This is a genomic window from Ruegeria sp. YTSA219 (genome assembly GCF_059609985.1).
In genome coordinates, this window is sequence record NZ_JBXWMT010000007.1 from 1 (window position 1) to 221,729 (window position 221,729).

Genomic DNA, 221,729 nt, shown 5'->3' on the forward strand with positions numbered 1-221,729 from the left:
AGAATAGATTGCTCATGTCATACCCCTGAAACTCACGGGTATGAATCACGCAGGCGGGATGACGGCAACCAAATTAATAGGTCCAGAACCTAGGGATTGTGCCGCTCAAAGGCGATAGGGCTGGCTAGGACGGTTGGCAAGATCGCGATGTGGCCAAGATCTTGGAGAAAGCTAACAAGTATAGAAGTGGCTACCTTGCCCGCGCAATCAGGCGCCGGGTAAGTGAAGTTTTTGCTAAGTATTAGCTAGAGCTTCACGCCGCCGCGACTGGGCCTGAAGTCCGAACCTTTTGGCCGTTGCTATCAGCGGACCCGGTTTCGGTTGGCGTTCCCTTGGCGACTTGCACCTGATTGCGCCCTTTGTCTTTTGCCATATACAGCGCGTCATCGGCGGCGCGCATTAAATCTTGCGGCATGGTGCCGTGCGCCGGGTAATGCGATAAACCAACCGAAATCGTTATTCGCGGCAGCGACTTGTCACCGTATCGGACCGAAACCGCTTCGACCGACTGCCGTAATTTCTCGGCACGGCTCACCGCGTCATCCGGGGTGTTGTCCGGCAAGATCAGCATGAATTCCTCACCACCAATACGGCAGGCAACCTCGTCCCGGTCACAGCCCTGTTCCAAGGCGGCTCCGACTGCGCGCAGCACCATGTCGCCTGCATCATGGCCATGAGTGTCGTTGAACTTCTTGAAATGATCGACATCAACGGCGATCAGGCTCAGCGGTACACCGGTCTGTTGACTGCGTGAAATAGACTTGCGCAGGGTTTCCGTCATATGACGACGGTTGAACAGTCCGGTCAAAGGATCACGCACGGACTGGTCGTGCAGCTGATCGCGCATCCTCACATTTGCAATGGCCATGCTGATCTGTTCAGCACAGAGCTGCGCCAGTTTCCTGCTGACGTGAAACTCTTCTTCGCAGTTTTCATGTGCCCGAAGATGCAACAATCCAACCGTCTCGCCATGAGCCAGAATCGGAAAACAGAAATATTGGCGCCCGTCATGCGGTTCCGCATGTTCGCAGATGAAATCAATCTCGGAGGCGCCGAATTCATAGGTACGCCCCCGGCGCAGACCCCAGCACCCCTCGGGGTGGATATGTGCCTTATGGGTGCCGCCGTTCCAACTGGCACAGCCATCAAGCACATCGCGCGAGTTCGAGTAGACGTAAACGCTGCCCTCTGCTTCGGGCAGGATATGGGTCATAAAGCGCGAAACCATATCGAACAGTTCATCCAGCGAACGGCTGGATTGCAGCCATTCGTTCAGCTCCCCTAGCAGCCGCACCTCACGCGCCAGGCGGAGCTGGTCTGCCATCAGATCACGCTCTTTCTCGGATTGTTTGTGCAAAGAGCGCAGTTGCGCCCGGTTGGTCCTGTAGGTCACCAATGACACCATCGCCAGCGCCAACAGGGCCACACCGCTTAGAACGATCAGCGAAATTCTCAGCCGGGTTATGAAGGTCGCCCGCAAATCCGAGATATCGGTAAAAAACTCTATCGCACCGATGAAGCGACCGTTTTTGGTAACCGGCATAAAGACTTTGACTATGTGATGCGCACTGGAGTTCTGAATGTTGCCTGTGTGCAAGTCCAAGCCGTCAATCTCGGATAGGGGCACAACCTCTTGTAAATAGTACACCATTCCCCGGGCAACATCGGCGCGAAAGAACGCGCTGTCTTCGCTCAGGCCGACCTCACCTTGACGAGTGGACCAGACCACACGTCCACTCGTGTCGAACAACCTGAACCGGTAGACATCCGATGCTTCGGGCATCGAGGTCAGAAACTCTGCGTCATGCCCGTCTATATGGCCGGTTCGCAGCGTTGTTTCGGGGTCTTCAAGATGCAAAACAACCCGGCGTTTCCACAATTCTGACTGTTTGAGGATATCTGTCCGCAGCATCCGTTCCACCAAGGGCGCAGGAAGCCTATAGACACCCCAACCCGAACCAATGGCGAGGCTGATCAGCAATAGGGTGATCCCGGTCCATTTGAGTCGATGATTGATCGTCCCCCGCTCAGCCAATGCCATATCCATATGCTCCCAAACCTTTGGGCCAAGCATCTGACCTAAGGCTTTACAGAGAGTTAATGGCATCAGTCGAACACCGCTTCATTTGGTTGGAATTGAACGCAAGGAAAATCTTAAAAGCTTGTGAACAAGCCGTGAACAAAGCCTTTCCCTTTGCGCCCATCCGGCGTAGTTTGAGAGTATGAGCAGTTTTGACGAAATGGACGCCTTCGAGGGCGCATTGCTGTCGGCGCGGGCGATGCCTGCGGTGGCTGTCGACTATTTGAACGACCTCAACCCGGCACAGCGCGAAGCGGTCGAGCGGCTGGACGGTCCGGTTTTGATGCTGGCAGGTGCCGGCACGGGCAAGACCAAGGCACTGACCGCGCGGATCACCCATCTGCTCAGATCTCATCGGGTGCGTGAGAATGAGATTCTGGCCGTGACCTTCACCAACAAGGCCGCGCGCGAGATGAAAGAACGGGTCGGGCGCATGCTGGGCCGACCTGCCGAAGGGATGCCGTGGCTGGGAACGTTCCACGCGATCTGCGTCAAACTGTTGCGCCGCCATGCCGAACTGGCGGGCCTCAAGTCGAATTTTACCATTTTGGATACGGATGACCAAAAGCGCTTGCTCAAGCAACTGACTCAGGCAGCCAATATCGACGACAAACGCTGGCCTGCGCGGATGCTGGCCGGGATCATTGATGACTGGAAAAACCGCGCGCTGACGCCAGATAGAGTGCCTGCTGCGGATGCCGGAGCTTATAATAACAAAGGCATTGAGCTTTATGCCCAATACCAGACCCGCCTGCGTGAGCTGAATGCGGTGGATTTCGGCGATCTGCTGTTGCACATGGTCACGATCTTTCAAACCCATCCGGATGTTCTGGAGCAATACCAGCGCTGGTTCCGCTACATCCTTGTGGACGAGTATCAGGATACCAACGTCGCCCAATATCTCTGGCTGCGTCTGCTGGCCGGGGGGCATAAGAATATCTGCTGTGTTGGCGATGACGATCAGTCGATCTATGGCTGGCGCGGGGCCGAGGTAGGCAACATCCTGCGGTTCGAGAAAGATTTTCCCGGTGCTTTTGTGGTTCGGCTGGAACAGAACTACCGCTCGACCCCGCATATTCTGGCGGCGGCTTCGAACGTTATTCGGGGCAATGAAAGCCGGTTGGGCAAAGAGCTTTGGACCGACAGAGAAGAGGGTGAAAAGGTTCGCCTGATTGGCCATTGGGATGGTGAGGAAGAGGCGCGTTGGATCGGAGAAGAGATCGACGCGATGCAGAGCGGGACGCGTGGCGTGCGTCCGATGAACCTGGACGAAATGGCTATCCTCGTGCGCGCGTCGCACCAGATGCGCGCGTTCGAGGATCGGTTCCTGACCATCGGGATGCCCTACAAGGTGATCGGCGGGCCACGGTTTTATGAGCGGATGGAGATTCGCGATGCCATGGCCTATTTCCGGTTGGTGGTCAGCCCCGAGGATGATCTGGCGTTCGAGCGGATCGTAAACACGCCCAAGCGCGGCCTTGGGGACAAGGCGCAGCAGACCATTCAAGTGGTGGCGCGTGAAAACGGGGTGTCCCTGGTCGAAGGGGCGCGGATCGTGGTCGAGCAGGGGCTGATCAAGGGCAAGGGTGGCAAGGCGCTGCGCGAGTTGATCGACGGGCTGGCTCGGTGGAATGCGATGACACGCGGACCACGGATCGAAGTGGATGATGACACCGTCATTGATGACGGGGTGTCTCCGATCCGCTATGGCGCGCCCGAGCACACGCATATCGAACTGGCGCAGATCGTGCTGGATGAATCCGGCTATACCGCCCATTGGCAGAATGAGAAAACGCCCGAGGCGCCGGGGCGGCTGGAAAACCTCAAGGAACTGGTCAACCAGCTGGACAATTTCGAGAACCTGCAAGGGTTCTTGGAACATGTCAGCCTGGTCATGGACAATGAAAAGGAAACGGATGGGGCAAAGGTCTCGATCATGACTTTGCATGCGGCCAAGGGGCTGGAGTTTCCCGCCGTGTTCCTGCCGGGTTGGGAGGATGGCTTGTTCCCGTCGCAGCGGTCGATGGACGAGACCGGAATCAAGGGGCTCGAAGAGGAACGGCGCCTGGCCTATGTGGGCATCACCCGTGCCGAAGAGGTCTGTACGATTTCCTTTGCCGCCAACCGCCGGGTGTTCGGGCAATGGCAGAATTCGATGCCATCACGGTTTATTGACGAACTGCCCGAGGAGCATGTCGAGGTTCTGACGCCTCCGGGACTCTATGGCGGGGGGCAGCCCTCGGCCGGGATCGAAACCCGCGCGGCTGAGGCAAATGTCTATAACTCACCCGGCTGGAAACGGCTGCAGGCGCGGCAGGGACAATATGGCATGTCGCAACCGCGCGAAACCCGCAACACGGTGATCGACGCAACCGCAGTGGCAAGTTTCACGCTGGGCGAACGGGTGTTTCACAAGAAATTCGGCTATGGCGCTGTGGAGGGCATCGAGGGCGACAAGGTTGAGGTCGCGTTCGACAAGGCGGGCACCAAGAAGGTTGTTGCCCAGTATCTTTTTCCGAAGGACGACGTTCCGTTTTAACCAAAAGGAATGCGCCTGACGGCGCATGCTCAATGTTTTGAAAGGCGCCTGGGTGGGCGCCTTTTTCTTTGGGAGAAACGAAAAACGGCGGTTCCCAGGGAGGAGGAAGGAAACCGCCGTTCTTTTCAACACCAAGGCAGGGAGGAGGAGAGCCCCGATGTATCCGAACCCGGGTTTGATCCCGGTATGAGGAAGACGCGGCGACGTCAGGGAGGAGGAGAGACGTCGCCGCGTACTTTCAACATCAGGGCAGGGAGGAGGAGAGCCCCGATGTATCTGCTTCCGGCGTTCAGGGCCGGTATAAAAGGCGGCAACGTCAGGGAGGAGGAGAGACGTTGCCGCAGATTACAGACCCAAGGGAGGAGTAGGGTCTGATCTCTGTATTGCTGTGCGCTTAACGCGCGAATTGTTCTTCTGCGGCCTGCATTGCCAGCCGACGGATCATTGAGCGGTGCAGGCCCAGATCGGCCAACTCGCGATCGGACAGCTCGGACAGTTCGTTAACCGTCTGGCGGTAGGCCCGATAGCGTGCAAACCGGGTCTTTGCGGTTTCGATCATCGAAGCCAGGCCGAATGCCGGAGCGCTTCTCAGAGCGGTTTGTTGTGTTGCTACACCCATCTGCGTAACCCGTTTCGTATGTTGGTGCCGAAGTGTTTCGGCGTTTGCTTGAGGATGAAAATAAGCAAATGCTGCGATTGCACAATAGTTGACGTCGTCAATGCTGCTATGCAGCAAATGCATGGATATCAAAGAGTTGAATGTTGGCAATCGAATATGCCTTAAAAATATGGGTTTGAGTTGCGCCAAGGGTGTCGCTTCTAATGCGGTTCCACTGAAAACCATAGGATCGTGACGTAAGGTCCGATTGCTTCGGTACGGTTATCGAAGAAGCCGAATGGCTGTGGTCGTGCGTATATGGGAAATCGTGGGTTCAGGTGGTTTTTAGTAACTTGGGAGTGCGTGGGAACCGAGCCACCTTTGTTGATTCGTAGTTTGGAATGGAGGATTTGCTGGCTCTATCTACAGGGAATCGATGAAAGTGAAAAAAGTTGGGAATTCATGGGACGCTTATAATTTCTCTGATTTGTCTATATATGGTTGCTTTTAGGTGGTTGTGTTCTAATTCTGGTGTGTAAATAGAGTTTCCATTCATTTTCTTATCGAGTACATTGTGAGTTGGGACGTGAATGTGAGAAATTTTCTGTTGATTTCCATAAATTCCCATGTCATCCCTTAGTTATCCGATGAGGACGAGGCACATGGGGCGCTAAACGACCCCGAACCAATAAAATCAGGTTTCATACAGGCATCTCGCTTTCATCAATCAAGAGATCCGGCGCGCGGGCGAGCAGACATCCCCCCAGGTGGCGCGCGCAGCTGGACATCCCGCAAAGCGGGTCAATGCGGCGGGTTGATCAGTGGCAGCAGATCAACCCGCCGTTTTAATTCTGGGGGGAGTGAGAATTTCAAGTGGGGCGCAAGCGAAAGGGACAGTCGTCTTGGCGCGCAGGTTTAGAGGTGAAAGCCACCATAAGGTGGACACGAAGGGCAGGGTCTCGATCCCGGCCTCGTTTCGCCGTGTGCTTGAAGCTTCTGATCCCAACTGGCAGCCCGGTGACAATCCCGAACTTGTAATTGTTTATGGCGACCACCGGCGCAAATTCCTTGAATGCTATACTATGCAGGCGATTGACGAAGTTGACGCCAAGATTGATGCGCTTCCACGGGGTTCAATGCAGCGGAAGACATTGCAGCGCATGTTCCACGGGCAATCCTTTCCGACAAACGTGGATGAGACCGGGCGTCTGGTTCTACCCGCCAAGCTGCGCAGCAAGATTGACCTAGAGGGTGAAGCCTTCTTTATTGCCGCTGGCGACACGTTCCAGATCTGGAAGCCTGAAACCTACGAGTCTGATGAATTGGCGGCCGCCGAGGAATGGCTGGATGATCAACCCGAGGATTTCGATCCTTTGGTGTTCCTAGATGGCGTCGGGGACGCGTGACGGCATGGCCGGTGCGCAAACCTCTTCTGACAAACCACATATTCCGGTATTATTGCGCCCTTTGCTGGCTGCAGTCTCTCCGGTGTCGGGCGTTTGGTTGGACGGAACCTTTGGTGCCGGAGGATATACCCGTGGCCTGCTCGAGGCAGGCGCGGACAAGGTCGTCGGCGTTGATCGTGATCCGCTGGCCTTTGAAATGGCTGCGGACTGGGCCAAGGGCTATAGTGATCGGCTGGTGATGCAGCCCGGCGTCTTTTCGCGTCTGGACGAATACGCGCAGAACTTGGACGGGGTGGTGCTGGACCTTGGGGTTTCCTCGATGCAGCTGGATTTGGCCGAGCGTGGCTTTTCCTTTATGAAGGACGGCCCGCTGGACATGCGCATGAGCCAGGACGGCGAAAGCGCGGCTGATCTGGTCAACACCGCAAGCGAAGCGCAGCTGGCCGACATCCTGTTTCACTATGGTGAAGAACGCGCCAGCAGGCGAATTGCCAGGGCTATCGTCAAGGCGCGGGCGGAAGAGCCGATCACAACCACCTTGCGGTTGGTGGGGCTTATCGAATCCTGTCTGCCCAGGCCCAAACCCGGTCAATCGCATCCCGCGACACGCAGCTTTCAGGGGCTGCGCATCGCGGTAAATGCAGAATATGAAGAATTGTTCCAGGGCCTGATGGCCGCTGAGCGCGCGCTGAAACCTGGCGGGCAGCTGGCTGTTGTGACGTTTCATTCGATCGAAGACCGCATGGTCAAGCGGTTCTTTCAGTCGCGGGCTGGCAAAACAGGTCGGGCAAATCGCTATGCGCCCGAAATTGCGCAGGACCAGCCGCAATTTACGCTCAAAACCCGTAAGGCAGTGGGGCCGGACGAGCAGGAATTACAAGAAAATCCGCGTTCGCGCTCAGCCAAGCTGCGTGTCGCTGTGCGCACCGAGGCTCCGGCGGGGGAAATTGAAGCTCGCGCCATTGGGATGCCGCAACTAGGGGGAAGGGCAAAATGAAGAGTGTATTGTATGTGTTGACTGCCTTGGCCGTGTTCGGGGTGGCCCTTTGGGCGTATCAAGAGAACTACCGCACCCAGCAAGTTGTGAAAGAAACGCAAACACTGCAACGAGAGATCGGCGTGGCACAGGTCCGACTGGCCGTTCTGAATGCGGAATGGGCTTATTTGAACCGTCCTGATCGTCTTCGAGAGCTGGCGGATCTGAATTTTGAACGTCTCGGCCTGCTGCCCTTGCGAGCTGAGCAGTTTGGACGCGCGGATCAGGTTGCCTATGCCGAGGATCCGGATCTTCCGATTGTCGATCCCATCGAATTGCAGGCGATAACCAACATTAAGGCGTTGGGAGAGGTGCAGTTCCCATGACGCGCACGCCCCTCCGCCCTCTGGCCCGTGTCCTGGATGCGCGCGCACGCGGTGAAAACCCCAAGGTTATCGAGCGCGAAAACATCCAGAAGCGCCATGAAGATATGAAGGACAGGGCCCGCGCTCGGGCCGAAGGCCGTTTGCTGGTGCTGGGTCTTTTCTTCTTTTGCGCCTTCTCGGTGGTTGGCGTTCGGATGGGGATGCTTGCGACATCCGAGGCGCAAGAACCCTTGGCCAACGCCCCCGGTGCCACAATCGCGATGCAGCGCGCCAATATTGTTGACCGCGAAGGGCGCATTCTGGCGACCAACCTGGACACCTATTCCGTCTATGCCCAGCCGCCGTTGATGATCGATCCGATTGCCGCCGCGGATCAACTGGTGGCAATCTTCCCGGATTTGGAAAAAGACCGTCTGATCAAGGATTTCACTGGCAACCGCAAGTTCCTGTGGATCAAAAAGCGTATCTCGCCCGAGCAGAAGCAAGCCGTGCATGACATCGGTGATCCAGGTATTCTGTTTGGCCCCCGCGAAATGCGCCTTTACCCGAATGGCAAGCTGGCAGCACATATCCTTGGCGGGTCAGGTTTTGGACGTGAAGGCGTGAGCGCTGCCGAGGTGATCGGCGTGGCCGGGATTGAAAAGCAGTTCGACGATTATCTGCGGGACCCTGCCAACGGAAACAAGCCGCTGCAACTCTCGCTGGATCTGACCGTACAGGCCGCTGTCGAACAGGTGCTTTTTGGTGGCATGAAGATCATGAACGCCAAAGGCGCCTCAGCCGTTTTGATGGATGCGCATACGGGCGAGGTCATCTCGGCGGCGTCGCTGCCATCCTTTGATCCTAATGATCGCCCGCGCCCCCCGACGTCGGGGTTTGACCCTTCGGACAGCCCCTTGTTCAACCGCTATGTGCAGGGCGTGTACGAGTTGGGATCGGTGTTCAAGATATTCACCGCCGCGCAGGCAATTCAGCTTGGTCTGGTGAATTCTGAAACGATCATCGACACCTCGGGTCCGATGAAAATCGGTCGTTTTCCGATTGGTGAGTTCAACGGCAAGAATTACGGAAAGATCAGCGTGGCGGATGTGATCGTCCACAGCTCGAACCGGGGTACTGGGCGTCTGGCGCTGCAAATTGGCGCGCAGCGGCAACAGGAATTCCTGCGTTCGCTGGGCATGTTCGAACCGACCCCGTTCGAGATTGTCGAAGCAAAAGGTGGCGAGCCGCTCAAGCCCAAGAAATGGGGTGAGCTGAGCACAGTGACCATTTCTTATGGCCATGGCTTGTCGACCAGCCCGATGCATCTGGCGGCGGGATATGCGGCGATTGCCAATGGCGGGTATTATGTCAGCCCAACGATTCTGCGCAGGAGCGGGTCACAATATGGCCCGCGCGTGATGTCTCTGGGCGCTGCGACGCAGGCGCAGAAGATGCTGCGCAAGGTTGTCACCGACGGCACAGCGAGCTTTGGCGATGTCGCCGGCTATGACGTGGCAGGTAAAACCGGTACGGCAGACAAACCGAAGCCGCGCGGTGGGTACTATGATGACAAAGTCATCGCCACTTTTGCGACGATCTTCCCGGCCTATGATCCGAAGTACGTACTTATCGTCACTCTGGATGAACCTTCCATCGTGGCCTATGGCGAAAAACGCCGTACAGCAGGGTGGACAGCCGTACCTGTGGCTGCGGAGCTGATCGGGCGTGTCGCGCCCTTGTTGGGATTGCGCCCCCGGCTTGAGCCTGAGGCGCGCGCTGCTATAACGCTGACCTCGAATTAGGCGTCCGGCGAAAGGTGGGTCATGGGCACTAGGACTAAGAAACTCAGCCAACTGGCCCTGACCGCACGTGCGGGTGCAAACCCTGAGATTACCGGGTTGGCCGTTGATAGCCGCGAGGTCAAAGACGGTTATCTGTTTGCGGCACTTCCGGGAACGCGCGTCCATGGCGCAGAGTTCATTCAATATGCTCTGCGAATGGGGGCCGCCGCAATCCTCACCGATGCCGAAGGGGCCGAGGTCGCAGCGGGCGTGCTTGCGGGGTCGGATGCCGCGCTGGTGGTGGTTGAAGACCCAAGGCAGGCGCTGGCAGGATGCGCAGCACTGTGGTTCGGAAAGCAACCTCAGACCATCGTGGCTGTGACGGGGACCAATGGTAAAACCTCTGTCGCGACCTTTGTCCGCCAAATCTGGATGGAACTGGGTCATGCGGCCGTCAACCTGGGCACAACCGGGGTCGAGGGCGCATGGACTGCCCCTTTGGCGCATACAACGCCCGAACCGATCACCCTGCATCGGTGTTTGGCCGACGCGGCTGAGAACGGTGTGACACATGCCGCGATGGAAGCATCCTCGCATGGTCTCGAGCAGCGCCGCCTGGACGGGGTACAGTTGGCGGCAGCGGGTTTCTCGAATTTCACCCAGGATCATCTGGATTATCACGAAACCTTCGAGGCGTATTTTGCCGCCAAAGCAGGACTTTTCGACCGCGTGTTGCCTCAGGACGGCACGGTTGTGGTCAACATGAGCGATCCAAAGGGTGGGCAGGTTCGTCGTATCGCTGAAACCCGTGGGCAAAATGTGCTGACCGTTGGATTGGGTGATGCAGATCTGTGTCTGCTCAATCAGCGCTTTGATGCAACCGGGCAGGATCTGCGGTTTTCGTGGCAGGGTAAGGTATATCAGACCCGATTGAACCTGATCGGTGGGTTCCAGGCTGAAAACATCCTGCTGGCATGTGGGCTGGTGATCGCTGGTGGCGAAGATCCCAGGCGTGTTTTCGAGACCCTGCCACATCTGACGACGGTCCGGGGACGGATGCAACTGGCTGCGACGCGTGAAAACGGGGCTGCTGTGTTTGTCGATTACGCCCATACGCCAGATGCTGTGGCCACGGCACTCAAGGCTTTGCGCCCTCATGTTATGGGCCGGCTTATCGCCGTCATCGGTGCCGGCGGAGATCGTGATGCGACCAAGCGCCCGCTGATGGGCAAGGCTGCGGCCAATAACGCTGATGTGGTATTTGTCACCGACGACAATCCTCGCACCGAAGACCCAGCTACCATTCGTACCGCTGTGATGCTGGGCGCGCCCGAGGCAACCGAAGTGGGTGATCGTGCCGAAGCCATCCTGCGCGGCATAGATGCCCTGCAACCGGGTGATGCCTTGCTGATCGCCGGAAAAGGGCACGAGACAGGACAGATCGTGGGCGATCAGGTATTGCCATTCGATGACGTTGAGCAAGCCAGCATTAGCGTGGCCGCCCTGGACGGGAGGGTGGCATGACGCTCTGGACTGCGGCCGAGGCCGCTGCGGCCACGGGTGGGCGTGCCACCGCCGATTGGCAGGTCAATGGCGTATCCATCGACACCCGCACATTGCAGCCCGGAGATCTGTTTGTTGCGCTGAAGGCGGCGCGCGATGGCCACGATTTTGTGGCGCAAGCGCTTGAGAAGGGCGCAGGCGCAGCGCTGGTCTCGCAGATACCCGAGGGCGTTTCCCCGGACGCGCGGTTACTGATCGTCGAAGACGTACAGACCGGGCTTGAGGCACTGGGGCAGGCGGCCCGCGCCCGGACCGAGGCGCGCGTGGTTGGCGTGACCGGTAGCGTTGGTAAGACATCGACCAAGGAAATGCTAGCCAATATTCTGGAAACGCAGGGGAAAACCCATGCCAGCGTTGCCAGTTACAACAACCATTGGGGTGTGCCGCTGACGCTTGCCCGGATGCCGCGTGACACCGAATTTGCCGTGATAGAGATCGGGATGAACCACCCCGGAGAGATCGCTCCGCTCGCGCGTCAGGCCCGCCCGCATGTGGCCTTGGTTACCACCGTCGCGGCAGTCCATCTTGAGGCGTTCGACTCGGTCGCCGGTATTGCAGAGGAAAAAGCCGCGATATTCGAAGGGTTGGCTCCAGGCGGCGCGGCCATCGTGAATGCGGATATCGAACACGCCGACATCCTGCGCCAAATTGCAAATGAGGCCGGGGCAGGGATCGTTGGTTTTGGGCGCGCTGCGTCAGATTACGTGCTGACCGGAGTTGTGCAAAAACCTGACTCGGTCCATGCAACGGCCAGCGTCGACGGAAAAGACATCTCTTTTGATGTGCAATCAGCAGGCACTCATTTCGCCATGAATGCGCTTGGGGCATTGGCCGCCTGCGTTGAACTTGGTGTTGACCTGAACGACGCCATCACCGGCCTGCGCAACTGGTCGCCGGTAAAAGGTCGCGGCGTTCGCGAGCAGATTTCGCTGGCCGGTGGTGGTCAGATCGAATTGCTGGACGACAGCTATAACGCCAATCCAACTTCGATGGAGGCTGCCTTGGAAGTTTTGGCCGCCTCACAGGGCATGCGCCGGATCGCGTTTCTGGGTGATATGAAAGAGCTGGGCGCGCAAGAGATCCCCATGCATGCAGCGATGGCGAATGTCGCGGCTATGACGCAGATGGATCAGGTTCACTGCATTGGCCCGCTTATGAAAGCGCTTTACGATGCGTTGCCAGCGGAAAAGCGCGGACTTTGGTTTGAGACCAGCGTTGAGATGGCTGAACGGCTGCCAGAGCTGATCTGCGCAGGCGACACTGTTCTTGCCAAAGGATCACTCAGCATGGCGTTGGCGCGTATTGTTGACGGTTTGCGGAAAATGGGGCAAGGGGACGCGCTTGAGCCATGATCGGCGCACGGGAAAGGTATTGATATGCTCTATTGGTTGACCGGCCTGTCGGACGGAGGGGACTTTTTCAACCTCTTCCGGTACATCACATTCCGGGCGGGCGGTGCCTTTATGACGGCGCTGATTTTCGGCTTTATCTTCGGTAAACCGCTGATCAATGTGCTGCGCCGCAAGCAGGGCAAAGGCCAACCGATCCGCGATGATGGCCCCGAGGGGCACTTTTCCAAAGCGGGTACGCCGACCATGGGCGGCTTGCTGATCGTGGGCGCGCTTGTCACATCCACACTGGTCTGGGCACGCTGGGACAACCCCTATGTCTGGATGGTCTTATTCGTGACGCTGGCCTATGCCGCCATCGGGTTTGCAGATGACTATGCCAAAGTCTCCAAACAGAACACCAAAGGCGTTTCGGGAAAAATGCGGCTGGGACTTGGGGTGATTATCGCGGTTTTGGCCTCGGTCTGGGCCACGATGCACCACCCCGAGGCGCTGCAGAATCAGCTTGCTGTGCCGGTATTCAAAGACACGCTGCTCAATCTGGGAATATTCTACATTCCCTTCGCGATTGTCGTGATCGTTGGGTCAGCAAATGCGGTGAACCTGACCGACGGGCTGGACGGGCTGGCGATCATGCCCGCAATGATCGCCGCATCGACCCTGGGGATTATCGCCTATGCGGTGGGCCGGGTCGACTTCACCGAGTATCTGGATGTGCATTACGTGCCCGGAACCGGCGAGATCTTTATTTTCACTTCGGCCCTGTTCGGTGCTGGCCTTGGGTTTCTATGGTACAACGCGCCGCCTGCAGCCGTGTTCATGGGCGATACCGGATCGCTTGCCCTAGGCGGTGCTTTGGGCGCAATTGCGGTCGCCACCAAACACGAGCTGGTCCTTGCAGTCGTCGGAGGTCTGTTCGTGGTCGAAGCGCTGAGCGTGATCATCCAGGTGCTGTACTTCAAACGCACAGGACGCCGCGTGTTCCTGATGGCGCCGATCCATCATCACTATGAGAAAAAAGGCTGGGCCGAACCCACCATCGTGATCCGGTTCTGGATCATCTCTCTGATCCTGGCGATGATCGGTCTGGCCACGCTGAAAGTGCGCTAACAAGGCCTTTTCCTTGCAAGTTTCGCCCGAACTCAGGCGAAACCCACCTTCCAAACGCGCCACATGCCGGTATGGTGGCGCAATAGATTGTGGATTGGTGCGGCGTTGGATTGGCTTGCAGGTTTTGGGTTTTCCATTTGGGCTTGGTTTGGGGATGAGGATCACCAAAACAGGGTGACGGCAATTTCGGCTGCGGTCGCAGTTTTCTTGACGTTAATCGGGATGGTACTGGGTGCGATCTGGTTTTGTATTCAATGGATATCGCCAAAATCAAAACCCCTGCACGACGACCCTAAACCAACCCCGCTTCCGGACGTCAACGTGCTGACTCTGGATCAGCATTTGGCGATTCTAGAAAAACGAGAGCATCACTTAGAGCAGAAACTTGCAACTGCCCATGATGATGAGAAAGCGCAGTTAACTGCGCAGATCGCTGAGCTTAAAAATCAGATGGCCAATCCAGACGCGTCGCTTGCAACAGCGCGAAAACGTATTGCCGAGTTAGAAGCGTTGTTGGAACGATCCGGCAATGAAATCGGCGGGGATCGTCTGGCAGAGGCGCGGGAGGCTTTGGAAAAAGGCGACTACTCCATCGCGGATGATTTGTTTGCCGAAATTGAGGAGCGTCGCAAACTGGAGATCGAGGAAGCCGCGCGCGCAGCCTTCGGTCGAGGAGAGATTGCTGAGGCCGAAGTCCGCTGGGCTGATGCCGCAGAGCACTACGCCCGTGCAGCAAAATTGGACGCTCGTTTTGAGAACTTGCAAAAAGCCAGTGATCTTGCCCAGCGCTCAGAGAATTACGAATCGGCTTTGCGTTTCAGTGGCGAACTTTTGGAGTTTGCGCGCTCGAATGAGGCTGCGGGACCTCTCGCTGAGGCACTTAATCAACACGCAATCAATTTAAATGCGTTGGGCCGCTATGATCAGGCCGAGCCGCTCTATCGCGAGGCGCTGCAGATCGACCGCGACGTGCTTGGTGTCGAACATCCAATTTATGCCACCCGTCTTAACAACCTCGCCCTGTTGCTGAGGACAATGGGGCGTTACGATAAAGCCGAGCCGCTTTTTCGCGAGGCGCTGGAGATTGACCGTAAGGCGCACGGGGTAGAGCACCCCGACTATGCAATTGACCTCAATAATCTCGCCGGTTTGCTGACTGCAACGGGTCGTTACGATGAGGCTGAACCGCTTTATCGCGAGGCGCTTGATATTGGTCGCAAAACGATCGGTGTCGAGCATCCGAACTATGCGATCAGACTCAACAACCTTGCGGAGTTGCTGAAGGAAATGGCACGCTATGATGAGGCCGAGCCGCTTTATCGCAAGGCACTGGAGATTGACCGCATTGCCCTGGGCTCCGAGCACCCCGACTATGCAATCGATCTCAACAACCTAGCGGGGTTGCTGGAGGCAACGGGTCGCTACGATGAGGCCGAGCCACTTTATCGTGAGGCGCTGGAAATTGACCGCAACGCGCTTGGAGACGAGCATCCCAGCTATGCAACCGATCTCAACAACCTCGCAGGGTTGTTGGTAGCAACGAGGCGTTACGGTGAAGCCGAGCCGCTTTGTCGCGAGGCGCTGGGCATTCTTGAGAAGGCTCTAGGGTTCGAGCATCCAAACACGGTAACGGTCCGGAAAAACTTGGATGTCTTGCGCGCAAATAAGTCCAGCTAACCGCGCTTGCATTCCACCTCGCGGCCTGTACAGGGTAGTCTGCGCGGCAAACTGCAAGGATGGAGTGCACGAATGATCCCGGTCAAAGGGTTTTCAGGACAGAAAGTTGCGGTTCTGGGGCTGGGTCGGTCCGGCCTGACCACGGCGCGCGCCTTGCGGGCCGGTAAGGCTGAACCCGTCTGCTGGGATGACAATCCGGCTGCGCGCGCTGCGGCCGAAGCTGAAGGGTTCAGCTGTCAGGATCTGGGACGCCACGGGGCGTTTGATGAGGTTGCCTGTCTGATTGTCTCGCCCGGGATACCGCATCTCTACCCATCGCCGAACCCTGTGGTGGCTGCCGCGCTTGAGGCCGGGGTGCCCGTGGATAACGATATCGGTTTGTTTTTCCGCTCGTTTGCCGGGCCGGAATGGGACAATCTGGATACTCCGCCCCGCGTGGTTGCGGTGACCGGGTCGAACGGGAAATCAACCACCGCCGCCCTTATCCATCATATCCTTATCGAAGCCGGCCGTGAGGCACAGCTGGCGGGGAATATCGGCCGAGGCGTTTTGGACATTGATCCAGGGGGCAATGGCTCGGTCGTGGTGTTGGAGTTGTCGAGCTATCAGACAGAGCTTGCGCGGTCGCTGACACCTGATGTGGCCGTTTTCACCAATCTGTCACCGGATCATCTGGATCGTCACGGCGGCACGGGGGGCTATTTCGCCGCCAAGCGCCGTCTGTTTGCCGAAGGTGGCCCTGACCGTGCCGTGATCGGCGTGGATGAGGACGAAGGCGCCTTTCTGGCTGGTCAGCTGGCCGAAGCGCCAACGGATGACCGGGTGATCCGTATTTCGGTTGCCCGCAAGTTGACCGGACCCGGATGGCAGGTATTTGCGCGCAAAGGGTTCCTGTCGGAATATCGCAAGGGGCGACAGGCGGGGTCGATTGACCTGCGCGAGATCAAAGGTCTGCCCGGTGCACATAATCACCAGAATGCCTGTGCCGCCTACGCCACGTGCCGCGCGTTGGGGTTGGCCCCACGGATCATTCAGGATGCGTTGCACAGCTATCCGGGCCTGCCGCATCGCAGTCAGATCATTGCCGAAGCGGATGGGGTCACCTATGTGAACGATTCAAAGGCGACCAATGTCGACAGCGCTGTAAAGGCGTTGAACGCGTTCAAGAAGGTCCGCTGGATCTGTGGCGGGCTTGAGAAAGAGGGCGGGTTGTCTGCACTCAACTCAGCCAGTGAACATGTGCTCAAGGCTTATGTGATCGGGCGCGAAGCTGCCGGATTTGCAATGCAGTTACAGGCAGATACCGTGGTTTGCACCACAATGGCAGAAGCCGTTGAACAGGCAATGAACGACGCGCAGTCGGGCGAGACGATTCTGCTGGCCCCTGCCGCAGCCAGCTTTGATCAATATGACAATTTCGAACAACGCGGTGAGGATTTTGCCGAACAGGTTCGCAAACGGCTTTAGGACACGCCATTTGCAATAGATCGCCGGTTGGGCCAAGCTGAGATGCTATCAGCTTGACGCGCCATATTTTTTGGTTTTGCTACCCGTCAAATTCAACACGAGGTTATGACTATGCCATATCGTAAGTTTTCCCTGATCCTGCCTGCCATTCTGATTGCGGGTGCCTGCACCAACACTGGCGCAAACTACCAACCGATCATCGATGGTCCGGTTGGCCCGAATTACAACGTTGATCTGCAGCAGTGCCAACAGCTTGCGGCATCGCAGGCATCTGTTGATGGCACCACGGCCGGGAATGCAGCCATCGGCGCCGTTGGCGCAGCCGCAGTGACCGGGATCGTACAGGACAGCAGCGATAATCTGGGCCGTGCTGCAGTTGCAGGTGCGTTGGTTGGCGCCGGTGCGGATGTGATCAACAAGAACCAGAACAAAGAAGTGTTGGTGCGTAACTGCATGCGTGGCCGTGGGTACAACGTCGTCGGCTAGTGCCGCGCAAATACCGTGTCGGCTAACCACGACTGGCGATTGCAGTTCCAGCGGCATGGCCTGAGGACCATGCCCATTGGAAATTGTACCCACCCAGCCAACCGGTGACATCCACCGCTTCACCTATCGCATAGAGGCCGGGGACATCCCTGGCCTCCATCGTTTTTGACGACAGATCATCGGTGTCGATGCCGCCCAGCGTGACCTCGGCGGTGCGATAGCCTTCGGTCCCGGAAGGGGTCAGATGCCAGTTCGACAGGGCCTCGACCAGGTCCGAAAGGGCAGTGTCCGATTGGTCGGCCAGATTGCCCTGCATGGGAATGTGTTGGCTCAGGAAATCGACCAATCGCGCGGGTAACTGCCGGGAAAGTTCAGTAGTCAGGGCTTTGCGTCCGCTGTTTTGGCGCTGATCTCGCAGCAGGTCGAACAGTGGCATATCCTGGATGAGGTTGACCCGGATCGCCTCACCCTCGCGCCAGTATGAGGATAGTTGCAGCGCAGCTGGTCCGCTGAGGCCGCGATGGGTGAAAAGCAAAGCCTCGTCAAAGCTGGTCCGGTCGTTCGACAGCCGCGTCGGCAGCGAGACGCCGGACAGGTCCTTGAACCTGCCATCGGAAAAGGTGAACGGCACCAGAGCCGCGCGTGTCTCGGTCATCCGCAATCCAAACTGGTGCGCGATGTCATAAGCCAGACCCGTCGCCCCCATTTTAGGGATCGACTTGCCGCCTGTGGCCAGTACCAGATTGGTGCAGGTCAGGGCATGACGCTGCCCCTCGCGCTCAACCGTCAGCGCGAAACCAGTGTCGGTTTTGCGCAGGTCCTTCATCTCGGTCCTTACCCACAGCTCGGCCCCGGCGCGCTCTATTTCATCCAGCAACATTTGGATGATCTGTTTCGAGGAACCGTCGCAGAACAGCTGTCCCAGTGTTTTCTCGTGCCAAGCGATGTCATGACGCCCGACCATTTCAATGAAATCCCACTGCGTGTAGCGCGCCAATGCGGACTTACAGAAATGCGGGTTCTGAGACAGGAAGTTGCCTGACCCTGCATACATATTGGTGAAATTGCACCGCCCGCCGCCCGATATGCGGATTTTCTCACCCGGCGCCTTCGCGTGATCGATCACCAGAACGCGCCCAACGCAATGGGCGGCACACATCAAGCCAGCAGCACCGGCGCCCAGGATGATCGTATCATAAGTCATGCGCGGGGGATGGCGTGGAATGGCTGGGATGGCAAGGGGGAGACGTAAAAACGCGCTGCAAACGTCCGTCCGTGACTGTGGCTCCGTCCTCTGATTGGTTTGGGAAAATGGAATGAAATTGGCAGTTGGAACATTTGTGATATTGGCCGGAATACCATGTGCCAGAATACGCCCGACAAAGAAGCTCAATATGACGCTCTGCACAGGAGGGCGGTTCAGTGATCACGCGCATTTCCCAAGTCACAGTTCAACTGGGAAAAAAGGCTGAATTGGTCGAATCCAGGGGGAAAAAGCACAACGATCTTGTTCCCTAGGTGATCCGAACGCCCGGGACGGGAAGCCCTGAAGCGGATCACTGGCTTGAAGGCGCCAATTTCCCCCTGTTGCGGCGTCATTCCACTAGCCCAAACGCTAAAACCCCTGTAGACTCGCACGTAGACCCCGAAAACGGGGCGTTGACGAGGCAGATAGTGGCGGTATCTCATGACTGAGATGGTGTATGGCGCGGTCCAAGACCAGCGCGGAGAACCGATTCTACCGAAGTGGTGGCGGACGATTGATCGTTGGACGATGTCCTGCGTACTGATCCTGTTTGTCATCGGGCTGTTGCTGGGGTTGGCCTCATCGCCGCCGCTGGCTGGTCGCAACGGGTTCGATCCGTTCCATTATGTCGAACGCCAGGCGTTGTTCGGCGGATTGGCGCTTGTTGCGATGCTGCTGACTTCGATGATGTCGCCCACACTGGTTCGACGTCTGGCGGTGTTGGGGTTTCTTGCTGCTTTTGTCGCGCTGGTCTTCCTTCCCGTCTTTGGCACAGATTTTGGCAAAGGTGCGGTGCGTTGGTATTCGCTTGGCTTTGCCTCGCTGCAGCCGTCTGAATTTCTGAAACCCGGGTTTATCGTTGTGGCGGCCTGGTTGCTGGCCGCGTCACAACAGATCAACGGCCCGCCCGGTCGGCTATGGTCTTTTGCGCTGTGCATGGCGATTGTCGCCATGTTGGTTATGCAGCCCGATTTTGGTCAGGCCTGCCTGATCCTGTTTGGCTGGGGCGTGATGTATTTCGTTGCCGGTGCGCCGATGTTGTTGCTGGTTGGTATGGCGGGGTTTGTCGTGCTAGGCGGTATGTTTGCCTATTCCAACTCGGAACATTTCGCCCGACGTATTGACGGATTTCTGAACCAAGAGGTCGATCCGACCACCCAGCTGGGCTATGCCACCAATGCGATCCGCGAGGGCGGGCTTTTCGGTGTCGGCGTGGGTGAAGGGCAGGTTAAATGGTCGCTGCCCGATGCCCATACGGATTTCATCATCGCTGTCGCGGCCGAGGAATATGGCCTGATCCTGGTGCTGATCATCATCGCGCTGTATTCCCTGATCGTCGTGCGGTCATTGCTGCGGCTGATGCGCGAGCGCGACATGTTCATCCGTCTTGCGGGTACCGGTCTGGCCTGCATGTTCGGGGTTCAGGCGATGATCAATATGGGCGTCGCCGTGCGCCTTTTGCCTGCCAAAGGCATGACTTTGCCGTTCGTCAGCTATGGTGGGTCCTCGCTGATTGCAGGTGGTATTGCAATCGGCATGCTTCTGGCGTTTACCCGCACCCGCCCTCAGGGCGAACTTGGTGATATTCTACGCGGACGAGGCTGATGGGCAAACCCTACCTTCTGATTGCGGCTGGCGGGACCGGGGGCCACATGTTCCCGGCTCAGGCGCTAGCCGAGGCGATGCTGCACAGGGGCTGGCGTGTGCGCTTGTCCACCGATACGCGCGGCGCACGATATACGGGTGGCTTTCCGCATTCGACTGAAATTGTCGAGGCGTCCTCGGCAACCTTCGCTCGTGGCGGACTGCCCGCCAAACTGATGGTCGGTCCCAAGATCGCAGGTGGTGTCGCCGGTATGGCGTTTCAGATGCTGCGCGACCGACCGGACGTCGTGGTCGGCTTTGGCGGTTACCCCTCGATCCCAGCGCTGGGCGCTGCGACGATGTTGAAGATCCCGCGCATGATCCATGAACAGAACGGCGTTTTGGGCCGCGTGAATCAGCTGTTTGCGACCCGCGTGGCGCAGGTGGCTTGTGGTGTCTGGCCGACTGATCTGCCGGACGGTGCAAAGGGCATACATACCGGCAACCCGGTTCGGGCCGCCGTGCTGGACCGGGCTGCGGCGGGCTATATCCCACCGGGCGATTACCCGATGTCGATCCTGGTGATGGGTGGCTCGCAAGGTGCGCGCATCCTTAGTCAGATTGTGCCCGAAGCGATTGCCGCGCTGCCTGATGAGATGCGCCGCCATATTCGTGTCGCACATCAGGCCCGTGACGAAGACGGCGCCCGTGTTTCCGCGTTTTATGACGACCACGGTATCCGTGCCGAAGTGAAACCGTTCTTTCAGGATGTGCCCCGTCGTATGTCCGATGCGCAGCTGGTGATATCACGCTCAGGTGCGTCAAGTGTTGCGGATATTTCCGTCATCGGACGGCCCTCGATCCTGATCCCGTATGCCGCCGCAGCGGGCGATCATCAGACCGCCAATGCACGCGGGCTGGTTCAGGCCGGAGGGGCAATCATGATCCCAGAGAACCTGCTTGACGTTCCTTCGCTGACACAGCAAATCACCGCAGTTCTGACAAACCCCGAAGCCGCGCAAAAGATGGCCCATGCCGCCTTATCGACCGGCGCACCGGACGCGACCGAGCGTTTGGTCGCCCAGGTCGAACAGTTGGCGCAGAAGGAGACCGCATGACCCCAGCAACCAAACTGCCGCAGGATGTCGGGCCGATCCATTTCGTGGGTATCGGCGGGATCGGGATGTCGGGCATTGCCGAGGTGCTTTTAAATCTGGGCTATCGGGTTCAAGGCTCGGACCTGAAGGCGTCGAAGATCACCGACCGTTTGGCGGGTCTGGGGGCCGAGATCTTTGTCGGTCAAAGTGCTGAAAACCTTGAGAACGCCGCCGTGGTTGTGGTGTCGACCGCGATCAAACCGGGCAACCCGGAGCTGGACGGTGCCCGTGCGCGCGGCCTGCCAGTGGTGCGTCGGGCCGATATGCTGGCCGAATTGATGCGCTTGAAATCCAACATTGCCATTGCCGGAACCCACGGCAAGACCACCACCACCACGATGATGGCTGAACTGATGGTGGCAGGGGAATTTGACCCGACCGTGATCAATGGCGGTATCATTCACGCTTATGGCTCGAACGCGCGGATGGGGCAGGGCGAATGGATGGTGGTCGAGGCGGACGAATCCGACGGCTCGTTCAACCGTCTGCCTGCGACCATTGCCATTGTCACCAATATCGACCCCGAGCATATGGAACATTGGGGCGATTTCGACCAGCTGCGCGACGGGTTCTACGAATTTGTCTCGAACCTGCCGTTTTACGGGCTTGCCGTCTGCTGCACCGACCACGCCGAAGTGCAAACACTGGTGGGTCGCATAACAGACCGGCGCGTGCGGACTTATGGTTTCAACGCGCAGGCGGATGTGCGGGCCGAGAACCTGACCTATAAGGGCGGCGTCGCACATTTCGACATTCACCTGCAATACGAAGACAAGAGGATCGAGGGTTGCACCCTGCCGATGCCCGGCGACCACAACGTCTCGAACGCATTGTCGGCCGTCGCTGTTGCCCGCCACCTGGGCATGAAAGCCGCCGAAATCCGCGAAGCGTTGGCTAATTTCGGTGGCGTCAATCGTCGCTTTACCAAAGTGGGTGAGGTCGATGGCGTCACGATCATCGACGATTACGGTCACCACCCGGTTGAAATCGCAGCGGTTCTGAAAGCCGCACGCCAGGCCACCGAAGGCCGAGTGATAGCGGTCCATCAACCCCACAGGTATTCGCGTTTGTCTAATCTGTTCGATGATTTCTGTACCTGTTTCAATGACGCCGACGTTGTTGCCATCGCCGATATTTTCGCTGCCGGAGAGGACCCGATCGAAGGGGCGTCCCGCGATGACCTGGTTCAGGGGCTGATCCGGCATGGGCATCGACATGCCCGCGCTTTGATGGACGAATCCGATCTTGAACGCCTGGTTCGTGAACAGGCCCGCCCCGGAGACATGGTTGTCTGCCTTGGTGCCGGTACGATCAGCGCCTGGGCCAATGGCCTGCCTTCGCGCTTGCAGAAATAACAGGCGATGTGACGTAATGGACTCTTTTGTGGTGCAACCCTAAAGAGTGATCGTGCAACCGCAGAAAAAGCGGTCTCGGAGGCAAGATTTGTCGTATTCGGTATTATTTGCAGGGTTGTGGGTCATAGCATCGACTATCGTGGCCATGCTACCGATGCGCCTGCAATTTCCACCGGGGATTGTGTTGGTTATCGTTGCGCCGGCGCTGATTGTCTGGCTGGGTTACGATTTCGGCTGGTTCTTTTCGGTCCTGGGCTTTGCGGCTTTTGCATCCATGTTCCGAAACCCAATTCGCCACTATTGGCAACGTTGGACAGGCCGAGGGGACGACGAATGAATTGGTCCATTGCCCTTGCCGCCCTGTGGGGAGTTGTTGCGAATGTCCTGGCGATGATCCCCAGCAAGGATAATCACTGGACCCGCGCCTATTTCTTGATTGCTGCGGGTATTCCTATCGTTGGCTATGTCACGCTGCAGAACGGTCCGTGGATCGGGTTGATTGTTCTGGTTGCTGGGATCTCGGTACTGCGTTGGCCCGTGATTTATCTGGGCCGGTGGTTGCGTCGGATCCTGGGTGCCGCGCAATAGCGGATACAGCTTGCTTTGGCGGTTCGAATCCGCGAATTAGCGGCCATGACTTCTGTTCCCTCGCCACGCGGCAAGCTCACCCAGAACCGCCCGCTGAATGATCTGACCTGGTTGCGGGTCGGAGGACCGGCGGATTACCTCTTTCAACCCGCCGACCAGGAAGACCTGCAGCAGTTTCTGCGCGACTTGCCTGACGATATCACGGTTTTCCCGATGGGCGTCGGCTCAAACCTGATCGTCCGGGACGGTGGGCTGCGCGCCGTAGTGATCCGGTTGGGCCGGGGATTTAATGGCATCTCGATTGAGGGCAACATTGTCACCGCAGGCGCGGCAGCGCTGGATGCGCATGTGGCGCGCAAGGCAGCTGATGCGGGCGTGGACCTGACGTTTTTGCGAACCATTCCGGGGTCGATTGGCGGCGCTGTGCGGATGAATGCGGGATGTTATGGCAGCTATACGGCGGATGTTCTGTGCAAGGCGACGATCATTACGCGGCAAGGGCAGGTCGTCGATCTGACGCCCGAAGAACTGAATTTTCGCTATCGTCAGTCGGATCTGCCTGAGGGTGCGGTGCTGATCTCGGCCACGTTCGAAGGCCCCCTAGATGATCCTGATGAACTGCATGCCCGCATGGACTCGCAGTTGAAAAAGCGGGATGAGACCCAGCCGACCAAAGATCGCAGCGCGGGCTCGACCTTTCGCAATCCGGCGGGATTTTCCTCAACCGGTCGCGCGGATGATGTGCATGACCTCAAGGCCTGGAAGGTGATCGACGACGCGGGAATGCGGGGCGTGATGCGGGGCGGGGCGCAGATGAGCCCCAAGCATTCCAATTTTCTGATCAACACCGGCTCTGCCACCGCTGCCGACCTCGAAGGGTTGGGCGAAGATGTGCGAAAAAAGGTTTACGAAACAAGCGGCATCACGCTAGAGTGGGAAATCATGCGGGTCGGTGATCCGCTGACAGATTAAAGCTCCGACCGTCAGACCCAAAACAGGCAAAATAGGGCGACGGATCAAAGGCATAAAGCAGGACGGACCACCACATAAGGTCCGCAGAATTTGAGGCGCACGACGTGGGTAGTTCGAGCAGGACAAACCCCAAAGTGGCGGTATTGATGGGTGGACCCTCGGCGGAACGTGAGGTGTCTCTCAGCTCTGGGCGCGAATGCGCGGCCGCCCTAAGGGGAGAAGGCTTTGAAGTGGTCGAACTGGACGCGGGTCCGGACCTCTATGTGCGCCTTTTGGATATCAAGCCGGATGTGGTCTTCAACGCTCTGCATGGTCGCTGGGGCGAGGATGGCTGCGTGCAGGGTCTGCTGGAGTGGTTGCGTATTCCCTATACTCATTCCGGTGTGCTGGCATCGGCGTTGGCCATGGACAAGCAGCGCAGCAAAGCGGCGTTCCGTATCGCGGGTCTGCCAGTCGCCGAAAGTGTGATCGAGGCCAAATCCGAAGTTGCCGCGCGTCACACGATGGAACCGCCCTATGTGGTCAAGCCCAACAACGAGGGTTCCAGCGTCGGCATTTATCTGGTGCATGAAGGCGCCAACACTCCACCGAAACTGGCAGACGACATGCCCGAACTGGTAATGGTCGAACAATATGTGGCTGGCCGCGAGTTGACCGTCACAGTCATGGGCGACCGCGCTTTGACCGTGACAGAAATCATGACGGATGGCTGGTACGATTACGATGCCAAGTACAAGCCGGGTGGGTCGTGGCATGTGCTGCCTGCTGAAATCCCGCAGGACATTTTTGACCTTTGTATGGGCTTTGCCAAACAGGCGCATGATCTGTTGGGTTGCAAAGGCGTCAGCCGCACAGATTTTCGGTGGGATGACAGCAAGGGCGCAGAGGGCTTGTTCCTTCTGGAAACCAACACCCAGCCGGGAATGACGCCGACGTCACTGGCTCCGGAACAGGGCGCGCATTGCGGGATAACCTTCGGCCAGCTTTGCGCATGGATGGTGGAGGACGCATCATGCGACCGCTGACAGCCACCCGTGCGCCGGTTATCCATCGCTCAAAGCCACTTGCTGGTCCGGATGCCGATTTCGCTTCGGGGGACCGCAACAATGTAGAACCCAAGTTCCGCCTGCGGCGACTTTGGGGGCGTAAGTCATCGGCGTTTGATCCGGCGCCGTCCCGCCTAAGCTATCGGTTACAGCGCTGGATGTTGACGCCTGGTGTTCGCCGTGGCCTGAAATACGGGCTGCCGGTCTTCGCTGTGTGTGCAGCGCTTGGCGGGTATTTCAGCTCTCAGGACCGGCGCGAAGCGATTGTGGCTCATGTCCATGATGTGAAAATCTCGATCCAGCAGCGACCAGAATTCATGGTCAACCTGATGGCGATTGATGGGGCGGGAACCAACCTTTCGGAAGACATTCGTGAAGTGGTGCCGCTGGACTTCCCAATCAGTTCCTGGGACCTTGATGTCGAACAGATGCGCGAAACGATCACAGGATTGGATCCGGTTAAATCAGCCTCTGTGCGCATCCGTCCAGGGGGTATCCTGCAGGTGGATGTTGTCGAACGGCAGCCCGCCATTGTCTGGCGTACCCGCCGAGGGGTCGAATTGCTGGATGAAACCGGCGCGCATGTTGAAATCATCGCATCGCGGCAGGATCACTCCAATCTGCCACTGATCGCGGGTGAGGGCGCGGATTCCTATGTACCCGAAGCGCTGCAACTGACGGCCACAGCCAGCAGTCTGGGCAATCGGGTGCGCGGTCTGGTGCGAATTGGCGAACGTCGCTGGGATCTAGTTCTGGATCGCGGTCAGCGCATCATGTTGCCGACGGAACGGCCAGTGCGCGCATTGGAACGCGTGTTGGCCGTGAACGAGGTTCAGGATCTTCTGGAACGCGATGTGGCCGTGGTGGATATGCGCCTGGGTCAGCGACCGACAATCCGAATGACCAAAGCCGCCAGCGAAGACTGGTGGAATACAAAAGTAGATGTGAGTAGCGGGCAGTAACGACAATGATGACCGATCTTTATCAGTCCCAACGGGCCATGCGGCAAATGCGCAGGCAGGCGATGCAACGCGGCGTTGTCGCTATTCTAGATGTCGGGAGCTCTAAGATTTCCTGCCTTGTGCTGCGGTTCGACGGCGCCGGGCGTTTGCACGAGGACAGTGGCATCGGGTCTCTGGCCGGACAATCCGGGTTTCGGGTGATCGGTGCCGCGACCACGCGGTCCCGTGGTGTGCAATTTGGCGAAGTCACTGCGATGCAGGAGACCGAGCGCGCCATTCGAACCGCGCTTCAGGCCGCGCAGAAAATGGCAGATATCCGTGTCGACCATGTGATCGCCTGTTTCTCGGGGGCAAACCCGCGGTCCTATGGTTTGGATGCCCAGGTGGATCTGGAAGGTCAGCTGGTAACCGAGGCCGAAGTCGGCCGGGTTCTCAATGCCTGTGACGTGCCCGACTATGGTACGGGCCGCGAAGTCCTACATGCTCAGCCGGTGAATTTTGCGCTGGATAACCGATCGGGCTTGATCGACCCAAGGGGTCAGATGGGGCAATCGCTGGCCGTCGATATGCACATGCTGACCGTGGACGCGGTTGCAATCCAGAATATCGTGCGCTGTATCAAGCGTTGCGATCTCGAATTGGCCGGTATCGCGAATTCGGCCTATGTCTCGGGTATTTCGGCGCTGGTTGAGGATGAACAGGAACTGGGTGCCGCCTGTATCGACATGGGCGGTGGCACCACGAGCGTGTCAATATTCATGAAGAAACACATGATCTATGCCGATTGCGTGCGCATGGGTGGGGATCATGTGACCAGTGACATCTCGATGGGGCTGGGCGTTCCGGCGTCTGTTGCCGAACGGATCAAGACATTCAATGGCGGCGTTCACGCGACCGGCGCGGATGATCGTGACCTGATCGACATCGGAGGGGATACCGGTGATTGGGAACATGACCGTCGTACGGTCAGCCGGGCCGAGCTGATCGGCATCATGCGCCCGCGTGTCGAAGAAATTCTGGAAGAAGTGCGTGTCCGGCTGGATGCTGCCGGGTTTGAGCATATGCCCAGCCAGCAGATCGTGCTGACCGGTGGCGGCAGTCAGATTATGGGGCTCGACGGGTTGGCCTCTCGTATTCTGGGGCAACGTGTTCGCCTTGGTCGCCCGCTTCGGGTCCATGGGTTGCCGCAATCGGCCACGGGGCCGGGGTTCTCTTCGGTTGTGGGGCTAAGCCTGTTTGCAGCCAACCCACAGGATGAATGGTGGGATTTTGAAATCCCCGTAGACACCTATTCCGCACGCCCGTTCAAGCGCGCTGTGCGGTGGTTCCGTGACAACTGGTAAGGCCGCGATCGCGGCGCTGGTCATGGCTGTGCCGTCAGCGATAGAGGCTCAGACCCGTATCACACCCGAAGCCTTCCTGGGGGCCGTTCAAGGAAAGACCGTAAAGTTTCACGTCTATGACAGCGGTATGCTGGTCGGCACCGAAGAGTTCCTGAGCCCGACTCTCTCGGTCTGGCGTATGGAGGGCAAGGGTTGTGTGTACGGGAAAATTACAACTCCTAATGGGCAGATTTGCTTTCTGTACGACGATGACGAGGATGGTCTGCCAGTTTGCTGGTGGCCGTTTTTGTATGAAGACCAGTTGATGGTGCGAATGGTCGGTTTCTCTAGGACAGAAATTCAAGAGGTCAGGGACATTTCTGAGAAGGGTCTTAACTGCCCAAGTGCCCCAATTAGCTAAAGAAATATCTTGCAGGGGCTGTCAAAATCCCACAAGATATCCTCAGGGCCCGTCAGAGGCCTTGCGAGAGGGCTTGAGCAGTTTTCCGCAGACAGAATGTGAATGAATTGCAAGTGACGCGCCCGTCAACAGTGGCGCGAGCGTCGCATGTTTTGTGGTGCTTTGAGATAATTCCGCAACATCTGGCAATCTTTGCCAAATACTGTTTCCAGGTGCCTTATTTCCTCCATATTTTGTGGATTTTCGCGATTTTTGGCGTGACGTTTGCCGTTTGGATCGGTAGGATTGTTAGTGGATAGGTAAGAAAAACACCGCGTTGGCGGGTTATATAAACAGGCGGACAGAAGCATGACATTGAATCTTTCGATGCCCGGGCACGACGAGCTGAAGCCTCGGATTACAGTTTTTGGCGTTGGCGGAGCGGGCGGTAACGCCGTCAACAACATGATTGAAAAACAGTTGGACGGTGTCGATTTTGTCGTTGCCAACACCGATGCCCAGGCGCTGCAGCAAAGCCAGTCTTCGTCACGAGTTCAACTGGGCGTGAAAGTCACCGAAGGTCTGGGTGCGGGCGCGCGTCCGACAGTGGGTGCGGCAGCGGCCGAAGAAAGCATCGAGCAGATTGTAGACCATCTGGCAGGCGCGCATATGTGCTTCATCACGGCCGGTATGGGCGGTGGCACCGGCACGGGTGCCGCACCGATCATCGCGCAGGCAGCGCGTGAATTGGGTGTTTTGACCGTCGGTGTTGTGACCAAGCCTTTCCAGTTCGAAGGCGCCAAGCGGATGCGTCAGGCCGAAGACGGTGTTGAAGCCTTGCAGCGCGTAGTCGACACGCTGATCATCATTCCAAACCAGAACCTGTTCCGTCTGGCCAACGAAAAGACCACGTTTACCGAGGCGTTTTCGATGGCGGATGACGTTCTGTATCAGGGTGTCAAAGGCGTGACCGACCTGATGGTGCGTCCGGGCCTGATCAACCTCGACTTCGCGGATGTTCGCGCCGTTATGGACGAGATGGGCAAGGCGATGATGGGCACGGGCGAAGCCACCGGCGAAGATCGCGCCGTACAGGCCGCCGAGAAGGCCATCGCGAACCCGCTGTTGGATGAAATCAGCCTCAAGGGCGCCAAGGGCGTTCTGATCAACATCACCGGCAGCCACGACCTGACCCTGTTCGAACTGGACGAAGCCGCAAACCGTATCCGTGAGGAAGTGGATCCTGAGGCGAATATCATCGTCGGCTCCACGCTGGACACCGCAATGGAAGGCGGCATGCGCGTTTCGGTTGTGGCAACAGGTATCGACGCCAGCGAAAAGCAGGATGATGTGCCTGTCGCGCGTCGTTCGATGTCGGCACCGCTGACCCGTTCGGTTTCTGCAGAGGAAGCGGCCCTGGAAGAAATGTCAGTGGCGGCAAGCGCCGAACCTGAACCTCAGCCCGAACCAACGCGTGAACCTTCGCTGTTTGAGGCAACTGAAGAGCCGATGGAACCGCAGTTCCAACCGCGCGCAGAACAGGATGATGACGGCCTGCCACCCCCGGCTTATCAGCCGCGCGTGGCCGAATTCGAGCCGACTCCCGAGCCGGTCGAATACGCCCCAGAAAGCTTTGTCGCACCTCAGCCGCAAGCACCCGCAGGATCGCCATCACCCGAAGCACTGAGGCGCTTGCAGGCAGCCGTCCAGAATGTACCTCCGGCTGAAAGAGGTCATCCTGCGCCTCGGCCACAGGAGGTCTCCGATACTCATGGGGATGCCGACCGCCCGCGATTTGGTTTTAACCGCCTGATTGATCGCATGACCGGCCACGCAGCCGATACTCCGGCGCAGCAACCGGCCCGCCAGCAGCCGGTATTGCGCCAATCTGACGCTACGGCACCTGCACATGTCGAGGACGACCCGGAGCAGGATCGGATCGAAATACCGGCCTTCCTTCGCCGTCAAGCCAACTGATCGCGGTAACAATATACTAAAGAGGGGCTGCCATTTGGCGGCCCTTTCTTATTTTAAAACAGTGCATTATCCCTATGTGAGCAGGGTTTTGCCGACCTGTCACATTCATGTTTCATTCGGTTGCAAAGAGTGAGTTGAGCCTTTTGACCTGCTTCCTTAGTTGAATGCCAACACGGCCATCACAGGTCGGACGCCACTCACCGAGGTCACACTTGCAACATACGCTCAAATCTCCGATCACGTTTACAGGCCTCGGGCTGCACAGCGGTAAGCCTGCGACGATGATCCTGAAGCCGGCTGCTGCTGGCCACGGCATCTGGTTCAAACGGACGGATATCGAGCTGGGCAATGCGTTGATCCCTGCAATCTACGATGTGGTCGATCGTACCCCGCTTTGTACCCGACTGGTCAATGAAGCGCGCGTTACGGTTTCCACCGTCGAGCATATCATGGCAGCCTTGGCTGGATGCGGTGTCCACAATGCGCTGATCGAGATTGATGGCCCCGAGGTGCCGATCATGGACGGGTCTTCGATTGAATTCGTTCGTGGCATCATGTTGAAAGGCGTGCGTCGTCAGGCAAGCCCGGTCCTGGCCTATGAGGTTCTTAAACCTGTGACCGCAACCCGTGAGGGTGCCAGTGCTTCGATTGCGCCTGCGGACGGGTTGATTATCGATTTTCATATCGATTTTGAAGACAGCGCCATTGGTCGTCAGACTAAGACGCTGGATATGTGCAATGGCTCTTTTGCACGCGAGCTTAGTGATTGCCGGACATTCTGCCGTCGTACCGACGTCGAAGCGATGCGCGAGAACGGCTTGGCTCTTGGCGGCACGCTTGAAAATGCTGTGGTCGTTCAGGGCGACGAAGTTCTGACCCCGGGTGGCCTTCGCCACGCAGACGAGGCGGTGCGTCACAAGATGCTAGATGCTCTGGGTGACTTGTATTTGGCGGGTGGACCGATTCTGGGTCATTTCACCGGCGACAAGTCTGGTCATGCGATGACAAACACGCTGCTGCGCAAGCTGTTTGAAACGCCCGGTGCTGTGCGTCCGATCCTGTGTACCCCCGAACAGGCCGCGCGTCTGCCCGGACAGGGTCTGGTCTGGGACGAAATCCCCGAAGTCGCCTGATTGGTTCCACTCTGCTGACAAATCCGCCAAAGGGCCTACTAAGGCGTTTTGCACTGGAATTTTATGTGCTAGACCAAGGCCCAAACCGGGGTATTCCCATTAAGCAAGACGACAAGGATTGGCGGAATGATAGGCACCAAAGCGGCGGTCAGATTCGCAGGGGCGGTACTTCTGACAGCAGTTTTGACAGCGTGCAACAGCGGGGGCGCTGACCGCAATCAGAACCTAGAAGGGTTCACCCCCGAACAGATTTTCACGCGTGGGGAATTTGAGCTGTCGGAGAATCGTTCCGACGATGCAGCGTGGTACTTCTCCGAGGTTGAACGTCTTTACCCTTACTCTGACTGGGCAAAGCGCGCGCTGATCATGCAGGCGTTTTCATACCATGCAGATGAGAATTACGAAGAAAGCCGTGCAGCAGCACAGCGCTATATAGATTTCTATCCAACTGACGAAGATGCGGCCTATGCCCAATATCTGTTGGCACTCAGCTATTATGACCAGATTGACGAGGTGGGCCGCGATCAGGGCCTGACGTTCCAGGCGCTTCAGTCATTGCGCACGGTGATCGAAGTCTATCCGGACAGCGAATATGCCACCTCCGCCGTGTTGAAATTCGATCTGGCCTTTGACCATCTGGCTGGCAAAGAAATGGAGATCGGACGTTATTATCTGCGTCAGGATCACTATACTGCCGCGATCAACCGGTTCCGCGTTGTGGTAGAGGATTTTCAGACAACTTCGCATACCGCTGAAGCGCTCTATCGCCTGATCGAGGCCTATCTCTCGTTGGGTCTGGTGGATGAGGCGCAATCGGCCGGTGCAATTCTGGGTTACAACTACCAATCCTCAGAATGGTATGACGCTGGCTATAAGCTGCTGACCTCTCGCGGGCTGAAACTCAAAAGCCGCGGCAACAACTGGCTCAGCACGATTTATCGCCAGACCGTCAAAGGTCAGTGGTTGTAATCGCCATGGCTAAAGGCGTGGGACGCTGAGACCCGATGCTGCGCGCCCTTGATATCCGCGATATGCTGATCATCGACCGGTTGGAACTGACGTTCCAGCCGGGATTGAACGCGTTGACCGGCGAGACCGGCGCGGGCAAGTCGATCCTACTGGATTCGCTTGGGTTCGTTCTGGGCTGGCGCGGGCGGGCCGAGCTGGTGCGTCAGGGGGCCGCTCAGGGTGAAGTTGTGGCCGAGTTCGAGCTGCACGAAAACCACCCCGCACATGCGATTTTGGCCGAAGCCGGATTGCCCGGAGGTGAAGAGCTGATCTTGCGCCGCGTGAACACAGCCGAGGGCCGGAAAACCGCGTGGGTCAATGACCGGCGTTGCTCGGGCGAGGTGCTGCGGGCCTTGTCGGAAACCCTGGTGGAACTGCATGGCCAGCACGATGATCGCGGCCTGCTGAACCCACGTCGCCACCGCGCGATGCTGGATGATTTTGCCGGGGCAGGGGGGCAACTGGCCACTGTGCGCTCTGCATGGTCCGAGATGTCGCGTGCGCGCAAGCTTTTGTCTGAGGTCGAATCTGCCTTGGCTGCCATGCGGGCAGAGGAAGAATTTCTGCGCCATGCGGTCACTGAGCTTGATAAGCTTGATCCGCAGCCCGGCGAGGATGCCGAACTGGATGCAAGGCGCCGCATGATGCAGGGGGCAGAGCGGATTCGCGATGACGTCGCCCGTGCCTATGACTTGCTTGGCAGTGATGGGGCTGAGGGCGCGATGTCTGATGCTCTGCGCTGGCTGGAAGGCGTGTCCGATAATGCAGGCGGGCAGTTGGAAGAGCCTGTTGCCGCACTGGGGCGTGCACTGGTCGAATTGGGCGAGGCGCAAGATGGCGTTAATGCCAGTCTTCAGGCGCTGGACTTCAATCCGGTTGAACTGGAAGCAGTCGAGGAACGGCTTTTCGCCATTCGTGCGTTGGCCCGAAAGCATGACGTTGCCCCGGACGACTTGGGCGGGTTCGCGGAGACTTTGCGTGAGCGGCTGAACCGTTTGGATGCTGGTGACGCTGATCTGGCCGACAGGCGCGTTGCGGTTGAGACTGCGCAGGCAGTTTATCACAAGGCTGCGGAGGCACTCAGCAGCCTGCGCCAACGGGCAGCGGGTGAACTTGACACCGCTGTGATGGCCGAGCTTGCACCGCTGAAAATGGAACGCGCTGTGTTCCAGACCGAGATCACCCCGTCCGATCCCGGCCCCGAAGGTGCGGATGCTGTGGCGTTCTCCGTTGCCACCAACCCCGGTGCACCGTCTGGACCGTTAAACAAAATCGCCTCGGGCGGTGAACTGAGCCGCTTCTTGCTGGCGCTCAAGGTCTGTCTGACCGGCGATGACAGCGCGCGCACGATGATCTTTGATGAGATCGACAGGGGTGTTGGCGGCGCGACCGCGGATGCTGTTGGCAGGCGTCTGGCTGCGCTCGCGCAGGGGGGGCAGGTGTTGGTTGTGACGCATTCGCCGCAGGTCGCCGCCCGTGCCGCCTATCACTGGCGTGTTCAGAAACATGTGACCGACGGGCAAACCCTGTCGACCGTGGTTCCATTGGCCCAAGCCGACCGGGTGGACGAAATTGCCAGGATGGTCGCCGGTGACACGATCACGGACGAAGCGCGTGCCGCTGCCCGTGCTCTTCTGGACGCATAGGCCCTCACAGACGCGCGATCCGGCTTTTATCCGTGCCCTCCGTGGCTTAGTAAGGGGTGTATCCTGATCCCCCGAGGGCAAATGACCCAGTCAACCCGCACCGTTCTGCGCAACCAGCTCAATCAGGCTCTGGCCGCGATGAAGGACGCGTGGCGGGTGATGCGCAGGCGCGGGCCCAGCCAAATTCAGTTCTGGTTCATCGCGCTGGCGATTGGGATTGCCGCAGGCTTTATGGCATTGGGATTTCGTAAGGCAATTCAGGCATTGCAGGCCTATGTCTACGACACCGGGGATATCTCGTTACTGCACAGCCATGTGGAAAAGCTGCCGTGGTTCCTGATCCTGATCACACCGATCATCGGCGGTCTTATCGTTGGCATCATCCTGCACCGGTATACCGATGACGGGCGCGTGCGTTCAGTTGCCGATGTAATCGAAGGCGCTGCCCTCACCGATGGTCGGGTCGAAGGCAAGGCGGGTATCGCGTCTTTTTTCTCCTCGCTGATTACGCTGAGCACAGGTGGATCTACGGGTCGAGAAGGGCCGGTTGTGCATATGGCAGGCGTGATCTCGACCTGGGTCAGTAATCGTATCCATGCCGACGGAATTACCGGGCGTGATTTGCTGGGATGTGCGGTGGCGGCTGCAGTTTCGGCCAGTTTCAACTCACCCATTGCCGGTGCTTTGTTCGCGCTTGAGGTGGTGCTGCGCCATTTCGCGGTGCATGCTTTTGCGCCCATCGTTATCGCTTCGGTCGCCGGGACGGTGATTAACCGGCTGGAATACGGCGACGTGACCGAATTCACGCTAGATACGCCCGGATCCCTGCAATTCTATGTCGAGCTGCCCGCGTTTCTGATCCTTGGGTTGATCTGCGGGTTGGTGGCCTTGCTTCTGATGCGGTCGATCTTCTTTGCAGAAGATATTGGCAATCACATTCAAAGCCGGCTGTCCTTGCCCGGATGGCTGCGTCCTGCTGTATCAGGCGCAATGTTGGGACTGATCGCGATCTGGTTTCCCCACATCATCGGCGTTGGATACGAAACCACGATCCGGGCTCTGGCCGGAGATTTGGTTCTGACAACCGCCATCCTGTTCGCAATCATCAAAACTGTGGCTGTTGCGATCACGATGGGGGGACGTATGGGTGGCGGTGTGTTTTCACCCTCGCTGATGATAGGTGCGTTGACCGGGTTGGCATTCGGGTTGATTGCAACGGGTTTGCTGCCCGATGTATCGGGGACCCATACCCTTTATGCATTTGCCGGGATGGGAGCGGTTGCCGCTGCCGTGCTTGGTGCCCCGATTTCGACCACGATGATTGTCTTTGAACTGACCGGAGATTGGCAGATCGGTCTGGCGGTGATGGTGTCGGTTTCAATGTCCACGGCGCTGGCTTCGCGCCTCGTGGATCGATCCTTCTTCCTGACCCAACTGGAACGGCGCAATGTGCATCTGGCCGCGGGGCCACAGGCCTATCTTCTGGCGATGTTGCGCGCAGGCGCAGTGATGCGACCGCTTGGCGATGCACGTTCAATCACCCGGGAAGAAGCACAGGTTTTGATTGATCAGGGTCTTTTTGTTCAAGCAAGCGCTACGCTTGAGGCGGCGATGCCGTTCTTCGACCGAGACGAAATCCTCTGCATACCGGTGGTGGTGAGCGGTGATGACGGAGCTGAGACGCCAGTCGGTACGCTCTACCATATTGATGCGCTAAAGGCCTATAACCGCGCGTTGGCAGCCACGGCTGCAGAAGAACATTCATAACAGGGGCCCCTGCAACATTGGTCTTTGTCCATCTTGTTCCTTGAAGCAGGCGAGGCATTGACGCGATACGATCTTTGGATCTGCATCTACCGGGCGTGACCAGTCGAAATCCAGAGGCTCATATGTTTGATCTGACAAGCTGTGCAGAACTGAGCTTTCTAGCTGAAAAACATCAGGCCTTGGAGCGCTGGTGAAGGATTAACTTTACCTCACTGACGCTCTGGAATTTGTGGAACGACGCGCAACTTTGAGCCGCCGACAGCTTCCCAGTATCTTTTCGAGCCAGCGGGTCATGCAATATTGGCCGTAACATCGAGAAATTCTGATCTTTTGCGGACTTTTGTCGGTATCTGGTCAAAGAACGGCAGTGTGGCACAGCCCAATTCCGCGGCGGCTGCGCCAATGTCTGATTTTGGAAGTTAGATTCAATTTCCGCAGAATCCGGTTTGCACACTCTTTGTCTGTCATCGCGCTCTGAGGGCAACAATCCGAGCGAGTGATGAACTTTGCGCCAACACCGCTCCTTACGATCTGTTGGCATTCGCCGCTGGAAGGAGGCCATCCGGGCGTAACAGCAACAACAAGATGACTGAGGCCAGAACCATTGCATCCCGGTATGGGGCCAGACTGTCTGGCAGGAAAGCCTGTAGCAGAACCTCCAGCCAGCCGACGATGAACCCACCAAGGACAGCGCCGCCCAAGCTGCCCAAACCCCCAAGTACGGTCGCAATGAAGGCTTTGAGAACGGGGAAAAATCCCATCAGTGGATCCACTGACCCGCGTTGTGCCGTCCAGATGACAGCGGCAATACCCGCAAGTAGCCCTGACAGGGCAAAAGCCACAGCAACGACCCGGTTGGCCTTGATACCCAGCAGTTTGAGCATCTCGATATCTTCGGCAGCGGCGCGCATGGCCATGCCAATCGTTGTGCGCCGCAACACGAAGGTCAGGCCTGCAAGGGCTGAAAATGTTACGATGATTGATACGGTCGGGATAATGCCAAATGTCGTCTGGCCGATATGATACGTGCCAGACCATGACGCTGGAAAAGAGATCGGGACGGGTCTGGCGGAAATTCCGTTCTGGAACAGAACTTTGAGGATCTCGGACACCGCGAATGATGTGATCAATAGTGCAACGACATCCGCGCCGCGCATGGCGCGAAACGCTGTACGCTCCATTGCCATGGCCATGAACACAGAAGCGCCAAGCCCGACAACAAGAGCGGCGATCGGCGGCAGGCCAAAGCTCATGGCCAGAAAGATGCCATAGCCCCCGAAAGTCATGATTTCGCCATGCGCGAAATTGATCAATCGCACAATAGAGAACACAATCGCCAGCCCCAGGGCCAGCATCGCATAAATTCCCCCAAGGCTAAGCGCGTTGATCATTTGTTGAAGAAGAACATCCATCGCTCAAGCCGCCAGATATGCGGATTGCAAGACCGCGTCATTTGCAAGTTCCGATGGTGCACCGGCAGCGGCAACAGCGCCATTCGCCAGCACCACGGCATGATCGGCAATGTCCAGGGCAAGAGCCGCGTTTTGCTCGACCAGAAGCACTGAAATACCGTCGGCTTTCAATTCTTCTACGATGTCGAAAATCTGATCCACGACCTGCGGCGCAAGACCAAGCGACGGTTCGTCCAGCAACAGCAAGCGCGGTCCGCTCATCAAGGCACGTCCCACCGCCAGCATCTGTTGTTCGCCCCCCGACAAAAGCCCCGCCATCTGACGGCGGCGTTCGCCCAGGATCGGGAAACGCTCTTTCATCTCGGCCAAACGTTTGGCGCTGAGCTTCTCGTCGCCCAGAATTGATCCGGCCAGCAAAAGATTTTCTTCGACCGTCAGCTGCGCAAACACGCGGCGTCCTTCCGGTGAGATGGCCACACCCGCCCGCACAATGGCGTCGGGTTTGGCCCCTGTCATATCCTTGCCAAAAAGGGAAACAGCGCCCGATACCACGGGCAAAGCACCTGCGATGGCCATGACCGTCGTTGTCTTGCCTGCGCCATTGGCCCCTAAAAGCGCCGTTATGCCGCCTTTGGGGACGATCAGGTCAATGCCCTGAACCGCGCGGATTGGGCCATAGCGGACGTGCAAGCCTTGGATATCGAGTGCTGTTTCCATTGGGTTCAGACCTTACGGCTGTGGCAGGATTGCGGGATCAGCTGAGGTGCGCAGGACAAACTCTTTTTCGCCTGCATCGGTAATCCGCGCGACCACAACATCACGCAGAGGCATCCGGTCGGTCCCCGCGAAAGTGAAGTTGGACATGATACCCTCACCATTCTCAATGCCGGCCATTGCGGCAGTCACGGCAGCAGGGTCTGTCGTGCCAGCCGCTGCGACAGCATCCTCGATCATATGCGCAATATCGCAGCCATTGACGTAGTAATTGTTGTCAGGCGTGATTCCCTTTGCAGCAGAGAACCGCGCGATGAAATCGGCATAGGCAGAGCCTTCGTCTGGGAAGCCACCAGATGTATGCGCTACGCCTGTGACGACATCACCAAGGCCGCGTACGGTTGGTGAATCGAGTACGTCACCTCCCATCACCTGGGTATCAACCCCGGCACCGCGCAGCGCACGGATGAAGGCCGGGAAATCAGGCTCCCACGCCCATGTGACGATCACGTCCGGGGTGGTATCCGCATTCTTGATGGTCGTCACGATGGCAGAAAAGTCCGGCTGGTTCAGCGAATAGTTGCTTTCTCCGACAACGGCGCCACCAAGCGATGTGAAGGCCTCGCCAAAGTACTCGGGCCCACCCAATGTGTAGGCACTGTCCGGGGATTTCACGAGCCAGACACGTTCGAACCCTTGCTCGCGTGCGTGGCCTGCCAGTACGGCGGCCTGTTGGTTGTCCGCAGGGTAACTGCCAAAGACATGTTCACCGACTTGCGTCAGAACCGGGGCTGTTCCGGCAAAGGTCATTGTTGGGATGCTGTCAGCCGCTGTGATCTGGGCCGCGGCGATTGTCGGATCGGCATCGGCTGACGCCACGATGAACTGCGCGCCGTCATCGATCATTTCCTGTACGACTTTAACGCCTTCGGCGATGTCAGACCGGGTGTCGCGCACGATCAGCTCAACCGGTGTTGTGCCGTTTAGGCCCCCCTTGGCGTTCATTTCGTCAATGCAGAACTGGAACCCGGCATAGGCGGGTCCATCATAGGGGGCCAGATAGCCCGATTGCGCGGACATTACGCCGATTTTATAACTCTCAGCCATCGCTGTTCCAGCCAGGCCGGTGATAACTGCTGTTGAAAGAAGAAGGGCATTACGTATCATTTTATTGCTACCTCTGTTGGTTGACTTCGGTTGGTTTCGCTAATTTCTGCTTTTTGGGCTGTGCGCCCTTTGCCGATGTAAGCCTCGATGACTTTGGGATTTGCGCGCACGTCTTCAGGCGTGCCTTGCGCGATGACGCCACCTTGGTGCATCACCACGATCCAGTCCGACAGGCGGTTCACGAACCTCAGGTCATGATCGATCAGAAGGACACCGATGCCGCGTGTTTTGCCGACCTTAATCAGCCGATCAGCCAGGTCATCTGTTTCGCCGGGATTCATGCCAGCGGCCGGTTCATCCAGTAAAAGAATCTTCGGGTCTTGTGCCAAAGCGCGGGCGATTTCCAGGCGCTTGCGGGCACCATATGGCAGGCTGTCGGCGCGATACCCGGCGACTTCCCCAAGATCAAAGGCATCTAGTTCACGCAGGGTGATAGCCGCGGCAGTCTTGCGGTCGTGACCTGCGGCCAAAGCGGCAACAAGAACATTTTCGTAGGCTGTCAGACCGCTGAACAGGCGCAAGTTTTGGAAGCTACGCGAGACACCAAAGCCTGGCACTTTGTGATGCGAGACACGGGTCAGATCAACCTCGCCCATATGCGCAGAACCGGTGTCCGCCTGATAGGCGCGTGTCAGCAAGTTAACAAGCGTGGACTTGCCAGCACCGTTGGGGCCAATCAGGCCAGTGATGCGCCCAGTCGGAGCTTCGAAACTGACGTCTCTTACGGCTTTGACGCCTGCGAAACTTTTTGACAGGTTTGATGCTTTCAGCGTGGCTGGGACGACGGGCTCGGGCGTGCGCGCAGGAGTTACTCGGGACTTCAGGCGCCCGAGCAGGTTTGCATCGGCGCCAGGGCCAAGTTCAAAGCCTCCGACCAGACCCTGAGGTCGCGCCCAGATCACCAGCAGGATGGCAAGCCCCAGGACAATCGTCGTCAGGCCAAAGACCTCGGGCAAGGTGACGCCAAGCACAGTTGAGCCGCCTTCGAACTGGCGCACAGTGTCCTGCAGCAGCGTCACCGCGATCACCCCGACCACTGCGCCGCCAACCGATGACATTCCACCGACAATCATCATGACCACCTGCGCAAAGACGAGCCCAAGGTAGAAGGATGCGGGTGAAAATGCCCCCAGCATATGCCCGTAAAGTGCACCCGCGACTGTCGCCATGGTACCAGAGGCACACCAAGCGATGAATCTTGTGCGTCGGGCATTGATGCCAAGTGCTGTTGCGGCATCCTCATCGTCACGGGCCGCGCGGGAAAACAGGCCCAAACGGCTTTCGCGATACCAACGGGCCAGCAGGATTGCGACCGTGGCCGCGCCGAGGGCCAGAACCAGATCTGTCACCCTTGGCACACCGTAAAACGTCTGGCTGCCGCGTGTGATCTCGCGTGCGGCGATGGCCACGCCATGGGCGATGATCAGCAGGCCAAGCGTGGCAATCGTGGCAGACGCACCCACAAGCCGAGCGATGGCGCTTCCGGTTAGGGCTGCAAAGGCAAGTCCCGCAAGGGCGACCACCGGCAGCGACACCCAGATCGTTACTTCATGGCCTGCCAGAAATGACGGAAGATCCGGCAGGGCAGAACGTTGAAGAGCAGCAGGCATGGTGAGAATGCCTGACAGATAAGCGCCTAGCGCCAAAAACGCGCCATGCCCGAAAGACACAATGCCCGTGTTGCCGCAATAAATCGCAAGGGCCACTACAGCGACCACATTGACACACATCTGTACAGCAATCCGCTCGCCAGTGCGTCCAAAAATCAACGTCAGCCCAAGCACCACAGCCAGCAGCACAGCAACCGCCGCCGCCGTCCGGAGCAAGTTGGACGCCCGCAAGCGTCCGGGATGTGTATGAAGGGGGGCGATGCTCATGAGGGAATGTCCCCTACCGCTGTAGCGATTGCGTCTGCCAGCAGATCCGCCCACAGCCCGACTTGCGATTGTTCGCGGATTTGATCGTTTCGAATTTCAATCAGGCAATGCACAAGCTCACGGGGTTCTGCATGCGCTGGAATAAACCAATCGCCCTCAGTTTCGATCTGATAGGGCTTGTTCAACGCAAAGGTCATGTCAGGGCGGCGCTGCGCGATATGTGCCATCAATGCTTTGGCAGCACCGCCTGTTCCGCGGCTTAAAAAGCCTGCCTGCCAAGGCCGGTCCTTGCCATCGAGATGCGGTGTAAAGGAATGGATCGAAAACGCGGCACGACGCGGACGGTTGGCAAAGAGCCGATTCAACTCTGCATCCATAGGTCGAAAGATTTCATCGACACGCATGGCCCGGCTCAATTCGGTGATCGCGCTGTTCCCCGGCACCTCAACCTGGTCGCTGATCGCAGGGACCGCCAAGGGGCTGTCAGGGGGACGGTTACAGTCAAATACCAGCCGTGAGTAATTTTGGATGACGAGAGGCGCGTTCAACTGTTCAGCCAACTGGCGCGCTACATTCTGGGCACCAATGTCCCAGCCGCGGTGGCTTTCAATGACGTCGCGGGGGACGCCCAAATCTCCAAGCATCTCGGGGACCGCATTGCCTGCATGCTCACACAGCAGCACGATCTCCGACGTGCTATCTGCATTAACGACGTCAATCGGCGCAGGATCGTTCGGCCCCAATAAGGTATGAGTACACAAATTCATGCAGCTTGGACCGCACGGTGTGTGCATCGTCTTATTATACCGAGCAGATCCTTGGGGTCGTGCGGGTCGGCAACCAGATCCAGCATTTCGCTTGGGGCGCCGTCAGTCGCTTTTTGGTGCAGCCAGCGTGTGGCCGAGAAATCCTCGACCACAAAGCCAACACCATCAAAAACCGTGATCTGATCGTCGTAGGTTCGTCCCTTTTTAGAACCGGTTAGAACCTGCCACAGTTCGTTGACCGCGTGATCCGGGTCGAGTTGCTGGATATCGCCCTCAATGCGCGTCTGTTTTGGGTACTCTACAGAAATGTCATTGCGCATCAGAATATCCCGTTGCCGATACTCGCAGCGGTTTTAGCTGATTTGGGGGCCAGTATACGCGTCACCATCGCCGATATTGCCACCGTGCGAAGCGCCGTTAGAAGGGTCATTTCAGAAATGAGTCGTCGATAGCCGGTATCAACAGAGGCCAGCACACCAACGACGGTTAGGGTTTGCAGGCCGACCTTGGTGTTCGATCGGTGTCCGTTCATGGACTTGAAGGTGTGATCCACACCATCATAGGTTGGCATCAGTTCAATCACACCGACCTTAGAATGGGACGCCACGCGCGGTGTCTTGTCAAATACCGGCCAGCGTTTGAAATCGGCTTTGATCATATTGGCCAATCCTGCAAGGCAGTCCCGTAGGCCATGCTTATGGACCAGGGACCGCATGTTTTCGACGCTGACAAATGGAACCAATGCTCTGTCAGAGGGCGCGCTCATCAGTATGTTCCTTCGTACGCGGCGCATTTCTGTGCTGTGTCCATGTCTTTTACCGCGTCGATTTCTGCAGCCTTATGGGCGGCGTAGACGCTCGCGAAATCTGGTCCGAACCAACTGGTGACGGTCGTATCCGCCTGAAACGCCTCAAGGGCGGCCTCAAGCGTTTCGGGCAGGCGCACAAAACCACGCGCCGTGAGATCATCCGCTGACAGAAGCGACAGGTCTTCCTCGGTCGGCGCAGGCGCTTTCAGCCCATCTTCGATCCCCTGAACACCAGCATGTACAACAGCGGCCAAAGCCAGGTAAGGCGACGCCGCTGCATCCGCCGCGCGGTATTCAATGTTGAATTGTCTGGCGATTGAAGCGGGGTCCTTTGCCGTCACAGGGCAGACCCTTAACGAGGCCTCGCGGTCTCGGAACCCGAGATTGTTATACGCAGCCGACCACCGGTGCGGAGTAAGGCGTTCGTATGACACGACAGACGGTGCCGTCAGCGCTAAAATGTTAGGCAGGTATTTTAGCACGCCAGCAGCGAACCCATCAGTAAGTCTGGACATCCCGCAGGGGCCGCTTGCATCAAATGTGACCGGCTCGCCGGCATCGTCGACAAAGCTCATGTGGATATGAACGCCATTGCCGACGCTCGCCACATCGCGGATTGGCGTAAAGGTTGCAGCCTCACCCAGGTGACGCGCTGCCGAGCGAGTAAGCTCGCGCAGGATTACTGCCGCATCTGCCGAGCGCACACCTTTGGCAGGGCCGATAACGACCTCGTATTGATTGGGGCCGAATTCCTTCATGATACTGTCTGGCTCGAGCCCGTTTTCGGCGAGTGTCGCCATCAGCACTTCGCAAAGCTTCCGCTGAATCTCGAACCCTTCGCGTCCGTATCCCTGGTTTTCCACCGCCGGTGGGCTTTTCAGTTGAAACTCGTGCTCGAACGCCGAGATCAGATGAACGCCCGCCACATCATGCAGGCGCTTCAGCGCGGATTTGAGGATAGCGCGCGTACAAAAGGCCCAAGGATCCCCGTCAAGCGTGACGACATCGCCCATCAGGAAATGCTCGGTCACATCTCCAAATGTCGCCCGGGCCTCTGCGTTTGCATCGGGAATCAAAAGCAAATCACCTAGTGCGCCGAACGGGCTGTCAGCGATTATGTCGAAACAGGTGATCTGCACATTGGTAGGGGTCCAGCCGACCCCCCGCACCAGCCGTTTTTCCAACTGATCAGCGGGAAAGGCTTTGCCGCGCACCTTTCCGGCAACATCGGATATGGCAGCAAAAATTAGCGGCAGGGTCATTTTTCATTTTCCTCTTGAGTAAAGCGCAAAGCATCCCAGGCCTTGATGCGGTCTCGGGTCTGTTCCCAGTTGTCCTCGGCAATCCGCGTCACGATGGCCTCGGTCACCGAGAGTGCCGCCGAGTAAGTATCCCACAAGGTGCCGCTATCAATTGGCACCGGCATGACCTCATGGGCGTGTTTGGCAATCGGTGAAATCCATTTGTCCGTCATCAGGATCACACGGGCATTCCGATCGCGTGAGGCAACAAGCGACAGCTGCTCCAGCGCCGGTTGGTAACGGCGAAAATCAACAGCATAAAGGATATCCCCGGGCCGCATCCGCAACAGATATTCTGGCCAGCCTTCAGGCGTATCAGGCAGATGAAACACATCCTTGCGGATCTGACGCAGGTGGAACGAAAGATGCTTGGCGATCGTATCGCTGATCCGGCCACCCAGCACGTAAACGCTGCGTTTCGGGTCGGTCAGAAGGGTGCAGATCTGGTTAAACTGATCTTCGGTGATAGCATCAGCCGCCATGGCCATCTGGCTGGCCGATTTGGAAATAAAGTCCTTCAGATATCCCCCATGAACGGGCCGTTCCGCCTGGTGGAGTTGAACCGGCGAGCGGTGCCCTTCTTTCAATTCCGCGATAAGATCACGTTGGAAATCCTGATATCCATCAAGTCCAATCTTGGTAACAAACCGTGAGATTGAAGGCGGTGACACCTCGGCGTGTTTTGCCAGCTCCTGGATCGAGGAAAGGCCAGCAAATGGGTAATCCGACAGGATAGCTGCAGCAAGTTTGCGCTCTCCGCTGGTTAGCATATCGGCTGCGTTTTCGATGCGGTCTCTGATCAACATGCGCTATATGGTGGTGGAAAAATATTTTCTGTCAATCTAAATTTAGTTGACTTTGGAATTTTATTTTCTTTTAGTGTGGACGTCATGATCGCCCTCATTCATAAAATTAGACCTCTTGGGCAAACATTTGAAAGCAGAGACAGACATGGAATTGACCCGCGATCTTCCACTAGAACATGACCAATCGGGATTGCTATTTATTGACGTGCAGAACTTTGCAGCCCACAGGGATGGTGCCGAATTCGAAGGGCTGACAAATGCCGATTTTGACGCAAAGTTTGGCTGGTTTTTTGAGCAGCTGAAATCCCGTATCGTACCTAATATGCAAGCCTTGCAAAAGGGATTTCGCGCGGCGGGAATCGAGGTTCTTTATACAACGATTGAAAGTCTGACCAAAGACGGGCGCGACAGATCTCTGGATTACAAAATCACGGGCTTCAACGTGCCCAAAGGATCCTGGGACGGCAAGGTGATCGACGAACTGGCACCAGCCGATGATGAGATCGTGTTTCCAAAATCTTCGTCCTCAGTCTTTGTCTCGACCCACATAGATTACGTGTTGCGCAATCTCGGCATAAAGCAATTGGTGCTGGCGGGGATCGTGACCGATCAATGCGTCGAAAGCGCAATTCGCGATGCCTGTGATCTGGGCTATCTGGTCACCCAAGTGACGGATGCTTGCATGACCTACACGCAAGAGCGTCACGACAATTCCCTGCAAACGATCAAAGGCTACTGCCGTCAGGTGACGACAGCCGAATTGCTTGACGAAATCGGTCGTGGCTAGGTCGGTGAGGCGCCCAGCCGATCCGTTTGACGGCGCGTATCAGGCGTTACCCACACCCGTTTTCTCGCCAAATTCCGATTTTTCCCTGCGCGTCAGTCCAACCTGTCATCATCCAAAAAAGTCGCTCAGAAATATTTGGCGAGGCACACTCAAAACAGCATGTGAGATCAGAGACAAACCAACACTTTTCGGTAAAACGTCCAAGCATTATCTGCCCTCACCACATGTTTTCCTTGATGCAGCGAATGCCAGTTTCAGAGTGACATAGTAAAAAGGCTACATAAGTGGTCACGGATTTGCCGATACACAAAGTAAATGCCAGGTTGAAACCATTTTTTTGATCGGTATCGGGGCCTTGGGAACAGCGTTAGGGCCACGAGCGTTGTAATTGCGGCTCCAAGTGGTTACATAGGGAACACTAAAGTTCTGGTTTTCTGCAGCCCAGGCGTATCGCCTGCTTGAGTGAACTAAGTTCTTCCATCATGAAAATTCAGCTGTCACGTCCTCTACTTGGATTTGATGTTTGGGAAAGTTGCCGATGTTATCGCGCACGACCACATCGCTTGTGATGTTAGTTGATCCGTTTGTGGTGATCAGACGCACCGATGGCTTGCCAATAAACCACAACGCAACCGTTGATCAAATGAGCTTCCGATAGGCAAGAACTGCGCCTATCGACCATCGCGTCCTGAGAATGGCCTGGGCGCAAGATTAAGATTGCGCAGAAAGACATAAAACAGCGAGGCGGCGCTTTCTCCGCCAGAGGAACTAAAATGACATTTCCAGAATGGACGAAACCAGGCATCTACGGTGCTTTGTGTGGTGCGGTTGCGGTCTCAATCCTTGGCTTTACCTGGGGCGGATGGACAACCAGCGGCAGCGCTCAAGAATTGGCGAAAGACCATGCAAGCGAAGAAGTAACGCTTGCGATGGTGCCGGTCTGCCTGAACAGGTCAACCGCTGATCCCAAGCGCGAAGAAATAATAGAAGCACTGCAAGAGGCCTCTGGCTTCAACCGCCGCAAGGCCATGATGGATACAGGTTGGGCAACACTGCCGGGGTCAGATTCGCCAAGCCGCGACCTCGCAGATGCCTGTATCGCGGGGCTTGAGCTGGATGGATCATAAGGCAAAGGCAATGCCGCGACTCCTTCGGACGACTTGGCGCGCAAATCTGTCACTAGGCATTCAGATGAGTGCGGCGCTGATTGGGTTTACACTCTGTGCTTTGCTTTTATTTTCGATGCCTGCATTCTCTCAATCTACATCGCAATCGGTGCCAGAAAATGCCACTGCAACGAGTTACGGTGACGGTTGGAAATGCAACGCCGGGTATAGGTTGAGTGGCGACGTCTGCGCAGCTGTCGTAGTGCCAGAAAATGCCTATCCGACCAACCGTACCTATGGTTTAGGTTGGGAATGTCTTCATGGTTTTCGCGAGAACGATGAAGCGACCTGTGTTGCGGTGATTGTACCCGATGGCGGATTCCTTGATTCATCAGGTGAACGCTGGCATTGCTCGCGCGGTTTTCTCAAAATCGACGATACGTGCCAAGAAATTGTCGTACCCGCAAACGCTTATCTGGCTGATACGACCTATGGACCCGCGTGGGAATGCAAACGTGGGTTCGAAGCATTGGACGACCGTTGCGTCGCCATTGTGGTCCCGGCTAACGCGTATTTGAATTCATCAGGATACGGCCAACCCTGGACATGTGAACGTGGATATTTTGTAAAGGATGGCACGTGCGCGGCCGTCGTGATCCCTGAACATGCCTACTTGGACGATGCAACGTACGGCACGGGATGGAAGTGCGAGCGTGGATACGCGACCTCAGGTGTGAATTGCGAAACAATAGAGCTTCCTGCGAATGCCCATCTTGACAGGTCCGGAAACCGTTGGAACTGCAACAAGAATTTCAAGTCATCTAAAGGTCTGTGCGTTCTCGATAACTGAGCGCGCGGCGCGACTACTTCGACTTTGGTATCCGATGGTGACGACCGTGTTGCCTTGGGTGTCGACCACACAAAGGAAACATCATGAAAACCGACTTTAACGTGGCAAACACGATCCGTCGTCCTGTTAGCGGGGCGCAGGCGCCGCCATTTACCAGCGACGAACCCATAAGATCAACTTCTGCCACTCAGATCATCTTGCCGCCAACTGCGATTGTCTATTGCCAAGGTAACTTTGCCAAGGCGGATGGCAAAACTGCAAATGGCCTCGTTCGCCATTCAGAGGCCTATAGGATCCTGTCTGTCATCGATAGCGATCACGACGGCAAAGACAGCGGGTTGGTTCTTAACGATACTGTAAACCACATTCCGGTCTTCAGAAGTCTGGACGCTGCTGTTGTCCATGAAGCTGTAATCCCGGATACCCTCATTTACGGGATGGCACCATCTACGGGCAGGCTCTCATCGACAGATCGTGACGTTGTTCTCGACGCGATATCACTTGGTATGAACATCGTCAGTGGATTGCATGAGTATCTGGGCGATGATCCAGAAATCGCCTCTTTTGCGGCCGAACGCAAAGTCACCATCCGAGATATTCGCAAACCTAAACCCAGCAAAGATATGCGCCTGTTCGATGGAAGTATTGCAGGTGTGAAAGCACTGCGCATAGCTGTTCTTGGGACCGACTGCGCCATCGGAAAGCGGACAACAGCGACTGTTTTAGCCCGTGCCTTGAACACAAGAGGCATCAAGACTGTCCTTGTTGGTACGGGCCAGACAGGTTTGATGCAGGGTGCAAAATATGGGGTGGCAATGGATGCCGTACCACCGCAGTTCTGTTGCGGCGAACTTGAAGGCGCGATCGTCGACGCTTCCGAGTCTGAACGACCCGATGTCATATTGATCGAAGGCCAAGGGGCGTTGAGCCATCCGGCATTCTGCACATCCGCCTTTATCCTGCGGGGCAGCCAGCCGGACGCCGTAATCCTCCAGCACGCTCCAAAGCGCGCGCATCGCTGTGACTTTCCCAATATGCCGATGCCCAAGCCTGCAAGTGAGATTGCCCTAATCGAAGCATTTGCTGACACAAAGGTCATTGGTGTCACGCTCAATCATGAGGGGATGTCCGAGGCCGAGGTAACCGACACGATCGCCGCACAGTCACAAATACTCGGGCTGCCGGTAACGGATGTACTCAGCCGGCCGGCTTCGCATTTGCTTGCAATGGTTGTTGCCGCTTATCCTGGGTTACATCACTCGACACCCGTGGCTGCGATATGAGTACCCCTCGCATTGAGGTGCATCTGAGCAAGATACGTCACAATGCGAAGACTGTTGTCGAGCGCCTCAAGACACGCGGCATCGGTGTCACCGGTGTGACCAAGGCAGTGTGCGGGCATCCAGCCATCGCTCAGGCAATGCTCGACGGCGGCGCTGTGGGGCTTGCGGAAGCGCGGCTTAGTAACGTGCGAAGGTTACGCAACGCGGGCATGACATGTCCGATCACATTGATCCGTACACCAACGCTGAGCCAGGTCGATCAGGTCATCCAATACTGTGAGGCGAGCTACAATACAGAAATCCTCGTGATTACCGCTCTGGCCGCCGCCGCGATCCGGAAAGACTGCATTCACGGCATTATCCTGATGGTTGAGATGGGCGATCTGCGCGAAGGGATCATGCCAAAGGACCTCGGCTCGGTTGCACAGCAAGTGGTGGACATGCCCGGCGTTACACTGAAAGGCATCGGAGCGAACTTTGCATGTCTGGGGGGAATTGCCCCGAATGCTGCAGATATGGAGGCCCTATCTGACCTGGCTAATGAAACAGAGGGGCAGTGTGGTCCCTTCCTTCACACGGTATCTGGCGGAAACTCGGCCAACCTTCCTTGGGCCCTCGGCGGACACCCAGCTTGTCGCATCAACGATCTAAGGCTGGGGGAAGCAATACTTCTGGGCGTTGATCCGGTTTCCGGAGATCAAATAGGCGGGATGTATACGGATGCCTTCATACTTATCGCTGAGGTAATTGAAACAGGGTCCAAACCTGCATCTCACCCTCAGAGCATCTGCGATCCGGTATTCAAAAGACTTCACCTCGTCCCGAAAAGCGGACAGAGCACACAAATAATTCTGGCCGTTGGTCAGCAAGATACGGACATTTTGGGGCTTTCGATGCCCCCTGGATACAGGTTTATCGGTGCAACAAGCGATCATCTTGTCGTTGGCACTTACCATTCGACGCAAAGCGTAGGATCGGAAATGAAGTTCCAAATGAACTATAGTGCATTGATGAATGCTATGTCCGCTCCTGACGTTAAGACAAAGCTGCTCCGTGGCAGTCATTCACGACATGCGCATGTCTCTCAAGGATCAGGCAATCACCTGGCATCGATTTGAACACTCAACTGATAAATGCACCGTTGAAAACGGTTAGGAGAATAACCATTGGCAAAGCTGACAAAAAAAACTGTCTTCAATGCACACGTTCCCAAGGCGGAAACACCGATGGACAAAACAACGCGGATCGTTAGAGAAATGGTCAACGAAGAAGCAGAGCAAAGACAGATCAAGAATGCCCGGCTCCGCAAAACTCGGCTCGAAAGGGATGCGAATACATTATCTGAAGCCTGTCCGCCGAAGCCCGTCAAAAAGCGGTGACAGGATTGTCGCCCCTTCTTTTTGCGCGACTGGAATTATCGAAACACGAACAAAGCGGCTAGCGAGCATTGTTTTTCCCATGCATCAATCGCACCCATACTCATTTTACGGATACTGCCATGACAATCTCAGATGAGAGCTCAGAAAAAATTCACTATATCTGCCAGACATATGTGGAAAATAAGCCCGGTCGCGGAGGGCAAGGAAACTTGAAAATTGGTAAGCAATTTGAATATTCCACGGCGGCAGAGGCACAAAACAGAGCAGAAAGGGAAGCGCTATCCGACGATTGCGCTGGCGCTGATGCCTACATGGTCAGTGAGGACCCGAACAGTGGCGAGGTCGGGGCGCCGAGTTTCATCATTAGGCTTGGAAATGTTCCGGAATTTGATGAGTTTTAGATCTTGAGCAGGCTTCAGTTTAACTCTCTAAATTCACATTGATTGCGGCATTAGATCGACAAAAAGTAAATCTATTTGGTGCCAGAAAAACAGACCATTTTGGGCGTGGGTTTTGCCAAGAAACTGCGCCATGAATACCGGAAAAAAGCAGTTTTTAGTGTAGGCGCAGCGAGAAATCCCAAGGTGCAGGTCGGGCTCGTTTGATACTTTCGTGGTATCCAGCGTAAAGGATCGTTCTCTTACTTCGAGCCAGATTTTGACGTGAAGGCCAAAGCGATCTGGCCTTTCATATTGTGCAACAACTCGATTGAGTAGAGGTATTGCGCATCTGGGACATACGTCAGATTTGTTCGACCTTCACGGAATCAAGCGGGTAGAAGGCGACATGGCCTTTGATGTCTAAGGCAGAATGGATCGGGTCTTCATAGCTCCAAGCAGCGTTTTCAGTGACCGAGGATTTGTTGACGATCGAAAAATGCGTGGCTTGGCCCTTGTGTTTGCACTGCGTGACCTTGTCGGTAACATCCAGAAATGCCATCGCGATATCGGTACGAGGGAAATAGATGACCGGATCAAGATTGCCCTCGAGCAATTCCAGAGCATTTGTGGTTTCACCCAGAATGGCGCCTCCTGAACGGACGCTCCATTTGCCTGGTGTCTTGCGAATGGTGATCTCGGTCATCTTTGCTCTTTCCTCTGGTCCGGTTTCCCGCTTGTCCACTGCCCGGTATATGTAACGATGCGATGTCAGATCGGTGCGGTTGCGGCATCCAACCACAGTTGGGCGTCATCTCCCAGCCTTGGTCGAACTTTTTCGGCAACTTCGCGGTGATATGCGTTCAGCCAGTCGCGTTCGACTGCCGTCAGCATATCGGTCAGAACCAAGCGTCGGTCGATAGGGACATAGGTCAATGTGCGCCATTCCAACATGGGACGTTCCGCGTCACCACTGGGCAGGGTAGGGGCAGATTGCACCACCAAAAGGTTTTCAATCCTGATTCCAAACGCACCTTCGCGGTAGTAACCCGGCTCATTCGACAAGATCATGCCCGGCAGCAAGGGCTCATGGCTGGCTTTGGACAGACGCTGAGGGCCCTCATGCACACTCAGATAGGCACCGACGCCGTGCCCGACACCGTGATTAAAGTCCTGACCCGCTGCCCATAGGGGCATACGCGCCACGGATTCGATATCACGTCCAGCCAACCCGGCAGGCCAGCGCAGCATAGACATGGCGATCATGCCTTTCAGCACGCGAGTAAAGCAGGCTTTTTCTTCTTCACCCACATTGCCGATAGCAATGGTCCGGGTAATATCAGTCGTGCCATCCAAATATTGTCCGCCGCTGTCCAGCACCAGGATATGACCGTCTTGCAGCAGGCTGTCGGTTTCCTCGGTCACCCGGTAATGCATGATCGCGCCATTGGGTCCTGTCCCTGCAATCGTATCGAACGAGATATCCTGCAGGGCATTATCCTTGCGCCGGTTCTCCTCAAGCCGAGTGACCACCTGCGTTTCCGTAACATCGCCAGCGGCTTGCGCATCCAGCCAGCACAGCGTTTCGATCACAGCGACAGCATCGCGCAGATGTGCCTCGGCACTGCCTGCGATTTCGGCAGGGTTCTTGCAGGCTTTGGGCAGCGCACAAGGGTCGCCGCCATCGACCATCTGCCCTTCTAGTACATCGGCCACTGCCTGTGGCAGCGTACCAAGATCAACCTGAACCTTACCGTCAAGCGCTGCGACAGCCGTCAAAAACGTGTCCGGCGCATGAACTGTGACTGAATCGGCCATCGCCACGTTCAGCTTTTGGTGCGCCATGAACAGATCCACGCGGCCATCCGCATGCAGTATAGCAAACCCATGCGCCACCGGGTTGTACCCGATATCGGAGCCCCGAATGTTCAACAACCACATGATCGAGTCGGGCAGGGTAATCACCGCTGCGCCACAGCCCGTGTCCTGCAGGGACTGCGCCAGACGCGCGATTTTGCTGTCTGCGCTTTCGCCCGCGAATTCGATCGGGTGCAGCTTTACCGGGTTCATTGGTGGATCGGGTTGATCCCACCAAACCCGGTCCACCAGATTGTCGCTGCGCACCAGTGTAATATCTCGGCCTTCAAGGTCGGTCTGCGTTTTCGCGATCTGACCCGCCGAATGTAGCCACGGATCAAAGCCAACCCGACCACCCTGCGGGAGTTGTTCCGTTAGCCACGCGGCAAGGCTGACCTCGGGCCATGGAACAGGTGTGTAATCGGCGGCGACCTGCGCTTTGACCTGCGTGCGATAACGTCCGTCAATGAAGACGCCGGCCTTATCTGCCAAAACCACGCAGAACCCGGCCGAACCTGTGAACCCGGTCAGCCAGGCAAGCCGTTCGTCGCGCGGGGCCACATACTCGCCTTGATGCACATCTGCGCGCGGGACCAAGAAACCGTCCAACCCATCGCGTGTCAATTCGGTCCGCAGATCGGCCAGCCGAGGCGGGCCCTGTTCCGGCCGTGCGGTCACGGCGAAGGACTGAAACATGTCATACCTCTATCAGTTTGGAGCGCGCGACGCCATGTTATGGAAAAGGCGATTCAGCCTACTCTCTTCATTCCCATCACCCGCGCTCGTGCGCGCGGATCACTGTCAAACAGAGCGGCCAGTTGCTCGGTCATGGCTCCGGCCAGTTGCTCGACATCCGTGATGGTCACGGCGCGGTCGTAATACCGGGTCACGTCATGGCCGATGCCGATGGCAAGCAATTCCACCATCTTGCGCTTTTCGACCATCCCGATCACATCGCGCAGGTGCTTTTCCAGATAGTTTGCAGGGTTCACGCTGAGCGTTGAATCATCGACCGGCGCCCCGTCCGAGATTACCATCAAAATCTTGCGCTGCTCGCGCCGTGCCGTCATCCGGCGATGCGCCCATTCCAGCGCCTCGCCGTCGATATTTTCCTTCAGTAGCCCTTCTTTCATCATCAGCCCCAGATTGGGCCGGGCGCGTCGCCACGGGGCATCCGCGCCTTTGTAGATGATATGGCGTAGATCGTTCAGACGACCGGGCTGCTGTGGGCGGCCATCGTTCAGCCAGGCTTCGCGCGCCAGCCCGCCTTTCCACGCTCGCGTGGTAAAGCCCAGAATCTCGACCTTGACGTTGCAGCGTTCCAGCGTGCGTGCCAGAACATCCGCGCAGATCGCCGCGATCGAAATAGGTCGCCCGCGCATCGAGCCCGAATTATCCAACAGCAGCGTCACCACCGTATCGCGGAACTCAGTATCCTTCTCGACCTTAAAGCTCAGCGGTGTGGTTGGGCTTGCAACAACACGCGCCAGACGGCCGGCGTCCAGAATGCCTTCTTCGCGGTCGAACTCCCAGCTGCGGTTCTGTTGCGCCTGCAACCGGCGCTGCAATTTGTTGGCCAAACGGCTGACGGCACCTTTCAGCGGTTCTAGCTGTTGATCCAGATAGGCCCGAAGGCGTTCCAGCTCAGCGGGCTCCGCCAGATCCTCGGCGGCGATCTCTTCGTCATGGGTGCTCAGGTAGACCTTATAGTCGGGATCAGCATCGGATGCAGGCGGAGGGGCAGGCGGCTCCAGCGGGGCCTCGCCCTCGGGCATCTCGGCCTCTTCTCCCATTTCATCCTCGGCCATCTCATCCATGGAGACTTGGGCCTGAGACTGATCCTGCTGTTCTTCCTGTGACTGCTCAGGGGTCGCATCCGCGTCCTGTTCGTCCTGATCATCCTGACCAGTGCTGTCGGGGTCGGGCTGTTCTTCGGCGTCGTCTTCGGCCTGATCTTCCTGATCTTCGTCCAGCTCATCCGGGTCATCGCCCAGCTGATCGCCATAGCCCAGATCCTTGATCATCTGGCGTGCAAACTTGGCGAATTCGGCCTGGTCCGAAAGCACCTCGTCAAGGTTCTCCAGTACGCCCCCTGCCTGATCTTCGATAAACCCGCGCCACAGGTTCATGACATTGTCAGCCGCAGGCGGCAGGTCGCGACCAGTGGCCAGATGCCGGATCAGATAGCCGGCGGCCACCGAAAGAGGCGCGTCAGCTGGCTGTTTGCATTGATCATACCCACGCCGGATCGCTTCGTGCCCGATCTTGACGTCGATGTTGGACGCAGTGCCTGGCATGTCCCGCGCACCCATCGCTTCGCACCGGGCCACCTCCATCGCCTCGTACAGATCGCGGGCCATGTCACCCGGAGGCGCATAGCGATTATGAGTAGCATCATCGTGATAGCGTCGCTGCAAAGCCAAAGCATCCGCGGTCCCGCGCGCCAACAGAACCTCTTCCCGCGTCATGCGCCGCGAGACCTGAGGCAACCGCATCGACTCACCCGACAGGCCCGACGGGTCGACCGTATAGCTCACCGTAAGTTCCGGATCGTCGGCCATCACTTTGGTGGCTTCGGCCAGAGCTTTCTTGAACGGATCAGCGGGGTTGTCTTTGGGTTTGCTCATCGGTGGCAGGTCCGGTCTTGTTCTACTCGGGCAACCTAGAGCCAAACATAGGTCTTGACCATAGGGTCGGCCTTGTTTTCCGGGTAATCAGCGGCACGCCCGAATTGCATAAACGCCGGACCTGTAGAAAAGATGCAACGTGCCGCCTGTGATTCCAACTGGGGGTGACTTTTCCGCTTGTACAATGCAAAACGAACACTACACGAACGCGTGATATATATATTTATTCATTTGGGGCAGTCTTATGGGACTCAGAAGACAATTTCGAAAATTGTTCGGGATCAAAAGACAGGTCGTAGATGAAGAGCCCACGGGTTGGCTCGCTGAGAATGTTTTCTGCCAGTCACCCTCAACGCCGCTGAGCGAGATAGTTCACGTTTTAGATCCCAAATACAAAGATCCGGACCCAATCAATCTGGTGCATATCGTCAACCTCTTTTCTGTCGACGGAGCGCTGAATGATGTCCAGCGCGCTACACTGGATAGCATGCTAACTGCGAAATCCGATCCGTTGGCAGGTAAGGGTGAAACAACATTGGTGCAGGTCCCGGTCCATGGGGACGAAAACCTGGTTCAAGCCGATGACGGCCTGCAGGTTGCGACCAAACTGGAACGGACGGTTCTGGATGTCGGAACATTTCGAACCCCGCGTCCCTTGCCGCTTTTGTTTGATATTCTGGAACAGGGTGCATCCGTTGCGAAATCCGGAGATTTCATAATCTACACCAACGCTGATATCTGTCTTCAGCCCTATTTTTATGGCGCGGTACGTCAGCTTATTGCGGGTGGTTTTGATGCCATTACGATCAATCGCCGGACATTTGGCGACGCGCCTGGATTTTCCCATGACCCCTTGTCCATGGGCGAAGTCGGTATACAGCATCCCGGGTTCGATTGCTTTGTTTTCTCCAAAGAGGCCTTCGATCAGTTTATCCGCACGGATTCCTGCCTCGGGATGTCCGGGGTCATACAGCCAATGCTATTCAACCTGGCTGCGCATGCGAAACGTATGCTGATGCTCAAGAATGTCAGCCTGACGTTCCACTTCGGCGATGACCGGCCTTGGAAAACTCAGGACTTTGATGATTATGCCATGCATAACTTCACAGAGGCGGCTGAAAGTCTGACCAAACTGGCGAGTGATGTCAGTAAACGCGGCCATCTGCGTGAATTCTGTGACAATCACTATGGAATCTGGAAGCTTGACGACAATGGTTTGTTGGCACCAGGTGCAGCACAAGAAGTGGCCAGGGCACATTTGGCCAACAATGCATAAGGGCTAGTTCTTGTAGTTTTTGGTGAATTCACCCTGCCAGAGCTTCCGAAAGCCTGTGCCATGCACAAGCCTCCGGAAATTCAATATTATTCGTTAGCCCAAGCTGACACTTGCCGCGCTTTCCGGCAGTTCCTGGTCAAAACAGCGCTGATAGAACTCGGCCACTGTCTGGCGTTCCAGCTCGTCACATTTGTTCAGGAAGGACAGGCGGAAGGCATAACCAACGTCGCGGAAAATCTCGGCGTTTTGGGCCCGGTTGATTACCGTCCGGGGGGTCATCACGGTGGACAGATCGCCGTTCAGAAACGCGGTCCGGGTCAGGTCCACCATCACTTTGGTGGCTTCAGCCAGAGCTTTCTTGAACGGATCGGCGGGGTTGTCTTTGGGTTTGCTCATCTAGGTGTCAATCTGTTCAGACGGTTCTACAGGCATTGGATATTCGTACAGCAGGCAATACTCGGCCAGCAAGTCCCGAACCTGTGGACTGATATGCTCCCATTCAGACTGCGAAATATCAGGCTTTTCATAGTGAACACCCTTATACAGTTTTTCTGAGTTGACCGGGCCAATATCCAGATTTTCCTTAGTTATAGCAAAGCCCTTGTCCCGTAAAAAAAGGATTAGCGCTTCGGCGTCACGTTCTATGCGAAACACAAAGTCAGGATTTTGTTCGCGGATAATCTGCGCCCAAAGGCACAGAGACGCAATCGCGCGTTCAGCCTCGCTGTTGAAATCATCCAGGTTAATGCCCGTTTCCGTCAGAATATGGTCGCGGCGGAATTCATAAGATGCGGGAGCATGGGCGTTCTCGCGTATGATCGAAGGAACGGCTGTGGCTGGGTCGCGTACAGTCTGGATCAAGAACTCCCAGTGTAATGCCTTGCGTGTGCGTGCTACTGGATCCAGTGCCCAGGGGTTTTCTGGCGCATCAACGGCGAACATCCACGAACTAATCCCATCCGCACCATCGGCCTCATGCCCGACATCCAGTCCGGATTTGGTGCACAACTCGGCGATGAAGCCAGTGCCAGTCCTTGGGTGACCTACACACAGGATCGAGCGGCTGTAGAGGTGCTGAACATGCTGCCGTAGCCGCTGCTCGTAATCAACGCTCTCTTCGGTACGATTCGTACTTTGTAGGAATTCCAGTCGTTTCGTCCTGGGGTGGATATAGGAATCCAGCGATCCTCTAGACCAAGACAATTCCGAAGCAACAGGCGGATAGACCGAAACCGCATCCTTGTCTTCGGCCACCTCGCGATGCAGGAATATATCTGATGTAGTTTCGACCCGTGTAAACCTGTTCGTTAGCTTGCGGGCAAACCCCGGAGTGAGCGCATAGCACGGGTTCGACATCTGAACCTGGTGCTTGATTTGAAAACGGCCAAACCGCCGGTGGTCACGACACAGCCCCCAACCTAAACGCAATAGCATGGTTGCGCTGGCGCTAAAGTCCAACTTACCCTCAGTAATCTCGCGGCTCAGCCGTCTCATCACCCGCGGGGCCCAGGGATGCAGGAAAATATCATCCTCCATCACTAAAACGCGATCGGCCGACTTTCCAGTTTTTTGCCAGATGTCCAGGTGGCTGGCGAAATTCGCAACCTGTTGAGGGATCAGTATATTGTTCTTGCAATCACAACTGTCTTTTCCGCAGCGGAAACAGGGCGGAAAGGACGCGACCAGATTCTGATCATACAGGGCCTGAACTTTTGGGTGCTCGGGCGTAAAGGCATCATTCCATTCGAACTCGGTCACGCCGAACTCTGCAAGATGGGCCGGTATACGGCTACGCCGTTCCTGTGCTTGCGGGAGGCTCAGGATGACGATCTTATCGACGACATCATCAAATATACCTAATCCACCTGCTTTTTTCGTTGAGAAGCCAAACATACCGATCTTCAACCCAAGCTGGTGCTTGCAGCGCTTTCCGGGAGTTCCTCGTCAAAACACCGCTGATAGAACTCGGCCACTGTCTGGCGCTCCAGCTCGTCGCATTTGTTCAGAAAGGATAGGCGGAAAGCATAGCCGACATTGCGGAAAATCTCGGCGTTTTGGGCCCAGTTGATTACCGTTCGGGGGCTCATCACGGTCGAAAGATCACCGTTCATGAACGCGGTCCGAGTCAGATCGGCAACGGTGACCATCTGAGCGACGATCTTGCGGCCCTCGGCAGTGTTGTAATGCGGCGCTTTGGACAGAACGATCATCGTTTCTGCGTCATGGCTAAGGTAGTTCAGCGTCGCGACCAGAGACCAACGGTCCATCTGGGCTTGGTTGATCTGTTGTGTGCCGTGATACAGGCCGGTTGTGTCACCCAGGCCAACAGTATTGGCGGTGGCAAACAGGCGGAAATACTTGTGCGGGGTCAGAATCTCGTTCTGGTCCAGCAGGGTCAGGCTGCCATTGGTTTCCAGAACGCGCTGGATCACAAACATCACGTCTGCGCGCCCGGCGTCGTATTCGTCAAAGACGATCGCAACAGGGTTACGCAGAGCCCAGGGCAGAATTCCTTCGTGGAAATCCGTAACCTGCTTGCCGTCGCGCAGTTTGATCGCGTCCTTGCCGATCAGGTCGATCCGGCTGATATGGCTGTCGAGGTTCACACGCACAGCCGGCCAATTCAGGCGTGCGGCAACCTGTTCGATATGGGTCGATTTACCGGTGCCGTGATAACCCTGAATCATCACGCGGCGGTTATGGGTAAACCCTGCGAGGATTGCCAGCGTCGTATCTGGGTCGAACTTATATGTCGGGTCGATCTCGGGAACCCGTTCTGTCTGTTCGTAAAAGCGTTTGACCTGCATGTCAGAATCGATGCCGAACACATCTCGGACCGAAATCTCTTCTGTTGGTTTTGCGTTTGCGTCAATCGGCCAATCCATGCCTGTCGTCCTTATCCTGATACCGCGGCCCCCGCGCGGGCTTCTGAACCCGTGTGTGGTGCAACATATTGCGGGTAAGGGCAAGGGGAAGCGGCGAGGCTAAAAGACTGAGGCGCAGTTTCATTCGTATTGACGCGCTCGGCATACCGCCTCCGTTCGTTTCAGATAAAGGCACAGTGCCCAATCGGATTACACATAAGGAGATGGTCTTGGTGAAATTGCACTTTTACATCAGGCGATATTGTTGGCCAGCAGGCAACACTATGCATTCAAATATGAAAATATCACTTAGTTTGGGGGTAACTGTGTTTTAGACTGAACATATTGGTGAGTTTTGATGGGTTCCGAGTGAGGTAGTTTATGAGAAGCTTGGTTAAGGCTGCTTTTAGTTCTGTACTTTCCATGGTCATTTGTTGGCGCATTCGGTCGTCAGCATCCTGGGCCTGACCAATGGCTTTTGATGCCCTTCTCCATACTGTCAACAGCACTGGCCGCGGAGACCTGATCGTTCAGGACACGACCGTTCCTGCCATTATCTCTGGCTCTACGATCTCGTTCGATGGTGGGGCAACGTTCCAGACCTACACATATCTTGGCCAAGGCAATTACCGTGGCACAGGGGAATCTGGCGAGTTCATTCGGGTGGGCGGCCAGGTTTATGCCTGGGACACGGCGAACCCGACGGGCCCGATGACATTGGGGAACTGGAAGATCACGACCTCGGATCTTGATCCAACAGACCCGCCTTGTTTTGTTTCCGGGACTTTGATTGATACCGACAACGGACCGGTCCCGGTCGAGAATTTGGTTGTTGGCGACAGGGTGCTCGTCTCGAATGGCGGGGCACTGCCTATTGTCTGGATCGGCAAAAGGGCTCTTAGCACTATGGCTTTGCACAGCAGGCCAAAGTTCAGACCTGTCTGCATCCGGAGAAATGCCCTGGGCAAAGGGGTGCCGGATCAGGATTTGTACGTGTCGCCTCAGCATCGGATCGTGCTGGAAGGCTGGCGGGCCGAGTTATTGTTTGGCGAAGCAAAGGTTTTTTCGGCTGCCATCCATTTGGTCAATGGCGATACGGTCTATCAAGTGTCGCCCGATAAGCCGGTAGAATATTTTCACATTGCCTGCGAACGGCACGAGATTTTGACATCCAATGGCGTGCGCAGCGAAAGCCTGTTTCTGGGCGACAGGGCGCTGCAATCCTTTCACCGCGAAGACGTCGACGAATTGCGCGCGCTATTCCCTGAACTGTGTGCTGAGGCGTCGGTTCCTCGAACGCGGTTACGTTGCTTGAAACGCCCCGAAGTGCTGGCGCTGCAGGGTATGGCCAGCAATTAAAACGCCTATTTAAAGTTCCGGCTGTCTTTGATCTGGTCCCAGGCCCAGACAACTTCTTGCAGCTGCTCTTCCTGCGAGCGGTCGCCGCCGTTCATATCGGGGTGCAACACCTTGATCAGCTTTTTATAGGTCTTTCGGATTTCGGCCTTGGACCAGCTGTCATTGGCTTCCAGAATCTCGATAGCGCGACGTTCGGTCGGGGGCAGGCGGCGGCCGCCTCCGCCTGTAGTGCGCCCTTTGTTCTGGGTACTGTTCGCGCCCAGCACCTGGTGCGGGTCTTCGATTCCCAAACGGGCCCAGGCACGTGCCTCGGGATCGCCCATGGGTTTGGTTTCACGCTCCCAGACTTTGTCCTTAGACTGTTGAGCATTCATTTCGGCCTCGGTCGTGCCGTCGAAGAAATTCCATTTCTGGTTATACTCGCGCACATGCTGCTGGCAGAACCAGAAGAAATCATCCAAAACATCCGGTGCTTTCGGGGCCCGAAATTTACCAGGCTCTTCACAGCCCTCATGGTCACAGATTCGCACCGAAGTTTCAGACGCGCCAGACATACCACGCCGTCCACGCGGGTTTTTTTTCTTCGCGCTGGAGACGGACATATCGAATCCAAATGGGTCTGATTTCGTCATGCTATGATCCTTAAGAACGCATCTTCTCGACTCGGAGGCAGCAGTTTAGTCTAAGCAGCCGAAAGTAGAAGAGGGGGGCGGTAATATTTTTGCCGCTGAGCGTAAAAATGACCGTGACCGAAGAAATGCGAAGCCGCCTGCAATCGGCGTTTGATCCACATGAGCTTGAAATCGTTGACGACAGCGAAAGCCACCGCGGGCATGCCGGATTCCAAGAAGGTGGTGAAAGCCATTTCAACATCCGAATCCGCGCAGCTGCATTCGAGGGGCAATCTCGCGTTGCCCGCCACCGCGCAGTGCACAAGGCGCTTGGAGATATCGTGCCGCGGATCCATGCTCTGGCATTGGATATCGGTGTTTAGGCAGGCTTTTGTAACGCGGCCCGGAACGGTCGCACCCCTGCAGCGAAGACAATTCGCGGGTTTTGCCGTGATCGTTTAGAGATTGGCACAGGGTCGCGGGTTGGATAGGTGAAAGCCGGCCGGTAATTTTTCGGTGTTTTGGTGATTTCGACCGGTTTCTTGCAGTGATTGCAACAAATCAGGAAATTCAGTCTGAATGTGAAAACATTCCATGCATAACAGTTGCTCGAACGCGGGCCCTAATCTACCCTCCATTGACGGGATGTTTTTCAGGTATTTGGTTTTGAGAGTTCTTTTTGTGCAGGCTGGATTTGGGCCTGGGGGGGCAGAGAAAGTAATAGCCATGCTTTCAGGGCATTTTGCCCGGCGCGGTTGTGCTGTTCACGTTACCGGTTTTCAGATGCCGACCGATGGTCCCTATTTCCCGGTGCATCTCAATGTTGAACTCAGCGTTGCAGAAAAGGTGACGGGACAGGCGTCACGTATTGCGCATATCCGCTCTGTCATAAAGAAATTTCGACCGGACGTTGTAATCTCATTCCTGACCAAGGTGAATGTTCAGACTCTTCTGGCCAGCGTTGGAACCGGGATTCCCGTTATCATTTCTGAACGCAATAATCCGCTGCGACAGGACGCACATCCCCTTTGGGCACCGCTTCAGGGGATTGCGGGGATAAAGGCAGCAAAGGTTGTCGGGCTGACACATCGCGGATTGGCGGATCTTCCCTTCACTTTGCGCAAGAAGGGGATGGTTATTCCGAACCCGATCCTCCCCTTTGAGCGAGTTGAATCCTCTGGCACGAGGCGGGGTGTGCAACTGGTCGCGGTTGGCCGCCTCGTTCGGCAAAAGGGGTTCGATATGCTGCTGCAGGCGATGCAGCGCATTCATTCCCAAGCTCCAGATACCAGGCTGATTATCTATGGTGAGGGCAGCGAGCGGGAAAATCTGCAGAAACTGCGCGATGATCTGGGGCTACAGTCGGTTGCTCGGCTGCCCGGCAATACGATCGAGGTCGGGGAATGGGCGCAGCGTGCGGACATTCTGGTAGCGACCTCGCGGTTCGAAGGGTTTCACAATGTCGTCGCTGAGGCGGCGGTCAGCGGGATACCGGTCGTGTCTTTCGATTGCGATTACGGTCCGTCAGAGTTCATTCAAAACGGACGGAACGGATATCTGGTTCCCGTCAACGATGTCAGTGGTTTGGAACAGGCAGTGCTGAAGCTGATCCATGAACCCGACCTCAGGGCGCAGATGTCCAAGGTGTCACCTACGCTAAAGGCCGATCTGTCGCCGGATCAGGTCTTTGCCCAATGGGACACGCTAATTCGCGACGTCACGAGCTGAGATTCAAAACGCTACTCCTGACAGCTGTTTTTGACAGATCCGGTTGGGGCAATCAGATTTTTAGACCTTCAGTCTCTGCAGTTTCGTCTTCCGATTTTTCTGTTTCAGCACCTTTCAGCGACAAAGGCGGCTCTTTGGCCTGTTCCGCAATGGGGGCCGGGGCCTGAACGGTATCGGGACCAGGAACAGGTTGAGCAAGAGCAACGCCATCCTTCGTTTCGGTCGGGCCAGGTGTCGGGGCAACAGGCACATCAATTTCACGGCGAAATATCAGCACATTGCGCCAGTTCACGGTGCTGCCAGTCAGGCCGGAGCGTTCCTCGCTGGGCAACAACTCGGCGCGTTGATATTCCCAGCCATCCTGCCCCATCTGGTTTAGCACTTGTTCAATAGAAGCAGCGAAACGTCCCTCGGCTGACTTTTCACCCTTGGTCTTGGCAGACTTTTGGGGGGAAGGGACAACTTTGTATTCGTAGCGGGGCATCGGAATTCCTACCTGTAAGTTCCGGGTAATCTAGCAGGTTGATCACAATGGGAAAGTCATCATAGCGCGGCGGGCGAATTCCGGCACATCTGCTGGTGCGGGCCTGGTGCCACAAATGACAAGCGGCGGGACTTTGCGCAAAGGCTAAAGTCCCGCCGCCGAAATCAGTAAAACCGAAAGATCTACGATCCCAGTTTCTTGGCAATCAGCTCGTTAACGGCCTTGGGATTTGCCTTGCCACCAGTCGCCTTCATCACCTGACCAACGAACCAGCCGGCCAGTTTCGGGTTTACCTTGGCCTTCTCGACCTGTGCCGGATTGGCGGCTATGATCTCGTCCAAAGCGGCCTCGATCGCGCCCGTGTCGGTCACCTGCTTCATGCCGCGGTCTTCGACGATCTGCGCCGGATCTCCGCCTTCGGTATAGACGATTTCGAACAGGTCCTTGGCGATCTTGCCCGAGATCGCGTCCGAGGAAATCAGGTCGATGATGCCGCCAAGCTGTGCAGGTGAAACCGGCGAGTCGGTGATCTCGTGATCTTCCTTTTTCAGGCGGCCAAACAGTTCGTTAATGACCCAGTTTGCAGCCAGTTTGCCATTGCGACCCTGCGCGACCTCTTCGAAATAGGCAGCCGATTCAACATCAGCAGTCAGCACCGATGCGTCATAGTCCGTCAGTCCGAACGTGCTGATAAAACGCGCTTTTTTATCGTCAGGCAGCTCGGGAAGGTTGGCGGCGATGTCGTCAACCCAGGCCTGCTCGATCTCTAGCGGCAGCAGGTCAGGGTCAGGGAAGTAGCGATAGTCATGCGCTTCTTCCTTGGACCGCATCGAACGCGTCTCGCCCTTGTCCGGGTCATACAGGCGGGTTTCCTGATCGACCTTGCCACCACCTTCGACGATGGCGATCTGGCGACGGGCCTCGACCTCAATGGCTTGCTGGATGAAGCGCATCGAGTTCATGTTCTTGATCTCACAACGGGTGCCAAGATGCGAGAAATCCTGTGTTTCCTGATACTTTTCATAGGCCCCCGGCAAACAGATCGAGACGTTCACGTCTGCCCGCAAATTGCCGTTCTGCATGTTGCCATCACAGGTGCCCAGATAGCGCAGGATCTGACGCAACTTGGCGATATAGGCGGCGGCCTCTTCCGGGCCGCGAATGTCGGGGCGGCTGACGATCTCCATCAGGCAAACACCGGTTCGGTTCAGGTCGACGAAGGACATATGCGGGTCCATGTCGTGGATCGACTTTCCCGCGTCCTGTTCCATGTGGATGCGTTCGATCCGCACCATGCGCGCTGTGCCGTCGCCCATCTCGACCAAAACTTCACCTTCGCCGACAATAGGCTGATAAAGCTGGGAAATCTGATAACCCTGCGGAAGGTCGGGGTAGAAATAATTCTTGCGGTCAAAAGCCGATTTCAGGTTGATATCGGCTTTCAGGCCCAACCCAGTGCGCACGGCCTGTTCGACGCAATATTCGTTGATCACCGGCAGCATCCCCGGCATTGCCGCGTCCACAAAGGCCACGTTCGAGTTCGGCTCGGCCCCGAATTGGGTCGATGCGCCCGAGAACAGCTTGGCATTGGACGAGACCTGCGCATGCACCTCCATCCCGATTACCAGTTCCCAATCGTGCTTGGCCCCGGCAATGGTTTTGGGCTTAGGCATTTCATATGTCAGGTCGAGCATGGCGCGCCTCATTTCCGCAGAAGTCTAAGCCTGCGTATTAGGCCCGGCGCGCCAAAGGGGCAAGGGGGAATCAGTGTCCGGACAGGTGCAACCCTGTCGGAGTAAAGGTCACATCCATGCCGCTGCGCAGTTCCTCGCGAAACAGGTCGCCGATTGCCCGCAACGCATCGCGGTGCCCGCGGGCTGCAAACCGTTCGGGCGAGTTGATGCGGACCGAGTTATTGAACCCTTGTGCCGCATGGGCCCAGATCAGCGGATGCAGTTCGGTCAGGTGATCACGGATCAGCCAGTTGGCCGCGTCGTGGATCTGAGCGCGCACCGCGTCGGCCTTTTCATTCCCTCCAAGGCCGTTCTGGATGGTTATCGCACAATAGGCAGCCAGCATATTGACCATCTGCTGGTCGGGGCGGTTGCGCAGAATATCGTGCAAACCCTGAAGGAAATACTCGATATCCAGCCGTGCGCAGGCTTCGTCGTCCAGGGCGATGGCATCAAACTGGACCCACGTGTAGCCACCGGCGCCCCAAAGGTCATGGGTACGGGCTGCATTGCGCAGGGCCTGAACCTCAAGCTCTTCATAGCTGCCGAACCAGCGTGGCAGCAGATGAGTGCCCATTGCACGCATATGGCGTTGGTTATGCGGGTCCAACGTAATCAACTGTTCATACTGATCAGCCACGCGCAGATTGGACTTGCGCTGACCTGCCAGCAGAGCACAGCCAACAGCCGCAACCAGCGCATTGTTGGGCGCGGCTTCGCGGCATTTTGGCAGGATATCGGCCGCGCGGTCGAAATGGGCGGTGCAGCGAGACCGGTGCAAGGGGGGAAGAACTGCGTTTGTCGCAGTGCCGCGCCACGCCCAGGCCAGGTCAATATGCGCCATAGCCACAACAAGGGCGATCATCGGATCATCCTCATGCGCCCGCATTTCATCCTCTAGCTCAGAAATTCCGCCAAGAAGATCATAGTCTGACAATGCCCGATAATCGGACAGAGCGTGTTCGACCGCCAGCACCACATCGGACCGAGCGCCGAATGCTAGCAAATCCGCGATTGGCATCCCATCGGGCGCAGTTTCGCGTGCGTCATCGGCAGCACGCATCTTTGCAGAAAGGTCTGCCCACCGATCCTGACGGGCCAGATCGCGGCCAAGTTCGATGACGTCCTGACCGATCAGTTCATCGGCCGAGACATTTGCGACGGGGATATTTACCGAACCCTGATCTGGCAGAGCAGCGGCCAGCACTGCATCGGCCGCGTCGAAATCTGACGCAATTTTCAAGGATGGATGTGGAACGCGGGCCTTTTGGGCCATCAGAAACCGGAACATGCTTACACTCGAAACAAAAAAAATCGTAACCTAGCTTTAGAGACTGGCCTCTATTTGGCTCAAATTCAAGCTACAACCGTCTTATTGTCGCTTTGTTCCGGTCAATGCGCCCTGAGGCTCGGGATCGTTTCAAAATGGGCCGAAATGATGCCGTTCAACCTTTAGACCAGCCTCTTTCAGGCGGGACTCGAGTTCCTTATGCGGAGGGGTCGACTCATCGGGCAGGCGAATCTGCTTTTCCGAGGTCAGCACCAGCGACATGCGCACCGAGAAATCCCAGTGTGTATCCAGACGCACATGGTCGATTTCGCTCAATCTTACGCCAGCCTCGCGCCGCCCCGAGAACCACCGCAGCCCATCCTGATCCAGCCGGAGCCCCGAACGGGTGTTTTGTGCAAAGTCCCATAATGCGGGCAGGGTGAACAGGGCCAGCAGGCCAATCAGCCACCAGACGGCATCAAAGGCGATGACCAACACAGCCAGCGCGGCATAGACCGACAGTAGAATTGCGATGACCTGCGGTGACCTGTTATGCCGTGTATAGGAATAGGGGGTCATGCGTTCAGGATGCGCGTCACCATTTCGGTCGTGTCCCGTGAAAGGTCTGGCGTTTCGGCGATGCGGGTCAGCTGGTTGCGGATAAGGGCCTGGCGATCTGCGTCATAGCGCTTCCACGTCTGGAATGCCGAACACATCCGCGCCGTGGTCTGCGGATTGACCGGATCCAGTTTGATCAGCCAATCCGCCAGCAGAGAATAACCAGCTCCATCAGCACGGTGGAAACCGGCGTGATTCGTCGCCAATGCCCCTAGAACAGCCCGGAAACGGTTCGGGTTCTTCCAGTTGAAATCCAGATGCCCGGTCAGGTGGCTTACGATATCTGCAGTCTCTGCCGGGGCTGACATCGCCACCTGCAGGCCGAACCATTTGTCCATCACCAGCCGGTCATCTTGCCACCGGTCATAAAACGCGTTCAGTTCCTGTTCCCCTTTGCCCGCACGCAACAGGCAGGACAAAGCCGAAAGCTGAAGGGTCATGTTATCGGCGCGCTGATAATCCTCGGCCGCTTTTGCACCCCCGTCCAGCCGTGAGGTCAACGCCAGTGCGGCCCCACCCAGAGCCCGCTGGCCAGCTTGTTCTGCGTCCGGGCTAAAGGGGGCTTCGATGCTGGTTTCGCTGTGCAGGCGGGGCAGCAGATCCTGAACGTGCTGGGCCGTTACCTGCCTCAGCGTTTCAACAGCGGTCCAAATGGCCATCGGGTCGGGCGTGACACCCTGTTCATACATCATCGCAGCAAGTTCAGATTGGGACGGCAACCCCAGCATCAAGGCGCGATAAGACGGGTCAAGATCGCTGTCGCGCAATACGGCGAGGATGCCATCGAGATAATCCGTTTCCGGTGCCGCATCCGTCAAGATCATCTTGATCAGCGTGTCTTCGGCTAAAGATCGCCCCGCCTGCCAGCGGTTGAACGGGTCGCTGTCATGAGCCAGCAAAAAGGCCCGCTCAGCGCTGCTCTGGTCATGTTCCAGAATCACAGGGGCCGAGAAATCGCGCAGGATTGAGGCCGTGGGTTTGGGCGGATTGGCACCGGACACGCGTTCCGGTCCTTCGCAACCCTGCAAGCGCCAGCCTTCTACTGTGTATTCGAAAGCAAAGCTTTGGATTTCCTGCGTGAACTCCAGAATGGTTGTGGGCATGGTTTCATCCCCGTTCGCGACGATCAGCCCGACCGCAACGGGGATAACCTGCGGCAGTTTTTCTGTCTGTCCGGGGGTCGGGTCGGTGCGCTGTCTCAGCGTCAAGGTGTAGATGCCATCAGTCCATTCTTCGGTCACCGATACGCGCGGGGTGCCAGACTGGCTGTACCAGCGTTTGAACTGGGTCAGGTCGCGACCTGTGGTGTCTTCAAACACCTTGATCCAGTCCTCGATGGTGCAGGCCTGACCGTCATGCCGATCAAAATACAGCTCCAGCGCCTGCGCATAGGCCTCGTCACCTACCAGACGTTTCAGCATGCCGATCACCTCGGCGCCTTTTTCGTAGACCGTCGCGGTGTAGAAGTTGTTGATCTCCTGAAAGCTCTCTGGCCTCACCGGATGTGAAAGCGGGCCGTTATCCTCGGCGAACTGGCGCGCCCGCAGGTCTATGGCATCGTGGATGCGCTTCACCGGGGCTGAACGCATGTCCGAGGTGAACTGCGCATCGCGGTACACCGTCAGACCCTCTTTCAAGCACAGTTGAAACCAGTCGCGGCAGGTGATGCGGTTGCCAGTCCAGTTGTGGAAATACTCATGCGCGATGATCGCCTCGATCCGTTCGAAATTCATATCGGTGGATGTCTCAGGGCTGGCCAGCACGGCGGACGAGTTGAAAATGTTCAGACCCTTGTTTTCCATCGCCCCCATGTTGAAATCATCGACGGCGACGATGTTAAAGACATCCAGGTCGTATTCGCGGCCATAGACGTCCTCGTCCCATTTCATCGACTTCTTCAGCGCCTCCATACCGAAGGCGCATTTTCCCTCATCGCCCGGGCGCACCCACAGGTTCAGTTCAACCTCGCGGCCCGATTTGGTTGTGAACTGACCGGGATGTGTAATCAGGTCGCCTGCGACAAGGGCGAACAGATAGGCGGGTTTGGGCCAGGGGTCATTCCATTCGGCCCAGCCATCCCCCTTGCCGGTCGGGTTGCCGTTCGAGAGCAGAACCGGCAACGCGCCATTAATGCGTACGGTGAAGATCGACATCACGTCGGGCCGGTCGGGATAGAAGGTGATCTTGCGAAACCCCTCGGCCTCGCATTGGGTGCAATACATGCCGTTCGACATGTAGAGCCCCTCAAGCGCAGTGTTGTTGCCTGGGTCGATTTCGACCTCGGCTTCCCAGACAAATGCCGCGTCGGGAACAACCGCTGTCAGGCCGGTCTCTGTGACGTCTGGAGTGATCTCAACCCCGTCAACAGTAGCACGGATCAGTTTCAGTTGCTCACCATGCAGGAAAAACTGACGGTCTAAGGCATCAGGATTGGGCCGGAAAGCGATGCGCGAAGTCACTCGGGTCGCATTTGGGGCCAGATCAAAGGTCAGATGTACGCTGTCCACCAGATAACCAAACGGTGTGTAGTCTTTCAGATAGATCGTCGTGGGGGCTGCGTCGCGCATCGGTGGCCTCGAATGGGTTGATATCAGGCGCGACGTTATGGGTTGCTGCGATGGGCTGCAAGCGGTGCAAGTAAGCTTGCTCAATAGGCGATAAGCATCTGTCGATGTCGAAGTGGCCTGACGACCAAAGACCCAAACTGACCAAGACATGTTGCCTATCGGAAATATCCGCCCTAATTGGGGCCTGTATACAACGGCGTACATACGAGGGAATGTGGCATGAGCAGCAGACAGGTGCGGAGCGGACTCAAGGTCGACGGGATTCTGACCGAATTCATAGAAGGGCATGCTCTGTCTGGAACAGGCGTTGCGGCTGACACCTTCTGGAACGGGCTTGCGCAGATGGTTCACGAGTTGGGCCCAAAGAACCGTACACTTTTGGCAAAGCGGGCCGATATCCAGGGGCGCGTCGATGCCTGGCATCTGGAAAACAATGGCCAGCCGCATAATGCTGCCGCCTATCAGGATTTCCTGCGCGAGATCGGTTATTTGGTGGCTGAAGGCGGGGATTTTCAGATCGAAACTGACAATGTCGATCCCGAGGTCGCGTTGATTCCCGGTCCTCAACTGGTGGTTCCTATTACCAATGCGCGTTTTGCACTGAACGCTGCGAATGCGCGCTGGGGCAGCTTGTATGACGCGCTTTATGGCACCGACGCGATGGGCGATCTTCCCGTCGGTGGTGGTTATGATGATGCGCGCGGAGCACGCGTGATTGCTTGGGCCAAAGCGTTTCTGGACGATGCCGCCCCGCTGGCCAGCGGATCGTGGGCTGAAATGTCAGAACTGCGCGTTGAAAATGGGGTTCTGGTGCCCGCGCTGGCAGATCCAGCGCAGTTTGTGGGTTTTGGCGGTGCCGCTGAAAACCCGGACTTTGTTCTGCTGAAGAACAACGGTCTGCATGTCAAAGTCGTGATTGACGCTTCCAGCACCATTGGCGCCACCGACCCGGCCGGTATTGCTGACGTGCATCTTGAATCGGCGCTGTCGACGATCATGGACTGCGAAGATTCAGTCGCCTGCGTGGATGCCGAGGACAAGGTGGTTGCCTATGGCAACTGGCTGGGCCTGATGAAGGGCGATCTGACCGAAGAGGTCAGCAAAGGCGGCACGACTTTTACACGCAAACTGTCCGATGACCTAACCTTTACCGCAGCAGATGGCGGGATAGGCGTTCTCAAGGGCCGGTCGCTGATGCTGGTCCGCAATGTTGGCCACCTGATGACCAATCCGGCCGTTCTGGATGCTGAAGGGTGCGAGATCGGCGAAGGTCTGATGGACGCGCTGTGCACCACTCTCATTGCGATGCACGACCTGCAGCGCGATGGCGGCAACTCGGTCACTGGTTCGGTCTACGTGGTAAAGCCTAAGATGCACGGACCTGAAGAGGTTGCCTTTGCCGTCGAAATTTTCGATATGGTTGAAGACATCCTCGGCCTGCCGCGCAACACCGTAAAGCTCGGTATTATGGATGAAGAGCGCCGCACCTCGGCGAACCTCAAGGAATGTATCCGCGCCGCCAAATCGCGCGTGGCCTTCATCAACACCGGCTTTCTGGACCGGACCGGGGATGAGATCCACACCTCGATGGAGGCAGGACCAATGCTGCCCAAGGGAGACATAAAGAACACGCCGTGGATTGCGTCTTATGAAGATCGCAATGTTGATATCGGTCTGGCATGTGGCTTGAAGGGCAAGGCACAGATTGGCAAAGGCATGTGGGCGATGCCCGACCGTATGGGTGACATGCTGGACGCCAAGATCGGTCACCCGAAATCGGGCGCAACTTGCGCCTGGGTGCCGTCGCCGACTGCCGCGACACTGCACGCAACACATTATCATAAGGTCAACGTCCTAGAGCGCCAGGACGAATTGGCTGCCGGTGGCGCACGTGGTACGCTGGATGATCTGCTGACTGTGCCTTTGCTGGGCGGCCGCAACCTCAGCGAGGATGAGATTGCGCGTGAGATCGAAAACAACGCGCAAGGCATCCTGGGCTATGTGGTTCGCTGGGTCGATCAAGGTGTTGGCTGTTCAAAAGTGCCGGACATCAATGATGTTGGCCTGATGGAAGACCGTGCCACCTGCCGGATTTCGTCTCAGGCCTTGGCCAACTGGCTGCATCATGGCACTGTCGATGAGGCGCAAGTCATGGCCGCGATGCGGAAAATGGCCGTAGTGGTCGATCGGCAGAATGATAGCGATCCGGCGTATCGCCCAATGGCTCCCGGTTTCGACGGGATCGCCTTCCAGGCGGCCTGTGATTTGGTTTTCAAAGGCCGTGTTCAGCCTTCGGGTTATACCGAACCTGTCCTGCACGCCCGCCGACTGGAGATGAAAGCCAGCCTTTAACCCAACAGAAATGACTGGATCGAATATGGTAATTTCTTTGCGCAAAGCCCGTACCCTTATCCGCAAAGCCCTTGAAAAAGGGCGCGAGTTGGGGCTGAAACCCCTCTAGGTCATCGTTCTTGATGCTGGTGGCCACGTCATCGCGTTTGAGCGTGAAGACGGTGCTGCCCCTGGTCGTTTTGCGATTGCGCAGGGCAAGGCCTATGGCTCGGTCATGCTGGGGATGGCGGGCACAGCCCAGATGCAACGCGCCGAGGCGCAGGCCTATTTCATGGCCGCCGTAAACGGTGTTTATGGCGGTCAGGTCGTGCCGGTTCCGGGTGGTGTTCTGCTACGTGACCGAAAAGGTGCCGTAATCGGCGCAGTCGGTGTGACCGGCGACACGTCGGATAACGACGCCATCGCTGCCATGGCCGGGATCGAAGCGGCCGGGCTGACTGGCGAAGTTTGACCTTTGGTGAACTCGGAGAGCCGGCAAAGGCTCTCCGATCTTTACGAGGCACAAGCGGCGCGCAAAGCGAATAGGGCCAATTCGGCGGTGGTCCGATCAGGCCCCTTGTTGTGCAGGGGTGAACAGAGACTTGCGCTGACACACAGGCTATGTGCTATTGCGCGCCTGTGACCCTGTCGATACCTTTCCCGGAACGTACGGAAAGAACTAGGAAAGAATAATGGCTCGACCTGTCGTCGGTATCATCGGCAATTCATATTTGATGAACGATCAATATCCGACTCATGCCGGCGGCACGATGAACTCGGACGCCGTGGCCAATGTCTCGGGTTGCTTGCCGATGCTGATCCCTGCCGACCCGCGGTATGTCTGTGTCGAGGAACTGCTTGAGGTCTGTGATGGTTTCCTGCTGACAGGGGGGCGTCCCAATGTTCACCCCGAGGAATATGGCGAACCTGCGACCGACGCGCATGGCGATTTCGACCGGGCGCGCGATGCGATCACGTTACCCTTGGTGCGGGCCTGTGTCGAAAGAGGGCAGCCCTTTTTCGGCATCTGCCGCGGCTTTCAGGAGGTCAACGTGGCCATGGGCGGAACGCTTTATCCAGAAATCCGCGATCTGCCGGGGCGCATGAACCATCGGATGCCCCCCGACGGTACCTTGGAAGAGAAATTTGCCCTACGCCATGTGGTCAACCTGACCGAGGGGGGCGTGTTTCATCGGTTGATGGGCGCTGCCGAGGTGATGACCAACACGCTGCACGGGCAGGGGATCAAAACTGTTGGACATCGCATTGTGATTGACGGCGCTGCACCAGACGGCACGCCCGAGGCGATTTATGTGCAGGACGCGCCCGGTTTCACCCTGTCGGTGCAATGGCACCCGGAATGGGACGCGGTCAATGACCCTGTCTCGCGGCCGCTTTTTGAGGCGTTTGGCGATGCGGCACGCGACTGGTCCGCAGGAGTGCGATCGGGATTGGTTAAACAAACCGCCTGAGTCCCTCCGCCGGCCCTGATTGAAGGGACCGGCGCTTTGCTATCAAACCAGCAGATTGAATTGATTGATCAACGGCAAGCTGCGGGCGCGCTTGCCGGTAAGGTCGAACAGGGCGTTGCCAAGTGCTGGCATCGACGGAGGCGTGCCCGGTTCACCCACACCACCCAGATGGCGATTGGTTTCCAGAATACGAACCTCGGTCACCGGGGCGTTATGCATCCGCAGCGCGTCATAGTCGGGGAAGTTATATTGCTCGACCTCACCGTCGGCGAAGGTGATCTCGCCCATCACGGCTGCTGACAGGCCATAGATCATGCCACCGAACATCTGCGCCTCGACCGTTCCGGGATCCAGCGCCAGACCCACATCGCAGGCGATCCACGCCTTTGCGATGCGAATGGTGCCGTCCTCATCGACCACTTCGACCACCTGCGCCACAGGCGTGCCAAAGCTGTAGGTCATTGCCACGCCACGACCAACACCGGCGGGCGTTTCACCCGTCCAGCCTGACATTTCCTTGACGGCTTGCAGGACAGCTGCCGACGGTGCGTGCTCGGTTTGGGCCAGCTCAAGACGGAACTCCAGCGGGTCACGACCGGCGGCCAGGGCCAGCTCGTCCATGAATGTCTCGTGGAAGAACCCGTTATGGCTATTGCCGACCGAACGCCAGAACCCGACAGGTACATGCAGATCGGCGATGTGGCCGCTGACGCGGTAGTTCGGCACGGCATAGGGCTGGTTAAAAAGACCTTCGACCAGGACCTTGTCGGGGCCAGCGCCGGGCAGGCCCGATATGCGTTCCACGGCCTGTTGCGTGCAGGATTGCGATGCAACCTTGGCGTCGATCAGAACTGCCTTGCCGTCTTTGACCGCGCCGCGCATCCGCGCCAGCGCGCCGGGGCGGTAGAAATCGTGGCGCATGTCCTCTTCACGGCTCCAGGTGGTCTGGACCGGAGTATTGGGCATGGCCATGGCGACCTTGGTTGCGATTTCGATGAAATCCAGCTCTCCGCGACGACCAAATCCGCCACCAAGATAGGGGGTGTGAATCTCGACCACTTCTTTATCCAGATTCGCCGTATTTGCAGCGCGGGTCAGAAGGAAGGTCGGCGCCTGGTTGCCACACCACAGCTTGAGCTTGGAACCGGTGAACAGCGCGGTGGCGTTCATCGGTTCCATCGTGGAATGTGCCAGATAGGGTACCTGATATTCAGCGGTAATTTCGGTGGCCCCGTCGGGCAGCGTGTCTACATCCCCATCATCGCGCATGGTCGAATTTGGCGAGTCGTCAAACGCCTCGGCAATCTTGGCGAAAATACCGTCGGTATCCGGCGGGTAGGGGGCGTCGGCCCAATCGACCTCTATGGCCTCAACCGCTTGAATGGCCAGCCAGGTGTTATTGGCAATAATCGCTACGCCGTTGCCCAGATCGACCACCTTCTCTACGCCGGGCATGGATTCCGCAGCGCTGGCGTCAAAGCCGTTCATCGCACCGCCTAGTTTCGGGTTCATCCGAACCGAGGCGAATTTCAGACCCTCGGGGCGCACGTCGATGCCGAACTCAGCCGTGCCCGTGGATTTTCCAACCATGTCGACTCGTGGCAGGTTCTGTCCCAGCAAACGCCAATCTGAGGGATCGCGCAGCTCGACCTGCATGGGCTCGATCTGTCCGGCGGCCTCAGCCAGTTCGGTATAGGGAATGCGCGTCCCGTCCGGCGCGATCACGGCGCCGTTTTCGGTCTTCAACTGGTCACGCTCCACGCCCAGACGATCAGCAGCGGCTTGTTTCAGTGTTTCGCGGGCGGTGGCCCCTGCCTCGCGCATACGTTCGAACCCGTCGCGCATCGAGGTCGATCCGCCGGTGACCTGCAGGCTGACAACCTTGCCCAGAACGCCTAGCGATTGTGCCAGATTGTGCTGGAAGTTCGAGATGTCATATCCCTTGTTCGGCAGGCTCTCACCCAAAATGGCCGAGTTGTAATAGGCGGCTGCCGCAGGCCCGTGAAGGACCCGGATATCGTCCAATTCGACGTCCAGCTCTTCGGCAATCAGGGCTACCCAAGTGGTCATTACGCCCTGTCCCATCTCGGCACGTGGCGCGAACAGGGTTACGCCCTGCTGATCAATCAGGATGAACGGGCTAAGCGCGGTTTCCCCATCGCCAGGCTTCAGCGGGTTGGCTGCCGGGCGGCTGACATAATAGGCGCCAAACGCGACGCCGCCAACAATGGCGGCTGAGCCGATGAGAAACGTGCGGCGAAGAATTTTTCCTACGGAGGCCATCGCTTATGCCTCCTTCAGTCTGGAGGCTGCGTCATGGATCGCGGCACGGATACGGGGATAGGTGCCGCAGCGGCACAGATTGCCCTGCATCGCATCGTCTATGTCCTGATCCGTGGGGCTGGGGTTCTCGGCCAATAGCGCGGCGACCTGCATGACCTGACCCGACTGGCAATAACCGCATTGCGCAACCTGATGGTCAACCCAGGCCTGCTGTATCTTGGCCATCGCGTCCGGGCTGCCCAGACCTTCGATTGTGGTGACGTCACCCCAGACATCGGACAAGGCAACCTGGCAAGAGCGCACGGCTTCTCCGTCTATATGAACGGTACAGGCGCCGCATGCCGCAACCCCGCAGCCAAACTTGGTGCCGGTCAGTCCGATCTCGTCGCGCAGAACCCATAAAAGGGGGACATCCTCGGGTAGATCGACCTCATATGACGTCCCATTTATCTTTAAGCTGGCCGTCATAGCTGCGTCTCCCTCTTGGCATTTAGTGACGTTCTGACATAAATGGGTGTGAGTGTCAGAGTGTCAACTGACAAATTGAGTGAAAAGTGTCAAAAGGTACAGATGAGAGACTTCGTGCTAGACGCAAAGTGCCTTGCCATACTGGATTCGGCGCGTAAGGCATTCGCGGCTTACGGATTTAAAAAGACGTCGATGGATGAAATCGCAAAGGGCGTGGGGATCTCGCGCCCGGCATTGTATCTGTATTTCGACAACAAAGAGGCGATCCTGCGCAGACTCACCGAGTTGCACTATGAGGAGAAGATCGAAGCCGTTACGAAAGCCCTTCATGCAGACGGCTCGGTTTCGCAGATCATCGGCCGGGCAATCCACGTGCAGACCGATGGTATGGCTCAGATCATGTCCTCTCCACACGGGATGGAACTGTTGGATGCAGGAAAGTCGCTGGCCTCGGATATCATCACGCAGGGCGAGGCCCGGCTGCAATCTTTATATACCGGGTGGCTACAGAAAGAAGCGTCGAATGATCGTGTCCGTTTGTTTGATGGCGCAAGAGAGACTGCGGAGACCATTGCCTCTGCGCTGCGGGGAAACAAAATCAGCGCGACGGATTTTCAAGAATTTGACCGGATGAACTCGAACCTTGCCGCCATGATTGGTGCAGCGTTGGAAATCAGGTAACCCGCTGTCTGACTTTGTATTCCGGTGCGTCCCATAACCGGTTGGTCATGATGTCGGCCAGAATGTCCACCGCGCCGTTTACATCCTGCTCGTCGATATAAAGCGGGGTGAACCCAAAGCGCATGATGTCCGGAGCGCGGAAATCACCGATCACGCCGCGCGCGATCAAGGCCTGCATTGCGGCATAGCCATCGGCGAAACGGAATGAAACCTGACTGCCACGCTGCGCAGGGTCGCGGGGGCTGGCCAGTTTCAGGTCAGGGCAGGTGGTCTCGACGCCCGAAATAAACAGCTCGGTCAGTTCGATTGACTTGGCGCGCACGTCCATGATGTTGGCCATGTCCCAGATGTCCATCGCCGCAGACAGCGCGGTCATCTGGATGATCGGAGGTGTGCCGACACGCATCCGCTCGATACCCTGTCCGGGGCGGTAATCCAGATCGAACGTGAACGGGGCTTCATGGCCCAGCCACCCGGATAATGCAGGGCGCACGCGATCCGCATGGCGGGGCGCCACATAGATGAACGCCGGCGCGCCGGGGCCTCCGTTCAGATACTTATAGCTGCAGCCAACGGCAAAATCCGCTTTGCAACTGGACAGCTCAACCGGGATCGCCCCTGCGGAATGGGCCAAATCCCAAACGGTTATTGTGCCGTTCGCATGAGCCTGTTCCGTCAGCGCCTTCATGTCATGGATCCGGCCAGACCGGTAATCGACCTCGGTCAGCATCAGAACCGCGACGTCTTTGGTGATGTTTTCGGCAACATCCTCGGGTGCGACCACCCGTAATTCGTATTCCGATCCGAGTGAACGCAGCAGACCGTCGACCATATAAAGGTCCGAAGGGAAATTGCCGTTATCAGACAGCACAACCTTGCGGTCGGGGCAAAGCTCCAGCGCCGAGGCAACAGCCTGATAGACCTTGATCGACAGGGTATCGCCGGTCACGATGGTACCCGGTTCCGCACCGATCAACCGTCCGATACGGTCGCCAAGCCCGGTCGGAAGCCCCATCCACCCGGCCTTGTTCCAACCGGTGATCAGCATTTGACCCCATTCGTGTGTCATCATTCCACTCACCCGCTCGGCGGCAGCACGTGGCAATGGGCCAAGCGAGTTGCCGTCCAGATAAATGGTTCCATTCGGCAGATCGAACATGGCTTTGGTTGCAGCGAAATCAGTCATGGAGGTCCTGTGCAGAATTCTGACAAATGTCTGACTAAAGGGCTATCTGATCAGTTCTGCCGTGTCTACGCGTTCGGCCGAAAATGCACAGATGCGACCAACTGTGGTTTTGCTTTCGTGGATGCAAAGCGGTACATACCCCGACAAATGCGACATCCATACCGCAGGATCAGAGGAACAAGCATGAAGCGCAAACTCGACATTCCGCCCGCTTGGTTGGTGGCCTTTGCTGTTCTCGCCTGGCTGCAGGCGACCTATGCGTCCTTCGGTCTGTCGCTGGCCAGCGGGTTTACCGACCTGCTCAGCGGCCTTCTGATCGGGGGCGGCGTCGTTCTTGTCGTGCTGGCGATTGCCGAGTTTCGTCGGCATCGAACGACCGTCCTGCCGCATGAAACTCCATCGAGTCTGGTTCAAACAGGTATCTTCAAGCGCAGCCGCAATCCGATCTACGTTGGCGATGTACTTATTCTGGCCGGCTTGATTCTGCGTTTTGACGCGGTGCTGTCCTTGGTGTTGATGCCTGTTTTTGTCTGGATTTTGGAACGCAGGTTTATTGTGCCGGAAGAAAACCGTATGCGCCGTGCCTTTCGCACGGATTTCGCCAGATATGAAAGGCAAACCCGCCGCTGGATCTGAGGTTGACGGGATTTTACACGACGTAACAATGCTGCGCTTGCGAAATAATCTTGCGCAGTTAAAACTGGTTCTTCAGATAGAATGCCAACTATCCTTGCGAACTGACCGAAAATTAGGGGGACGCGCCGTTGAAGATTGGAACGCCAAAGGAAACATTTGACGGTGAGAACCGGGTCGCGATGACTCCGGATTCAGCCCGTCAACTGCAAAAGCTCGGGTATGAGTGCCTGATCGAGAAAGGGGCCGGCGCTGCGGCCGGGTTCTCGGACGCCACATATAAAGAGGCGGGTGTCGAGGTTATCGGAACCGCGGCGGCGCTGTGGAAAGCCGCCGACATCGTCGCCAAGGTACGTCAGCCAAATGAAACCGAGCTGAAGCGTCTTGCAAAGGGCAAGACATTGATCTCGTTCTTCAACCCCGCAGGGAATGAAAAGGGCATGGAGGCCGCCAAGTCCAAGGGCGCCAACGTGATCGCCATGGAAATGGTGCCGCGTATCAGTCGTGCCCAGAAGATGGACGCTCTGTCGTCGATGGCCAATATCGCGGGCTACCGCGCGGTGATCGAAGCGGGAAACAACTTTGGCCGGTTCTTCACCGGTCAAGTGACGGCTGCTGGTAAAGTACCGCCTGCCAAGGTTCTGATCGTAGGTGCCGGTGTGGCCGGTCTGGCCGCGATCGGGACATCGACCTCGCTGGGGGCAATCACCTATGCGTTCGACGTGCGCCCCGAAGTGGCCGAGCAGGTTGAATCCATGGGCGCCGAATTTGTCTATCTGGACTTCGAAGAAGACCAGCAGGACGGCGCGGCAACCGGCGGTTACGCCAGTGTTCAGTCCGATGAATTCCGCGAGGCACAGCTGGCCAAGTTCCGCGAACTTGCTCCGGAAATGGACATCGTGATCACCACCGCGTTGATCCCGAACCGCGAAGCGCCCGAGCTTTGGACCAAGGACATGGTCGAAGCGATGAAACCGGGTTCGGTGATCGTGGACCTTGCGGCGGAAAAAGGCGGCAACTGCAAGCTGACCGTTGCTGACGAGAAGATCGTGACCGATAATGGCGTGACCATCATCGGCTATACCGATTTCCCAAGCCGGATGGCGGCGCAGTCTTCGTCGCTTTACGCAACCAACATCCGTCACATGATGACAGACCTGACGCCTGAAAAGGATGGTCAGATCAACCATGACATGGAAGACGACGTGATCCGCGGCGCAACCGTGACGCATGAAGGTGAAATCACCTTCCCGCCACCGCCGCCGAAAGTTCAGGCGATTGCCGCTCAGAAAAAGCCTGAGGTCAGGGAGCTGACCCCGGAGGAGAAAAAGGCGCAGGAAGTTGCGGCCTTCAAGGCGCAAACCAAACAGCAGTTCACCTTGCTGGGTATCGGCGGTGCGCTAATGCTGTTGATCGGTCTGATTGCTCCGGCCAGCTTCATGCAGCACTTCATCGTCTTTGTGCTGGCGATCTTCGTGGGATTCCAGGTGATCTGGGGCGTCGCGCACAGCCTGCACACACCGCTTATGGCGATTACCAACGCGATCTCGTCGATCATCATCGTTGGCGCAGTGATGCAGATCGGATCCGGGTCGTTCCTGGTTATTCTGCTGGCGGCTCTGTCCGTTTTCATGGCCGGGATCAACATCTTCGGTGGCTTCCTCGTAACTCGGCGCATGCTTGCCATGTTCCAGAAATCTTAAGGAGGCCGGGCACATGGATTATGGCTTCACCACTGCCGCCTACGTTGTTGCGGCTGTTCTGTTCATCCTCTCGCTTGGCGGCCTGTCGAACCAGGAAAGCGCCAAGCGCGCTGTCTGGTATGGCATCGTCGGTATGGCGCTGGCGGTTTTCGCTACGCTGGTCGGCCCCGGTTCGGGCTTGTGGCTGCTGTCATTGCTGCTGATCATAGGTGGTGGTCTGATCGGTCAATATGTGGCGCAGCGCGTCCAGATGACCGAGATGCCACAGCTTGTGGCTGCGATGCATTCGCTGGTTGGTTTGGCGGCTGTGTTCGTGGGTTTCAACGCGCATTTTGAAATCAAGAATGTCGCCGAAGTTTTTGCGGTTGTTGATGCCGCCAAAGACGTCGACCTTTCCGACCTGGGCGCGTTTGCCAAGCTGATCGCCAAGAAGACAGCGGCAGAGCTGGCAATCCTGCACGTGGAACTGTTCCTGGGCATCTTCATCGGCGCGATCACCTTTACCGGTTCGGTCGTGGCTTATGGCAAGCTGGCTGGCAAGGTTACATCGACGGCAACCAAACTGCCCGGTGGTCACGCGCTGAATGCGTCTGCGGCGGGGCTCTCGCTGATCTGTCTGGTTTGGTACACGTCCACGGGCGGATTCCTGCCCCTGTTCCTGATGACGCTGGCCGCCTTGTTTATTGGTTATCACCTGATCATGGGCATCGGCGGTGCCGACATGCCGGTGGTTGTGTCGATGCTGAACAGCTATTCAGGCTGGGCGGCTGCGGCCATCGGCTTTTCGCTGGGCAACGACCTGCTGATCGTGGTCGGTGCGCTGGTGGGCTCGTCCGGTGCGATCCTCTCCTACATCATGTGTAAGGCGATGAACCGGCACTTTGTCAGTGTGATCCTGGGTGGCTTTGGTGGTCCGCAAGGTGAGCAGATGGCTGTCGAAGGCGAGCAGATTGCAATCGAGGCCGACGGTGTTGCCGCAGCCCTGAATGACGCCGACAGCGTGGTGATCATTCCGGGCTATGGCATGGCCGTGGCGCAGGCACAGCAATCGGTGTCCGAACTGGTTCGCAAGCTGCGGGCGCAGGGCAAGAATGTGCGCTTTGCGATCCACCCGGTTGCCGGTCGTTTGCCGGGCCACATGAACGTTCTGCTGGCCGAGGCCAAGGTGCCGTATGACATCGTTCTGGAAATGGATGAGATCAACGACGACTTCCCGGATACGGATGTTGCCATTGTGATCGGCTCCAACGACATCGTGAACCCTGCGGCGCAAGAAGATCCCAACAGCCCCATTGCCGGCATGCCGGTTCTGGAATGCTGGAAGGCCAAGCAGGTGTTTGTATCCAAGCGTGGTCAGGGCACCGGCTATTCGGGCATCGAAAACCCGCTGTTCTTCAAAGAGAACACCCGCATGTTCTATGGCGACGCGAAACAATCGCTGGACAAGCTGCTGCCAATGATCGATTGATCTAAAGCCTTAACCAAAATGCAAAGGGCGCCTTCGGGCGCCCTTTTCTTGTTTGTCATGTTGGGGGCTTTGCCTCCAAGCCCCCAATATTTTTTTGGCCAGATGAGGCGGGCAGAATGTGGTATCCTTGGGCTATTATAGAGAGACAAGGAGGTGCCCCATGGAAAAGGTCAACGGCATAGGTGGCATGTTTTTTCGCGCCAGAGATCCGGAAGCGTTGCGGGATTGGTACGAGACCCATCTTGGCGTTCATCATTACGATCCCGTCCCCTGGAAACAGCGCGAAGGCTATACGGTCTTTGCCCCGTTTGCGCAGGACACCGATTATTTTGGCCGCGCCGAGCAGCAGTGGATGATCAATTTTCGGGTTGATGATCTGTCTGCCATGACGACCCAGTTGCAAGCCGCAGGCATTGCCGTCGAGACCAATCCTGAATGGGATAGCGAGGTTGGAAAATTCGCACGTATTCACGACCCTGAGGGCAACCCAATCGAACTGTGGCAGCCAAATCAATGACATAAGGGGTTTGTATACCGTAGTATCCATGTAAGCTATTGAAATAAAAAGATAATTGATGTATTTTTGAACTGTCGTATAGTGCGCCGGACAACGCCGGAGCATTCAATGACGCCGATCGACGATCATCCATTGCGCTATTCGCTGGCCAACGAGCTGCATGCGCGCCCGTTTCCCGTGGCCTCGACGCCATGCACCGTTGCGTTTTTGGCCATCAAGAAACCCGTGGCGGCGGTTGCGCGGGACCGGAGCGAAGACATTGCCCATCTGGTCAATCTTCTGGACCGTCACGGTGCGCAGCACCCGCAGCCGGACGCGACGCATTACGCTGGTCAGATCGGGCGTCACTGGCTCAAGTGGGAGCAGCACACGGAATTTGTGACCTATACGGCGATCACCCGGAATGTCAGTGACCGGGCCTTCAACCCCGCTGATTTTGAGGCTTTCCCACCTGATTGGCTGATGGCCAGCCCGGGCCAGAGGATAACCTCGGCCATGGTTCGGGTGACCGAAAGACCAGATGATGAGGCGGTAAAAGCCGCGCTGGCCGAATGGTTCGAACCCGAAAGCCTTGCGGTTGCGCGCGTGCTGGATGATGCTGCGATTTGTGCCAGTGACTTTCGGATTGATCCGGCTGGGCATATGCGGTTCGCGCTCTTCGTGACCAAGGGAACAGGACAGCGCCGAACCGGACGCATCATCCAGCGCCTGTGCGAGATCGAAACCTACAAGGCCATGTCCATGTTGGGCTTTGCTCGCATCAAGCAACTGATGCCGAAAATCGGAGAGCTGGATGGAAAGCTGACCCGGCTTATGGGGCAGATGACAGATAACTCGGCGCATCCTGACGAACTACTGCCGGATCTGCTGTCTACATCCATCGAATTGGAAACGCTTTCTGCCCGATGCGCATTTCGCTTTGGGGCTACCGGGGCCTATGAAGCCATCGTGAACCAACGGATCGAAGTATTGCGCGAGGAAAGGTTCGAGGGCCGTCAGTCCTTTGCCGATTTCATGATGCGCAGGTATGAGCCCGCAATTCGTACTGTTAAAGCCACGGAAAGTCGGCTGCAGACCTTGTCCGACCGGGCGATCCGGGGGGGTGAGTTGCTGCGGACCCGGGTAGATGTGGAACGCAGCGCCCAGAATCAGGCATTGCTGGAAAGTATGGACCGCCGTGCTGATCTGGCCCTGAGGTTGCAGCACACAGTCGAGGGGCTTTCCGTGGTGGCGATTAGCTATTATGCGGTCTCACTGGCCAGCTATCTGTTGTACCCGTTGACCGCCACCGGGATCAGCAAGGGGATGCTGACCGCGGCGGCAACCTTGCCGGTTGTCCTGTGTGTCTGGCTGGGTATCAGGCATATACGAAAGCGGTTGGCCTAATCCGCGTTTGCTAAAACTTCCCTAGGCTGTAGAACTGACAGGGGCGGGCGCGGAGCAAAGGAAAATACGTGATCGGAATTATGGCCGCTTGGCGGGCCGTGGCGGCCATGTTCATTTTGAACGGCGCTTTGTTCGGGATCTGGGCCTCGCGTATTCCCGCAGTCAGGGATCACCTGGACCTATCGCACGAAGCGCTTGGCTATGGCTTGCTGTTCATGGCGGCTGGGGCTGTGTGTTCGTTCCCGGTTACCGGACGTCTGACAGATCGGTTCGGGGCTGTGGTGATCACACGGATCATCGCCATTCTTTATACCGCATCCCTTATCTTGCTGGCCTTTGCCGGAAGCTTTTGGGCATTGGCGTTTTTCCTGTTCGTATTCGGGGCCTTCCACGGCTCAATGGATGTGGCGATGAACGCCTGGGCAGCAGAGGTTGAGCGCGCTTATGACAGGCCCGTTATGTCGTCTTTTCACGCGATGTGGAGCCTGGGGGCCGGTCTGGGAGCGCTGAGCGGATTTGGTGCGATACAGATGGGCCTGACGGTGACACAGCACTTTTTGCTGGCCGGTGGCATCGTAGTTGGGCTGACACTGGCTCTGTCCCGTGTGCAGTGGAATTCACGCCGCGTTGCGCCCTCGGGCGGGGCGATATTTGCACTTCCGTCGGGTGCGTTGATACTTGTCGGGTTTATTGCCCTGTGCGGGGCATTGGGTGAAGGGGCCGTCGCGGACTGGAGCGCGATTTTCCTGCGGGATGTGACCGGTGCACCCGAAAGCGTCGCGGCGCTGGGATATGCCGTCTTTTCGGTGACAATGGTCGCGTTCCGTCTGGTGGGTGGTGTCGTGATCGCGCGGTTCGGACCAACCGCGACGGCCCGTTTCGGAGGGGTATGCGCCGCTTTGGGGGTGCTGGCTGTGGTATCGGCCTATGATGCCGGGATTGCTCTGGTTGGGTTTGGACTGATGGGGCTTGGATATGCAGTGATCATGCCGCTTGCGTTCAGCAGGGCGGCAAATGATCCGCATGTCCCGCCTGGTCAAGCCATCGCCAGCGTGGCCACATTAGGGTATGGCGGGTTGTTGATTGGCCCGCCCCTTATTGGGTTTCTGGCAGAGATGCTTACATTGCGTCTTGCATTCATGGCCTTGCTGCCGCTGGCTGTTTTCATTGTCCTGTTGTCAGGCGCGTTGCGTCCCGGTGACAGCGACGAACGATGATTTTGGGAGATACACATGCCGATCAAAAACCGCTTCGCAGAACTGCAGAGTGAAATCACGGAATGGCGGCGTGATATCCACCAAAATCCAGAGATCCTGTTTGAAACCCATCGCACCAGTGCGCTGGTGGCGGAAAAGCTGAAAGAGTTCGGCTGCGATGAGGTGGTCACCGGAATTGGCCGAACGGGCGTGGTGGGTGTGATCAAGGGCAAGGCGGACACGGTCGGCAAGGTTATCGGTTTGCGTGCCGATATGGATGCGCTGCCGATCCATGAGGCGACCGGATTGGACTATGCCTCGAATACCGATGGGGCGATGCACGCCTGCGGCCATGATGGTCATACTGCGATGTTGTTGGGGGCGGCGAAATACCTTTCGGAAACGCGGAATTTTGACGGGACAGTGGTGGTCATTTTCCAACCTGCCGAAGAAGGCGGCGGCGGTGGTCGTGAGATGTGTGAAGACGGGATGATGGATCGCTGGGGCATTCAGGAAGTATACGGAATGCACAACTGGCCCGGACGTCCGGTGGGCAGTTTCGCCATCCGTCCCGGCGCGTTTTTCGCGGCAACCGATCAGTTCGACATTGTGTTCGAGGGCAAGGGCGGTCACGCAGCCAAACCCCACGAAACCGTGGACACAACCGTTATGGCGGCGCAGGCGGTTCTGGCATTGCAGACCATCGCTTCCCGGAATGCCGATCCGGTGGATCAGGTGGTTGTGTCGGTGACTTCGTTTGAGACCTCTTCAACCGCATTCAACGTGATCCCTCAGACTGTAAAGCTGCGCGGTACGGTCCGTACAATGAGCCGGGACATGCGGGATATGGCCGAAAAGCGCGTGACCGAGATCTGCACCGGAGTGGCCGCCACATTTGGAGGAGCGGTTGAGGTGACCTATTACCGGGGCTACCCGGTGATGGTGAACAGTGATGATCAAACCGATTTCGCAGCGCGGGTGGCGCGGTCCGTCTCGGGCGATTGTGACCAGGCCCCGCTAATCATGGGCGGCGAGGATTTCGCCTTTATGCTCGAAGAACGCCCCGGCGCTTATATTCTGGTGGGTAATGGGGACACCGCAGCAGTTCACCATCCCGAATATAACTTCAACGATGAAGCCATCCCCGCGGGATGCAGCTGGTGGGCCGAAATCGTGGAGCAAAGGATGCCAGCGGCTTGACCCCAAGGGGTAGGCACCTGCGCTGCCCCTGTTGCCCTTAGCCAGATGAAGGTTTGGTCTCCAGTTTCAACCGGGCGCACAGTGTCTCGACAATGGAATCGAGCGCGGATTTCTGCGTGTTGACGCAGGATTTCGCGGCAGCGCGCGCTGCATTCAGCGCGGCCTGATCGGTGAGCCAAATCGTGACCGCGTTTGTCAGGTCTTGCGCAGAGTTCACCTCAATCGCGCCACCGGTTTCGATGAGCGGCGCGAAGGTTTCGGCAAAGTTGAAGTATCCGGGACCGGTTATTACCGCCGCCCCAGCCTGCGCGGGTTCGAACGGGTTATGGCCGCCGATCTCGTGCAGCGAACCGCCCAGAAATACGATTGGGCACAGCGCATACCACGTGCCCGTCTCGCCCAGTGTGTCGGCAACATAGACCTGTGTTTCAGTTTCGATCCGCCCCTCCGATGTTCGGAAAACTGCGGATTGACCGGCCTGTTTCAACAGCGCGGCCACATCCTGTCTGCGTTCGGGGTGGCGCGGGATCAACAACAGCAGCAGGTCGGGCCAACGTTCCAGCAATTTTGCATGGGCAGCCAGAACGATTTCTTCTTCTCCGGCATGGGTCGAGCTGGCGATCCACACAGGACGCCCTGCAATCTGGGTCTGAATATCTTCCAACACAGAATTATCGACCGGAAGCGGATCGGACATCGCTTTGAGGTTGGTTCCCGGTTGCACGCGGTCCGCCACAGCCCCCATGTCCACCAGATTAGCGGCGGTTTTGCCATTCTGGGTCAGGAACAGGCTGAAATTGTCCAAAATGAATCGTGCGGTTTGTGGACGTTTTTTCCAACTTTCGACGGATTTATCTGAAAGGCGCGCATTCAACAGGGCCAGAGGGATTCCCCGTCCAGCCGCGTCAACGATCAGGCGTGGCCAGATTTCGCTTTCGACAAATACTCCGGCTTCGGGGCGCCAGTGATCCAGAAATCGCCGGACCGGCCCTGCGGTGTCCAGCGGCGGATACTGGTGTCGCGTACGGGGTGGCATCCGTTTTTCGATCAGCGCCGCCGAAGTTGGGGTGCCCGAGGTAACCAGGAACTGGGCATCCGGCAGGCGTTCACCCAGCCGTTTGATCAGGCTGATGACCGACAGGGTTTCTCCCACACTTGCAGCGTGGAACCAGATCAATCGGCCCTTGGGGCGTGGTAGGCTGGCATGGCCGAGCCTTTCATGCTGGCGAATTGTCGGGACATCTGCCGCCAGGAGTTTCTTGCGCACGGTGCGCCAAGCCAAAGGTGCAGCAACGGCGGTCAGGCTGCAATACAAACGGTAAAGCAGCGTCGGCTGGCCAGAGGGGGCGGTCATGTCAGCCGCCCGTATGGCTCATGTGGCGGCTCATCTTGCCATCGACCGCCTGGCGGGAATAGTCGAAGTCGTGGCCTTTGGGCTTAAGATTTATCGCCGCGCGGATGGCCTGTTCCAGCGGCGCCTCGGTATCGAGATGATCTCGCAGGGGGGCACGCAGATCGGCCATATCCTCTTGCCCCAGACACATATACAGCTCACCCGTACAGGTCAGGCGGACGCGATTGCAGCTTTCGCAGAAATTATGCGACAGCGGTGTGATAAAGCCGATCTTCTGGCCCGTTTCTTCAAGCCGCGCATATCGCGCGGGTCCACCAGTGCGTTCTGCCAGATCGGACACGGTATAGTGGCTTTCGTATTCCTTGCGGACATCCTTGAGCGACCAGTACTGATCCAGACGGTTCTCGTTCCCGATATCGCCCATCGGCATCACCTCGATCCAGGTCAGATCCATGTCGCGCTCAGCGCACCATTGGGTGATTGTTGGAAGTTCGGCCTCGTTGAACCCCTTCAGGGCCACAGCGTTGATCTTGACCCGCAGGCCAGCCTTTTGGGCAGTATCAATTCCGTTCAGAACCTGTTTCAACCGGCCCCAACGGGTGATCTGGCTGAATTTCTCATCATCCAACGTGTCCAGCGACACATTCACCCGGCGCACGCCCGCCGCATAGAGATCGTCAGCAAAGCGGTGCAGTTGCGAGCCATTGGTTGTCAGCGTCAGCTCTTTCAACGCGCCGCTGTCCAGATGCCGGGTCATGGCATTGAAGAATGACATGATGTTTCGGCGGACCAGCGGCTCGCCCCCGGTGATGCGCAGCTTTTCCACGCCCATCTTCACGAAGGTCGTGCACATACGGTCCAGCTCTTCCAGCGTCAGCAGGTCCTTTTTCGGCAGGAACTTCATGTCTTCGGACATGCAGTAAACACAGCGAAAATCACAGCGATCCGTAACGGAGACGCGGAGATAGGTGATGGCACGTGCGAACGGGTCGATAAGCGGAGCTGTCATGAGTCATACGTAAAGCGGCGACTGGCCTGCGACAAGCCTGAACTGTGCTTTGTGCTGGCACAGTCCTGTGAGGGGGGCTAAGTTCAGGCCATGAAATACACTCTGCTGACCATTTGTATCCTTGTTGCGGGCTGTGACACTGTCCGCTCGACAACTGATCGGGTTTTCGGTCGCGACAAACCTGCGGCTGAACCAGAGGTCGCCGCGGAAGCTGACGTCACCGAATCCGTTCCGGTCCCCGCAACCGCCGCTGGTTGGGTTGGTGCCAAGACCACCATTGCCAGCTTAGGTGATCCGACAACGCCGGGACGCTGGATGGAAACGCCTTTGGTCGAGACAGAGTTCACGGGGCGCGTTGTCGTGCCCAGAACAGGGGCGCAGGCCTATATCACGCTGGTCCCGGCCCGTGGGCCCGAAAGCGGCGGCAGCAGGCTGTCGCTGGATGCGATGCGGGCGCTGCTTTTGCCTTATGACGAACTTGTCGAGCTGGATGTTTATTCCAACTGACCTTTCAGATATTTGCCAGCTTCACGCCGGGCAAAGGGCTTCATGGCCGCACTATGGTCGCGCAGAAAGTTAACCACTCGGTCCGCGTCATGTTTCGACAGCTCGCGCAGCCACCATGCGATTGCTTTCTGGATGAACCAGTCACGGTCAGACACATAACCCGCTGCCCAGCCAAGAATACGGTCGCGCCGGTCCAGATCATCTGGCTTGGGGTGGTTCTGTTTGGTCCAGGGCAGGGTGGCAACCAGCGCGGCGCGCCGTGTCCACATGTGGTCTGACGCGGTCCAGAGTTCGACCTGATCCAACCGCTCCGGGTCGGCGGACAAGCGTTTCTGCATCGCCATACAGGCGTGATCCGCCGCCGCCCAGGCATCAAAATCAGGCAACCAGCTTTGCAGCAATGCCCAAGCAGCCTCATCGGGGCGGAAACGGGCTTGGGTCAGCAACTTGGCTGCGGCAAGACGGCCCTCGTGGATATCGGTCTGCCAGAGGGCGTCAGCCAGATCCACCCGCGCAGCAACGTCCAGTTCCTGTCGCCATAGTTTGGTCAGGTCGTTCAGAACCGGATTTGCAACGCCCAGATAGAGGCGTTCGACCTTGTGATAAGCCGCCATCTGCACGGCGCGCTCTGGGTCGGCATGGGCGCGGATCTGGTCAAGATAGGTGACGGGCGTCATAGGTCCGCAGCGCGTGTTGGCCTGCCGTCGATCGTCTGATGGTTCCGCTCAACCCAATAATCGCGGATATCGTCATCGGACTTACCGTCGACCCATTTCTGCATCGTGTCACGTTCGGACTGGTATTCCATGAACGGTACGGCATATCCGCAAGAGGTCTGAACCATGTCAATCGCAAGGTCATAGATCTGGCGGGCGCTGCGGTGGTAGGGAAACAGCCCGGCCAACGCGTCCCAGCCCTCATCCCCGGCATGCAATGTACGCGCGGTGCCATAGGTGCGCAGGATCAGCGGGCGTGTGGTGAAGGAACACCACATCAGGGTCATGCGATTGACCTCAAGCAAATGCCCGGCGGTTTCGTTGCCACTGCCGGTCAGGTTCATCCAGATAATCCGATTGGGCCCCAGTACCCGCAGCGAGTCCATCCCTTTGGGAGAGATGTTGACCCGTCCTTCAGGTCCGGCGGTGCCGACGAAGAACAGATGCTGATCCTCGATAAACTTGCGATGGGCGTTATCCAGCGCCGGAAATTGCTTGGACATGCGTCACTCCACCGTTACGGATTTCGCCAGATTGCGCGGCTGGTCCACATCCGTGCCCTTGGCCACCGCCGTATGATAGGCCAGCAGCTGAGCGGGCACCGAATAGAGGATCGGCGCAAGGCTGGGGTGCACATGCGGCATGCGGATCGTGCTCCAGACCCCGTCTTCCGCCTCGGCGATGCCGTCATCATCGGACACCAGGATGACTTTACCCTTGCGTGCCATGACCTCTTGCATATTCGACACGGTTTTGTCGAACACCGTGTCTCGCGGGGCCAGAACCACCACGGGCATGTGTTTGTCGATCAGGGCAATGGGGCCGTGCTTTAGCTCACCCGAAGCATAACCTTCGGCATGGATATAGCTGATTTCCTTGAGTTTCAGCGCCCCTTCCATCGCCAGCGGGTACATCAGGCCGCGTCCCAGAAACAGAACATCGCGCGCCTCGGACAAGCGCTGGGCGGATTTCCTGATGGCCCGGTTCTGATCCAACGCGGTGTTCAGCACCGAAGGCAGCCCGCGCAACGCGGCGGCGTGATCGGCAAGTTCCTCGTCGCTCAACGTGCCACGGTCCGCGGCAGCCTTGAGCGCCAGCATCAGCAACACGCTCAGCTGACAGGTGAAGGCTTTGGTCGAGGCGACGCCTATCTCAACCCCGGCATGGATCGGCAGGGCGATGTCGCTTTCACGTGCGATCGAGCTTTCTGGAACATTGACGACTGAGACGACCTTGTCCGCTTTGCCGTCGCAATACCGCAGGGCGGCCAGCGTGTCGGCGGTTTCACCCGATTGGCTAACAAACAGCGCCATAGTGCGTTCCGGGATCGGAGGTTCACGATAGCGAAATTCGCTGGCGATATCGACTTCGACCGGTATTCTGGCAAGTTGCTCGAACCAGTATTTGGCGGTCAAACAGGCGTAGAAAGCAGTCCCGCAAGCGACCATCGTCAGACGGTCCAGCTTGGTGAAATCCAGATCCCCCGGCAGAACGACCTGATCCCCGGCAGAGGGCAGGTAGGACCGGATCGCCTCGGCAACCACAATCGGCTGTTCCGCGATTTCCTTGGCCATGAAATGCTTGTGCCCGGCCTTGTCGGCGCGGCTGTGATCCACTTTGATCTTGCGGGTTTCGCGATTGGCAAGCTCACCTGCTTCGTTGCGGATTTCCAGCGATGTGCGGGTCACAACCGCACGGTCACCTTCTTCCAGATAGGTGATGCGATCCGTCAGCGGCGCTAGCGCGATGGCGTCCGAGCCGACAAACATCTCTCCGTCCCCGTGCCCGATTGCCAGTGGCGAGCCTTTGCGCGCGGCCACGATCAGGTCATCTTCGCCGTCAAACAGAAAGGCCAGGGCAAATGCGCCGACCAGCCGGTCGATGGTTTTATAGGCGGCTTCAACCGGGGGCAGCCCTGATTTGAGGTAATGTTCAGCCATCAGGGCGACGGTTTCCGTATCGGTTTCGGTTTCGAACCCGATCCCGTGTTCCGCCAGCTCTGTCCGCAGCTCTCGATAGTTTTCAACGATGCCGTTGTGAACAACGGCAACCGGCCCGGCCCGGTGGGGATGCGCATTCGAAACTGTCGGCGCGCCATGGGTGGCCCAGCGGGTATGGCCGATACCGGATTTACCGGGAAGCGGGTCATGCACCAGCAGGTCGCTGAGGTTTACCAGCTTGCCTACAGCCCGACGCCGACCCAGGGATCCGCCATTGACCGTAGCAATGCCTGCACTGTCATACCCCCTGTATTCCAGCCGTTTTAGGGCCTCGACCAGGATGGGGGCAGCTTCGTGCTTGCCCAATACACCTACAATCCCACACATCTGTCAGGCTCCTTTGTCGCGACGAGCCTTCTTCGCCGTCAACATGTCAAACAATTTACGCGCATAACCGGGCTTGTTGTCCTGCTTGGCGCGCGCAACGGCTAAAGCATCCGCTTCCACATCGCGCGTCACCACGGTTCCGGTGGCCGTCATCGCGCCGTCACCAATGGTGACAGGTGCCACCAACATGGTGTTCGATCCGACAAAGACGTTCTGGCCGATGGTCGTTTGGTGCTTCATCACGCCATCATAGTTGCAGGTGATCGTGCCCGCGCCGATATTTGTCGCCGCCCCAACCGTTGCGTCCCCGATATAGCTGAGATGGTTGACCTTGGCGCCTTCGGCGATCTCAGCATTCTTGATCTCGACAAAATTGCCGACGCGGGTGTTTTCTGCCAGCTCAGCGCCGGGGCGCAGGCGGGCATAGGGGCCGACGATGGCGCCGCGGCTGACATGGCAGCCCTCAAGATGAGAAAATGCCCGGATCGTCGCGCCGCTTTCCACCGTGACACCGGGGCCAAAGACCACATTGGGTTCTATCACCGTGTCGCGGCCAATGACGGTGTCGGCGGCCAGATAAACGGTTTCCGGCGCCATCAGCGTGACCCCCAGATCCAGCAGTTCGACGCGGGCACGGGCCTGAAAAACCGCATCCGCAGCGGCCAGGTCAACGCGTGAGTTCACACCCAGCGTCTGTGCCTCGTCACAGGCGACTGCGGTGACATTCAGGCCACGGGATCGGGCGATTGCCACGACATCCGGCAGGTAATATTCACCGGCGGCATTGTCATTTCCCACGCTGTCGATCAGCGAAAACAGCAATTCAGCGTCACAGACCAAAAGGCCAGAATTACAAAGTGTTATATCGCGCTCTTTATCCGAGGCGTCTTTGTATTCGACGATGCGTTCAAGGGTCTGTCCGTTCATGACCAACCGGCCATAGCGTGCAGGATCTGCGGCCTCAAAACCCAGAATGACCAGATCGTTCTTGGCCCGTGCTTCGATCATACGTTCCAACGTCTCGGGTTGCAAAAAGGGCGTGTCCCCGTACAGAACAACCACGTCGCCGTTGAAACCCTGCAGCGCTTCGCGCGCCTGTGCGACAGCATGGGCGGTGCCCAGCTGTTCGGCCTGAATGGCGATTTGTGCGGTCTCGTCCTCGGCCAGGGTTGCCTTGGCAACGGCTTCGGACCCGTGCCCGGTGACAATGACGGTCCGCTCGGGCGACAGAACAGCACCAGCGCGCATGGCATGGACCAGCATAGGCGCCTGAGCAATCGGGTGCAGGACTTTCGGGATATCCGAATTCATCCTGGTGCCTTTACCGGCAGCAAGGATGACAAGGGCGATACTCATGAAATCGTTTTCTCTTTGTGTTTTGTTGCAGTCCGTTTTATCCGCTGAGGGTAAAGTCGCAAGCGGTTCAGCCATCAAACTAGATTGCCGTTTGCAACAAGACGTGGCGAAAACCCGCCGAGGCAGGAGGCGTAATGCGAACAGTCATCTTTGATCTGGACGGGACACTGGCGGATACTTCCGGGGATTTGCTGGAGGCCGCAAACCATTGTTTTCGCGATATGGGGCACGGCGATGTGCTGGTCCACGGACAGGATGCTGGTATCGCTTTGCGTGGTGGGCGGATGATGCTGACCCACGGTTTGAAGCGGGTTGGGGCCTATGACGAACAGGCTGTTCACGCTTATTACCCTATGCTTTTAGAGGCGTACTCGGAGGCGATTGACACCCATACCCGGTTTTACCCAGGCGCGCTGGACGCGGTTGGAAAGTTGAAAGAGGCCGGCTATGGCGTTGGTATCTGCACCAATAAACCCGAGGCTCTGGCACATCAGTTGCTGACCCAAATGGGTGTGCGCGACCGGTTCGGCTCACTCGTCGGTGCGGATACTTTGCCGGTTCGCAAGCCCGATCCGGAGCCCCTGCGTGAAGCTGCCCGCCGGGCAGGTGGGCACCCGGATCTGTGCGTTCTGATCGGGGATTCCGACACCGACCGGAATACGGCGCGTGCTGCAGGTGTACCTTCGGTGCTTGTAACATTCGGGCCATCTGGCGACGACATGGCTGCGCTGAAACCCGAAGCGCTGTTACATCATTTTGATGACCTGCCGAAACTTGTTTTTGATTTGGTCGGAGCTGCAGCCTGACCCCTTGACCCCGGCCCATCGCGGCCTCAAGAGCGAAAAGATGACTGAGAAGTTTACTGGCAATTTCACCCAGCAGGAACCAATCCCGGATGAGGCGATCGAGGCGGCTCTGGCCGTTTTGCGTCATGGCCGGCTGCACAGATATAACGTGTCGCCCGGCGAACTGGCCGAGACCGCCCTGTTAGAACAGGAATTTGCCGCGCAGACCGGTGCAAAATACTGTCTGGCGGTCTCCTCGGGCGGCTATGCACTGGCGACAGCATTGCGCGCGATAGGGGTGCAGCCAGGAGATACGGTTCTGACCAACGCTTTCACCCTGGCGCCGGTGCCGGGGGCGATTGCCTCGATCGGAGCCAAGCCGGTATTTGTCGGTGTGACCGAAGCGCTGACGATTGATCTGGATGATCTCGAAAGCAAACTGGATCAGTCAGATGTGCTGATGCTCAGCCATATGCGCGGGCATCTGTGCGACATGGATCGGTTGATGCAAATCTGCGATGCCGCCGGTGTGGCCGTGATCGAAGATTGCGCGCACACGATGGGCGCCGCATGGCGCGGGCAAAAATCCGGACGGCAGGGCGTTATCGGGTGTTATTCCTGCCAGACCTACAAGCACATAAATTCCGGTGAAGGCGGGTTGTTGATTACCGATGACGAGGAACTGGCTGCCAAGGCGACGGTCCTTTCAGGATCCTACATGCTGTATGAGCGCCACCTTGCAGCGCCGGGCCCGGAGGTGTTCGAGCGGATCAAGTACACCACGCCCAATGTCTCAGGGCGCATGGACAATTTGAGGGCCGCGATCCTTAGGCCGCAGCTTCGCAATCTGGAACAACAGATTGACCGGTGGAATGAGCGCTATGTCGAGATCGAAAAAGGGCTGCGCGGCACGCCGGGACTTACCATTGTCGAACGGCCCGAGGCGGAAACTTATGTGGGCTCGTCGATTCAGTTCTTGCTGCTGGACTGGTCACCCGAACGGATTGCTCTTGTGATGCAGCGCTGCGCGGCGCGTGGTGTGGATCTGAAATGGTTCGGCGGAGCAGAGCCCACCGGGTTTACTTCGCGCTATGACAGTTGGCGATATGTGGAAAGCGCGCCTCTGCCTGCGAGTGACCGCATTTTGACCGGGATCATGGATATGCGGGTGCCATTGACTTTTTCACTGGATGATTGCCGGTTGATCGCACGGATCATTCGCTCCGAGGTCGGCGCGGTGTTCCAATCCTGATCACATTTCCTGTGATTCGAGCGGGGATTTTTGGTTCTTCCGCAGCCGCTCGACCAGTCGTTTTTGCAGCCGATTTTCAGGGATCGGATAAGACGGCACTGTATTCTGGGCTTCCAGCAGATTTGGAAGGATCATTTGGATTTCTTCGCGGGCCTGCGCCGTAACGGATGCCAGCGACGTGTCGGTCAGCAACAGGCTTTCGCTCGGGGCGCCATTTGCAAAAACGATTTCGTGATTGTCGAACAGCAGGTGGTAATACACAACCTGATCAAGGCTGTTGTCTATCTCGATTCCCGGCAATTCCGACAGCTTGATGGCCGCGACCAGCACATCCGGCGATCCGAACATGCGCTGCGCCACCGCCGAAGAGATTTGCATTCTGTGCTGCCGGGAAACCAGAAGATCCTGTTTCGGCAAACCGTCCCCTAATGCGGATTTCGCGATTCGAACCGGTTTCAGGTTTGGATTGATTGCCAGATCGGTTGCCGAAAGATGCCGCTGTCCGATCCATCTGACAGGTTTCAGCCCCGATCGGGTCAGCACAAGATCACCTTCACGCAAGGTTTCAACGGGATGTTCCCCGAGTTCCGTCTCGATCAGGGTGCCCTGACAAAAACACACCAGTAACTCGATGTTATCGACAATGGCGCCAAGGCTATCATTAAGGCCAAGTTCGGTAAGGCGCAGGGTATAGTCACCGGCGGAAGGGAAATCGACCTGCATGGTGAATGTGGAAAAGCTGTTCGCAGTCGGCAGAACGGTCATCGAGGCGATAACGACGCCGTTGCTGTCCAGAATCTCGACTGTAAATCCTTCGCTGCCTGCATTTGAGTTAGATGCCGTCCTAAGTGCGGAATCCAGGCTAAGCTCGCCGGATTTGGGGTCATCCAGCGTAAAGGTTTGCTCCATCACCGTGACTTGGCTTGCGTTGCCATCCATTTCGGCCACACGATTCGATGAACCATTCCCGAGATAGGCACCCTCAGTGTGGTCAGCTTCGATATCCGTACCAGACCAATTTGCGGAACCGCTATTAAAAGTACCATTTACGATGACATTGGTTGGGGCCATTCGCAGAATCCTTGAAGCAAAAAAACTTAACGGCTTAGGCGATCTAATCGTCGAGTATGGTGAATTTGTGACGCTCCGGATCGGCTCGCGGGTGAACCTTTTTCGGTCAGCGCTTGACCCGGGTTCATGGTCATGGCAGATTATTTGAACAATCGTTCATTTACTGGGAGGGTTCGATGTTCACGGCGGCCATGCAATTCGATCTGGGTGAAGATGTGAACGCACTGCGTGAAATGGTGCATCGCTGGGCGCAAGAGCGGGTGAAGCCGATGGCCGCGAAGGTCGATGCCTCGAACGCGTTTCCCAATGAACTTTGGCGCGAGATGGGTGAGTTGGGCCTGCTAGGAATTACAGTGCCCGAGGAATATGGTGGCGCGGCCATGTCCTATCTGGCTCATACCGTCGCGGTTGAAGAAGTGGCGCGGGCCTCTGCCTCAATCTCATTGTCATACGGGGCGCATTCAAACCTGTGCGTCAATCAGATCAAGCTGAACGGCAGCCCCGAGCAAAAGGCGAAATATCTGCCTCGGTTGATTTCCGGCGAACATGTGGGCGCGCTGGCCATGTCTGAGGCGTCCGCCGGATCAGACGTCGTTTCGATGAAGCTGAAGGCGGAAAAGCGCAATGATCACTACCGGCTGAACGGAAGCAAATACTGGATCACGAACGGGCCGGACGCGGATACTCTGGTCGTTTACGCCAAGACGGATCCTGATGCTGGATCCAAAGGGATCACCGCCTTTCTGGTCGAAAAAGAGATGACGGGCTTTTCGACCTCGCCCCATTTCGACAAGCTGGGCATGCGCGGATCAAACACGGCGGAATTGATTTTTGATGACGTCGAGGTGCCCTTTGAAAATGTTCTGGGCGAAGAGGGTAAGGGTGTCGCGGTTCTGATGTCAGGGCTGGATTACGAACGCGTTGTGCTCGCCGGGATCGGAACTGGAATCATGGCCGCCTGTCTGGACGAAGTCATGCCGTATTTGGCCGAGCGCAAGCAGTTCGGCAAACCGATTGGCAGCTTTCAGCTGATGCAAGGCAAGATTGCTGACATGTACACGGCCATGAATTCAGCCCGGGCTTATGTCTACGAGGTCGCCAAGGCCTGTGACCGCGGGGATGTGACCCGGCAAGATGCGGCAGCGTGCTGTCTGTATGCTTCGGAACAGGCCATGACGCAGGCCCATCAGGCAGTTCAGGCTATGGGCGGCGCGGGGTTCCTGTCGGATTCGCCGGTCAGCCGCATATTCCGCGACGCCAAGCTGATGGAAATCGGCGCCGGTACCAGCGAAATCCGCCGGATGCTGATCGGACGGGAACTGATGAACGAAATGCTCTGAGCAAAAAAACGCCCCGCCGACGAGGTAACGGCAGGGCGTTCTGTGTAAAGGATCAGAAGCGGTGAACGTAGGATACGCCGACCAGCCAAGGATCGATTTCAGCTGTGCCGATATCGGTGCCGTTCAGTTTGACGTCCGAGTCGATGTCGAACCAGCGTACGTTCAGACGAACAGCGCCTTTTTCGGTGACCATATAGTCCAGACCGGCCTGCAGTGCGAGGCCGACCGAGTTGTCGAGCTCGAGATCACCCAGAGCCGATTTTTCGTCGAAGAAGATGGTATAGTTGATGCCCGCGCCGACATAGGGTTTCCAGACCGAGTTGGTCGGGAAGTGATAGTTCAGCGACAATGTGGGCGGCAGGTGTTTGACGGTCCCTGCGTCGAGGCTGCCACCCAGTGTGACCTCATGGCTGAACGGTGTGGCGGCCAGCAGCTCGATACCCAGATTATCCCGAACGAAATACTCGGCAGTAAAGATCGGGCGTGTGTCGGAATCGACATCTGCATCCAGCCCGGCGAGGGATCCATTGTCGGATTTCGGGTCGAGATAGCCGACACCGACACCAACGGTCCAGTCGCCCTGATTTTGGGCGAAAACGGGCGCAGCAAACGCGACGAGCGCGGTCGAAAGGGTCAAAGCGGCGAGTTTCTTGGTCATTTTACGGCCTTTGGATTTGTTGATGACCGGGTTTTGCATGAAGCAAAGCCCGCCGACTCTGATCTGCATCAAATTCCCGTGACCGTCTTTGGTGGCTCGATTCAGGAAAAACCTAGAAAAACAAAGGGTTTCGGTAATGTGTCCCGCTGAAGGCATACCTGGTTTGCATCAGGGTGGGGGCTGGGACCTGCCGGACCGGTTGAACATGGCGCGGCAATGCTTGGAACAACCCCCAGAGCGGACGGCGATCATCGACCTGACCGGGGGTGAGGGCAAGGTCGTCTCGTTTGCACAACTCGGACGCTTGGCCGATGACATCGCATACGCCTTGCTCGATCGGGTGCGGCCTGGGGATCGCGTTGGAGTACTGCTCAGTCAGTCACCCAGCTGCGCGGCGGCGCATCTTGCGATCTGGAAGATCGGCGCGATTTCGGTGCCTTTGTTTAAATTGTTCAAACATGACGCGCTGGCCTCGCGTGTCGCGGATGCAGGGGCGCAACTGGTGTTGACAGACGCAGAGGGTGCTGCACTGCTGGGGGATCTTGCCGTACCGGTTCTGGTCGATCAGATAGCTCCGTCTGATGATCCGGTGCCCTTTGCGGATACCGGCCCCGAGGATCCGGCAGTTCTGATCTATACTTCCGGCACAACCGGCAGCCCCAAAGGCGCGCTGCATGGGCATCGGGTTTTGACCGGCCATTTGCCGGGGGTCTCGATCAGCCACAGCCATCTGCGCGAAGGTGACTGTCTGTGGACGCCCGCCGACTGGGCATGGATTGGCGGGTTGTTCGATGTGTTGATGCCAGGGCTGGCGCTGGGCATTCCGGTGGTCGCGGCCCGGCTCGAGAAATTCACCCCCGAGGCCTGTGCGGATGTGATCGCACGTGGCGGGGTACGGAACGTATTCTTTCCGCCTACCGCATTGCGGATGCTCAAGGCCACGGATCAGGCGATCCCCGGTCTGCGCTCAGTCGCTTCCGGAGGGGAGCCGCTGGGTGCCGAGATGTTGGAATGGGGGAAGCAGGCGTTCGGCCTGACGATCAACGAATTCTACGGCCAAACCGAATGCAACATGGTCGTGTCTTCCTGCGCTGAGGATTTTCCCGTGCACCCGGGTTGCATCGGTAAACCGGTTCCGGGGCATGAAGTTGCAGTGATCGACCAGGATGGCCAGCCCACAGATCAAGAGGGCGACGTGGCCATCCGCCGAGGCTCGGCCTCGATGCTGCTGGAATACTGGAACCGGCCTGAGGCCACGGCCGAGAAGTTCCGCGGCGATTGGCTGATCACCGGAGATCGCGGCGTGTGGGAGGGTGAGTACTTACACTTTGTTGGCCGCGATGACGATGTGATCACTTCCGCCGGGTATCGCATCGGCCCCGCCGAGATCGAGGATTGCCTACTGACCCACCCGGCGGTGGCGACAGTTGGTGTGGTCGGCAAGCCCGATCCGTTGCGGACCGAGATCGTGAAGGCGTATGTGGTGTTGAAACCGGGAGCCACGGTTGCGGAGCGAGAGTTGCAGGATTGGGTCAAAGACCGTCTGGCGCAGTATTCCTATCCGCGCGAGGTGGCGTTTCTGGAGAAACTGCCGATGACTGTGACGGGGAAAGTGATCCGGAAGGAATTGAAGGCGCGGGCGGCGGGGGAAACTGAAACGCAGAAGAGGCCGAAATCATGAGTAAGATGTTTTGGCCGGGGTTGGTTGCACTGCTAATTTCCGCGGCGGCCCTTGAGGCGGACGAAAGCATGGGGCAAGCTTTGGAGCCGGTCATAGGTGTCGAAAACTGGTTGGATGGGTGTACGCAACTTAGCAAAACGACGGTGATGTCTGTTCCAAAAATGACGTTGGATATGGATTGTGTTGCATCTGCCTTGGACTATTGCACAAATAATCAGGAAAACTCCTACCAGGACATTTGTCACGAGATTTTAATTGAGCACATTCGTCTCAGAAGTGCAGAAATTTCGGGGAATTTACCAGCGAACCCAAACCTCAAGGGTTTCAGGCGCTCCTTTTATGCGAATGCGCGGCGGCGAACTTCCGAAGATTTTCAAACGAAATGCGAAGCCGACATGTCTGAAAATGAATGCCTATTGTTAGATGCTACTATGAAGTGGCTGAACTTGCGATTGGCCGAACGGCTTTTGGAGGGTAAACACCAATGAAACTCAATTCCAAAGCCATACCCACCTCTGAGGGATTCAAGGCAAACCGCGCGGCTCATCTCGACGCGCTGGCGCAAATCTCTGCCGCTGCGGAAGCGGCCCGTCTGGGCGGGGGTGAAAAATCCCGCGCGCGGCATGAATCCCGTGGCAAGATGCTCCCCCGGCGCCGGGTTGCGAACCTGCTGGACCCAGGGTCCCCGTTTCTGGAAATCGGCGCGACGGCGGCGCATGGGATGTATGGTGATGCAGCGCCAAGCGCTGGTGTGATTGCGGGCATTGGCCGGGTGCAGGGGCGCGAGGTCATGGTGGTTTGCAACGACGCCACCGTGAAGGGCGGCACTTATTATCCGATGTCGGTCAAGAAACACCTGCGCGCGCAGGAGATTGCCGAGGAAAGCCAACTCCCCTGTATCTATCTGGTTGACAGCGGCGGGGCGAACCTGCCCAACCAGGACGAGGTCTTTCCCGACCGCGACCACTTTGGCCGCATCTTCTATAATCAGGTCCGAATGAGTGCCAAAGGAATCCCTCAGATCGCGGTGGTCATGGGTTCGTGTACGGCGGGCGGGGCCTATGTGCCCGCGATGTCGGATGTGACGATCATCGTCAAAGATCAGGGCACGATCTTTCTGGCCGGTCCGCCTTTGGTCAAGGCCGCGACCGGAGAGGTCGTCAGCGCCGAGGATTTGGGCGGTGGCGACGTCCATACCCGCCTGTCCGGCGTGGCCGATTACCTGGCTGAGGACGACGCCCACGCGCTGGCTTTGGCGCGGCAGGCGGTGGGATCTCTGAACCTGCGCAAACCGCAGACCGTGGATTGGGCCAGCCCCGAAGACCCGGCTTATGACCCCGAGGAAATTCTGGGCGTTGTTCCCGCCGACCTGCGCACGCCCTATGATATCCGCGAGGTGATCGCGCGGCTTGTCGATGGCTCGCGATTTGACGAATTCAAACCGCGCTTTGGTGAGACGCTTGTGACCGGGTTTGCCCATGTCAAAGGCTGCCCGGTTGGGATCATCGCCAACAACGGCGTGCTGTTTTCCGAGGCCGCCCAAAAGGGCGCGCATTTTGTTGAGCTGTGTTCGCAACGCAAAATCCCGCTGGTCTTCCTGCAAAATATCACCGGCTTTATGGTGGGCCGCAAATACGAAAACGAAGGCATTGCGCGGCACGGGGCAAAGATGGTGACAGCCGTTGCTACGACTTCGGTACCCAAGATCACCATGCTTGTCGGGGGCTCGTTCGGGGCCGGGAACTATGGCATGGCGGGGCGGGCCTATCAGCCCAGGTTCCTGTGGACTTGGCCGAACTCGCGTATTTCCGTAATGGGGGGCGAGCAAGCGGCGGGCGTGCTGGCCACCGTCAAACGAGACGGGATCGAGCGACAGGGTGGCAGTTGGTCGGCTGAGGAAGAGATCGAATTCAAGCGCCCAACATTGGATATGTTCGAGGAACAATCTCACCCACTCTATGCCTCGGCGCGCCTATGGGATGATGGCATCATCGACCCGCGCAAAAGTCGCGATGTTCTGGCCTTGTCGCTGAGTGCCGCCCTGAATGCCCCGATTGAGGAGACACGTTTCGGCGTGTTCAGGATGTAAGATGAACGTTTCTTTGAATGATGTCATGGCCCGCTATCCGGGTGCTCAGACTTTCAAGTTTGGTGACAACGCAACGTTGAGCGCAGAACTTTTGGCCTTAGTGCGTGCAGGAAGGAAAACAGCGACCTGCGGTGCTTTGCGAGACTATCCCGAAGGCAGTGCGGATACTCCGGTCGTTGGGCGGCGCGATATCGCTTTGGACTGGGATGGTCGTCCCGCGCTGGTGATCGAAACGAATGAGGTAACGACCTGCCGATATTGCGATGTGACCGAGGATTTCGCGCTGGCCGAGGGCGAGAATGAGGCGCTTGAAGGATGGCGCGAAGATCACCGCCGGTATTTCGAGCGAAACGGCGGGTTTGATCCCGAAATGGAATTGCTCTGCGAGCGGTTCCGACTTGTCGAAGATCTCGGGGTTGAGGGATAAGCCATGTTCAATAAAATCCTGATTGCTAACCGAGGCGAGATTGCCTGTCGGGTGATGGAAACGGCTCAGAAAATGGGTGTGTCCTGTGTTGCAGTGTACTCGGACGCGGACGCCTCGGCCAAGCATGTGCGAATGGCGGATGAGGCGGTGCATATCGGTGGCGCGGCCCCGGCGGACAGCTATTTAAAGGGTGATGTGATCGTTCAGGCAGCGCTGGATACGGGCGCGCAGGCGATTCATCCGGGCTATGGGTTTCTGTCTGAAAACCCCGGTTTCGTTGACGCGGTTGAGGCTGCGGGTCTGATCTTTATCGGGCCCTCGGCGGATGCGATCCGCAAGATGGGCCTCAAAGACGCGGCAAAAGTGTTGATGGAGCTGGCGGGCGTGCCCGTGGTTCCGGGTTATCACGGCGATAACCAAGACCCTGATCATCTGGCGGGCGCGGCCCAGACCATCGGATATCCAGTGCTGATCAAGGCCGTTGCGGGGGGCGGCGGCAAGGGCATGCGGCTGGTAGAGCACCCCGAAGACTTTACTGAGGCTCTAGACAGTGCGCGGGGAGAGGCGAAAACCGCCTTTGGCAACGATGCCGTTCTGGTCGAAAAATTCGTTTCCAAGCCCCGGCATATCGAGGTGCAGGTGTTCGGCGATGGCACCCAGGCGGTGCATCTGTTCGAACGCGATTGTTCGCTGCAGCGGCGGCACCAGAAGGTGATCGAAGAAGCTCCGGCGCCCGGAATGACGGTTGAAATGCGTGAGGCCATGGGGCAGGCGGGCGTGCGCGCCGCCGAGGCGATTGGCTACAAAGGCGCAGGTACGGTTGAGTTCATCGTTGATGCATCGGACGGGCTGCGCCCGGATCGGTTCTGGTTCATGGAGATGAACACGCGCTTGCAGGTGGAACACCCCGTGACCGAGGCGATTACCGGCGTTGATCTGGTCGAATGGCAGTTGCGAGTCGCCTCGGGTGAGGCGTTGCCAAAAACGCAGGATGACCTGACGATCAACGGGCATGCGTTCGAAGCCCGGCTTTACGCCGAGGACGTGCCCAAAGGGTTTTTGCCCGCAACAGGTACGCTGACACATCTGCGCTTTCCTGCGGAATGCCGCGCCGATAGCGGAGTGCGGTCCGGCGATACAATCAGCCCCTGGTACGATCCGATGATTGCCAAGGTCGTGGTGCATGGCCCGACGCGTGCAGTGGCGCTGGAAAACCTGCACCGGGTTCTTCGGCGGACCGAGGTTGCCGGGACGGTCACGAATCTCTCGTTTCTTGGCGCGCTGACCCGGCACCCCGGATTTGTGGCGGGCGATGTCGATACCGGGCTGATCGGTCGGGATATCGACGGGCTGGTCCGAACTTCTGATGCGCGCGCGGGCTTGATTGTTGCAGCAGCCATGACGGCGCTTGATCTGGTCGAGACCGGGCCCGACACGGGTTTCAGCCTGTGGGCGCCGCTGCACCGGGCCGTCCAGTTGAAGTACGATAGCGAGCTCATTGATCTAGACGTACAGGTCGAAGGACCTGACCGGCAGGTCTGGCAGATCAAGGACACAACGGTTCTGGCGCAACGGCGCAATGGAGGCTGGTACATTGATGATCGCCCGATGCCGCCCGTGGCACTGGCTGGTGCGACAATCACAGTATTCGATGACTATGGGCAAGTGTTTGAGCATGTCGATCCGCTGGATCGCGATGCAAGCGCCTTGGGCGATACCAATGTGGTCGAGGCGCCGATGCCCGGTCTGGTCAAGGCCATGTTCGCCACCGTAGGGCAAGCCGTTTCAGAAGGTGATCGACTGGCCATTCTGGAAGCGATGAAAATGGAACATTCCTTGCTGGCTGCCCGTGATGGCGTGATCGCCGAGGTGCTGGCCGAAACGGGCGCTCAGGTCGAGGCCGGCGCGGCGCTGGTCCGGCTGGAGGAGGAATGATCTGTCCCGCTGCGCCGCAACGTGGCACAGTCGGGACAACACGGCATAACGGGAGGCGAAAGCTATGGGTGAACGGGTCGACATTTTTGAAGTAGGGCCACGTGATGGGCTGCAGAACGAACAGCGGGAAATTCCTGTTGCCGAGAAGGTCGCTCTGATCGATTGCCTGAGCAAGGCGGGCTTCAATCGGATCGAAGTTGCCAGTTTTGTGTCTCCGAAATGGGTGCCCCAGATGGCTGGCAGTGCCGGTGTTCTGGCCGGGATCCAGCGGGTTGGTAAGGTGCGCTATGCGGCGCTGACGCCAAATATGCGCGGGTACGAGGACGCCTTGTCTGCCAAAGCGGATGAGATTGCCGTATTCGCGTCTGCCTCGGAAGGGTTCTCGAAGGCCAATCTCAACGCGACCATCGCCGAATCCATTGAGAGGTTCAAACCGATCCTAGAGGCTGCGCGCCATATTGACCTGCCAGTGCGCGGTTACGTGTCCTGCGTGACCGACTGCCCCTATGATGGTCCGACCCCACCCGAGAAGGTGGCCGAGATTGCGGACACACTATTTGCGCTGGGTTGCTATGAGGTATCGCTGGGAGATACGATCGGGCAGGGAACACCGGACACTATCGCCCATATGCTTCTGGCGGTGCGTGAGACGGTGCCTGTTACCCGCTTGGCGGGACATTTCCACGACACCAATGGTCGGGCCATCGACAATATCGACGCTGCATTGACGCTGGGCGTGCGGACATTTGACTCAGCAGTCGGGGGGTTGGGCGGTTGCCCCTATGCACCCGGCGCCGCAGGGAACGTGGCCACCGAAGCCGTGGTCGCGCATTTAGAGCGTCTTGGATATGAAACGGGACTTGATCTGGGGATCGTGGAACAAGCGGCACAAATGGCACTGGCCATGAGGGCGGAGTAGGCGATGTTTGAAACGATCTCGGTCACGGTTGATCCACGTGGCGTTGCAACCCTGACGCTGAACCGCCCGGAAAAGCATAATGCGATGTCCGCGCAGATGATCCGGGAACTGACACAAGCGGCAGTACAGTTGGGCAGCGATGGAACTGTGCGCGTCGTCGTTCTGACCGGAGCAGGCAAAAGCTTTTGTGCCGGTGGGGATCTGGGCTGGATGCAGGACCAGATGGCAGCGGATCCTCAGACACGCTTTGTCGAAGCACGCAAACTGGCCGAGATGTTGCAGGCGTTGAACGTGATGCCCAAACCGCTGATCGGAGCGTTACAGGGCAACGCCTTCGGTGGCGGCGTGGGCCTTGCCGCCGTCTGCGACGTGGCAGTAGGTGTCGAGACCCTCAAAATGGGCCTGACCGAGACGCGACTGGGTCTGATCCCGGCCACCATCGGCCCCTATGTTGTCGCTCGGATGGGGGCGGCACGTGCGCGGCGGGTCTTTATGTCGGCCCGATTGTTTGACGCGGCCGAGGCCGTCGATTTGGGCCTGTTGGCCAAAACGGTCTCAGCAGAAGATCTGGCGGACGCTGTCGAGGCCGAGGTTGAACCCTATTTGTCATGTGCGCCTGGTGCGGTGGCCTCGGCCAAGGCCTTGGTCCATAGTCTGGGGCCGCGTGTTGACGATCCCGTTATCGACCAAACGATCCGGGCGCTGGTTGCGCGCTGGGAAACTGACGAGGCGCATGAGGGAATCAGCGCATTCTTCGACAAGCGAAAACCTGTATGGAATAGTTAGGTTTACGTTCTGTCGGTCTGGGCGTTTCACGGATCGAAGTTCGGCTGGAATGAAACGGAATATTAGGGTGCCATGCGGTTGTGTTTGGTTGACCCTCTGACCCCGCGCGGATAGAGAATGTCCAGTCAACACGCTAATTGACGGCGCTCCCCTACGGGGCACGCGCAGGAAAGGAGCTATTCGTGGAAGACCTGCTGCGGGAGTACCTCCCGATCCTGGTGTTTCTGGTCGTCGCTGCGGGCCTTGGAATCGTCCTGATTCTTGCCGCTGTGGTGCTGGCCGTCCGCAATCCCGACCCGGAAAAGGTCAGCGCATACGAGTGCGGGTTCAACGCCTTCGACGATGCGCGCATGAAATTCGACGTCCGGTTTTACCTGGTTTCGATTCTCTTCATCATCTTCGATCTGGAAATCGCGTTTCTGTTTCCCTGGGCCGTCGGTTTCAAGGACATCAGCGATGTGGGCTTCTGGTCCATGATAGTATTCCTGGGCGTTCTGACCATCGGCTTTGCCTATGAATGGAAGAAAGGGGCCCTGGAATGGGAGTGATGACGGGTGCAAACACCGCTGGCGTCGATAAAGAAGTCGCCACCCAGGCCCTGAATGCCGAGCTGCAGGACAAAGGGTTCCTGCTAACTTCGACCGAGGATATCATCAATTGGGCGCGCACCGGGTCGTTGCACTGGATGACCTTCGGGCTGGCCTGTTGCGCAGTTGAGATGATGCATACCTCGATGCCGCGTTATGATGCAGAACGGTTTGGTATCGCGCCACGCGCGTCCCCACGTCAGTCGGATGTGATGATTGTGGCCGGAACGCTTACCAACAAAATGGCGCCTGCGCTGCGTAAGGTCTATGACCAGATGCCCGAGCCGCGCTATGTGATCTCGATGGGATCCTGCGCCAACGGCGGCGGGTATTACCATTATTCCTATTCTGTTGTGCGCGGCTGTGACCGCATTGTGCCGGTCGATATCTACGTGCCCGGTTGCCCTCCGACGGCTGAGGCGCTGTTGTATGGTCTGATGCAGCTGCAGCGCAAAATCCGCCGCACCGGCACCATTGTACGCTGAGGAGAGGGCAATGAGCGAAGCACTCAAAGAACTCGGCGCGCAGCTGGAACTCAAACGGACCGATTGCGTTCTGTCCTGGGATGTCACCCATGATGAGTTGAACGTGGACGTGGCCCCGTCGAACCTTGTGGAATTTATCGAATTTCTGAAGGGCGATGCCAGTTGCAAGTTCTCGACCCTGGTGGACATCACAGCCGTTGACTATCCCGAGCGGGCCAAGCGGTTCGATGTGGTCTATCACTTCCTGTCGATGTACCAGAACCAGCGTATCCGCCTGCGCGTGTCGATCCGTGAGGATGACATGGTGCCGTCGATTGTCGACGTTCACCCTTCGGCCAACTGGTTCGAGCGCGAGGTGTTCGATATGTTCGGCATCCTTTTCTCGGGCCATCCTGATCTGCGGCGAATCCTGACCGACTATGGCTTTCGTGGCTATCCGCTGCGCAAGGATTTCCCGACCACCGGTTATACCGAGGTCCGTTATGACGAGGCGCAAAAGCGTGTGGTCTATGAGCCGGTCAATCTGGTGCAGGAATACCGTCAGTTTGATTTCATGTCTCCGTGGGAGGGTGCGAATTACATCCTGCCCGGCGATGAGAAACAGGAGAGCGAATAATGGGTGGCATTTGGTGGCTGATCCTATCTGCACTGACCATCATCCCGATGGTGAAGATTTTGCCGTTCTTCGGGATTAACAAATACTGGTGCCTGCTCTGTCTGATCCCCTTTGGCACGATCGCGTTGCTGTGGTGGGTCGGGCTGAAACTGCAAGAGCTGGAGCGCCGCTGAGATGATGATGCTGGGGGAACTGATCGTGCTGGGTGCGCTGGGGGTCCTTCTGGCGGGGGCTGCAGCCAAGGCGGCCGAGGCCGAAAAGGTCCGGGTTCGGGCTGATGCAAAAAAGAATAAGCGGGGGCGTTGATGGACGGCTCAAGATATGATGACGGCAGCACGGACGCGCTGAGCGGAGAACAGAAGATCCGCAATTTCAACATTAACTTTGGCCCGCAACACCCTGCGGCGCACGGGGTTTTGCGGCTTGTGCTTGAGCTGGATGGCGAGATTGTTGAGCGTTGCGACCCGCATATCGGTTTGTTGCACCGTGGCACCGAAAAGCTGATGGAAAGCCGGACGTATCTGCAGAACCTGCCGTATTTCGATCGTCTCGACTACGTTGCGCCGATGAACCAGGAACATGCCTGGTGTCTGGCCATTGAAAAGCTGACCGGAGTTGAGGTGCCGCGCCGAGGTTCTCTGATCCGGGTGCTGTATTCCGAGATCGGGCGCATCCTGAACCACTTGCTGAACGTGACCACGCAGGCGATGGATGTGGGGGCGCTGACCCCGCCGCTCTGGGGGTTTGAAGAGCGCGAAAAGCTGATGGTGTTCTATGAACGCGCCTGTGGTGCCCGCCTGCACGCGGCCTATTTCCGCCCCGGCGGTGTGCATCAGGACCTGCCGCCGGAACTGCTGGACGATATCGAGGCGTGGAGCCACGAATTCCCCACCATTCTCGACGACATTGATGGTCTGCTGACCGAAAACCGCATCTTCAAACAGCGCAACGCCGATATTGGCGTGGTGACCGAGGATGACATCCAGAAATACGGTTTCTCGGGTGTCATGGTACGCGGATCGGGGCTGGCCTGGGATTTGCGCCGCGCGCAGCCCTATGAATGTTATGACGAATTCGAGTTCCAGATTCCGGTCGGCAAGAACGGCGACTGCTATGACCGCTATCTCTGCCGCATGGAAGAGATGCGCCAGTCCTTGCTGATCATCCGTCAGGCCATCGCCAAAATCCGCGAATGCCCCGGAGATGTGCTGGCCCGCGGCAAGATCACCCCGCCCAAACGCTCGGATATGAAAACCTCGATGGAAAGCCTGATCCATCACTTCAAGCTGTATACCGAAGGCTTCCACGTGCCCGCGGGCGAGGTCTATGCCGCCGTCGAGGCCCCGAAGGGCGAATTCGGCGTCTATCTGGTCGCCGATGGCACCAACAAGCCTTACAGGGCCAAACTGCGCGCGCCGGGCTTCCTGCACCTGCAAGCCATGGATCACATCGCCGGAGGCCACCAACTGGCCGACGTCGCAGCCATCATCGGCACCATGGACGTTGTGTTCGGGGAGATTGATCGGTGAAGAAGCTCTTAGCGTTTACCTTAGCTATCCTTCCTATGGGCCATGCGGTATCGGCGGCGCCTTTGAGTGATTTTTGCCTCTTTCTATCCCCAGACATTCTGGAGAAAGTAGCCGACTGTAGGGCAACGAAAGGTTGTTATCCGGTTGACGAGTTTCCGGAGGTGTTCGAGCACTACAGATCGCTTGAAGAGCGCGCTTCGAACTATGTGTTGAGCAAACTTAGCTCATCAGAAAGCTGCATGGTGTATTCTAGATTGTTGGCGGGGTCAGGCGTTGAGAACTGTCCCGCCGGACAAGAGCCATTTTTGTGGGCCATTTTTGATCTAGTGGACGCCAAAGTGATCTCGTCCAATAATTCAAATGATCCAAATTTATGGAAACTTGGATTGGCAGAAAATGGGGAATGTGCTTAATGCTCCGCCGCCTTCATCCAGAACAACCCGAAAGCTTTGCCTTCACCGCTGCCAACCAGCAATGGGCCGAAGCGCAGATCACCAAGTATCCCGAGGGCCGTCAGGCCAGCGCGGTGATCCCTCTGCTATGGCGCGCGCAAGAACAAGAGGGCTGGCTGAGCCGTCCGGCGATTGAATCTGTCGCTGACATGCTGGGCATGGCCTATATCCGCGTGCTCGAAGTTGCCTCGTTCTACTTCATGTTTCAGCTGCAGCCGGTTGGCTCGGTGGCGCATATTCAGGTCTGCGGGACTACCTCTTGCATGATCTGCGGGGCCGAGGATTTGATTGCGGTCTGCAAGGACAAGATCGCCGCCAAGCCGCATGCTTTGTCCGCCGATGGCAAGCTGAGTTGGGAAGAGGTCGAATGCCTGGGCTCTTGCACCAACGCGCCGATGGCGCAGATCGGCAAGGACTATTACGAAGACCTGACCGCTGAGGGTTTTGGCAAGATCATCGACGATCTGGCCGCTGGCAAAGTGCCGACACCGGGCCCTCAGAACGGGCGCTATGCGGCAGAGCCTCTGAAGGGGCTGACCAGCCTGTCCGAATATGACAGCGGCCGAACCCAGTATAATGCCAGCGTTCAGTTGGCGACTGATCTGGGGGATACCGTCAAACGCATCGACGGGACCGAGGTTCCGATCCTTACGCCATGGCTGGGCAAGGATGGCAAGGCAGCGGCGACAAAGGCTGCTCCGAAACCTCCCAAGGCCCCCGCACCTGCCAAACCTGCGGTGAAACAAGCGGCTGAAGCGAAGGCGGTCAAAGAAGACCAGCCCGATACGCTTTCGGGTGCGCGGGACGGCAAGTCGGACGATCTGAAGCTGCTTAAAGGTGTCGGGCCTAAGCTTGAGAAGACGCTGAACGAGCTGGGCTTCTATCATTATGATCAGATCGCCAAATGGACGCCTGAGCAGGTTGCCTGGGTTGATGCGCGGCTGAAGTTCAAAGGCCGGATCGAGAGAGACGGCTGGATTGATCAGGCCACCAAGCTGGCGGCGGGTGAAGAAACCGAGTTCGCCAAGCGGGCCAAGGACGACGGTACATACGAAGACTAGGATGTGTGCCCGCTCTGGGCATTTAGGACAAGATGGACAAGGACAAGGAACAGGCCATGGCCCGCAAGGGTCGACATATCGGGGTGGTCATCGCCGTGACCATGCTGATCTGGCTTGCCATGACGATGTTCATTGGCCCTGCGATGGAACTGCCGGGACGCTATGCGCTGTTGTTTGATTTTGCCGCGCTGGCCGGTTTCATCTATGCGGGCGTCAACATATTTCAACTCTGGCGCATGCGTCAGGACAGCTGAAGGTAATACATGATGCTGAAGGATCAGGACAGGATCTTTACCAACATCTACGGGATGCACGAGCGTACTTTGCGCGGTGCACAGACCCGGGGGCATTGGGACGGCACTGCTGGCCTGATCGGCAACGGGCGCGACTGGATCATCCAGACGATGAAGGATTCAGGGCTGCGCGGCCGGGGCGGCGCGGGTTTTCCAACCGGTCTGAAGTGGTCCTTCATGCCCAAGGAAAGTGACGGTCGCCCGTCCTATCTGGTGGTGAACGCGGATGAATCCGAGCCTGGCACCTGCAAAGACCGTGAAATCATGCGCCACGATCCGCATACGCTGATCGAAGGCTGCCTGATAGCCTCTTTCGCGATGAATGCGCATACTTGCTATATCTACCTGCGCGGGGAATACATCCGCGAGCGTGAGGCGCTGCAGGCCGCGATTGACGAAGCCTATGACGCCGGTTTGTTGGGCAAGAACGCCGCTGGGTCAGGCTGGGATTTCGACTTGTTTCTGCATCACGGGGCGGGCGCCTATATCTGTGGTGAAGAAACTGCCCTGATCGAAAGCCTTGAGGGCAAAAAGGGCATGCCGCGGATGAAGCCACCGTTCCCGGCGGGCGCAGGTCTGTATGGGTGCCCGACCACGGTGAACAATGTGGAATCCATTGCGGTAGTGCCGACGATCTTGCGTCGCGGGGCCGACTGGTTCGCAGGCTTTGGCCGTCAGAACAATGCAGGCACCAAGCTGTTTGCGATCTCGGGCCATGTGAACAACCCCTGTGTGGTCGAAGAGGCAATGTCGATCCCGTTTGAACAGCTGATCGAAACCCATTGCGGCGGCATTCGCGGCGGCTGGGACAATTTGCTGGCGGTTATTCCGGGTGGTTCGTCGGTGCCCTGTGTGCGCGGTGAGAATATGCGCGACGCGATCATGGACTTTGACCACCTGCGCAACGATCTGGGCTCGGGCCTGGGTACGGCTGCGGTGATCGTGATGGATAAATCCACAGATATAATCAAAGCGATCTGGCGATTGTCGAAGTTTTACAAACATGAAAGCTGCGGTCAGTGCACGCCGTGTCGCGAAGGCACCGGATGGATGATGCGCGTCATGGACCGCCTTGTGCGCGGTGAGGCCGAGTTGGAAGAGATCGACATGCTGTTTGACGTGACCAAACAGGTGGAAGGCCACACGATCTGTGCCCTCGGTGATGCGGCAGCCTGGCCAATCCAGGGCCTGATCCGCAATTTCCGGGAAGAAATCGAAGACCGCATCAAGGCCCAGAAATCGGGCCGCACGGGTGCGATGGCAGCGGAGTGATTCAAATGGAAGTATTTTCGGACTATGGCCATGCACTTGCATCGGTGATGATCTTCACCCTCGTCGTCCTGTTCCTAGCCCCATTTTCGGCAATGGCCAAACAGGGTAAGGGGCTGGCGCCAGGCGCCACGCCCGAGCAAGATTATTCAGACAGGGCCTATCGGTTGAACCGTGCCTATCTGAACGGCACTGAAACGCTTCCTGCTTTTGCGGCTGTGACGATAGCGGCAATTTTGTTGGGGGTCAGCCCGTTTTGGGTAAACTTGCTCGCCTCCGTGGCACTGGTTTCGCGTCTGGCAATGCTGTTTGTTCATCTGCGTGGACTGGGTAAGCCGAACTCTGGCTTGCGCTCGGTTCTTTACGTGGTTGCCTGGCTTTGCATGTTCGTGATGGGGATCATGGCATTGGTGGCGGCGTTTTAATGATTGAACGAACTGTTGATCTTGTGACCAGAACCAAGAATGGTTCCCTCATCGGCGCAGTTTTACTGCTGGTGGCGGTTTCGGCCTGCGGGCTGATTAAGCCTTCGGAAGATCGTATTCTATTCGATGGCAAGTCGTTCAGAGCCAAAGCAAAGCACATCAACAAAAAAGCGTCTCCTTCGGATTTCACCGTTGTGATCAAAGGAGTATCTGCCTCATTGGATGGTGCGCGCGAGGCTGGCCGTTATGAGGGCACTAAGTTTTGCATCGCGAATTTCGGATCCTCCAGGATCGACTGGAAGGTCGGGCCGGATACCGAACCACAAAACCTTCAGATCAACGATGACAGACTAACCTTTGCCGGGAGCTGCCGCCGTCCATGAAGCGGGTTTTTGCATATCACGCCGTGACAGGCCCATTGCTATTGCATAGCAATGCTGGCCTCCGTCGTCTTGGTCTTTCCAAGACGAAAGGATTTGTCATGTCTGGTATCAAAATGCTTGCCGTTGCAACGGCGCTGACACTGCCTGCGGTTGCTTTGGCTAAACCTCCCTTGCGCGAAGTCAAAGAGATCGACAACGAACTCTATTACATCGCAATCGCGAACGAAATTTCGGAATACTGCCCCTCCATCAGCGGACGGCGTATGAAGGCGATTGGTGTGATGTGGGGCTTGCGGTCGAAAGCGAACCAGTTGGGCTATTCCGACAGTGAAATCCGTTCTTATGTCGATTCGGATGCAGAAAAAGACCGAATGCGCGCCAAGGGCGAGGCCTATCTGGCCCAAAATGGCGTGTCGTATGACCGGCCGAATTCCTTCTGTACGCTTGGTCGTGCGGAAATTGAAAGAAACAGCGCCATCGGCGTGTATTTGAGGGCGAATTGAGTATGGGTTTCAGAGCTTTGATGACGGGCTTTGCTGGTGTTTTGCTTTTGGTCTTAGCTGGATGCGAGTCAACATCCAGCCAAGCTTTGGACGCTGACACATCTCGCGCTCAGTTTCGTACACAGGTTCCGCAGAGCCTCTATGATGTGGCCTTTGCCAACGCTATGGCAGAGCAGATTGCAGGCGGTTGTCCGAATTTGTCGCTCAATCGATCGCAGATCAGGCAAAGCATGAAAACGGTAGCTGACGACCTAGAAGCCAAGGGGTATCGGGAAAGTGATTTTGTCTATCTCGAAAGAAATTTGCCGCGGAAGCGGATACAGGACGACGCTATTCGTTATATCCAAGGAAACGGCATCGTGATTGGCGTTCCAGATACGATGTGCTCGGCAGGGCGAAGCGAAATCGCCAAAAAATCTGCTATCGGCACATTCCTGAAAGGGTAGTTTAAATCATGTCTGACCTCCGCAAAGTTAACATCGACGGACAGGAAATCGAAGTCGATGGTGCGATGACCCTGATTCAGGCCTGCGAACAGGCCGGGGTTGAAGTGCCGCGCTTTTGCTATCACGAGCGTCTGTCGATTGCCGGGAACTGCCGGATGTGTCTGGTCGAAGTTGTTGGGGGGCCGCCTAAACCTGCGGCCTCTTGTGCCATGCAGGTGCGCGATCTTCGTCCGGGGCCGGAAGGGCAAGCACCGGTGGTCAAAACCAACTCGCCCATGGTCAAGAAGGCCCGCGAAGGAGTGATGGAGTTCTTGCTGATCAACCACCCGCTGGATTGCCCGATCTGCGATCAGGGTGGCGAGTGCGATCTGCAGGATCAGGCGATGGCTTATGGGATGTCGGGCACGCGGTTTAAGGAAGCCAAGCGCGCGGTCGATGATCTGGATCTGGGTCCGCTGGTTGGTACCGCGATGACCCGCTGCATCAGTTGCACCCGCTGCGTGCGCTTTACAACCGAAGTGGCCGGGATCACTCAGATGGGTCAAACCGGACGGGGCGAAGACGCCGAGATCACGTCATATCTGAACCAGACGCTGGATTCGAATCTGCAAGGTAATATCATCGACTTGTGCCCCGTCGGGGCGCTGACCTCGAAACCCTATGCTTTTACCGCGCGCCCTTGGGAACTGACCAAGACCGAAAGCATCGACGTGATGGATGCATTGGGTTCGAACATTCGTGTGGATACCAAAGGGCGCGAAGTCATGCGCTTTTTGCCGCGCAATCATGATGGCGTGAACGAAGAATGGATCAGTGATAAGACGCGGTTTGTGTGGGACGGCCTGCGTCGTCAGCGGCTGGACAAGCCATACTTGCGTGAAAACGGTAAGCTGCGCCCGGCGACGTGGCCCGAGGCGTTGACCAAAGCGGCCGAGGCGTTGAAAGGGGCTGAAAAGCCCGCCGGTATCGTGGGCGACTTGGCCCCGGTCGAGGCTACGTTTGCTCTGAAGCAGATGATTGAAGGGCAGGGCGGGGTTGTCGAATGCCGTACCGATGGCGCCAAGTTGCCAACGGGCAACCGCGCGGCCTATGCCGGGACCGCTGCGATCGAAGATATCGACAGCGCCGAGCGCATTCTGCTGATCGGAACCAACCCGCGTGATGAGGCGCCGGTGCTGAACGCGCGCATTCGCAAAGCCTGGGCGCATGGGGCTGAGATTGCTGTGGTCGGTCCAGCAGTCGATCTGACCTATGATTACCACCATGTCGGCGATGATCGTGCGGCATTGCAGCAGGTGGTGGATATGGGCGGAGATGATGAGGTCAAGGGCAAACGCTCGTTGGTCATCATTGGTCAGGGTGCATTGCAGGAAGCGGATGGCGCTGCGGTTTTGGCCGCTGCGCAAACCATTGCGGCGAATACCGAAAGCGGTTTGATTGTCCTGCACACAGCCGCCTCACGTGTTGGTTCTATGGATGTCGATGCCACCAACGAAGGTGGCATGGATACAATCAGCGCGGCGGATGTGATCTATAATCTCGGTGCCGATGAAGTTGAAATCGGCGACGGCGCCTTTGTCATCTATCAGGGCAGCCATGGCGATCGAGGTGCGCACCGCGCCGACGTGATCCTGCCGGGCGCAGCCTATACCGAGGAAAACGGCCTGTTCGTGAACACCGAAGGCCGCCCGCAACTGGCGATGCGTGCCGGGTTTGCACCAGGTGAGGCGAAGGAAAACTGGGCGATCCTGCGCGCTTTGTCTGCCGAACTGGGTGCGACGCTGCCTTATGACTCGCTGGCGCAACTACGCACCGCGCTGATCGAGGCGGTGCCGCATCTGGCCCGTATCGACGAGGTGATCGAAAACGAGGTTCAGGCGCTGAAGCTCGGCCCTCTGGGCAAGGCGAGCTTCCGTCACACCGTCAAGGACTTCTACCTGAGCAACCCGATTGCACGGGCCTCGCAGTTGATGGCTGAGCTATCGGCGCAGACGCAGGCACGCAAAGGCGAAAAGATCGCGGCGGAATGAACCGAAACTCTGTCATATCGCATTTCGACCCTGTGCTGGTCGGACAGGGGCTCGCCCCTGTTTTGCCTATGAAACGGAATAAAAAGGGTGGCGTAGAGGCTGCAGATGCTGTTTACACCAACGCGCCGACCCAGACGCACTTTACGCAGGCACATGGCCTTAGCATTTCGTGCGGAAAACGGAATACCCACGGTGTGAGGACCAATGGCTGAATTCTTTAACACCCCAGGCGGAATAGCCCTCATCATTCTGGCACAAGTGCTTGCCGTTGTGGCCTTTGTGATGATCTCGCTGTTGTTCCTTGTCTATGGAGACCGGAAGATCTGGGCGGCGGTTCAGATGCGCCGTGGCCCCAACGTGGTGGGCGTCTATGGCCTGCTGCAATCGGTGGCCGATGCGCTGAAATATGTTGTTAAAGAGGTGGTTATCCCAGCGGGTGCAGACCGCACCGTCTTTATCCTCGCGCCGTTGACCTCATTTGTTCTGGCGATGATCGCCTGGGCCGTGATTCCGTTCAACGACGGCTGGGTGCTGTCGGATATAAATGTCGCCATCCTGTATGTCTTCGCCGTGTCCTCGTTGGAGGTTTATGGCGTGATCATGGGGGGGTGGGCGTCGAACTCAAAGTACCCTTTCCTTGGCTCATTGCGCTCTGCCGCTCAGATGATTTCCTACGAGGTCTCGATTGGTCTGATCATCATCGGTGTGATCCTGTCGACCGGGTCGATGAACTTCGGTGACATCGTGCATGCGCAAGACGGGCGCTTTGGGTTCTTCAGCTGGTACTGGTTGCCGCATTTCCCAATGGTCTTCCTGTTCTTCATCTCGGCGCTGGCCGAAACCAACCGCCCACCGTTTGACCTGCCAGAGGCGGAATCCGAACTGGTCGCGGGCTATCAGGTCGAATACTCGGCCACGCCTTTCCTGTTGTTCATGGCTGGCGAATATATCGCCATTTTCCTGATGTGCGCGCTGACCACGCTGCTGTTTTTCGGCGGCTGGCTGTCCCCGATCCCGGGCCTGCCCGACGGCGTGTTGTGGATGGTCGCGAAGATGGCGTTCTTCTTCTTCCTCTTCGCAATGGTCAAGGCGATCACGCCGCGCTACCGCTATGACCAGCTGATGCGGCTGGGTTGGAAAGTCTTCCTGCCCTTCTCGCTGGCTTGGGTAGTCTTCGTGGCCTTTGCGGCGAAATTCGACTGGTTCTGGGGGGCATTCGCCCGTTGGAGCGTAGGAGGCTGACATGACCCAAATCGACTACACCCGCGCCGCCAAGTATTTTCTTCTACAGGATTTCTGGGTCGGCATGAAGTTGGGGCTGAAGTATTTCTTCGCAGCGAAGGCCACCCTGAACTACCCGCATGAAAAGGGTCCTCTGTCTCCGCGTTTTCGCGGTGAGCACGCCCTGCGTCGTTACCCCAACGGTGAAGAACGCTGTATTGCCTGCAAACTCTGCGAGGCGATCTGCCCTGCACAGGCCATTACAATCGACGCCGAACCGCGCGAAGATGGCAGCCGCCGTACCACGCGCTATGACATCGACATGACCAAGTGCATCTATTGCGGTTTCTGCCAAGAGGCCTGCCCGGTCGATGCCATCGTCGAAGGTCCGAATTTCGAATTCGCCACGGAAACCCGCGAAGAGTTGTTCTACGACAAGGAAAAACTGCTCGACAACGGTGAGCGCTGGGAAGCCGAGATCGCCCGCAATCTGGAAATGGACGCGCCGTACCGATGACTGACGCCCCGACAAATCCGTTTGAGCTGATGATGAAGCAGGCGCAGGACATGGCCAAGGCGATGAACCCTGCGATGGAGAGCTTCTCGCCCAAAGGGTTCGAAACTCTATGGCCGACCATGCCGAAAGAAGTCATGGAGATGATGTTCGGCAACACCGTCAACAAGGACGGGTTGGATGCCAAAACGCGCCTGTTGCTGACACTGGCCGGGCTGACCTGTCAGGGCGCGCAGGCGGATGCGGCGGTGCGTCAGACCGTGCGCCACGCTGTGGAAGCCGGTGCCAAGAAACAAGAGATCGTGGAAACGATCGGTCAGATGTCGGTCTTTGCCGGCATCCCGGCCATGACGCGCGCGCTGGAATTGGCGCAAGAGGTCATGGGCGATAACGAGGATGAGGATCAATGACCGTCTTTGCCTTCTATCTGTTCGCCATCAGCGCCATCACCGGCGGGCTGTTCACGGTGATCAGCCGCCAGCCGGTGCATTCCGTGCTGTGGTTGATCCTGTCCTTCCTGTCCGCGGCAGGATTGTTTGTGCTGCTGGGGGCTGAGTTCGTGGCGATGCTGCTGATCATCGTCTATGTCGGCGCGGTCGCGGTTTTGTTCCTGTTCGTCGTGATGATGCTGGACGTGGATTTTGCTGAGCTCAAGGCCGAGATGGCGCGCTATATGCCGCTGGCCCTGCTGATCGGTCTGGTTATCCTGATGCAGTTTGTCATGGCCTTTGGGGCTTGGGACAGCGCGCAGGGTGCTTCCGCCAATCTGGCACAGCCGGTTCCGGTGGATCGTCACAATACCGAGGCACTGGGTGTCATCCTTTACGACCAATACTTCCTTCTGTTCCAACTGGCGGGCCTGATTCTGCTGGTGGCCATGATCGGCGCCATCGTGCTGACGCTGCGCCACCGTCAGGACATCAAGCGTCAGGACATCATCGGCCAGATGATGCGCGACCCGGCCAAAGCGATGGAGTTGAAGGACGTGAAACCGGGGCAGGGGTTGTGAGGTTCAGTGCCATCATATCTGGTTTTGCTGTGGCAAGTATGCCTTTGTCAGTAGTCGCGTTTCCAATAACGGAGTGCGATGGCCTGCCGTTGTTGTCCCATCATTGGATTGCAACTGAGCACCAAGTGATCGGTGACGGAGTTGTAGCTTTCTACGAAGCCGGCGGTCTTTGCGACGAAGAATTGGGATGCACGGAATCGACATTCCTAAAAATTTCAGCTTGCGAGACTGGGCAAACACTTAATGTCGTGACGCAACTCAACAGGGAATACGACAATACCCTTCTGGATCGAACTGACGAGGCAAGTGAAACCCTACAAAAACTGGCCAAAGGTGGTGCAAGCCATTCGTGGGATTCGGTGAAAAAGACATTCGATCAGAAAGCCTTCGACGTCAGCGAAATCACGGAAACGAATGAAAACTGCGCCTGTGCGGCGGCTTTTCCAGAGCTCCGTAACGGGAAAGAGAAATTCGAGGGACTATGAGACGATGATCGGACTTGAACACTATCTTACGGTCGCGGCGACGCTGTTCGTCATCGGCATCTTCGGTCTCTTCCTGAACCGCAAGAACGTCATCATCCTGCTGATGAGCATCGAACTGATGCTGCTGGCGGTGAATATCAACCTTGTGGCGTTCTCCAGCTTCCTGGGCGATCTGGTCGGGCAGGTGTTTACGCTGTTCGTGCTGACCGTGGCGGCGGCCGAAGCGGCGATCGGGCTGGCCATTCTGGTCTGCTTCTTCCGCAACCGCGGCTCGATCGCGGTTGAAGATGTCAATATGATGAAGGGGTAAGGGCACATGGAAACCACCATCCTCTTTGCCCCGCTAGTGGGCGCGATCCTGTGCGGGTTCGGCTGGAAGTTCATAGGCGAGAAAGCCGCCATGTGGACCGCCACGGGCCTGCTGTTTCTGGCCTGTTTGCTGTCGTGGATCGTCTTCCTGACGTTCGACGGCCACACCCAGCAGATCGAGATCATGCGCTGGATCGAAAGCGGCTCGCTGTCGACAAGCTGGGCCATTCGTCTGGACCGGCTGACCGCGATTATGTTGATCGTGGTGACGACCGTCTCGGCGCTGGTGCACCTGTATTCCTTTGGCTACATGGATCACGATCCGCAATGGCGCGAAGGCGAAAGCTATAAGCCACGCTTCTTTGCCTATCTGTCCTTCTTTACCTTTGCCATGCTGATGCTGGTGACCGCGGATAATCTGGTGCAGATGTTCTTTGGCTGGGAAGGTGTGGGCGTCGCGTCTTATCTGCTGATCGGGTTCTATTACCGCAAGCCAAGCGCCAATGCGGCGGCGATGAAGGCGTTTATCGTCAACCGGGTTGGGGACTTTGGCTTTGCGCTTGGCATCTTTGCGCTATTCCTGCTGACCGACAGCATCAATTTCTCGGACATCTTCGCCTCTGCCCCGGCATTGGCCGAAGAGAAGCTGCACTTCCTGTGGGGTGAATGGACCGCGATCGAGGTGATCTGCGTTCTGCTGTTCATCGGTGCGATGGGCAAATCGGCACAGTTGTTCCTGCACACCTGGTTGCCGGACGCGATGGAAGGTCCGACGCCTGTATCAGCCCTGATCCACGCCGCGACCATGGTGACCGCTGGTGTCTTCCTGATCTGCCGCATGTCGCCGCTGATGGAGTTCGCGCCGGGTGCGACCGGGTTCATCACCTTCCTTGGTGCGTCGACGGCGTTCTTTGCCGCGACCGTGGGTTTGGTGCAGACCGATATCAAACGCGTCATCGCTTATTCGACCTGCTCGCAGCTGGGTTACATGTTCGTCGCCGCGGGCGTCGGGATGTATTCGGCAGCGATGTTCCACCTGCTGACGCATGCGTTCTTCAAGGCGCTGTTGTTCCTTGGGGCCGGTTCTGTGATTCACGCGATGCATCACGAGCAAGAGATGACGGAATATGGCGGGTTACGGAAGAAAATCCCCTATACGTTTTGGGCGATGATGATCGGTACGCTGGCTATTACCGGGGTTGGCATTCCGCTGACCACATTCGGTTTTGCGGGGTTCTTGTCCAAGGATGCCATCATCGAAAGCGCCTTTGCCGGAGGCACCGGCTACGCGTTCTGGATGCTGGTGATTGCGGCGGTATTTACGTCATTCTACAGCTGGCGTCTGATTTTCCTGACCTTCTATGGCGAGCCGCGCGGGGACAAGCACACGCATGACCATGCGCATGAAAGCCCGTTGGTCATGCTGGTTCCGCTGGGCGTTCTGTCGCTGGGTGCGGTTTTCGCCGGGATGATCTGGTATGGCAACTTTTTTGGCCACACCGACAAGGTCGGCCAGTTCTATGGCATTCCGGTTGCAGAGGCTTCGGTGGATGGCCACGCGGCAGAGGGCGCGCATGGGGACGATACCCATGCCGAAGATGATCACGGCGACGATACGCATGCGGATGCCGGTCACGCGGAGGACAGCCATGGTGAGAAGGACGCGCAGGGCGGCGATCACCATTATGCCTTTGTTGGGACGCCCGGAGAAGGCGGGCTCTACATCGCACCGGACAATCATGTGCTGGACGATGCGCATGCTGTTCCGAAATGGGTCAAGGTCTCACCCTTCGTTGCGATGCTGCTTGGTTTCATCGTGGCCTATTGGTTCTATATCGTGAATACGACGTTGCCCGCGCGCTTGGCAGCAAACCAGCGTCCGCTTTATCTGTTCCTGCTGAACAAATGGTACTTTGATGAGATCTATGACGCGATCTTCGTCAAACCTGCCTTGGCACTTGGGCGGTTCCTGTGGAAACGCGGAGACGGCAACACGATTGACGGTTTCCTGAACGGGGTAGCGATGGGCATCGTGCCATTCTTCACCCGCCTCGCAGGCAAGGCGCAGACTGGTTACATATTTACCTATGCCTTCTGGATGGTCCTGGGAATTGCTGCCCTGGTCACCTGGATGTCGATCGGCGGAGGCGCACACTAATGGACAATATCCTCTCGATCGTCACCTTCATCCCCGCAGCGGCGGCCGCCATTCTGGGGCTGTTTCTGCAGGGCGACGACGCAGCCGCGCAACGCAATGCCAAATGGGTGGCCATGGTTGCGACGACGGTGACCTTCCTGGTCTCGATTGGCATCTATACCGGCTTTGATCCTGAAAACACCGGCTTCCAGATGGTGGAAGAGGGCCAGTGGCTGATGGGTCTGAAATACAAGATGGGTGTGGATGGCATCAGCGTCCTGTTCGTGTTGCTGACCACTTTCATTATGCCGCTGACAATTCTGGCCAGCTGGAATGTGACAGACCGCGTCAAGGAATACATGATTGCTTTCCTGCTGCTGGAAACGCTGATGCTTGGCGTGTTCATGGCGCTGGACCTGGTGCTGTTCTACCTGTTCTTCGAAGCGGGTCTGATCCCGATGTTCCTGATCATCGGCATCTGGGGTGGTAAAGAGCGCATCTATGCCAGCTTCAAGTTCTTCCTCTACACGTTCCTTGGCTCTGTGCTGATGCTGGTGGCTATGGTTGCGATGTATGCGGATGCAGGCACGACGGATATCGAAGCGCTGATGGCGCATCATTTCTCGTCCGACAGCTTTACCGTTCTGGGCATCCATATCGTAGGCGGTATGCAGACGCTGATGTTCCTGGCGTTCTTTGCCTCATTTGCGGTGAAGATGCCGATGTGGCCGGTCCACACCTGGCTGCCGGATGCACACGTGCAGGCGCCGACCGCAGGGTCGGTCGTGCTGGCGGCGATCCTGTTGAAGATGGGTGGCTATGGCTTCCTGCGGTTCAGCCTGCCGATGTTCCCGGTGGGGTCGGCGGTGATGACCGATCTGGTGCTGTGGATGTCGGCCATCGCTGTGGTTTACACATCGCTGGTTGCTCTGGTGCAGGAGGATATGAAAAAGCTGATCGCTTATTCCTCGGTCGCACATATGGGCTTTGTCACCATGGGCATCTTTGCGGCAAACCAGCAGGGTGTCGACGGAGCCATCTTCCAGATGCTCAGCCACGGGTTCATCTCGGCGGCGCTCTTCCTGTGTGTCGGCGTGATCTATGACCGGATGCACACCCGCGAAATCGAGGCCTATGGCGGTCTGGTAATCCGGATGCCTGCCTACGCGCTGGTCTTCATGCTGTTCACCATGGCTAATGTCGGCCTGCCGGGCACCAGTGGGTTCATCGGAGAGTTCCTGACCCTGATGGGCGCTTTCCAGGTCAATACCTGGGTGACTGCTGTGGCCGCGACCGGTGTTATCTTCTCGGCGGGATATGCTTTGTGGCTGTATCGTCGGGTCGTATTTGGGGATCTTATCAAAGAAAGCCTCAAGGCGATGACTGATATGAGCTCGCGCGAGCGGTTGATATTTGCCCCCCTGATCGTCATGACGATCCTGTTGGGTGTGTATCCGTCGCTAGTAACAGATGTGATTGGCAACTCGACTGCCGCGCTGATTTCGAACTATGATACGGCTCTGGCCGCGGCTGAGACCGCGACCCAGACAGCCGCCTCGCATTAAGGAGGCTTTGGAGACATGATCCAGGCTGATCTGACAATTATCCTGCCAGAGATCGTTCTGGCACTATATGCGATGGCGGCATTGCTTGCGGCTGTTTACACCACCAAGGACGGGCTTGCGCCGACATTGGTCTGGGTGACAGCAGGGCTGATGGCGCTGCTGGCGTTCTGGATCGCCACCAATGGCGACGGAACGAACATCGCGTTTAACGGCATGTTCGTTGATGACGGATTCGCGCGCTTTGCCAAAGTGGCGATCCTGCTATCTGCCGCAGCCGTTTTGATGATGAGCCAGGACTATATGACCCGCCGCGGGTTGTTGCGTTTCGAATACCCTTTGCTGGTGGCGCTTGCCGCTGTCGGCATGATGATGATGGTCAGCGCGGGTGACCTGATGTCTCTGTATATGGGGCTCGAGCTGCAGTCGCTGGCGCTATACGTTGTGGCTGCGCTGCGTCGTGACAGCGCCAAATCCACCGAGGCTGGCCTGAAATATTTCGTTCTGGGCGCGCTTAGCTCGGGCTTACTGCTGTATGGGGCTTCGCTTGTCTACGGCTTTACGGGTACCACGTTGTTCTCGGGCATCATTCAGACCGTTCACCACGGCGATGTGACCCTCGGGTTGCTGTTTGGGTTGATCTTCCTGATCTCGGGGCTCGCGTTCAAGGTTTCGGCTGTTCCGTTCCACATGTGGACGCCGGATGTCTATGAAGGATCGCCCACACCAGTCACTGCCTTCTTCGCCACGGCGCCCAAAGTGGCCGCCATGGCCCTGTTTGCCCGCGTGTTGCACGACGCATTTGGAGGTGTCGTAAAGGACTGGCAGCAGGTGATCGTACTCTTGTCTGTTCTGTCTATGCTGTTGGGGGCCGTGGCTGCCATCGGACAACGCGACATTAAACGGCTGATGGCGTTTTCGTCGATTGCCCATATGGGGTATGCGCTGATCGGACTGGCGGCTGGGACCGAGCTGGGTATCAAGGCGATGCTGATGTATCTGGCGATTTACGTGACCATGAATGTCGGAACTTTCGCCTTTATCCTGATGATGGAACGGGACGGTAAACCTGTTACCGACATTGACGCCTTGCGCCAGTATTCCAAACGCGATCCGGGTAAGGCTCTGGCCGTGCTGATCCTGATGTTCAGCCTTGCCGGTGTTCCACCGATGCTTGGGTTCTTTGCGAAATTCGGCGTCTGGCAAGCGGGTATTGAGGCTGGCCTGACCGGTCTGGTTATCATGTCTGCCATCGCCTCGGTGATCGGTGCATTCTATTACCTGCGGATCGTATACTATATGTATTTCGGTGCCGAGAATGACGACCCGATCGACGCAAATTCGTCTCCGGTTCTGTGGGTTGCTCTTATGGGGTCAGCTGCATTGATGTTGGTTGGCGTATTCTATCAGTTTGGGATTGAGGGCGCAGCGGCAGCTGCAGCGGCGACGCTTGTTAACTGATTTCGACCATTGCCCGCGGCCTAATGTTCTTGTGACATGAGCGATTGGCCGGATGGATATGGCCTGCATGTATTGCAAGAGGTCGATAGCACTCTGAACGAAGCCGCCCGGATCGCGCCGATGGCACAGGGTCCGGTCTGGATCCTGGCGCACCGCCAGACACAGGCGCGCGGTCGGCGCGGACGGGTCTGGACCAACCCCGAGGGAAATCTTGCCGCAACGCTGCTGATGCGGCCCGCAGGACGCCCGGAACAGGCCGCTCTGCGCAGTTTTGTCGCCGCCTTGGCCCTGTTTGATGCATGTGTGGCGGTCACCGGACGCATATCGGGTTTGTCGCTAAAATGGCCCAATGATGTGTTGCTGAACGGTGGCAAGCTTGCGGGGATACTGCTGGAAAGTACCGGGCAGGGGCGGGACGTCTCGCATTTGGCAATCGGCATCGGCGTCAATCTCGCGCAGGCACCGGCTGCAGATAAAGTCGAACCAGGTGCGCTAAGGCCGGTTTCGCTGTTGTCCGAGACAGGGGCAGATGTCACCACCGAAGACTTTTTGACCGAGCTTGCATCGGCCTATGCGCGTTTCGAGGCCCAGTTTGTAACCTACGGGTTCGAACCCATCCGCGCTGCCTGGTTGTCCCGCGCAGCTAAGCTGGGTGAGGTCATCACCGCGCGTACTGTCACCACTGAGACCGTCGGGACCTTCGAAACGGTGGACGCACGGGGTAACCTTGTCCTAAACACCGCGAAGGGCCGCGTCAGCATACCTGCGGCAGACGTATTTTTCTGAAAGGGGCACCAATGCTTCTAGCCATCGACTGCGGCAACACCAATACCGTTTTCTCGATCTGGGACGGTGAGGAATTTGTCTGCACGCTGCGCACGTCTACGCACCATGCCCGAACGGCGGATGCCTATTTCACTTGGTACTCTACGCTGGTCAAACATTATGAGATCGAAGCTGATATCACCGATGTGATTATCGCCTCGACCGTGCCGCGTGTGGTTTTCAATCTGCGCGTCTTTGCGGACCGGTTTTTTGGCTGTCGCCCATTGGTCGTGGGCAAGCCAGAGTGTCTGCTGCCTGTCAGCCCGCGCATAGACGAGGGTACGGTCCCTGGCCCGGATCGCCTGGCCAATGCTGCCGGGGCGTTTGAACGGCATGGCGGGGATGTGGTTGTTGTCGATTTTGGAACGGCCACCAACTTTGACGTGGTGTCTTCGGATGGAGCATATGTCGGCGGCATCATCGCCCCAGGTGTAAACCTGAGCCTTGAAGCGTTGCACCAGGGGGCCGCCGCGTTGCCGCATATCGACATTACACGTCCCGAAAAAGTGATCGGAACAAATACGGTTGGCTGCATTCAATCTGGCGTGTATTGGGGCTATTCCGGTCTGATCGAAGGGCTGATTGCCCGGATCAAGACGGAATACGGCATGCCGATGAAAGTCGTGGGAACCGGGGGGCTTGCGCCTCTGTTCGATCAGGCAGATGTTGGGTTTGACGCTATAGAAGACGATTTGACGATGCACGGACTGACCGTGATCCATCGCTATAACAAGGAAAATGGCTCAACATGAGCAGTGAACGACTGATCTATCTGCCCCTGGGCGGGGCAGGCGAAATTGGGATGAATGCCTATGTCTATGGCTATGGCAAGCCGGGAAAGGAGAAGCTGATCCTTGTCGATCTTGGTGTAACCTTCCCAGATATGGACACAACACCCGGTGTCGACCTGATCCATGCCGATATCAACTGGCTAAAAGAACGTGCCGACCGGCTTGAGGCGATATTCGTCACCCATGCCCACGAAGATCATGTCGGCGCTGTGGCGCATTGCTATGACGACTTGGGCGCCCCGATCTATGCACGCGCTTTCACCGCAAATCTCGCACGACGCAAGATGGAAGAGAAAGCCCATCCGACAGACGCGGTTCAGACCCTGTCAGCCTGGCCTGAACAGGTGACGGTTGGCACGTTTACAGTCGGGTTTTTGCCGGTATCGCACTCGATCCCCGAAAGTGCGGCGCTTGTCATAGACTCGCCTGCGGGGCGAATCGTGCATACAGGGGATTTCAAGCTGGATGCCAACCCTGTGGTAGGTGAACCGTTTGATCAGGACCTTTGGGCAGAGATTTCAAAGGACGGTGTGAAAGCATTGGTCTGCGACAGCACAAATGTGTTTTCAACGCATGCGGGCCGCTCGGAATCCGAGGTAGGGCCCGAGATCACCAAATTGGTCGAAAATGCCAAATCAATGGTGGTTGCGACGACTTTTGCCTCGAATGTCGCACGGGTGAAGACGCTGGCCGAGGCTGGGCAGCGCGCGGGACGCTCGGTCGTTCTGTTGGGTCGTGCGATGCGGCGGATGATCGAGGCCGCGACGGAAACCGGTATTCTCACGGATTTTCCCAAGGTTATCAGCGCCGAAGAGGCCGTAGATATCCCGCGCCAGAACCTGATGCTGATCGTAACCGGCAGCCAGGGCGAACGCCGTGCGGCCAGTGCCCAGCTTGCACGCGGTAAATACCGCGGGATCGAGTTGAAGGAAGGCGATCTGTTCCTGTTCTCGTCGAAGACGATACCGGGCAATGAGAAGGGCGTAATCTTCATCATGAACCAGCTCAGCGAAAAAGGCGTTGATGTGGTGGATGACAGCTCGGGTCTGTATCACGTCTCTGGCCATGCCAACCGGCCTGATCTGGAAAAAGTGCACGCCATAGTCAACCCGCAGATGGTTATTCCCATGCATGGTGAACACCGACATCTGCGCGAACATGCTAAACTGGCCGAAGCGGGTGGTCGTACCGGGGTTGTGGCAGTCAATGGCACGATGCTGGATCTCAGCGGCAATGCCCCCAAGGTCGTCGACTACGTCGAGACAGGCCGAACTTATCTGGATGGAACCGTAAAGGTCGGAGCCTTGGATGGAGTTGTCCGCGACCGCATTCGCATGGCCTTGAACGGGCATGTAACCGTGACGGTTATTTTAGACGAAGAAGACGAACCGTTGGGTGAACCTTGGTGCGATACGATGGGCTTGGCCGAGACCGGAACATCGCGCGCAGCACTGGTCGAAGTTCTGGAAGAGGACCTGAACCAGTTCCTCATGCGGGCGGATGCCAAAACCCGGCGCGACGATGACAAGCTGGAAGAGGCACTGCGCCGGATCGTGCGTCAGACAGCAAAGACCGAGATCGGCAAAAAGCCCGAGGTGACCACGGTGATCAGCCGAATGAAGTAGGTTCGGCTAGAAGTCCTGTTCGGACATTGGATAGCCTTTGATCTGTAAGAACAGGCTTTGTTCTTCTTGATTGAGGAAGAACGGAACGCTTTGGGGTGGTTCGGGTCGTGTGACCCGGGCTGCGACTTCGGCCAGAACAACTTCGGTTATGAAGGGAAGATCAAGCTCGCGCGCCTTGTTCAACGGAACCCATTGCAGGTGAGACAACTCATCCGAAGCGCGGCCAAAGTCATCCAGATCGCCTTGCAGGGCGTCTGCATCTACCAAAAAGAATCGTGCATCGAACCGGCGCGTACGGCCGGGCGGGGTGACGGCGCGAAAAACAAACTGCAATGCCTGTGCAGAGGGCAGAAATCCTGCCTCTGCATAGCTTTGCCAGTCAATCGGCACCTCACCTGTCCAAGCGCCGGGAACTCCAAGCACCAGGCCGGTTTCCTCCCAGAGCTCGCGGATTGCGGCGGCCGCCAAAGCATTCTGCAGCCCGGGCGGAGACTGTTCAGTAAGCCGATCGCGGCAGAGCTGGGACATGTCAGCCGATAGCGGGACAAGGGCGTCCTCTGCGTCTACCGCGCCACCTGGAAACACGAATTTGTTCGGCATAAAAACGGCTTTTGCGCCCCTTTGACCCATCAAAATGGAAGGGTTCGTCATCCGGTCCCGCAACACGATAACTGTTGCAGCGTCCCGTATAGCCGTTTTGTCTGTACTCATCTCAGGGCCGACCCAATCATTCCAGTCATCGGTCCGTTTCGAACCCATGCATCCGTCGTGCCCACTGATAGGCGACAACGGCCCCTTTCATTCGCGGTAGCAGGAACAGTGTCAAGGCTGTACATCCGAATGCAAAAATCAGGAACATGTTCAGCGGGTCAGGGCGCCACTGGACATAAGAGATGTGCAAAGCGGGCGCCAGCAGGTGACCGACCAACAGGATCGTCAGATAGGCTGGACCGTCATCCGCACGGTGATGAAACAGTTCCTGACCACAGCTGCTGCAGCTGTCATTCACCTTCAGGTAGCTGTGCAACAGCTTGCCTTCACCGCATTTTGGGCAGCGGCAGCGGAAGCCTTTGATTAGCGCAGGCCGGGTTGGACGGTCGTTCTCGGATATTGTGTCGATCGTTTGATCTGTCATTTTGAAACTCGCGCATTCAGATTGCCCTGATATTGCGCTTGTTTTGCCCCACAGAAAAGGGGGGTGCGTCGCTTTGTGCCGCGATGAGATGTCCGGAAATTATGAGGTCGATGGCAGTGAGCAACAGAAAAAATTCAAATTGGGCGACGGAAACCGAAAACTGCACCGTTTTAACCTATGTGAGCAGCGACAAACCGGTCGCGAGAAACAAAGGAAAACGATATGAAAAGCGCGAAACTTATCCCGGCCATTCTGGTATCGGCCATTGCATTGACAGGCACAACCGCCTTGGCTGTCGGTCCGAAAGGCCGTGAGGACGTGACCTTTCAAGAGTTGGACCTGAACAATGATGGTCAGGTCACGCAGGAAGAAATGCAAACCTATAGGCAACAGCGTTTCACCAATGCCGACACCAGTGGCGACGGCATGTTGAGCGTCGACGAGATGCAAGCGGCTAGCCAGAAGAAGGCGAATGAGCGTGTGAATCAAATGTTCGAAAAGCATGACGCCAATCAAGATGGCCTCTTGTCCGATGATGAGTTGCCCAAGCCGCGCCGTGCTGGCAAGATGTTTGACCGCATCGACGCGGACAAAAATGGCACGATCTCGGAACAGGAATTTGCCGATGCGAAAAACCGGATGGGCTGGCATCACAAAAAACGTGACAAGGCTGGCACCGACGACAGCTAATGAAGGATGCGGGACCTGAGTACCTCATCAACGGGGGCTCGCAGCCAAAGTCAGGCTGCGGGCGACCCCGGAGACGATGCATTGTTGCGGCGGTTCGCCGAGGGTGACGCTGATGCGGCACGCATTTTGACCGATCGGCTTGGGCCGCGCAGTTTTTCGGTGGCGCTCAGGCTGTTGAACGACCGGGCCGAAGCCGAAGATGTCACACAGGAAGCCATGATGCGCCTATGGAAGATGGCGCCGGATTGGGTTGCTGGACAGGCAAAGGTGTCGACTTGGCTTTACCGGGTCACTCTGAACCTGTGTGTCGATATTCGGCGGAAGAAATCGGCGGACAGTCTTTCTGATGTTGCCGAACCTGAAAGCGATGCGATCAGTGCAACCGAACACCTTCAGGATGCCGCCAGGTTGGACGCACTGCAGTTCGCGTTGGCGCAACTTCCGGACCGGCAACGTCAGGCTGTTGTCTTGCGCCACATCGAAGAGTTGCCCAATCCCGAAATCGCGGGAATCATGGATGTTTCCGTCGAAGCTGTAGAGAGTCTGACAGCTCGGGGAAAGCGGGCACTGGCACAGCAGTTAGCCACAAGAAGAGACGAGTTGGGATATGCCGATGGATGAAAATAGCGACCTGAATCACCTGTTTTTACGTGCTCGTCAAGAAGATGAGCCGTTACCCGATGCTCTCGCCCTTCGTATTCTGGCCGATGCGGAAACCGTTCGTTTGCAAAGGCTTCAGAAATCACCCCAAGGGTTCTGGGCACAGGCATTGGATAGTTTCTTTGGCTGGCAGGGGATGGGAGGTTTGGCGGCCGCGGGCATTGCTGGCATCTGGATTGGATTGACTGCCCCGGCCTTTTTGCCTGATCCGGCGACGTTGCTTTATTCGCAATCCTCTGGCTTTGAGGTTGCGGATATGGATCTGAATACAATCTTCCTGGAGGAAGGCGAATGAGCGAACAGTCAAAACCTAAACGCCGGTGGATGCCTGTCCTGCTGATCGTGTCCCTTGCTATCAATCTGCTAGTCGTCGGTGCGGTTGTTGGCACGGCGCTGCGCGTCAGAAACAATGACCACGTCAAAACCCCTCCGGGATTTGGATCGGCGCTTTATCGCGCGCTTCCCAAGCATGAACGCCAGGCGATGCGGGCCGAGCTTTCGGGCCTGCACCGCCAAGGTGTCGATCATCGGGCGGCGGATTTTCAAGCCCTTGGCGACGCACTTCGCGCCGAACCCTTTGCGGCTGACGCTGTAGAGGCTTTGTTGGGTCAGCAGGCGCAGGTGATGTCAGAGATGCAGTCTGCTTTGCAGGAACAGTGGCTGATCCGTGTGTCAGCCATGAGCCCGAAAGAACGCGTCGAATACGCTGATCGTCTGGAAGATGTGGTGCACCGAAAATCGAAAGCGGGCAGAAAACACGACTGACCGGATCAGGCTGCGTGATCCTGGACCATGACCTGATTGCGTCCCGCCTTTTTCGCAGCATACAGGGCTGTATCCGCAGATTTTATCATGTTGTCCAATGGTGCGGGTGGGATGCCCCGGCGAAACGTATTGTCATCAGCTGTAATGAGGCCGATGCTGATTGTCACTGCGATTGGTTCGGCGGCCTCGGATAGGTCAAATGGACACTGGCAGATGTCGTCGCAGACGGTTCGTGCGATCCCCAATGCTCGAGGCCCCGTAGTTTCAGGCAGACCGATCAAGAATTCTTCGCCACCGATCCGTGCCACAAAGCCGTCAGAACCAATGGAATTGCGCATGCGCCTGGCTGTTTCGATCAAGACCTGATCGCCTCCGGCATGGCCAAACTTGTCGTTGATTGATTTGAAATGGTCCAGATCGGCCACCATCACGGTAAACCCGAGCCCGGTCTGCGCAGACTGCCGGGCGATTTGCTTCAATGCTCGCATTGCATAGCGGCGGTTATGCAGGCCGGTCAGTGGATCCACCCAGGATTCCGCGATGCCACGCCGCAAAGAATCCCGCATCTGGTCAATTCGGCTTTTGCGGGCGAGCTGGTTATCAAGCCGCAACAGAGTTTCACGGGGGCAGAGCCCCGCCATACAGATGGCATCCGCGCCACGATCCAGCGCTTCGGCAGCCAGAGACGCGTCATCCTTTCTCAAGATGCCGATCAGCACCGTGTGCCGTGTTGCCCCGCGCGATTTCAAATCCGCCAGAATACTCAGGCCTGAAGATTCGCCATCAATTTCGACAATAATCGCGTCCGGGATGGGGCCGGAAAGCAGGCGGTGAAGGTTCGATATCGTGTGAATTGACAGACTGTGATGCGTATGTTCGGACAGCGCCTTCTGCCAAAGCGCCCCGGTTTTAGCGGATTGCGTCAGTAGGGCGGCGCGCGCAGCTTTGGGTGGCGTAGCAAAGGCGCTTGTCGCTTCAGCAAATCCCAAACATGGCGATCCGCTATTGTCTTGCAATTCCTGCGTATCGGCGCGTGCCCTTAGCAAGCTGCGAACCCGAGCTAGCAACAACGTGTCCTTGAACGGGTGCGCCAATACATCGTCCAACCCATCTGACAATGCCCTCAACCTTGCGGATTTGTCGTTTTGCGGCGCGATAGCGACAATGGGTATATCCGCCAGATCCGGGTCGGCCATTACCACTTTCTTGACATCTGCCGCCGTTCCATCCGGCAATGACTGCGCGGTTAAGATCAAATCGGGGCGCACACGTTTCAACAGCCCATCAAGACCCCGCAGATTTTCCCCCTGTGCGACGTGATACCAGGCCGCGGTAAGCTGTACCTTCAGCATAATTCGATTGGTTGAGGTCCCGTCCAGGACAAGGATCGTGCCTTGCACCGACATATCAGTCACCGTTGATTGCATGCGTTGCTAAAGTGTTTATGACTCTGGTTAACAAACCCTTTCCAATATCAGATCAGGGGCTTCTTTATGCCAATTTCCGCTCAATCCGCCGAAACGCTGGCGCTGAATGCCCTTGCCTGGCTTGTGGGCAATGATGACCTGCTGCCTGTATTTCTGGGTTCGACGGGGGCTTCGGTGCAGGACATAAAAGACAGGGCAGCAGAGCCGGAGTTTCTGGGCTCTGTTCTGGATTTTCTAATGCTTGACGATTCGTGGGTAGTCGAGTTTTGTGACGTCAATTCTGTGCCGTATGATCAGCCGGGCCAGGCCCGCGCCTTGTTGTCTGGTGGCGCGGAAGTTCATTGGACCTGAAAGCCTACCGGGCAGGAGTTTCACAATGCCAATCCAAGCCATCCTGTTCGACAAAGACGGTACCCTGTTTGATTTCGCGGAAACCTGGGGCACGTTCGGGCGCAATTTTTTACTGCGAGTGACGAACGGAGATCATGCCCGGGCGGCCGAGCTTGGGCAGGTGATCGGCTTTGACCTCGAACAGGTTGCCTATTCTGAGGACAGTGTTGTCATTGCGGGCACCGTCGAAGAAATTGCCGAGGTTCTAGAGCCGCACCTCCCGGAAATGCCGCGCGAAGAGTTGGTGGATCTGTTGAATGCCGAATCGGCCTCATCTCCGCAAGCCCAGGCCGTTCCGCTTATCCCGTTCCTTGAGGGGCTGCGTGAGGCAGGGCTGAAACTGGGTGTTGCGACCAATGACGGAGAAATGCCCGCATCCGAGCATCTTTCGTCTGCAGGAATCCGCGAACATTTCGATTTTGTCGCCGGTTATGACAGTGGGCACGGATTCAAGCCAGGCCCGGGTCAACTCTTCGCCTTTGCTCAGCATGTGGGGGTAAACCCAGAAAACATAGCAATGGTGGGCGACAGCATGCATGATCTGCAGGCCGGACGGGCAGCAGGTATGAAGACGATCGGGGTTCTGACGGGTCTGGCGCGTGCAGAAACGCTCGAAGCGATGGCGGATGTCGTCTTGCCAAACATCGGACATATACCTGCATGGTTGTACGAAAATGCGTGATCGGGCTGTGAATTCGGCGGTTCAGACGTCGAAACCGACATAGCCTGTCGCAGACAGAGCGGCCAACAGTACGCGTTCGGGGCTTGCTTCTAGAAAGCCAAGTTCCGAGGAGTGTCCAATGGCCGACAAGAAAGCACGCAGAGGTCGCAGCGGAGGACGGGCCGGTGCCGCCGAGAGACGGGGCGCAGCGGTTATTGATCAGATGCCGTGGAGCCTTCCGATCAACACCGACAAACCAACCGAACCGTTGGACGAGATTGGCGTTGCGGCGATCCATGAGGGCGCAATGCGGATTCTCGAAGAGATCGGGATCGAGTTCTACAACGAAGAGGCAATCGGAATCCTGCGTGAGGCCGGATGTACGATCAACGGCGACAACGTTCGAATGGGCCGGGACTTTGTCATGGAAATGGTGCGTAAAGCCCCAGCCACCTTTACCATCACACCGCGTAATCCCGACCGCGCAATCGAGATCGGGGGCAAAAACCTGCTGTTCGGAAATGTGTCGTCCCCGCCGAACTACTGGGATATGGAGATTGGCACCAAGGTACCGGGAAATCGCGAGATGTGCCGGAACCTGTTGAAGCTGACGCAGTATTTCAACTGTATCCATTTTGCCGGCGGATACCCGGTCGAGCCAGTGGATATACATGCCAGCGTCCGGCATCTGGATGTTCTCTACGACAAGCTGACTCTGACCGATAAGGCGATGCATGCCTATTCGCTGGGCAAGGAACGCGTCGAAGACGTCATGGAAATGGTGCGGATTGCAGGGGGTCTGAGCCATGAAGAATTCGAAGCCAAGCCGAGGATGTATACCAACATCAACTCGACCTCGCCGTTGAAGCACGATCAGCCCATGATCGACGGTTGCCTGAGGTTGGCGCGGCGCGGGCAGGCGATTGTTGTGACGCCGTTCACCTTGGCCGGGGCGATGGCCCCCGTCACAATGGCCGGTGCAGTAGCGCAATCCCTGGCTGAGGCTCTGTGCGCGATTGCATTGTTCCAATATGTGCGACCAGGGATTCCTTGTGTCATCGGTACGTTCACCTCGAATGTGGATATGAAATCTGGTGCTCCGGCTTTTGGAACGCCGGAATACATGCGGGCGACACAGATGACCGGCCAGATGGCCCGATTTTACGACCTGCCCCTGCGGTCTTCGGGTGTCTGCGCGGCAAACGTTCCGGATGGCCAATCTGTGTGGGAGACCTCGAACTCATTATGGGCGGCGGTGCAATCGGGCACCAACATGGTCTATCACGCTGCAGGTTGGCTTGAGGGTGGCCTGATCGCAAGCCCTGAAAAGTTCATTATGGATTGCGAGATATTGCAGCAAATTCAGCGGTATATGCAGCCGGAATTGACGGCAACCGGCCCTGATGAGATTGCTCTGGATGCGATCCGGTCAGTCGGCAATGACGGGCATTTCTTTGGCATTCAGCACACTCAGGACCGCTATACCACCGCGTTTTATCAGCCGTTTCTGAGTGACTGGAAGAACTATGAGGGTTGGGAAGTCGCAGGAGGCGTCTGGACCGCTGAGCGCGCGCATCACATGTTCAAGGAAATCATCACCAGCTTTGAAGCTCCGGCAATGGATGAGGGCATCCGGGAAGAGCTTGCCGACTTTGTTGCACGACGCAAAACCGAAGGCGGAGCGCCGACAGATTTCTAGCGTAATCTCAGTCACTTCCACTTCGATACTTGCGTGAATTCTATGTGGTGACGCCCGCGTGTTGGGTGTTTGTTAACAAATTTCAGAGCACACTGCGTGAGAAACCAATTTGAGGTCTCTTATGCATGGTCTGATCAACCGGGCGATTCAATCCTTTGTTGCGGTGACCTACGGGCAGCCGTGCTGGATGCGCGTGATGGATTCAGCCGAACTGGGCTTTGCCGAGTTCGAGGCCATGCTTGTTTACGACGATGATATTACCGAGCAGGTATTGGATAAGGTATGCACGGTCCTGAAACGTTCACGAAGTGACGTTCTTGAAGACCTGGGAACGTACCTTGTGTCTCATCCCAACATGGAAGACCTGCGCCGTCTGTTGCGATTTGGCGGTGTCAGCTATCTGGAATTTCTCCATTCGCTTGATGATCTGTCAGACCGGGTCAGATTGGCCGTATCGGATCTAAATCTTCCGGCACTTGAATTGCACGAGCTTTCACCGACGGAATACAGATTGTCCTGCCATCCAGGCCTGCCTGGCTTTTCAAGCGTCATGGTTGGTGTATTGCGCGCGATGGCTGATGATTACGGGGCTCTGGCTATGCTATCGCATGAGGGCCAGCAGGGTGAGATCGAGTTTATCTCAATCGTTCTGGTAGAAAGCGCTTTTTCAGAAGGTCGGCATTTTGATTTAGGGGCGCGAAAAGCATGATGAACACGAATAATCTGGCAGAGCTTTTACAAACCCTGTGCCCAATGTTTTTGCTGGTGAACGAGGATGGGAAAGTGACCCGCGTCGGATCAACCTTGCAAAAGCTGCGCCCTGAAAAGCCGATGGAAGGTCAGAGCTTTCTGGATATCTTTGAGCTGCTTCGCCCTAGGGCGGTTACCACAGTTTCAGGCTTGATGTCCCAGGCCGGCACCAAGTTACAGCTCAGGTTCCATGACGCCCCGCGCACAGCATTGAAGGGCCTTATCGCTCCGCTGCCCGAAGGTAAGGGGGCGGTCATCAATCTGTCTTTCGGAATATCGATTTTGGATGCGGTCCGGGACTATGCCCTGACCAGTGCGGATTTCTCGGGCACTGATCTGGCGATCGAATTATTGTATCTGGTCGAGGCGAAATCGGCAGCAATGGAGGCGTCCAGATCTCTGAACCTGCGCCTTCAAGGGGCGATGCTTGCCGCCGAGGAAAAGGCATTTACAGATACACTGACGGGGCTGAAAAATCGCCGGGCGATGGATGTTCTATTGGATCACATGATCTCGTCCAAATCTCCATTCGCGCTGATGCATCTGGATCTTGATTTTTTCAAATCGGTCAATGACCAATTCGGGCATGCCGCGGGCGACTATGTGTTGCAACAAGCGGCGCGGATCATGGGTGAGGAAACCCGCGGAGACGATACAGTGGCGCGTGTCGGCGGGGACGAATTTGTAATTATATACAAAGGATTGACGGACGAGGGTGTTCTCTCTGCAATCGCCAGCAGGCTGATCGAACGTCTGCGGGAAACTATGATGTTCGACAACGTGTCGTGCCAGGTTTCAGCCAGTATAGGAACGGCGCTTTCGACCCAGTTTCCATCGCTTAAACCGGCTGAGATTTTGCATGCGGCAGACCTTGCCCTGTATGCGGCCAAGCGAAATGGCCGGTCTCGCCACTGTCTATATTCGCAGCTTGTGGATCACTCACACAGATAGGTTTCCCCCTAAAGGAACCGGCAAAGTGTATGTGGTCAGACGACTCTATTTCGATGAAGAAAAAGCTTTGAGAACGGACGCTATGTGTTGCTGCACCAGTGGCAGTTCACCCACAACCGGTAAAACCTGTCCCTTGAACTTGGCCTTGCTTAATTCTTGCGGCACATCCTCAAGAACATGGCCACCCGTGCAGGCAAAAAATGGCAAACACAGGGTTTGGGCGCCGGTTCCTGCGGCGGCCACAGAAATCGAAGGGGCCTCTTCGACAAACCCAAGGCGCAGGGATCCAAGTGGTATCAGTTGCAACAAAGCGTCGCCGAATGCCGTTGCAACGGCGGAAGGGTTTCTGCTGCGGCCCGATCCATGCGCAGCGATCACAAGGTCCGTTTCTTGTGACCGCCAGTCTTTGTCCTGCAGCGTTCCCTCAAGGGTTTGCGCGACCAACTGGGGCAATTTCGGGTCCGCGCCCAAGGGATCCAGAATAGGGTTTCGGCGGTCACCAATACGTTTCGGCAGCACATCTGTGACAAACCACCCTTTGGCCATGAATAGGGGATAGATGACGGCGTTGCCGGGAATCTTGTCCAGTGTGCTGTCAAGTGCCCCGGGGGCTGCCAGCGTTGCAGAATGAACCGAAACACCGGCACACAGGGCATTTACATCGGCCGCATAAGCCGCCAAGGCCGCTTCGGCTGGTTCTGGGTCAGAAGGTTGGCCATGGGTAACGATAAGGGCGTGTGTCATAAATCTGTCCTGTCCGCTTTAGCGATAGGTGCGCCGCGTCGTGTAAAAGTCAATCCGCCTGCGGCACCGTCAGCCCAATAGGGTCAGCCAAAACCAGACGCTCAGGATAGATACTGCCGTCCCCAACAGAACAGAGGATGCAGCAACCCGTTTGGCGCGGCCATAGATGTTTGCAAAGATATAGGCGTTGAAACCAGGGGCCATGGCGGCTGTCATCACTCCGGACCGGAATAGATCCTGTGGCAGTCCAAGGGTGGATCCGAAAAGCCAGAAAAGGCTCGGGTGCAGCAGCAGAGAAACGCCGCAGACAAAGGCGATCGCCCTTAGGTCACCTTCGGGTCTGTATTTAACCAGAACGCCCCCAAGCGCGAATAGCGCGCCGGGAAGGGCCGCGCGGGTCACCAGGCCAAGGGCATCATCTACAACGGCTGGCACGCCGAGCCCGGACAGATTTACGATGAAACCCAGTGAGATCCCGACAATCAGAGCGTTGCGAAACATCGCGGTCAGGACCGAGCGAACCATTCGCGATCCTCCGTGGCCCCGGTTCCGGATCACCTCCATTACCGTGATGCCTAGGCCGTAACAAAACGGCGAGTGAAAGGCGATGACGGCATAATTGCCCGTAAGGCTTTCAGGGCCATAAGCCCGTTCAGTAATCGGCAATCCCAGCAGGACGGAATTGGAGAACAGGCAGCAAAAACCGATTGCGACGCAATCCTCCCATTCGCGGTTGAAGATCAGTCGCGCGCCGAACAGGCCGGCACAAAAGCAAAGCGCAGCAGCAGAGTAAAAGCTGATCAACAGCTTGGGATCAAAACTGACACTGAGGTCGAGATGTGAAATCGCAAGAAACAGAAGGCAGGGGATTGCAAAACCCTGAGTGAACTTCATCAGGCCATCAATGTGGTTTTCCTTGAAGTATCCAAAAAGAGTGGAGACGTAACCGGCTCCAATAACAAGAAAAACTGGAAGGATGACTTCAATGAGATTTTGCAGCATGTCAGCGTTCCGCAACAGTTATTCGCGCGGGAAAGGATATCTGCATGATCTCGGCCAGGGCTCTACAGAGCCTGATGTATCACCATGCCGTCATAAGCAGGGGTGATGTTGTCTGCGGTTTCTGCGTCGACTGCGGCATAGTCAAGATCGATATGCATGTTGGTCAGAACCGCGGTTTTTGGTTGCAACAGGTCGATCCAGCCAAGGGTCTTTTCCAGATGCGCATGGGTCGGGTGCGGGGACCGGCGCAGCGCGTCGATCACCAGACAGTCCAGACCCTCTAATGTGGTCCAGGCATCGTCATATATCTCTGCCACGTCCGGCAGGTAGGCCAGATTGCCCATTTTGAAACCAAGCGCGTCGATTGATCCGTGGTTCACCTTGAAGGGGTGAAACGGGATAGGGCCTCCGGGGCCAGTGATCTCGAACGGGCCGTCGATTGTCTTGAGGTTGAGGATCGGCGGGTAGGGTGAGTTTTCGGGTTGGATGAAGGCATAGCCAAATCGGCCCAAAAGATCATTCTGGGTGTCGCCATCAGCCCAGACCGGCACCCGTTCGCGCATGTTGAAGACAATCATGCGCAAGTCGTCAATGCCGTGGACGTGGTCGGCATGGGAATGGGTATAGACCACCCCGTCCAACCGCCCGGTGCCGGTGTCCAGCAGCTGGCTGCGCATATCCGGGGTTGTGTCGATTAGAACCGAGGTGGTGCCTTCGGGCCCGTCACGTTCGACCAGCATCGAGCAGCGGCGGCGGATGTTCCTGGGGTTTTCGGGGTCGCAGTCGCCCCAGTGACCGCCAAGACGTGGCACTCCACCTGACGAGCCGCAGCCCAAAATGGTGCAGCGCAGCGTGGTCATGCCGCCGCCTTGTAAGAGGCGACCTTGGTGAAAAGTCTTTCGAAATTGGCCTGCGTCTGCGCCGCGAAATCGGCATAGCCCATGCCAAAGACCTCGGCGCCTTTGCGGGCGGTGTGGGCGGTATAGGCCGGTTCATTCCGTTTGCCGCGATACGGGGGGGGCGCCAGATAAGGTGCATCGGTTTCAACAAGGATGCGGTCTACTGGCGCATTTGCGAAAATATCGCGCAATTCCTGGCTTTTGGGAAAAGCGGCGATGCCCGACATGGACAGGTAAAACCCAAGATCCAGGGCGGACTGTGCCAGCTCGGCCGAAGACGAAAAACAATGCATCACACATGAATAGGGGGCATTGCCGTATTCTTCGGCCAGAATGCGGGCCATGTCTTCGTCCGCCGCGCGCGCATGAATGATCAGAGGCAGTCCGGTTCGCTGAGCGGCCTCGATATGAACGCGCAGGGATTGCTGCTGAACCTGCGCACTTTCGGCGGTATAGTGATAATCCAGCCCGGTTTCACCGATACCAACAAACTTGGGGTGCTGTGACAGTGCCACCAGCTCGTCCACAGTTGCCATCGGTTCATCGGCTGCACTCATCGGGTGCGTGCCTGCCGCGTAGAATACCGGCGCGTGAGCCTCAGCTATGGCGCGCACAGTGGGCTCGTTCCTCAGCCTGGTGCAGATCGTCACCATCCGGGTCACACCGGCTTCGGCCGCATTTGCGACGATCAGGTCCAACTGTCCTTCAAAATCGGGGAAGTCCAGATGGCAATGGCTGTCGGTGATTTGGGGGGTGTCGCTCATCTGTTCTGACCGGCGGTTTCCTGTATCTTGAACACCGTATCTAGGACCAGAGCGGCAGGGTCAAGGTTCACCGCCTGCCCGTGGCGGGCGCGGGCGGTGATCTGGGCTGCGGTTTCCGCCCAAAGGCGTGCCTGCTCCGGCGATCTGGACAAACGGGACAGGATATCACCTTCGTTTGGCGCGGCCTCTGGCGATGGCGGAGCACCAGTCGCACCGGTCACAGCAAGACGTGACAACGCAATGTCGATCAGCGTCAACAGCAACTCGAACCGTTCGGTTGCTCCGCGCTGTGCGGCAGCCTCGGCCAGAGCCAGAGCGCGTTGTCTGTCCAGCCGGGGCAGGGTGCCCAGGATCGCGATGAGCTCGGCATATATTTCGAGCCCGCTCAGATTTATCAGGCGGACGGCGTCCCCAACGGACCCGCTGGCCAGAGCGGCCAGATGGTCGGGGTTTCCAGTCAGCTCAACCCCGGTCTGGGTCAGTGCGGCGTTCATATCTTCCGCGTTCAGCGGCGAAAGGCGCAAGGTACGGCACCGGGATCGGATCGTGGGCAAAAGGCGCGACGGCTGATGCGAAATCAACAGCAGCGTCGTCCTCGCAGGCGGTTCTTCGAGCATTTTCAGCAATGCGTTGGCGGCGCTGATGTTCATCTCGTCAGCGGCATCGACGATGACGACACGGCGGCCCCCATCGGCCGAGGACAGGCCGAAGAACTTCCCAAGTTTGCGAATGTCGTCCACAACGATTTCATTCCGCAACCTGCCCTGATCGTTCACGGATCGTTTGATGGCGGCCAGGCCAGGCTCGGCACCAGCCAGAATTCGATGAACAACCGGGTGATCTGGTGGAATCTCAAGCGTTTCAGGGGGAGGTGGCGCGCCAAACAGCCCATCCTCTTCGACAGCCGGGGTCGCCAGCAGAAACCGCGCGATCCGCCAGGCCAGCGTCGCCTTGCCCACACCTCGGGGGCCGGTCAGCAGCCAGCCATGGTGCAGGCGATCAGAAGCATAAGCGCAAAGAAAGGCCTGCTCGGCCTCTGCCTGCCCAAACAGATGTGGCGTTTCGCGCGGATGAAGGGCACCGGGTGCCTGATCCGGGATCGGGATGTCGTTGTTCATCAATCGTCCGTCACAAGGCTTGCACGACGATATCTGTCACATCGCGGGCAACACTGTCCATGTCCCTGTTGCCATCGACCAGGCGAAACCGGTCGGAAAATTCATCCGCCAGTTCCAGAAAACCGGCCCGCATCTTCTGTTGTAGGTGAATGCCGAAATCCTCGAACCGTTCTTCGGTGCCCTGCCGGCCCTTGGCCCGAGAGAGGCCGGTTTCAGGATCCATGTCGATCAACACGGTCAGATCCGGTTCACGTTTGATCATCAGCTTATGCAACTGATCGACCAAACCACGCAGGTCGCCGCGTGATAGGCCCTGATACATGCGGGTGCTATCGGCGAAACGGTCGCAGATGACGATCTTGCCCGCAGCCAAAGCGGGTTCAATGGTGCGTTCCAGATGGTCGCGCCGCGCAGCAGTGAAAAGCAGGATTTCCGTCTCAGCTGACCAGCGATCGGGATCGCCTTCAAGAACCAGTCTGCGGATTTCCTCGGCCCCGTCAGAGCCGCCAGGTTCACGCGTTAGAACGACATCATGCCCGAGCCCGCGCAAATGCTCGGCCAGCATACGCGCTTGCGAGGATTTGCCTGATCCATCGATACCTTCGAAAGTCAGAAATAACCCGCCTGCCGTCACATCGCGCCCAACGGGTTACCAATGACATCTTTCGCGACAATGCCGCCAACTGTCATAATCCGCACGAAGAAACCGCCCTTTTCGACGCTTTCCGCTGCAACCAGGGGTCTACGGATCTCGGGCAGGCCATCGGGTTTGATGACAAGCTCAGCGATTTCCTGTCCTTTGGCGATGGGGGCCTCAAGCGGACCGTCATAGACTATTTCTGCCTCAACATTCTTATCCCCGAGAACAGGCAGCAGCAGTGTCAAATCCTCATGCGGGACAAGATCAACCGTTTTCGAAGTGCCCATCCAGATATCGGCTTGTCCTATCGGTTTTTCTGCTTCGGCAAGCTGCCTCTCGACAAAATTGCGAAACGACCAGTTAACGACGGCCTCAGCCTCCTCTGCGCGGCGGGCGACGCTGTCGAGCCCCGACAAAACGAAAATGACCCTGCGATCCCCCTGCTGTGCCGATCCTACAAGGCCATAGCCCGCTTCTTGCGTGTGGCCAGTCTTTAGCCCATCTGCACCAATCCCAAGTTTCAGTAAGGGATTCCGGTTACGCGAATTTGACGGCACCCGGTTGTCGAATTCGAACTCTTCCTCGGCGAACAGAGGGTAATATTCGGGAAAGTCGCTAATCAGATGGTCGGCCAGAATGGCGAGGTCATGCACAGACATCATGTGGCCTGCGGCTGGCCATCCGTTCGAATTCGCAAAGTTCGAATTATTCATGCCCAGCTGTTGCGCGCGTTGGGTCATGAACCGGGCAAACCCAGCTTCGGTTCCGTCCGGGCTGAGGGCTTCGGCGATAACAACACATGCGTCATTTCCTGACAGGACTATGATCCCGCGCAGCAGGTCTTCGACCCGGACACGGTCCTGCGTGTTCAAGAACATACTTGAGCCCTTATAGCTGGTCGCATGTTCGGAAACCGGAAGTTCCTCATTCAGTTCCAGGCGACCGTCCCGCAGCGCTTCGAATGCTACAAACAGGGTCATGAGTTTGGACATGGACGCGGGCGGCAACGGCTGGTCTGCGTCTTTGGACAAAAGAACGGTTCCTGTCGTTTGGTCCATGACATAGGCAGCACGGGCTTGCGTATCGAAAGCTTGTGCGGGCAGGGCAAACATAGCCAAACTGAGGGTCAGTACAGATGATCGAAATGAGGACAGCACGAGGGGGACCTCCTTTTGCTTAATTCTTCACGGTATAGGCGTCAGAAAAGCCCAGATCTTTGACGTCGCTTTGCATTGCGTTTCGTTCCGCCCGCGTCAAAGCAGGACCAACGATCACCCTCCAAACGGTTTTGCCATTGGCTTCGAGTTTTTGAACTTTCGCAGGCAACCCGTTTCGCCGAATTTTCTCGGCAGCACCTTCGGCATTTTCTTCAACTGTGAAAGTGCCCACCTGAATAAACGGTTTTGAAAGCGATGAAACGGAGGCAGCCTCAGTGCTGGCTGCGGTTGCTGCCGGGGTAGGGGCGGCCTCTTCGATGGCCGCTGCAGCGCCCTCAATCGGGTCCAGAGGTGTTTCGGTGATTTCGTCGGCAGACTTCTTTTGCCACCATTTACGCTTCGGTGCAGCCTCGGTTGGCGGCGTGACAGTGGGATCGGTCAGATTTGCGGTTGGTGCTGGCTCAGGCGCCGCCTCGATAATCTCTGTTGCCACCTCATCGGCCTTTTCTGCGGTTTCAGCCACGGCTGCAGCTGTCGCAGCACCAGCTGCGGCAACTGGAGCCTTCTTTTGCCACCATTTACGCTTGGCTGGTTTATCAATGTCTTCGGACACATCTGCCGTGGTCTGGCTATCGGTTTTCTTTTCCTGAGGTTCAACCGCCTCAGCAGTTGGGGTCTCTTCGGGTTCAGCGACCCCTTCGGGCTCAGGAGCTTTTTCTTCTACTTTCTCGGCAGGCTTGCGTCGCAGGGCAACAACTTCAACCCGAGTCGGTGCGCCTGCGAGGATACCCAGTTTCGCGGCGGCAGTCGAAGACAGTTGCAGCGCAGGGCCCGGCAAGTTGCGTTCGCGGCGGAAAAGTGCGCCGGTTACGGATTTGTTGTTCTTTGTATTCGTTATCCGAACACGTTCAGGCTGTGTAACGTCCGGGTGCGCGACCCAGATTCCGCCCAACGAGGGGCGCCCATCCCACAAACCGGCTTCGGTGACCTTGAAGACATCAGGAGCTTCAACATCATCACGCGCGTTCCCTGTCGTTTTGGGAAACAGCTCTAATTTGCCGTCGTCCTGCACGCTTTCGTCCGCCTGCTCGGTGGATGTTCCACCCGATGTCAGGGCCTCGTCGCACCCTGACAGAGCAGCAACTGTTATTACCAGAACCGCCAGTGCCCGCGGTTTTGCGCGTGTCGTGGTCGCTCGATCCATATTTGCAATCCCTTGCCTGTAAGGGGCCTCTTTCATCGTACCCCGCCGCCGATCGCTGGTTCTGAGCTGCCAGCCTGTCACGGTCTTTCACGCAAAGCATAGCCTGCACGTTCGGCCATGGAAAGTCTGCTGCACAGGCTTCGGCAAGATTTCCCTATTTGGTCTTGCCACCGTTTAAAGATAGCCTTAGACCCGGCCCCACGCGGGGAGGTGGCAGAGTGGTCGAATGCGGCGGTCTTGAAAACCGTTGGGCGTGAGAGCGTCCCCAGGGTTCGAATCCCTGTCTCCCCGCCACTCATACTTGTCTCACTTCAGTTGTGTTTTCTGATCCGGAATTGCGCCGCAATTCCCGCGAGTTGGCGCATGCGCTTTCAATCAGAGACGGAGCAAACCGTACACTCAGAACGCAATTCAGGCCTCAGTCTCAGTGGCGCATTTTGGCGGGGTCGCTTTGGGAGGGATTTCCCTGATACTCGGCAATTTACAGGGAATTTTCGTGAGATGGGTCTGGAACCCAGAGTTTCTCCTCTCAGAAATGTATGTTTTTCAGAGGTCTATGCTGCAAATTCCCAAAAAGGTGGAGCAGGGAATTGTTCCGTCGGATCAGGGAGGGCGAACTTTGTAGCAGGGACGAAGGACTTGGAGATGTCAGAAGCCGAACAGGCGTTCCTGTTCGGACCAATCAGGTGCGTGGGTCACGCTGACCAGTCAGATGAGGCTGCTCAGCCATGGTGCCTGAGAACCCGATCAAGAACGCTTACTTCGGCGAAACTCATGTATATACTTCGTTTTCACTTGATGCCTACATTGGAGGTGCACGCCTGACACCTTCGGACGCGTATCGCTTCGCGAAGGGTCAACCTGTCTCGGTAAACAACGTGCAGCGCAGAATCGGTCGACCTCTGGATTTTGCGTCCATTTCCGTTCATGCAGAATTTCTTGGCGAGATGCTCTCAACGCAGATCCCATCTGCTCCAGGGCATTACCAAGAAGCTGCTGGCTCTACACTGTTGGCCATCCCACAAAACTCCAACGGAAGCAAAGGCTTGATGTTTGAGCCGATCGACAATGCCGGAAATCCAATCACGCGCGAATATGCCGAGCGCCGCGCCAAGTGGGAGCCGTTGATCGAAATGATGCAGATCAAAGGCAATTCCGAAACCCATCCCGGCGTGTCGCCTAACGATGAATTTGCGAACTTCGAGAATGCAGAGAGTATCGCTGCATTCCGTGAACGTTTCTTCCACACCGATGGCTTCGTCCGTTGGGCTGCGACTAAAGGGCTCGACTATGAGCAGAAGCTAGGTGCGAACCCTTGGAAACTTGGTTTCATCGGAGGCACAGACAATCATATCGGTACCCCAAGTGATGTCGATGAGGCGACTTATAATGGCAGCCATGGTGTTGCCGACGGTACTATCGAACAACGCCGCGAAGGCGAGATAGACGGCTGGTTGCTTGGCCCCGACGCCAACCCGGGCTCGCTCGCAGGCGTCTGGGCGTCCAAGAACACACTTGGTGCGATTTTTGACGCGATGCAAAGCCGCGAAACCTTCGCCACATCAGGCCCTAGGATACAGCCGCGTTTCTTTGGCGGTGCAATACTCCAAAGCAACAACGATCCCGTGAAGCTTGTAATGGACGGTTATGCCAACGGGGTGCCGATGGGCGGTTCTCTGACAGCTTTGAACGGCCCACCAAATTTCGCGGTGCACGCATTAAAAGATCCGATCGGAGCCAACCTCGATCGCGTACAAATCATCAAGGGTTGGGTCGATGTGGGCGGATTGCCGCAAGAACGTATCATTGATGTAGTGTGGTCAAGAGATCGCGTGCCGGACGTGAATGGCAAGCTGCCGCCCATTGGCAATACGGTTGATCCTGAAACTTCGACTTACAGTAACGCAAACGGAGCTGCGGAGTTGTTTGGTCATTGGACAGACGACGATTTTGATCCTGGCCAACATGCTCTGTACTACATGCGCGTCATCGAAATACCAACTCCACGCTGGACGACGTATGACGCCGTCCGCCACGGCTTGCCGCTCCTTGAGGATGTCGCGGTGTGGATATACGAACGAGCGTGGATTTCGCCAATTTGGTATTCACCGGAGCAGTAGCCCACGGTCTTGTCAGAAGAACTTTGCTTGAGCGGGGCAGGGCGGTTGCGTAGTTTTTGCACATGACCAAACCTGCCTCTTTTAAAAACTTCAAGACCAGTCCCGAGATCATCCGCCTTGCTGTGATGCTGTATATTCGATTTCCGCTCTTCCGTTTCGACGACGCGAACGCGCGACGCAACGGTTCAGGCGCATGCGAAGTTTACAGAAATTCGCTGCCGTTCATTCTTCCGTCTAAAACCACTTCAACCAAGAAAGATCGCTCACCAGCCGAGACACCTTCATGCTGACCCGCGCCGCCGCTCTTAGCGAGTGGCGTCAACTTTGTTCCGGATAAGAATTGCGTCCCTCGCGTACTGATCCGATGCCAAGGATTAGGTCGGCGCATCGTTCGCCAAGCATCATGGCGGGTGCGTTTGTGTTGCCGGCGTTGATGTCGGGCACTGCGGACATGTCGCACACCCGTAAGCTCTCGATCCCGCGAACGCGCATTCTGGCGTCCAGCACTGCCATTCCGTCGCCGTCCCGGCCCATTTTGGCAGTGCCCGCCGGGTGATAGTTGGTTTTTACGAATCTCTTGCAATGTGCTCGCAGCGTCTGGTCGTCGTCCGCTATCGGAATGACGATTTCGCGGATCCTTTGTGCAAGCGGGCCCGACGTGAATGCCCGACGAAAGAACCGCTGCCCCCGGATCATCTCTTGCATGTCGTCTTCATGCTTCAGAAGGTTGGGCGAAACCACCGGCATAGCTTGAGGATCGGCCGAGCGAAGCCGAACCTCTCCGCGTGATTTCGGTTTGACCACGACGGTCGTAACGGTCACGCCAAAGTCATCCTGCACCTCGTCCAGCGCGTCGCGATCCAGATAGACGATGGGCACGCAAAAGGCTTGAATGGTCGGTTCTCCATCAGGAACCGACGGATTGACGAAGGCACCAGCTTCGACCCCGGCCGAAGTCACAGGGCCGCTGCCGAACAGTTTGAACTGTATGCCGTTGCGAAGCATCCGCCAGCCATCACCTTGTTTAAAATATCCGTATGGACCGTTGGCAAAGGCGGTGATGGGAACTTCGGGGTGGTCGATCAGGTTCTGACCGACCCCGGGCAGTGGGCAGACCACAGGAATACCGTGTTCGGCAAGATGTGCATCCGGTCCGATACCCGAAAGCATGAGGATTTTCGGCGTGACCAGAGCGCCCGCTGCAAGGATAACCTCACCATCACACCGGACGGTGTGGAACCCGCCTTTGTCGCGATACTGCACCCCGACGGCCTTGTCGCTTTCGATGATGACTTTTCTGACCGTTGCGCCAAGCCGTATGGTCAAGTCCGGGTTCGTCTCGAGAGGGGCGAGGAAAGCATAGGCTGACGAGCTGCGCTTTCCAGCGCGATTGGTGAACTGATAGAACCCGACACCGCGCTGTGTTGCGCCGTTGAAGTCCGTGTTGAATGGTTCACCAAGGGCCTGCACCGACTGAACGAACCAACGGGACATGTCGTCGATATACCCCGGATCAGAGACCTGCACCGGACCATCGCTGCCATGCAGGTAATTATGAAGCCTGTTGTTGTCTTCAATCCTGCGGAAATAGGGCAGCACATCATCCCATCCCCAGCTGACCCCGACGTTGGTCTGTCGTAGCAGGTCGTTCCACGCGTCATAGTCAGAAGGGCGGCCGCGCATATAGACCTGCGCATTCACTGACGACCCGCCGCCCAGTACGTTGGCCTGCGGAATCTCATGCACGCGGCCGTCCAGGTGGTCCTGCGGTTCGGTCTGGTGGTAGGTCATGAACTTGGACCCGTTGATCATCTTGAAAATACCCGGCGGCATGTCCAGCAATGGATGGTGGTGCGAATGCCCGGCCTCCAGCACCAGAACCCTGCACTTGCCCTGGTTGACCAGTCGGGCGGCGGCTGCGGCACCGGCTGAGCCGCCGCCGATGACGATGTGATCGAAGGTTTCCGTCATGATGTCGCCTTCAGGTCCGGCGTTTGGGTTCTCTGATCGAGTCGCGCTCGACCAGTTCGCATTCAAGCTTCACGAGTGGGTGCCTCTGACCATCCGTCGGCCCGTGGAATAGCTGTTCGACGACCCAGCGTCCCATCGCCCGGGTGGGAAGAATCATCGAGGTCAGGGGCGGCGAAAGGTGTCGCGCGGTTTCGTCATCGTCAAATCCGATGACCGAGATGTCCTCGGGGATGGACAGGCCAAGTTCCTTGAGTGCCTCATAGCAACCGATTGCCATGCGGTCATTCTGACAGAAAATGGCGGTTGGCGGAGAGGGCAGGTCCATCAATTCGCGCGTGGCGGCATATCCGGCGCTGGGCAACCAATTGCCTTCGACAACCAAGTCCTCGTCGAATGGAATGTCGGCGGAAGCCAAGGCGTTTCTATACCCGGTCGTTCGTCCCGCGGCGCATTCCATGAACGGCTCGCCGGTGATAGTGGCGATTCGTTTGTGCCCGGCCTTGATCAGGGCGTTGGTCGCCGTATGTCCAGCAGCGACTTCGCCGGGGATCACCGCAGGAAACGAGAGGTCGTCGCAAAAGCAGTTTAGCAGCAGAACCGGGGTTGCGGCCTGCGTGAGGATTTCCGGAACGACCACCCGCCGGGTGAAAACAGTTGCGTAAACGATGCCCGCAACCTGTTGGTCGAGGAAATACTTAAGCGTTCTGGGTTCGACCTCTGGGTCGTTTTGGGTTTCTGCCAGCAATACAAGATTTCCGGTGTCCCGAACGGCCTGTTTCACGCCGCTAAACGCGTTTACCATTTCGGGGCTCGACGCCAGATCGTCCACGACAAAAGCGATGGTGTCGTCTAGTGCCGAGGGTCGGCGCGCGCTGTCTTGGGGTTTCCTGGGTTGAGAGGGCATGGCGTATCCAAGCGTATTGGCGGCATCCAGGACTCGTTGCTTTGTGTCCTCGGAGATTTTGACGGAATCGTTCTTGTTCAGAACCAGCGATACTGTCGTTTGTGAGCATCCAGCGACGCGTGCAATGTCGTGCATCGTTATGCGCTGTCGGCCCGCGACTCGTCCTACACCCCTGTGTTGTCCAGCCTTGTTCGCTTGATCGTTCATCGCTCAACCTTTTTGTTCGTATCCTTTTTACCGATTATGCGGAGGACGTGCAACTAATATTAGCGGATAGTAATTAATATTAGTGTTGACTGAATAATAATATTAGTGTTTTGATCGGTGGTGCGGTCGCCATTGTGGTTTGACCGAGCAAGCGCGGGAGGCGAAATTGCGGTCTGTAGTGGGGGAGTTGGGTCAAGTCGTTCGGCATTCGATGTTCATCGATGGCCGCTTTGTCGACCTTGACGCGGACACGGTTGTTGTCGAAAACCCTGCGAATGAAGAGATCGTTGCGCTAGTTCCAGATGGTGCCGCCGCTCACGCGGATGCGGCGGTCGAAGCGGCCCATCGGGCTTTTGGCTCGTGGTCCTCGCGCCCGGCGATCGAGCGGGCTCGACTGGTCCTGAGGCTCGCTGAGGCCGTCCGGATCGACGCCGGTCGTTTGGCTGCTCTGATCACCGCCGAGCAGGGCAAGCCGATCTCGCAAGCCCGAGGTGAAGTGGATGCTGCCGTCACCTTTCTTTGCCATGCGGCTGAAGAGGCCCGGAGGATTTCGGGTGACATAGTTGCGTCGGACAACGAGTCCGAGGAAATCCAGATCCGGCGTCATCCTTATGGCGTTGTTGTTGCGTTGACGGCCTGGAACTATCCGTTGGCATTGGCCGCCAGGAAGGTCGGACCCGCGCTAGTCGCGGGCAACACCGTAGTTCTGTTGGGGCACGAAATCACGCCGCTATCCGGTCTTGCGGTCGCCGAGCTTGCCAACAAGGTCGGGTTTCCGCCCGGTGTTCTTAATGTTCTGACAGGCAAGGGGCCGGTGGTAGGGCAGCGGTTGGTCGAACACCCCGATACGTCACTGATCACGATGACCGGCAGCACACGCGCCGGGAAAGAGATTTTTCGCGCCGCGGCCAACCGGATCAAGGTTGTCAGGCTCGAGCTTGGCGGTAAGGCTCCGTTCATCGTGATGGAGGATGCGGATATTGACGCCGCCGTTTCGGCCGCCATTGCCGCCCGGTTTGCCAATTGCGGCCAGATTTGCACCTGCAACGAGCGTATGTATCTGCATTGCGGCATTGCGGATCAGTTCTTGGAAAAATTCGTGTCCGCGGTCCGCGCTTTGTCGATCGGGGAACCGATGGACGACTGCGATTTGGGTCCCAAAGTCAGCAAGGCCGAAGTGACCAAGGTCGCCGAGATCATCCAGCGCAGCATCGCCGAAGGCGCCACGGTTCATCTTGCAGGTGGGCCCCTGACGGACGGGGCGCACCATAAGGGGCACTGGATGTCCCCGACGGTTCTTGAGGTCTCAGACAACAGCAATGCCGCGATGCAAGAGGAGGTCTTTGGCCCCGTGGCAACAGCCATGCGAGTAGATGATTTTGATCAGGCGATAGACGTAGCGAATGACACATCATTCGGGCTGTCTGCCTATCTCTTTACGGCATCGCACCGGCGATTGATGGAGGCCCCGAGCCGTTTGAAGTTCGGCGAACTGTATCTGAACCGCTCCAATGGTGAGGCCGTGCAGGGATTTCATACCGGTTGGGGTATGTCCGGGGTTGGGGGTGAAGACGGCGCATATGGCTTCGATGGCTATCTGAGGAAACAGACGACTTACATGAATTGGGCATGACCTAAAACTCGCGGTCAAAACGTTGGCGACCGCACCAATGGAGGAGGAATAACCATGAAACGCAGAACTCTTTTGATCTCGACGGTTGTCGCGGGTGCGCTGTTGGGCACGACTGCGATTGCGCAGGATCTGCCACAGCTTGAGCAGAAGGAACGCTACAAAGTTGGCTTTGCGCAGATGGAGTCGAACAATCCGTGGCGCATTGCCGAGACCAAATCGTTCCATGACACGGCCGAGGCCTGCGGCTGGGACCTTATCGCGACGGATGCAGCTGGATCTGCGGCCAAGCAGGTTGCGGATGTGGACAGCATGATCGCACAAGGCATCGACGTTCTGTTTCTGCCTCCAAGGGAAGAAAAGCCACTGATTCCGGCGGTTATGAAAGCACGCGCCGCCGGCATTCCGACTTTTCTCGTGGACCGCTCGGTTGATCCGGCCGTCGCCAAGCCAGGCGAGCATTTCGTAGCATTCCTGGGATCGGACTTCATTGATCAGGGCAACCGCGCCGCGCAATGGCTGATGGAAAATTTCGACGGCGACAAGGGCGTCATCGTCCAGTTGGAAGGCACAACTGGTTCTTCACCTGCAAATGACCGTAAAAAGGGTTTCGACGACGCGATCGCAGCGGACGACCGCTTTGAGATCGTGGCTTCTCAGACCGGTGACTTTGCGCGCGACCTGGGTCGTCAGGTGATGGAAACCCTGCTGCAGGCGCACCCCGATGTGAACGTGGTCTACGCCCACAATGACGAAATGGCGATCGGCGCGATCCAGGCTCTGGAACTGGCCGGCCGCAAGCCTGGCGAGGATGTGACCATCGTTTCGATCGACGGGACACGCGATGCTCTTCAGGCCATCATCGATGGCAAGATGGGGGTCACGGTGGAAAGCTCGCCCTTCTTCGGTCCTCTGGCTTGTGAAATCATGAAGAAATACGCGGCTGGCGAGACGATCCCGGAATGGGTGAAAGTCGAAGATCGTATCTTTACCAAAGACAATGCGGCTGATCACATCGACGAAGCTTATTGATTCTCCCTGGTGGGTGGTGCTGGCCTGTGGTCGGTGCCGCCTGCAAGCAATCGGAGGAAGACATCTTATGAATGCGCTCGTCTCGATGTCAGGAATTGAAAAGTCCTTTGCCGGCGTACCGGCACTGAGCCAGGCCAGTCTGGAGATCGCACTTGGCGAGGTTCATGCGCTGATCGGTCAGAACGGTGCCGGCAAATCGACGATGATCAAGGTTCTGACCGGAGTTTACGATCGGGATGCCGGCGACGTCCATTTGGCGCGTGGGCCTAGCCGCATTTCCACCCCGCGCGAAGCGCAGGAATCCGGAATTGCCACGATCTATCAGGAGCTCAACCTGGTTCCGCTGCGGTCAGTGACCGAGAACATTATCATGGGGTACGAGCCCAAACGTCTCGGTTTGGTCGACTGGCGCGAGGGCAACAGGCGCGCACGCGAGGTTCTTGCGCGCTTTGGCATAGAAATTGACGTGACTGAGCCGCTAGGAAATTTCTCGACTGCGATCCAGCAGTTGGTTGCGATTGCGAGGGCTGTTTCTCTTGACGCGAAGCTGGTCATTATGGACGAGCCGACGTCGTCGCTTGATGCCAGCGAGGTCGAGGTTCTGTTCGGTGTGGTGCGCGAGTTGAAGAAACAGGGCGTGTCCGTTCTGTATGTCTCGCATTTCCTCGATGAGCTGTTCCAGATCTGCGATCGGGTCACAACGATGCGCGACGGGCGCACTGTCAGCACTCGCAATGTCCAGGACACAACCAAGCTGGAAATGATCGCGGACATGCTGGGCCGCAACAAGGACGAGATTGCGGCAGACGGTTTGACGGACTTCGCCGGCGCCAAGGCTAAGAAAGGCGATATCGTTCTGCGGGCCGACTCTGTTTCGACAGGCCCACGACTGACGCATTTCGACCTCACGCTCCACCGCGGGGAAATCGTTGGGTTGGGCGGGTTGCTGGGCTCTGGCCGGACTGAGGCGGCGCGCGCTTTGTTCGGCGTGGACGGAGCACTCAGCGGCGCAATCGAGATACACGGTGCGGTCGGGCAACCGTCCGGACCGGGTGAAGCGATAGCAAACGGGGTCGGCTTTCTGACCGAAGATCGCAAGGCCGAAGGGATTATTCCCGACATGTCCGTGCGTGAGAACATAACGTTGGCCCTTTTGCCGAAACTAGCCAGCCGTGGTCAGATCGATTTTGCCCGCGAGCGAGAGATCGTTCAGGCCTTCATCGACGATCTGGGCATCAAGGCGGCGCATATGGACCAACCCATTCGCGAGCTGTCCGGCGGCAACCAGCAGAAGGTGCTGCTTGCCCGTTGGCTGGCGACGCAGCCCGACATCCTGATACTCGATGAGCCGACCCGAGGCGTGGATGTCGGCGCCAAGCGAGAGATCCAATCGTTCATTCGGTCTTACGTCGAGAAGGGGTTTGGCGTGGTCCTCATTAGTTCAGAATTCGAAGAACTGGTAGAAGGCGCCGACCGCATCGTGGTCATGCACGAGGGGCGCTCGGTCAAGGAACTGACCAACCCCGGGATTACCGAGAACATACTGGTGCGCGCGCTTGCGCATCATGAAGGAGGATCTGGTTCATGGACCGAGCAATGAAGTTGCCGCAACGGGTCGCCTCAATGCCCTTCCGCTTTCACGGCGGCATCGCCGCGTTGGTCGCCTTATTGGTGTTCAACGCGTTTTTCACCCCCAATTTCCTGCAACTGCAAACATTGTTCGTGAATATCAGCCAGGTTGCCACGATCGCCATCGTGGCCATGGGCATGACGCTGGTGATCGCCACGGGTGGTATCGATCTTTCGGTCGGTGCGGTCATGGCACTGGCGGGGGCAGTTGCTCCGCTGATTTTCCTGTCGGATCTGGGCGCTGCCTATCCGATGCTGGGCGTCACTTTGGCCATTGTCCTACCGCTGTTTATCGCCGGGCTATGCGGGGTGTTCAACGGTGTGATGGTTGCCGTGTTGAATGTGCAACCCATTATTGCGACGCTCATTCTCTTTATCTCGGGTCGCGGTATTGCCCAAGTCTTGACGAACGGGAACCTGCAGACCTTTTCCAACCCTTCATTCAGTTATCTTGGAACCGGCAAAGTGCTTGGCTTGCCGTTCCAAGGGTGGCTGGCGCTGGTCATTGCCTGTGTTCTGTTTTGGGTTATCACCAGAACCACTTGGGGTCGTTACCTGCTGGCTATCGGCGGCAATGAACGCGCGGCCTATCTGTCGGGCGGTCCCGTCCGGCGGGTCAAGATTGGGGCCTATGTTATCTGCGCCGTGCTTGCGGGTCTGGCGGGGCTGATCGTCGTTGCTATAAACTCGGCTTCGGACGCGGCGCGCAACGGCAATCTTATGGAGCTTGATGCCATCGCGGCCGCGGTTGTTGGCGGGGCTCTTTTGCAAGGCGGGCGGGCGCCGATCTTTGGTGCCATACTGGGAGCCGTCATCATCCAATTGGTCAAATATACATTGCTGGCCAACGGGGTAGAGGACGAAGTTGCACTGATCGCCAAAGCGGTCATTATTATCCTGGCCGTCTGGGTCCAGCAGTTCCGGAGGGCTTGATCGATGTTGGATGAAACGGCTTTTGACCTGCGAAAGTACCTTCGGCGCAATTCGGCTTCGGTGACGGTGTGGATCGCACTGCTGGCTTTGATCCTGTTTGGGCTGATGCGCTATGACAACTTTGGCAGCGCCTACAATTTCTCGTCTTTCCTGAACTACAACGCGATGTTCATCGCGATTGCGCTGGGTATGTGTTTTGTGATCATGACCGGCGGGATTGATCTGTCGGTTGGATCCGTTGCGGCCTTTACGTCGGTTGTTGCGGCCTATCTCAGCCCATACGGGATTCAGGTTGCGCTGCCGGGGGCCGTGCTTGCCGGGGTGGGCTTCGGAGCGATCAACGCCTTTTGCATCATCATCCTTCGGATTCCGCCCTTCATCGCCACGCTGGCCACCATGCTGGCCGCAAAAGGCGGCGCACTGGTGATTTCGGGCGCCCAGACAATTTCGGTTGATTGGGGGTCGAACTTCACCAAGCTTGGCATGGGGCAGGCGTTTGGTCTGTTTCCATGGGCAATAGTCATAGTGGCCGGACTGACGCTGGTACTGTGGCTGGTGCTGGAAAGAACAACCATCGGGCGGACCGTCTTGGCGATCGGTGGCAGCGAGGATGCCTCGAACCTCATGGGTCTGAAGGTGAATCGCGCCAAGGCTTTCGTCTACCTGCTTTCGGGCGGCTGCGCAGGGCTGGCTGGCGTCTTTCTGGCCTCGGGTTTTGGAGCCGGACAACCCCTTGAGGGCATCGGATGGGAATTGTCGGCCATCGCGTCCGTTGTTGTGGGCGGCACCTTGTTGACAGGTGGGATGGGTTCGATCCCTGCGACCGTGGCCGGAGCGCTTTTGCTGGGTCTGGTGTTCAACGTTCTGAACTTTGAAAACGGTCAGGGGACCATCAGTTTCAGCGCCTATTGGCAGATGGTCATACGTGGAGGCTTTCTTTTTGTGGTCATCCTCTTACAGTCTCGGGTTATTGCCAGGCAGCAGAAGGTCTTGGGTTCGTGAATCGCATAGAAAGTGTTTCAGCGCGGCTGTTCAACGTCCCGCTCGCCGAAGTCCTGGTCGATGCCAAACATGGCGATCACACGTTCTTTCAATTGATCACCGTTACCATTCAAACGTCGGATGGGGTTGAGGGGGTTGGGTATACCTATACAGGCGGCAAGGGCGGTCATGCCATCTTGGCGATGATCCAGCATGATCTAGCGCCGTTCCTGGTTGGACAAGGCGCCGAACAGATCGAAAGCCTGTACGATGCCATGCAATGGCATGTGCACTATGTGGCACGGGGTGGGATCGCCTCGTTCGCCATTTCGGCCGTGGATATTGCCCTTTGGGACATTCGCGGCCGAACGCAGAATGCACCACTATGGCAAATGGCTGGTGGAGCGTCCAAACGGTGCAAGGCCTACGCCGGCGGGATCGACCTGAATTTCTCGTTGGAGAAACTGCTGTTGCAGACCGAAGGCTACCTTGCGCGTGGGTTCAACGCGGTCAAGATCAAGGTCGGTCAACCGGATCTGGCCGATGATCTGGCGCGGGCCCGGGCGGTGCGCGAAATGTTGGGGCCGGACCGGTTCTTCATGGTCGACGCGAATTACTCCATGAGCGTCGAGCAGGCCATCGTGGCAGCCCGAGGGTTCGCCGACTGCGATATCCTGTGGTTCGAGGAACCGACAATTCCAGACGATTACAAAGGCTATGGCCGAATTGCCGAAGCCACGGGCGCGCCCCTTGCTATGGGTGAAAACCTGCACACGATTCACGAATTCGAGTACGCCTTTGATGACGCGAAGCTGAGTTTCATCCAGCCCGATGCTTCAAATTGCGGCGGGATCACCGGCTGGTTGCGCGTGGCCGCGCTGAGCGCACAGCACGACATTCCGGTTTGCAGTCATGGGATTCAGGAGCTGCACGTCAGCCTTGTTGCCGCGCAACCCAACGCAGGGTGGCTAGAAGTACACTCATTCCCGATAGATCAGTACACGACCCGTCCGCTGGTTGTGGAAGACTGTATGGCCGTGGCCCCGGATACACCGGGAACCGGAGTGGAATTCGACTGGGACAAACTGAATGCGGAACACATGGAGATGCATACATGACAACCGAGACGATCTGTGCGGCATACTACAGGGGCAACAAGAGCTTTGCTGTACAGCAAGCCCAAGCGACGGATCCGGGCCCCGGCGAGGCTGCCGTTCGCGTTGCCTATTGTGGGATTTGCGGGACGGATATGCACGTCTACCACGGCAACATGGATGCCCGTGTCGGCCTGAATCGGGTGATTGGACATGAGATGTCAGGTGTCGTCGAAGCGGTGGGCGAGGGCGTCGACACGGTCGAACCCGGCCAGAAGGTTGTTGTCCGACCGCTTGATCACTGCGGAGAATGCCCAGCTTGCAAACGGGGGCATCAGCATATTTGTCAGAACCTCAAATTTCTCGGCCTCGACACCGATGGCGCCATGCAAGAGATCTGGACCGTTCCGGCCCATACGTTGCACATTCTGCCAGACGACTTGCGCATGGATCACGCGGCGCTGATCGAGCCGGTCGCCGTTGCCTGCCACGATGTGCGGCTGTCTGGCCTGCAACCTGGCGAGGACGTTGTCGTTATCGGCGGCGGCCCGATCGGCATCCTGGTTGCCATGGTTGCGCGGGATGCGGGTGGAAATGTCGTGATTTCCGAAGTGAATCCGAACCGTCTTGCGATTGCTGAAAAACTTGGTTTTGACACGATAAACCCAATCGAAACCGACCTGGTGTCCACAATCAACGCGCGCACGGGCGACAAAGGCGCAGATGTGGTTTTCGAGGTGTCGGGAACGCAGCCCGGAGTTGATGCGATGACCGCCGTTGCCGCGACTCGGGCCCGGATCGTGATGGTCGCGATCCATGCACAAAAGCCCCAGATAGACCTGTTCCAGTTCTTCTGGCGAGAGCTGCAACTGATCGGTGCTCGGGTCTATGAGCCAGAGGATTACGAGAAAGCCATTGCAGTTGTCGCCTCGGGCGGAGTGGACGCGGATGTTGTGATTACTGACGTCAGCCCTCTGGCAGACATCCAGGCCGCGTTCGAAGCACTGGATCGCAGCCCAACCGCAATGAAAAGCCTGATCGAAGTAGGACCGCGTTCATGAGTGTTTTGCAAAGTTTCGACCTGACGGGAAAAACGGCCCTTGTGACCGGATGCAAACGCGGTATCGGGCGCGGAATGGCCGAGGCATTGGCATCGGCTGGAGCCGATATCATCGGAGTGTCCGCCTCGCTTGAGCTGTCCGGGGCGGATGTCGAAAAAGCCGTGACAGCGATGGGACGCAGTTTCCGGGCTTACCAATGCGACTTCTCGGATCGCGCTGCGCTGCATGCGTTCATTGATCAGTTGAGGGCCGACGGACAAACTCCTGATATCCTTGTCAACAATGCCGGCACGATCAAACGAAAACCCGCCACTGAACACCCGGACGACTGGTGGGACGAAGTGATCGAGGTGAACCTGTCCTCGCAGTTCGTTCTGTCTCGCGAGATCGGCAAGGACATGCTGGCGCGCGGCTCGGGCAAGATCATCTTCACCGCCTCGCTGCTGACGTTTCAGGGCGGCATCACCGTTCCCGGATATGCGGCCTCGAAAGGTGGGATTGGACAGCTGACGAAGGCCCTGGCCAATGAGTGGGCCGGGCAGGGTGTGAACGTGAATGCAATCGCCCCCGGCTACATCGCGACCGACAATACCCAAGCCCTGCAGGACGATCCGGTCCGATCAAAGTCGATTCTGGAACGAACACCCCAAGGCCGTTGGGGTACGCCTGGTGATTTTGCCGGACCTGTAGTCTTTTTGGCTTCTGCAGCGTCGGACTACGTCAACGGTGAAATCCTTGTTGTCGACGGGGGCTGGATGGGGCGGTAACACCGTCAACTCTCCATGTGACCCAAGGCATCACGTCCCGATGTAGTGCACCTTCAATCGTCGTGTCTTGGGTGCCTCGCGATGTTCGAAGAGATACAGGCTTTGTACGCGGCCCAGCGGAAGCTGCCCCTGTTCGACCGGGATGGACACCTGCGTTTGCGTCAACAGCGCCCGCAAATGCGATGGCGCGTTGTCGTCTTCGCTCGGGCGATGGTGATATTTGCCTGATGATTTGGGGACCAGTTCTTCGAAGAACGTCTCGATATCCTTGACCACCTCGGGATCGGCATTGGCCTGAACCAACAGCGCGGCACCGGTGTGGACGCACCAAAGGGTCAGCAGGCCCGAGCCAAGTTCATGGTCAGACACCGCACCCTGAACCACCCCGCTGATGTCGGTGAGGGATTTGCCGGGCGTTTCAATGGACAGCTCAAAAAATTCTTGCTTCATCCATCAGATCCTTTCCTTGATTTTGCGCGAATGCGCCCAGCTTTCCGCACCCCATTCGGCATTCAACTTTGAGGCTTAAGCATATGATTTGTAAAGTACAATGGCGCTTCATTCATGCGAACAGGCTTTTGAACCTGTCCACACACAGACGAAACCCATCTTCGAAGTTTCCGTTGCCGGGATGATAAACGCTCTCGAAAGAAATGACGCCATCATAGCCGTCGGATCTGAGCGCGTCCGCGATGGGTTGGAACAGAGGCGCAAGCTGACCTTCCCCCATGCGGCGCACTTCCAGCGTTGCCCGCGGCGTGTCGACCTTTACGTCCTTGATGTGAATGTGACCCAAGTAGCCGCCACGCAGTTCTTCATAACCGTTCGGGTATGCCAGTTCATGGCACCAGCAGTTGTTTCCGGGGTCCCACAGCACTTTCAAAGTGTCTTTTGCGTCCAACTCGTCAATCAGCTTTCGGGCTGTATAGTTGGAATTGACCAGCGTGCCGTTTCCAGTTTCCACGACAAGCGTCACCCTCTCAGCTCTTGCTAGTTCAACCGCCGGCGCGATCAGAGGCGGCATCGTGTCCCATACCCCATGCGCCACGTTCCACTTCTCGGCGCCGTTTTTTCCCCAGAGTATCTGCTCTTTTCGTGGCGTCATGATCCGAACCAGCGGCGCCCCAACTACATGCGCCATGTCGATCACGCGTTTCAAAGCGTCCATGTGCCGAGTGTGCAGGTTGTCGCCGGGCCTGTTGGCAGCTGTCATCCCCGCAAAGATATGGCGAGACAGACATGACACAGGCTTGCCCCGGTCGCGCAAAAGCGCGTCGATCTCGGCAATTTCCTGCGGGGAATGGTCCCCGACCTCCGTATCTCCAACGAACTGAAGCTCTGCATAGTCCAGACCGAATTCGTCCATTACGTCCACGGCATGCCGCAGTTCGCGGGAAATGCCGTCGCAAATCACACCAAGTTTCATGTTCGTCCCCCCTCAGCGATGCAATTCTGCGCCAACGATCTCTTCGATGACCTGAGTACACACCCAGTTGTCGCCGTTCGGGTATTTGGTTTTTCCTGCGTGAAAGATCTGCATTGCGGATGACGCTGTGTGCATTGGAACGCCCAACGAACCGGCCAGTGCCAGCGAGATAGTCAGGTCCTTGTGCATGGTTGCGATATGGCTACCGGTGGCCTCGAACTTGCGATCAATGATGTTTTCAAGGGCGGTATTCACGACGCCGCACCCCGCGCTGGATGAGGAGAACACATCAAGTATTGCCTGACCACTGACACCGGCTTTGGCCGCAAGGGCCGCAGCCTCGAATGTGGCGGAAAAGATCGATCCGATCAGTGATTGCAGGCAGGCTTTCACGGTTTGCCCGTCACCGGCGTTTTCTCCGACCCGGTGGATGGTTGCCGACACTGCCTGCATGACTTCGGCATTTCGATCCAGCACATCCGCGGCACCGGCAGCCATCATCGTCAAAGTGCCGTTCTGCGCGCCGGGAAACCCACCCGAGACCGGAGTGTCGATCAGGTGGATGCCCGAACTCTCCATGTCTTGCCCGATTGCGCGTGCTTCGGCCGGAGTAATGGTCGCCGACAGGATGACCGTTCCGCCTTTGGCCATGTTCGCAACCAGGCCGTTTTCACCCAGAATGACATCGCGGGCCTGATCTCCGTTCATCACCATGACAAACACGCTGGCGGCGTGACGGCCGACCTGACCCACGCTGTCCTTGGCCAGGCCGCCCATGTCGGAAAATGCGGTCATGCGTGTCTCGCTCAGGTCGAAACCGGATGTTTCAAAGCCATTCTTGATCAGGTTCTTGGCAAGGCCGCTGCCCATGTCGCCAAGACCGATTACACCTGCTGTTTTCATTTGAAGTCCTCCCGTTTTTCCGCCATTTCCGTCTGGCAGACGTTTCGAAAAATGATGCCATAAGGCATCGGTTTTCGCGGGAGTTTCACGCGTCTTGAACAGACGTCGGGCGAGTCCGGAAGACACCCCGCTGCCCGTTTACGTACCGTAAGTAAACGAATATTGCGGCGCTCAGGCAAGCAAAGAAGTGATACGGGCGGAAAGAAACTGCCGCATCAGACGTGTCAGGAAAACGCCGTCATGATGCCGCGCAGCTCCGCCAGCCCGCGCATTCGTCCGATCAGCGGATAGCCGGGAGTGCTGTGTCCGCCCAGATCGCTCAGCAGCTCTTGTCCGTGGTCGGGTCGCATCGGAATTTGCCAGTCACTACGTCCTTGAGATTTGCGGCGGCGTTGTTCGTTCATCAGCTCGCGAATGGTTCCGACCATGTCGGTGTCGCCCTCCAGATGCGGAGCCTCATAGAAATCCGGCTTCTGGCTGTCCGACCCCGCGATGCGTCGGGTATTCCGAAGATGGACAAAGTGAATCCGGCCGCCATGCCGGCGCACGAAGTCCGGCCCATCGAATTCGGAGGAAACACCAAGCGATCCGGTACACAAGGTTGCGCCGTTCGCGGGCATATCAACCGCATCCAGTACGGCGCCGTAGTCCTCGGTACTGGACATGACCCGCGGCAGACCGAGCAACGAGAAGGGTGGATCATCGGGATGACAGCACAAGCGCAAACCCAATTCTTGGGCGACCGGGGCGACTTCAGACAGGAAGTCGATGAGGTTTGCGCGCAGCCGGTCACGGTCTATCTCGGCATATGTCTGCAGCAAGCCGCGCACGTCCTCTACGCTCCACTGATCGTTGGCGCCGGGCAGCCCCGCGGTGACATTGTGCTGCAACTGGGCCTTGGAGACATCCGACATGCGCATGAAGCGATCCTTGGCCGCTTGGCGGACGTCGCCGGAATAGTCTTCGGACGCGCCCGGACGTTCGAGAATATGTATGTCAAAAACTGCGAAATCGGTCAGGTCGAACAGCATGGCCGTTCCGCCATGCGGCTGTGGGGCACGAAGGGCGGTGCGCGTCCAATCCAGGATCGGCATGAAGTTGTAGCAAACAACTTTGACGCCACGGACGGACAGGGCCCTGAGGCTGGACTTGTACACCTGCAGATGCTCGGCCATGTCTGCCGACTGCGTCTTGATCGCCTCCGATACGGGCAGGCTTTCGACAACGTCCCAACTGTACCCGGCCGCGGCCAGAACGGCCTGCCGGTCGGCGATGCTCTGTTCATCCCAAGGCTGTCCGGGCGGGATGTGATGCAGCGCGGTGACGATTCCCTGAACCCCGACCTGATGGAGATCGGCCAGGGCGATCGGATCCTCGGGTCCGAACCAACGCCAGCATTGTTTCATGGCAGCCATCCTTCATACAGCGGGTGATCGGGCCTGATGGGAAGGGCAACGCGCTGCCCGGTGCGCGCCGCGTGATAAATCGCCGTAACAAGGCCGATGGACGCAGCGCCATCCTTCAGCGTAACGGCCGAATTTGCCTCGGACCGCAGCGCTTTGCCGACTTCGGCAAAAAACCCTTCGAACCCCGTTGGCTCGGCAGCGGCGGCTGCAAGAGCCGCGTCGATAGCGGCTTGATCCGCCGGGTCCCGCGCGACGAATGACCAGGGCGTTTGACCCGGGGCATAGGGTTCGGTGCCAGAAGTGGCGGTCAGTTTTTCAAAGACGAACCGCAGGCGGGTTTCGTCCGTGGCAGCGCCCAGGGTGATATTGCTTGTGCACAAGGCTCCGGAAGCCATGCCAAAGCAGATTGCGGCACAGTCTTCGGTCTCGATCGGGTTGACCCGCGTTGTGGTCATTGCAGACACCCAGGCGATATCGCCCGCGATATGTGTCAGCAGATCATGGTTGTGGATGGCATGGCCCAGAACCGCGCCGCCGCGTTCACCGGCCCATGTTCCCCGCCACGGCACCGCGTAATAGTCCGCCCCTCGGGACCAATGGGTTTCAAGCGCGGCAGTTTGGACCGCTCCGGTCAGGCCTGCGCGTTGCAGGTGGCGCAGTTGGGCCAGTGATGGGCCCCACCGGTATTGAAAAACCGGAAACACATGCTTGCCCGCGTTGCGTGCGGCTGCCGTGATCCGATCCACATCCCGCATCGAGGTCGCAAGAGGCTTTTCGCAGACAACGTGTTTTCCTGCGGCCAGTGCCGAAAGGGTGGTCGGTACATGCAGATGGGGCGGTAGGCAGATGTCGATGACATCAATCGCCGGATCATCCAGCGCGTCCTGAATATTGGTCAGAGAGCGAAAATCCGAGTTCTGTCGAATCTGTTCTATCCGGTCCGTATTCTGGTCGACCATGGCGGCTACGCGGAAGTCGCGGTCAAGCCGTTCCAGTGCGCTCAGATGTTGCGCACCGATACCAGCGCCAAGGATCGCAACGTTGATCATCTGCGTTCCGCCATTTCCTGCGCACGTAGCGCCAGTTCCATGACCTTAAAGCAGTGGGTCTGCGTCATTGCAGTTTCGGTCCGGTTACGGATGTCATCGGCGAGGCGCGCAAAGTAGGGAAGGCCGTCGTCAGATGCGTCGATCTTTTGGCAGGTTTCACCATTCACGAGGATCAGATGGTCCGTCCCTGAGGCCCCACCCACATCAACATATTTTCGCAACTCGATATAGCCTTCGGTTCCTAGGATCGTCAGACGACCATCCCCCCAGTTCGGAAGGGCATCCGGCGTAAACCAGTCAACCCGGATATACCCGGTACCATTCTCGCTGCGCAGATTGAGCTCTCCGAAATCCTGCAACCCGGGATCCTTGGGGTTTGCGTAGTTCGCCACGTAAGCGTTTGTGATTTCCGCGGTTTCCGAACCTGTGTAATGCAAGAACTGATCGATCTGATGCGAGGCAATGTCGGTCAGAATTCCGCCATAGCGGTCACGCCTAAAAAACCACTCCGGCCGGGTTGCCCGGTTCAATCGGTGCGGGCCAAGTCCGACCGTCTGGACCACGCGCCCGATGGCACCGGCCTCGACCAACTCGGTGGCCCGGGTGCTGACGGGCGTTTCGAACCGTTCCGAGAAGTTCACCGACCAGATCCGACCGGTGTCCGCAACCGTTCGCTTGATCTGGTCGAGTTGCTCGAACGCCGTGCAGCCCGGCTTGTCGCTCATGACATCCATGCCGTTCTGCATAGCGCGAATCGTCAACGCTGCCCTATCTGCCGGAATTGCGGAAATCAGCGCTAGATCCGCCCCGCAGGTTAGGGCGTCTTCCAATCGGGCCAGCCGCGGAATATTGGGAAACCTTTTGACGTAGCCCGGCAGCGTTTCTGGATCGCCTTGTGTCCAGTAGCCGACGCAGTCCACGCCGATTTTACGCATGTTTTCCGTCATGCCATAGATATGGCGGTGGTCCAGACCAAGGGCGACGCAGGTCAGGCTCATGAGGCGACTCGTGTTTTCTGGCCGGTTCGATTGGCGATCTGCATCGCGTCTATGACGGCGTGAGTCAAAAGGGCACTGCGTCCGCTGGCCAGCGGCCTCGTTCCACCGGCGACGGCCTTGGCGAAATCCTCGATAACCGTCTGGTGCCATTCATGGGTGAACGCCATGGGATCGGCCCCTCCGCCTGTGGCGGACGTTTCGCCAACCGTGGATTTCCGACCATCGAAAGTGGTCAAGGTCAGGACACCTGAATCCAGATGCGCTTTGGCGCGCGTGCCCTGGATCGTGATAGATTCAGCGGCCCCAGGATATTCGGCAGTAGTTGCCATCAACGTTCCCACCGCGCCGTTATCCATTTCAAGGATTGCACCTGCCCAATCCTCGGCCTCAAGATCGTGTAACGGAGTTTTTCTCATCATGGCTTGAATGCCCGAGATCGGCCCCAGCAGCCACATCGCAAGGTCAAGCGTGTGGATTGCCTGCGAGATCATGACACCGCCTCCGTCGCGTGCGTAAGTGCCGCGACCCGGCTCGTCATAGTAGCTCTGATCACGCCACCAGGGGACACGGATCTCCACCGTGGCGATCGCGCCCAGCTCACCCTGTTCAATGGCTGATTTCAGCGCCTGCGAAGCGGCGCGGGCGCGGTGCTGAAAGACTATGCCCAGCGGAACACCAGACACCTCGCACTGCTCGACAATGGCCGTCGCGGCGTCCAGCGTTCTTTCGATGGGCTTTTCCATCAGGATCGGTTTCGAAGCGGTCGAAAGAACCCGCACCAACTCTGTGCGCTGATCAGGTGGGGTTGCGATGATCGCAAAGTCGACGTCTGGTTCGTTTGCGATTTCCTCGACCGAGCTGAACGCGCGGGTCTCGTTTCGCCGCGCGAACTCAGCTGCCTTGTCAGGATTGCGCCCGAGGACTCCGGCAATACTGAGGCCTTGATCCGATGCCCGAATGGCGGCGACATGCGTGCCAGAAACCATCCCCAAACCAATCAGCGCAATATTCATTCAGTCCCCCGGATCACCCGGTCAGTCTGCGGGTTCGAACGGGAAAGATGCAACCATTAAAAACTGTGTTAACAATTTCGGGCAGCAGTATCGGAGGCAGAATTGACCGGTAATTTGAATGGCATGGCAGAAGACCTGTACCTGGGCATCAGGGACCTGCCGATCGTATCTCCGCATGGTCACTGCGATCCGGGGTGGTTTGCAACCGATGCGCCGTTCCCCAACCCGGCAGAGCTGTTGGTGGTTCCCGACCATTACGTGTTCCGTATGCTCTATTCGCAGGGCGTTCCCTTGTCGGAACTCGGCGTTGGGGAAGAGGGGCGAAAGAAGGATCCTCGCGCCGTTTTCCGCACCTTTGCCGAACATTGGCATCTATTTCTGGGAACGCCTTCCCGGATCTGGATGAACTACGTGCTGCATGAAACGCTGGGCGTGTCTGAGGAGTTGTCTTCGCGTACGGCAGATCTGATCTACGACAAGATCGCGGAAAAGCTGGCGCAACCCGATTTTCGCCCGCGGGCTTTGTTCGACAGGTTCGGGATCGAGGTTCTGGCCACTACGGATTCGGCTCTCGACACTCTCACACAGCATCAGGAGATCCGTGCAAGCGGTTGGGGCGGGCGGGTTGTTCCGACGTTCCGCCCGGACGGGGTTTTGGATGGGGCGGACCCGGAGTTCGTACAGAACCTGAACAAGTTGGCCGAGCTGACAGGCTGCGATCTGGACAGCTATGATGGCTACCTCAACGCGCTGCGGATGCGGCGGGCTTATTTCATCCAGCTGGGCTGTACGGCCACCGACCACGGTATCGGACGTGTGCAGACCGAGTGGCTGGACGACCCGGATGCGCTGTACCAACGGCTGAGACGGCGGGAAGGTACAGAACAGGGCGCGCGCCGGTTCTATGGACATATGCTGATCGAAATGGCGCAGATGTCTATCGATGATGGTCTGACCATGCAGATACATGCTGGCAGCAAGCGCAACACGAACGACGCGGTAATGCGGGACTTCGGACGGGACAAGGGGGCCGACATTCCAATCGCGATGAATTGGGTCACGGGCCTTGAGGCGCTTTTGAACCGGGTCGGAAACTCGGCGGAATTGCGCATCATACTCTTCACATTGGACGAAAGCACCTATGCCCGTGAACTGGCGCCCATGGCGGGACATTGGCCGTGCCTTAGGATCGGGCCGCCTTGGTGGTTCCACGACAGCCCAGCCGGTATAGCGCGGTATTTCGATCAGATTGTTGAAACGTCCGGATATTACAATCTGGCCGGATTCAATGACGACACGCGGGCTTTTCTGTCCATTCCTGCACGGCACGACCTGTGGCGACGGGGAGTGGCGATTCATTTGGCCGATCAGGTTGCGCGCGGCTATTTCGGTCGGGATAGTGCTGAGCATCTTGCGCGGTTGCTGGCTGTCGATTTGGCGAAACAAGTTTACGGATTGCAAAGCTAGATGGGTACAATTCTTCACTTCGGCCTTGGAAACTTCGCCCGGGCGCATTTGCTGGACTACACGGATCAAGCTGGCGGATGGGACGTTGTCGGCGTCAGCCTGCGTTCATCCTCGGTTCGGGATGGATTGGCCCAACAAGGTTTCGAGTACGATTTGTGCGTACAGGGGCAGGGCGTCCGGCGCATCAAAGCTCTGCGTGACGTTCTGGTCGTGCCCAATGATCGCACAGAGATTTTCGATGTGATGGCGGATGCCGAGATCATCTCGGCGACCGTCACCGAGAAAGGTTACCATTTGGACGCCGCGGGCAATCTGAACCTTCAGGACCCAGCGATTGCCGCCGATCTGGCAGGGCAATGGCCTGTGACGCTGATCGGTTTTTTAGCTTATGGCCTTGCGGAACGGTGCAAGCCAGTAACGGTGCTAAGCTGTGACAATCGCATGGAAAACGGCAAAACGCTCGAAATGGCAGTTGCCGATTTTGCGAATGCAGCCGGCCTGGACGTGAATTGGAATGCCGTTCGCTTTCCAAACGCGATGGTCGACCGGATCACCCCGGCTACCACGGACGCCGTTCGCGCAATCAGCGGCGATCCTATGGCTGTTCCGACCGAGGCGTTTTCGGAGTGGATTATCGAAGACAGTTTCGCCGGTCCGCACCCGGATTGGCCGGGCGTGCAACTGGTCGATGACGTAGCCCCGCACGAGATGCGAAAGCTGCGCATGTTGAACGGTGCCCATTCCCTGTTGGCTTATGGCGGCTTGGAGCGAGGCCTGACCTACGTCCACGAAGCGGTTCGAGACCCGGTTTTGCGCCCGCTGGTTTCCGAGTTGATGAAGGATGCGGGCGCAACGCTGCCCGCAGCACTGCAAGTACAGGTTCCGGACTATGCCGAGGCTTTGTTGCGCCGCTTTGAAAACCTCGAGCTGGCGCACCGTCTGGACCAAATCGCGATGGATGGCAGCCAAAAGCTGCCGTATCGGTTTGTTCCCACACTCCGTGAGACCGGCTCTCAGGCGGTGATTGCAGGGATGCGGGCCTGGATCTCCTTTTGCATGTCCGAGACCGCCAAGGGCAGGACGCTGAACGATCCTTGCGCGTTGGAAATCGCCTCGGCTGTCAAACAGCCAGATCCGGTAGTGCCACTTTTGGACCTTGTTGGCGCTGAGGATCTCGCGTCACTTATCCGGGAATGATCGCGCCGCGGAACTGAACAACGGTGGACGCCAGATTGTGTCCGGCCATCAGGGCCTTGGCCTGCGATTTTCCTGTCAGCAAGGCAGCGAGGTAGCCACCGTTGAAACTGTCGCCCGCCGCTGTGGTATCCAGCACGTTTTTGGCAGGCTCATAGGTTTGGTCAATGTTCTGACCAATGGGCAGAGGGCCATCCTCTCCGCGTTTCAATGCACCGACACCGTGATGATCGGCAAAGCGTGCCGCCACTTGATCCGCGCTTTCCCCGAACAGTGCCATCTCGTCGTCGATGGATGGTAGGGCAATATCTGCACGCTGCCAAAGCCGTTGGTTGATTTGCCGGGCGTGTTCGACGCTGTCCCAGAGACGCGGACGAAAATTGCTGTCATAGACCAACCGAACTGAAGAGCCTTCTAGCCAGTCCAGAAGCGCAAGCCTCACCGAATGCGGAAGAATGGCTACGGAAATCCCTGACAAGTACAGCACGTCGTAACCGTTAAGTGGGCTGAAGTCGTGATCGGCAAATAGCTGACGGGCGGCCGCCTCGCTGCGCCAATAGGTAAAGCTGCGTTCACCGTCCGCAGATGTCGTGATTGCGTATAATCCCGGAGAGGCGTTCGGAATGATGCGGATGCCGGATGTCCCGATTCCATGACTGGCGATAAAGCCGGCGATGCGCCCTGAGAACGGGTCGTCGCCCAGACATGTCATATACTCCACCTGCAGATCAGGAGCGGCGCGGTGCATGTAGATGGCCGTGTTCAGCGTATCCCCCGCGACGCCCACATTTGCACCGGTTTCCAGCATGGACAATTCGATCATTGCTTCGCCGATGCAGGCAATTCGCGTCATTTCTTTTCTCTCTTCCAGATGATGAGACCGGCAGTCATGATTAGAGCAGCCCCTGCCAAAGTGAATGCGCCCGGTACCGTGTCAAAGAACAAATAGCCCCAAATCGCAACGTAGATCAGGAACGAATAGGTGAATGGCATCAACTGGTTCGCCGTTCCGAACCGATGCGCGTTCGTCAATAGTTGATGCCCGCACCAGCCAAAGACGCCAAGGCCGATCAGTACAATCAGGCTCCACGTGTTTTCTGGCTGGACCCAAAACCATATGGCGAACGGCAGCAGAACCACCGTCCCGGTAAGCCCAAGGTAGAATTGCATGGTGTCCACGGCAACAACCCCGGACAGCTTGCGCGTCATGATCGAGTACAAGGCCAAAGCGGTGGCATTGTAGACGATCAACAGCATGGTCGGATGAAAGGCTGAACCAAACGGCCGCACGACAACCAACACCCCCAGAAAGCCCAGGGTAATAGCCGCCCAACGCCATGGACCCACGCGTTCTTTCAAAACGAAGACGGACAGAAAACACACGATGACCGGGCTTGAGAACATGATTGCTGACACGACGGTCAGAGGCAAAAACCGCAGGGCATAAAAATTGAAAACGGTCGCCGAGATCAGCAGCAAGGCCCGGCTAATGACCTGCCATAGATGGTCGGTCTTGAACCTGCTGGCCTCAATCCCGCCCTTGGCGATCACGCCCACAGAGATCACAAAGTGCCCCGCATAGCGCATGAATGCCAACTGAAATGCCGGCACGCCCGCCAACGCCAACCACTTGGCCCCAAGATCCACCAGCGAAAAGAATAGCCACGCCGTCAACATCAGCATGATGCCAAGGCGCGGCAGGTCCGCAGTGGGGCTGGCGGTGACGGCCATCGATCAGGTGTTGAAACGCTTGACGTAGTAGTCAACCATCTGGCTGACCATGTCGTCCGCCTGACCGTGGTCGCGCGCGTCAATCAGCGCCGAAAGCGCGCCCTGCGACATCACGCTGGTAACGCCTGCCTCGTGTGCCATGCGGTCATAATACCCAAGGTCTTTTGCCGCGTTCTTGATGGCAAAGGCCAGCTGATTTGGGTCATCCTCGACGCCGTAGGCTTTGACGAAATCCATCATTCCGGAATACAGCGGCCCTGCGGCCATAACGTCATACACCTGCTTGCGGTCAACACCGGTAATATCTGCCATGGCAAAAGCTTCGGCCATTGCGTTCGCGACGGTCATTCCGAAGAAGTTGTTGATCAGCTTGATCGTGTGTCCGGACCCAACGGGGCCAAGGTAAAAAACGTTTTCGCCCAAGTCTTTCAGTGTCGGCTCGGCCTTGTCAAAGGCAGCCTTGTCGCCGGAAGTCATAATGTTGAGCTTGCCCTCTAGCGCGTGCGAAGGCGTACGGCCAAGCGGCGCATCAAGATAGCTTCCGCCGGCTGCGGCAACCTCCTCGGCCAAGGCGCGTGTGCTGCCTGGAAGCGAGGTGCCAAAGTCGATGACGATCGCCCCGGGTTTCAATCCCGAAATCACTCCATCTGCACCGCGCATACGGCCCTCGACCTGTTCGGAGGTACCCATGCACAGCATCACGATGTCACTGGCCTGAGCCAGCTCGTGGGCGTTTTCCATCTCGCGGGCGCCTCGGTCAATCGCGGCGTCCAGGTATGTGCGGTCGCGGTTTCCCAATACCGTGACCGAGTATCCTTGGTCCAACAGTCGGTTCACCATGGCTCCGCCCATTAGTCCCAAGCCGATAAACCCGATTGATGGTTTGCTCATTGGTTTCCCTTTCCGTAAATGTCTCTGGTTTTCATTCTTGTGTCTGGCGCGGGCGGTTTTGAAGTTCGGATGCTCATATTGCCCGGCGTGTAATCATAGGTTTTTGGGTGGCCCGGTTCTTCGCCGGGGCCGGATTTCCTTCAGGTCGGTGCCCGCGCTCGAGCTGACCGCGCTTTTAGCCCCTGTTCTATCCGTGATGTGACCTCGAGCGTCCGGGCCGCATCCTCGACGTCGATCAACGGTGAGGCGCCGTCGATCACGTCAAGGAAGTGATCCAACTGGGCCTCCAGCGGCTCGCGTTTCTGTTTCGGTGGTAGAAGTTGGTCTTTTTGGGCCGCAGTGCCCCAATCCTTACCACGCCACAGGGTCATGGAAGGAAAACTTACAGCGCCCTTGGTTCCAGTGATCCACATCATGTCCTGTCGGGTTGTGCCGATGTTCGGGTTTTCGCCGGTTCCGGCCTCAAACCCCCAAGGGCTGGGTGCGGTGTCGGCAAAGCTGATAGTGCCCGTTGCGCCGTTTTCGAACGCGATCGCGATAGCCCCGCTTTCTATCCGATCTGATACGCGGACCGACGCGCCAGGCAGGGCGACGACATCTGAGATTTCTCCGATCACAAAGCGCATGACATCGATATCATGCACCAGGTTGATCATGACTGGGCTGCCATCGAAAGTCCGCCAGTTCTGTTCAAAATAACTCTCGGGTTTGCGCATGGCCCACAGCAACGAGACGTTGATAACTTGTCCGATCGTACCTTGCGCGATCACCTCTTTCAGTTGCTGCAAGGTTGTGTGATAACGCCGATGGTGGCCTACAAGGCTGCGGACATTAGCCTGGCGAACAGCCGTCCTCAGGCGCAGGGCATCATCGACTGATGCGGCAACCGGCTTTTCGATTAGCATGTGCCAACCGCGGGATGCGGCCAGAATGCCATGTTCTGCATGCAGGCGGGTCGGCGTCGCAATGATGACGCCATCCACCGGGTCCTGCACCTCGTCCACACTAGCAAAACGCGGCACGTCTATCTTGATCGAGCCATCTGGATCGGCCAACCCGACCAACATACAGCCGGGATGCTCAATCACGGCGCGGACGTGGCGGATACCGATCAATCCACCGCCGGCTACAAGGATCCTTTTCACATCACCGCTCCGATTTGCCAGGGAACGAATTCGTAGTCACCCAAGCCCTGCGCCTCGGACTTGGTCCGCGCGCCCGAGGCGACTTGGAGCAGCCGTTGGTATATTTCCCGTCCTTTTTCTTCGACGCTGGTACCTTTGGTCAGAATGTCGCCCGCATCCACGTCCATGTCTTCGGGCATGCGCGCTGCCAACTCAGAGTTAGTAGCGATTTTCAGCGTGGGTGCCGGTTTGGACCCAAATGCAGAGCCGCGTCCCGTGGTGAAGCACACAAGGTTGCACCCGGCCGCGATCTGCCCGGTCACCGAGGCCGGGTCATATCCGGGGCTGTCCATGAAGGTGAAGCCTTTGGCGGTGATGGGTTCGGCGTATTTGAATACACCGGTCAAAGGGGTGGTTCCGCCCTTCGCCGCTGCCCCCAGCGATTTCTCAAGGATGGTCGTCAGACCGCCTTGCTTGTTGCCGGGGCTTGGGTTGTTGTCCATCGAACCGTGATTGCGAGCGGTATAGTCCTGCCACCAATCGATCAGTCCGATCAGTTTGTCCCCAGTTGCACGACCAAGGGCGCGGCGGGTTAAAAGGTGTTCGGCTCCATAGATTTCGGGCGTTTCCGCAAGGACTCCTGTGCCTCCTTGGGCAATCAACAGGTCGCAGGCATGTCCGAGCGCAGGGTTCGCGGTCACACCTGACCAAGCGTCCGATCCACCGCATTGCAGCGCAACCATCAGTTCGGACGCCGGGGCTTCGCTGCGCCGCGCTTCATTGGCAAGGGGCAGCATCTGGTTGATCTTGCTGATGCCCATTTCCACGGTCCGGCGCAATCCGGCGACGTTCTGGATGTTCATCGTATGGAAGGTGGGGCTCTGCTTCAGCCCATACGCGTCCAACAGCCAGTCGATCTGGTTCATCTCGCAGCCCAGACCGACCATCAGAACAGCAGCGTGGTTGGGATGTTTCGCAAACCCCCACATGACCCGTTGAAGAGCTTCGAAACCGTCGCCAGAGTCGGCCATTCCGCAGCCCGTTCCGTGGACAAAGGCAACCACGCCGTCGACGTTCGGAAACTCTGCCAGCTTGTCCGGTGTGAAGTGGTTGGCAATCATGCGGGCCGCAGTCGCCGAACAGTTCACGGTGGTCAGAACCGCGATGTAATTGCGCGTACCGAACCGACCGTTGTCCCGGTGGTAGCCCATGAACGTATCGACCGAGGTGGCGGGTTTCATGGGCCGGTGGTCCGTCGCAAACTCGTAGTCCACGCTGGTATTACGGAACTCGATATTGTGGGTGTGCACATGGTCGCCAGGTTCGATCCGTTGGGTGGCGTAACCGATAATCTGGGCGTATTTTCTGACCGGATCACCGGGTGCAAGCATACGCGTGGCGACCTTGTGTCCCGAGGGGATGCGCGCATTGGTCGAGACATCTTCGACCATACTACCGGCCTCCAGCGGCCGAGTTGCAACCACCACGCTATCCGTTCGATCTAAACGTACAAAAGTCATAATCAGCTTTCTTGGCGGCAGCAGCTAGGCGCAGAACGGCGAGTCCGATGTCCAACGGTGAATATCTATATGCGGCTGTCCGGACAGCCTTGCTCGTGCCGCTTCCCAGTTGGACTTGCAGACGCGCCAATCTCGCAGCTCGGTTTCGGGGTGCGATCTGGACCTCGCGATGAAGCTGGGGAAATGATCTCGACCGGTGGGTTGGCCTGTCGCACTGAAGCGGATGTCGAACGACCAGCGGAACCGGTCCGTTTCATTGACCAGCGAAGCATGTGGCGTCAGAGGGTGAAACAGGATGATCCCGCCTGCCTTGACAGGAAGGGGCACGGCTCGGTCTTCGTCAATGAACCCGTCGGCAATGCCTGTCTGTGTCCGCGCGCAATGCGGCAGGATGGATTGGTCTTGTGCCTTTGGCAGCACTTGCAAGCAGCCGTTTTCAACCGTTGCATCGTTGACGGCAATCCAAACCGTGACCATGTCGGTCTGGTCCGCATCCTCCAACGCAACCGCCCGGTCCTGATGCCAGTCCGTTGCGGTGATATGCGCGCGCACCTCGTCCTTGCACAGCTTAAGGGCAGGGGGCTTCAGCCGAACGTGCTGGATCGGATTGCTGACCAACTCTGGCCCGATCAACTGCTCGACAACGTCAAGCATGGGCTGGGCCGTCAGCAAGTCGAACACTGCGGGCCCAATATGTAACGGTGTGTCCGCCATGATCCGATCACCGGGCAGCGAGATGTCCAGCGGCTGGAAATAGTCGCAACCGGCCTGATAGGCGGACAGAAGTTTGTCCCAGAAGGTCATTCTCGACGGCTCGTTCTTGACCAGCCCTTTGTTGTACCAACCGTCATAGAGCCGGTTCAGGACATCCGAGTATTCGGCCTGTACCCGATCCAGGACATCGCCGGGAATTACATCCTCGACCACGAGGTATCCGTCCGTCCGGAACTTGCCAATCTGATCTTGTGTCAGCATGGGTGCAACCTCACAACAGCAGCGCGATGATGCCCGGCCAGATCAGAAGAACGGAAAGCGCCAGCAACTGGATCCCGATGAATGGCAGGAAGCCGCGGAAGATATCCGTCAGGCTGATATGCGGCGGGGCTACCGACTTCAGGTAGAACGCGGCCGGTCCGAAAGGTGGCGAGAGGAAGCTGACCTGCATGTTCATACAGAACACGACGCCGAACCAGATGGCGACATGACTCGGCTCTAGCTGGCCAAAGACCCCGATTTCCTCAATGGGAAGGCGCAGGACGATCGGTAAAAAGACCGGAATGATCAACAGAACGATGCCGACCCAATCCATGAATGCGCCCATGAACAGCAAGATCAGCATCATCACCAGAATGACCAGCATGGTCGGCAGCTCCTGGCCGACGATCAGGTCGGCCACGTATTGGGGCCCGCCAGCAATGGTGTAGGCACCCGCCAGCGCGGCGGCCCCGATCGTAACCCAGATAATGGTACCTGTGGATTTTAACGTCCGCATCAAGCTGTCCCAAACCAGCTCAAACGATCCCTCGCCCCGCAGGATAGCGATGATCAGGACGGCGAAGGCGCCCATGCCTGCTGCCTCGGTGATGCCTGTGATCCCGCCATAGATCGAGCCGAGAACGACGCCGATGACGACCAGCGGTGCAACGAGGCCTTTGCCCATTTCCCACCCTATTTTGGCGCGCTCTCTGCCAAAGACGAAGAAGATCAGCAGTAGGGCGACGATCGTGATGCCGGCAAACCAGGGCAGGTAGTCAGCTGTCCCCAGCCGCGCTGGTTCACCCTGGCTGGCAGCGTTTGATCCGGAAAGCTCGAAGAACGCAGCCCGGATAAACAGAACGGTGGAAAATCCAGCGACGACGATGCTCATGAAAGCCCCAAACAGTTTGCGTTTTTCAGCCGGTTCGGGGTCGTTCGGGTCCGGCTCCGGCAGCGGAGCGTGATGAGGATTCAACTGCGTGCGGATGATGATGTACAGGATGATCATTGAGGCCAACATGAAGCCGGGAATGAAAGACGCGGTGAACAGCGACTTGATCGAGGTTTCGGTGATCAGCCCATAGATGATCAGAACGATCGAGGGAGGGATCATAGTGCCAAGCGACCCCGAGGCGCAGATGACGCCGATCGCGAGATTCTGATCGTAGCCGAGGCGCAGCATCTGGGGCAGGGCGATAAGGCCCAGCAGGACAACCTCACCGCCGATGATGCCGGACATGGCCGCCATGATCACCGCCATGATCGAGGTCACGATTGCGATGCCGCCGCGTGTTCTGGACAGCCAGACATTCAACGACGAATACATGTCCCGCGCGATCCCGGACCGCTCTAGCAGCGACGCCATGAAGATAAACAATGGAACTGATATGAGCACGTAGTCCGTTAAGAGCCCGTATATCTTCTGCGCCAGGATATAGAGCGGCCCAGTGCCTGGCCGACCGGTGAGAACCCCGTCGCCGAATGAAAACGGGTTCAAAAGCAGTGTCGGTTCAAACTTCAGGACCAGAACCAGAACAGCAAGAGAAGCCGAGGCCAGACCCAAGGGCATTCCGATCGCCAGAAGCACGATCAGGGCGACCATCAGGATGAGTGAGATTGTTCCAATATCCATCAGTCTTGTCCCACCGCTCGTTTGATCATTTCAATTTCGTCTTCGTCCGGTTCATCTGTGTGGATTTCCGGTTCTTTGTTCCAATCCGCGATCAAGTTCAAAATTGCTTGCATTGCGACGAGCGTAATCACGATCAGCACCATCGGCTGCAACGTCGCCGGGATCGGAGGATTGAAGGCGGAGCCATAAAGCTCCCATTTATAGAGCTTGTTGACGAACACCTGTTTGTAGCTGCCGTAGACCAGAAAGAAGGCAAACAGTACGATCAGGATTGTCGAAACCGTATCAAAAACACGCTGAAGCCAACGTGGAACTGCGTCGTACAGCAGGAATATTCGAATGTGACTGCGTTGTTGCATGGCGTAGTAGCCAGACATCAAAAACACAAAGCTGGCGAACCAGAGTGTCATTTCGTTGGCCCACTCGGTCGGCTTTTCCAGGATATAACGCATGAAGACTTCGTAGAGCATGACGACAGTCATGATTGCGATCATCATCATGGTAACTCGGCCTATGAACAGGGCGAAACGATCCATAACCGTCGAGCCTTCGAACTCCATTGTCGCTGGGCGCACGGTCTTGGTGCCAAACACTGCAAGAAACGGTAGAAGGACGAGCGCGGCCATGTCGATGATGTCGACATACCCCCCGAACACTCCAGGTAATTCGGGCGTGACGTCGCTGCGCAGATATATTTCCGTTACCTGGCTTTTGAGGGATTCAGAGGTGTAAGGCAGCCAATCCAATAGGAATGCCGGGAGATGCCAAACAAGCCAACTGGCAGTCGCGACGAAGGCCAACGGTATGAGCCATTCAATTGGTCCGCCTGAATTCTTGTGCATCGCGTAACCCTCGTCCCTATCCTTCGATCCTGTAGTGATCGATAAAGTCTCGATCCGGCTCGACCCCCAGTCCGGGGCCAGTCGGGATCATGACACGGCCGTTGTTGGCCTTGACCTGATTTTGAATTTCCAGCGGTACGGTCAGCAGATCGTCCCGAAACTTGTTGTCCGTCGTGTCGAACTCCAGCATAGGCTCCCAAGGATGCAAGCCGCCTGGAATTGGGGGCATGGCCGCCAGTAAATGCAGATTAGTTGCGACAGCGATGGCGCTACCCCAGACGTGATTTACGACCGGAGTGAAATGTGCGTGGCATAGTGCTAGTATCCTGAGATACTCTGAAACACCGCCCAAAGCGCATACTTCTGGCTGCGCTATATCGATGCCGCGATTTTCAAGAAGATTGCGCCAAGCCCAGCGATTGAAAACTGCCTCCCCGCCCGAGATGTTGACTTTCAGCGAAGTGCGCAATTCGCGGTACCCGTCAATGTCTTCTGGCGCGACAGGTTCTTCGAACCAATATACGTCCAGTTCTTCCAACGCCCGACCGACAAAAAATGCGTCCGAAGTCGTATAAGCATGGTTTGCATCGACCATATAAGGAAAGTCGTCACCAACTCCGCGTCGAACTGCTTCGCACAGCTTCACATCAGGCTTCGGGCCAAAGCCCGTTTTCATTTTGGTGGCGGTAAATCCCATTTCTTTGATCTTTGCGGCTTCCTCCTCAAAACGGCTGGCCAGACTAGAAATCGGTTCATCCCGAAGCATCATGCCGTAGCCGTAGCAAGGAACGCTTGTGCGATGCGCGCCGCCGACAAGCTTATGGAGGGGGAGGCCAGAGATTTTGCCGGTGATATCCCAAAGTGCGATGTCCACCCCGGACAAAGCCTGTATTGGCATTCCGCTTTGGCCATGGTCTCGCAGAAGGTTGTACACCTTGTGCCAGATCACGTCTTTGTCCAAAGGGTCCATGCCAAGGACCAATGGTTGGATTACCTTTTCTACGATAGACTTGTTGGCAATGGCTACGTTTCCGGGACCAAAACACTCCCCCCAACCGGTTACCCCTTCATCTGTCTGAATCTCGACCAGATGGGTTGTACGCTTGTCATAATACTGTTGCGAATAGCCCAAAACTTCCGGCATGTCGTACTGCAGTATGTGACTTATTATTCTGTTGATTTTCATGAAGTTCTGGATCCCGGCGCCAATCCGGAGGGGCCGCTAGTGCGGCCTCTCCGTGCGTCGTAATTCGGTCGAAGCCTGACTACTGCATTGCTCCCAGGTCACGCAGGAAGTTGATGTGGCTTTCCAAAAGCGCCTGTGCCTCAGGGGTCGTCGCGAATTCAGTCCAACCGACCTGAACGGCCGCGCGATACGCTGCCAGGTCTTCAGGCGACCATTCGTACAACTGAACACCTTTTGCTTTCAGGTCTTTTGCAGTCTGAGCGTTCTGCACTTCATTGATTGTGGCATTGTGCAAAGCCAAGCTATCCATTGCGACTTCCATGATCTTCTTGTGGTGCGCAGGCATAGCTTCCCAAACTTCTTTGCGACAGGCTAGGTGATCTGCCGGCATCGAGTGAAAACCGGGATAGTTTGTGTGACCTGCGATCTCGTACAGACCCAGTCCCACGTTGTTAGTCAGGTTCGCGGCATCCGCGCCATCAATGATACCGGTTTCCAAAGCCGTAAAGATTTCGTTGAAGTCCATAACGATCGGAGAAGCACCAAGTTCCGCGAACACTTTGGTCGCAAGGCCTGGAGGGGAGCGGAATTTCCAATCTTTGAAGTCGTCCACTTTTGCAATCGGCTTGGTGGAAGAAAGCGACTCCGGCCCGGGAATCCACCATCCGATGAACTCCATGTCGTAGCCGTTGTATAGATCATTCACAGCTTCTCTTCCGCCGCCATGAAGAAGCCAAGCCATTTGCTGATATGGGTTCTGATACCCGCCGAGCAGGTCGCCCGCAAACTGGAAGGCCGGATTTTTACCGGTCTGATAGCCGCCGCCCGTCATGTCGCAGTCCAAAATCCCCGTAGCAGCGGCATCGAAGGTTTCAACTGATTTGACCACCGAAGAGGAATAGAACATTTCAACTTCGATTTCGCCGTTCGACATCTCCTGAATGTCTTCAACGAATTTTGCAGCCATCTGACCAGAAAGAGTTTCGGGCGAAAAATGGGTTTGAATTCTAAGTTTCGTTGTTTCAGCCATCGCGAAACCGGCTGCCATTGTCGTGGCTACGGCTGCCACGGCCGCTGTCTTGACTATTTTCATGGTGTCCTCCCAGACGTTGAGCATTGCGCTTAGTGGGAGATCTTGTCGCCTCCGCTGCTGTCACGCAGATAGACGTTAAGCCGACGAATCGAATGCAACAAGAAAAATTTGAAATTTCTAAAAATTTCGAGATTATTGCATAAATTCGAAAAATTGCTTACGACGCTACTTGGACAAAAATTGAAGGCGCATACCTGGATGAAAGAAGAAATCGATATTTATCAAGACCTTAAAATGCGCCTAATCTCTAATGGATTTGAGCATGGAGCCAAGGTGAGAGCCGAAGAACTTCGTAATGAGTATGGCTGTTCTGCGAGTGCGGTTCGGGAAGTCCTTTTTCGTTTGGCCGCTGTTGGATTGGTGGACTTTCAGGAACAAAAAGGTTTCCGCGTGCCGATGCGTTCGCCGCAGAAGCTTATCGAATTGACACACGTCCGTGTTTTGTTGGAGACCGAAGGCACTGCGATGTCGATCCGCAATGGCGGAGTGGATTGGGAAGCAAGATTGACGGCCGCTCATCACAAACTTAGCCATATCGAAAAACGCATACACTCCACAGACGACCCGAGCGGCCTTATCGAGATATGGTTTGCCTCGGAGAAGGAGTTTCACCAAACGCTTATTTCTGCCTGTGGCTCGGAAACCTTAAAACAAATGCATAGCCGAGTTTACGCGCAATTCAGACAGCAATTGATGGTGGCAGATCGGAACTTTGAGTTCATTTCTCAAAACATAAGACACCATGCCGATATACTTGAAGCAGCATTGTCAGGGGATGAGCAGTTAACACGAGAAAAGATTCACGATCATCTGAAACGCCACCTAACTGGAAAGACGATGGGCGACTAAAGCCGAAAATCGTCTTCCAAATACACCTGAATGATTTCGTCGAAGCTTGATTCCGCCTTGAACCCCAACTCCCGAGCGCGATCTGTTTGAAAGTCGCGCGGCCAATTCTTGACTATTCGTTCGATTGCCTCGTCGGGTTCTCGCCTGATGAGGCCAACTGCATCTTGACCGGCCACATCGCGCAGCGCTTCGATTTGTTCGGCGACGGTGCAACTTACGCCCGGCATGTTTAATGCGCGTCTGTCATTCAAAAGCTGCGTGTCCAGTGTTGCTGCATGGGTCAAAAAAGTCGCAGCGGCGCGGGGGCTGGCGTGCCAGTGGCGAACAGTTACGGCAACTGGTAAGACAGCCTCATCCCCATTCAGTGGCTCTCGGATTATACCTGAAAAGAAGGAAGAAGCGGCAGCGTTGGCCTTGCCCGGGCGTACACACAAAGTGGGCAAGCGCAAGGAAATACCGTCGATGTATCCTTTCCTGCTGAAATCCGTGATCATCAACTCAGACGCTGCTTTCTGCGCTCCGTAACTGGTCAAAGGTGCCGAGAGGAACTCATCGCCAATCTTTTCAGGGAACGGTGCTCCGAAAACTGCTATGGACGAGGCAAAAACCAGACGAGGCGTGTACTCGCCTCCTGATGCCGCGTGTTCATCTCTGAGTGCATTCAGCAGTGCCCAGGTCGCCATAAGGTTGACATCCCAGCCCAACGCAAAGTCTTTCTCAGCTTGGCCTGAAACGATAGCTGCAAGGTGGAATATGACGACCGGGCGCTGAGCTGCAACAGACTTGGCGATGCCTGGCGCAGTCAAGTTCCCCACAATTTGCTTACCTGGCGCACTGTCGAGCGGGAACGAGAGATCGAACAGTGAGATTTGGGCTTCTGGTCCAAAAGTTTCTTGGGTCGAAATTCTATGAGCCAGTTTCTGGCCCAGCATTCCTCCACCGCCTAACACAAGGATCCTCGTCACAGCATCCCGTTCCGTTTTTTAAGTTCCAAATACAAGGCCGAATGATCCAGCTCAGCCCCATCCATTTCGTCTATCAAATATTCGAAACGGTCGCGCACAGATTGGGTGCTGGGTAGCTCAACGCGAAGGCTGCGCGCTTCCTCTAGTGTGTTGTCCAAATCCTTTATTTGAAACTTAGACAAACCTCCGGGTACAAAATTTCCGTCAGACATGCGTTCGCCATGTTGTTGCAAAATAATGCTATCCGCAAAGCCCCCCTTCAGCGCGGCCCTCAACGCGGTTGGGTCTGCACCGCCTTGCTGAGCCAGTAGTGTCGCTTCGGCGACAGCAGATATTGTCACAGCTACAATTGTTTGATTGGCCAATTTGCACAATTGACCGGAACCACTTGGGCCAACATGCACAGGCCGGCCTATTGCTGTCAGAACCGGTCGCATGCGCTCCATAACGTCCTTATCACCACCGACCATGATCGCAAGGGTGCCAGCTTCGGCACCTTTGGTGCCACCGGAAACCGGGGCGTCCAGATGCTGCACCCCCATCGAGGATAATTGCGCGGATTGCTCTCTGGCGTGTTCGGGTTTAGCGCTGGACATATCAATCCAGATCATCCCCGGTTTGAGTTGTTCGCGGAAAGCCTCGTCAGAAAGTAGCGCGCCGGTCGCGTACCCATCCGACAGCATGGTTACTATTACGTCTGCACCCGAAACCGCCAGCGGGGCAGTTTCCGCCAATGTCGCGCCTTCTGCCGTCAACGGTTTTGCCTTTTTCAAGCTGCGGTTCCATACGGTTAGCGGAAATTCGGCGCGCAAAATATTCCTCGCCATAGGAGCGCCCATCAGGCCGGTTCCCAATAGAGCTACTTTTAACTGCTTGCTCATAATCCTCTGTCCTTCCGAAGGTGCGCCACGCATGGTTATGGCCAAACCAAAATCTCTGTCATACGCTAACGGCTCTGGGCCCACATGCCAGAAGTCGTTGCAAATCCGCCAAGGTTTCTCTGCTTCTCGGTTGATCTGTGGGACGAAGTAACACTTGTCCAGTCGCCACTTTTAGGGTCGGAAAATATATATGTCAGAGAGACTTAAGGGAAAAAACGTCCTGGTCACAGCCGCCGCGCAAGGGATCGGACTTGCAAGCGTAATTGCGATGGCAAGAGAGGGTGCGAAAGTCTATGCGACGGATATTAACCCTGGAAATTTAAATTTGATTCGCGATCAGAATCACGAAAATCTCGAAATTTTCGAGATGGATGTGACGAATAATGACAGTATTCATCATGGGGTCGCGCGAGCGAAGCCGGACGTTTTGTTCAACTGCGCCGGGTTCGTGCATCACGGAACGATTCTGGATGCGACCGATGAAGAATGGGACTTCGCCATGGACCTTAATGTGCGCTCAATGGTGCGCACGACAAAGGCTGTATTGCCGGGGATGCTAGAGCGCGGAGGAGGCTCGATAATCAATATGTCTTCCGCACTGGGTTCCATAATCGGTGCGCCAAATCGTTGTGTATATGGAACGACAAAGGCTGCTGTTGTTGGGCTGACTAAATCAGTAGCCGTTGACTTCATAACACAAGGAATTCGGTGCAATTGCATTTGTCCGGGAACAGTCGACAGTCCCAGCTGGCGTGACCGCGTAGATGCGTTGGGAGAGCAACTGGGCAGCAGAGAAGAAGCCCTTGCACAATTTGTGGCGCGTCAGCCTATGGGGCGTGTGGCGAAGGCAGAAGAGATTGCCGCATTGGTCGTCTATCTGGCAAGCGATGAAAGTGCATTCACCACGGGACACACGCACATAATTGACGGGGGATGGTCAGGCCAATGACTAAAATATCAAAAAATGATCTGCGATCTCGCAAGTGGTTCATGAACTCTGAGAACCTTGAGATGACGGCATTGTATTTAGAGAGATACCTGAACTACGGGTTGACCCGCGCAGAACTGCAATCAGGCAAGCCGATCATTGGGATTGCTCAGACCGGCAGTGATTTGAGCCCCTGCAACCGGCATCATATCGAGTTGTCCAAACGCGTTCGCGACGGAATCATCGCCGCCGGGGGAACGTGCATCGAAATACCAGTCCACCCGATACAAGAGACCGGTAAACGGCCAACGGCCTCTCTCGACCGCAATCTAGCTTATCTGTCCCTCGTTGAGAGTCTATTCGGGTACCCGATTGATGGCGTTGTTCTGAACATTGGTTGCGACAAGACAACGCCCGCTCTTCTTATGGCCGCTGCGACCGTCAACATCCCAGCGATTGCGCTGTCGGTCGGCCCAATGCTCAACGGCTGGTGGAAAGGTGAGCGCGCCGGATCAGGAACGGTTATTTGGAAAGCGCGCGAAGACCTTGCGGCTGATGAAATCGACACCGATGAGTTCATGGAGATCGCAGCCGCCGCGGCACCTTCGGTGGGTTATTGCAATACGATGGGAACAGCAACGACCATGAATTCGCTTGCTGAAGCCTTGGGAATGCAATTGCCGGGATCAGCAGCCATACCTGCCCCGTATCGAGAGCGCGGTCAAATCAGTTATGAAACGGGTAAACGCATTGTGGACATGGTCTGGGAGGATTTACGCCCCAGCGATGTGATGACACGTCAGGCTTTTGAGAATGCGATTGTCATAAACTCGGCGATTGGCGGATCGACGAACGCGCCGATTCACCTGAATGCAATCGCCCGGCATCTTGGTATTCCATTGAATAACGATGACTGGCAGAAACTTGGCCACGAAGTTCCTCTGTTGGTTAACATGCAGCCTGCGGGCAAATATCTGGGCGAAGATTACCAGCAGGCCGGGGGTGTTCCCGCCGTTGTCGGAGAGCTTCTTGATGCTGGATTGCTGCCGCATCCCGATGCGATAACGGTGAACGGTAAGACGATGGGCAATAACTGCTCGACGCGCCGGTCTCAGAATAGCGACGTAATCAAGCCTGTCAGTAGCCCGGTTAAGCAACAGGCGGGGTTCATCAATCTCTCGGGCAACTTGTTCGAGAGTGCGATTATGAAGACATCTGTGATCTCACAGGCATTTCGAGAGACCTACCTGTCGAACCCGGATGATCCTAATGCATTCGAGGGCAGGGCGGTTGTGTTTGATGGGCCCGAGGATTTTCACCATCGGATCGATGATCCCGCAGAAAAAATAGACGCAAACTGTATTCTGATTATGCGCGGAACAGGACCAAGAGGGTACCCAGGTGCCGCAGAGGTCGTGAACATGCGACCACCTGCATATTTGTTGAAACAAGGCATCGAAGCCCTTCCTTGCATCGGTGATGGCCGGCAATCCGGCACATCAGGAAGCCCGTCTATCCTGAATGCTTCACCCGAAGCAGCAGAGGGCGGTGGGTTGGCCTTGGTGCGAACTGGCGACCGACTGCGCATCGATCTAGGTAAAGGCACAGCAGATATGCTGGTTTCGCTTGAAGAACTGCATGAACGCGCCCGCGATCTGGAGGCAAAAGGTGGGTATTCAATGCCGCCCAACCAATCCCCGTGGCAGGAAATATTTCGCGAAAAAGTAGATCGGTTGGATCGCGGTATGACGCTCAAAGGTGCAGAAAACTACCGCGATATTGCGCGAGGCTTCATGCCACGCGACAATCACTAAAAGGAAAAGAAATGAAACTAGTTCGTTACGGAGCCGAGGGCTCGGAAAAGCCTGCCCTGGTCGACTCTGAGGGGCATTTGCGGGATCTGTCCGCTCACATCAATGATATCACCGGCGAGATTTTAGATGACGGAACTCTTGATAGTCTGCGCTCATTAGATCCGAGTAACCTGCCAATTGTGGAGGGTGATCCTCGTATCGCACCGTGTGTCGGCGACATCGGTAAATTTCTTTGCATCGGTTTGAACTACTCGGACCATGCTGCAGAAACCGGCGCAGATATTCCCGAGCATCCGATCCTTTTTTTCAAGGCTAACTCAGCGGTCATTGGGGCATATGACGAGGTTGTCATGCCGCGGGGATCTACACACACCGACTGGGAATGCGAACTGGGCGTCGTCATAGGCAAAACAGCCAAATACGTTTCCAAGGCCGACGCACTCGAATATGTTGCGGGCTATTGCATCGTAAATGACGTGTCGGAAAGGCATTTTCAAACTCAACTGACCGGTCAATGGACCAAAGGAAAATCGTGCGACACATTTGGCCCTACCGGCCCGTGGCTAGTGACCCGGGATGAGGTGCCTGATCCTCAAAGCCTTGGAATGTCACTGGATGTAAACGGTCAGCGCATGCAAACCGGGAATACTGCTACGATGATCTTTTCCGTTACCGAGATCATAGAGCATCTTAGCCAACTATTCACACTGCACCCCGGTGACGTAATTTCAACTGGAACACCGCCCGGTGTTGGGATGGGGATCAAACCGGAGCCAATTTATCTGAAAAAAGGCGACGTCATGGAGCTTCGCATCGATGGGCTTGGTGTTCAGCGGCAAAAGGTTGGTCAAGATGACTGACTTGTTGCAAATCGGAGGGATCACTGAACGGATGCGAGAGCGCCTGTCCGCAGCGTTCGACATTCATCAATTGGACAATTTCAACGCGGAAAGTGTTACGCATATTGTAACGAACGGACATGATGGTGTTCCCCATGACCTGATGACATCACTCAGTAACCTGAAGATGATCAGTGTCTATGGGGTCGGTTACGACGCTGTCGACGCAAATGCTGCGGTTGAGCGTGGGATTGTTGTTACGCACACACCCAATGTTTTGAACAAAGAAGTCGCAACCACCGCCGTTCTGCTGTTTCTGTCATGTTATCGAGAGCTCATACGTGACGATGATTACGTTCGGTCCGGACGGTGGGAAGTTGAAGGTAATGCCCCTTTGACGCGATCAGCGGACAATCAAAAGATAGGCATTCTTGGTCTTGGTCGCATTGGTCAGGCGATCGTTGATAAGTTGGAGCCGTGGGCCCCCGAAATTTCTTATCACACCCGCAATCAAAAGGATGTCCCGTACCCGTATTTCGACAATTTGGTTGAAATGGCAGAACATGTGGACGTCCTCATATGCATCACGCCCGGCGGTCCTTCGACCAACAAGTTGGTCAACGCTGAGGTGCTGCACGCGTTGGGGGCAGGCGGCACTCTGATAAACGTTAGTCGAGGTTCGATCGTCGACGAAACTGCCCTCATTAATGCATTGCAAAACGGTGAGCTCGGGTGGGCAGGGCTTGATGTTTTCGAGGACGAACCGCGTGTTCCAAAAGCATTGCGCGAGCTGTCCAATGTCGTTCTGCTCCCTCACGCTGGTAGCGCGACTATTGAGACGCGTGCAGCTATGGGTGACCTAACTGTCGACAATCTCCTGCAACACCTTAAGGACGGATCGGTGATCACAGCTGTGCCGGAATGCAGAGATCTGTAAAAGGTCAATCTGAAAAGTGTTTGAGTTTGCTGTTGCGGTTTTCTTTCTGCTGATTACGCCGGGCCCAGGTGTCTTAACAACTGCGGGCATTGGATCAGCATTTGGTTTTCGAGCTGGACTCGCTTTTGTGGCTGGTTTGATGCTGGGCGGGTTCATCAACATGATGTTGGTTGTTTCTGGAGTCGCTGCAGTAGCTTTGGCTATACCGGTACTTAGAACTTTGCTGCTATTTGCCTCTGTCGGGTATTTGGGATTTCTCGCCTGGCGTATTGCAAGCGCTGGCTCAAAGGTCGGGTTTTCCCCCGCGGTCTCGCCACTTGGTTTTGCGAACGGGCTGACACTTCAGTTCATTAATCCCAAGGCTTACGTGGTCGGCACTGCATTGTTTTCAGGGTTTGCCTTTATGCCCGATGCGCCCGTTTGGGAGGTCGTCATAAAAATCGTAGTATTCAATATGATTTGGGTGCCAGTTCACATGATCTGGCTGGGTGCTGGCGCAAAGCTGGGCAGCCTTGATTTAAGTGAGAGTTCACATCAAAGGATCAACTTTGCGATGGCGGCTTCATTGATGGTTGTTGTGGTGATTGCTTTGGCGTCGGCGCTTTAAACGAAACCTGCGTCAGTCGTACCTAGCAGACGGTTGAAAGACACAAATCAAAGTGACGCCGTTATTCCGCCATCAACGTAGAGAGTATGTCCATTGACGAAACTGGATGCAGGGGAGGCAAGGAATATGGCGGCGCCGACAAGTTCTTCTACATTGCCCCAGCGACCGGCTGGGGTGCGTTTCTCAAGCCATGCACTGAACTCTGGGTCAGCAACCAATGCGGCGTTCAAAGGTGTATCGAAATATCCAGGCGCAATGGCATTGCAGTTTAGACCATATTTAGCCCAATCAGTTGCCATTCCCTTTGTAAGGTTGGTCACGGCGCCTTTTGTCGCCGTGTAAGGCGCAATACCCGGTCTTGCTAATGCGGATTGAACCGAAGCAATGTTAATGATCTTGCCTGACTTTCTTTCAATCATGTGCCGTGCCACAGCCTGACCGACGTGAAAGACGGACGCAACATTTGTCTGTAGTAGGCGCTCGAACGCTTCAGCGGGGAAATCCTGTAACTCCGTCCTGTGTTGCATTCCGGCGTTGTTTATCAGGATGTCTATGGGGCCGGCGTACTCTTCAAAGTTGTCCACGGCAGATCGGACACCTTCATGATCGGTTACATCGAACGAAAGTTCACGTACCGAGGCGCCTGTTTCCCTCAACTCGGATGCTGCTGCCGCTAGCTTCGCGGTGTCGCGCCCGTTCAAAACGACCTGAGCACCGGCGGCAGCCAAGCCACGGGCCAACGCAAATCCAATGCCTTGGCTAGAGCCTGTTACTAGTGCGCGTGTTCCCTTTAGGTTGAACATTTCAAGCGTCATGCAAAAACCCCTTGGTTGTCAGCACCGACTATCCGTATCTTTTGGCAATCTGTATAGGGAGTCTGTGCAATGTCTTCGGCCAGTGTTGCTGTTGTTATCCATGCCGCAAAAGATCTGAGGTTGGAAAACCGAGACGTACACGATGTGGGGCCAGACGAAGTCTTGATTGCCATGCGCGCGGGTGGGATTTGCGGATCTGACCTGCATTACTACAACCACGGTGGTTTCGGTGCGATAAAGTTGCGTCAACCGATGGTACTTGGACACGAAGTCGCCGGGGAAATCGTGAAAGTTGGGTCAAGTGTGCAGGGGGTGCACTCAGGTCAACTCGTTGCAGTTTCTCCATCCCGCCCTTGCCAAGCCTGCATTTATTGTCTGAACAGGCAGCAAAACCACTGTCTTGATATGAAGTTCTATGGCAGCGCGATGCCGTTCCCGCATATCCAAGGCGCTTTTCAAAGCAAACTCGTGGCAAAAGCAGGTCAATGTGTTCCGGCAGATGGGTTGAGCCCCGCGCAGGCCGCTATGGCCGAACCTCTGGCGGTCTGTTTGCACGCGATTAAACAAGCTGGGAGCCTCTTAGGTAAAACGGTACTTATCACGGGATGCGGTCCGATCGGCTGCCTCACGATCTTGGCAGCACGTCGTTCAGGGGCGGCCAGAATAGTGGCGACCGATATCTCGGACCAGACCCTCGCTTTGGCGCGTGAATGCGGGGCAGACGATGCCATCAACACTTACGCCGATCCGCAAAAACTGGAGACGTTTGAAAAGGACAAGGGCCAGATTGATGTCCAACTGGAGTGTTCCGGGGCTCAATCTGCTCTGGCTTCTGGAGTCGCATGCTTGCGACCGGGTGGAACATTGGTTCAGCTTGGTCTGGGCGGAGATATGACAGTGCCGATGCAAGCGTTGACTGCAAAAGAGATAGTGCTTCGCGGGTCTTTCCGTTTCCATTCCGAGTTCTCAGTCGCGGTCGAGATGATGAGAAGCGGACTAATAAACGTCGACCAGTTGGTGACGCATTCCTTCGAAGTTGGCGAGGTTGTCACTGCCTTTGAGGTCGCGTCTGATCGAAGCCAATCAATGAAGGTACAGTTAACGTTTCCGGAAAATGACGATGGATAGACGAATGCGTGATACTGCAAAGGCTTATGAAAGAGACGGTTTCGTAGCGCCGCTGGATATCCTGACAGCTTCCGAGGTCCAAACGCTGCGCGATGGTTTTGAGAAAGCAGAGCGCATTCTCAGAGACGACCCGGAGAAACTCAAGCTTCTATATTCTTATCCGGACAGGCTAATACCATCATTCGATGCACTTCTTCGCCATCCGAAGCTGATTGAGGCTGCTTCAACAGTGTTAGGGCCGGACCTCATGGTTTGGAGCGGAGCACTTTTCGTAAAAGAAGCGCGATCATCAAAGATAGTCTCGTGGCACCAAGACTTGACCTATTGGGGTTTGGATGATGCTGAAGAGGTAACCTGTTGGGTTGCGATTTCAGAAGCGTCTGAGCAAAGCGGGTGTATGAGGTTTGTTCCTGGCAGCCATAAAAGCCGTATCGTGCCTCACGTGGACACCTTCAGCGAAAACAACCTGTTGTCACGAGGGCAGGAAATCGCAGTCGATGTGAAGGAAAAAGATGCGGTCGCTGCCGAATTGCGTGCGGGGCAGGCATCCATGCATCACGGGCATCTCTTTCACGCATCAGGGCCCAATAACACAGACGATAGACGCATTGGTGCGGCGTTGCGTTTCATAAAGCCCTCAATGAAACAGCAAAACGGCGTGAAGACTTTGGTTGCGCTAGTCGCAGGCCGAGATGATTATGGGCATTTTTTAGTTGCGCCCTCCCCTCAGGGTTTTTTGCATGAGAACGATTTCGATTTGTGTCAAAGGGATGCAGATCGCAAGAAACAAATACTCTTCGCGGGAGTGAAGTGACACCCCTGGCAGGTCTTGTCAGAAGAACTTTGCTTGAGCGGGGCAGGGCGGTTGCGTAGTTTTTGCACATGACCAAACCTGCCTCTTTTAAAAACTTCAAGACCAGTCCCGATATCATCCGCCTTGCTGTGATGCTGTATATTCGATTTCCGCTCTCGCTTCGGAATGTCGAAGATCTGCTGCATGAACGAGGCATCGACGTGAACCACGAAACTGTCCGGTATTGGTGGAACAGGTTCGGCCCGATGTTTGCTGCTGAGATAAGGCGGAAGCGAGTCCAGCAACTGCGGGCATTTTCGAAATGGAAGTGGCACGTGGACGAAGTTTTTGTGAAGGTGAATGGCAAAAGGTACTACCTCTGGCGGGCCGTAGATCATGAAGGCGAGGTGCTGGAAGCCGTTGTCACCAAGCGCCGAAACAAAGCTGCAGCACTGAAATTCCTCAGGAAACTGATGAAGCGGCACGGTTGCGCCGAAGAGATCGTCACAGATCGCTTCGCTTCCTACAAGGCTGCGCTCAGAGAAATGGGCGCGCTCAAAAAACAACAGACGGGCAGGTGGCTCAACAACCGCGTCGAGAATTCGCATCTTCCGTTTCGACGACGCGAACGCGCGACGCAACGGTTCAGGCGCATGCGAAGTTTACAGAAATTCGCTGCCGTTCATTCTTCCGTCTAAAACCACTTCAACCAAGAAAGATCGCTCACCAGCCGAGACACCTTCAAGCTGACCCGCGCCGCCGCTCTTAGCGAGTGGCGTCAACTTTGTTCCGGATAAGAATTGCGGATCCCGCGGCACACTGAGACTGGTTCGAATTAGTCTGGCAGCACCGCCACTCATACCTGTCTCACTTCAGTTGTGTTTTCTGACCCGGAATTGAGTCGCAATTCCCGCGAGTTGGCGCATGCGCTTTCAATCAGAGACGGAGCAAACCGTACACTCAGAACGCAATTCAGGCCTCAGTCTCAGTGGCGCATTTTGGCGGGGTCGCTTTGGGAGGGATTTCCCTGATACCCGGCAATTTACAGGGAATTTTCGTGAGATGGGTCTGGAACCCAGAGTTTCTCCTCTCAGAAATGTATGTTTTTCAGAGGTCTATGCTGCAAATTCCCAAAAAGGTGGAGCAGGGAATTGTTCCCACAGATCAAGGAGGGCGAACCCTGTATCTGGGAGGCCGGTTCTTGAGGTGTCAAAAGTCGAACGACATTCCTGTTCGGCCCAATCAATTGCGTGGGTAACGCTGACCAGACGCTTGAGTGTGAGTTCGGGCGGCTGGGTGCTGTCGAGAATCGTGGCCTGAATCTTCGGTGAGAGAAAGGCAGTCAGGTCGCAACTCCCGATGAAGCGAGAGAAATCCTGGACTTGAATGGAGGGGACCGCGTCGCGTTTTGAGGATAGGATGACTGACATCAACTCCCATCGAGCAACATTTTTTTGGATTTCTGAAAACCCTAAGGAGATCGAACCATGCGAGTGAGTGTTTTGCCATTCAGCGCGCTTCTTACAGGGTTTACTTCCGTTCAAGCTCATGCTCAGAACGCGGCTGAGGACATCACCAATCTTTTGCTCAGCAACCGGTCTGGAGACTGCGCGGACTATGCTGGAGTATATTCTGCTTCAGTGGAAGACATCACGCGACAACAACAATTTAGGCCCATTGATTTCCGTTTGGCTGCGTGAATCATCGCGCTCAAATGAGCGGTGCACATGTCTGATCGGGCGCACCAAGGGCGGCATGAACACATAGTTGCATGCGGTTTGTGACAGATGAGCCCCTTTGCGCTATTGGTTCAAGCACAATGGCGAATGAAGCCCCTGGGATCTGTCTGTCACTTCCGGATAGGTCAGCAACTACATTAGCGCGAGGGCATTGGTCAGCAGCCCGCCAAATGTCGAATGGTAGCTGGGTGAGCGCGGATATGATGCCGATTGGTTCAGAGAAGCGTTGAAAGACAAAGGGATACGCGCGTGCATCCCAGGCCGCAAACAGCGCAAGACAACTGTCCGATACGACAAGTGCCGCTACAAACGTCGCAATCGGATTGAGATCATGTTTGGCAGATTGAAGGACTGGCGACGCGGTTCGACAGGTGTCTCAAAGTCTTCCTCTCAGAAATCGCTCTCGCCGCTTTGGTCATCTATTCGCTATGTGTCCTGAGCCTAATGCTTCCTATCTCGACCTCCCTTTTGCGTTTAGACGAAGCAACCGCGGCGAGAACGATGGCCAATGATTTTAGGTTGGTTCTTGCAGATGTTGAGGGCTCTCGGTCGTCTTCAATTGAACAAAGAAGCTCCCCCATGGCGCCACGAAACCCGTCGTTGAACCATTGTCCTTCGAGTGCAGGCCGCGCAATGCCATGCGCTGTCTCAAGTGTCACAGATTGCGTCGACAGATCCGGTCCAACTGATGTCAGGCTACCGGTCGTACCTGCAACGTATGTTGTATCGCGAGGCCCAAAGGGAACGCCCCCGTCAAAAACCAGGCTTGCTTGGCCTTGGTCCAAACGAACCAGAGCCTGCGACATCAGAGGCACTTTGTTGGCCTGGCCGCGTGCAGATGTAGCAGCTGCAAAGACGCTTTCTGCTCTATCTCCGACAAGAGACGCAAGAAAGTCGAACCAGTGAATTCCAAAGTCGTAAAGTATCAGCTGGTCGATTTCGTCAAACGGGGTACCTGCAGTCCAGCTGTGATCCCAGTGAATTGAGATATGGGCCGACAGAACATCACCGATCAATCCGGCTGAAACCGCCTCACGCATCCAGGACAGGTGCGGGGCCCAACGACCGTTCTGGTTTACCGCTAGTTTAACGCCTTGATCATCTGCCAGCTTCACAAGGTCATTACCCAGATCGAGGTCGGTAACAAAAGGCTTCTGGCTGAGCACGTGTTTGCCTGCTTGCAGGGCAGCTCTGATGATTGGCACACGATGTTCGGGGTGCAGCGTGACATCGACAACGTCGATCTCGCTATCGGCAAGAAGCGCCTCCCAGTCATCTTCGATGCGTGCAGAGGGGCAGTATTCAGCAGCTTTCTCTTCAGCCTTTGAGCGCGTACGGTTCCAGATTGCGGCGACGTCCCAGCCTGCTGTTCGGTAGGCATCAAGATGGCTTGCAGAAATCCCACCCGTACCAATAACCCCGATCCGGGGTTCATAGCGTCGAGGCATTGGTGGAAGATACTGCAGATCCGGCGCATCGATTTCGTGCAGATGAGCAGATTTTAGTGCGTACTGGTCTGTATTGGCGCTGTCTGAGGTCATGCGAGTAATCGAAGTGTTCGTTTTTCATATGCCGAGCGGAGCGCTGTATCGACGATCCGTTGCGCTGTCAGGCAAAGTGCTGGATCCAGTGGCCCTTTGACCGGGACTTCTCTGGATATGCAGTCAAGGACGTACTCAATCGCATTTTGTTCACCTAACGGTAGCGGAGTCACTGGTATCTCGTGCCGGTCAGGTCGTGTGCGGGTTTGAACCGTTATGTGATCGGCATAATCGGGCGATGAAATGGTGCCGTCTGTGCCCACAAAGACGAATCCGCAAGTTGGTTGAGGTTGCGTTGTCCACGGGTCGGTGAAGGTGCCCCAGCGCGTTTCCATTTTTGAGAGCCCGGTTTCATAACGGCAAACGGCAATGGCGTGTTGATCGACCTCAATCCCCGGTGTCTCATCGACTGTGCATGTCACCTCGATCGGCTCCTCGCCCCCCATATACCAGGTTCCAAGCGTCGCGCCGTAGCCAAGGTAATCCAACAGCGACCCACCGCCCGATGCACGCTTATACCACCATGAGTTCGGTTTCTGACGCTCAACCTCGTCCGGGGTGACTTCGACCTTGTCGGCCAGATGGTATAGAGGTCCGCGATTTCCGTCGTAGAAATGCACTTCGTGCAGGTCGCCGATCATCCCGTCATCAATCAACCGTTTGGCCGTCACATGGCTTTCGACCCATCGCAAAGGCCAGTTGATGATCAACTGCTTGTCGGTCCTATCCATTGCAGCCATCATGCGGCGCGCATCATCAGAAGATGCGGCAAAGGGCTTTTCGACAAAAACATGCAGGTCGTAAGAGGCCAGACGTTCGGTATATTCCGCATGCTGAGCCGTTGCCACACAAAGAATTGCCATGTCGTAGGGTCCCGCAGCCATGCATGTGTCGAAGTCGGTAAAGATCCGATCTTCGGGAACGCTGAAGGCCGTTGCCGCTGCCTTCATCTTGTCCCAATCAGGATCGAATATACCGGCGATTTCAGCGTCTGGATGATCGTGCACCATCCGAAGCAAGTCACCCATATGCATGTGATCGAAACTGATGCCGACGATCCGGAATTTGGCCATTGGAAACTCCCTTTAGCGCGTGCCGGTGATCCTGACGTAGAGTGCGGTAACTGCAAGAATGATCAGCCCAAACAGGGCCGTGCGCGCACCTTCCGGCATTTGCATCAATGTTAGCATAGTATCCAGCACACGCAGAATAAGTGCGCCCACAATCGCACCTGCGAAACTGCCACGACCTCCGAAGATTGATGTGCCGCCAATCACCGCCGCAGCGACAGAGGGTAACAATAAAGGGTTGGCAAGGCTCAGCGAAGTTTGACGGATCATGCCGAGATAGAGCAAGCCAGCCAGCGCAGCGATCAAACTTGAAAGCACGTAGAGCCCCAGATAGACCTGCCATGCTCGGACCCCGGACAGCTTAGCGGCCTGCTCATTGGAGCCTAGGGCGAACAGCAGCCGACCAAATCCTGTATAGCGCATCAGCCACAGGACAAAGAGCGCAAACGGGATGAATACAAAAAGGCCATTCGGCATTCCAGCGGTGCGGCCGGTTCCGAGCCAGGCAAGGAAGGCGGGGATTTCGGTGCCAGCATTGATAACGAGGCGTTGATAGACCTGCAGACATCCGGTGGCGATTAACCCTGTTCCTAGGGTCATGATCAATGGATGGACCCGGACCAATCCCACGCCGATGCCATTTACAACGCCCACAACTAGGCCAGCTGACAGCGCGATCAATACTGCAGGTGTCACGCCCCAAATCGCACTAAGTGTTGCGCAAACGAAGGCTGACACGGTGGCAACTACCCCGACCGAGAGATCAATTCCTGCGGTTAGCATTGTCAGCACCTGACAAGCCGCAAGCATCGCCAATGGAATTGCGAACTTGATCAGGTTGCCAACCCAAAAGGTTGAAATCAGCCCATCCCGACCTGCTCGGACCGGGGTAACGATACCTGGCCGCAATACTTCCAGCACAGCGATCATCAGGACAAGGAAGACCAATAGCGGAATAATTGGGTTGTCGCGCAGATAACGGCCAAAGCGGACCATCGGTGGATCTATGGTGTCCATGCTCATCGGCGGGCTCCCTTTAGTGAAGCCGCCGTGCCCAACATAACAACGAGAACCATAATTGTGCCTTCGATAATTGTGGTCACGTTTGGATCGACGGCCAGCAATGTCAGAATCGTTCGAATGATCCGCAAAATGAACACCGCGATGATCGGCCCAAGCAGACTGCCTTTGCCTCCGCCCAGTACGACGCCGCCAAGTACTACGGCCGCGACCGAGGCCATAAGATATGGCCCCGGTACCGGCTCTCCAATCCCGGTCAGCGCAGCGAGGCTTAAACCGCCCATGGCACAAAACAGCCCGCATAGCGCATAGGCTGCTATCTTTGTTCTTCCCACTGAAACACCAGAACGGAAGGCGGCAAGCTCGTCTGATCCGGTGGCGTAAATCGAGAGCCCGAGTTTGGAGCGCCGGATCGGCAACCAGACAACAGCGATGCCAAAGGCAACGATGAGCAATGCCTTAGGCAGCCCGTCGAATAGAAACTGACCGCGTATTGCCTGTTCCAGCCAATCTGCAGTCGCGCCGCCCGGTGTCTCAAGTATCAACAGCGCGACGCCTTCCCAGACAAACAGCATGGCGAGTGTCACAACGATGTCGGGCACGCGCGTTACAACGATCAAAAGACCATTGATCAACCCCATCAAAAACCCGACCCCCAACACGATAAACAAGGCCGGTACACCGGCTATGCGCTCCATCAGAACGGCTGCAGTCACAGCACAGACCGCCATCATAGACGCAACAGACAGGTCGATACCGCCGACAATTACGACGATGGCCATACCGGCGGTTGCGAAAGCAAAGGGCAGGGCGGCGCGGGCAATACTCTCCAGTCCTGACGCACCGAAAGTTGGCTGTATCAATTTTGTGATGGTCAAAAGGACCATGAGAAGAATCGCTAACCCCATGACCCATGCGTGTTTTCGGATGGCCACGCTCACGCCGCGCCCTCCGTCTCGGTCAGGCCATAGGCCGCACGCATCAGTGTTTGTTCATCCGCGTCAGCGGCATCAATCACATCAACCACACGACCGTTGAAGATTACGACCGCGCGGTCACAGGCAAGTGGGATTTCTTCCAACTCGGACGTGTAGAATAGAACCGCCGCTCCTTGATCTGCCAACTCACGGACAAGCGGGTAAATCTGGCGTTTTGTGCGCACATCGATGCCACGGGTCGGATCGAATAGAAGCAGGGTTTCGACACCTGTCGCGAGCCAGCGACCAATGGTGACTTTCTGTTGGTTGCCACCTGAAAGCCTTTGCACCTCGCCCTGCGCGCGTGTGTCGATCTGCAGTTTCTCGACCGCATAAGCGACCCGATCGCGCTCATGCCGCAGTTTTATTGGTCCCCAGTTCTTGAGCCGGGCAGAAAATGGCAGAGCGATGTTTTCTTTAACTGACCTTTGCGCCAGCAGAGCGTCTGAACGATCGCCCGGAACGAAAGTTATCCCGACGGCAATGGCGTCGGCGGGGTGGGCGAAGTTTACGGGCTTTCCATCAACTTCCATCGATCCTGAAGACGGGCGATCAAAGCCCGCCAGAACCTCAAACAGCTCATCCTGCCCCTGACCCTCAAGCGCGATCACCCCTAGGACCTCGCCGGGGAATAAGTCGAACGAAACATCCGAGAAACTGGGCTCAAAAGCCAGTGACTTAATGCCTAGGCGCGGTGTCTTAGCCTGTGGTTCATTTGCTCGAAGGATCTGACGTGTTCCAATGTCAATCTTCTGACCCAGCATCAATTCGACCACGCGTTCTTCTACGCCGGCTTCAATGTCGAGATCTCCGACAGACATGCCATCCCGCAACACAGTGGCCCGATCGCAGAGTTCCGAAATCTCGGTGAAACGGTGAGAAACATAGATCACACCCATCCCGTCATTTGCTTTGCGCCTTACGGTCTTCAATACGCGTTCAACCAGATCCGTCGGCAGCGCCGCGGTCATTTCGTCCAGCAAGAGGACATCAGGTTCAACAGCCAAAGCGCGTGCCAGATCGAGGATGCGCAGCGTAGCAAGTGGCAGGTCGCCAATCATTGCCGATAGTTTCAGACCTTCGATGCCAAGTTCTGTAACCCAATTTTGAAACTGATCAACAGGTGTGTCTGTCAGCCGAAGATTGTCGGATACGTCGAGATCAGGTATGAGTGAGGGTTCTTGATAAACCGGCACCAAACCGGAACGGCGCGCCTCGGCGGGGCTTCCGACAAACGCATGTTTGCCTCTGATCAATACCTGTCCAGCGTCGGGTTTAAGGGCACCGGTAATGATCTTGACGAAAGTGGACTTGCCAGCACCATTTGCGCCCATCAAGGCGACGATCTCGCCTTCAGCAACCGTGAGGTGCGCATTGGTCAACGCCCGTACGGCGCCAAAACTTTTGGCCACGTCAGACGCGTCGAGAAGTGGTGTGCTGCTCATGGAAGTCCTTGAATGCCGAGTGGGTTGGTTTTGCCTTCCGCCCAGCTAAAGGCGGAAGGCCAGTCAATTCGGATCAACCTTCGCCGGGTCCCTTACAGTCGATGATTTGTTCCATCGTGTAGTCGGTCCAGCCGGGAACGGTCACTGATACGGGCCACTCTGGGTCAAGGTTAGGATTCTGAGCCGCTGTGATCGTTTCACGGCCTGCGTCCGTCGCATTCTCCCAAAGCACAGGATCTACAAGAACGGTTTTGTTCTCAGGTGCCTTGCCGTTAAGAATGTCGACAGCCAGAGCAATGCCTGCGCCGCCGACTGAGCCAGGATTTGTCACTGCCGCGCCGTTCAATCCCTCAACCTCGGTCAAGTATTGAACAAAGCCCGCGTTGTCTGCGCCGACGATCGGCACCAAAGGTGCCCCGGATTCGGTGAACGCATCGACGATTACGTTGTCGATGCCGCTGGTCCAGACACCGTCAAACGGGATGCCGGTGGCCAGGTAATCAAAGATCTGTTGCTTACCCTGGTCTTGCTGCCAGCCGGTGAAAACTTCATGCACCACATTGATATCAGGGTGTTCTGCCAACGCGCGTTTAAAGCCGTTGTCGCGGTCAGTATCGGCTGAGACGCCAGCAATGCCTCGCATATAGACAACGTCACCTTTGCCACCGAGCTGTTCAAATAACCACTTGGCGCCAAGATAGGCGTATTCTTCTTGATTGTTCGAAAGAATGTAGGCGCCTTCAGCCGAAACACCGGCATCCACGGCAACAATGACGATATCTTGCGCCATTGCTTTTTCCAGTGCCGAATTCAAAGCATCCGGGTTGGATGGGTTCAGCACGATGGCGTCTACACCCGCTTCGATGAGGTTGTTGATGTCTTCCAGTTGCCCGGCTGAATCAGTGTTGCGATGCGCGACGATCAGGTTTGTCACATCGGCTTCGACCAGAGCTTGGGCACGCATGGCGCAAATCATCTGTTCGCGCCAGCCATTGCCTTGAACGGTGTTGGACACTCCGATTGTGTATTGCTTGTGCCCGTCAGCCATCGCCACAGTTGAAAGAGACGCTGAAACTGCAAGAGCAGCAACACCATAAAGTAGGTTCTTCATTTTAGTTTCCTCCCAGTTTTAGTCATTTCAAATTTGATAATTTCTTCACTTGATGAATGGTGACAGGACATCCCGGGCCAGCAGAAAACCCCGCTTGACCTTTTCGTCAGTCCCTTCGAACAATCTGTCTTCATGTTCGATAATGATCGGACCGTCGTATCCGGCGCGGTACAGGCCGGAAAAGAAACCGGACCAGTCCACATCGCCCAGCCCGCAAAGCCGTGGGATTTGCCATCCCATGCCGGTAGACATCACACCGTTCTCATAAAGCCCGTCCTCATCAACCATCACGTCTTTGGCATGGACATGAGCCATGTGAGGACCGAACTCCTTGATGAACCGTGTCTGATCGATGAACTGCCAGATCAGATGTGAAGGATCGAAGTTCATGCCAACCGCATCGCCCCATTCTTCAAAAATCCGCCGCCAGATTCTTGGCGAGTAAGCAATGTTGTGACCCCCGGGCCATTCGTCATAGCTGAAGATCATCGGGCAGTTCTCAAAGCACAGACGCACACCAGAGTTTTGTGCATGCTTCACGATCGGATCGAAAATTTCAGTGGCACGCTCCCAGTTCGCGTCTAGATGCAGAGTGCGATCTCCGCCGACGAATGTGTTGACAACTTTGATGCCCATAACACCGGCGGCGGTGATTACTTTGTTAAGATGTCCAATAACTTCAACCCGATGCTCTTCATCGGCGTGGAGCGGGTTGGGATAGTACCCCAGACCCGAAATCTCGATCCCCTGATCGCCGAGTTGCCCGACAATTTCATTGCCCTGATCCGCGGAAAGGCCATCTACGTTGATGTGGCTAGTTCCCGCATAGCGCCGTTGTTCGCCACCTGACGATGGCCAGCAGGCGACCTCCATCGCCGAAAACCCATTGGAACCGGCCCATGCCGCCACCTCAGTCAAATGAAGGTTTTCGAATGGTGCAGTCAGTAAGCCCAGTTTCATGTCATCGCCCTCAAATCTCGCTCAAATCGACCCAGCGGCTCTCACTCGCCGACTTGACGACGGCTTCGCAGAACTGCATCTCGTAGTGGCCGTCCTCAAATGTCGCCCATGTGCTGCCTTGTTGCCGCCCGCCTGCGATGACGTCGGCATAGACCGCCCGGAAAAAGTTGAAGAATGAATCTGCGAACCCTTCGACATGCCCGGGCGGCAAGGTGGCGGCTGCGATCCCCAGACCGTTCATCAAGGTGAAGTCACGCATCAGGGTTTGGTTGGGCGCGTCACGATGCCCAATGAACAGATGATCAGGAGTTTCACTGTCCCAAGCCGCACTGGCATTTGCTCCGGCGATGTCCCATTGCAACGAGTTCTTTCGACCCATGTTCACCTGGGATGTGCTCATCACGGCCCGCGCTCCGTTCTCATATCGGATAAGGATCATCGCAGCATCGTCGGTGTCGATGTGCACAGTTTCGGTTTCGCCGGTTCCGCTGGTAAATGTCTCAACCGGGCCAAGAGGTTTCTGGCGTTTCGGAAGGAAGGTTGTCAGCTCAGCAAAGACAGAGGTCGCCTTCAACCCGGTGACGAAGCTGGTCAGGTCAACCCAGTGCGTTCCGATGTCACCAACTGATCGCAGCGCGCCGCCCATTTCGCTTTCTAGCCGCCAGTTCCAGTCGCTAGGTTTGGCAAGCCAGTCCTGATGGTAGTGCCCGGTAACAAAACGGATATCACCCAGATCCCCGGCCATGACCATGCCATGGGCTTGTTGGTTCAGCGGATAAAAGCGAATGTTGTAACAAACCGCTGCAATCTTGCCAGAAGCCTTGGCAAGGTCGACCATTTCGGCGCTTTCAGCGGATGTCATGGCAAGGGGTTTCTCGCAGATGACGTGTTTGCCCGCAGCCAGGATCGATTTCACCTGCGGATAATGTGCGTGATTAGGGGTCGTTACATGTACGACATCGACACTTTTATCCGCCAACAGATCCTCCAGAGAGTCATAGGCGCGGGCCACGCTCATTGCCCGCGCCCGTTCCCGTCCGCGCTCTGGCGATGACCCAAGAACACCTCTTACGTCCACGCCCAGACGCCGAAGCGCCTGAACGTGCACTGTTCCTATGAAGCCGGTCCCGATCACCGCAGCGCGGATTTTTGCGAAGTCACTCATCGTGCGCTCCTGTCAAACAACCGAATACCCTCCGTCCACGATCACGCAGGCACCGGTCACAAAGGCTGCCGCATCGGATGCGAGAAACAAGGCTGTTCCAGCGATATCTTCTGGGTGACCCCAGCGTGCCAAGGGTGTGCGTGCTTCTACAGCCGTTGAGAAACTGGCGTCTTTTCGGGCTTTCGCCGATTGCTCGGTCACGATGAACCCGGGCGCGATCGCGTTCACCCGAATACCGTCTTTGGCCCACGCAATCGCCAGTGATTTTGTTAGTTGTTCCACGCCGGCTTTTGACGCGCCATAGGCTGGGTTGAGCGGTGAACCAAAGCGCGCATACATGGAGGCAACATTTATGACGCGCCCTTTCGCAACCGAAAGGGCAGGGTGCAGCGCTTCGGCGCAGCGAAAAGACCCTGTTAGATTTACGTCCAACACGTGGGAGAAGAATTCGGGCGCCATTTCCTTGCCACGCTGTGTGACCGCAGCGCAATTGACTAAAACGTCAATATGGTCGCGTGTGCTTGCGAAATTGTAGACTTCGTGGGTGTCGGTTACATCCAGTTGAATGTAGTCAAACCGGGCGGCGTCCTCTTCGATGCATTGCGGTTCCACACCGGTAATCTCCACTGTGGCACCCGAGTCCTGGAATTCTTTTGCAATAGCGGCACCAATGCCGGCTCGGCTGGCACCGATCACCAGGACCTTTGCCCCGGCAAAGTCGAATGTGACCTTCGAAACCATCAAAGAACCCGGCTTTTGTTGCGTTTGAATTCGGATGCCATCAGTTTCCCTCGTTTGACGAAATCGCTACTGCAATCGATTACATTTTGGAAAATACCTACTTTCCAAATTTTGTAATCGATTACATAATCGGCATCACATGAGATTCGAGTCAAGCCAGAAATCGACTGCCAAGCAATGAGCAAGATACCCAAACCCGCCACAATACAGGACGTCGCACGTGTTTCGCAGGTGTCGACAGCCACTGTCAGTCGTGTTCTGTCCAATCCCGATCTGGTGTCAAAATCAACACGTGTTGCTGTTTTGGAAGCTATTCGCGAGACGGGATATCGCGTTAATCAGGCAGCCCGAAACCTGCGGATGAAAAGGGCGGGGGCCGTACTGATCCTTGTTCCCAACCTCGGCAAACCTTTCTATTCGGGCATACTTGCCGGTATCAGTGAGGGGTTTGCGGGCTCGGACTATGCAGTTCTGATTGCCGATACCGAAAGTAATCCGCTGCAGGAAGAAACTCTTGCCGGGTACTTTCGAGACGGCCGGATAGATGGCGCAATCTCTTTGGATGGTGGCATTCCTTCGACCGCACTTCAGCAATGCGTCACATACGGCGCCGGCGACCGCATAGTATTTTTGTGTGAATGGGTGGAAGGCGAGGCCTTTCCGGTGATTTCCAGCGACAACGCCGAAGGTGCGCGATTGGCGATCAGGCACCTGCATGATTTGGGCCACAAAAAAATCGCGCATGTTACCGGTCCCGACGGGAATGTTCTGACGACCGCTCGGCGTAAGGGCGTGGTCGAAGAACGGACACGCTTGGGGCTTCCAGCGCGGCCCGAGTGGATTATCAGAGGCGACTTTTCGCTGGAATCCGGACATGAGGCCGCCAGACGAATACTTGCGATGGATGAGCGCCCAACGGCGGTGTTCTGCGCTGCGGATATGGTTGCCTTTGGGTTGATTTCTGGGCTGGTCGCGGGTGGGTTGAAGGTGCCCGGTGACATTTCGGTTGTTGGTTTCGACGATATTGAAATGTCAGGATCTTATGTTCCGGCTCTGACAACAATCCGACAGGACCGACACCAACTGGGACGCCGTGCGGCAGAGGTTTTGCTGGGCCAGTTGGCGAACACTGGCAAAGCGCTTCCAATGAAATCAGCGCTTCCCGTAGAGCTTGTAACACGGGCGAGCTCTGCGCCGCCCAATTAGCGAAGTCAAAATTCAGGCGCCTTTGCTATAGTCAACGAAGAAGCGGGTGGCGCTGTGAGCGATGGAGAAAGGGGAAATGAGTAAGTCGACCATACCCATTGGCTCTGAACTCACTGTTCGGGATTATTCCCTGACTGGTGCGAATACGCGTCAAGCGATAGAAAACGGTCTGTCGGCCGCAGAGTGGTACCACAGCGATGTTCCTCGTAAGAAACTGAAATCGCTTATGAAGCGCAGGGATGCGCCGGCCATTCGTGACACAGTGATCTGGATCGCTTTGCACTTTGTATTTGCGGCTAGCGGGCTGTACTTCTGGGGTAGCTGGCTTTGCGTGCCTTTCTGGTTTGCATACGGTGTCGTGTATGGTTCGGCCTGCGACAGCCGTTGGCACGAATGCGGACACGGAACGGCGTTTCGAACCCGCTGGATGAACGACGTCGTGTACCACATCGCGTCCTTCCAGATTATGCGAAACCCGGTCAATTGGCGCTGGAGCCACGCTCGGCATCACACCGATACACTCATTGTTGGCCGCGATCCGGAAATAGCGTGGATGCACCCGATCAGCCTCGTCCTGAAAGCGCTTGCGTTTGTGGGGATTGTTGAAACGTGGACCTCGCTCAAAGTTCTGACGCGAAATGCGATGGGAAACTTGTCGCAAGAAGAGCGGGATTACATTCCGGAAAGCCAATGGCCCAAAGCGGTCCTTTGGGCGCGGATTCACATTGCAATCTACGTTGCCGTCTTGTTGATTTCATTTGTTTTGCTTGTCTCCGGGGCCGCATGGAAATCCCTGATCCCCATACTCTTAATCGGAGGTCCTCGGGTCTATGGGTGTTGGCATTTTGTAATGACGGGGTTGCTTCAGCATGGAGGGCTTGCGGAGAACGTTCTTGATCACCGTTTAAATTCACGTACACTTTATATGAACCCGATAAGCCGTTGGGTTTACTGGAACATGAATTACCATATTGAGCATCACATGTTCCCGATGGTTCCGTATTACTCTCTTCCAGCGCTTCATGATCTGATCAAGGATGATCTGCCGCCGCCGAATACTTCGATTTGGGACGGCTACAAAGAAATGATGGGTTCTGTCATGAAGCAGCGTGTTGACCCGAGTTACGCCATACGAAAGTCTCTCCCGCCGACGGCCCGCCCATATCGGGAACATTTTCACTTGGCAGTTCCGGATAGAAACACGGGGTTAGAAATCGGTGATCGAGGAGGAACGTAATGCCTTGGGTTGACGCATGCGCCGTAGACGATGTTGAGGAAGAAGATCTCATTCGTTGGGACCACGACGGTAGAACCTACTTGATTGTTCGCAGTTTGGACAATGAGTTCTATTGCACCGACGGCCTCTGTACACACGAACAAGTGCACTTATCGGACGGTCTGGTGATGGACAATGAGATAGAGTGCCCCAAGCATAATGGGCTATTCGACTATCGCACGGGCAAAGCTTTGAGGGCGCCCGTATGCGAAGATCTTCGCACCTACGAAACCAGAGTAGGAAATGGTCGCGTCATGGTATTGGTGGAATGATTTTTTGGGCTAGGAGTGGTTTGTGATCGAGCTGTCCGCAACAGGCATCCGGCTTTCATTCGATTTGCAGTTGGGGTTGATCGAGAGTTTCAGTGTGTACGACGGTAACGCTGAGATTTCACCACTACATCGCGCACCTTGGGTCGGCACAGACGAAGTTATGCCCGAAGGTATAGCTCCTCATTTGGAAAAACTCGGCGGTGATTTCTTCTGCGCCCCATTCGGGTCAACTGAGGGGACATCGCCGCTGCATGGGTGGCCAGCTAACTCTCGTTGGAGACTAGAAGAAAAGACCGACAGCTATTTGCGCGCTGAGCTCGACAGAACGGTCTATGGAGCTAGGCTGCAAAAAGAGATTACACTGCATCCTGAGCATCCATTCGTCTACCAGCGTCACACTTTCATTGGTGGCGACGGCACAATGCCGGTTGCAAATCACGCAAATGTATCCTTGCCCAATGGTGGGATCATCCATACCTCTCGAAAGCAGTGTTGGAGAACGCCTAAGGTTGAACAGGAAGTTGATCCGGCATTAGGCTATTCAGCGCTTAGATATCCGGCTGAAAGCCAAACGTTGGCGTCTTTTCCCGGGAAAGACCGCGAAGTGAATCTGTCAAACTACCCATGGTCTCCACAGAGTGAAGACTTTGTTGTTGGATTGGATTCGCCTGAAGAGAAATTGGGTTGGACCGCGGTAACTCGCCCGGTGGAGGGCGACATGTTCCTGTCGCTTAAATCGGCTCAGGCTTTGCCGATGACGATGTTGTGGCATTCGAACGGTGGTCGATACTATGCTCCTTGGTCGAGCCGCCACTTCGCCTGCCTTGGGGTTGAGGAGGGGGCCGCGTCGCCCATCCTGGGAAATGTCGAAAACAGTTTCCCCAACGATCGCGGCGTCATTCATCTAAACCCCGATCGCCAAGTTGAGGTTACACATGTCATCGGGGCGCTTCGTTGGCGTAGTGGAGCCAGGGTGATTGCAGTTGAAACTCTGGGAAACCAACTTTTGATCCGAGGTACAGAAAATCAGGAGATTCTTGTGCCATTCGATCCGCAAGCCCTGAACATTTGAACGGGTGGTGCAGGGGAAATTGGCTTGAGACAGGCAGGGCAGTTTCGTAGCTTCGCTTGATGACAAAAACGCTCACTTTTTCTCTGCTTCAAAACCAACCCTGAGATCATTCGTCTAGCAGTGATGGTGTACGTTCGATTCTGGTTGAATAGGTTTGGCCCTATCTGTGCCGCAGAAATTAGCCGAAAACGCATAAATCGGATGCGATGTTTCGCGAACTGGTGGCGGCATTTAAATAAGGTTATTGTTGAAGATCAACGGCAAGCAATATCACCTGTGGCGGGTAGCCGACCATGAAGGCGAGGTGCTGGAAATCTATTTCACGAAGCGCCGTGATCGTGTTGCGGCCCTTTTACACTTGAAGACAGCGATGAAACGATGGGGCCAGTCAGGTTTCGTCGTCACTGACAAGTCGCACTCTTACGACGCCGCGATGAAAGTCATTGGGAATGCGTTAGGACAAGAAACTGGCCGTTGGAAGAACAATCTTGCTGAGTATTCCCATCTTCCGTCGGCGAAAAGAACGTGCGATGCTCTGCTTCCGGCAAATGCGGTGTTTGCAAAAGTTTGCCGCAGACGACACTTCCGTCCATAGTCACTTCAATCATGAACGGCAGCTTTACTCACGCGACAAGTTCAAGCTCAGTTGAACCGCCGCTCTTTTGGTGTGGAGCCAATTTAGTTTCGCCTATTTTTCAGCTTTCTGAGTTAGACTGAGACTGGTTCGAATTTGCCTGACAGCACCGCCACTCAGCCTGTTTCACCAAGCAACCTGCGATTTCTTTCTTCTGCAAACGCGGATTGGCTTCGCTGCAAGAATATGCGTCGCGCTGCAGATCCTTCGAGAATATTTCCCACGAATAAGGGTCAGTTGCCCTGATTGCGGGCTTCCAACCGTTCAAGGTTCACAACGGTCGACAACATCAACCTGTCATGGCTCCAGTCGTCTACAGGCTGCAATGACGCAGCGCCTAACGCCAATGTCACAGCAAAAGCCGCGCTTAAGGCAAAGAACAGAGGGGGCATTGTGGGTTGAATTGCAGGGGCATCTGCCAGGGCAATCACACGTTGACGCAAGACGCGTTTGGCCTTGCCCCCTTTAACCAATGCCACGTTCAATACACGCGGGCTGCCGCGCATTACTGAATTGGAGCAATAGTTCAGCAGGCAGGACGTGTATTCGACCGCGTTGATTCCACGGCGCGAAACGACGGATTGATCGCAGGCCAGCTCGCGCAGCCGATCGAATTGAAACTTGAGAATCAGATATGCCGGGTTCCAGAATAGGAACGGCTGCAAAAGCTCGAACCCCAGTTCCCATTCAACATCGGCAGCCCTGACATGTTGCAGCTCGTGTGCAAGGGCAAACCGCATATCGCTGGGGGTGTTGAGCAGATGGCTGGGCAATACCACATGCCTGCGCCACAAACCGCGAACGGCGAAGGGGACTGTGACCCGGTCGGACAGGCGGATATCGACCTTTTCCGAGCTTCGCCACAGATAGCTGGAGCGCACAATGCCTCGGATTGCCAACCCGTCACGGATAATGCGCAGGATGCAGACCGCAGAATAGAGCGCCATTACCACCAAGATTGCCGATATAATCGGGTTTTCTCCTGAAAGGGTCTGTTCGATCCACCTTTGCCGGGTATTGAGCAGGGCCTCGAACTGGGTGGCGGGCATGGCGATATCGCCACGCAGATAGGCGGCAACGGCAAGATCCCCAATGGCGACCCCGCCTTCAACGGAATACATCGCCATGACCAAACCAGCCCCGATTGCCAAAAGGGGGCTGAGCAGTACGCAAAGACACAGAATTTTCAATGCGCGCAGCTGTGCAACAAACCCGTGTCGCATCTGCGTCATTGAAACCACGTATCTTGCCGCGATCCATACAATCGCTGCTAGGGCAAGAACCAGATTCAGTTCGAGAAATGCGTCGAGAACCGGTTTAACCGCTGTCATTTTGCAGTCTCCTCTCTACCAGTGCCCGAATATCCTCAAGATCTGCCTCGCTCAGACCGGCGTCATCTACCAACCGTGCAACCAGCGTGGCTGGTGTGTCATCGAACAAGGTTCGTGACAGGTTCTGCAGTGAGCGCGCCTGATACCTATCCTTTTCCAGAAGCGGCGTATAACTCAGGGTCTTGCCGTTTTTGCGACTTTCTACAAAGCCTTTTTCGTCAAGAATGCGAAGGATTGTGGCCCCTGACGTATAGGCCAGGTTCCGATCTGGTGGCAGCCGGTCCAGTACATCACGCACCGAGCCCTGACCCAGAGCCCAGAGTTCGTTCATGAACTCCAGTTCGACCTCGGTCAGCAGGTTTGTCGTCTTTTTCTTTCGCATTGATCCCAGTGCCGTCATTTTACCTGTGCCTGACAGACAAGCATCCTTTGATGGTTTCGCAAAGCTTAAACTTTCCAGAACACGAAAACGCCCCAGCCGATGGACAGGAACAGCGGTGTCCAGACCGGTTGCCCGACTAGCCCTAACCAGGCCAGAAAAATGTAAGCTGCCCCAAGCAATGTGATGAACAGCCGGTCGCCCAATGTGGTGGTCAAGCCCAGAACGCCGCGCCGTTCAATCCCGTCGCGGAATTTGAACCCTTCCAGCAGACCGATCAGCGCGATGGCTGAAAAGATGCCGACAAATACGGCCAGGGTCGCCGGTGTCCACGCCATCCAGAAATCCGGCCACAAGGGCGCGGTCCAGGAAAACTCTTTTTCTTCGGGCTGACCCACACTTCCCCACCCGGCCTGTGCTTGCGCCAAGGCCGAACCGGGGATCAGAAAGGGGATCAAAAGCAGTTTACGCATATCGAACCTCATACACGCCCCATCGCGAAACCACGCGCGATGTAGTTGCGGACAAACCAGATGACGATGGCGCCGGGGATGATGGTCAGCGTCCCGGCGGCGGCCAGCAGGCCCAATTCGTACCCGGCGCTGGACGCGGTTCGGGTCATTACGGCAGCGATGGGTTTGGCCTCGACCGCTGTCAGAGTCTTGGCCAACAGCATTTCGACCCATGAGAACATGAAGCAGAAGAATGCCGCGACGCCTACACCCGCTTTGATATTTGGCAGGAATATCGTGACGAAAAAGCGCGGAAAGGAATACCCGTCCACATAAGCGGTTTCGTCCAACTCTTTGGGGATGCCACGCATGAACCCTTCCAAAATCCACACCGCTAGCGGCACGTTGAACAGCGTATGCGCCAGCGCCACCGCCAGATAGGTGTCAAACAACTGAATTGACGAATAGAGCTGAAAGAACGGCAAGGCGAACACAGCAGCCGGTGCCATCCGGTTGGTCAGCAGCCAGAAGAACAACTGCTTGTCCCCTAGGAACCGATAGCGTGAGAACGCATAGGCCGCTGGCAGGGCTACACAGACGGAAAGTACCGTGTTCAGCGTCACATAGGTGATCGAGTTGATGTAGCCCCAATACCACGTCGGGTCTGTGAAGATCGTGATGTAATTTTCCAGCGTAAAGGTCTGCGGGAACAGAGAAAAGCCCGACAGGATCTCGTTCGTGGTCTTGAAGGACATCGCCACTAGCCAATAGATCGGCAACATCAGGAACGCGATATAGAGGATCGGGATGAGGGAGCGCTTTTTCATTCGGCGTCATCCTTTGTCATCAGAGTGTAGAAGACCCATGAGACCAGCAGTGTGATGGCGAAATAGATCAAGCTCATCGCAGCCGCAGGGCCAAGGTCGAACTGTCCCAGTGCGATCTTTACAAGATCGATCGACAGTAAGGTGGTCGAGTTTCCGGGACCCCCGCCAGTCAAAACGAAGGGTTCGGTGTAGATATTGAAACTGTCCATGAACCGCAGCAGGATGGCGATTGTCAGAACCGTCTTCATCTTGGGTAACTGGATATACCGGAACACTGACCACGGGCTTGCACCGTCGATCTTGGCCGCCTGATAATAGGCGTCCGGGATCGAAACCAGGCCCGCATAGCACAGTAGAACCACCAGCGAAGTCCAGTGCCAGACATCCATGATGATGACAGTGATCCAGGCCGACAGAGGCTGTTGGGTCATGTCATAGTTGATGCCCAAAACGTCATTTAGGAAGTATCCAAGCAGGCCGATCTTGGGCAGCGTAAAGATGTTCCACATCGAGCCCACCACATTCCACGGTATCAGCATCGGCAGGGCCATCAGAACCAGACAGACCGGCACCCAAAAGCCTTTACGCGGCATGGATAGCGCGACGATGATGCCCAAGGGCACCTCGATGATCAGGATCATGAAGGTAAACAGGAACTGTCGCCCAAGTGCGGCCTGAAAACGGTCGGAGCGCAGGATCTGTTCGAACCATCCCAGCCCTTCCCAGAAGAACTGGTTATTGCCGAAGGTCTCCTGCACCGAGTAGTTGACTACCGTCATCATTGGCACCAGCGCGTTGAACGCAACCAGTGCCAGAACCGGCAGGACAAAGAACCATGCTCTTTGGTTTATTGTTCTCATTGGGCCCGCTCCTGCGTTGCGATCCAGCCGTCGCGATAGACGCGGGACTGCTCGGGTTTGAATTGCAGAAAGACCATCGAGCCTTGTTCGGGCGCATTGTGTTCGGTGACGGCCTTGATCGGTGTGTTCCCAACCATGGCACTGACCACGTAATGGCGCCCGATATCGGCTACTTTGGTGACATGTGCCGGTATGCCGGATTGGCCGAAGCCTACATATTCCGGGCGTATTCCTAGATCGGTGCGACCACCTTCACCATGGGTCGGACCTTCCAAGACCACCTCATGCCCTTCGAAAATAGCGCGATCGCCCTTGGTCTCGCAGGGCAAGACATTCATGCCGGGCGAGCCGATAAAGTGACCAACGAATGTATGCTGAGGCCGCTCGAACAGTTCAACCGGCGTACCAATCTGAACCACTTCACCATCCTGCATGACCACGACTTCATCAGCAAAAGTCAACGCCTCGGTCTGGTCGTGGGTGACGTAGATCATTGTGGCTTTTACGCGCTGGTGCAGCTCTTTCAACTTGGACCGCAGTTTCCATTTCAGATGCGGGTCGATCACGGTCAGCGGCTCATCAAACATCACCGCATTCACGTCATCGCGCACTAGTCCGCGCCCCATCGAGATTTTTTGCTTGTTGTCCGGGCTCAGGCCAGAGGCTTTGGTGCCCAGCATATCCGCGACATCCAGCATTTCGGCAATCTCATCAACACGCCGCTTGATGGTTGCCGCGTCAACGCCCCGGTTTTTCAGAGGAAAGGCTAGGTTCTCGCCTACGGTCATCGTGTCGTAGATCACTGGAAACTGAAAAACCTGCGCAATGTTGCGCTGATCAGGGGGCAGGGCGGTCACGTCGCGGTCATCAAACAGGATCTGCCCCTCGGAGGGTGTCAGCAGGCCCGAGATGATGTTCAGCAGCGTAGACTTGCCGCAGCCTGATGGCCCCAGCAGCGCATAGGCCCCACCATCGCGCCAAGTGACGTCGATTTCCTTCAGCGCATAATCCTCGGGGCCTTGCGGCGATGGCATATAGCTGTGTCGAAGGTTTGAAAGCTTGATCTGTGCCATGTCAGGCCACCCTTTTGCCGTCTTGGCCGAAATACCGGCAATGGGCCGGATTCATATAGAAACTATGGTCTTCGCCAACCTGATAGGGATGTACGCCCGCCGCCAATGAAACCCATGCGTCGTTCCCATGTTGGAAATGCGCACTGGAGTCAGATCCGGATAGCTCGGTCACGATCACACGCCCGGTCAGTTCTACATCTGCGTCCGATGTGCGGAATGGCGTCACGCGATGCGGGCGTACCGCAACTGTGTATTCACCGTCTGCGATGCCGGTGACGGCCCATCCACCGCCCCCTGCAAGTTGCGCCTGCGCACCCGAGACGGTGATATGCGCGACGTTGATGGGCGGATCCGAGAACACACGTGCGGCAGCGATGTTTTCCGGATTGCGGTAGATATCAGCGGTTGGCCCAAATTGGGTGACCCGGCCGTCTGCCATCAGAGCGGTATGACCACCGAGCAGCAATGCTTCTTCCGGTTCTGAAGTCGCATAGACCACAACGGCCCCGCGTCCGGCAAAAAGATCAGGAAGTTGCTCGCGTAGCTCTTCGCGCAGTTTGTAGTCCAGATTGGCAAGGGGTTCATCAAGGAACACGGCCCGGCTTTCCTTGGCAATCGCGCGGGCCAAAGCGGTGCGTTGTTGTTGTCCACCCGACAGCTCGTGCGGGCGGCGCTGCAACATCGGGCGCAGCTGCAGCAGATCAGCGGCCTCTTCCACGCGGCCTTCGATTTCGCTTTTCGCCATGCCTGCTACGCGCAGGGGCGAGGCAATGTTGTCGAAAACGCTCATATGGGGGTAATTGACGAAAAACTGGTGCACCAGACTGATCTTACGCTTCTGCGTATTCAGCCGGGTCACGTCCTGCCCGTCCATCAGGACCTTGCCTGCGGCGATCGGATCCAGTCCGGCCATCATCTTGATCAGTGATGTTTTCCCGGAACCGGTGGCACCCAGTAACACATTGAAATGGCCTGTTTGCAGCGTCAGATTCGTGGGTTTGATATGGATGACGTTGCCGACTCGTTTGGTCGCGTCTTGAAGTTCGATCATCTGGTGTTCTCTGGGGGTATTTGGGGGTAGGCCGGGTCTGAGCCCGGCCTACGAGTTTACGCTTACTGGGACTGCCAGCGCTGAACCAGTTCGTCATAGTTGACGGTCTGGCCTTGCGGCTTTTCGTTCTCCAGCTTGGCTTTTGGCGAACCCGGCTTTTCCAGCCAGAAGGACGCATCCTGCGGCTCGTTCAAGCGCGGACCACAACCGCCGTAGACACCAGCGCTTTCATCCGCGGCCTGCATCCGGCCCATTGTGATGTCCATCTCTTCGGCCAGACGATCCATCGCTTCTTGCGGAGTGAAGGCACCCGAGTTCACGTCACCGATCTGCTGCCACCAGATCTGGGCCAGCTTTGGATAATCCGGCACGTTGATGCCGGTCGGCGACCATGCCACGCGGTCAGGTGAGCGATAGAACTCGACCAAACCACCCAGCTTGGGCGCGCGTTCGGTGAACGACTCGTGGTTGACCGAGCTGTCGCGAATGAAAGTCAGACCCACATGGGACTTCTTCACGTCGACCGTCTTGGATGTCACGAACTGGGCATACAGCCAAGCCGCCTGAGCACGATCCGCAGGGGTCGACTTCAGGAAGGTCCAGGATCCCACGTCCTGATACCCAACCTTCTGACCATCTTCCCAATAGGGGCCATGCGGGCTCGGCGCCATCCGCCAAAGCGGTGTGCCTTCGTCGTCGACGGTGTTGTTGCCTTCGGACTTCGGCTTCACCATGTCGGCGGTAAAGGCGGTGTACCAGAAGATTTGCTGGGCCACGTTGCCTTGACTAAGCGCCGGCAGCGACTGGTAGAAGTCATAAGACGCGGCACCTGGAGGTGCATAGTTGCGCAGCCATTCGTCCCATTTGCGGATCGCATAGACCGCAGCTGGACCGTTCGCAGCACCGCCGCGCGACACAGAAGCGCCAACAGGGTTACAGGTGCCCGCTTCCATACGGATGCCCCATTCGTCAACGGGGATACCGTTCGGCTCACCCTTGTCGCCAGCACCAGCCATCGACAGCCACGCGTCGGTCATACGCCAACCCAGGTCAGGTGCGCGCTTGCCGTAATCCATGTGGCCATAGATCGCGGTACCGTCGACTTCTTTCACATCGTTGGTAAAGAAATCGGCGATGTCTTCGTAAGCGGACCAGTTGACCGGAACGCCCAGATCATAGCCGTACTTCTCTTTGAACGCGGCTTTGTTTGCCTCATCGTCGAACCAGTCCTTGCGGAACCAGTAGAGGTTCGCAAACTGCTGATCAGGCAGCTGATACAGCTTGCCATCCGGACCGGTGGTGAACTGAATGCCCATGAAGTCATCCAGATCCAGCGTCGGAGAGGTCGTGCCCGCCCAGTCGCCACCCATCATGTCGGTCAGCGGATACGCCAACTGCAGACGCGAGTGGGTGCCGATCAGGTCACTGTCGTTCACGTAGCCGTCATACAGGTTCCGACCTGTTTGCAGCTGGGTTTGAACGGCTTGAACTACTTCGCCTTCACCCAGAATCTGGTGATTGACCTTGATGCCGGTAATTTCTTCGAACGCCTTGGTCAGAACCTCAGATTCGTAAGAGTGCGTAGGGATGCCTTCGGACAGGACGTTGATTTCCATGCCATTGTAAGGCTGTGCAGCTTCGATGAACCATTGCATCTCAGCCATCTGTTCGTCTTTCGACAGGGTTGATGGCTGGAATTCGTCGTCGATCCAGCGTTGTGCTGCGGCTTCGTCGGCCCAAACGGGACCGTGCCCCGCAATGACGGCAGCCGCCGCCACTGCGGAAAGTAGATGTCTCCGCATCTGTTTCCTCCCAAAGATAATGTGATCCGGCGCAGACCGGATGACGATCAGCATCAGCGATTTGCCTCCTGCGTGTCAAACTAAATTTTTAGTAATTGAGGTGATGGCAGGGATAAATTTCTGAAAATGAATTGATTTATATCATGTTTTAAAGCACCATTTGCCCATTAATTTCAGTTCGCAGACCCCTTGAATGCAGGGTCGCGCGCGTGGTTTTTCGGCAGACGCTGTGATGTGGGTCCATTTGAAAAGCAGACTTTTGTGACCGTTTGCTGCACGATTTGAGTTCAATCAAGTTTTCAGGCTAAGAGGATCAGCAATGTCCCGATGTCTTCTGAAATTTACCCGCGTTCTCGAGATCGTGGGGGATACGCTAAAGATAAAAGTTCCGAGTGACGGGTCCGCTGACGCGACGGTGCGTTTCAACGATCTGGCCGTGATCGAAACGGTCGATGGGCACAGAACGCTGGCGCAAGTCATCTTCATCGACCGCGATGTGATAACCTTGCAAGCGTTCTCGGGTACCAAGGGGATTTCGACCGAGGCGACAGCAACGTTCCTTGGTCATCCGATGCAAACCCCGTATTCGGCCAATATTCTGGGCCGGGTGTTTGACGGCGCAGGCGAGGCGATTGACGGCGGTCCGGACTTGTCTGCCGAACCGCGCATCGACATTGGGGGACCGACGGTGAACCCGGTTGAGCGGTCGGTTCCCAACAAGATGATTCGCACGGATGTGCCGATGATCGACGTGTTCAATACACTGGTCGAAAGCCAGAAGATCCCAATTTTTTCGGTATCCGGCGAGCCGTTCAACGCGTTTCTCAGCCGCATCGGCATTCAGGCGGATGCGGATATTGTTGTGTTTGGCGGGCTAGGGCTGATTTTTGACGACTACCACACGTTCAGAACCTCGTTCGAGGATGCGGGCGTGTTCTCGCGGACCGTGATGTTCGTCAATCAGGCCATGGACCCGTTGGTCGAACGCCTGCTGGTGCCGGATATGGCGCTGGCCGTTGCCGAGAAATTCGCTGTGGAAGAGGGCAAGCGTGTTCTGGTCCTGCTGACGGATATGACCGCCTATGCCGATGCGATGAAAGAGGTTGGGATCAGTCAGGAACGCGTCCCATCGCAGCGTGGATATATGGGCGATCTCTACTCGCAACTGGCACGACGGTATGAGAAAGCTTGCGACTATGCCAAGGGTGGATCGGTTACTGTGCTGACTGTCACAACCATGCCCGGGAATGACGTGACCCATCCGGTCCCGGACAACACCGGGTATATCACTGAAGGCCAGTTTTACCTGCATTCCGGGGTGATCGACCCGTTCGGCAGTTTGTCGCGCCTCAAGCAGAATGTAATCGGCAAAACCACACGCGAAGACCACGGCCAGATCATGAACACGATGATCCGGTTCTATTCCGAAAGCCGAGATGCTGCGCAGAAACAGGCCATGGCGTTTGACCTATCGGATTATGACAACCAGTTGCTGAAATTCGGCGCTTTGTTCCGTAAACGCTTTATGGACATCAACGTCTCGATCCCGCTGGAGGATGCGCTAGATCTGGGATGGAAGACACTAGCTGAATGCTTTGCCCCCGAGCAGTTGCTGATGAAGCAGGATCTGATCGACAAATACTTCCCAAAGGATGCACATGGCGCGGTTGCAGCTGAATAAATCGTCGCTTGCACGCGAGCAGACGCAGCTGAAAAGCTATGAGCGGTTCTTGCCGTCTCTGGACCTGAAGCGTCAGCAACTGATGGCTGAACGGGCCAAGGCACGTAAAAATGTGCAGTACCTGCAGGAGGAGGTGACGCGCTTGGCACAGCAGGTCGGGGAAAAGCTGCCCATGCTGGCGCAACAAGGTGTCGACCTGGAAGGGTTGGTCGAACTAAAGGATTACCGGCTGAAGAAGGTCAACGTGGTTGGCGTTACCATGCCCGATCTGGACCGGATCGAGGTCGCGGTACGTCCGTATTCCCTTTTGGCCAAGCCACATTGGGTGGATGCAGTGGCGCGTTTGTTGCATGACATGATCGAAGCTCGATTGCGCGTGAAAGTGGCCGAAGAAAGGGTCAGGATTTTTGACAAATCAGTGGCCACGATCACCCAGCGCGTCAATCTGTTCAAGAAAGTGTTGATCCCGCGCGCCAGGGCCAACATCAAGAAAATCCGCATCTATCTGAGCGATGAACAGATGCAATCCGTTGTGCGCTCGAAAATCTCCAAACGCAAACATGCGAAGGAGGTTGCGGCATGAGTGTTGCAAGGCTGAAAAAACTGTCTTTGGTCGGCCGCGCCGCGAACAAGGGGGACACTCTGGGCGCGCTGCAGACATTGGGATGCATGCATGTTTTACCTTTGGCACCGCCGCCGGCAGAGCCAGAGCGGATCAACGAGCGTGGAGCCCGAGATGCGTATAAAGCATTGCGGTTTTTGAAGGAATCGTCGGAAACGCGCCGTCAGGTTCGGCGCGATTCTGGTTTTGATATGGACCAGTTCGTCGGTGAAGTCCTGGACTTGATGCAGCGCATAAGGGATATGACCGACCACCGGGATTTTTTGGCCCACCGGATCGCTCAGGTGCGCCCGTGGGGAGATCTGGATTTTCCGCCGAGTGATGTGTTGGCAGGCAACCGGCTTTGGTTCTATCAACTGCCGCTAAAACACCGTGAGGCACTGGCGGAGCTTCAGTTGCCCTGGGCCATCCTGCAAGAGGATCACCGGTTTCTCTACGCCGTTCTGATCGCCCCGGAAGATCCCGAAGACGACATCCTTCCAGTGCCGCGCACCCATACGGGTTCGTTGCCCATTCACGAGCTTGAAGCTCAGCTGGAAGAGGCCGAAATCGCCATTGAGGCGCTGGAAGCCGAGCGTATCGGGCAGACCCGTTTTCTGACGTTGATGCGGCGTAATCTTGCCGCCGCCGAAAGCGCAGCCGAACTGGCCCATGCCACGCAAAAGGTCCGCGACGAAGGCGAAGTGTTTGCCCTGCAGGGTTGGGTGCCCAGCGATCAGGTCGAGGCTGTCCTGGACATGGCCAATTCGCAGAACGCCGCTGTTTTGATCGAAGACCCGGGCCCGAACGAGATACCTCCGACGCTGCTTGAGCAGCCGGAAAATCGCAGTGCAGCGGTAGACCTTGCCCTGTTCTATCAGGTTCCTGGGTACCGAGAATGGGACCCCAGCATAATCGTGTCCGTCTCGTTCGCGATCTTCTTTGCGATGATCGTTGCGGATGCCGGCTATGGCCTGGTTATCCTGCTGGGGCTGTTGGCCTTCTGGAAACGTCTTGACAATACACCAGCGAAAAGATCGTGGCGGCTTTATGGTCTGATCATTTCGGGCGCGACGGTCCTGTACGGGATTTTGGTTGGAAGCTATTTTGGCGCTTCCCCGGCCTCGAGCACGATCTGGGGGAAACTCAAGCTGTTGGACCTGAACAATTTCGACTCGATGATGATGATTTCAATCGTGGTCGGCGTTCTGCACCTGATATTGGCGAATGCGCTTGCAGCACGCGCGTCTTGGGGGCGGCGCAGTTCCGTTGCCAATCTTGGCTGGATCGCGGTGTTGATCGGCGGGTTCATACTGTGGCTGAGCTATATGAAAGGGGGACCCACAGCACCGGGTGCTGCGATCATGATCGCAGGCGCTTTGGCGATCCTTCTGTTCACCAGCGAGCGCGAGATTGCCAAACCGTCAGACTGGCTTTGGCGCCTTATAGAAGGGGTACAGGGGTTGGCCGGGGCGATGGGCGCCTTTGGAGATGTTCTTAGCTATATGCGCCTGTTTGCACTGGGATTGGCCTCGGCCTCACTGGCGATCACGTTCAACGATCTGGCGGTCTCGGTGATGCAGTCCCTGAAAGGGCTGGGCCTTCTGTTTGGCGTGCTGATCCTGATCGCCGGGCATTTCCTCAATTTCGCGCTCGCCATGATGAGTGGCGTCGTTCACGGATTACGTCTCAATTACATCGAATTCTTTAAATGGGGTCTGCCGGATGAAGGCATCGTCTTTCGCCCGTTCGCCCGCAAGGAGGTTCAGGAATGAATGAGCTTGTACTTACATTGGGCTGGTTGGGAATCTATGCCCCCATGGCGCTGGGCGCCGCAGCAAGCGCGATTGGCTGTTCCATTGCTGGACAGGCCAGTATCGGAGCGATGACGGAAACCGAAGGCGGGTATGGCCGGTTCATCGGCGTGTCGGCCTTTCCCTCGACCATGGTGATCTACGGCATTGTCATCATGTTCACGCTGAACCGCGATGTGACGCCTGAAAATGCAGGCGGGCTGTTCGGGATCGGCATTCTGTCGGGCATCGCCTTGATGTATTGCGGCATCTGGCAGGGAAGGGCCTGTGCTGCAGCGATCAACGCAACCAAGGAAAAGCCCGAGATTTTTGGCCTGGCACTTGCGCCGGCTGCAATCATTGAGGGCTTTGGCGTATTTGCCTTTGTCTTTGCTTTGGTCATCAGCGCGGGGATTAGCTGATGGCACAGGACGGGATTATTTCGCATGGGGTGGATGCGCTGATCGACAAGCTGCGCAGCGATGGTGTGGCTGCCGGTCAGGCCGATGCAGACAAGCTGCGCGCTGAAGCCAAAGCCGAGGCGGCCAAAATTCTTGCCGATGCCAAGCGCGACGTAGATGAGTATCGGAAAAAGGCCCGTGCCGAGGCGGATAATTATCGCACAGCCGGAGAAGAGGCGCTGAATACAGCGATGCGTGATGCGGTGCTTACAATGAAGGCCGGTCTGACAGATCGATTCCGCAAGGATGTTGAACGGCTGGTCACCCAAGAAATGACTGATCCTGAACTGCTGAAACAAATGATCCTTGAAGTCGTCGGTCGCGCCGCGTCAGACGCCAGACTGGAAGGGCCCGCGCAGGTCATACTGCCTCCCAGGGTCGCCACTCAGGATGACATCAAACAGAACGCCGATGATATTCAGTCGGGAAAGCTGACGCGTTACGTTCTGGGACTGACGGCTGAAATGCTGAAGGAACAGGTTGAGCTGCACAGCGCGGATGACACCCAGAATGGCATCCGCATCCGGGCTGATGAACAGGGGGTTGTTCTGGATCTGACCGATAAGGCCGTCGCCTCGTTGTTGATGGAACATTTGCAGCCGCGCTTTCGTGCCGTTTTGGAAGGTGTGATCCGGTAACATGTCGGACCCTGACGCCTATATCGCGCTGATCAGCAGCCTGCCGGGCTCGGAACGGTTGTTCATCGCCAAACAACCTCCGCTGTCGCGGCTCAGGCTGGACCGGCGATTGCGGGTGCTGACACCAGCGGATGCGCGGGTTCTGGAGGTAATGGAACACGCTCTGAACTGGAACAACTATGATATGTACGTCTCGGATGCACAGACCATTGAGCGATGCAAAGAAGCGCTCCGGCACATTCCACAACCGACCTTGCGCAAGCTGTTCATGGAACGGATGGATTTGAGGACTGCGGTTGCCGCGCTGCGCCTGCGCAAACAGGGGGGTGCTGCACCTAGTGGCGTCTATGGCATTGGACGCTGGAGCCGACACATTCCAGCCAACTGGGGCGACCCTGCCTTTCGGCTGGAAACCCCAATGCCCTGGATCAAAGAAGCCAAACACTTGCTGGATGTCGATGACCCCCTGGGGCTTGAACGGTTGCTTTTGTCGGTCAGCCATATGCAACTGAAACGCTACGCCGCGCGCCATCTGTTCGATTTCGAAGCCGTGGCGATTTATGTTCTGATCTGGAATATTTTTGATCGCTGGGCGCAAAGCAATGCGCGTGACGCGGCAACGCGCTTTGAGAAACTGGCGCAACACGCCATGGCAAGTGCGATCGACTTGGATTTTGAGGGAGTAAGCGCATGACAGCCCCAACCTCCGCCACGCAGACCTCTACTGCCCGCGTCGTCTCGGTACAGGAAGGGCTGGTACAAATTCAGGCGAACCCTGATGCCACAGGCCATCCCGGACAGCTGGTCAAGAATGAGGTCGTTTTCATTCTGCCCACGCGGCCCGGCCCCGGTGGACGTCAGGAACGTCTGAAAGCCGAAGTGTTACGGGTGCGGGGCGACACTGCCGATGTGCAGGTTTACGAAAGCACTGATGGCGTCGCCGTGGGCGACCCGGTCGAACAATCCGGGCAGCTGCTCTCGGTCGAACTTGGTCCTGGGCTGTTGGGGCAGGTGTTTGACGGCTTGCAGTCGCCTTTGGCCAAAGTGGCGGCAGAATTCGGAATCTTTCTGCCGCGTGGGGCGGACGTTGCGCCGCTGGACACTCAGGCAAAGTGGTCGTTTACCCCATCGGTCAAGGTGGGCGACACGGTCACAGCAGGCGACAGCATCGGGGCGGTGCCCGAGGGGCATTTCACCCATAAGATCATGCTGCCCTTTAATTGGGTTGGGGACTACAAAGTCATTTGGGTTCAGAAGGGTGCGGCCATGATCCATGATATCGTCGCGCGGCTTGAAGATGCACAGGGGGGTGAGCACACGCTGACCCTGTCGCAGAAATGGCCGGTACGGCGGGCTTTGCCGGAAAACGTTCTGAAACGCACCTTGTCCGAGCGGCTCTATCCAACCGAACCTGTCCTGACCTCTCAGCGCCTGATCGACACGTTCTTTCCGATAGCCCGCGGTGGGACGGCCTGTATTCCCGGTCCGTTCGGCGCAGGCAAGACGGTGCTGCAGAACCTGATTGCACGCAACGCCAAGGTGGACATCGTGATCGTGGTGGCCTGTGGTGAACGCGCGGGTGAGGTTGTCGAGACGATTGCGGAATTCCCGAAGATGACCGACCCGACCACTGGCGGCAGTCTGATGGACCGGACGATCATCATCTGCAACACCTCCTCGATGCCCGTAGCCGCGCGCGAGGCGTCTATATTCACCGGGATCACCCTGGGCGAATATTACCGCCAGATGGGGTACGACGTGCTGCTGATTGCGGACAGTACCAGCCGCTGGGCTCAGGCCATGCGCGAGACCTCCGGCAAGCTCGAAGAAATTCCGGGGGAAGAGGGCTTTCCCGCCTATCTCGAAAGCTCGATCAAGGGGTTGTACGAACGCGCCGGAGCGATGAAGACCAATGATGGGGACACCGGCAGCCTGACCCTGATCGGGACCGTCTCACCCGCAGGTGGCAACTTTGATGAACCGGTCACGCAATCGACGCTGTCCACGGTGAAGTGTTTCCTCGGCCTGTCGTCCGAACGCGCCTACAAGCGGTTCTATCCCGCGGTCGATCCGATGCTCAGCTGGTCGCGTTATCTGGAACAGCTCTCGGACTGGTACGACACCAACGCCGAGGCCGGATGGACGGGCAAAGTACGCGACTTGCTGGCATTGATCGAAAGGGGTGAGCAGGTTGACCAGATGATGCAGGTGACCGGCGAGGAAGGGGTCACGATCGAGGATTTTGTGACTCAGCAAAAGGCGCTGTTTGTCGACATGGTCTATCTGCAGCAGGATGCCTTTGACCCGGTGGATGCGTCGGTTCCGCTAGAGCGTCAGAAGATGACGTTCAAACTGGTCTATGGCGTCACTCAATCCACCGCGCAGTTCACCGACAAGGCCGAGGTGCGCCAGGTCTTCACTCAGCTTACGGGATTGATGAAGAACTTCCACTATGCCGCCGAAAACACGCCGGAATTCAAATCTGTCTGGGGACAGGTGCAGGCCCTGTGTCAGGAAAAGTTCGGTGTGTGAAGAAATGGTAGCCCGTAGGGGAATCGAACCCCTCTTTCCAGGTTGAAAACCTGGCGTCCTAACCGATAGACGAACGGGCCAC

General features: G+C 56.8%; 206 protein-coding genes, 2 tRNA genes and 8 pseudogenes. 130 read left to right on the forward strand and 86 right to left on the reverse strand.

Annotation, left to right across the window (positions count from 1 at the left end; translation table 11 throughout):
- Positions 1 to 253: 253 nt before the first annotated feature.
- Entirely contained in the window at positions 254 to 2,041 is a 1,788-nt protein-coding gene (locus AC2FFB_RS11260; protein WP_496874965.1) for a sensor domain-containing diguanylate cyclase, read from the reverse strand.
- A 181-nt stretch (positions 2,042 to 2,222) separates the two neighbouring features.
- On the opposite strand from AC2FFB_RS11260, the gene AC2FFB_RS11265 reads away from it, so the two are divergent.
- Positions 2,223 to 4,619, forward strand: coding sequence for an ATP-dependent helicase (locus tag AC2FFB_RS11265; protein ID WP_142635059.1), 2,397 nt, complete (start codon positions 2,223 to 2,225; stop codon positions 4,617 to 4,619).
- A gap of 394 nt (positions 4,620 to 5,013) precedes the next feature.
- On the opposite strand, the gene AC2FFB_RS11270 is transcribed toward AC2FFB_RS11265, so the two are convergent.
- Positions 5,014 to 5,238 (reverse strand): DUF1127 domain-containing protein, encoded by a 225-nt coding sequence (locus tag AC2FFB_RS11270; protein WP_142635057.1) that lies wholly within the window; start codon positions 5,236 to 5,238, stop codon positions 5,014 to 5,016.
- Positions 5,239 to 6,155: 917 nt separating this feature from the next.
- Between AC2FFB_RS11270 and mraZ the strand changes: the two genes are divergently transcribed.
- From mraZ to AC2FFB_RS11320, 10 genes are all read left to right on the forward strand, one after another.
- Positions 6,156 to 6,623, forward strand: coding sequence for a division/cell wall cluster transcriptional repressor MraZ (gene mraZ / locus AC2FFB_RS11275; RefSeq protein ID WP_246097158.1), 468 nt, complete (start codon positions 6,156 to 6,158; stop codon positions 6,621 to 6,623).
- A 4-nt stretch (positions 6,624 to 6,627) separates the two neighbouring features.
- Positions 6,628 to 7,620, forward strand: a complete 993-nt coding sequence (gene rsmH, locus AC2FFB_RS11280; RefSeq protein WP_142635189.1) for a 16S rRNA (cytosine(1402)-N(4))-methyltransferase RsmH — start codon at positions 6,628 to 6,630, stop codon at positions 7,618 to 7,620.
- Positions 7,617 to 7,985 (forward strand): cell division protein FtsL, encoded by a 369-nt coding sequence (ftsL, locus tag AC2FFB_RS11285; RefSeq protein WP_142635053.1) that lies wholly within the window; start codon positions 7,617 to 7,619, stop codon positions 7,983 to 7,985. Before rsmH ends, ftsL begins: the two co-directional genes overlap by 4 nt.
- Complete coding sequence (locus tag AC2FFB_RS11290) at positions 7,982 to 9,769, forward strand: peptidoglycan D,D-transpeptidase FtsI family protein (RefSeq protein ID WP_142635051.1); 1,788 nt, start codon at positions 7,982 to 7,984, stop codon at positions 9,767 to 9,769. The genes ftsL and AC2FFB_RS11290 overlap by 4 nt, the downstream gene beginning before the upstream one ends.
- Before the next feature lie 21 nt (positions 9,770 to 9,790).
- The gene (locus tag AC2FFB_RS11295; RefSeq protein WP_496693958.1) at positions 9,791 to 11,272 is read left to right on the forward strand and encodes a UDP-N-acetylmuramoyl-L-alanyl-D-glutamate--2,6-diaminopimelate ligase; all 1,482 of its coding nucleotides are present in this window, start codon (positions 9,791 to 9,793) and stop codon (positions 11,270 to 11,272) included.
- The gene (locus AC2FFB_RS11300) at positions 11,269 to 12,663 is read left to right on the forward strand and encodes a UDP-N-acetylmuramoyl-tripeptide--D-alanyl-D-alanine ligase (protein WP_496874910.1); all 1,395 of its coding nucleotides are present in this window, start codon (positions 11,269 to 11,271) and stop codon (positions 12,661 to 12,663) included. The genes AC2FFB_RS11295 and AC2FFB_RS11300 overlap by 4 nt, the downstream gene beginning before the upstream one ends.
- Before the next feature lie 24 nt (positions 12,664 to 12,687).
- The gene (gene mraY / locus AC2FFB_RS11305; RefSeq protein ID WP_496689709.1) at positions 12,688 to 13,770 is read left to right on the forward strand and encodes a phospho-N-acetylmuramoyl-pentapeptide-transferase; all 1,083 of its coding nucleotides are present in this window, start codon (positions 12,688 to 12,690) and stop codon (positions 13,768 to 13,770) included.
- 63 nt (positions 13,771 to 13,833) lie between these two features.
- On the forward strand, positions 13,834 to 15,447 hold the full coding sequence (locus tag AC2FFB_RS11310; RefSeq protein WP_496874911.1) for a tetratricopeptide repeat protein: 1,614 nt from the start codon (positions 13,834 to 13,836) through the stop codon (positions 15,445 to 15,447).
- A gap of 72 nt (positions 15,448 to 15,519) precedes the next feature.
- A complete protein-coding gene (gene murD / locus AC2FFB_RS11315; protein WP_496713006.1) occupies positions 15,520 to 16,914 on the forward strand; it encodes a UDP-N-acetylmuramoyl-L-alanine--D-glutamate ligase in 1,395 nt (464 codons plus the stop codon).
- A 111-nt stretch (positions 16,915 to 17,025) separates the two neighbouring features.
- Positions 17,026 to 17,400 (forward strand): glycine zipper family protein, encoded by a 375-nt coding sequence (locus AC2FFB_RS11320; protein WP_246097157.1) that lies wholly within the window; start codon positions 17,026 to 17,028, stop codon positions 17,398 to 17,400.
- 22 nt (positions 17,401 to 17,422) lie between these two features.
- Here the strand turns inward: AC2FFB_RS11320 and AC2FFB_RS11325 are convergent, their stop codons facing one another.
- On the reverse strand, positions 17,423 to 18,604 hold the full coding sequence (locus AC2FFB_RS11325) for a BaiN/RdsA family NAD(P)/FAD-dependent oxidoreductase (protein WP_142635040.1): 1,182 nt from the start codon (positions 18,602 to 18,604) through the stop codon (positions 17,423 to 17,425).
- Positions 18,605 to 19,087: 483 nt separating this feature from the next.
- Here AC2FFB_RS11325 and ftsW point away from each other — a divergent pair, with 483 nt between their 5' ends.
- The 15 genes from ftsW (at position 19,088) to AC2FFB_RS11400 (ending at position 35,563) form a co-directional block, all read left to right on the forward strand.
- Positions 19,088 to 20,251 (forward strand): putative lipid II flippase FtsW, encoded by a 1,164-nt coding sequence (gene ftsW / locus AC2FFB_RS11330; protein ID WP_142635039.1) that lies wholly within the window; start codon positions 19,088 to 19,090, stop codon positions 20,249 to 20,251.
- Positions 20,251 to 21,348: a UDP-N-acetylglucosamine--N-acetylmuramyl-(pentapeptide) pyrophosphoryl-undecaprenol N-acetylglucosamine transferase gene (locus AC2FFB_RS11335; protein ID WP_142635037.1), complete on the forward strand. Its 1,098-nt coding sequence runs from the start codon at positions 20,251 to 20,253 to the stop codon at positions 21,346 to 21,348. The genes ftsW and AC2FFB_RS11335 overlap by 1 nt, the downstream gene beginning before the upstream one ends.
- Positions 21,345 to 22,742: a UDP-N-acetylmuramate--L-alanine ligase gene (murC, locus tag AC2FFB_RS11340; RefSeq protein ID WP_282021454.1), complete on the forward strand. Its 1,398-nt coding sequence runs from the start codon at positions 21,345 to 21,347 to the stop codon at positions 22,740 to 22,742. Before AC2FFB_RS11335 ends, murC begins: the two co-directional genes overlap by 4 nt.
- 52 nt (positions 22,743 to 22,794) lie before the next feature.
- Positions 22,795 to 23,079: a DUF2484 family protein gene (locus tag AC2FFB_RS11345; protein WP_496874912.1), complete on the forward strand. Its 285-nt coding sequence runs from the start codon at positions 22,795 to 22,797 to the stop codon at positions 23,077 to 23,079.
- The gene (locus AC2FFB_RS11350) at positions 23,076 to 23,330 is read left to right on the forward strand and encodes a DUF2484 family protein (protein ID WP_142635031.1); all 255 of its coding nucleotides are present in this window, start codon (positions 23,076 to 23,078) and stop codon (positions 23,328 to 23,330) included. The genes AC2FFB_RS11345 and AC2FFB_RS11350 overlap by 4 nt, the downstream gene beginning before the upstream one ends.
- A gap of 45 nt (positions 23,331 to 23,375) precedes the next feature.
- Complete coding sequence (gene murB / locus AC2FFB_RS11355) at positions 23,376 to 24,302, forward strand: UDP-N-acetylmuramate dehydrogenase (protein ID WP_142635030.1); 927 nt, start codon at positions 23,376 to 23,378, stop codon at positions 24,300 to 24,302.
- A 104-nt stretch (positions 24,303 to 24,406) separates the two neighbouring features.
- Complete coding sequence (locus AC2FFB_RS11360) at positions 24,407 to 25,327, forward strand: D-alanine--D-alanine ligase (RefSeq protein WP_496689715.1); 921 nt, start codon at positions 24,407 to 24,409, stop codon at positions 25,325 to 25,327.
- A complete protein-coding gene (locus AC2FFB_RS11365; protein ID WP_142635027.1) occupies positions 25,315 to 26,310 on the forward strand; it encodes a cell division protein FtsQ/DivIB in 996 nt (331 codons plus the stop codon). The genes AC2FFB_RS11360 and AC2FFB_RS11365 overlap by 13 nt, the downstream gene beginning before the upstream one ends.
- An 8-nt stretch (positions 26,311 to 26,318) precedes the next feature.
- Entirely contained in the window at positions 26,319 to 27,653 is a 1,335-nt protein-coding gene (ftsA, locus tag AC2FFB_RS11370) for a cell division protein FtsA (protein WP_496874913.1), read from the forward strand.
- On the forward strand, positions 27,640 to 28,053 hold the full coding sequence (locus tag AC2FFB_RS11375) for a hypothetical protein (RefSeq protein WP_271950279.1): 414 nt from the start codon (positions 27,640 to 27,642) through the stop codon (positions 28,051 to 28,053). The genes ftsA and AC2FFB_RS11375 overlap by 14 nt, the downstream gene beginning before the upstream one ends.
- Before the next feature lie 348 nt (positions 28,054 to 28,401).
- Positions 28,402 to 30,009 carry a cell division protein FtsZ gene (ftsZ, locus tag AC2FFB_RS11380; RefSeq protein WP_281994908.1) on the forward strand — a complete coding sequence of 536 codons (1,608 nt, stop codon included), beginning with the start codon at positions 28,402 to 28,404 and terminating at the stop codon, positions 30,007 to 30,009.
- Between the two features lie 212 nt (positions 30,010 to 30,221).
- Positions 30,222 to 31,142, forward strand: coding sequence for a UDP-3-O-acyl-N-acetylglucosamine deacetylase (gene lpxC, locus AC2FFB_RS11385; RefSeq protein ID WP_281994907.1), 921 nt, complete (start codon positions 30,222 to 30,224; stop codon positions 31,140 to 31,142).
- A 126-nt stretch (positions 31,143 to 31,268) separates the two neighbouring features.
- Positions 31,269 to 32,111 (forward strand): outer membrane protein assembly factor BamD, encoded by an 843-nt coding sequence (locus tag AC2FFB_RS11390; protein ID WP_142635022.1) that lies wholly within the window; start codon positions 31,269 to 31,271, stop codon positions 32,109 to 32,111.
- Positions 32,112 to 32,146: 35 nt separating this feature from the next.
- Positions 32,147 to 33,796: a DNA repair protein RecN gene (gene recN, locus AC2FFB_RS11395; RefSeq protein WP_496874914.1), complete on the forward strand. Its 1,650-nt coding sequence runs from the start codon at positions 32,147 to 32,149 to the stop codon at positions 33,794 to 33,796.
- An 81-nt stretch (positions 33,797 to 33,877) separates the two neighbouring features.
- Positions 33,878 to 35,563: a chloride channel protein gene (locus AC2FFB_RS11400; RefSeq protein ID WP_281972772.1), complete on the forward strand. Its 1,686-nt coding sequence runs from the start codon at positions 33,878 to 33,880 to the stop codon at positions 35,561 to 35,563.
- 524 nt (positions 35,564 to 36,087) lie between these two features.
- On the opposite strand, the gene AC2FFB_RS11405 is transcribed toward AC2FFB_RS11400, so the two are convergent.
- The 8 genes and pseudogenes from AC2FFB_RS11405 to AC2FFB_RS11440 form a co-directional block, all read right to left on the reverse strand.
- Positions 36,088 to 36,975 (reverse strand): branched-chain amino acid ABC transporter permease, encoded by an 888-nt coding sequence (locus AC2FFB_RS11405; RefSeq protein WP_496874915.1) that lies wholly within the window; start codon positions 36,973 to 36,975, stop codon positions 36,088 to 36,090.
- 3 nt (positions 36,976 to 36,978) lie between these two features.
- The gene (locus AC2FFB_RS11410) at positions 36,979 to 37,692 is read right to left on the reverse strand and encodes an ABC transporter ATP-binding protein (protein ID WP_142635014.1); all 714 of its coding nucleotides are present in this window, start codon (positions 37,690 to 37,692) and stop codon (positions 36,979 to 36,981) included.
- Positions 37,693 to 37,704: 12 nt separating this feature from the next.
- Positions 37,705 to 38,856 (reverse strand): ABC transporter substrate-binding protein, encoded by a 1,152-nt coding sequence (locus tag AC2FFB_RS11415; protein ID WP_142635012.1) that lies wholly within the window; start codon positions 38,854 to 38,856, stop codon positions 37,705 to 37,707.
- Positions 38,853 to 40,733, reverse strand: a complete 1,881-nt coding sequence (locus tag AC2FFB_RS11420) for a branched-chain amino acid ABC transporter ATP-binding protein/permease (RefSeq protein WP_496689717.1) — start codon at positions 40,731 to 40,733, stop codon at positions 38,853 to 38,855. Before AC2FFB_RS11420 ends, AC2FFB_RS11415 begins: the two co-directional genes overlap by 4 nt.
- Positions 40,730 to 41,500 carry an N-formylglutamate amidohydrolase gene (locus tag AC2FFB_RS11425; protein ID WP_496874916.1) on the reverse strand — a complete coding sequence of 257 codons (771 nt, stop codon included), beginning with the start codon at positions 41,498 to 41,500 and terminating at the stop codon, positions 40,730 to 40,732. Before AC2FFB_RS11425 ends, AC2FFB_RS11420 begins: the two co-directional genes overlap by 4 nt.
- Positions 41,497 to 42,266, reverse strand: a pseudogene (locus AC2FFB_RS11430) (Rossmann-fold NAD(P)-binding domain-containing protein). The gene AC2FFB_RS11425 and the pseudogene AC2FFB_RS11430 overlap by 4 nt, the downstream one beginning before the upstream one ends.
- Positions 42,266 to 43,570: a glutamine synthetase family protein gene (locus AC2FFB_RS11435; protein ID WP_496689719.1), complete on the reverse strand. Its 1,305-nt coding sequence runs from the start codon at positions 43,568 to 43,570 to the stop codon at positions 42,266 to 42,268. The pseudogene AC2FFB_RS11430 and the gene AC2FFB_RS11435 overlap by 1 nt, the downstream one beginning before the upstream one ends.
- Positions 43,567 to 44,415 carry a MurR/RpiR family transcriptional regulator gene (locus AC2FFB_RS11440; protein WP_271950266.1) on the reverse strand — a complete coding sequence of 283 codons (849 nt, stop codon included), beginning with the start codon at positions 44,413 to 44,415 and terminating at the stop codon, positions 43,567 to 43,569. The genes AC2FFB_RS11435 and AC2FFB_RS11440 overlap by 4 nt, the downstream gene beginning before the upstream one ends.
- 145 nt (positions 44,416 to 44,560) lie before the next feature.
- Here AC2FFB_RS11440 and AC2FFB_RS11445 point away from each other — a divergent pair, with 145 nt between their 5' ends.
- The 7 genes from AC2FFB_RS11445 (at position 44,561) to AC2FFB_RS11475 (ending at position 50,221) form a co-directional block, all read left to right on the forward strand.
- Complete coding sequence (locus tag AC2FFB_RS11445; protein ID WP_281994901.1) at positions 44,561 to 45,202, forward strand: cysteine hydrolase family protein; 642 nt, start codon at positions 44,561 to 44,563, stop codon at positions 45,200 to 45,202.
- 773 nt (positions 45,203 to 45,975) lie between these two features.
- Positions 45,976 to 46,329: a hypothetical protein gene (locus AC2FFB_RS11450; protein ID WP_496823390.1), complete on the forward strand. Its 354-nt coding sequence runs from the start codon at positions 45,976 to 45,978 to the stop codon at positions 46,327 to 46,329.
- A 64-nt stretch (positions 46,330 to 46,393) separates the two neighbouring features.
- On the forward strand, positions 46,394 to 47,158 hold the full coding sequence (locus AC2FFB_RS11455; RefSeq protein WP_282027536.1) for a hypothetical protein: 765 nt from the start codon (positions 46,394 to 46,396) through the stop codon (positions 47,156 to 47,158).
- Positions 47,159 to 47,241: 83 nt separating this feature from the next.
- A complete protein-coding gene (locus AC2FFB_RS11460; protein WP_496823392.1) occupies positions 47,242 to 48,441 on the forward strand; it encodes an N-acetyltransferase DgcN family protein in 1,200 nt (399 codons plus the stop codon).
- A complete protein-coding gene (locus AC2FFB_RS11465) occupies positions 48,438 to 49,559 on the forward strand; it encodes an alanine/ornithine racemase family PLP-dependent enzyme (RefSeq protein WP_496689722.1) in 1,122 nt (373 codons plus the stop codon). The genes AC2FFB_RS11460 and AC2FFB_RS11465 overlap by 4 nt, the downstream gene beginning before the upstream one ends.
- Before the next feature lie 48 nt (positions 49,560 to 49,607).
- Positions 49,608 to 49,820, forward strand: coding sequence for a hypothetical protein (locus tag AC2FFB_RS11470; RefSeq protein ID WP_281972780.1), 213 nt, complete (start codon positions 49,608 to 49,610; stop codon positions 49,818 to 49,820).
- 119 nt (positions 49,821 to 49,939) lie between these two features.
- Complete coding sequence (locus AC2FFB_RS11475) at positions 49,940 to 50,221, forward strand: hypothetical protein (RefSeq protein WP_142634991.1); 282 nt, start codon at positions 49,940 to 49,942, stop codon at positions 50,219 to 50,221.
- Between the two features lie 340 nt (positions 50,222 to 50,561).
- Here AC2FFB_RS11475 and AC2FFB_RS11480 read toward each other — a convergent pair whose 3' ends face one another.
- The 3 genes from AC2FFB_RS11480 to cobT all read right to left on the reverse strand — a co-directional run bounded on the left by AC2FFB_RS11480 (position 50,562) and on the right by cobT (position 54,681).
- On the reverse strand, positions 50,562 to 50,903 hold the full coding sequence (locus tag AC2FFB_RS11480) for a DUF427 domain-containing protein (RefSeq protein ID WP_281972781.1): 342 nt from the start codon (positions 50,901 to 50,903) through the stop codon (positions 50,562 to 50,564).
- 65 nt (positions 50,904 to 50,968) lie between these two features.
- Entirely contained in the window at positions 50,969 to 52,750 is a 1,782-nt protein-coding gene (locus tag AC2FFB_RS11485) for an aminopeptidase P family protein (protein WP_496713021.1), read from the reverse strand.
- A gap of 53 nt (positions 52,751 to 52,803) precedes the next feature.
- Positions 52,804 to 54,681, reverse strand: a complete 1,878-nt coding sequence (gene cobT, locus AC2FFB_RS11490; RefSeq protein WP_142634986.1) for a cobaltochelatase subunit CobT — start codon at positions 54,679 to 54,681, stop codon at positions 52,804 to 52,806.
- Between the two features lie 244 nt (positions 54,682 to 54,925).
- Here cobT and AC2FFB_RS11495 point away from each other — a divergent pair, with 244 nt between their 5' ends.
- On the forward strand, positions 54,926 to 55,957 hold the full coding sequence (locus tag AC2FFB_RS11495; protein WP_496874917.1) for a hypothetical protein: 1,032 nt from the start codon (positions 54,926 to 54,928) through the stop codon (positions 55,955 to 55,957).
- Between the two features lie 93 nt (positions 55,958 to 56,050).
- On the opposite strand, the pseudogene AC2FFB_RS11500 reads toward AC2FFB_RS11495, so the two are convergent.
- The 3 genes and pseudogenes from AC2FFB_RS11500 to cobS all read right to left on the reverse strand — a co-directional run.
- A pseudogene (locus AC2FFB_RS11500) lies at positions 56,051 to 56,284 on the reverse strand (cobaltochelatase subunit CobS); the annotation flags it as partial.
- A 69-nt stretch (positions 56,285 to 56,353) separates the two neighbouring features.
- Positions 56,354 to 57,850: a glycosyltransferase family 25 protein gene (locus AC2FFB_RS11505; protein WP_496874918.1), complete on the reverse strand. Its 1,497-nt coding sequence runs from the start codon at positions 57,848 to 57,850 to the stop codon at positions 56,354 to 56,356.
- An 8-nt stretch (positions 57,851 to 57,858) separates the two neighbouring features.
- Complete coding sequence (gene cobS, locus AC2FFB_RS11510; protein WP_496690879.1) at positions 57,859 to 58,842, reverse strand: cobaltochelatase subunit CobS; 984 nt, start codon at positions 58,840 to 58,842, stop codon at positions 57,859 to 57,861.
- 450 nt (positions 58,843 to 59,292) lie between these two features.
- Here cobS and AC2FFB_RS11515 point away from each other — a divergent pair, with 450 nt between their 5' ends.
- On the forward strand, positions 59,293 to 60,180 hold the full coding sequence (locus AC2FFB_RS11515; protein ID WP_496874919.1) for a Hint domain-containing protein: 888 nt from the start codon (positions 59,293 to 59,295) through the stop codon (positions 60,178 to 60,180).
- Positions 60,181 to 60,185: 5 nt separating this feature from the next.
- On the opposite strand, the gene AC2FFB_RS11520 is transcribed toward AC2FFB_RS11515, so the two are convergent.
- Positions 60,186 to 60,812 carry a J domain-containing protein gene (locus tag AC2FFB_RS11520; protein ID WP_496689725.1) on the reverse strand — a complete coding sequence of 209 codons (627 nt, stop codon included), beginning with the start codon at positions 60,810 to 60,812 and terminating at the stop codon, positions 60,186 to 60,188.
- 107 nt (positions 60,813 to 60,919) lie between these two features.
- Between AC2FFB_RS11520 and AC2FFB_RS11525 the strand changes: the two genes are divergently transcribed.
- Together AC2FFB_RS11525 and AC2FFB_RS11530 are read left to right on the forward strand one after the other, a co-directional pair.
- Positions 60,920 to 61,174, forward strand: a complete 255-nt coding sequence (locus AC2FFB_RS11525; RefSeq protein WP_142634975.1) for a BolA family protein — start codon at positions 60,920 to 60,922, stop codon at positions 61,172 to 61,174.
- A gap of 262 nt (positions 61,175 to 61,436) precedes the next feature.
- On the forward strand, positions 61,437 to 62,519 hold the full coding sequence (locus AC2FFB_RS11530; protein ID WP_496874920.1) for a glycosyltransferase family 4 protein: 1,083 nt from the start codon (positions 61,437 to 61,439) through the stop codon (positions 62,517 to 62,519).
- Between the two features lie 52 nt (positions 62,520 to 62,571).
- Here the strand turns inward: AC2FFB_RS11530 and AC2FFB_RS11535 are convergent, their stop codons facing one another.
- The 5 genes from AC2FFB_RS11535 to pepN all read right to left on the reverse strand — a co-directional run bounded on the left by AC2FFB_RS11535 (position 62,572) and on the right by pepN (position 69,191).
- Positions 62,572 to 63,003, reverse strand: coding sequence for a DUF4177 domain-containing protein (locus tag AC2FFB_RS11535; protein ID WP_496874921.1), 432 nt, complete (start codon positions 63,001 to 63,003; stop codon positions 62,572 to 62,574).
- A 182-nt stretch (positions 63,004 to 63,185) separates the two neighbouring features.
- Positions 63,186 to 64,697: an Asp-tRNA(Asn)/Glu-tRNA(Gln) amidotransferase subunit GatB gene (gene gatB / locus AC2FFB_RS11540; protein ID WP_271950243.1), complete on the reverse strand. Its 1,512-nt coding sequence runs from the start codon at positions 64,695 to 64,697 to the stop codon at positions 63,186 to 63,188.
- A 70-nt stretch (positions 64,698 to 64,767) separates the two neighbouring features.
- On the reverse strand, positions 64,768 to 65,979 hold the full coding sequence (locus AC2FFB_RS11545) for a hypothetical protein (RefSeq protein WP_246097153.1): 1,212 nt from the start codon (positions 65,977 to 65,979) through the stop codon (positions 64,768 to 64,770).
- A 177-nt stretch (positions 65,980 to 66,156) separates the two neighbouring features.
- Positions 66,157 to 66,585, reverse strand: a complete 429-nt coding sequence (locus tag AC2FFB_RS11550; protein WP_496874922.1) for a hypothetical protein — start codon at positions 66,583 to 66,585, stop codon at positions 66,157 to 66,159.
- The gene (gene pepN / locus AC2FFB_RS11555) at positions 66,582 to 69,191 is read right to left on the reverse strand and encodes an aminopeptidase N (RefSeq protein WP_496874923.1); all 2,610 of its coding nucleotides are present in this window, start codon (positions 69,189 to 69,191) and stop codon (positions 66,582 to 66,584) included. Before pepN ends, AC2FFB_RS11550 begins: the two co-directional genes overlap by 4 nt.
- A gap of 219 nt (positions 69,192 to 69,410) precedes the next feature.
- Between pepN and AC2FFB_RS11560 the strand changes: the two genes are divergently transcribed.
- The 3 genes and pseudogenes from AC2FFB_RS11560 (at position 69,411) to AC2FFB_RS11570 (ending at position 72,994) form a co-directional block, all read left to right on the forward strand.
- Positions 69,411 to 71,543, forward strand: a complete 2,133-nt coding sequence (locus tag AC2FFB_RS11560; protein WP_496874924.1) for a malate synthase G — start codon at positions 69,411 to 69,413, stop codon at positions 71,541 to 71,543.
- Between the two features lie 25 nt (positions 71,544 to 71,568).
- Positions 71,569 to 71,994: pseudogene (locus AC2FFB_RS11565) on the forward strand (GlcG/HbpS family heme-binding protein).
- Positions 71,995 to 72,214: 220 nt separating this feature from the next.
- Complete coding sequence (locus AC2FFB_RS11570) at positions 72,215 to 72,994, forward strand: gamma-glutamyl-gamma-aminobutyrate hydrolase family protein (protein WP_142634959.1); 780 nt, start codon at positions 72,215 to 72,217, stop codon at positions 72,992 to 72,994.
- A gap of 42 nt (positions 72,995 to 73,036) precedes the next feature.
- On the opposite strand, the gene AC2FFB_RS11575 is transcribed toward AC2FFB_RS11570, so the two are convergent.
- Both AC2FFB_RS11575 and AC2FFB_RS11580 read right to left on the reverse strand, forming a co-directional pair.
- Positions 73,037 to 75,277 carry a xanthine dehydrogenase family protein molybdopterin-binding subunit gene (locus AC2FFB_RS11575; protein WP_496874925.1) on the reverse strand — a complete coding sequence of 747 codons (2,241 nt, stop codon included), beginning with the start codon at positions 75,275 to 75,277 and terminating at the stop codon, positions 73,037 to 73,039.
- A gap of 3 nt (positions 75,278 to 75,280) precedes the next feature.
- The gene (locus tag AC2FFB_RS11580; protein WP_496874926.1) at positions 75,281 to 75,745 is read right to left on the reverse strand and encodes a (2Fe-2S)-binding protein; all 465 of its coding nucleotides are present in this window, start codon (positions 75,743 to 75,745) and stop codon (positions 75,281 to 75,283) included.
- Between the two features lie 102 nt (positions 75,746 to 75,847).
- Here AC2FFB_RS11580 and AC2FFB_RS11585 point away from each other — a divergent pair, with 102 nt between their 5' ends.
- On the forward strand, positions 75,848 to 76,426 hold the full coding sequence (locus AC2FFB_RS11585) for a TetR/AcrR family transcriptional regulator (RefSeq protein WP_496874927.1): 579 nt from the start codon (positions 75,848 to 75,850) through the stop codon (positions 76,424 to 76,426).
- Here AC2FFB_RS11585 and kynU read toward each other — a convergent pair.
- The gene (gene kynU / locus AC2FFB_RS11590) at positions 76,419 to 77,612 is read right to left on the reverse strand and encodes a kynureninase (RefSeq protein ID WP_496874928.1); all 1,194 of its coding nucleotides are present in this window, start codon (positions 77,610 to 77,612) and stop codon (positions 76,419 to 76,421) included. The genes AC2FFB_RS11585 and kynU overlap by 8 nt on opposite strands.
- Positions 77,613 to 77,795: 183 nt before the next feature.
- Here kynU and AC2FFB_RS11595 point away from each other — a divergent pair, with 183 nt between their 5' ends.
- The 7 genes from AC2FFB_RS11595 to AC2FFB_RS11625 all read left to right on the forward strand — a co-directional run bounded on the left by AC2FFB_RS11595 (position 77,796) and on the right by AC2FFB_RS11625 (position 85,715).
- Positions 77,796 to 78,248 carry a methyltransferase family protein gene (locus AC2FFB_RS11595; protein WP_496693938.1) on the forward strand — a complete coding sequence of 151 codons (453 nt, stop codon included), beginning with the start codon at positions 77,796 to 77,798 and terminating at the stop codon, positions 78,246 to 78,248.
- Between the two features lie 128 nt (positions 78,249 to 78,376).
- On the forward strand, positions 78,377 to 79,948 hold the full coding sequence (locus AC2FFB_RS11600; RefSeq protein ID WP_142634946.1) for a Re/Si-specific NAD(P)(+) transhydrogenase subunit alpha: 1,572 nt from the start codon (positions 78,377 to 78,379) through the stop codon (positions 79,946 to 79,948).
- Positions 79,949 to 79,961: 13 nt separating this feature from the next.
- Positions 79,962 to 81,416 carry an NAD(P)(+) transhydrogenase (Re/Si-specific) subunit beta gene (locus tag AC2FFB_RS11605; RefSeq protein WP_271950227.1) on the forward strand — a complete coding sequence of 485 codons (1,455 nt, stop codon included), beginning with the start codon at positions 79,962 to 79,964 and terminating at the stop codon, positions 81,414 to 81,416.
- A 160-nt stretch (positions 81,417 to 81,576) separates the two neighbouring features.
- Positions 81,577 to 81,933 carry a VOC family protein gene (locus tag AC2FFB_RS11610; RefSeq protein ID WP_496689734.1) on the forward strand — a complete coding sequence of 119 codons (357 nt, stop codon included), beginning with the start codon at positions 81,577 to 81,579 and terminating at the stop codon, positions 81,931 to 81,933.
- A gap of 108 nt (positions 81,934 to 82,041) precedes the next feature.
- Entirely contained in the window at positions 82,042 to 83,319 is a 1,278-nt protein-coding gene (locus AC2FFB_RS11615; protein WP_142634941.1) for a DUF3422 family protein, read from the forward strand.
- Positions 83,320 to 83,387: 68 nt separating this feature from the next.
- Complete coding sequence (locus AC2FFB_RS11620; RefSeq protein ID WP_496693937.1) at positions 83,388 to 84,536, forward strand: MFS transporter; 1,149 nt, start codon at positions 83,388 to 83,390, stop codon at positions 84,534 to 84,536.
- Positions 84,537 to 84,551: 15 nt separating this feature from the next.
- Positions 84,552 to 85,715 carry a M20 aminoacylase family protein gene (locus AC2FFB_RS11625; RefSeq protein ID WP_496874929.1) on the forward strand — a complete coding sequence of 388 codons (1,164 nt, stop codon included), beginning with the start codon at positions 84,552 to 84,554 and terminating at the stop codon, positions 85,713 to 85,715.
- Between the two features lie 37 nt (positions 85,716 to 85,752).
- On the opposite strand, the gene AC2FFB_RS11630 is transcribed toward AC2FFB_RS11625, so the two are convergent.
- Together AC2FFB_RS11630 and moaA are read right to left on the reverse strand one after the other, a co-directional pair.
- Positions 85,753 to 87,069 (reverse strand): 3-deoxy-D-manno-octulosonic acid transferase, encoded by a 1,317-nt coding sequence (locus AC2FFB_RS11630; RefSeq protein WP_496713043.1) that lies wholly within the window; start codon positions 87,067 to 87,069, stop codon positions 85,753 to 85,755.
- A gap of 1 nt (position 87,070) precedes the next feature.
- The gene (moaA, locus tag AC2FFB_RS11635; RefSeq protein ID WP_142634932.1) at positions 87,071 to 88,078 is read right to left on the reverse strand and encodes a GTP 3',8-cyclase MoaA; all 1,008 of its coding nucleotides are present in this window, start codon (positions 88,076 to 88,078) and stop codon (positions 87,071 to 87,073) included.
- 90 nt (positions 88,079 to 88,168) lie between these two features.
- Between moaA and AC2FFB_RS11640 the strand changes: the two genes are divergently transcribed.
- Positions 88,169 to 88,585 carry a hypothetical protein gene (locus AC2FFB_RS11640; RefSeq protein ID WP_496693935.1) on the forward strand — a complete coding sequence of 139 codons (417 nt, stop codon included), beginning with the start codon at positions 88,169 to 88,171 and terminating at the stop codon, positions 88,583 to 88,585.
- On the opposite strand, the gene AC2FFB_RS11645 is transcribed toward AC2FFB_RS11640, so the two are convergent.
- From AC2FFB_RS11645 to glmU, 4 genes are read right to left on the reverse strand one after another with little or no spacing between them, the layout of a single operon-like run.
- Positions 88,573 to 89,262: a DNA alkylation repair protein gene (locus tag AC2FFB_RS11645; RefSeq protein WP_496693934.1), complete on the reverse strand. Its 690-nt coding sequence runs from the start codon at positions 89,260 to 89,262 to the stop codon at positions 88,573 to 88,575. The two genes, AC2FFB_RS11640 and AC2FFB_RS11645, sit on opposite strands and share 13 nt — an antisense overlap.
- On the reverse strand, positions 89,259 to 89,804 hold the full coding sequence (locus tag AC2FFB_RS11650) for a pyridoxamine 5'-phosphate oxidase family protein (protein WP_496693933.1): 546 nt from the start codon (positions 89,802 to 89,804) through the stop codon (positions 89,259 to 89,261). Before AC2FFB_RS11650 ends, AC2FFB_RS11645 begins: the two co-directional genes overlap by 4 nt.
- Positions 89,805 to 89,807: 3 nt before the next feature.
- The gene (gene glmS, locus AC2FFB_RS11655) at positions 89,808 to 91,628 is read right to left on the reverse strand and encodes a glutamine--fructose-6-phosphate transaminase (isomerizing) (RefSeq protein ID WP_142634924.1); all 1,821 of its coding nucleotides are present in this window, start codon (positions 91,626 to 91,628) and stop codon (positions 89,808 to 89,810) included.
- Positions 91,629 to 91,631: 3 nt separating this feature from the next.
- Positions 91,632 to 92,984 carry a bifunctional UDP-N-acetylglucosamine diphosphorylase/glucosamine-1-phosphate N-acetyltransferase GlmU gene (gene glmU / locus AC2FFB_RS11660; RefSeq protein ID WP_496874930.1) on the reverse strand — a complete coding sequence of 451 codons (1,353 nt, stop codon included), beginning with the start codon at positions 92,982 to 92,984 and terminating at the stop codon, positions 91,632 to 91,634.
- Positions 92,985 to 93,118: 134 nt separating this feature from the next.
- Here glmU and AC2FFB_RS11665 point away from each other — a divergent pair, with 134 nt between their 5' ends.
- Positions 93,119 to 93,790, forward strand: a complete 672-nt coding sequence (locus AC2FFB_RS11665) for an HAD-IA family hydrolase (protein WP_142634920.1) — start codon at positions 93,119 to 93,121, stop codon at positions 93,788 to 93,790.
- Positions 93,791 to 93,830: 40 nt separating this feature from the next.
- The gene (locus tag AC2FFB_RS11670; RefSeq protein ID WP_271950215.1) at positions 93,831 to 95,021 is read left to right on the forward strand and encodes a DegT/DnrJ/EryC1/StrS family aminotransferase; all 1,191 of its coding nucleotides are present in this window, start codon (positions 93,831 to 93,833) and stop codon (positions 95,019 to 95,021) included.
- Here the strand turns inward: AC2FFB_RS11670 and AC2FFB_RS11675 are convergent, their stop codons facing one another.
- Positions 95,022 to 96,092 carry a Hint domain-containing protein gene (locus AC2FFB_RS11675; protein ID WP_496689743.1) on the reverse strand — a complete coding sequence of 357 codons (1,071 nt, stop codon included), beginning with the start codon at positions 96,090 to 96,092 and terminating at the stop codon, positions 95,022 to 95,024.
- 176 nt (positions 96,093 to 96,268) lie between these two features.
- On the opposite strand from AC2FFB_RS11675, the gene AC2FFB_RS11680 reads away from it, so the two are divergent.
- Positions 96,269 to 97,432: an isovaleryl-CoA dehydrogenase gene (locus AC2FFB_RS11680; RefSeq protein WP_271950212.1), complete on the forward strand. Its 1,164-nt coding sequence runs from the start codon at positions 96,269 to 96,271 to the stop codon at positions 97,430 to 97,432.
- Positions 97,433 to 97,484: 52 nt separating this feature from the next.
- Here the strand turns inward: AC2FFB_RS11680 and AC2FFB_RS11685 are convergent, their stop codons facing one another.
- Positions 97,485 to 98,090 carry an OmpW/AlkL family protein gene (locus AC2FFB_RS11685; RefSeq protein WP_271950306.1) on the reverse strand — a complete coding sequence of 202 codons (606 nt, stop codon included), beginning with the start codon at positions 98,088 to 98,090 and terminating at the stop codon, positions 97,485 to 97,487.
- Between the two features lie 136 nt (positions 98,091 to 98,226).
- Between AC2FFB_RS11685 and AC2FFB_RS11690 the strand changes: the two genes are divergently transcribed.
- From AC2FFB_RS11690 to AC2FFB_RS11855, 34 genes are all read left to right on the forward strand, one after another.
- The gene (locus tag AC2FFB_RS11690) at positions 98,227 to 99,771 is read left to right on the forward strand and encodes an AMP-binding protein (RefSeq protein ID WP_496874931.1); all 1,545 of its coding nucleotides are present in this window, start codon (positions 98,227 to 98,229) and stop codon (positions 99,769 to 99,771) included.
- On the forward strand, positions 99,768 to 100,259 hold the full coding sequence (locus AC2FFB_RS11695; protein WP_496874932.1) for a hypothetical protein: 492 nt from the start codon (positions 99,768 to 99,770) through the stop codon (positions 100,257 to 100,259). The genes AC2FFB_RS11690 and AC2FFB_RS11695 overlap by 4 nt, the downstream gene beginning before the upstream one ends.
- A complete protein-coding gene (locus AC2FFB_RS11700; RefSeq protein ID WP_496874933.1) occupies positions 100,256 to 101,860 on the forward strand; it encodes a carboxyl transferase domain-containing protein in 1,605 nt (534 codons plus the stop codon). The genes AC2FFB_RS11695 and AC2FFB_RS11700 overlap by 4 nt, the downstream gene beginning before the upstream one ends.
- A 1-nt stretch (position 101,861) precedes the next feature.
- Positions 101,862 to 102,287 carry an ASCH domain-containing protein gene (locus tag AC2FFB_RS11705; RefSeq protein ID WP_142634907.1) on the forward strand — a complete coding sequence of 142 codons (426 nt, stop codon included), beginning with the start codon at positions 101,862 to 101,864 and terminating at the stop codon, positions 102,285 to 102,287.
- A 3-nt stretch (positions 102,288 to 102,290) separates the two neighbouring features.
- A complete protein-coding gene (locus AC2FFB_RS11710) occupies positions 102,291 to 104,222 on the forward strand; it encodes an acetyl/propionyl/methylcrotonyl-CoA carboxylase subunit alpha (protein ID WP_496713061.1) in 1,932 nt (643 codons plus the stop codon).
- Positions 104,223 to 104,286: 64 nt separating this feature from the next.
- Positions 104,287 to 105,141 carry a hydroxymethylglutaryl-CoA lyase gene (locus tag AC2FFB_RS11715; protein ID WP_496874934.1) on the forward strand — a complete coding sequence of 285 codons (855 nt, stop codon included), beginning with the start codon at positions 104,287 to 104,289 and terminating at the stop codon, positions 105,139 to 105,141.
- Positions 105,142 to 105,144: 3 nt separating this feature from the next.
- Positions 105,145 to 105,927, forward strand: a complete 783-nt coding sequence (locus tag AC2FFB_RS11720) for a crotonase/enoyl-CoA hydratase family protein (RefSeq protein WP_496689749.1) — start codon at positions 105,145 to 105,147, stop codon at positions 105,925 to 105,927.
- 182 nt (positions 105,928 to 106,109) lie between these two features.
- Positions 106,110 to 106,475 (forward strand): NADH-quinone oxidoreductase subunit A, encoded by a 366-nt coding sequence (locus AC2FFB_RS11725; RefSeq protein ID WP_142634899.1) that lies wholly within the window; start codon positions 106,110 to 106,112, stop codon positions 106,473 to 106,475.
- Complete coding sequence (locus AC2FFB_RS11730) at positions 106,466 to 106,999, forward strand: NuoB/complex I 20 kDa subunit family protein (protein WP_037307875.1); 534 nt, start codon at positions 106,466 to 106,468, stop codon at positions 106,997 to 106,999. The genes AC2FFB_RS11725 and AC2FFB_RS11730 overlap by 10 nt, the downstream gene beginning before the upstream one ends.
- 10 nt (positions 107,000 to 107,009) lie before the next feature.
- On the forward strand, positions 107,010 to 107,615 hold the full coding sequence (locus tag AC2FFB_RS11735; RefSeq protein WP_271950203.1) for an NADH-quinone oxidoreductase subunit C: 606 nt from the start codon (positions 107,010 to 107,012) through the stop codon (positions 107,613 to 107,615).
- Positions 107,615 to 107,788: a hypothetical protein gene (locus AC2FFB_RS11740; protein ID WP_170433422.1), complete on the forward strand. Its 174-nt coding sequence runs from the start codon at positions 107,615 to 107,617 to the stop codon at positions 107,786 to 107,788. Before AC2FFB_RS11735 ends, AC2FFB_RS11740 begins: the two co-directional genes overlap by 1 nt.
- 1 nt (position 107,789) lies before the next feature.
- Positions 107,790 to 107,921 carry a hypothetical protein gene (locus AC2FFB_RS11745; RefSeq protein ID WP_271950199.1) on the forward strand — a complete coding sequence of 44 codons (132 nt, stop codon included), beginning with the start codon at positions 107,790 to 107,792 and terminating at the stop codon, positions 107,919 to 107,921.
- Positions 107,921 to 109,144 carry an NADH-quinone oxidoreductase subunit D gene (locus tag AC2FFB_RS11750; RefSeq protein ID WP_271950197.1) on the forward strand — a complete coding sequence of 408 codons (1,224 nt, stop codon included), beginning with the start codon at positions 107,921 to 107,923 and terminating at the stop codon, positions 109,142 to 109,144. Before AC2FFB_RS11745 ends, AC2FFB_RS11750 begins: the two co-directional genes overlap by 1 nt.
- Positions 109,141 to 109,557, forward strand: a complete 417-nt coding sequence (locus AC2FFB_RS11755) for a hypothetical protein (RefSeq protein WP_496693926.1) — start codon at positions 109,141 to 109,143, stop codon at positions 109,555 to 109,557. Before AC2FFB_RS11750 ends, AC2FFB_RS11755 begins: the two co-directional genes overlap by 4 nt.
- Positions 109,557 to 110,657 carry an NADH-quinone oxidoreductase subunit NuoE gene (nuoE, locus tag AC2FFB_RS11760; RefSeq protein WP_496713064.1) on the forward strand — a complete coding sequence of 367 codons (1,101 nt, stop codon included), beginning with the start codon at positions 109,557 to 109,559 and terminating at the stop codon, positions 110,655 to 110,657. Before AC2FFB_RS11755 ends, nuoE begins: the two co-directional genes overlap by 1 nt.
- 32 nt (positions 110,658 to 110,689) lie before the next feature.
- Positions 110,690 to 110,911 carry a DUF5337 domain-containing protein gene (locus AC2FFB_RS11765; RefSeq protein ID WP_271950193.1) on the forward strand — a complete coding sequence of 74 codons (222 nt, stop codon included), beginning with the start codon at positions 110,690 to 110,692 and terminating at the stop codon, positions 110,909 to 110,911.
- A gap of 12 nt (positions 110,912 to 110,923) precedes the next feature.
- Positions 110,924 to 112,222, forward strand: coding sequence for an NADH-quinone oxidoreductase subunit NuoF (nuoF, locus tag AC2FFB_RS11770; RefSeq protein WP_496689753.1), 1,299 nt, complete (start codon positions 110,924 to 110,926; stop codon positions 112,220 to 112,222).
- 5 nt (positions 112,223 to 112,227) lie between these two features.
- On the forward strand, positions 112,228 to 112,644 hold the full coding sequence (locus tag AC2FFB_RS11775) for an MAPEG family protein (RefSeq protein ID WP_142634887.1): 417 nt from the start codon (positions 112,228 to 112,230) through the stop codon (positions 112,642 to 112,644).
- Positions 112,644 to 113,027 (forward strand): hypothetical protein, encoded by a 384-nt coding sequence (locus tag AC2FFB_RS11780; protein ID WP_496713066.1) that lies wholly within the window; start codon positions 112,644 to 112,646, stop codon positions 113,025 to 113,027. The genes AC2FFB_RS11775 and AC2FFB_RS11780 overlap by 1 nt, the downstream gene beginning before the upstream one ends.
- Before the next feature lie 98 nt (positions 113,028 to 113,125).
- Positions 113,126 to 113,530 (forward strand): DUF5333 domain-containing protein, encoded by a 405-nt coding sequence (locus AC2FFB_RS11785; protein ID WP_271950189.1) that lies wholly within the window; start codon positions 113,126 to 113,128, stop codon positions 113,528 to 113,530.
- Positions 113,531 to 113,550: 20 nt separating this feature from the next.
- Entirely contained in the window at positions 113,551 to 113,976 is a 426-nt protein-coding gene (locus AC2FFB_RS11790) for a DUF5333 family protein (RefSeq protein ID WP_271950187.1), read from the forward strand.
- Between the two features lie 8 nt (positions 113,977 to 113,984).
- A complete protein-coding gene (gene nuoG / locus AC2FFB_RS11795; RefSeq protein WP_496689755.1) occupies positions 113,985 to 116,006 on the forward strand; it encodes an NADH-quinone oxidoreductase subunit NuoG in 2,022 nt (673 codons plus the stop codon).
- Between the two features lie 204 nt (positions 116,007 to 116,210).
- On the forward strand, positions 116,211 to 117,248 hold the full coding sequence (nuoH, locus tag AC2FFB_RS11800) for an NADH-quinone oxidoreductase subunit NuoH (protein ID WP_142634879.1): 1,038 nt from the start codon (positions 116,211 to 116,213) through the stop codon (positions 117,246 to 117,248).
- Between the two features lies 1 nt (position 117,249).
- On the forward strand, positions 117,250 to 117,744 hold the full coding sequence (gene nuoI / locus AC2FFB_RS11805) for an NADH-quinone oxidoreductase subunit NuoI (protein ID WP_496693923.1): 495 nt from the start codon (positions 117,250 to 117,252) through the stop codon (positions 117,742 to 117,744).
- Positions 117,741 to 118,151, forward strand: coding sequence for a carboxymuconolactone decarboxylase family protein (locus AC2FFB_RS11810; RefSeq protein WP_142634878.1), 411 nt, complete (start codon positions 117,741 to 117,743; stop codon positions 118,149 to 118,151). Before nuoI ends, AC2FFB_RS11810 begins: the two co-directional genes overlap by 4 nt.
- Complete coding sequence (locus tag AC2FFB_RS11815) at positions 118,148 to 118,750, forward strand: NADH-quinone oxidoreductase subunit J (protein WP_281972815.1); 603 nt, start codon at positions 118,148 to 118,150, stop codon at positions 118,748 to 118,750. Before AC2FFB_RS11810 ends, AC2FFB_RS11815 begins: the two co-directional genes overlap by 4 nt.
- A 125-nt stretch (positions 118,751 to 118,875) precedes the next feature.
- Entirely contained in the window at positions 118,876 to 119,235 is a 360-nt protein-coding gene (locus tag AC2FFB_RS11820) for a hypothetical protein (protein WP_496689759.1), read from the forward strand.
- A gap of 4 nt (positions 119,236 to 119,239) precedes the next feature.
- A complete protein-coding gene (gene nuoK, locus AC2FFB_RS11825) occupies positions 119,240 to 119,545 on the forward strand; it encodes an NADH-quinone oxidoreductase subunit NuoK (protein WP_050602759.1) in 306 nt (101 codons plus the stop codon).
- Between the two features lie 6 nt (positions 119,546 to 119,551).
- Positions 119,552 to 121,702 carry an NADH-quinone oxidoreductase subunit L gene (gene nuoL, locus AC2FFB_RS11830; protein ID WP_496874935.1) on the forward strand — a complete coding sequence of 717 codons (2,151 nt, stop codon included), beginning with the start codon at positions 119,552 to 119,554 and terminating at the stop codon, positions 121,700 to 121,702.
- On the forward strand, positions 121,702 to 123,246 hold the full coding sequence (locus AC2FFB_RS11835; protein ID WP_496689761.1) for an NADH-quinone oxidoreductase subunit M: 1,545 nt from the start codon (positions 121,702 to 121,704) through the stop codon (positions 123,244 to 123,246). The genes nuoL and AC2FFB_RS11835 overlap by 1 nt, the downstream gene beginning before the upstream one ends.
- Before the next feature lie 15 nt (positions 123,247 to 123,261).
- Positions 123,262 to 124,704 carry an NADH-quinone oxidoreductase subunit NuoN gene (nuoN, locus tag AC2FFB_RS11840; protein WP_496689762.1) on the forward strand — a complete coding sequence of 481 codons (1,443 nt, stop codon included), beginning with the start codon at positions 123,262 to 123,264 and terminating at the stop codon, positions 124,702 to 124,704.
- A gap of 36 nt (positions 124,705 to 124,740) precedes the next feature.
- Positions 124,741 to 125,490: a biotin--[acetyl-CoA-carboxylase] ligase gene (locus AC2FFB_RS11845; protein WP_281972819.1), complete on the forward strand. Its 750-nt coding sequence runs from the start codon at positions 124,741 to 124,743 to the stop codon at positions 125,488 to 125,490.
- 11 nt (positions 125,491 to 125,501) lie between these two features.
- The gene (locus AC2FFB_RS11850) at positions 125,502 to 126,281 is read left to right on the forward strand and encodes a type III pantothenate kinase (RefSeq protein WP_142634866.1); all 780 of its coding nucleotides are present in this window, start codon (positions 125,502 to 125,504) and stop codon (positions 126,279 to 126,281) included.
- Entirely contained in the window at positions 126,278 to 127,945 is a 1,668-nt protein-coding gene (locus tag AC2FFB_RS11855) for a ribonuclease J (RefSeq protein WP_496874936.1), read from the forward strand. Before AC2FFB_RS11850 ends, AC2FFB_RS11855 begins: the two co-directional genes overlap by 4 nt.
- A 6-nt stretch (positions 127,946 to 127,951) precedes the next feature.
- Here the strand turns inward: AC2FFB_RS11855 and AC2FFB_RS11860 are convergent, their stop codons facing one another.
- Together AC2FFB_RS11860 and AC2FFB_RS11865 are read right to left on the reverse strand one after the other, a co-directional pair.
- Complete coding sequence (locus tag AC2FFB_RS11860; RefSeq protein WP_282021545.1) at positions 127,952 to 128,656, reverse strand: NUDIX hydrolase; 705 nt, start codon at positions 128,654 to 128,656, stop codon at positions 127,952 to 127,954.
- Between the two features lie 25 nt (positions 128,657 to 128,681).
- On the reverse strand, positions 128,682 to 129,080 hold the full coding sequence (locus AC2FFB_RS11865; protein WP_142634860.1) for a DUF983 domain-containing protein: 399 nt from the start codon (positions 129,078 to 129,080) through the stop codon (positions 128,682 to 128,684).
- Between the two features lie 222 nt (positions 129,081 to 129,302).
- Here AC2FFB_RS11865 and AC2FFB_RS11870 point away from each other — a divergent pair, with 222 nt between their 5' ends.
- From AC2FFB_RS11870 to AC2FFB_RS11885, 4 genes are read left to right on the forward strand one after another with little or no spacing between them, the layout of a single operon-like run.
- Positions 129,303 to 129,770, forward strand: coding sequence for an EF-hand domain-containing protein (locus tag AC2FFB_RS11870; protein ID WP_496689764.1), 468 nt, complete (start codon positions 129,303 to 129,305; stop codon positions 129,768 to 129,770).
- A gap of 6 nt (positions 129,771 to 129,776) precedes the next feature.
- Positions 129,777 to 130,391: an RNA polymerase sigma factor gene (locus AC2FFB_RS11875; protein ID WP_271950161.1), complete on the forward strand. Its 615-nt coding sequence runs from the start codon at positions 129,777 to 129,779 to the stop codon at positions 130,389 to 130,391.
- The gene (locus AC2FFB_RS11880) at positions 130,384 to 130,725 is read left to right on the forward strand and encodes a hypothetical protein (protein WP_496689765.1); all 342 of its coding nucleotides are present in this window, start codon (positions 130,384 to 130,386) and stop codon (positions 130,723 to 130,725) included. Before AC2FFB_RS11875 ends, AC2FFB_RS11880 begins: the two co-directional genes overlap by 8 nt.
- The gene (locus tag AC2FFB_RS11885) at positions 130,722 to 131,195 is read left to right on the forward strand and encodes a periplasmic heavy metal sensor (protein WP_271950157.1); all 474 of its coding nucleotides are present in this window, start codon (positions 130,722 to 130,724) and stop codon (positions 131,193 to 131,195) included. Before AC2FFB_RS11880 ends, AC2FFB_RS11885 begins: the two co-directional genes overlap by 4 nt.
- A gap of 5 nt (positions 131,196 to 131,200) precedes the next feature.
- On the opposite strand, the gene AC2FFB_RS11890 is transcribed toward AC2FFB_RS11885, so the two are convergent.
- Positions 131,201 to 132,622 carry a diguanylate cyclase gene (locus AC2FFB_RS11890; RefSeq protein ID WP_496689766.1) on the reverse strand — a complete coding sequence of 474 codons (1,422 nt, stop codon included), beginning with the start codon at positions 132,620 to 132,622 and terminating at the stop codon, positions 131,201 to 131,203.
- Positions 132,623 to 132,688: 66 nt separating this feature from the next.
- Between AC2FFB_RS11890 and AC2FFB_RS11895 the strand changes: the two genes are divergently transcribed.
- From AC2FFB_RS11895 to AC2FFB_RS11915, 5 genes are all read left to right on the forward strand, one after another.
- On the forward strand, positions 132,689 to 132,973 hold the full coding sequence (locus AC2FFB_RS11895) for a DUF3572 domain-containing protein (RefSeq protein ID WP_142634849.1): 285 nt from the start codon (positions 132,689 to 132,691) through the stop codon (positions 132,971 to 132,973).
- Positions 132,974 to 132,998: 25 nt separating this feature from the next.
- Positions 132,999 to 133,694 (forward strand): HAD family hydrolase, encoded by a 696-nt coding sequence (locus AC2FFB_RS11900; protein ID WP_496874937.1) that lies wholly within the window; start codon positions 132,999 to 133,001, stop codon positions 133,692 to 133,694.
- Positions 133,695 to 133,812: 118 nt separating this feature from the next.
- Positions 133,813 to 135,372 carry a trimethylamine methyltransferase family protein gene (locus AC2FFB_RS11905; RefSeq protein WP_281994861.1) on the forward strand — a complete coding sequence of 520 codons (1,560 nt, stop codon included), beginning with the start codon at positions 133,813 to 133,815 and terminating at the stop codon, positions 135,370 to 135,372.
- 121 nt (positions 135,373 to 135,493) lie between these two features.
- On the forward strand, positions 135,494 to 136,081 hold the full coding sequence (locus tag AC2FFB_RS11910; protein WP_271950151.1) for a heme NO-binding domain-containing protein: 588 nt from the start codon (positions 135,494 to 135,496) through the stop codon (positions 136,079 to 136,081).
- Positions 136,078 to 137,073 carry a diguanylate cyclase domain-containing protein gene (locus AC2FFB_RS11915; RefSeq protein WP_496693922.1) on the forward strand — a complete coding sequence of 332 codons (996 nt, stop codon included), beginning with the start codon at positions 136,078 to 136,080 and terminating at the stop codon, positions 137,071 to 137,073. Before AC2FFB_RS11910 ends, AC2FFB_RS11915 begins: the two co-directional genes overlap by 4 nt.
- 45 nt (positions 137,074 to 137,118) lie before the next feature.
- Here the strand turns inward: AC2FFB_RS11915 and AC2FFB_RS11920 are convergent, their stop codons facing one another.
- The 8 genes from AC2FFB_RS11920 to AC2FFB_RS11955 all read right to left on the reverse strand — a co-directional run bounded on the left by AC2FFB_RS11920 (position 137,119) and on the right by AC2FFB_RS11955 (position 144,601).
- A complete protein-coding gene (locus tag AC2FFB_RS11920; RefSeq protein WP_496693921.1) occupies positions 137,119 to 137,817 on the reverse strand; it encodes a CbiX/SirB N-terminal domain-containing protein in 699 nt (232 codons plus the stop codon).
- Positions 137,818 to 137,886: 69 nt separating this feature from the next.
- A complete protein-coding gene (locus tag AC2FFB_RS11925) occupies positions 137,887 to 138,819 on the reverse strand; it encodes an AEC family transporter (RefSeq protein WP_496713085.1) in 933 nt (310 codons plus the stop codon).
- Between the two features lie 62 nt (positions 138,820 to 138,881).
- A complete protein-coding gene (locus tag AC2FFB_RS11930) occupies positions 138,882 to 139,679 on the reverse strand; it encodes an MBL fold metallo-hydrolase (protein WP_142634836.1) in 798 nt (265 codons plus the stop codon).
- Complete coding sequence (locus AC2FFB_RS11935; RefSeq protein ID WP_496713087.1) at positions 139,676 to 140,482, reverse strand: TatD family hydrolase; 807 nt, start codon at positions 140,480 to 140,482, stop codon at positions 139,676 to 139,678. The genes AC2FFB_RS11930 and AC2FFB_RS11935 overlap by 4 nt, the downstream gene beginning before the upstream one ends.
- On the reverse strand, positions 140,479 to 141,600 hold the full coding sequence (locus AC2FFB_RS11940) for a DNA polymerase III subunit delta' (protein ID WP_496713089.1): 1,122 nt from the start codon (positions 141,598 to 141,600) through the stop codon (positions 140,479 to 140,481). The genes AC2FFB_RS11935 and AC2FFB_RS11940 overlap by 4 nt, the downstream gene beginning before the upstream one ends.
- Positions 141,601 to 141,610: 10 nt before the next feature.
- A complete protein-coding gene (gene tmk / locus AC2FFB_RS11945; protein ID WP_496693918.1) occupies positions 141,611 to 142,234 on the reverse strand; it encodes a dTMP kinase in 624 nt (207 codons plus the stop codon).
- The gene (locus tag AC2FFB_RS11950; RefSeq protein WP_281972839.1) at positions 142,231 to 143,352 is read right to left on the reverse strand and encodes a D-alanyl-D-alanine carboxypeptidase family protein; all 1,122 of its coding nucleotides are present in this window, start codon (positions 143,350 to 143,352) and stop codon (positions 142,231 to 142,233) included. The genes tmk and AC2FFB_RS11950 overlap by 4 nt, the downstream gene beginning before the upstream one ends.
- A gap of 64 nt (positions 143,353 to 143,416) precedes the next feature.
- Positions 143,417 to 144,601, reverse strand: a complete 1,185-nt coding sequence (locus AC2FFB_RS11955) for an SPOR domain-containing protein (RefSeq protein WP_496713091.1) — start codon at positions 144,599 to 144,601, stop codon at positions 143,417 to 143,419.
- Between the two features lie 204 nt (positions 144,602 to 144,805).
- On the opposite strand from AC2FFB_RS11955, the gene AC2FFB_RS11960 reads away from it, so the two are divergent.
- From AC2FFB_RS11960 to AC2FFB_RS11970, 3 genes and pseudogenes are all read left to right on the forward strand, one after another.
- Positions 144,806 to 144,895, forward strand: a tRNA-Ser gene (locus tag AC2FFB_RS11960).
- A gap of 434 nt (positions 144,896 to 145,329) precedes the next feature.
- Positions 145,330 to 146,721: a DUF3604 domain-containing protein gene (locus tag AC2FFB_RS11965; RefSeq protein ID WP_496874938.1), complete on the forward strand. Its 1,392-nt coding sequence runs from the start codon at positions 145,330 to 145,332 to the stop codon at positions 146,719 to 146,721.
- 142 nt (positions 146,722 to 146,863) lie between these two features.
- Positions 146,864 to 147,058, forward strand: a pseudogene (locus AC2FFB_RS11970) (IS6 family transposase); the annotation flags it as partial.
- On the opposite strand, the gene AC2FFB_RS11975 reads toward AC2FFB_RS11970, so the two are convergent.
- Both AC2FFB_RS11975 and AC2FFB_RS11980 read right to left on the reverse strand, forming a co-directional pair.
- Entirely contained in the window at positions 147,040 to 148,692 is a 1,653-nt protein-coding gene (locus AC2FFB_RS11975; protein WP_496874939.1) for a GMC family oxidoreductase, read from the reverse strand. The pseudogene AC2FFB_RS11970 and the gene AC2FFB_RS11975 overlap by 19 nt on opposite strands.
- A gap of 10 nt (positions 148,693 to 148,702) precedes the next feature.
- A complete protein-coding gene (locus AC2FFB_RS11980) occupies positions 148,703 to 149,731 on the reverse strand; it encodes a LacI family DNA-binding transcriptional regulator (RefSeq protein ID WP_496874940.1) in 1,029 nt (342 codons plus the stop codon).
- A 238-nt stretch (positions 149,732 to 149,969) separates the two neighbouring features.
- Here AC2FFB_RS11980 and AC2FFB_RS11985 point away from each other — a divergent pair, with 238 nt between their 5' ends.
- The 8 genes from AC2FFB_RS11985 (at position 149,970) to AC2FFB_RS12020 (ending at position 158,930) form a co-directional block, all read left to right on the forward strand.
- Positions 149,970 to 151,436, forward strand: a complete 1,467-nt coding sequence (locus AC2FFB_RS11985) for an aldehyde dehydrogenase family protein (protein ID WP_496874941.1) — start codon at positions 149,970 to 149,972, stop codon at positions 151,434 to 151,436.
- Between the two features lie 54 nt (positions 151,437 to 151,490).
- Positions 151,491 to 152,465: an ABC transporter substrate-binding protein gene (locus AC2FFB_RS11990; RefSeq protein ID WP_496713098.1), complete on the forward strand. Its 975-nt coding sequence runs from the start codon at positions 151,491 to 151,493 to the stop codon at positions 152,463 to 152,465.
- A 67-nt stretch (positions 152,466 to 152,532) separates the two neighbouring features.
- Entirely contained in the window at positions 152,533 to 154,065 is a 1,533-nt protein-coding gene (locus tag AC2FFB_RS11995) for a sugar ABC transporter ATP-binding protein (RefSeq protein ID WP_496693915.1), read from the forward strand.
- Positions 154,050 to 155,027 carry an ABC transporter permease gene (locus tag AC2FFB_RS12000; protein WP_496780451.1) on the forward strand — a complete coding sequence of 326 codons (978 nt, stop codon included), beginning with the start codon at positions 154,050 to 154,052 and terminating at the stop codon, positions 155,025 to 155,027. Before AC2FFB_RS11995 ends, AC2FFB_RS12000 begins: the two co-directional genes overlap by 16 nt.
- Positions 155,028 to 155,030: 3 nt before the next feature.
- Positions 155,031 to 156,029: an ABC transporter permease gene (locus AC2FFB_RS12005; protein ID WP_142634806.1), complete on the forward strand. Its 999-nt coding sequence runs from the start codon at positions 155,031 to 155,033 to the stop codon at positions 156,027 to 156,029.
- On the forward strand, positions 156,026 to 157,126 hold the full coding sequence (locus AC2FFB_RS12010; RefSeq protein WP_496874942.1) for a mandelate racemase/muconate lactonizing enzyme family protein: 1,101 nt from the start codon (positions 156,026 to 156,028) through the stop codon (positions 157,124 to 157,126). Before AC2FFB_RS12005 ends, AC2FFB_RS12010 begins: the two co-directional genes overlap by 4 nt.
- Positions 157,123 to 158,163 (forward strand): zinc-dependent alcohol dehydrogenase, encoded by a 1,041-nt coding sequence (locus AC2FFB_RS12015; RefSeq protein WP_496710506.1) that lies wholly within the window; start codon positions 157,123 to 157,125, stop codon positions 158,161 to 158,163. Before AC2FFB_RS12010 ends, AC2FFB_RS12015 begins: the two co-directional genes overlap by 4 nt.
- A complete protein-coding gene (locus tag AC2FFB_RS12020) occupies positions 158,160 to 158,930 on the forward strand; it encodes an SDR family oxidoreductase (protein ID WP_496874943.1) in 771 nt (256 codons plus the stop codon). Before AC2FFB_RS12015 ends, AC2FFB_RS12020 begins: the two co-directional genes overlap by 4 nt.
- A gap of 30 nt (positions 158,931 to 158,960) precedes the next feature.
- Here AC2FFB_RS12020 and AC2FFB_RS12025 read toward each other — a convergent pair whose 3' ends face one another.
- The 7 genes from AC2FFB_RS12025 to AC2FFB_RS12055 all read right to left on the reverse strand — a co-directional run bounded on the left by AC2FFB_RS12025 (position 158,961) and on the right by AC2FFB_RS12055 (position 165,725).
- Positions 158,961 to 159,380: a secondary thiamine-phosphate synthase enzyme YjbQ gene (locus AC2FFB_RS12025; protein ID WP_271946117.1), complete on the reverse strand. Its 420-nt coding sequence runs from the start codon at positions 159,378 to 159,380 to the stop codon at positions 158,961 to 158,963.
- A gap of 112 nt (positions 159,381 to 159,492) precedes the next feature.
- Complete coding sequence (locus AC2FFB_RS12030) at positions 159,493 to 160,356, reverse strand: sugar phosphate isomerase/epimerase family protein (RefSeq protein ID WP_496874944.1); 864 nt, start codon at positions 160,354 to 160,356, stop codon at positions 159,493 to 159,495.
- Between the two features lie 12 nt (positions 160,357 to 160,368).
- The gene (locus AC2FFB_RS12035) at positions 160,369 to 161,259 is read right to left on the reverse strand and encodes an NAD(P)-dependent oxidoreductase (RefSeq protein WP_496874945.1); all 891 of its coding nucleotides are present in this window, start codon (positions 161,257 to 161,259) and stop codon (positions 160,369 to 160,371) included.
- 224 nt (positions 161,260 to 161,483) lie between these two features.
- Entirely contained in the window at positions 161,484 to 162,665 is a 1,182-nt protein-coding gene (uxuA, locus tag AC2FFB_RS12040; RefSeq protein WP_496874946.1) for a mannonate dehydratase, read from the reverse strand.
- On the reverse strand, positions 162,662 to 163,714 hold the full coding sequence (locus AC2FFB_RS12045) for a Gfo/Idh/MocA family protein (protein WP_496874947.1): 1,053 nt from the start codon (positions 163,712 to 163,714) through the stop codon (positions 162,662 to 162,664). The genes uxuA and AC2FFB_RS12045 overlap by 4 nt, the downstream gene beginning before the upstream one ends.
- Positions 163,711 to 164,712 (reverse strand): Gfo/Idh/MocA family protein, encoded by a 1,002-nt coding sequence (locus AC2FFB_RS12050; RefSeq protein WP_496874948.1) that lies wholly within the window; start codon positions 164,710 to 164,712, stop codon positions 163,711 to 163,713. Before AC2FFB_RS12050 ends, AC2FFB_RS12045 begins: the two co-directional genes overlap by 4 nt.
- The gene (locus AC2FFB_RS12055; RefSeq protein ID WP_496713118.1) at positions 164,709 to 165,725 is read right to left on the reverse strand and encodes a Gfo/Idh/MocA family protein; all 1,017 of its coding nucleotides are present in this window, start codon (positions 165,723 to 165,725) and stop codon (positions 164,709 to 164,711) included. Before AC2FFB_RS12055 ends, AC2FFB_RS12050 begins: the two co-directional genes overlap by 4 nt.
- 123 nt (positions 165,726 to 165,848) lie before the next feature.
- On the opposite strand from AC2FFB_RS12055, the gene uxaC reads away from it, so the two are divergent.
- Together uxaC and AC2FFB_RS12065 are read left to right on the forward strand one after the other, a co-directional pair.
- Positions 165,849 to 167,192, forward strand: a complete 1,344-nt coding sequence (gene uxaC, locus AC2FFB_RS12060) for a glucuronate isomerase (protein WP_496713171.1) — start codon at positions 165,849 to 165,851, stop codon at positions 167,190 to 167,192.
- Complete coding sequence (locus AC2FFB_RS12065; RefSeq protein ID WP_496713119.1) at positions 167,193 to 168,389, forward strand: mannitol dehydrogenase family protein; 1,197 nt, start codon at positions 167,193 to 167,195, stop codon at positions 168,387 to 168,389.
- Here AC2FFB_RS12065 and AC2FFB_RS12070 read toward each other — a convergent pair.
- The 10 genes and pseudogenes from AC2FFB_RS12070 to AC2FFB_RS12115 all read right to left on the reverse strand — a co-directional run bounded on the left by AC2FFB_RS12070 (position 168,376) and on the right by AC2FFB_RS12115 (position 179,381).
- Positions 168,376 to 169,239, reverse strand: coding sequence for a sugar kinase (locus AC2FFB_RS12070; protein ID WP_496713121.1), 864 nt, complete (start codon positions 169,237 to 169,239; stop codon positions 168,376 to 168,378). The two genes, AC2FFB_RS12065 and AC2FFB_RS12070, sit on opposite strands and share 14 nt — an antisense overlap.
- The gene (locus tag AC2FFB_RS12075) at positions 169,236 to 170,117 is read right to left on the reverse strand and encodes a DMT family transporter (protein WP_496874949.1); all 882 of its coding nucleotides are present in this window, start codon (positions 170,115 to 170,117) and stop codon (positions 169,236 to 169,238) included. Before AC2FFB_RS12075 ends, AC2FFB_RS12070 begins: the two co-directional genes overlap by 4 nt.
- A 3-nt stretch (positions 170,118 to 170,120) precedes the next feature.
- A pseudogene (locus tag AC2FFB_RS12080) lies at positions 170,121 to 171,050 on the reverse strand (NAD(P)-dependent oxidoreductase); the annotation flags it as partial.
- 98 nt (positions 171,051 to 171,148) lie between these two features.
- The gene (locus tag AC2FFB_RS12085) at positions 171,149 to 172,153 is read right to left on the reverse strand and encodes a Gfo/Idh/MocA family protein (protein ID WP_496874950.1); all 1,005 of its coding nucleotides are present in this window, start codon (positions 172,151 to 172,153) and stop codon (positions 171,149 to 171,151) included.
- Positions 172,150 to 173,652 carry a UxaA family hydrolase gene (locus tag AC2FFB_RS12090; RefSeq protein WP_142634774.1) on the reverse strand — a complete coding sequence of 501 codons (1,503 nt, stop codon included), beginning with the start codon at positions 173,650 to 173,652 and terminating at the stop codon, positions 172,150 to 172,152. The genes AC2FFB_RS12085 and AC2FFB_RS12090 overlap by 4 nt, the downstream gene beginning before the upstream one ends.
- 24 nt (positions 173,653 to 173,676) lie before the next feature.
- Positions 173,677 to 174,627: a phytanoyl-CoA dioxygenase family protein gene (locus AC2FFB_RS12095; protein WP_142634772.1), complete on the reverse strand. Its 951-nt coding sequence runs from the start codon at positions 174,625 to 174,627 to the stop codon at positions 173,677 to 173,679.
- A 10-nt stretch (positions 174,628 to 174,637) separates the two neighbouring features.
- Positions 174,638 to 176,260 carry a TRAP transporter large permease gene (locus AC2FFB_RS12100; protein ID WP_142634770.1) on the reverse strand — a complete coding sequence of 541 codons (1,623 nt, stop codon included), beginning with the start codon at positions 176,258 to 176,260 and terminating at the stop codon, positions 174,638 to 174,640.
- Positions 176,260 to 177,102 (reverse strand): TRAP transporter small permease subunit, encoded by an 843-nt coding sequence (locus AC2FFB_RS12105; protein WP_282027517.1) that lies wholly within the window; start codon positions 177,100 to 177,102, stop codon positions 176,260 to 176,262. Before AC2FFB_RS12105 ends, AC2FFB_RS12100 begins: the two co-directional genes overlap by 1 nt.
- A 16-nt stretch (positions 177,103 to 177,118) precedes the next feature.
- Complete coding sequence (locus AC2FFB_RS12110) at positions 177,119 to 178,288, reverse strand: mandelate racemase/muconate lactonizing enzyme family protein (protein WP_142634768.1); 1,170 nt, start codon at positions 178,286 to 178,288, stop codon at positions 177,119 to 177,121.
- Positions 178,289 to 178,367: 79 nt separating this feature from the next.
- On the reverse strand, positions 178,368 to 179,381 hold the full coding sequence (locus tag AC2FFB_RS12115) for a TRAP transporter substrate-binding protein (RefSeq protein WP_142635164.1): 1,014 nt from the start codon (positions 179,379 to 179,381) through the stop codon (positions 178,368 to 178,370).
- A gap of 198 nt (positions 179,382 to 179,579) precedes the next feature.
- Between AC2FFB_RS12115 and AC2FFB_RS12120 the strand changes: the two genes are divergently transcribed.
- On the forward strand, positions 179,580 to 180,230 hold the full coding sequence (locus tag AC2FFB_RS12120; RefSeq protein WP_496751998.1) for a GntR family transcriptional regulator: 651 nt from the start codon (positions 179,580 to 179,582) through the stop codon (positions 180,228 to 180,230).
- On the opposite strand, the gene denD is transcribed toward AC2FFB_RS12120, so the two are convergent.
- Together denD and AC2FFB_RS12130 are read right to left on the reverse strand one after the other, a co-directional pair.
- A complete protein-coding gene (gene denD / locus AC2FFB_RS12125; protein ID WP_496689784.1) occupies positions 180,227 to 181,162 on the reverse strand; it encodes a D-erythronate dehydrogenase in 936 nt (311 codons plus the stop codon). The two genes, AC2FFB_RS12120 and denD, sit on opposite strands and share 4 nt — an antisense overlap.
- Before the next feature lie 29 nt (positions 181,163 to 181,191).
- On the reverse strand, positions 181,192 to 182,076 hold the full coding sequence (locus AC2FFB_RS12130; protein ID WP_496689785.1) for an NAD(P)-dependent oxidoreductase: 885 nt from the start codon (positions 182,074 to 182,076) through the stop codon (positions 181,192 to 181,194).
- Positions 182,077 to 182,266: 190 nt separating this feature from the next.
- Here AC2FFB_RS12130 and AC2FFB_RS12135 point away from each other — a divergent pair, with 190 nt between their 5' ends.
- From AC2FFB_RS12135 to AC2FFB_RS12155, 5 genes are read left to right on the forward strand one after another with little or no spacing between them, the layout of a single operon-like run.
- The gene (locus AC2FFB_RS12135) at positions 182,267 to 183,025 is read left to right on the forward strand and encodes an SDR family oxidoreductase (RefSeq protein ID WP_142634760.1); all 759 of its coding nucleotides are present in this window, start codon (positions 182,267 to 182,269) and stop codon (positions 183,023 to 183,025) included.
- Positions 183,022 to 184,818: an IlvD/Edd family dehydratase gene (locus AC2FFB_RS12140; RefSeq protein WP_496874951.1), complete on the forward strand. Its 1,797-nt coding sequence runs from the start codon at positions 183,022 to 183,024 to the stop codon at positions 184,816 to 184,818. The genes AC2FFB_RS12135 and AC2FFB_RS12140 overlap by 4 nt, the downstream gene beginning before the upstream one ends.
- An 11-nt stretch (positions 184,819 to 184,829) precedes the next feature.
- Entirely contained in the window at positions 184,830 to 185,678 is an 849-nt protein-coding gene (locus AC2FFB_RS12145) for a fumarylacetoacetate hydrolase family protein (protein ID WP_496693907.1), read from the forward strand.
- Positions 185,671 to 186,594 carry a 2-hydroxyacid dehydrogenase gene (locus tag AC2FFB_RS12150; protein ID WP_281994834.1) on the forward strand — a complete coding sequence of 308 codons (924 nt, stop codon included), beginning with the start codon at positions 185,671 to 185,673 and terminating at the stop codon, positions 186,592 to 186,594. Before AC2FFB_RS12145 ends, AC2FFB_RS12150 begins: the two co-directional genes overlap by 8 nt.
- Positions 186,595 to 186,610: 16 nt before the next feature.
- Positions 186,611 to 187,201: a LysE family translocator gene (locus AC2FFB_RS12155; RefSeq protein ID WP_271946164.1), complete on the forward strand. Its 591-nt coding sequence runs from the start codon at positions 186,611 to 186,613 to the stop codon at positions 187,199 to 187,201.
- A gap of 47 nt (positions 187,202 to 187,248) precedes the next feature.
- On the opposite strand, the gene AC2FFB_RS12160 is transcribed toward AC2FFB_RS12155, so the two are convergent.
- The gene (locus tag AC2FFB_RS12160; protein WP_271946167.1) at positions 187,249 to 188,016 is read right to left on the reverse strand and encodes an SDR family oxidoreductase; all 768 of its coding nucleotides are present in this window, start codon (positions 188,014 to 188,016) and stop codon (positions 187,249 to 187,251) included.
- Positions 188,017 to 188,085: 69 nt separating this feature from the next.
- On the opposite strand from AC2FFB_RS12160, the gene AC2FFB_RS12165 reads away from it, so the two are divergent.
- The 3 genes and pseudogenes from AC2FFB_RS12165 to AC2FFB_RS12175 all read left to right on the forward strand — a co-directional run bounded on the left by AC2FFB_RS12165 (position 188,086) and on the right by AC2FFB_RS12175 (position 190,734).
- Positions 188,086 to 189,144, forward strand: coding sequence for an L-idonate 5-dehydrogenase (locus AC2FFB_RS12165; RefSeq protein ID WP_496689789.1), 1,059 nt, complete (start codon positions 188,086 to 188,088; stop codon positions 189,142 to 189,144).
- A 4-nt stretch (positions 189,145 to 189,148) separates the two neighbouring features.
- Positions 189,149 to 189,958, forward strand: coding sequence for a phytanoyl-CoA dioxygenase family protein (locus AC2FFB_RS12170; protein WP_246097144.1), 810 nt, complete (start codon positions 189,149 to 189,151; stop codon positions 189,956 to 189,958).
- Between the two features lie 68 nt (positions 189,959 to 190,026).
- Positions 190,027 to 190,734, forward strand: a pseudogene (locus AC2FFB_RS12175) (IS6 family transposase).
- Positions 190,735 to 191,052: 318 nt separating this feature from the next.
- Here the strand turns inward: AC2FFB_RS12175 and AC2FFB_RS12180 are convergent.
- A complete protein-coding gene (locus AC2FFB_RS12180; RefSeq protein WP_496874952.1) occupies positions 191,053 to 191,487 on the reverse strand; it encodes a hypothetical protein in 435 nt (144 codons plus the stop codon).
- Between the two features lie 313 nt (positions 191,488 to 191,800).
- Between AC2FFB_RS12180 and AC2FFB_RS12185 the strand changes: the two are divergent.
- A pseudogene (locus AC2FFB_RS12185) lies at positions 191,801 to 192,105 on the forward strand (transposase); the annotation flags it as partial.
- Here AC2FFB_RS12185 and AC2FFB_RS12190 read toward each other — a convergent pair.
- From AC2FFB_RS12190 to AC2FFB_RS12230, 9 genes are all read right to left on the reverse strand, one after another.
- Positions 192,096 to 193,217: a Gfo/Idh/MocA family protein gene (locus AC2FFB_RS12190; RefSeq protein ID WP_496689790.1), complete on the reverse strand. Its 1,122-nt coding sequence runs from the start codon at positions 193,215 to 193,217 to the stop codon at positions 192,096 to 192,098. The pseudogene AC2FFB_RS12185 and the gene AC2FFB_RS12190 overlap by 10 nt on opposite strands.
- Entirely contained in the window at positions 193,214 to 194,290 is a 1,077-nt protein-coding gene (locus AC2FFB_RS12195; RefSeq protein WP_496874953.1) for a Gfo/Idh/MocA family protein, read from the reverse strand. The genes AC2FFB_RS12190 and AC2FFB_RS12195 overlap by 4 nt, the downstream gene beginning before the upstream one ends.
- Before the next feature lie 12 nt (positions 194,291 to 194,302).
- Positions 194,303 to 195,310 carry an ABC transporter permease gene (locus AC2FFB_RS12200; protein WP_496874954.1) on the reverse strand — a complete coding sequence of 336 codons (1,008 nt, stop codon included), beginning with the start codon at positions 195,308 to 195,310 and terminating at the stop codon, positions 194,303 to 194,305.
- Positions 195,307 to 196,170: an ABC transporter permease gene (locus AC2FFB_RS12205; RefSeq protein ID WP_496874955.1), complete on the reverse strand. Its 864-nt coding sequence runs from the start codon at positions 196,168 to 196,170 to the stop codon at positions 195,307 to 195,309. Before AC2FFB_RS12205 ends, AC2FFB_RS12200 begins: the two co-directional genes overlap by 4 nt.
- A 74-nt stretch (positions 196,171 to 196,244) precedes the next feature.
- A complete protein-coding gene (locus AC2FFB_RS12210; RefSeq protein ID WP_496823449.1) occupies positions 196,245 to 197,729 on the reverse strand; it encodes a sugar ABC transporter ATP-binding protein in 1,485 nt (494 codons plus the stop codon).
- 73 nt (positions 197,730 to 197,802) lie between these two features.
- Positions 197,803 to 198,840 carry an ABC transporter substrate-binding protein gene (locus tag AC2FFB_RS12215; protein ID WP_142634734.1) on the reverse strand — a complete coding sequence of 346 codons (1,038 nt, stop codon included), beginning with the start codon at positions 198,838 to 198,840 and terminating at the stop codon, positions 197,803 to 197,805.
- Between the two features lie 45 nt (positions 198,841 to 198,885).
- Positions 198,886 to 199,800 carry a sugar phosphate isomerase/epimerase family protein gene (locus AC2FFB_RS12220; RefSeq protein ID WP_496874956.1) on the reverse strand — a complete coding sequence of 305 codons (915 nt, stop codon included), beginning with the start codon at positions 199,798 to 199,800 and terminating at the stop codon, positions 198,886 to 198,888.
- 10 nt (positions 199,801 to 199,810) lie between these two features.
- Positions 199,811 to 200,965 carry a Gfo/Idh/MocA family protein gene (locus AC2FFB_RS12225; protein WP_496874957.1) on the reverse strand — a complete coding sequence of 385 codons (1,155 nt, stop codon included), beginning with the start codon at positions 200,963 to 200,965 and terminating at the stop codon, positions 199,811 to 199,813.
- Between the two features lie 12 nt (positions 200,966 to 200,977).
- Positions 200,978 to 201,706, reverse strand: a complete 729-nt coding sequence (locus AC2FFB_RS12230; RefSeq protein ID WP_271946195.1) for an SDR family NAD(P)-dependent oxidoreductase — start codon at positions 201,704 to 201,706, stop codon at positions 200,978 to 200,980.
- A 177-nt stretch (positions 201,707 to 201,883) separates the two neighbouring features.
- On the opposite strand from AC2FFB_RS12230, the gene AC2FFB_RS12235 reads away from it, so the two are divergent.
- The 5 genes and pseudogenes from AC2FFB_RS12235 (at position 201,884) to AC2FFB_RS12255 (ending at position 206,182) form a co-directional block, all read left to right on the forward strand.
- A complete protein-coding gene (locus AC2FFB_RS12235; protein ID WP_281972354.1) occupies positions 201,884 to 202,912 on the forward strand; it encodes a LacI family DNA-binding transcriptional regulator in 1,029 nt (342 codons plus the stop codon).
- Positions 202,913 to 202,988: 76 nt separating this feature from the next.
- Entirely contained in the window at positions 202,989 to 204,149 is a 1,161-nt protein-coding gene (locus AC2FFB_RS12240; protein WP_496874958.1) for a fatty acid desaturase family protein, read from the forward strand.
- Positions 204,149 to 204,460, forward strand: a complete 312-nt coding sequence (locus AC2FFB_RS12245; protein ID WP_271946204.1) for a MocE family 2Fe-2S type ferredoxin — start codon at positions 204,149 to 204,151, stop codon at positions 204,458 to 204,460. The genes AC2FFB_RS12240 and AC2FFB_RS12245 overlap by 1 nt, the downstream gene beginning before the upstream one ends.
- A 22-nt stretch (positions 204,461 to 204,482) precedes the next feature.
- Positions 204,483 to 205,532, forward strand: coding sequence for a hypothetical protein (locus AC2FFB_RS12250; RefSeq protein WP_496874959.1), 1,050 nt, complete (start codon positions 204,483 to 204,485; stop codon positions 205,530 to 205,532).
- Between the two features lie 105 nt (positions 205,533 to 205,637).
- Positions 205,638 to 206,182 (forward strand): annotated as a pseudogene (locus tag AC2FFB_RS12255) (DDE-type integrase/transposase/recombinase).
- A gap of 217 nt (positions 206,183 to 206,399) precedes the next feature.
- On the opposite strand, the gene AC2FFB_RS12260 reads toward AC2FFB_RS12255, so the two are convergent.
- From AC2FFB_RS12260 to AC2FFB_RS12295, 8 genes are all read right to left on the reverse strand, one after another.
- The gene (locus tag AC2FFB_RS12260; protein WP_496874960.1) at positions 206,400 to 207,497 is read right to left on the reverse strand and encodes a M56 family metallopeptidase; all 1,098 of its coding nucleotides are present in this window, start codon (positions 207,495 to 207,497) and stop codon (positions 206,400 to 206,402) included.
- Positions 207,484 to 207,879, reverse strand: a complete 396-nt coding sequence (locus tag AC2FFB_RS12265; RefSeq protein WP_142634715.1) for a BlaI/MecI/CopY family transcriptional regulator — start codon at positions 207,877 to 207,879, stop codon at positions 207,484 to 207,486. The genes AC2FFB_RS12260 and AC2FFB_RS12265 overlap by 14 nt, the downstream gene beginning before the upstream one ends.
- 65 nt (positions 207,880 to 207,944) lie before the next feature.
- Positions 207,945 to 208,349, reverse strand: coding sequence for a DUF2160 domain-containing protein (locus AC2FFB_RS12270; RefSeq protein ID WP_281972348.1), 405 nt, complete (start codon positions 208,347 to 208,349; stop codon positions 207,945 to 207,947).
- A gap of 8 nt (positions 208,350 to 208,357) precedes the next feature.
- A complete protein-coding gene (locus AC2FFB_RS12275; RefSeq protein ID WP_142634711.1) occupies positions 208,358 to 209,155 on the reverse strand; it encodes a carbohydrate ABC transporter permease in 798 nt (265 codons plus the stop codon).
- Positions 209,152 to 210,015: a carbohydrate ABC transporter permease gene (locus AC2FFB_RS12280; protein WP_142634709.1), complete on the reverse strand. Its 864-nt coding sequence runs from the start codon at positions 210,013 to 210,015 to the stop codon at positions 209,152 to 209,154. The genes AC2FFB_RS12275 and AC2FFB_RS12280 overlap by 4 nt, the downstream gene beginning before the upstream one ends.
- Positions 210,012 to 211,088: an ABC transporter ATP-binding protein gene (locus AC2FFB_RS12285; RefSeq protein ID WP_271946215.1), complete on the reverse strand. Its 1,077-nt coding sequence runs from the start codon at positions 211,086 to 211,088 to the stop codon at positions 210,012 to 210,014. The genes AC2FFB_RS12280 and AC2FFB_RS12285 overlap by 4 nt, the downstream gene beginning before the upstream one ends.
- Before the next feature lies 1 nt (position 211,089).
- Positions 211,090 to 212,139 carry an ABC transporter ATP-binding protein gene (locus AC2FFB_RS12290; protein ID WP_142634705.1) on the reverse strand — a complete coding sequence of 350 codons (1,050 nt, stop codon included), beginning with the start codon at positions 212,137 to 212,139 and terminating at the stop codon, positions 211,090 to 211,092.
- A 62-nt stretch (positions 212,140 to 212,201) separates the two neighbouring features.
- Entirely contained in the window at positions 212,202 to 213,941 is a 1,740-nt protein-coding gene (locus tag AC2FFB_RS12295) for an ABC transporter substrate-binding protein (protein WP_271946219.1), read from the reverse strand.
- Between the two features lie 319 nt (positions 213,942 to 214,260).
- Between AC2FFB_RS12295 and AC2FFB_RS12300 the strand changes: the two genes are divergently transcribed.
- The 7 genes from AC2FFB_RS12300 to AC2FFB_RS12330 are packed head-to-tail and all read left to right on the forward strand — an operon-like array spanning position 214,261 to position 221,647.
- Entirely contained in the window at positions 214,261 to 215,622 is a 1,362-nt protein-coding gene (locus AC2FFB_RS12300) for a V-type ATP synthase subunit B (protein ID WP_496874961.1), read from the forward strand.
- Complete coding sequence (locus AC2FFB_RS12305) at positions 215,600 to 216,205, forward strand: V-type ATP synthase subunit D (protein ID WP_496874962.1); 606 nt, start codon at positions 215,600 to 215,602, stop codon at positions 216,203 to 216,205. Before AC2FFB_RS12300 ends, AC2FFB_RS12305 begins: the two co-directional genes overlap by 23 nt.
- Positions 216,202 to 217,998: a V-type ATP synthase subunit I gene (locus AC2FFB_RS12310; protein WP_496874963.1), complete on the forward strand. Its 1,797-nt coding sequence runs from the start codon at positions 216,202 to 216,204 to the stop codon at positions 217,996 to 217,998. Before AC2FFB_RS12305 ends, AC2FFB_RS12310 begins: the two co-directional genes overlap by 4 nt.
- Positions 217,995 to 218,438, forward strand: a complete 444-nt coding sequence (locus AC2FFB_RS12315; protein WP_281972343.1) for an ATP synthase subunit C — start codon at positions 217,995 to 217,997, stop codon at positions 218,436 to 218,438. Before AC2FFB_RS12310 ends, AC2FFB_RS12315 begins: the two co-directional genes overlap by 4 nt.
- Entirely contained in the window at positions 218,438 to 219,115 is a 678-nt protein-coding gene (locus AC2FFB_RS12320) for a hypothetical protein (RefSeq protein ID WP_496693897.1), read from the forward strand. The genes AC2FFB_RS12315 and AC2FFB_RS12320 overlap by 1 nt, the downstream gene beginning before the upstream one ends.
- Before the next feature lies 1 nt (position 219,116).
- Complete coding sequence (locus tag AC2FFB_RS12325) at positions 219,117 to 219,809, forward strand: hypothetical protein (protein WP_496874964.1); 693 nt, start codon at positions 219,117 to 219,119, stop codon at positions 219,807 to 219,809.
- Positions 219,806 to 221,647 carry a V-type ATP synthase subunit A gene (locus AC2FFB_RS12330; RefSeq protein WP_496713166.1) on the forward strand — a complete coding sequence of 614 codons (1,842 nt, stop codon included), beginning with the start codon at positions 219,806 to 219,808 and terminating at the stop codon, positions 221,645 to 221,647. The genes AC2FFB_RS12325 and AC2FFB_RS12330 overlap by 4 nt, the downstream gene beginning before the upstream one ends.
- A 5-nt stretch (positions 221,648 to 221,652) precedes the next feature.
- Here AC2FFB_RS12330 and AC2FFB_RS12335 read toward each other — a convergent pair.
- Positions 221,653 to 221,727 (reverse strand) — tRNA-Glu (locus tag AC2FFB_RS12335).
- Positions 221,728 to 221,729 lie beyond the last annotated feature (2 nt).

What these genes read in the sequence shown, in the direction of transcription:
- AC2FFB_RS11260 (WP_496874965.1), bottom strand. Translation starts at nt 2,041, where the DNA reads ATGGCATTGGCTGAGCGGGGGACGATCAATCATCGACTCAAATGGACC.
- AC2FFB_RS11265 (WP_142635059.1), top strand. Translation starts at nt 2,223, where the DNA reads ATGAGCAGTTTTGACGAAATGGACGCCTTCGAGGGCGCATTGCTGTCG.
- AC2FFB_RS11270 (WP_142635057.1), bottom strand. Translation starts at nt 5,238, where the DNA reads ATGGGTGTAGCAACACAACAAACCGCTCTGAGAAGCGCTCCGGCATTC.
- rsmH (WP_142635189.1), top strand. Translation starts at nt 6,628, where the DNA reads ATGGCCGGTGCGCAAACCTCTTCTGACAAACCACATATTCCGGTATTA.
- ftsL (WP_142635053.1), top strand. Translation starts at nt 7,617, where the DNA reads ATGAAGAGTGTATTGTATGTGTTGACTGCCTTGGCCGTGTTCGGGGTG.
- AC2FFB_RS11290 (WP_142635051.1), top strand. Translation starts at nt 7,982, where the DNA reads ATGACGCGCACGCCCCTCCGCCCTCTGGCCCGTGTCCTGGATGCGCGC.
- AC2FFB_RS11295 (WP_496693958.1), top strand. Translation starts at nt 9,791, where the DNA reads ATGGGCACTAGGACTAAGAAACTCAGCCAACTGGCCCTGACCGCACGT.
- AC2FFB_RS11300 (WP_496874910.1), top strand. Translation starts at nt 11,269, where the DNA reads ATGACGCTCTGGACTGCGGCCGAGGCCGCTGCGGCCACGGGTGGGCGT.
- mraY (WP_496689709.1), top strand. Translation starts at nt 12,688, where the DNA reads ATGCTCTATTGGTTGACCGGCCTGTCGGACGGAGGGGACTTTTTCAAC.
- AC2FFB_RS11310 (WP_496874911.1), top strand. Translation starts at nt 13,834, where the DNA reads ATGCCGGTATGGTGGCGCAATAGATTGTGGATTGGTGCGGCGTTGGAT.
- murD (WP_496713006.1), top strand. Translation starts at nt 15,520, where the DNA reads ATGATCCCGGTCAAAGGGTTTTCAGGACAGAAAGTTGCGGTTCTGGGG.
- AC2FFB_RS11320 (WP_246097157.1), top strand. Translation starts at nt 17,026, where the DNA reads ATGCCATATCGTAAGTTTTCCCTGATCCTGCCTGCCATTCTGATTGCG.
- AC2FFB_RS11325 (WP_142635040.1), bottom strand. Translation starts at nt 18,604, where the DNA reads ATGACTTATGATACGATCATCCTGGGCGCCGGTGCTGCTGGCTTGATG.
- ftsW (WP_142635039.1), top strand. Translation starts at nt 19,088, where the DNA reads ATGACTGAGATGGTGTATGGCGCGGTCCAAGACCAGCGCGGAGAACCG.
- AC2FFB_RS11335 (WP_142635037.1), top strand. Translation starts at nt 20,251, where the DNA reads ATGGGCAAACCCTACCTTCTGATTGCGGCTGGCGGGACCGGGGGCCAC.
- murC (WP_282021454.1), top strand. Translation starts at nt 21,345, where the DNA reads ATGACCCCAGCAACCAAACTGCCGCAGGATGTCGGGCCGATCCATTTC.
- AC2FFB_RS11350 (WP_142635031.1), top strand. Translation starts at nt 23,076, where the DNA reads ATGAATTGGTCCATTGCCCTTGCCGCCCTGTGGGGAGTTGTTGCGAAT.
- murB (WP_142635030.1), top strand. Translation starts at nt 23,376, where the DNA reads ATGACTTCTGTTCCCTCGCCACGCGGCAAGCTCACCCAGAACCGCCCG.
- AC2FFB_RS11365 (WP_142635027.1), top strand. Translation starts at nt 25,315, where the DNA reads ATGCGACCGCTGACAGCCACCCGTGCGCCGGTTATCCATCGCTCAAAG.
- ftsA (WP_496874913.1), top strand. Translation starts at nt 26,319, where the DNA reads ATGACCGATCTTTATCAGTCCCAACGGGCCATGCGGCAAATGCGCAGG.
- ftsZ (WP_281994908.1), top strand. Translation starts at nt 28,402, where the DNA reads ATGACATTGAATCTTTCGATGCCCGGGCACGACGAGCTGAAGCCTCGG.
- AC2FFB_RS11390 (WP_142635022.1), top strand. Translation starts at nt 31,269, where the DNA reads ATGATAGGCACCAAAGCGGCGGTCAGATTCGCAGGGGCGGTACTTCTG.
- recN (WP_496874914.1), top strand. Translation starts at nt 32,147, where the DNA reads ATGCTGCGCGCCCTTGATATCCGCGATATGCTGATCATCGACCGGTTG.
- AC2FFB_RS11400 (WP_281972772.1), top strand. Translation starts at nt 33,878, where the DNA reads ATGACCCAGTCAACCCGCACCGTTCTGCGCAACCAGCTCAATCAGGCT.
- AC2FFB_RS11405 (WP_496874915.1), bottom strand. Translation starts at nt 36,975, where the DNA reads ATGGATGTTCTTCTTCAACAAATGATCAACGCGCTTAGCCTTGGGGGA.
- AC2FFB_RS11410 (WP_142635014.1), bottom strand. Translation starts at nt 37,692, where the DNA reads ATGGAAACAGCACTCGATATCCAAGGCTTGCACGTCCGCTATGGCCCA.
- AC2FFB_RS11415 (WP_142635012.1), bottom strand. Translation starts at nt 38,856, where the DNA reads ATGATACGTAATGCCCTTCTTCTTTCAACAGCAGTTATCACCGGCCTG.
- AC2FFB_RS11420 (WP_496689717.1), bottom strand. Translation starts at nt 40,733, where the DNA reads ATGAGCATCGCCCCCCTTCATACACATCCCGGACGCTTGCGGGCGTCC.
- AC2FFB_RS11425 (WP_496874916.1), bottom strand. Translation starts at nt 41,500, where the DNA reads ATGAATTTGTGTACTCATACCTTATTGGGGCCGAACGATCCTGCGCCG.
- AC2FFB_RS11435 (WP_496689719.1), bottom strand. Translation starts at nt 43,570, where the DNA reads ATGACCCTGCCGCTAATTTTTGCTGCCATATCCGATGTTGCCGGAAAG.
- AC2FFB_RS11440 (WP_271950266.1), bottom strand. Translation starts at nt 44,415, where the DNA reads ATGTTGATCAGAGACCGCATCGAAAACGCAGCCGATATGCTAACCAGC.
- AC2FFB_RS11445 (WP_281994901.1), top strand. Translation starts at nt 44,561, where the DNA reads ATGGAATTGACCCGCGATCTTCCACTAGAACATGACCAATCGGGATTG.
- AC2FFB_RS11450 (WP_496823390.1), top strand. Translation starts at nt 45,976, where the DNA reads ATGACATTTCCAGAATGGACGAAACCAGGCATCTACGGTGCTTTGTGT.
- AC2FFB_RS11455 (WP_282027536.1), top strand. Translation starts at nt 46,394, where the DNA reads ATGAGTGCGGCGCTGATTGGGTTTACACTCTGTGCTTTGCTTTTATTT.
- AC2FFB_RS11460 (WP_496823392.1), top strand. Translation starts at nt 47,242, where the DNA reads ATGAAAACCGACTTTAACGTGGCAAACACGATCCGTCGTCCTGTTAGC.
- AC2FFB_RS11465 (WP_496689722.1), top strand. Translation starts at nt 48,438, where the DNA reads ATGAGTACCCCTCGCATTGAGGTGCATCTGAGCAAGATACGTCACAAT.
- AC2FFB_RS11475 (WP_142634991.1), top strand. Translation starts at nt 49,940, where the DNA reads ATGACAATCTCAGATGAGAGCTCAGAAAAAATTCACTATATCTGCCAG.
- AC2FFB_RS11480 (WP_281972781.1), bottom strand. Translation starts at nt 50,903, where the DNA reads ATGACCGAGATCACCATTCGCAAGACACCAGGCAAATGGAGCGTCCGT.
- AC2FFB_RS11485 (WP_496713021.1), bottom strand. Translation starts at nt 52,750, where the DNA reads ATGTTTCAGTCCTTCGCCGTGACCGCACGGCCGGAACAGGGCCCGCCT.
- cobT (WP_142634986.1), bottom strand. Translation starts at nt 54,681, where the DNA reads ATGAGCAAACCCAAAGACAACCCCGCTGATCCGTTCAAGAAAGCTCTG.
- AC2FFB_RS11495 (WP_496874917.1), top strand. Translation starts at nt 54,926, where the DNA reads ATGGGACTCAGAAGACAATTTCGAAAATTGTTCGGGATCAAAAGACAG.
- AC2FFB_RS11505 (WP_496874918.1), bottom strand. Translation starts at nt 57,850, where the DNA reads ATGTTTGGCTTCTCAACGAAAAAAGCAGGTGGATTAGGTATATTTGAT.
- cobS (WP_496690879.1), bottom strand. Translation starts at nt 58,842, where the DNA reads ATGGATTGGCCGATTGACGCAAACGCAAAACCAACAGAAGAGATTTCG.
- AC2FFB_RS11515 (WP_496874919.1), top strand. Translation starts at nt 59,293, where the DNA reads ATGGCTTTTGATGCCCTTCTCCATACTGTCAACAGCACTGGCCGCGGA.
- AC2FFB_RS11520 (WP_496689725.1), bottom strand. Translation starts at nt 60,812, where the DNA reads ATGACGAAATCAGACCCATTTGGATTCGATATGTCCGTCTCCAGCGCG.
- AC2FFB_RS11525 (WP_142634975.1), top strand. Translation starts at nt 60,920, where the DNA reads ATGACCGTGACCGAAGAAATGCGAAGCCGCCTGCAATCGGCGTTTGAT.
- AC2FFB_RS11530 (WP_496874920.1), top strand. Translation starts at nt 61,437, where the DNA reads ATGTTTTTCAGGTATTTGGTTTTGAGAGTTCTTTTTGTGCAGGCTGGA.
- AC2FFB_RS11535 (WP_496874921.1), bottom strand. Translation starts at nt 63,003, where the DNA reads ATGCCCCGCTACGAATACAAAGTTGTCCCTTCCCCCCAAAAGTCTGCC.
- gatB (WP_271950243.1), bottom strand. Translation starts at nt 64,697, where the DNA reads ATGCTCGACCTGACATATGAAATGCCTAAGCCCAAAACCATTGCCGGG.
- AC2FFB_RS11550 (WP_496874922.1), bottom strand. Translation starts at nt 66,585, where the DNA reads ATGACCCCCTATTCCTATACACGGCATAACAGGTCACCGCAGGTCATC.
- pepN (WP_496874923.1), bottom strand. Translation starts at nt 69,191, where the DNA reads ATGCGCGACGCAGCCCCCACGACGATCTATCTGAAAGACTACACACCG.
- AC2FFB_RS11560 (WP_496874924.1), top strand. Translation starts at nt 69,411, where the DNA reads ATGAGCAGCAGACAGGTGCGGAGCGGACTCAAGGTCGACGGGATTCTG.
- AC2FFB_RS11570 (WP_142634959.1), top strand. Translation starts at nt 72,215, where the DNA reads ATGGCTCGACCTGTCGTCGGTATCATCGGCAATTCATATTTGATGAAC.
- AC2FFB_RS11575 (WP_496874925.1), bottom strand. Translation starts at nt 75,277, where the DNA reads ATGGCCTCCGTAGGAAAAATTCTTCGCCGCACGTTTCTCATCGGCTCA.
- AC2FFB_RS11580 (WP_496874926.1), bottom strand. Translation starts at nt 75,745, where the DNA reads ATGACGGCCAGCTTAAAGATAAATGGGACGTCATATGAGGTCGATCTA.
- AC2FFB_RS11585 (WP_496874927.1), top strand. Translation starts at nt 75,848, where the DNA reads ATGAGAGACTTCGTGCTAGACGCAAAGTGCCTTGCCATACTGGATTCG.
- kynU (WP_496874928.1), bottom strand. Translation starts at nt 77,612, where the DNA reads ATGACTGATTTCGCTGCAACCAAAGCCATGTTCGATCTGCCGAATGGA.
- AC2FFB_RS11595 (WP_496693938.1), top strand. Translation starts at nt 77,796, where the DNA reads ATGAAGCGCAAACTCGACATTCCGCCCGCTTGGTTGGTGGCCTTTGCT.
- AC2FFB_RS11605 (WP_271950227.1), top strand. Translation starts at nt 79,962, where the DNA reads ATGGATTATGGCTTCACCACTGCCGCCTACGTTGTTGCGGCTGTTCTG.
- AC2FFB_RS11610 (WP_496689734.1), top strand. Translation starts at nt 81,577, where the DNA reads ATGGAAAAGGTCAACGGCATAGGTGGCATGTTTTTTCGCGCCAGAGAT.
- AC2FFB_RS11615 (WP_142634941.1), top strand. Translation starts at nt 82,042, where the DNA reads ATGACGCCGATCGACGATCATCCATTGCGCTATTCGCTGGCCAACGAG.
- AC2FFB_RS11625 (WP_496874929.1), top strand. Translation starts at nt 84,552, where the DNA reads ATGCCGATCAAAAACCGCTTCGCAGAACTGCAGAGTGAAATCACGGAA.
- AC2FFB_RS11630 (WP_496713043.1), bottom strand. Translation starts at nt 87,069, where the DNA reads ATGACCGCCCCCTCTGGCCAGCCGACGCTGCTTTACCGTTTGTATTGC.
- moaA (WP_142634932.1), bottom strand. Translation starts at nt 88,078, where the DNA reads ATGACAGCTCCGCTTATCGACCCGTTCGCACGTGCCATCACCTATCTC.
- AC2FFB_RS11640 (WP_496693935.1), top strand. Translation starts at nt 88,169, where the DNA reads ATGAAATACACTCTGCTGACCATTTGTATCCTTGTTGCGGGCTGTGAC.
- AC2FFB_RS11645 (WP_496693934.1), bottom strand. Translation starts at nt 89,262, where the DNA reads ATGACGCCCGTCACCTATCTTGACCAGATCCGCGCCCATGCCGACCCA.
- AC2FFB_RS11650 (WP_496693933.1), bottom strand. Translation starts at nt 89,804, where the DNA reads ATGTCCAAGCAATTTCCGGCGCTGGATAACGCCCATCGCAAGTTTATC.
- glmS (WP_142634924.1), bottom strand. Translation starts at nt 91,628, where the DNA reads ATGTGTGGGATTGTAGGTGTATTGGGCAAGCACGAAGCTGCCCCCATC.
- glmU (WP_496874930.1), bottom strand. Translation starts at nt 92,984, where the DNA reads ATGAGTATCGCCCTTGTCATCCTTGCTGCCGGTAAAGGCACCAGGATG.
- AC2FFB_RS11665 (WP_142634920.1), top strand. Translation starts at nt 93,119, where the DNA reads ATGCGAACAGTCATCTTTGATCTGGACGGGACACTGGCGGATACTTCC.
- AC2FFB_RS11670 (WP_271950215.1), top strand. Translation starts at nt 93,831, where the DNA reads ATGACTGAGAAGTTTACTGGCAATTTCACCCAGCAGGAACCAATCCCG.
- AC2FFB_RS11675 (WP_496689743.1), bottom strand. Translation starts at nt 96,092, where the DNA reads ATGGCCCCAACCAATGTCATCGTAAATGGTACTTTTAATAGCGGTTCC.
- AC2FFB_RS11680 (WP_271950212.1), top strand. Translation starts at nt 96,269, where the DNA reads ATGTTCACGGCGGCCATGCAATTCGATCTGGGTGAAGATGTGAACGCA.
- AC2FFB_RS11685 (WP_271950306.1), bottom strand. Translation starts at nt 98,090, where the DNA reads ATGACCAAGAAACTCGCCGCTTTGACCCTTTCGACCGCGCTCGTCGCG.
- AC2FFB_RS11690 (WP_496874931.1), top strand. Translation starts at nt 98,227, where the DNA reads ATGTGTCCCGCTGAAGGCATACCTGGTTTGCATCAGGGTGGGGGCTGG.
- AC2FFB_RS11695 (WP_496874932.1), top strand. Translation starts at nt 99,768, where the DNA reads ATGAGTAAGATGTTTTGGCCGGGGTTGGTTGCACTGCTAATTTCCGCG.
- AC2FFB_RS11700 (WP_496874933.1), top strand. Translation starts at nt 100,256, where the DNA reads ATGAAACTCAATTCCAAAGCCATACCCACCTCTGAGGGATTCAAGGCA.
- AC2FFB_RS11705 (WP_142634907.1), top strand. Translation starts at nt 101,862, where the DNA reads ATGAACGTTTCTTTGAATGATGTCATGGCCCGCTATCCGGGTGCTCAG.
- AC2FFB_RS11710 (WP_496713061.1), top strand. Translation starts at nt 102,291, where the DNA reads ATGTTCAATAAAATCCTGATTGCTAACCGAGGCGAGATTGCCTGTCGG.
- AC2FFB_RS11715 (WP_496874934.1), top strand. Translation starts at nt 104,287, where the DNA reads ATGGGTGAACGGGTCGACATTTTTGAAGTAGGGCCACGTGATGGGCTG.
- AC2FFB_RS11720 (WP_496689749.1), top strand. Translation starts at nt 105,145, where the DNA reads ATGTTTGAAACGATCTCGGTCACGGTTGATCCACGTGGCGTTGCAACC.
- AC2FFB_RS11730 (WP_037307875.1), top strand. Translation starts at nt 106,466, where the DNA reads ATGGGAGTGATGACGGGTGCAAACACCGCTGGCGTCGATAAAGAAGTC.
- AC2FFB_RS11735 (WP_271950203.1), top strand. Translation starts at nt 107,010, where the DNA reads ATGAGCGAAGCACTCAAAGAACTCGGCGCGCAGCTGGAACTCAAACGG.
- AC2FFB_RS11740 (WP_170433422.1), top strand. Translation starts at nt 107,615, where the DNA reads ATGGGTGGCATTTGGTGGCTGATCCTATCTGCACTGACCATCATCCCG.
- AC2FFB_RS11745 (WP_271950199.1), top strand. Translation starts at nt 107,790, where the DNA reads ATGATGATGCTGGGGGAACTGATCGTGCTGGGTGCGCTGGGGGTCCTT.
- AC2FFB_RS11750 (WP_271950197.1), top strand. Translation starts at nt 107,921, where the DNA reads ATGGACGGCTCAAGATATGATGACGGCAGCACGGACGCGCTGAGCGGA.
- nuoE (WP_496713064.1), top strand. Translation starts at nt 109,557, where the DNA reads ATGCTCCGCCGCCTTCATCCAGAACAACCCGAAAGCTTTGCCTTCACC.
- AC2FFB_RS11765 (WP_271950193.1), top strand. Translation starts at nt 110,690, where the DNA reads ATGGACAAGGACAAGGAACAGGCCATGGCCCGCAAGGGTCGACATATC.
- nuoF (WP_496689753.1), top strand. Translation starts at nt 110,924, where the DNA reads ATGCTGAAGGATCAGGACAGGATCTTTACCAACATCTACGGGATGCAC.
- AC2FFB_RS11775 (WP_142634887.1), top strand. Translation starts at nt 112,228, where the DNA reads ATGGAAGTATTTTCGGACTATGGCCATGCACTTGCATCGGTGATGATC.
- AC2FFB_RS11780 (WP_496713066.1), top strand. Translation starts at nt 112,644, where the DNA reads ATGATTGAACGAACTGTTGATCTTGTGACCAGAACCAAGAATGGTTCC.
- AC2FFB_RS11785 (WP_271950189.1), top strand. Translation starts at nt 113,126, where the DNA reads ATGTCTGGTATCAAAATGCTTGCCGTTGCAACGGCGCTGACACTGCCT.
- AC2FFB_RS11790 (WP_271950187.1), top strand. Translation starts at nt 113,551, where the DNA reads ATGACGGGCTTTGCTGGTGTTTTGCTTTTGGTCTTAGCTGGATGCGAG.
- nuoG (WP_496689755.1), top strand. Translation starts at nt 113,985, where the DNA reads ATGTCTGACCTCCGCAAAGTTAACATCGACGGACAGGAAATCGAAGTC.
- nuoH (WP_142634879.1), top strand. Translation starts at nt 116,211, where the DNA reads ATGGCTGAATTCTTTAACACCCCAGGCGGAATAGCCCTCATCATTCTG.
- nuoI (WP_496693923.1), top strand. Translation starts at nt 117,250, where the DNA reads ATGACCCAAATCGACTACACCCGCGCCGCCAAGTATTTTCTTCTACAG.
- AC2FFB_RS11810 (WP_142634878.1), top strand. Translation starts at nt 117,741, where the DNA reads ATGACTGACGCCCCGACAAATCCGTTTGAGCTGATGATGAAGCAGGCG.
- AC2FFB_RS11815 (WP_281972815.1), top strand. Translation starts at nt 118,148, where the DNA reads ATGACCGTCTTTGCCTTCTATCTGTTCGCCATCAGCGCCATCACCGGC.
- nuoK (WP_050602759.1), top strand. Translation starts at nt 119,240, where the DNA reads ATGATCGGACTTGAACACTATCTTACGGTCGCGGCGACGCTGTTCGTC.
- nuoL (WP_496874935.1), top strand. Translation starts at nt 119,552, where the DNA reads ATGGAAACCACCATCCTCTTTGCCCCGCTAGTGGGCGCGATCCTGTGC.
- AC2FFB_RS11835 (WP_496689761.1), top strand. Translation starts at nt 121,702, where the DNA reads ATGGACAATATCCTCTCGATCGTCACCTTCATCCCCGCAGCGGCGGCC.
- nuoN (WP_496689762.1), top strand. Translation starts at nt 123,262, where the DNA reads ATGATCCAGGCTGATCTGACAATTATCCTGCCAGAGATCGTTCTGGCA.
- AC2FFB_RS11845 (WP_281972819.1), top strand. Translation starts at nt 124,741, where the DNA reads ATGAGCGATTGGCCGGATGGATATGGCCTGCATGTATTGCAAGAGGTC.
- AC2FFB_RS11850 (WP_142634866.1), top strand. Translation starts at nt 125,502, where the DNA reads ATGCTTCTAGCCATCGACTGCGGCAACACCAATACCGTTTTCTCGATC.
- AC2FFB_RS11855 (WP_496874936.1), top strand. Translation starts at nt 126,278, where the DNA reads ATGAGCAGTGAACGACTGATCTATCTGCCCCTGGGCGGGGCAGGCGAA.
- AC2FFB_RS11860 (WP_282021545.1), bottom strand. Translation starts at nt 128,656, where the DNA reads ATGAGTACAGACAAAACGGCTATACGGGACGCTGCAACAGTTATCGTG.
- AC2FFB_RS11865 (WP_142634860.1), bottom strand. Translation starts at nt 129,080, where the DNA reads ATGACAGATCAAACGATCGACACAATATCCGAGAACGACCGTCCAACC.
- AC2FFB_RS11870 (WP_496689764.1), top strand. Translation starts at nt 129,303, where the DNA reads ATGAAAAGCGCGAAACTTATCCCGGCCATTCTGGTATCGGCCATTGCA.
- AC2FFB_RS11875 (WP_271950161.1), top strand. Translation starts at nt 129,777, where the DNA reads ATGCGGGACCTGAGTACCTCATCAACGGGGGCTCGCAGCCAAAGTCAG.
- AC2FFB_RS11880 (WP_496689765.1), top strand. Translation starts at nt 130,384, where the DNA reads ATGGATGAAAATAGCGACCTGAATCACCTGTTTTTACGTGCTCGTCAA.
- AC2FFB_RS11885 (WP_271950157.1), top strand. Translation starts at nt 130,722, where the DNA reads ATGAGCGAACAGTCAAAACCTAAACGCCGGTGGATGCCTGTCCTGCTG.
- AC2FFB_RS11890 (WP_496689766.1), bottom strand. Translation starts at nt 132,622, where the DNA reads ATGCAATCAACGGTGACTGATATGTCGGTGCAAGGCACGATCCTTGTC.
- AC2FFB_RS11895 (WP_142634849.1), top strand. Translation starts at nt 132,689, where the DNA reads ATGCCAATTTCCGCTCAATCCGCCGAAACGCTGGCGCTGAATGCCCTT.
- AC2FFB_RS11900 (WP_496874937.1), top strand. Translation starts at nt 132,999, where the DNA reads ATGCCAATCCAAGCCATCCTGTTCGACAAAGACGGTACCCTGTTTGAT.
- AC2FFB_RS11905 (WP_281994861.1), top strand. Translation starts at nt 133,813, where the DNA reads ATGGCCGACAAGAAAGCACGCAGAGGTCGCAGCGGAGGACGGGCCGGT.
- AC2FFB_RS11910 (WP_271950151.1), top strand. Translation starts at nt 135,494, where the DNA reads ATGCATGGTCTGATCAACCGGGCGATTCAATCCTTTGTTGCGGTGACC.
- AC2FFB_RS11915 (WP_496693922.1), top strand. Translation starts at nt 136,078, where the DNA reads ATGATGAACACGAATAATCTGGCAGAGCTTTTACAAACCCTGTGCCCA.
- AC2FFB_RS11920 (WP_496693921.1), bottom strand. Translation starts at nt 137,817, where the DNA reads ATGACACACGCCCTTATCGTTACCCATGGCCAACCTTCTGACCCAGAA.
- AC2FFB_RS11925 (WP_496713085.1), bottom strand. Translation starts at nt 138,819, where the DNA reads ATGCTGCAAAATCTCATTGAAGTCATCCTTCCAGTTTTTCTTGTTATT.
- AC2FFB_RS11930 (WP_142634836.1), bottom strand. Translation starts at nt 139,679, where the DNA reads ATGACCACGCTGCGCTGCACCATTTTGGGCTGCGGCTCGTCAGGTGGA.
- AC2FFB_RS11935 (WP_496713087.1), bottom strand. Translation starts at nt 140,482, where the DNA reads ATGAGCGACACCCCCCAAATCACCGACAGCCATTGCCATCTGGACTTC.
- AC2FFB_RS11940 (WP_496713089.1), bottom strand. Translation starts at nt 141,600, where the DNA reads ATGAACAACGACATCCCGATCCCGGATCAGGCACCCGGTGCCCTTCAT.
- AC2FFB_RS11950 (WP_281972839.1), bottom strand. Translation starts at nt 143,352, where the DNA reads ATGTTTGCCCTGCCCGCACAAGCTTTCGATACGCAAGCCCGTGCTGCC.
- AC2FFB_RS11955 (WP_496713091.1), bottom strand. Translation starts at nt 144,601, where the DNA reads ATGGATCGAGCGACCACGACACGCGCAAAACCGCGGGCACTGGCGGTT.
- AC2FFB_RS11965 (WP_496874938.1), top strand. Translation starts at nt 145,330, where the DNA reads ATGGTGCCTGAGAACCCGATCAAGAACGCTTACTTCGGCGAAACTCAT.
- AC2FFB_RS11975 (WP_496874939.1), bottom strand. Translation starts at nt 148,692, where the DNA reads ATGACGGAAACCTTCGATCACATCGTCATCGGCGGCGGCTCAGCCGGT.
- AC2FFB_RS11980 (WP_496874940.1), bottom strand. Translation starts at nt 149,731, where the DNA reads ATGCACGACATTGCACGCGTCGCTGGATGCTCACAAACGACAGTATCG.
- AC2FFB_RS11990 (WP_496713098.1), top strand. Translation starts at nt 151,491, where the DNA reads ATGAAACGCAGAACTCTTTTGATCTCGACGGTTGTCGCGGGTGCGCTG.
- AC2FFB_RS11995 (WP_496693915.1), top strand. Translation starts at nt 152,533, where the DNA reads ATGAATGCGCTCGTCTCGATGTCAGGAATTGAAAAGTCCTTTGCCGGC.
- AC2FFB_RS12000 (WP_496780451.1), top strand. Translation starts at nt 154,050, where the DNA reads ATGGACCGAGCAATGAAGTTGCCGCAACGGGTCGCCTCAATGCCCTTC.
- AC2FFB_RS12005 (WP_142634806.1), top strand. Translation starts at nt 155,031, where the DNA reads ATGTTGGATGAAACGGCTTTTGACCTGCGAAAGTACCTTCGGCGCAAT.
- AC2FFB_RS12015 (WP_496710506.1), top strand. Translation starts at nt 157,123, where the DNA reads ATGACAACCGAGACGATCTGTGCGGCATACTACAGGGGCAACAAGAGC.
- AC2FFB_RS12020 (WP_496874943.1), top strand. Translation starts at nt 158,160, where the DNA reads ATGAGTGTTTTGCAAAGTTTCGACCTGACGGGAAAAACGGCCCTTGTG.
- AC2FFB_RS12025 (WP_271946117.1), bottom strand. Translation starts at nt 159,380, where the DNA reads ATGAAGCAAGAATTTTTTGAGCTGTCCATTGAAACGCCCGGCAAATCC.
- AC2FFB_RS12030 (WP_496874944.1), bottom strand. Translation starts at nt 160,356, where the DNA reads ATGAAACTTGGTGTGATTTGCGACGGCATTTCCCGCGAACTGCGGCAT.
- AC2FFB_RS12035 (WP_496874945.1), bottom strand. Translation starts at nt 161,259, where the DNA reads ATGAAAACAGCAGGTGTAATCGGTCTTGGCGACATGGGCAGCGGCCTT.
- uxuA (WP_496874946.1), bottom strand. Translation starts at nt 162,665, where the DNA reads ATGAAACAATGCTGGCGTTGGTTCGGACCCGAGGATCCGATCGCCCTG.
- AC2FFB_RS12045 (WP_496874947.1), bottom strand. Translation starts at nt 163,714, where the DNA reads ATGATCAACGTTGCGATCCTTGGCGCTGGTATCGGTGCGCAACATCTG.
- AC2FFB_RS12050 (WP_496874948.1), bottom strand. Translation starts at nt 164,712, where the DNA reads ATGAGCCTGACCTGCGTCGCCCTTGGTCTGGACCACCGCCATATCTAT.
- AC2FFB_RS12055 (WP_496713118.1), bottom strand. Translation starts at nt 165,725, where the DNA reads ATGAATATTGCGCTGATTGGTTTGGGGATGGTTTCTGGCACGCATGTC.
- uxaC (WP_496713171.1), top strand. Translation starts at nt 165,849, where the DNA reads ATGGCAGAAGACCTGTACCTGGGCATCAGGGACCTGCCGATCGTATCT.
- AC2FFB_RS12065 (WP_496713119.1), top strand. Translation starts at nt 167,193, where the DNA reads ATGGGTACAATTCTTCACTTCGGCCTTGGAAACTTCGCCCGGGCGCAT.
- AC2FFB_RS12070 (WP_496713121.1), bottom strand. Translation starts at nt 169,239, where the DNA reads ATGACGCGAATTGCCTGCATCGGCGAAGCAATGATCGAATTGTCCATG.
- AC2FFB_RS12075 (WP_496874949.1), bottom strand. Translation starts at nt 170,117, where the DNA reads ATGGCCGTCACCGCCAGCCCCACTGCGGACCTGCCGCGCCTTGGCATC.
- AC2FFB_RS12090 (WP_142634774.1), bottom strand. Translation starts at nt 173,652, where the DNA reads ATGACTTTTGTACGTTTAGATCGAACGGATAGCGTGGTGGTTGCAACT.
- AC2FFB_RS12095 (WP_142634772.1), bottom strand. Translation starts at nt 174,627, where the DNA reads ATGCTGACACAAGATCAGATTGGCAAGTTCCGGACGGACGGATACCTC.
- AC2FFB_RS12100 (WP_142634770.1), bottom strand. Translation starts at nt 176,260, where the DNA reads ATGGATATTGGAACAATCTCACTCATCCTGATGGTCGCCCTGATCGTG.
- AC2FFB_RS12105 (WP_282027517.1), bottom strand. Translation starts at nt 177,102, where the DNA reads ATGCACAAGAATTCAGGCGGACCAATTGAATGGCTCATACCGTTGGCC.
- AC2FFB_RS12110 (WP_142634768.1), bottom strand. Translation starts at nt 178,288, where the DNA reads ATGAAAATCAACAGAATAATAAGTCACATACTGCAGTACGACATGCCG.
- AC2FFB_RS12115 (WP_142635164.1), bottom strand. Translation starts at nt 179,381, where the DNA reads ATGAAAATAGTCAAGACAGCGGCCGTGGCAGCCGTAGCCACGACAATG.
- AC2FFB_RS12120 (WP_496751998.1), top strand. Translation starts at nt 179,580, where the DNA reads ATGAAAGAAGAAATCGATATTTATCAAGACCTTAAAATGCGCCTAATC.
- denD (WP_496689784.1), bottom strand. Translation starts at nt 181,162, where the DNA reads ATGCTGGGCCAGAAACTGGCTCATAGAATTTCGACCCAAGAAACTTTT.
- AC2FFB_RS12130 (WP_496689785.1), bottom strand. Translation starts at nt 182,076, where the DNA reads ATGAGCAAGCAGTTAAAAGTAGCTCTATTGGGAACCGGCCTGATGGGC.
- AC2FFB_RS12135 (WP_142634760.1), top strand. Translation starts at nt 182,267, where the DNA reads ATGTCAGAGAGACTTAAGGGAAAAAACGTCCTGGTCACAGCCGCCGCG.
- AC2FFB_RS12140 (WP_496874951.1), top strand. Translation starts at nt 183,022, where the DNA reads ATGACTAAAATATCAAAAAATGATCTGCGATCTCGCAAGTGGTTCATG.
- AC2FFB_RS12145 (WP_496693907.1), top strand. Translation starts at nt 184,830, where the DNA reads ATGAAACTAGTTCGTTACGGAGCCGAGGGCTCGGAAAAGCCTGCCCTG.
- AC2FFB_RS12150 (WP_281994834.1), top strand. Translation starts at nt 185,671, where the DNA reads ATGACTGACTTGTTGCAAATCGGAGGGATCACTGAACGGATGCGAGAG.
- AC2FFB_RS12160 (WP_271946167.1), bottom strand. Translation starts at nt 188,016, where the DNA reads ATGACGCTTGAAATGTTCAACCTAAAGGGAACACGCGCACTAGTAACA.
- AC2FFB_RS12165 (WP_496689789.1), top strand. Translation starts at nt 188,086, where the DNA reads ATGTCTTCGGCCAGTGTTGCTGTTGTTATCCATGCCGCAAAAGATCTG.
- AC2FFB_RS12170 (WP_246097144.1), top strand. Translation starts at nt 189,149, where the DNA reads ATGCGTGATACTGCAAAGGCTTATGAAAGAGACGGTTTCGTAGCGCCG.
- AC2FFB_RS12180 (WP_496874952.1), bottom strand. Translation starts at nt 191,487, where the DNA reads ATGAGCTTGAACGGAAGTAAACCCTGTAAGAAGCGCGCTGAATGGCAA.
- AC2FFB_RS12190 (WP_496689790.1), bottom strand. Translation starts at nt 193,217, where the DNA reads ATGACCTCAGACAGCGCCAATACAGACCAGTACGCACTAAAATCTGCT.
- AC2FFB_RS12195 (WP_496874953.1), bottom strand. Translation starts at nt 194,290, where the DNA reads ATGGCCAAATTCCGGATCGTCGGCATCAGTTTCGATCACATGCATATG.
- AC2FFB_RS12200 (WP_496874954.1), bottom strand. Translation starts at nt 195,310, where the DNA reads ATGAGCATGGACACCATAGATCCACCGATGGTCCGCTTTGGCCGTTAT.
- AC2FFB_RS12210 (WP_496823449.1), bottom strand. Translation starts at nt 197,729, where the DNA reads ATGAGCAGCACACCACTTCTCGACGCGTCTGACGTGGCCAAAAGTTTT.
- AC2FFB_RS12215 (WP_142634734.1), bottom strand. Translation starts at nt 198,840, where the DNA reads ATGAAGAACCTACTTTATGGTGTTGCTGCTCTTGCAGTTTCAGCGTCT.
- AC2FFB_RS12220 (WP_496874956.1), bottom strand. Translation starts at nt 199,800, where the DNA reads ATGAAACTGGGCTTACTGACTGCACCATTCGAAAACCTTCATTTGACT.
- AC2FFB_RS12225 (WP_496874957.1), bottom strand. Translation starts at nt 200,965, where the DNA reads ATGAGTGACTTCGCAAAAATCCGCGCTGCGGTGATCGGGACCGGCTTC.
- AC2FFB_RS12230 (WP_271946195.1), bottom strand. Translation starts at nt 201,706, where the DNA reads ATGGTTTCGAAGGTCACATTCGACTTTGCCGGGGCAAAGGTCCTGGTG.
- AC2FFB_RS12235 (WP_281972354.1), top strand. Translation starts at nt 201,884, where the DNA reads ATGAGCAAGATACCCAAACCCGCCACAATACAGGACGTCGCACGTGTT.
- AC2FFB_RS12240 (WP_496874958.1), top strand. Translation starts at nt 202,989, where the DNA reads ATGAGTAAGTCGACCATACCCATTGGCTCTGAACTCACTGTTCGGGAT.
- AC2FFB_RS12245 (WP_271946204.1), top strand. Translation starts at nt 204,149, where the DNA reads ATGCCTTGGGTTGACGCATGCGCCGTAGACGATGTTGAGGAAGAAGAT.
- AC2FFB_RS12260 (WP_496874960.1), bottom strand. Translation starts at nt 207,497, where the DNA reads ATGACAGCGGTTAAACCGGTTCTCGACGCATTTCTCGAACTGAATCTG.
- AC2FFB_RS12265 (WP_142634715.1), bottom strand. Translation starts at nt 207,879, where the DNA reads ATGCGAAAGAAAAAGACGACAAACCTGCTGACCGAGGTCGAACTGGAG.
- AC2FFB_RS12270 (WP_281972348.1), bottom strand. Translation starts at nt 208,349, where the DNA reads ATGCGTAAACTGCTTTTGATCCCCTTTCTGATCCCCGGTTCGGCCTTG.
- AC2FFB_RS12275 (WP_142634711.1), bottom strand. Translation starts at nt 209,155, where the DNA reads ATGAAAAAGCGCTCCCTCATCCCGATCCTCTATATCGCGTTCCTGATG.
- AC2FFB_RS12280 (WP_142634709.1), bottom strand. Translation starts at nt 210,015, where the DNA reads ATGAGAACAATAAACCAAAGAGCATGGTTCTTTGTCCTGCCGGTTCTG.
- AC2FFB_RS12285 (WP_271946215.1), bottom strand. Translation starts at nt 211,088, where the DNA reads ATGGCACAGATCAAGCTTTCAAACCTTCGACACAGCTATATGCCATCG.
- AC2FFB_RS12290 (WP_142634705.1), bottom strand. Translation starts at nt 212,139, where the DNA reads ATGATCGAACTTCAAGACGCGACCAAACGAGTCGGCAACGTCATCCAT.
- AC2FFB_RS12295 (WP_271946219.1), bottom strand. Translation starts at nt 213,941, where the DNA reads ATGCGGAGACATCTACTTTCCGCAGTGGCGGCGGCTGCCGTCATTGCG.
- AC2FFB_RS12300 (WP_496874961.1), top strand. Translation starts at nt 214,261, where the DNA reads ATGTCCCGATGTCTTCTGAAATTTACCCGCGTTCTCGAGATCGTGGGG.
- AC2FFB_RS12305 (WP_496874962.1), top strand. Translation starts at nt 215,600, where the DNA reads ATGGCGCGGTTGCAGCTGAATAAATCGTCGCTTGCACGCGAGCAGACG.
- AC2FFB_RS12310 (WP_496874963.1), top strand. Translation starts at nt 216,202, where the DNA reads ATGAGTGTTGCAAGGCTGAAAAAACTGTCTTTGGTCGGCCGCGCCGCG.
- AC2FFB_RS12315 (WP_281972343.1), top strand. Translation starts at nt 217,995, where the DNA reads ATGAATGAGCTTGTACTTACATTGGGCTGGTTGGGAATCTATGCCCCC.
- AC2FFB_RS12320 (WP_496693897.1), top strand. Translation starts at nt 218,438, where the DNA reads ATGGCACAGGACGGGATTATTTCGCATGGGGTGGATGCGCTGATCGAC.
- AC2FFB_RS12325 (WP_496874964.1), top strand. Translation starts at nt 219,117, where the DNA reads ATGTCGGACCCTGACGCCTATATCGCGCTGATCAGCAGCCTGCCGGGC.
- AC2FFB_RS12330 (WP_496713166.1), top strand. Translation starts at nt 219,806, where the DNA reads ATGACAGCCCCAACCTCCGCCACGCAGACCTCTACTGCCCGCGTCGTC.